212 protein-coding genes, 2 pseudogenes and 3 riboswitches (2 of these 217 running past the window's edge) are annotated in these 230,686 nt (G+C 61.8%); of the genes and pseudogenes, 115 read left to right on the top strand and 99 right to left on the bottom strand.

Annotated features, from left to right (window positions below; all coding sequences use genetic code 11):
- From algC to OU997_RS09405, 3 genes are all read left to right on the top strand, one after another.
- A protein-coding gene (gene algC, locus OU997_RS09415) for a phosphomannomutase/phosphoglucomutase (protein ID WP_267809882.1) crosses the window boundary here: on the top strand, positions 1–911 show its 3' portion. Its footprint begins 478 nt before the window's first position; the window shows 911 of its 1,389 coding nt (coding positions 479–1,389); its start codon lies off the left edge, out of view; the stop codon is at positions 909–911.
- 31 nt (positions 912–942) lie between these two features.
- Complete coding sequence (gene argB / locus OU997_RS09410; RefSeq protein ID WP_108488518.1) at positions 943–1,848, top strand: acetylglutamate kinase; 906 nt, start codon at positions 943–945, stop codon at positions 1,846–1,848.
- 126 nt (positions 1,849–1,974) lie between these two features.
- The gene (locus OU997_RS09405; RefSeq protein ID WP_108488527.1) at positions 1,975–2,421 is read left to right on the top strand and encodes an acyl-CoA thioesterase; all 447 of its coding nucleotides are present in this window, start codon (positions 1,975–1,977) and stop codon (positions 2,419–2,421) included.
- A gap of 22 nt (positions 2,422–2,443) precedes the next feature.
- Here the strand turns inward: OU997_RS09405 and OU997_RS09400 are convergent, their stop codons facing one another.
- Both OU997_RS09400 and pyrE read right to left on the bottom strand, forming a co-directional pair.
- Complete coding sequence (locus OU997_RS09400) at positions 2,444–3,037, bottom strand: DUF4124 domain-containing protein (protein ID WP_267809727.1); 594 nt, start codon at positions 3,035–3,037, stop codon at positions 2,444–2,446.
- Between the two features lie 23 nt (positions 3,038–3,060).
- Positions 3,061–3,702: an orotate phosphoribosyltransferase gene (pyrE, locus tag OU997_RS09395; protein WP_108488516.1), complete on the bottom strand. Its 642-nt coding sequence runs from the start codon at positions 3,700–3,702 to the stop codon at positions 3,061–3,063.
- A 91-nt stretch (positions 3,703–3,793) separates the two neighbouring features.
- Between pyrE and OU997_RS09390 the strand changes: the two genes are divergently transcribed.
- Positions 3,794–4,573: an exodeoxyribonuclease III gene (locus tag OU997_RS09390; protein WP_108488515.1), complete on the top strand. Its 780-nt coding sequence runs from the start codon at positions 3,794–3,796 to the stop codon at positions 4,571–4,573.
- 55 nt (positions 4,574–4,628) lie between these two features.
- Here OU997_RS09390 and OU997_RS09385 read toward each other — a convergent pair whose 3' ends face one another.
- Together OU997_RS09385 and rph are read right to left on the bottom strand one after the other, a co-directional pair.
- Positions 4,629–5,000, bottom strand: a complete 372-nt coding sequence (locus OU997_RS09385; protein WP_108488514.1) for a DUF4870 domain-containing protein — start codon at positions 4,998–5,000, stop codon at positions 4,629–4,631.
- Between the two features lie 37 nt (positions 5,001–5,037).
- Positions 5,038–5,760, bottom strand: coding sequence for a ribonuclease PH (gene rph / locus OU997_RS09380; protein ID WP_108488513.1), 723 nt, complete (start codon positions 5,758–5,760; stop codon positions 5,038–5,040).
- A gap of 142 nt (positions 5,761–5,902) precedes the next feature.
- Here rph and OU997_RS09375 point away from each other — a divergent pair, with 142 nt between their 5' ends.
- From OU997_RS09375 to OU997_RS09335, 9 genes are all read left to right on the top strand, one after another.
- Entirely contained in the window at positions 5,903–6,766 is an 864-nt protein-coding gene (locus tag OU997_RS09375; protein WP_108488512.1) for a YicC/YloC family endoribonuclease, read from the top strand.
- Between the two features lie 49 nt (positions 6,767–6,815).
- Positions 6,816–7,436 carry a guanylate kinase gene (gene gmk / locus OU997_RS09370; protein ID WP_108488511.1) on the top strand — a complete coding sequence of 207 codons (621 nt, stop codon included), beginning with the start codon at positions 6,816–6,818 and terminating at the stop codon, positions 7,434–7,436.
- 122 nt (positions 7,437–7,558) lie between these two features.
- On the top strand, positions 7,559–7,822 hold the full coding sequence (rpoZ, locus tag OU997_RS09365; RefSeq protein ID WP_108488510.1) for a DNA-directed RNA polymerase subunit omega: 264 nt from the start codon (positions 7,559–7,561) through the stop codon (positions 7,820–7,822).
- A gap of 60 nt (positions 7,823–7,882) precedes the next feature.
- Positions 7,883–9,991, top strand: a complete 2,109-nt coding sequence (spoT, locus tag OU997_RS09360) for a bifunctional GTP diphosphokinase/guanosine-3',5'-bis pyrophosphate 3'-pyrophosphohydrolase (protein ID WP_108488509.1) — start codon at positions 7,883–7,885, stop codon at positions 9,989–9,991.
- A 138-nt stretch (positions 9,992–10,129) separates the two neighbouring features.
- Positions 10,130–10,510, top strand: coding sequence for a RidA family protein (locus OU997_RS09355; protein ID WP_108488508.1), 381 nt, complete (start codon positions 10,130–10,132; stop codon positions 10,508–10,510).
- 225 nt (positions 10,511–10,735) lie between these two features.
- Positions 10,736–11,809 carry a tonB-system energizer ExbB gene (gene exbB, locus OU997_RS09350; protein ID WP_108488507.1) on the top strand — a complete coding sequence of 358 codons (1,074 nt, stop codon included), beginning with the start codon at positions 10,736–10,738 and terminating at the stop codon, positions 11,807–11,809.
- Between the two features lie 3 nt (positions 11,810–11,812).
- Positions 11,813–12,238 (top strand): TonB system transport protein ExbD, encoded by a 426-nt coding sequence (exbD, locus tag OU997_RS09345; RefSeq protein WP_267809726.1) that lies wholly within the window; start codon positions 11,813–11,815, stop codon positions 12,236–12,238.
- Positions 12,235–12,966, top strand: a complete 732-nt coding sequence (locus tag OU997_RS09340) for an energy transducer TonB family protein (RefSeq protein WP_267809725.1) — start codon at positions 12,235–12,237, stop codon at positions 12,964–12,966. Before exbD ends, OU997_RS09340 begins: the two co-directional genes overlap by 4 nt.
- 129 nt (positions 12,967–13,095) lie before the next feature.
- Entirely contained in the window at positions 13,096–13,830 is a 735-nt protein-coding gene (locus OU997_RS09335) for a hypothetical protein (protein ID WP_267809724.1), read from the top strand.
- Between the two features lie 6 nt (positions 13,831–13,836).
- On the opposite strand, the gene OU997_RS09330 is transcribed toward OU997_RS09335, so the two are convergent.
- The 14 genes from OU997_RS09330 to OU997_RS09265 all read right to left on the bottom strand — a co-directional run bounded on the left by OU997_RS09330 (position 13,837) and on the right by OU997_RS09265 (position 29,723).
- Positions 13,837–14,688, bottom strand: a complete 852-nt coding sequence (locus tag OU997_RS09330) for an SDR family oxidoreductase (protein WP_267809723.1) — start codon at positions 14,686–14,688, stop codon at positions 13,837–13,839.
- A gap of 30 nt (positions 14,689–14,718) precedes the next feature.
- The gene (nuoN, locus tag OU997_RS09325; protein WP_108488502.1) at positions 14,719–16,194 is read right to left on the bottom strand and encodes an NADH-quinone oxidoreductase subunit NuoN; all 1,476 of its coding nucleotides are present in this window, start codon (positions 16,192–16,194) and stop codon (positions 14,719–14,721) included.
- Between the two features lie 7 nt (positions 16,195–16,201).
- Positions 16,202–17,731: an NADH-quinone oxidoreductase subunit M gene (nuoM, locus tag OU997_RS09320; RefSeq protein WP_267809722.1), complete on the bottom strand. Its 1,530-nt coding sequence runs from the start codon at positions 17,729–17,731 to the stop codon at positions 16,202–16,204.
- A 13-nt stretch (positions 17,732–17,744) separates the two neighbouring features.
- Complete coding sequence (gene nuoL, locus OU997_RS09315) at positions 17,745–19,595, bottom strand: NADH-quinone oxidoreductase subunit L (RefSeq protein WP_108488500.1); 1,851 nt, start codon at positions 19,593–19,595, stop codon at positions 17,745–17,747.
- Complete coding sequence (gene nuoK, locus OU997_RS09310; RefSeq protein ID WP_108488499.1) at positions 19,592–19,900, bottom strand: NADH-quinone oxidoreductase subunit NuoK; 309 nt, start codon at positions 19,898–19,900, stop codon at positions 19,592–19,594. The genes nuoL and nuoK overlap by 4 nt, the downstream gene beginning before the upstream one ends.
- Positions 19,897–20,406 (bottom strand): NADH-quinone oxidoreductase subunit J, encoded by a 510-nt coding sequence (gene nuoJ, locus OU997_RS09305; protein WP_108488498.1) that lies wholly within the window; start codon positions 20,404–20,406, stop codon positions 19,897–19,899. The genes nuoK and nuoJ overlap by 4 nt, the downstream gene beginning before the upstream one ends.
- Before the next feature lie 162 nt (positions 20,407–20,568).
- Entirely contained in the window at positions 20,569–21,117 is a 549-nt protein-coding gene (gene nuoI, locus OU997_RS09300) for an NADH-quinone oxidoreductase subunit NuoI (RefSeq protein ID WP_090379713.1), read from the bottom strand.
- 13 nt (positions 21,118–21,130) lie between these two features.
- Entirely contained in the window at positions 21,131–22,123 is a 993-nt protein-coding gene (nuoH, locus tag OU997_RS09295; RefSeq protein WP_108488497.1) for an NADH-quinone oxidoreductase subunit NuoH, read from the bottom strand.
- Positions 22,120–24,840 carry an NADH-quinone oxidoreductase subunit NuoG gene (nuoG, locus tag OU997_RS09290; protein WP_108488496.1) on the bottom strand — a complete coding sequence of 907 codons (2,721 nt, stop codon included), beginning with the start codon at positions 24,838–24,840 and terminating at the stop codon, positions 22,120–22,122. The genes nuoH and nuoG overlap by 4 nt, the downstream gene beginning before the upstream one ends.
- A gap of 94 nt (positions 24,841–24,934) precedes the next feature.
- A complete protein-coding gene (gene nuoF, locus OU997_RS09285) occupies positions 24,935–26,290 on the bottom strand; it encodes an NADH-quinone oxidoreductase subunit NuoF (protein ID WP_267809721.1) in 1,356 nt (451 codons plus the stop codon).
- Positions 26,287–26,787, bottom strand: coding sequence for an NADH-quinone oxidoreductase subunit NuoE (gene nuoE / locus OU997_RS09280; protein WP_177479947.1), 501 nt, complete (start codon positions 26,785–26,787; stop codon positions 26,287–26,289). Before nuoE ends, nuoF begins: the two co-directional genes overlap by 4 nt.
- Complete coding sequence (gene nuoC / locus OU997_RS09275; RefSeq protein WP_108489145.1) at positions 26,784–28,565, bottom strand: NADH-quinone oxidoreductase subunit C/D; 1,782 nt, start codon at positions 28,563–28,565, stop codon at positions 26,784–26,786. Before nuoC ends, nuoE begins: the two co-directional genes overlap by 4 nt.
- A gap of 56 nt (positions 28,566–28,621) precedes the next feature.
- Positions 28,622–29,299 carry a NuoB/complex I 20 kDa subunit family protein gene (locus OU997_RS09270; RefSeq protein ID WP_108489146.1) on the bottom strand — a complete coding sequence of 226 codons (678 nt, stop codon included), beginning with the start codon at positions 29,297–29,299 and terminating at the stop codon, positions 28,622–28,624.
- A 10-nt stretch (positions 29,300–29,309) separates the two neighbouring features.
- On the bottom strand, positions 29,310–29,723 hold the full coding sequence (locus OU997_RS09265; RefSeq protein WP_108489147.1) for an NADH-quinone oxidoreductase subunit A: 414 nt from the start codon (positions 29,721–29,723) through the stop codon (positions 29,310–29,312).
- 238 nt (positions 29,724–29,961) lie between these two features.
- On the opposite strand from OU997_RS09265, the gene OU997_RS09260 reads away from it, so the two are divergent.
- The 3 genes from OU997_RS09260 to OU997_RS09250 all read left to right on the top strand — a co-directional run bounded on the left by OU997_RS09260 (position 29,962) and on the right by OU997_RS09250 (position 34,513).
- A complete protein-coding gene (locus tag OU997_RS09260) occupies positions 29,962–30,888 on the top strand; it encodes a hydrogen peroxide-inducible genes activator (protein WP_108489148.1) in 927 nt (308 codons plus the stop codon).
- A 9-nt stretch (positions 30,889–30,897) separates the two neighbouring features.
- Entirely contained in the window at positions 30,898–32,973 is a 2,076-nt protein-coding gene (recG, locus tag OU997_RS09255) for an ATP-dependent DNA helicase RecG (protein ID WP_267809720.1), read from the top strand.
- A 133-nt stretch (positions 32,974–33,106) separates the two neighbouring features.
- Entirely contained in the window at positions 33,107–34,513 is a 1,407-nt protein-coding gene (locus OU997_RS09250; protein WP_267809719.1) for an aminoacyl-tRNA deacylase and HDOD domain-containing protein, read from the top strand.
- A 54-nt stretch (positions 34,514–34,567) separates the two neighbouring features.
- Here OU997_RS09250 and OU997_RS09245 read toward each other — a convergent pair whose 3' ends face one another.
- The 6 genes from OU997_RS09245 to OU997_RS09220 form a co-directional block, all read right to left on the bottom strand.
- A complete protein-coding gene (locus OU997_RS09245) occupies positions 34,568–35,305 on the bottom strand; it encodes a hypothetical protein (RefSeq protein ID WP_267809718.1) in 738 nt (245 codons plus the stop codon).
- Positions 35,306–35,384: 79 nt separating this feature from the next.
- On the bottom strand, positions 35,385–35,777 hold the full coding sequence (locus OU997_RS09240; RefSeq protein WP_108489152.1) for a helicase: 393 nt from the start codon (positions 35,775–35,777) through the stop codon (positions 35,385–35,387).
- A gap of 140 nt (positions 35,778–35,917) precedes the next feature.
- Entirely contained in the window at positions 35,918–36,190 is a 273-nt protein-coding gene (locus OU997_RS09235; RefSeq protein ID WP_108489153.1) for an HU family DNA-binding protein, read from the bottom strand.
- 186 nt (positions 36,191–36,376) lie between these two features.
- Positions 36,377–37,525, bottom strand: coding sequence for an NAD(P)/FAD-dependent oxidoreductase (locus OU997_RS09230; protein WP_108489154.1), 1,149 nt, complete (start codon positions 37,523–37,525; stop codon positions 36,377–36,379).
- Positions 37,526–37,588: 63 nt separating this feature from the next.
- The gene (locus OU997_RS09225; RefSeq protein ID WP_108489155.1) at positions 37,589–37,756 is read right to left on the bottom strand and encodes a rubredoxin; all 168 of its coding nucleotides are present in this window, start codon (positions 37,754–37,756) and stop codon (positions 37,589–37,591) included.
- Between the two features lie 98 nt (positions 37,757–37,854).
- Complete coding sequence (locus OU997_RS09220; protein ID WP_108489156.1) at positions 37,855–38,022, bottom strand: rubredoxin; 168 nt, start codon at positions 38,020–38,022, stop codon at positions 37,855–37,857.
- Positions 38,023–38,225: 203 nt separating this feature from the next.
- Here OU997_RS09220 and OU997_RS09215 point away from each other — a divergent pair, with 203 nt between their 5' ends.
- The 5 genes from OU997_RS09215 (at position 38,226) to OU997_RS09195 (ending at position 43,342) form a co-directional block, all read left to right on the top strand.
- A complete protein-coding gene (locus tag OU997_RS09215) occupies positions 38,226–38,780 on the top strand; it encodes a chorismate--pyruvate lyase family protein (RefSeq protein WP_267809717.1) in 555 nt (184 codons plus the stop codon).
- A gap of 101 nt (positions 38,781–38,881) precedes the next feature.
- Positions 38,882–39,775 (top strand): 4-hydroxybenzoate octaprenyltransferase, encoded by an 894-nt coding sequence (gene ubiA / locus OU997_RS09210; protein WP_108489158.1) that lies wholly within the window; start codon positions 38,882–38,884, stop codon positions 39,773–39,775.
- 91 nt (positions 39,776–39,866) lie between these two features.
- Positions 39,867–40,556, top strand: a complete 690-nt coding sequence (phoB, locus tag OU997_RS09205) for a phosphate regulon transcriptional regulator PhoB (RefSeq protein WP_090379663.1) — start codon at positions 39,867–39,869, stop codon at positions 40,554–40,556.
- Between the two features lie 68 nt (positions 40,557–40,624).
- Complete coding sequence (gene phoR, locus OU997_RS09200; RefSeq protein ID WP_108489175.1) at positions 40,625–41,932, top strand: phosphate regulon sensor histidine kinase PhoR; 1,308 nt, start codon at positions 40,625–40,627, stop codon at positions 41,930–41,932.
- A 69-nt stretch (positions 41,933–42,001) separates the two neighbouring features.
- A complete protein-coding gene (locus OU997_RS09195; RefSeq protein ID WP_108489159.1) occupies positions 42,002–43,342 on the top strand; it encodes a hemolysin family protein in 1,341 nt (446 codons plus the stop codon).
- A 32-nt stretch (positions 43,343–43,374) separates the two neighbouring features.
- Here the strand turns inward: OU997_RS09195 and OU997_RS09190 are convergent, their stop codons facing one another.
- The 8 genes from OU997_RS09190 to OU997_RS09155 form a co-directional block, all read right to left on the bottom strand.
- Positions 43,375–44,271, bottom strand: a complete 897-nt coding sequence (locus OU997_RS09190) for a peptidoglycan DD-metalloendopeptidase family protein (protein WP_108489160.1) — start codon at positions 44,269–44,271, stop codon at positions 43,375–43,377.
- 120 nt (positions 44,272–44,391) lie between these two features.
- Positions 44,392–45,300 (bottom strand): response regulator, encoded by a 909-nt coding sequence (locus OU997_RS09185; RefSeq protein ID WP_108489161.1) that lies wholly within the window; start codon positions 45,298–45,300, stop codon positions 44,392–44,394.
- 130 nt (positions 45,301–45,430) lie between these two features.
- Positions 45,431–46,162, bottom strand: a complete 732-nt coding sequence (gene phoU, locus OU997_RS09180; protein ID WP_108489162.1) for a phosphate signaling complex protein PhoU — start codon at positions 46,160–46,162, stop codon at positions 45,431–45,433.
- A 142-nt stretch (positions 46,163–46,304) separates the two neighbouring features.
- Positions 46,305–47,138 carry a phosphate ABC transporter ATP-binding protein PstB gene (gene pstB / locus OU997_RS09175; protein WP_108489163.1) on the bottom strand — a complete coding sequence of 278 codons (834 nt, stop codon included), beginning with the start codon at positions 47,136–47,138 and terminating at the stop codon, positions 46,305–46,307.
- A 63-nt stretch (positions 47,139–47,201) separates the two neighbouring features.
- On the bottom strand, positions 47,202–48,878 hold the full coding sequence (pstA, locus tag OU997_RS09170) for a phosphate ABC transporter permease PstA (RefSeq protein WP_177479895.1): 1,677 nt from the start codon (positions 48,876–48,878) through the stop codon (positions 47,202–47,204).
- 15 nt (positions 48,879–48,893) lie between these two features.
- A complete protein-coding gene (locus tag OU997_RS09165; protein ID WP_267809716.1) occupies positions 48,894–51,179 on the bottom strand; it encodes an ABC transporter permease subunit in 2,286 nt (761 codons plus the stop codon).
- A 181-nt stretch (positions 51,180–51,360) separates the two neighbouring features.
- Positions 51,361–52,326, bottom strand: coding sequence for a PstS family phosphate ABC transporter substrate-binding protein (locus OU997_RS09160; protein WP_108489165.1), 966 nt, complete (start codon positions 52,324–52,326; stop codon positions 51,361–51,363).
- A 151-nt stretch (positions 52,327–52,477) separates the two neighbouring features.
- Entirely contained in the window at positions 52,478–53,776 is a 1,299-nt protein-coding gene (locus OU997_RS09155) for an MFS transporter (protein WP_108489166.1), read from the bottom strand.
- A gap of 268 nt (positions 53,777–54,044) precedes the next feature.
- On the opposite strand from OU997_RS09155, the gene OU997_RS09150 reads away from it, so the two are divergent.
- The 32 genes and pseudogenes from OU997_RS09150 to OU997_RS09000 all read left to right on the top strand — a co-directional run bounded on the left by OU997_RS09150 (position 54,045) and on the right by OU997_RS09000 (position 92,545).
- Positions 54,045–54,446 carry an acyl-CoA thioesterase gene (locus OU997_RS09150; protein ID WP_108489167.1) on the top strand — a complete coding sequence of 134 codons (402 nt, stop codon included), beginning with the start codon at positions 54,045–54,047 and terminating at the stop codon, positions 54,444–54,446.
- A gap of 111 nt (positions 54,447–54,557) precedes the next feature.
- Positions 54,558–56,435: a potassium transporter Kup gene (locus OU997_RS09145; protein ID WP_267809715.1), complete on the top strand. Its 1,878-nt coding sequence runs from the start codon at positions 54,558–54,560 to the stop codon at positions 56,433–56,435.
- Between the two features lie 88 nt (positions 56,436–56,523).
- Positions 56,524–57,429, top strand: a complete 906-nt coding sequence (locus OU997_RS09140; RefSeq protein WP_267809714.1) for a D-hexose-6-phosphate mutarotase — start codon at positions 56,524–56,526, stop codon at positions 57,427–57,429.
- 466 nt (positions 57,430–57,895) lie between these two features.
- Entirely contained in the window at positions 57,896–59,458 is a 1,563-nt protein-coding gene (gene tssA / locus OU997_RS09135; RefSeq protein WP_267809713.1) for a type VI secretion system protein TssA, read from the top strand.
- Between the two features lie 85 nt (positions 59,459–59,543).
- A complete protein-coding gene (tssB, locus tag OU997_RS09130; RefSeq protein WP_108489171.1) occupies positions 59,544–60,050 on the top strand; it encodes a type VI secretion system contractile sheath small subunit in 507 nt (168 codons plus the stop codon).
- Positions 60,051–60,074: 24 nt separating this feature from the next.
- Complete coding sequence (gene tssC, locus OU997_RS09125; RefSeq protein WP_108489172.1) at positions 60,075–61,550, top strand: type VI secretion system contractile sheath large subunit; 1,476 nt, start codon at positions 60,075–60,077, stop codon at positions 61,548–61,550.
- An 8-nt stretch (positions 61,551–61,558) separates the two neighbouring features.
- Positions 61,559–61,966: a type VI secretion system baseplate subunit TssE gene (gene tssE, locus OU997_RS09120; RefSeq protein WP_108489173.1), complete on the top strand. Its 408-nt coding sequence runs from the start codon at positions 61,559–61,561 to the stop codon at positions 61,964–61,966.
- 9 nt (positions 61,967–61,975) lie between these two features.
- Positions 61,976–62,500: a PAAR domain-containing protein gene (locus tag OU997_RS09115; protein WP_267809712.1), complete on the top strand. Its 525-nt coding sequence runs from the start codon at positions 61,976–61,978 to the stop codon at positions 62,498–62,500.
- 18 nt (positions 62,501–62,518) lie between these two features.
- Positions 62,519–63,451, top strand: coding sequence for a DUF6402 family protein (locus OU997_RS09110; protein WP_267809711.1), 933 nt, complete (start codon positions 62,519–62,521; stop codon positions 63,449–63,451).
- Positions 63,452–63,468: 17 nt separating this feature from the next.
- Complete coding sequence (locus tag OU997_RS09105) at positions 63,469–63,858, top strand: hypothetical protein (protein WP_108487136.1); 390 nt, start codon at positions 63,469–63,471, stop codon at positions 63,856–63,858.
- Between the two features lie 4 nt (positions 63,859–63,862).
- On the top strand, positions 63,863–64,288 hold the full coding sequence (locus OU997_RS09100) for a hypothetical protein (protein ID WP_267809710.1): 426 nt from the start codon (positions 63,863–63,865) through the stop codon (positions 64,286–64,288).
- Between the two features lie 2 nt (positions 64,289–64,290).
- Positions 64,291–66,081 (top strand): type VI secretion system baseplate subunit TssF, encoded by a 1,791-nt coding sequence (gene tssF, locus OU997_RS09095; RefSeq protein WP_267809709.1) that lies wholly within the window; start codon positions 64,291–64,293, stop codon positions 66,079–66,081.
- Positions 66,045–67,052, top strand: coding sequence for a type VI secretion system baseplate subunit TssG (gene tssG / locus OU997_RS09090; protein ID WP_267809708.1), 1,008 nt, complete (start codon positions 66,045–66,047; stop codon positions 67,050–67,052). The genes tssF and tssG overlap by 37 nt, the downstream gene beginning before the upstream one ends.
- A gap of 5 nt (positions 67,053–67,057) precedes the next feature.
- The gene (tssH, locus tag OU997_RS09085) at positions 67,058–69,667 is read left to right on the top strand and encodes a type VI secretion system ATPase TssH (RefSeq protein ID WP_267809707.1); all 2,610 of its coding nucleotides are present in this window, start codon (positions 67,058–67,060) and stop codon (positions 69,665–69,667) included.
- Positions 69,668–69,677: 10 nt separating this feature from the next.
- On the top strand, positions 69,678–71,189 hold the full coding sequence (locus OU997_RS09080) for a sigma-54 interaction domain-containing protein (RefSeq protein ID WP_267809881.1): 1,512 nt from the start codon (positions 69,678–69,680) through the stop codon (positions 71,187–71,189).
- Positions 71,190–71,292: 103 nt separating this feature from the next.
- A pseudogene (locus tag OU997_RS20870) lies at positions 71,293–71,751 on the top strand (putative adhesin); the annotation flags it as partial.
- Positions 71,752–71,943: 192 nt separating this feature from the next.
- Entirely contained in the window at positions 71,944–74,151 is a 2,208-nt protein-coding gene (locus tag OU997_RS09075) for a type VI secretion system tip protein VgrG (protein ID WP_267809880.1), read from the top strand.
- Positions 74,148–74,408, top strand: coding sequence for a hypothetical protein (locus OU997_RS09070; RefSeq protein WP_267809706.1), 261 nt, complete (start codon positions 74,148–74,150; stop codon positions 74,406–74,408). The genes OU997_RS09075 and OU997_RS09070 overlap by 4 nt, the downstream gene beginning before the upstream one ends.
- Before the next feature lie 10 nt (positions 74,409–74,418).
- Positions 74,419–75,546, top strand: coding sequence for a type VI immunity family protein (locus OU997_RS09065; RefSeq protein ID WP_267809705.1), 1,128 nt, complete (start codon positions 74,419–74,421; stop codon positions 75,544–75,546).
- Between the two features lie 44 nt (positions 75,547–75,590).
- Complete coding sequence (locus OU997_RS09060) at positions 75,591–75,725, top strand: type VI secretion protein (RefSeq protein ID WP_108487143.1); 135 nt, start codon at positions 75,591–75,593, stop codon at positions 75,723–75,725.
- A 19-nt stretch (positions 75,726–75,744) separates the two neighbouring features.
- Positions 75,745–76,941: a type VI secretion system-associated FHA domain protein TagH gene (gene tagH / locus OU997_RS09055; protein ID WP_267809704.1), complete on the top strand. Its 1,197-nt coding sequence runs from the start codon at positions 75,745–75,747 to the stop codon at positions 76,939–76,941.
- Between the two features lie 5 nt (positions 76,942–76,946).
- A complete protein-coding gene (gene tssJ, locus OU997_RS09050; RefSeq protein ID WP_108487145.1) occupies positions 76,947–77,429 on the top strand; it encodes a type VI secretion system lipoprotein TssJ in 483 nt (160 codons plus the stop codon).
- Between the two features lie 3 nt (positions 77,430–77,432).
- Complete coding sequence (tssK, locus tag OU997_RS09045) at positions 77,433–78,764, top strand: type VI secretion system baseplate subunit TssK (RefSeq protein ID WP_108487146.1); 1,332 nt, start codon at positions 77,433–77,435, stop codon at positions 78,762–78,764.
- A 2-nt stretch (positions 78,765–78,766) separates the two neighbouring features.
- The gene (gene icmH / locus OU997_RS09040) at positions 78,767–79,648 is read left to right on the top strand and encodes a type IVB secretion system protein IcmH/DotU (protein WP_108487147.1); all 882 of its coding nucleotides are present in this window, start codon (positions 78,767–78,769) and stop codon (positions 79,646–79,648) included.
- Positions 79,645–83,184 (top strand): type VI secretion system membrane subunit TssM, encoded by a 3,540-nt coding sequence (tssM, locus tag OU997_RS09035; protein WP_267809703.1) that lies wholly within the window; start codon positions 79,645–79,647, stop codon positions 83,182–83,184. The genes icmH and tssM overlap by 4 nt, the downstream gene beginning before the upstream one ends.
- The gene (locus tag OU997_RS09030) at positions 83,184–83,912 is read left to right on the top strand and encodes a PP2C family protein-serine/threonine phosphatase (RefSeq protein WP_108487149.1); all 729 of its coding nucleotides are present in this window, start codon (positions 83,184–83,186) and stop codon (positions 83,910–83,912) included. The genes tssM and OU997_RS09030 overlap by 1 nt, the downstream gene beginning before the upstream one ends.
- A gap of 10 nt (positions 83,913–83,922) precedes the next feature.
- Positions 83,923–84,924, top strand: a complete 1,002-nt coding sequence (locus OU997_RS09025) for a serine/threonine-protein kinase (RefSeq protein WP_267809702.1) — start codon at positions 83,923–83,925, stop codon at positions 84,922–84,924.
- Between the two features lie 72 nt (positions 84,925–84,996).
- A complete protein-coding gene (tssI, locus tag OU997_RS09020) occupies positions 84,997–87,045 on the top strand; it encodes a type VI secretion system tip protein TssI/VgrG (protein ID WP_267809701.1) in 2,049 nt (682 codons plus the stop codon).
- A 44-nt stretch (positions 87,046–87,089) separates the two neighbouring features.
- Positions 87,090–87,593 (top strand): hypothetical protein, encoded by a 504-nt coding sequence (locus tag OU997_RS09015; RefSeq protein ID WP_146180666.1) that lies wholly within the window; start codon positions 87,090–87,092, stop codon positions 87,591–87,593.
- Positions 87,594–87,638: 45 nt separating this feature from the next.
- Complete coding sequence (locus tag OU997_RS09010; RefSeq protein ID WP_267809700.1) at positions 87,639–91,040, top strand: hypothetical protein; 3,402 nt, start codon at positions 87,639–87,641, stop codon at positions 91,038–91,040.
- Positions 91,030–91,536 (top strand): hypothetical protein, encoded by a 507-nt coding sequence (locus tag OU997_RS09005; protein WP_267809699.1) that lies wholly within the window; start codon positions 91,030–91,032, stop codon positions 91,534–91,536. Before OU997_RS09010 ends, OU997_RS09005 begins: the two co-directional genes overlap by 11 nt.
- A 196-nt stretch (positions 91,537–91,732) precedes the next feature.
- Positions 91,733–92,545 (top strand): hypothetical protein, encoded by an 813-nt coding sequence (locus OU997_RS09000; protein ID WP_267809698.1) that lies wholly within the window; start codon positions 91,733–91,735, stop codon positions 92,543–92,545.
- Between the two features lie 44 nt (positions 92,546–92,589).
- Here OU997_RS09000 and OU997_RS08995 read toward each other — a convergent pair whose 3' ends face one another.
- The 5 genes from OU997_RS08995 to purE all read right to left on the bottom strand — a co-directional run bounded on the left by OU997_RS08995 (position 92,590) and on the right by purE (position 95,581).
- On the bottom strand, positions 92,590–93,057 hold the full coding sequence (locus OU997_RS08995; RefSeq protein WP_267809697.1) for an FAD/FMN-containing dehydrogenase: 468 nt from the start codon (positions 93,055–93,057) through the stop codon (positions 92,590–92,592).
- Positions 93,058–93,073: 16 nt separating this feature from the next.
- The gene (locus OU997_RS08990) at positions 93,074–93,607 is read right to left on the bottom strand and encodes a DUF3299 domain-containing protein (RefSeq protein ID WP_108487156.1); all 534 of its coding nucleotides are present in this window, start codon (positions 93,605–93,607) and stop codon (positions 93,074–93,076) included.
- Between the two features lie 34 nt (positions 93,608–93,641).
- The gene (locus OU997_RS08985) at positions 93,642–93,887 is read right to left on the bottom strand and encodes a GlsB/YeaQ/YmgE family stress response membrane protein (protein ID WP_108487157.1); all 246 of its coding nucleotides are present in this window, start codon (positions 93,885–93,887) and stop codon (positions 93,642–93,644) included.
- Between the two features lie 113 nt (positions 93,888–94,000).
- Positions 94,001–95,086, bottom strand: coding sequence for a 5-(carboxyamino)imidazole ribonucleotide synthase (locus tag OU997_RS08980; protein WP_108487158.1), 1,086 nt, complete (start codon positions 95,084–95,086; stop codon positions 94,001–94,003).
- Between the two features lie 3 nt (positions 95,087–95,089).
- On the bottom strand, positions 95,090–95,581 hold the full coding sequence (purE, locus tag OU997_RS08975) for a 5-(carboxyamino)imidazole ribonucleotide mutase (RefSeq protein WP_090377747.1): 492 nt from the start codon (positions 95,579–95,581) through the stop codon (positions 95,090–95,092).
- Between the two features lie 280 nt (positions 95,582–95,861).
- On the opposite strand from purE, the gene OU997_RS08970 reads away from it, so the two are divergent.
- The 10 genes from OU997_RS08970 to OU997_RS08925 all read left to right on the top strand — a co-directional run bounded on the left by OU997_RS08970 (position 95,862) and on the right by OU997_RS08925 (position 107,229).
- Complete coding sequence (locus OU997_RS08970) at positions 95,862–96,656, top strand: hypothetical protein (RefSeq protein WP_108487159.1); 795 nt, start codon at positions 95,862–95,864, stop codon at positions 96,654–96,656.
- A 91-nt stretch (positions 96,657–96,747) separates the two neighbouring features.
- Entirely contained in the window at positions 96,748–97,740 is a 993-nt protein-coding gene (locus tag OU997_RS08965; RefSeq protein WP_108487160.1) for an AraC family transcriptional regulator, read from the top strand.
- Positions 97,741–98,085: 345 nt separating this feature from the next.
- Entirely contained in the window at positions 98,086–99,114 is a 1,029-nt protein-coding gene (locus tag OU997_RS08960; RefSeq protein ID WP_267809696.1) for a histone deacetylase family protein, read from the top strand.
- A 109-nt stretch (positions 99,115–99,223) separates the two neighbouring features.
- The gene (locus tag OU997_RS08955) at positions 99,224–100,336 is read left to right on the top strand and encodes a polyamine ABC transporter substrate-binding protein (RefSeq protein ID WP_108487162.1); all 1,113 of its coding nucleotides are present in this window, start codon (positions 99,224–99,226) and stop codon (positions 100,334–100,336) included.
- Positions 100,337–100,573: 237 nt separating this feature from the next.
- Positions 100,574–101,482, top strand: coding sequence for a glutamate/aspartate ABC transporter substrate-binding protein (locus tag OU997_RS08950; protein WP_108487163.1), 909 nt, complete (start codon positions 100,574–100,576; stop codon positions 101,480–101,482).
- Between the two features lie 181 nt (positions 101,483–101,663).
- Positions 101,664–102,410 carry an amino acid ABC transporter permease gene (locus OU997_RS08945; protein WP_108487164.1) on the top strand — a complete coding sequence of 249 codons (747 nt, stop codon included), beginning with the start codon at positions 101,664–101,666 and terminating at the stop codon, positions 102,408–102,410.
- Positions 102,407–103,075, top strand: a complete 669-nt coding sequence (locus OU997_RS08940; RefSeq protein WP_177479889.1) for an amino acid ABC transporter permease — start codon at positions 102,407–102,409, stop codon at positions 103,073–103,075. Before OU997_RS08945 ends, OU997_RS08940 begins: the two co-directional genes overlap by 4 nt.
- The gene (locus tag OU997_RS08935) at positions 103,072–103,806 is read left to right on the top strand and encodes an amino acid ABC transporter ATP-binding protein (protein WP_108487166.1); all 735 of its coding nucleotides are present in this window, start codon (positions 103,072–103,074) and stop codon (positions 103,804–103,806) included. Before OU997_RS08940 ends, OU997_RS08935 begins: the two co-directional genes overlap by 4 nt.
- A gap of 191 nt (positions 103,807–103,997) precedes the next feature.
- Positions 103,998–105,917: a sensor histidine kinase gene (locus OU997_RS08930; RefSeq protein WP_267809695.1), complete on the top strand. Its 1,920-nt coding sequence runs from the start codon at positions 103,998–104,000 to the stop codon at positions 105,915–105,917.
- The gene (locus OU997_RS08925; protein WP_267809694.1) at positions 105,910–107,229 is read left to right on the top strand and encodes a sigma-54-dependent transcriptional regulator; all 1,320 of its coding nucleotides are present in this window, start codon (positions 105,910–105,912) and stop codon (positions 107,227–107,229) included. Before OU997_RS08930 ends, OU997_RS08925 begins: the two co-directional genes overlap by 8 nt.
- Positions 107,230–107,409: 180 nt before the next feature.
- On the opposite strand, the gene OU997_RS08920 is transcribed toward OU997_RS08925, so the two are convergent.
- Positions 107,410–108,324 (bottom strand): LysR substrate-binding domain-containing protein, encoded by a 915-nt coding sequence (locus OU997_RS08920; protein ID WP_108487169.1) that lies wholly within the window; start codon positions 108,322–108,324, stop codon positions 107,410–107,412.
- A 303-nt stretch (positions 108,325–108,627) separates the two neighbouring features.
- On the opposite strand from OU997_RS08920, the gene OU997_RS08915 reads away from it, so the two are divergent.
- Positions 108,628–110,052 carry an aspartate ammonia-lyase gene (locus OU997_RS08915; protein WP_108487185.1) on the top strand — a complete coding sequence of 475 codons (1,425 nt, stop codon included), beginning with the start codon at positions 108,628–108,630 and terminating at the stop codon, positions 110,050–110,052.
- A gap of 80 nt (positions 110,053–110,132) precedes the next feature.
- On the opposite strand, the gene OU997_RS08910 is transcribed toward OU997_RS08915, so the two are convergent.
- Positions 110,133–111,623: a PLP-dependent aminotransferase family protein gene (locus OU997_RS08910; RefSeq protein ID WP_267809693.1), complete on the bottom strand. Its 1,491-nt coding sequence runs from the start codon at positions 111,621–111,623 to the stop codon at positions 110,133–110,135.
- Between the two features lie 91 nt (positions 111,624–111,714).
- Between OU997_RS08910 and OU997_RS08905 the strand changes: the two genes are divergently transcribed.
- The 4 genes from OU997_RS08905 to OU997_RS08890 all read left to right on the top strand — a co-directional run bounded on the left by OU997_RS08905 (position 111,715) and on the right by OU997_RS08890 (position 116,570).
- A complete protein-coding gene (locus OU997_RS08905; RefSeq protein ID WP_108487171.1) occupies positions 111,715–112,347 on the top strand; it encodes an FMN-binding negative transcriptional regulator in 633 nt (210 codons plus the stop codon).
- Between the two features lie 14 nt (positions 112,348–112,361).
- A complete protein-coding gene (locus OU997_RS08900; protein ID WP_267809692.1) occupies positions 112,362–112,805 on the top strand; it encodes a GNAT family N-acetyltransferase in 444 nt (147 codons plus the stop codon).
- 14 nt (positions 112,806–112,819) lie between these two features.
- Complete coding sequence (locus OU997_RS08895; RefSeq protein ID WP_267809691.1) at positions 112,820–113,500, top strand: GNAT family N-acetyltransferase; 681 nt, start codon at positions 112,820–112,822, stop codon at positions 113,498–113,500.
- Between the two features lie 166 nt (positions 113,501–113,666).
- The gene (locus OU997_RS08890; RefSeq protein WP_267809690.1) at positions 113,667–116,570 is read left to right on the top strand and encodes an autotransporter outer membrane beta-barrel domain-containing protein; all 2,904 of its coding nucleotides are present in this window, start codon (positions 113,667–113,669) and stop codon (positions 116,568–116,570) included.
- A 76-nt stretch (positions 116,571–116,646) separates the two neighbouring features.
- Here OU997_RS08890 and OU997_RS08885 read toward each other — a convergent pair whose 3' ends face one another.
- A complete protein-coding gene (locus OU997_RS08885) occupies positions 116,647–117,465 on the bottom strand; it encodes a helix-turn-helix domain-containing protein (RefSeq protein WP_108487175.1) in 819 nt (272 codons plus the stop codon).
- Positions 117,466–117,628: 163 nt separating this feature from the next.
- Between OU997_RS08885 and OU997_RS08880 the strand changes: the two genes are divergently transcribed.
- From OU997_RS08880 to OU997_RS08865, 4 genes are all read left to right on the top strand, one after another.
- Positions 117,629–119,071 carry an alanine/glycine:cation symporter family protein gene (locus OU997_RS08880; RefSeq protein ID WP_267809689.1) on the top strand — a complete coding sequence of 481 codons (1,443 nt, stop codon included), beginning with the start codon at positions 117,629–117,631 and terminating at the stop codon, positions 119,069–119,071.
- 79 nt (positions 119,072–119,150) lie between these two features.
- Entirely contained in the window at positions 119,151–120,137 is a 987-nt protein-coding gene (locus OU997_RS08875) for an asparaginase (protein ID WP_267809688.1), read from the top strand.
- A 58-nt stretch (positions 120,138–120,195) separates the two neighbouring features.
- Entirely contained in the window at positions 120,196–120,651 is a 456-nt protein-coding gene (locus tag OU997_RS08870; protein WP_177479887.1) for a GNAT family N-acetyltransferase, read from the top strand.
- Positions 120,652–120,820: 169 nt separating this feature from the next.
- Positions 120,821–122,176: an 8-oxoguanine deaminase gene (locus OU997_RS08865; RefSeq protein WP_108487178.1), complete on the top strand. Its 1,356-nt coding sequence runs from the start codon at positions 120,821–120,823 to the stop codon at positions 122,174–122,176.
- 263 nt (positions 122,177–122,439) lie between these two features.
- Here OU997_RS08865 and glsB read toward each other — a convergent pair whose 3' ends face one another.
- Positions 122,440–123,348, bottom strand: coding sequence for a glutaminase B (gene glsB, locus OU997_RS08860; RefSeq protein WP_108487179.1), 909 nt, complete (start codon positions 123,346–123,348; stop codon positions 122,440–122,442).
- A gap of 216 nt (positions 123,349–123,564) precedes the next feature.
- On the opposite strand from glsB, the gene OU997_RS08855 reads away from it, so the two are divergent.
- Positions 123,565–123,960 carry a hypothetical protein gene (locus tag OU997_RS08855; RefSeq protein WP_108487180.1) on the top strand — a complete coding sequence of 132 codons (396 nt, stop codon included), beginning with the start codon at positions 123,565–123,567 and terminating at the stop codon, positions 123,958–123,960.
- On the opposite strand, the gene OU997_RS08850 is transcribed toward OU997_RS08855, so the two are convergent.
- From OU997_RS08850 to OU997_RS08835, 4 genes are all read right to left on the bottom strand, one after another.
- A complete protein-coding gene (locus OU997_RS08850) occupies positions 123,957–124,259 on the bottom strand; it encodes a P-II family nitrogen regulator (protein WP_108487181.1) in 303 nt (100 codons plus the stop codon). The two genes, OU997_RS08855 and OU997_RS08850, sit on opposite strands and share 4 nt — an antisense overlap.
- Position 124,260: 1 nt before the next feature.
- The gene (locus tag OU997_RS08845) at positions 124,261–125,202 is read right to left on the bottom strand and encodes a sodium-dependent bicarbonate transport family permease (protein ID WP_108538013.1); all 942 of its coding nucleotides are present in this window, start codon (positions 125,200–125,202) and stop codon (positions 124,261–124,263) included.
- Between the two features lie 445 nt (positions 125,203–125,647).
- Complete coding sequence (oadA, locus tag OU997_RS08840) at positions 125,648–127,456, bottom strand: sodium-extruding oxaloacetate decarboxylase subunit alpha (RefSeq protein WP_108486752.1); 1,809 nt, start codon at positions 127,454–127,456, stop codon at positions 125,648–125,650.
- A 16-nt stretch (positions 127,457–127,472) separates the two neighbouring features.
- Entirely contained in the window at positions 127,473–128,891 is a 1,419-nt protein-coding gene (locus OU997_RS08835) for an acetyl-CoA carboxylase biotin carboxylase subunit (protein WP_108486751.1), read from the bottom strand.
- Between the two features lie 189 nt (positions 128,892–129,080).
- Between OU997_RS08835 and OU997_RS08830 the strand changes: the two genes are divergently transcribed.
- Entirely contained in the window at positions 129,081–130,043 is a 963-nt protein-coding gene (locus OU997_RS08830; protein WP_324288942.1) for a LysR family transcriptional regulator, read from the top strand.
- Here OU997_RS08830 and OU997_RS08825 read toward each other — a convergent pair.
- A complete protein-coding gene (locus OU997_RS08825) occupies positions 129,985–130,209 on the bottom strand; it encodes a PA3496 family putative envelope integrity protein (RefSeq protein WP_108486750.1) in 225 nt (74 codons plus the stop codon). The genes OU997_RS08830 and OU997_RS08825 overlap by 59 nt on opposite strands.
- Before the next feature lie 88 nt (positions 130,210–130,297).
- Complete coding sequence (gene hexR / locus OU997_RS08820) at positions 130,298–131,164, bottom strand: transcriptional regulator HexR (protein ID WP_108486749.1); 867 nt, start codon at positions 131,162–131,164, stop codon at positions 130,298–130,300.
- A 112-nt stretch (positions 131,165–131,276) separates the two neighbouring features.
- Between hexR and zwf the strand changes: the two genes are divergently transcribed.
- Positions 131,277–132,764, top strand: a complete 1,488-nt coding sequence (gene zwf, locus OU997_RS08815) for a glucose-6-phosphate dehydrogenase (RefSeq protein WP_177479885.1) — start codon at positions 131,277–131,279, stop codon at positions 132,762–132,764.
- A gap of 8 nt (positions 132,765–132,772) precedes the next feature.
- On the opposite strand, the gene OU997_RS08810 is transcribed toward zwf, so the two are convergent.
- The 4 genes from OU997_RS08810 to OU997_RS08795 all read right to left on the bottom strand — a co-directional run bounded on the left by OU997_RS08810 (position 132,773) and on the right by OU997_RS08795 (position 138,697).
- Positions 132,773–133,447 (bottom strand): hypothetical protein, encoded by a 675-nt coding sequence (locus OU997_RS08810; RefSeq protein ID WP_267809687.1) that lies wholly within the window; start codon positions 133,445–133,447, stop codon positions 132,773–132,775.
- 196 nt (positions 133,448–133,643) lie between these two features.
- Positions 133,644–134,393 (bottom strand): substrate-binding periplasmic protein, encoded by a 750-nt coding sequence (locus OU997_RS08805; protein WP_108486746.1) that lies wholly within the window; start codon positions 134,391–134,393, stop codon positions 133,644–133,646.
- A 90-nt stretch (positions 134,394–134,483) separates the two neighbouring features.
- Positions 134,484–135,740: an MFS transporter gene (locus OU997_RS08800; protein ID WP_267809686.1), complete on the bottom strand. Its 1,257-nt coding sequence runs from the start codon at positions 135,738–135,740 to the stop codon at positions 134,484–134,486.
- 74 nt (positions 135,741–135,814) lie between these two features.
- Positions 135,815–138,697, bottom strand: a complete 2,883-nt coding sequence (locus tag OU997_RS08795) for an EAL domain-containing protein (RefSeq protein WP_108486744.1) — start codon at positions 138,695–138,697, stop codon at positions 135,815–135,817.
- Positions 138,698–138,917: 220 nt separating this feature from the next.
- Here OU997_RS08795 and uvrD point away from each other — a divergent pair, with 220 nt between their 5' ends.
- The 4 genes from uvrD to OU997_RS08775 all read left to right on the top strand — a co-directional run bounded on the left by uvrD (position 138,918) and on the right by OU997_RS08775 (position 144,042).
- Positions 138,918–141,122: a DNA helicase II gene (gene uvrD, locus OU997_RS08790; protein ID WP_267809685.1), complete on the top strand. Its 2,205-nt coding sequence runs from the start codon at positions 138,918–138,920 to the stop codon at positions 141,120–141,122.
- 235 nt (positions 141,123–141,357) lie between these two features.
- Complete coding sequence (locus OU997_RS08785) at positions 141,358–142,446, top strand: TRAP transporter substrate-binding protein (RefSeq protein WP_267809684.1); 1,089 nt, start codon at positions 141,358–141,360, stop codon at positions 142,444–142,446.
- A gap of 202 nt (positions 142,447–142,648) precedes the next feature.
- A complete protein-coding gene (locus tag OU997_RS08780; protein WP_108486741.1) occupies positions 142,649–143,497 on the top strand; it encodes a Tim44 domain-containing protein in 849 nt (282 codons plus the stop codon).
- Between the two features lie 176 nt (positions 143,498–143,673).
- The gene (locus tag OU997_RS08775; RefSeq protein WP_108486740.1) at positions 143,674–144,042 is read left to right on the top strand and encodes a VOC family protein; all 369 of its coding nucleotides are present in this window, start codon (positions 143,674–143,676) and stop codon (positions 144,040–144,042) included.
- Positions 144,043–144,056: 14 nt separating this feature from the next.
- Here the strand turns inward: OU997_RS08775 and OU997_RS08770 are convergent, their stop codons facing one another.
- A complete protein-coding gene (locus OU997_RS08770; protein ID WP_108486739.1) occupies positions 144,057–144,647 on the bottom strand; it encodes a hypothetical protein in 591 nt (196 codons plus the stop codon).
- A 198-nt stretch (positions 144,648–144,845) separates the two neighbouring features.
- On the opposite strand from OU997_RS08770, the gene OU997_RS08765 reads away from it, so the two are divergent.
- Positions 144,846–145,256, top strand: a complete 411-nt coding sequence (locus tag OU997_RS08765) for an SMI1/KNR4 family protein (RefSeq protein ID WP_108486738.1) — start codon at positions 144,846–144,848, stop codon at positions 145,254–145,256.
- A 41-nt stretch (positions 145,257–145,297) separates the two neighbouring features.
- Positions 145,298–145,732 carry a hypothetical protein gene (locus tag OU997_RS08760; RefSeq protein ID WP_108486737.1) on the top strand — a complete coding sequence of 145 codons (435 nt, stop codon included), beginning with the start codon at positions 145,298–145,300 and terminating at the stop codon, positions 145,730–145,732.
- Positions 145,733–145,757: 25 nt separating this feature from the next.
- On the opposite strand, the gene OU997_RS08755 is transcribed toward OU997_RS08760, so the two are convergent.
- The 6 genes from OU997_RS08755 to OU997_RS08730 all read right to left on the bottom strand — a co-directional run bounded on the left by OU997_RS08755 (position 145,758) and on the right by OU997_RS08730 (position 151,303).
- Positions 145,758–146,450, bottom strand: coding sequence for a sensor histidine kinase (locus OU997_RS08755; RefSeq protein WP_108486736.1), 693 nt, complete (start codon positions 146,448–146,450; stop codon positions 145,758–145,760).
- A complete protein-coding gene (locus OU997_RS08750; RefSeq protein WP_267809683.1) occupies positions 146,450–148,051 on the bottom strand; it encodes a tetratricopeptide repeat-containing response regulator in 1,602 nt (533 codons plus the stop codon). Before OU997_RS08750 ends, OU997_RS08755 begins: the two co-directional genes overlap by 1 nt.
- 168 nt (positions 148,052–148,219) lie before the next feature.
- Positions 148,220–149,020, bottom strand: a complete 801-nt coding sequence (locus OU997_RS08745; RefSeq protein ID WP_267809682.1) for a hypothetical protein — start codon at positions 149,018–149,020, stop codon at positions 148,220–148,222.
- A 131-nt stretch (positions 149,021–149,151) separates the two neighbouring features.
- On the bottom strand, positions 149,152–149,283 hold the full coding sequence (locus OU997_RS08740; protein ID WP_256582912.1) for a hypothetical protein: 132 nt from the start codon (positions 149,281–149,283) through the stop codon (positions 149,152–149,154).
- A 385-nt stretch (positions 149,284–149,668) separates the two neighbouring features.
- Positions 149,669–150,322 carry a GntR family transcriptional regulator gene (locus OU997_RS08735; protein WP_267809681.1) on the bottom strand — a complete coding sequence of 218 codons (654 nt, stop codon included), beginning with the start codon at positions 150,320–150,322 and terminating at the stop codon, positions 149,669–149,671.
- A 210-nt stretch (positions 150,323–150,532) separates the two neighbouring features.
- Positions 150,533–151,303: an SDR family NAD(P)-dependent oxidoreductase gene (locus OU997_RS08730; RefSeq protein WP_267809680.1), complete on the bottom strand. Its 771-nt coding sequence runs from the start codon at positions 151,301–151,303 to the stop codon at positions 150,533–150,535.
- Between the two features lie 122 nt (positions 151,304–151,425).
- Between OU997_RS08730 and OU997_RS08725 the strand changes: the two genes are divergently transcribed.
- The 6 genes from OU997_RS08725 to OU997_RS08700 all read left to right on the top strand — a co-directional run bounded on the left by OU997_RS08725 (position 151,426) and on the right by OU997_RS08700 (position 157,689).
- Positions 151,426–152,817 carry an aspartate aminotransferase family protein gene (locus tag OU997_RS08725; RefSeq protein WP_267809679.1) on the top strand — a complete coding sequence of 464 codons (1,392 nt, stop codon included), beginning with the start codon at positions 151,426–151,428 and terminating at the stop codon, positions 152,815–152,817.
- Between the two features lie 115 nt (positions 152,818–152,932).
- Positions 152,933–154,300, top strand: coding sequence for a glutamine synthetase family protein (locus OU997_RS08720; protein ID WP_108489185.1), 1,368 nt, complete (start codon positions 152,933–152,935; stop codon positions 154,298–154,300).
- A 55-nt stretch (positions 154,301–154,355) separates the two neighbouring features.
- The gene (locus OU997_RS08715) at positions 154,356–155,087 is read left to right on the top strand and encodes a substrate-binding periplasmic protein (RefSeq protein WP_108489186.1); all 732 of its coding nucleotides are present in this window, start codon (positions 154,356–154,358) and stop codon (positions 155,085–155,087) included.
- 63 nt (positions 155,088–155,150) lie between these two features.
- Positions 155,151–155,636, top strand: a complete 486-nt coding sequence (locus OU997_RS08710; RefSeq protein ID WP_267809678.1) for an acyl-CoA thioesterase — start codon at positions 155,151–155,153, stop codon at positions 155,634–155,636.
- A gap of 64 nt (positions 155,637–155,700) precedes the next feature.
- Entirely contained in the window at positions 155,701–157,239 is a 1,539-nt protein-coding gene (locus OU997_RS08705) for a diguanylate cyclase (protein WP_267809677.1), read from the top strand.
- Positions 157,240–157,287: 48 nt separating this feature from the next.
- Positions 157,288–157,689, top strand: coding sequence for a DUF3301 domain-containing protein (locus OU997_RS08700; protein ID WP_267809676.1), 402 nt, complete (start codon positions 157,288–157,290; stop codon positions 157,687–157,689).
- A gap of 6 nt (positions 157,690–157,695) precedes the next feature.
- On the opposite strand, the gene OU997_RS08695 is transcribed toward OU997_RS08700, so the two are convergent.
- The gene (locus tag OU997_RS08695; RefSeq protein WP_267809675.1) at positions 157,696–158,055 is read right to left on the bottom strand and encodes a DUF7079 family protein; all 360 of its coding nucleotides are present in this window, start codon (positions 158,053–158,055) and stop codon (positions 157,696–157,698) included.
- A gap of 5 nt (positions 158,056–158,060) precedes the next feature.
- A pseudogene (locus tag OU997_RS08690) lies at positions 158,061–158,939 on the bottom strand (alpha/beta fold hydrolase).
- Between the two features lie 112 nt (positions 158,940–159,051).
- Between OU997_RS08690 and OU997_RS08685 the strand changes: the two are divergent.
- Positions 159,052–159,411: a hypothetical protein gene (locus OU997_RS08685; protein WP_108489192.1), complete on the top strand. Its 360-nt coding sequence runs from the start codon at positions 159,052–159,054 to the stop codon at positions 159,409–159,411.
- Here OU997_RS08685 and OU997_RS08680 read toward each other — a convergent pair.
- Positions 159,331–160,368: a CobW family GTP-binding protein gene (locus OU997_RS08680; protein WP_267809674.1), complete on the bottom strand. Its 1,038-nt coding sequence runs from the start codon at positions 160,366–160,368 to the stop codon at positions 159,331–159,333. The genes OU997_RS08685 and OU997_RS08680 overlap by 81 nt on opposite strands.
- 165 nt (positions 160,369–160,533) lie before the next feature.
- On the opposite strand from OU997_RS08680, the gene OU997_RS08675 reads away from it, so the two are divergent.
- Positions 160,534–160,887, top strand: coding sequence for an NADH:ubiquinone oxidoreductase (locus tag OU997_RS08675; protein ID WP_267809673.1), 354 nt, complete (start codon positions 160,534–160,536; stop codon positions 160,885–160,887).
- A 231-nt stretch (positions 160,888–161,118) separates the two neighbouring features.
- Here OU997_RS08675 and OU997_RS08670 read toward each other — a convergent pair whose 3' ends face one another.
- From OU997_RS08670 to dksA, 3 genes are read right to left on the bottom strand one after another with little or no spacing between them, the layout of a single operon-like run.
- The gene (locus OU997_RS08670) at positions 161,119–161,763 is read right to left on the bottom strand and encodes a DUF1826 domain-containing protein (RefSeq protein WP_267809672.1); all 645 of its coding nucleotides are present in this window, start codon (positions 161,761–161,763) and stop codon (positions 161,119–161,121) included.
- Positions 161,763–162,971 (bottom strand): zinc metallochaperone GTPase ZigA, encoded by a 1,209-nt coding sequence (gene zigA / locus OU997_RS08665; RefSeq protein ID WP_267809671.1) that lies wholly within the window; start codon positions 162,969–162,971, stop codon positions 161,763–161,765. Before zigA ends, OU997_RS08670 begins: the two co-directional genes overlap by 1 nt.
- Positions 162,972–162,986: 15 nt before the next feature.
- A complete protein-coding gene (gene dksA, locus OU997_RS08660) occupies positions 162,987–163,409 on the bottom strand; it encodes an RNA polymerase-binding protein DksA (protein WP_420713257.1) in 423 nt (140 codons plus the stop codon).
- Positions 163,410–163,485: 76 nt separating this feature from the next.
- On the opposite strand from dksA, the gene folE2 reads away from it, so the two are divergent.
- The 14 genes from folE2 to OU997_RS08590 all read left to right on the top strand — a co-directional run bounded on the left by folE2 (position 163,486) and on the right by OU997_RS08590 (position 176,425).
- On the top strand, positions 163,486–164,382 hold the full coding sequence (gene folE2, locus OU997_RS08655; RefSeq protein WP_267809670.1) for a GTP cyclohydrolase FolE2: 897 nt from the start codon (positions 163,486–163,488) through the stop codon (positions 164,380–164,382).
- The gene (locus tag OU997_RS08650; protein WP_267809669.1) at positions 164,379–165,050 is read left to right on the top strand and encodes a metal ABC transporter ATP-binding protein; all 672 of its coding nucleotides are present in this window, start codon (positions 164,379–164,381) and stop codon (positions 165,048–165,050) included. Before folE2 ends, OU997_RS08650 begins: the two co-directional genes overlap by 4 nt.
- A gap of 41 nt (positions 165,051–165,091) precedes the next feature.
- Positions 165,092–165,913: a metal ABC transporter permease gene (locus OU997_RS08645; RefSeq protein WP_267809877.1), complete on the top strand. Its 822-nt coding sequence runs from the start codon at positions 165,092–165,094 to the stop codon at positions 165,911–165,913.
- Between the two features lie 9 nt (positions 165,914–165,922).
- Positions 165,923–166,795 carry a metal ABC transporter substrate-binding protein gene (locus OU997_RS08640; RefSeq protein WP_267809668.1) on the top strand — a complete coding sequence of 291 codons (873 nt, stop codon included), beginning with the start codon at positions 165,923–165,925 and terminating at the stop codon, positions 166,793–166,795.
- Positions 166,792–167,199: a phosphoribosyl-AMP cyclohydrolase gene (hisI, locus tag OU997_RS08635; RefSeq protein WP_267809667.1), complete on the top strand. Its 408-nt coding sequence runs from the start codon at positions 166,792–166,794 to the stop codon at positions 167,197–167,199. The genes OU997_RS08640 and hisI overlap by 4 nt, the downstream gene beginning before the upstream one ends.
- Positions 167,196–167,441: a membrane protein insertion efficiency factor YidD gene (yidD, locus tag OU997_RS08630; protein WP_267809666.1), complete on the top strand. Its 246-nt coding sequence runs from the start codon at positions 167,196–167,198 to the stop codon at positions 167,439–167,441. The genes hisI and yidD overlap by 4 nt, the downstream gene beginning before the upstream one ends.
- Positions 167,434–168,774, top strand: coding sequence for a dihydroorotase (locus tag OU997_RS08625; protein WP_267809665.1), 1,341 nt, complete (start codon positions 167,434–167,436; stop codon positions 168,772–168,774). Before yidD ends, OU997_RS08625 begins: the two co-directional genes overlap by 8 nt.
- A 226-nt stretch (positions 168,775–169,000) precedes the next feature.
- Positions 169,001–170,923, top strand: coding sequence for a threonine--tRNA ligase (thrS, locus tag OU997_RS08620; protein ID WP_267809664.1), 1,923 nt, complete (start codon positions 169,001–169,003; stop codon positions 170,921–170,923).
- A 97-nt stretch (positions 170,924–171,020) separates the two neighbouring features.
- Positions 171,021–171,503 carry a GNAT family N-acetyltransferase gene (locus OU997_RS08615; RefSeq protein WP_108489204.1) on the top strand — a complete coding sequence of 161 codons (483 nt, stop codon included), beginning with the start codon at positions 171,021–171,023 and terminating at the stop codon, positions 171,501–171,503.
- Positions 171,504–171,848: 345 nt separating this feature from the next.
- Complete coding sequence (locus OU997_RS08610) at positions 171,849–172,199, top strand: hypothetical protein (protein WP_146180665.1); 351 nt, start codon at positions 171,849–171,851, stop codon at positions 172,197–172,199.
- A gap of 62 nt (positions 172,200–172,261) precedes the next feature.
- Positions 172,262–174,214 (top strand): TonB-dependent receptor plug domain-containing protein, encoded by a 1,953-nt coding sequence (locus OU997_RS08605; RefSeq protein WP_267809663.1) that lies wholly within the window; start codon positions 172,262–172,264, stop codon positions 174,212–174,214.
- 50 nt (positions 174,215–174,264) lie between these two features.
- Entirely contained in the window at positions 174,265–175,701 is a 1,437-nt protein-coding gene (locus OU997_RS08600) for a 4Fe-4S binding protein (protein ID WP_267809662.1), read from the top strand.
- A gap of 165 nt (positions 175,702–175,866) precedes the next feature.
- Complete coding sequence (locus OU997_RS08595; RefSeq protein WP_267809661.1) at positions 175,867–176,058, top strand: hypothetical protein; 192 nt, start codon at positions 175,867–175,869, stop codon at positions 176,056–176,058.
- Between the two features lie 130 nt (positions 176,059–176,188).
- Positions 176,189–176,425, top strand: a complete 237-nt coding sequence (locus tag OU997_RS08590) for a hypothetical protein (RefSeq protein WP_108489208.1) — start codon at positions 176,189–176,191, stop codon at positions 176,423–176,425.
- Between the two features lie 170 nt (positions 176,426–176,595).
- Here OU997_RS08590 and OU997_RS08585 read toward each other — a convergent pair whose 3' ends face one another.
- Both OU997_RS08585 and OU997_RS08580 read right to left on the bottom strand, forming a co-directional pair.
- The gene (locus tag OU997_RS08585) at positions 176,596–178,524 is read right to left on the bottom strand and encodes a DUF2207 domain-containing protein (RefSeq protein WP_267809660.1); all 1,929 of its coding nucleotides are present in this window, start codon (positions 178,522–178,524) and stop codon (positions 176,596–176,598) included.
- 1 nt (position 178,525) lies between these two features.
- A complete protein-coding gene (locus OU997_RS08580; protein ID WP_108488836.1) occupies positions 178,526–179,089 on the bottom strand; it encodes a LemA family protein in 564 nt (187 codons plus the stop codon).
- 338 nt (positions 179,090–179,427) lie between these two features.
- Here OU997_RS08580 and OU997_RS08575 point away from each other — a divergent pair, with 338 nt between their 5' ends.
- On the top strand, positions 179,428–180,177 hold the full coding sequence (locus OU997_RS08575) for a substrate-binding periplasmic protein (RefSeq protein ID WP_108488837.1): 750 nt from the start codon (positions 179,428–179,430) through the stop codon (positions 180,175–180,177).
- A 4-nt stretch (positions 180,178–180,181) separates the two neighbouring features.
- On the opposite strand, the gene OU997_RS08570 is transcribed toward OU997_RS08575, so the two are convergent.
- The 6 genes from OU997_RS08570 to OU997_RS08545 form a co-directional block, all read right to left on the bottom strand.
- On the bottom strand, positions 180,182–180,670 hold the full coding sequence (locus tag OU997_RS08570) for a GNAT family N-acetyltransferase (protein WP_267809659.1): 489 nt from the start codon (positions 180,668–180,670) through the stop codon (positions 180,182–180,184).
- A gap of 261 nt (positions 180,671–180,931) precedes the next feature.
- Complete coding sequence (locus OU997_RS08565) at positions 180,932–181,351, bottom strand: DUF1850 domain-containing protein (protein ID WP_108488839.1); 420 nt, start codon at positions 181,349–181,351, stop codon at positions 180,932–180,934.
- Positions 181,348–183,375, bottom strand: coding sequence for a TRAP transporter permease (locus OU997_RS08560; protein ID WP_267809658.1), 2,028 nt, complete (start codon positions 183,373–183,375; stop codon positions 181,348–181,350). Before OU997_RS08560 ends, OU997_RS08565 begins: the two co-directional genes overlap by 4 nt.
- 156 nt (positions 183,376–183,531) lie before the next feature.
- Positions 183,532–184,485 carry a TAXI family TRAP transporter solute-binding subunit gene (locus OU997_RS08555; RefSeq protein WP_267809657.1) on the bottom strand — a complete coding sequence of 318 codons (954 nt, stop codon included), beginning with the start codon at positions 184,483–184,485 and terminating at the stop codon, positions 183,532–183,534.
- A gap of 494 nt (positions 184,486–184,979) precedes the next feature.
- On the bottom strand, positions 184,980–186,332 hold the full coding sequence (locus OU997_RS08550; RefSeq protein ID WP_267809656.1) for a sigma-54-dependent transcriptional regulator: 1,353 nt from the start codon (positions 186,330–186,332) through the stop codon (positions 184,980–184,982).
- Positions 186,333–186,397: 65 nt separating this feature from the next.
- Positions 186,398–188,152 (bottom strand): sensor histidine kinase, encoded by a 1,755-nt coding sequence (locus OU997_RS08545; protein ID WP_267809655.1) that lies wholly within the window; start codon positions 188,150–188,152, stop codon positions 186,398–186,400.
- A gap of 142 nt (positions 188,153–188,294) precedes the next feature.
- Between OU997_RS08545 and OU997_RS08540 the strand changes: the two genes are divergently transcribed.
- Positions 188,295–189,122 carry a helix-turn-helix domain-containing protein gene (locus OU997_RS08540; protein ID WP_420713256.1) on the top strand — a complete coding sequence of 276 codons (828 nt, stop codon included), beginning with the start codon at positions 188,295–188,297 and terminating at the stop codon, positions 189,120–189,122.
- Here OU997_RS08540 and OU997_RS08535 read toward each other — a convergent pair whose 3' ends face one another.
- The 4 genes from OU997_RS08535 to OU997_RS08520 all read right to left on the bottom strand — a co-directional run bounded on the left by OU997_RS08535 (position 189,123) and on the right by OU997_RS08520 (position 191,763).
- On the bottom strand, positions 189,123–189,710 hold the full coding sequence (locus tag OU997_RS08535) for a LysE family translocator (RefSeq protein ID WP_108488844.1): 588 nt from the start codon (positions 189,708–189,710) through the stop codon (positions 189,123–189,125). It lies immediately after the preceding gene.
- A 108-nt stretch (positions 189,711–189,818) separates the two neighbouring features.
- A complete protein-coding gene (locus OU997_RS08530) occupies positions 189,819–190,613 on the bottom strand; it encodes a DNA-binding domain-containing protein (RefSeq protein ID WP_267809653.1) in 795 nt (264 codons plus the stop codon).
- The gene (locus tag OU997_RS08525; protein WP_267809652.1) at positions 190,604–191,449 is read right to left on the bottom strand and encodes a DUF692 domain-containing protein; all 846 of its coding nucleotides are present in this window, start codon (positions 191,447–191,449) and stop codon (positions 190,604–190,606) included. The genes OU997_RS08530 and OU997_RS08525 overlap by 10 nt, the downstream gene beginning before the upstream one ends.
- 56 nt (positions 191,450–191,505) lie before the next feature.
- Entirely contained in the window at positions 191,506–191,763 is a 258-nt protein-coding gene (locus OU997_RS08520; protein ID WP_108488847.1) for a hypothetical protein, read from the bottom strand.
- Positions 191,764–192,029: 266 nt separating this feature from the next.
- Between OU997_RS08520 and OU997_RS08515 the strand changes: the two genes are divergently transcribed.
- Together OU997_RS08515 and OU997_RS08510 are read left to right on the top strand one after the other, a co-directional pair.
- Entirely contained in the window at positions 192,030–193,124 is a 1,095-nt protein-coding gene (locus tag OU997_RS08515) for an efflux RND transporter periplasmic adaptor subunit (RefSeq protein ID WP_108488848.1), read from the top strand.
- Positions 193,125–196,193: an efflux RND transporter permease subunit gene (locus OU997_RS08510; protein WP_267809651.1), complete on the top strand. Its 3,069-nt coding sequence runs from the start codon at positions 193,125–193,127 to the stop codon at positions 196,191–196,193. It begins immediately after the preceding gene.
- 56 nt (positions 196,194–196,249) lie between these two features.
- Here the strand turns inward: OU997_RS08510 and OU997_RS08505 are convergent, their stop codons facing one another.
- The 7 genes from OU997_RS08505 to cbiE form a co-directional block, all read right to left on the bottom strand.
- The gene (locus tag OU997_RS08505; RefSeq protein ID WP_267809650.1) at positions 196,250–197,269 is read right to left on the bottom strand and encodes a FecCD family ABC transporter permease; all 1,020 of its coding nucleotides are present in this window, start codon (positions 197,267–197,269) and stop codon (positions 196,250–196,252) included.
- Positions 197,266–198,219, bottom strand: coding sequence for an ABC transporter substrate-binding protein (locus tag OU997_RS08500; protein WP_267809649.1), 954 nt, complete (start codon positions 198,217–198,219; stop codon positions 197,266–197,268). The genes OU997_RS08505 and OU997_RS08500 overlap by 4 nt, the downstream gene beginning before the upstream one ends.
- Positions 198,216–198,986 (bottom strand): ABC transporter ATP-binding protein, encoded by a 771-nt coding sequence (locus OU997_RS08495; RefSeq protein WP_267809648.1) that lies wholly within the window; start codon positions 198,984–198,986, stop codon positions 198,216–198,218. Before OU997_RS08495 ends, OU997_RS08500 begins: the two co-directional genes overlap by 4 nt.
- The gene (locus tag OU997_RS08490) at positions 198,986–201,097 is read right to left on the bottom strand and encodes a TonB-dependent receptor (RefSeq protein WP_267809647.1); all 2,112 of its coding nucleotides are present in this window, start codon (positions 201,095–201,097) and stop codon (positions 198,986–198,988) included. Before OU997_RS08490 ends, OU997_RS08495 begins: the two co-directional genes overlap by 1 nt.
- 154 nt (positions 201,098–201,251) lie before the next feature.
- A riboswitch (cobalamin riboswitch) is annotated at positions 201,252–201,457 on the bottom strand.
- Positions 201,458–201,519: 62 nt separating this feature from the next.
- Positions 201,520–202,236 carry a (2Fe-2S) ferredoxin domain-containing protein gene (locus tag OU997_RS08485; protein WP_267809646.1) on the bottom strand — a complete coding sequence of 239 codons (717 nt, stop codon included), beginning with the start codon at positions 202,234–202,236 and terminating at the stop codon, positions 201,520–201,522.
- Between the two features lie 224 nt (positions 202,237–202,460).
- Positions 202,461–203,177: a cobalt-precorrin-6A reductase gene (locus OU997_RS08480; RefSeq protein WP_267809645.1), complete on the bottom strand. Its 717-nt coding sequence runs from the start codon at positions 203,175–203,177 to the stop codon at positions 202,461–202,463.
- Positions 203,174–204,376, bottom strand: a complete 1,203-nt coding sequence (gene cbiE, locus OU997_RS08475; protein WP_267809644.1) for a precorrin-6y C5,15-methyltransferase (decarboxylating) subunit CbiE — start codon at positions 204,374–204,376, stop codon at positions 203,174–203,176. Before cbiE ends, OU997_RS08480 begins: the two co-directional genes overlap by 4 nt.
- A gap of 58 nt (positions 204,377–204,434) precedes the next feature.
- Positions 204,435–204,636, top strand: a riboswitch (cobalamin riboswitch).
- Positions 204,637–204,873: 237 nt separating this feature from the next.
- On the opposite strand from cbiE, the gene cobG reads away from it, so the two are divergent.
- From cobG to OU997_RS08440, 6 genes are all read left to right on the top strand, one after another.
- The gene (cobG, locus tag OU997_RS08470) at positions 204,874–206,229 is read left to right on the top strand and encodes a precorrin-3B synthase (protein WP_267809643.1); all 1,356 of its coding nucleotides are present in this window, start codon (positions 204,874–204,876) and stop codon (positions 206,227–206,229) included.
- Positions 206,222–206,848: a precorrin-8X methylmutase gene (locus OU997_RS08465; protein WP_267809642.1), complete on the top strand. Its 627-nt coding sequence runs from the start codon at positions 206,222–206,224 to the stop codon at positions 206,846–206,848. The genes cobG and OU997_RS08465 overlap by 8 nt, the downstream gene beginning before the upstream one ends.
- Positions 206,845–207,597 (top strand): precorrin-2 C(20)-methyltransferase, encoded by a 753-nt coding sequence (locus OU997_RS08460; RefSeq protein ID WP_267809641.1) that lies wholly within the window; start codon positions 206,845–206,847, stop codon positions 207,595–207,597. The genes OU997_RS08465 and OU997_RS08460 overlap by 4 nt, the downstream gene beginning before the upstream one ends.
- A 134-nt stretch (positions 207,598–207,731) precedes the next feature.
- Positions 207,732–209,393 (top strand): precorrin-3B C(17)-methyltransferase, encoded by a 1,662-nt coding sequence (gene cobJ / locus OU997_RS08455; protein ID WP_267809640.1) that lies wholly within the window; start codon positions 207,732–207,734, stop codon positions 209,391–209,393.
- A gap of 290 nt (positions 209,394–209,683) precedes the next feature.
- A complete protein-coding gene (locus tag OU997_RS08450) occupies positions 209,684–210,310 on the top strand; it encodes a GNAT family N-acetyltransferase (protein ID WP_267809639.1) in 627 nt (208 codons plus the stop codon).
- A 272-nt stretch (positions 210,311–210,582) separates the two neighbouring features.
- A complete protein-coding gene (locus OU997_RS08440; protein ID WP_267809638.1) occupies positions 210,583–211,371 on the top strand; it encodes a PDZ domain-containing protein in 789 nt (262 codons plus the stop codon).
- 45 nt (positions 211,372–211,416) lie between these two features.
- Here OU997_RS08440 and cobF read toward each other — a convergent pair whose 3' ends face one another.
- The 5 genes from cobF to cobW are packed head-to-tail and all read right to left on the bottom strand — an operon-like array spanning position 211,417 to position 218,743.
- Positions 211,417–212,190, bottom strand: coding sequence for a precorrin-6A synthase (deacetylating) (gene cobF, locus OU997_RS08435; protein ID WP_267809637.1), 774 nt, complete (start codon positions 212,188–212,190; stop codon positions 211,417–211,419).
- Positions 212,187–212,873 (bottom strand): vWA domain-containing protein, encoded by a 687-nt coding sequence (locus tag OU997_RS08430; protein ID WP_267809876.1) that lies wholly within the window; start codon positions 212,871–212,873, stop codon positions 212,187–212,189. The genes cobF and OU997_RS08430 overlap by 4 nt, the downstream gene beginning before the upstream one ends.
- A gap of 2 nt (positions 212,874–212,875) precedes the next feature.
- Positions 212,876–213,886 carry an ATP-binding protein gene (locus tag OU997_RS08425; RefSeq protein ID WP_267809636.1) on the bottom strand — a complete coding sequence of 337 codons (1,011 nt, stop codon included), beginning with the start codon at positions 213,884–213,886 and terminating at the stop codon, positions 212,876–212,878.
- 10 nt (positions 213,887–213,896) lie between these two features.
- Complete coding sequence (gene cobN / locus OU997_RS08420; protein WP_267809635.1) at positions 213,897–217,631, bottom strand: cobaltochelatase subunit CobN; 3,735 nt, start codon at positions 217,629–217,631, stop codon at positions 213,897–213,899.
- Between the two features lie 59 nt (positions 217,632–217,690).
- Positions 217,691–218,743, bottom strand: a complete 1,053-nt coding sequence (cobW, locus tag OU997_RS08415) for a cobalamin biosynthesis protein CobW (RefSeq protein WP_267809634.1) — start codon at positions 218,741–218,743, stop codon at positions 217,691–217,693.
- Positions 218,744–218,842: 99 nt separating this feature from the next.
- Positions 218,843–219,039: riboswitch (cobalamin riboswitch) on the bottom strand.
- Between cobW and OU997_RS08410 the strand changes: the two genes are divergently transcribed.
- On the top strand, positions 219,006–219,569 hold the full coding sequence (locus tag OU997_RS08410; protein WP_267809633.1) for a cobalamin biosynthesis protein: 564 nt from the start codon (positions 219,006–219,008) through the stop codon (positions 219,567–219,569). Its footprint overlaps the riboswitch before it by 34 nt.
- The gene (gene cobM, locus OU997_RS08405) at positions 219,566–220,321 is read left to right on the top strand and encodes a precorrin-4 C(11)-methyltransferase (protein WP_108486396.1); all 756 of its coding nucleotides are present in this window, start codon (positions 219,566–219,568) and stop codon (positions 220,319–220,321) included. Before OU997_RS08410 ends, cobM begins: the two co-directional genes overlap by 4 nt.
- Positions 220,322–220,328: 7 nt before the next feature.
- Here cobM and OU997_RS08400 read toward each other — a convergent pair whose 3' ends face one another.
- The 11 genes from OU997_RS08400 to OU997_RS08350 all read right to left on the bottom strand — a co-directional run.
- Positions 220,329–220,559 (bottom strand): hypothetical protein, encoded by a 231-nt coding sequence (locus OU997_RS08400; RefSeq protein ID WP_267809632.1) that lies wholly within the window; start codon positions 220,557–220,559, stop codon positions 220,329–220,331.
- Between the two features lie 14 nt (positions 220,560–220,573).
- Entirely contained in the window at positions 220,574–222,424 is a 1,851-nt protein-coding gene (glmS, locus tag OU997_RS08395; protein ID WP_108486394.1) for a glutamine--fructose-6-phosphate transaminase (isomerizing), read from the bottom strand.
- A gap of 15 nt (positions 222,425–222,439) precedes the next feature.
- Positions 222,440–223,210 (bottom strand): DeoR/GlpR family DNA-binding transcription regulator, encoded by a 771-nt coding sequence (locus tag OU997_RS08390; protein ID WP_267809875.1) that lies wholly within the window; start codon positions 223,208–223,210, stop codon positions 222,440–222,442.
- A 95-nt stretch (positions 223,211–223,305) separates the two neighbouring features.
- Positions 223,306–223,815 (bottom strand): M23 family metallopeptidase, encoded by a 510-nt coding sequence (locus OU997_RS08385; RefSeq protein WP_267809631.1) that lies wholly within the window; start codon positions 223,813–223,815, stop codon positions 223,306–223,308.
- Between the two features lie 14 nt (positions 223,816–223,829).
- Positions 223,830–225,191, bottom strand: coding sequence for a bifunctional UDP-N-acetylglucosamine diphosphorylase/glucosamine-1-phosphate N-acetyltransferase GlmU (gene glmU / locus OU997_RS08380; RefSeq protein ID WP_108486391.1), 1,362 nt, complete (start codon positions 225,189–225,191; stop codon positions 223,830–223,832).
- A gap of 130 nt (positions 225,192–225,321) precedes the next feature.
- Positions 225,322–225,747 (bottom strand): F0F1 ATP synthase subunit epsilon, encoded by a 426-nt coding sequence (locus OU997_RS08375; RefSeq protein WP_108486390.1) that lies wholly within the window; start codon positions 225,745–225,747, stop codon positions 225,322–225,324.
- A gap of 83 nt (positions 225,748–225,830) precedes the next feature.
- Positions 225,831–227,207, bottom strand: coding sequence for a F0F1 ATP synthase subunit beta (gene atpD / locus OU997_RS08370; RefSeq protein WP_108486389.1), 1,377 nt, complete (start codon positions 227,205–227,207; stop codon positions 225,831–225,833).
- Between the two features lie 30 nt (positions 227,208–227,237).
- A complete protein-coding gene (gene atpG / locus OU997_RS08365; protein WP_108486388.1) occupies positions 227,238–228,098 on the bottom strand; it encodes a F0F1 ATP synthase subunit gamma in 861 nt (286 codons plus the stop codon).
- Positions 228,099–228,148: 50 nt separating this feature from the next.
- The gene (gene atpA, locus OU997_RS08360; protein ID WP_108486387.1) at positions 228,149–229,693 is read right to left on the bottom strand and encodes a F0F1 ATP synthase subunit alpha; all 1,545 of its coding nucleotides are present in this window, start codon (positions 229,691–229,693) and stop codon (positions 228,149–228,151) included.
- Between the two features lie 21 nt (positions 229,694–229,714).
- A complete protein-coding gene (locus OU997_RS08355) occupies positions 229,715–230,251 on the bottom strand; it encodes a F0F1 ATP synthase subunit delta (protein WP_108486386.1) in 537 nt (178 codons plus the stop codon).
- Positions 230,252–230,266: 15 nt separating this feature from the next.
- Positions 230,267–230,686, bottom strand: the 3' portion of a protein-coding gene (locus OU997_RS08350; protein ID WP_267809630.1) for a F0F1 ATP synthase subunit B. It continues 51 nt past the right edge of the window; the window shows 420 of its 471 coding nt (coding positions 52–471); its start codon lies off the right edge, out of view; it ends in the stop codon at positions 230,267–230,269.

Here is a 230,686-nt window from a genome sequence, read left to right as displayed (position 1 = left end):
AGCAGATCCGTGATGACATCGCCATGGCCAAACCCATGCGCGTAGTCGTCGACTGCGGCAATGGCGTGGCCGGGGTGATCGCCCCAAAACTCATTGAATCGCTGGGCTGCTCGGTGATTCCGCTGTACTGCGAGGTCGATGGAAACTTCCCCAATCACCACCCCGACCCCGGCAAGCCGGAAAACCTCGCAGCGCTGATCACCAGAGTAAAGGCAGAAAAAGCCGACCTTGGCCTGGCCTTCGATGGCGACGGTGACCGGGTCGGCGTGGTAACCAATACTGGCACCATCATCTATCCGGACCGCCTGCTGATGCTGTTTGCCAAGGACGTGGTATCACGCAACCCTGGCGCCGACATCATCTTCGACGTCAAATGCACACGCCGCCTGACGCCGCTGATCAGTGGCTATGGCGGACGCCCGGTGATGTGGAAAACCGGCCACTCGCTGATCAAGAAAAAAATGAAGGAAACTGGCGCGCTGCTGGCCGGCGAAATGAGCGGGCACATTTTCTTTCAGGAACGCTGGTTCGGCTTTGATGACGGCATCTACGCGGCTGCCCGCCTGCTGGAAATTCTCAGCCAGGATCGTCGTGATGCCGAACACGTGTTCAGCGCCTTCCCCAACGATATCGCCACGCCGGAAATCAACATCCAGGTCACCGAGCAGAGCAAGTTCAGCATTATCGAACGCCTGCAACGCGACGGCGTATGGGGTGACGGCAACATCACCAACCTCGACGGCGTGCGCGTCGACTACCCCAAAGGCTGGGGCCTGGTGCGTGCCTCCAATACCACGCCGGTACTGGTGCTGCGCTTCGAGGCGGAAACCGAAGAAGAACTCGAACGGATCAAGGAAATCTTCCGCGCCCAGCTGTACAGCACGGTGCCCGATCTCGACCTGCCGTTCTGATTGATTGGTACATTTTCTACTGGAGCCCTGCATGACCCTCGAACGTGATGCCGCCACCAACGTCGCCAAGGTACTGTCCGAAGCACTGCCGTATATCCGCCGCTTCGTTGGCAAAACCCTGGTGATCAAATACGGCGGCAACGCCATGGAGAGCGAAGAACTCAAGCAGGGCTTCGCCCGCGACATCGTGCTGATGAAGGCCGTGGGCATCAATCCGGTGGTGGTGCACGGTGGCGGCCCGCAAATCGGTGACCTGCTCAAGCGCCTGAGTATTGAAAGCCACTTTATCGACGGCATGCGCGTCACTGACACCGCCACCATGGATGTGGTGGAAATGGTCCTCGGCGGCCAGGTCAACAAAAGTATTGTCAACCTGATCAACCAGCACGGCGGCAGCGCCATCGGCCTGACCGGCAAAGACGCGGAACTGATCCGCGCGAAGAAGCTCAAGGTCACCCGCCAGACACCGGAAATGACTCAGCCTGAAATCATCGATATCGGCCACGTCGGCGAAGTCACCGGGGTCAATACAGACCTGCTGAACATGCTGGTCAAGGGCGATTTCATCCCGGTGATCGCACCGATTGGCGTCGGCCCGGATGGCGAGTCCTACAACATCAACGCCGACCTGGTGGCCGGCAAAGTCGCCGAAGCATTGAAGGCCGAAAAACTGATGCTGCTGACCAACATCGCCGGCCTGATGGACAAACAGGGCCAGGTCCTCACTGGCCTGACCACCGAGCAAGTCGATGGCCTGATCGCCGACGGCACTATCTACGGCGGCATGCTGCCGAAGATCCGCTGCGCCCTGGAAGCCGTTCAAGGCGGCGTGACCAGCGCGCATATCATCGACGGCCGCGTGCCGAATGCCGTGCTGTTGGAAATCTTCACCGACAGCGGTGTCGGTACGCTGATCTGCAACCGCAAGCGTCACTGACCCCTGGCACCAATCAGACCGCTGATCGTGGCTGATTCGCCCGCCTGATAGCCTGCTGCGCACCTTGCAGCAGGCTCTTGCAGCGCCCAAGCTCAGTGGCTTAGCCCTGCAGCCGAGGTGTTTCACGTGAGCCATCCACCGTCCCGCGACGCCTGCAGTTTCTTTCACCCATTGCGCGTGCGCTGGGCTGAAGTGGACCCGCAAAGCATCGTGTTCAACGGCCATTACCTGACATACGCCGATGTCGCCATTACCGAATACTTTCGCGCGTTGGGTATTCGCTACCCGGACGACCTGAGACACGATGGCGGCGATTTCTTCGCCATCAAGACCGTGCTGGAGTATCTGGCCCCCGCACGCTTTGATGATCAGCTACAGATTGGCATTCGCGTCGCCCGCCTGGGCCGCTCGAGCCTGAGCTTTGTCATGGGCATCTGGCGCGACGAGCAGGCACTGACCGCCGGCGAAGTGATTTACGTGTACGCGGACAGCGCCAACCGCAACAGCCGGCCACTGCCGGACTGGCTAAAGCAGAAGATTCTGGCATTTGAACGCAGCGCACCACAGCAATGATGGCCCGAGGTTAGAGGGGCAACTAACGAGTGCGGCTAAGGAGCTCTTTGAGGCGATCCCGATCGGCATTGAAGCTGTTATCGGCCTCCTTGCGCGCCGCTTCATAACGCACGATTTCGCCCTTTAGACGCTCCTGCTCAGCCTTCTGGTTTTCGATCTGAGCCAAGAGGTTTGCCGGCACATTACGGCCGCCGCGCTCATGATCGGCCGCCTGGCTTTGCAAATTAGCCTGCTGAGTACGCGCCGATTGCAAGTTGCTGCGCGCCACACCAATCAGACCATCCAATTCGGCCAGCTTGCGCTCGCGCGCGCGCTCAACGTCATCCGAGGTACTGTACAAGCGCAGCAACTGCGCATCTGAACTGGCACGGGCCTTGTCGGCAAGAATGCGCTGCATTTCCTCGGCGCTGGGCGCAGGCGGAATCACCTTCACCACCCGCCCCTGATCATTCAGCACTTCATAACCCTTGCTGATGTGCTCCGGCGGCACGCCCTGGCGGCTCAGCACCGTGGTGCCCCTTTCATCGACATAGCGGTACAGCTCAGCCGCACCCGCCACAACCGGCAGCAGTAGGCCTAGCAACAGCGAACAGCGGGTCAGGGCGGGTCTGCGCATCAAGGCAACACCTTATCGACAGGTTAGATTCCGTATTCGGCGCGGTAGGCTTCTACCGCTGGCAGATACTGCTTGAGTTCAGCATCACCTGCCAGATATTCCAACACCTGTTCGAGTGACACAATGCTCACCACGGGCATGCCATAGTCGCGTTCGACCTCCTGGATCGCCGAGAGCTCGCCTTTGCCACGTTCCTGGCGGTTTAGCGCAATTAGCACACCGGCAGCCTGGGCGCCCTGGGCCTGGATGATCTGCATCACTTCACGAATCGCCGTGCCGGCGGTGATCACGTCATCGATAATCAGCACGCGCCCGGCCAGCGGCGCACCCACCAGCGTGCCACCTTCGCCATGATCCTTGGCTTCCTTGCGGTTGAAACACCAAGGCACGTCGCGCTGATGGTGTTCAGCCAGCGCCACCGCAGTGGTCGCGGCCAACGGAATACCCTTGTAGGCAGGGCCAAACAGAACATCGAAGTCGATGCCGCTGTCCATAACGGCTGCCGCGTAAAAACGCCCCAGTTGAGCCAGAGCCAGGCCACTGTCGAACAACCCGGCATTGAAAAAATAAGGGCTGACACGCCCAGACTTCAGGGTGAACTGACCAAAGCGCAGAACCCCGCGCTCAATGGCAAAACGGATGAAATCGCGTTGATACGCTTGCATGAAAGGCCCCGGACAGCACGGTTTTGCTAGGAAATTACTTATTAGACACGAGCTCGGGTATCATACACCCACGTGATTTTGGGGGCCATTTATGCGGATCATCAGTGTGAACGTGAATGGTATTCATGCGGCAGTCGAGCGCGGTTTGCTCAGTTGGCTGCAAGCACAGAATGCCGACGTCATCTGCCTGCAGGACACCCGCGCCTCCGCCTTTGAACTGGACGACCAAGCCCTCCAACTGGATGGCTATTTCCTCTATGCCTGCGATGCAGAAGTGCCCAGCCAAGGTGGCGTGGCGCTGTATTCGCGGTTGCAACCCAAGGCGGTAATCAGCGGTCTGGGCTTTGAAATGGCCGATCGCTATGGGCGCTACCTGCAGGCCGATTTCGACAAAGTAAGTATTGCCACCCTGCTGATGCCTTCTGGGCAGCAGGGTGATGAGAGCTTGAATCAGAAATTCAAGTTTATGGACGACTTCACCCATTATTTGGACAAGCAGCGCCGCAAGCGCCGCGAGTACATCTATTGCGGCTCGTTCTACGTGGCACACCAGAAGCTCGACGTGAAGAACTGGCGCGACTGCCAGCAATCGCCCGGTTTTCTAGCGCCGGAGCGCGCCTGGCTGGACGAAGTGATTGGCACCATGGGCTATGTCGATGCGTTGCGCGAGGTCAGCCGTGAAGGTGACCAGTTCAGCTGGTGGCCAGACAGCGAACAGGCCGAGCTACTCAACTTGGGCTATCGCTTTGATTATCAACTGCTTACGCCGGGCATGCGCCGCAGCATCCGTAGCGCCCGCCTGCCGCGTCAGCCACGCTTCTCGCAGCACGCCCCACTGATCGTCGACTACGACTGGTTACTCAGCGTATGACGCCCCATAAAAAACCGGCTGATAGCCGGTTTTTTATGGGTTGCTCTCGCAGCAGCTACTTCACCAGCCGCCAGGAGAACGGGTAGCGGTAAGCCTGACCTTCATTGGCCTTGATCCCGGCAATGATGGTCAGCACCAACGCCCCCACGCTGACCAACAACAGCAGCGGGAAGCCGATCACCACCACCATCAACAAGAAGCACAGAAGCGCGGCCAGGGCCACGCTGATCTGGAAGTTCAGCGCCTCCTTGCCTTGAGCATCGACGAACGGGTCGAGATCCTTCTTGACCTGCCAGACGATCAACGGCCCCAACAGATTGCCAAAGGGAAAGACCAGACCGAGAAAGGCGGCAAAGTGACAGAACATCGCCCACTGACGGGCTTCCGGGCCGGGAGTGGGCTGAGGTGCTAAGGGTTCGTCGCTCATTGTGCGTCTCCGTGCGGTGTGGGCAGAAATATCTGTCTTAATCGACCAGCGCCGCCTGCTGCAGTTCAAACAGCTCAGTCATGCCTTTTTGCGCCAATTCGAGCATCGCATTCAGCTCTGCCGGCTGGAACGGGGCACCTTCGGCCGTGCCCTGCACTTCGATAAAGCCACCGGCGCTAGTCATCACCACGTTGAGGTCGGTTTCGGCAGCGGAATCTTCCAGGTAATCCAGATCCAGTACCGGCTCGCCCTGATACATGCCCACCGACACCGCGGCAATCATCTGCTTGAGCGGGTCGCCGCCTTTAAGGCCGCCACGTTTTTTGATCACTTTCAGCGCATCCACCAACGCAACCATGGCCCCAGTAATGGACGCTGTACGGGTGCCACCGTCAGCCTGGATTACATCGCAGTCAACATAGAGCGTGTTTTCGCCCAGTTTGGACATATCCAACGCTGCACGCAGCGAACGACCGATCAGGCGCTGGATTTCCAGAGTACGGCCGCCCTGCTTGCCACGGCTGGCTTCACGCTGATTACGGTCACCGGTGGCACGCGGCAGCATGCCGTACTCAGCGGTCAACCAACCCTGGCCCTGGCCTTTGAGGAAACGCGGTACGCCAGACTCGACACTGACCGTGCAAATCACTTTGGTATCGCCAAACTCCACCAGCACCGAACCCTCGGCATGCTTGGTGTAGTTGCGGGTGATGCGAATCGAGCGCAACTGATCGGCGGCGCGGCCACTGGGACGTTTCATCTGGGAATTCCTGCTCTGAATAAAAAATCTGCCCGGCATTATAGGGCCGTAAGCCCGCTACGGCATGTCGAATTGGGAGCGACCGACGCACTGCGCTACAATCGAACGCCTTTGCTTTCGACTTTCCGCGAGGTTCGCCCCGATGATCCACAGCATGACTGCCTTCGCCCGCGTCGAGCAGGCAGGTACCCACGGCACCCTGAGCTGGGAGCTGCGTTCGGTCAACCATCGCTATCTGGAACCTCATTTGCGCCTGCCGGAAAGCTTCCGCGACCTCGAAGGCGCGGTGCGCGAAGCCCTGCGTAACGGCCTGTCGCGCGGCAAAGTCGAATGCACCCTGCGTTTGAGCGATGACAGCACCGGCAAAGCCTTGCAGGTCGATCTGGAACGCGCCGCGCAACTGGTCGCCGCCGCCGAAAACGTGGCCGGCTTGATCAAGCAGCCTGCCGCACTCAACCCATTGGAGGTACTCGGCTGGCCTGGCGTACTGGTCGCGGATGCTGCGGACCCGCAAGCACTCAATCAGAATGCTCTGGCGCTGTTCACCGAAGCGCTGAACGAGCTGAAGAAAGGCCGCGAACGCGAAGGTGCGGAACTGGCCAAACTGCTCAATGAGCGCCTGGACAGCATCCTTGAGCAAGTCACCGCCCTGCGCGAACTGGTGCCACAGATGCTTGCCGGACAGCGGCAGAAGATTCTCGATCGTTGCGCCGAAATGCAGGCCGAGTTGGACCCACAGCGCTTGGAGCAAGAGCTGGTTATCCTCGCGCAGAAAAGTGATGTCGCCGAAGAACTGGACCGCCTCAGTACCCACGTCAGCGAAGTGCGCCGCGTCCTGAAGTCCGGCGGCCAGGCCGGCAGACGCCTGGATTTCCTCATGCAGGAACTCAACCGCGAAGCCAATACCCTTGGCTCCAAGGCCTTCGACACCCGCAGCACTCAGGCGGCGGTCAATCTGAAAGTGCTGATCGAGCAGATGCGCGAGCAAGTACAGAACATCGAGTAAGACAGATCGCCCCTGCTACTCTTCGAACAACGCGCTTCAGGATTGATCCATGAGCACAACCACCGGCACCCTGTACATCATTTCCGCCCCATCCGGCGCGGGCAAGACCAGCCTGGTCAAAGCGCTGATCGACAGCGAGGCGCAGATTCGCGTGTCGGTCTCGCATACCACCCGCGCCATGCGCCCGGGCGAAGTAGACGGGGTGAACTACCACTTCGTCAGCCGCGAGCAGTTCCACGCCATGCTCGACAAGACAGAATTCCTTGAACATGCAGAGGTCTTCGGCAACCTCTATGGCACCTCGCAGGACTGGGTCAAACAGACCCTGCGCGACGGTTTCGACCTGATTCTGGAGATCGACTGGCAAGGCGCACAGCAGGTACGCCGGCTGATGCCGGAAGCCAAATCCATTTTCATTCTGCCGCCAACCCAGGAAGCGCTGCGCCATCGCTTGACCAATCGCGGCCAGGACAGCGGTGAAATCATCGAGCGCCGCATGCGTGAAGCCGTCAGCGAGATGAGCCATTACGTCGAATATGACTACCTGCTGATCAACGATGACTTCGCCCATGCGCTGAGCGATCTGAAGGCGATTTTCCGCGCCAATCAACTGCTGCAAAGCCCACAACAGCAACGTCACAACGGCTTGCTCAGTGAGCTGTTGGTCTGACGCAGTAAGCACTGAGCAAATCAGTGCTTCCCTAAATGCTGGTGATTTTTTAGACTATCCAGTCCGCTCGCCCATTTGGGTGGCGTTTTTTCGCTCTTAATTTTGTCGCAACGAGGAATACCATGGCCCGCGTTACCGTTGAAGATTGCCTGGACAACGTCGATAACCGCTTTGAGCTGGTCATGCTCGCCACCAAGCGTTCGCGCCAGCTGGCCACCGGCGGCAAAGAGCCGAAAGTGGCGTGGGAAAACGACAAGCCGACCGTAGTCGCACTGCGCGAAATCGCTGCCGGTCTGGTCAACTATGACGTAATCGCCCAAGACGACATCGTCGAAGAAGAACCGCTGTTTGCCGCATTCGAGGAAGAGGCGAACGAGCCTCTGTAAGCCTATGCCGGGTCGACGTCGTCAGGCGCAGGGTCATCTGAATCGGCAAGGGGAACACCCATGCCGAGCATAGACGCCCTCGCCGACAGACTTTCGACCTACCTCGACGGCGATCAGGTCAACCTGGTTCGCCGCGCTTATTTTTACGCCGAACAAGCCCACGACGGCCAACGCCGCCGCAGCGGCGAAGCTTACGTCACCCATCCCCTGGCAGTGGCGAGCATCCTGGCTGACATGCACATGGACCATCAGAGCCTGATGGCCGCGATGCTGCATGACGTGATCGAAGACACCGGTATTGCCAAGGAAGCCCTCGACGCCCAGTTCGGCGAGTCAGTGGCGGAACTGGTCGACGGGGTCAGCAAACTGACCCAGATGAACTTCGAAACCAAGGCCGAAGCGCAGGCCGAGAATTTCCAGAAGATGGCCATGGCCATGGCCCGCGATATCCGGGTGATTCTGGTCAAACTGGCCGACCGCCTGCACAACATGCGTACATTGGAAGTGCTGTCCGGCGAAAAACGCCGACGCATCGCCAAGGAAACCCTGGAAATCTACGCACCGATCGCCAACCGCCTGGGCATGCACAGCATGCGCATCGAGTTCGAGGATCTGGGCTTCAAGGCCATGCACCCGATGCGCTCCGAGCGCATCCGCACAGCGGTCAAACGTGCGCGGGGCAACCGTAAGGAAATCGTCAACAAGATCGAAGAGTCGATCACCCACTGCCTGGCCCGCGAAGGCATGGAGGGCGAGGTGATGGGCCGCGAGAAGCACCTCTACGGCATCTACCAGAAGATGCGCGGCAAACGCCGGGCGTTCAACGAAATCATGGACGTCTACGCCTTCCGCATCGTCGTCGATAAGGTCGACACCTGTTACCGCGTGCTCGGCGCCGTGCATAACCTGTACAAGCCCCTGCCCGGCCGCTTCAAGGATTACATCGCCATCCCCAAGGCCAACGGCTATCAGTCGCTGCACACCACGCTGTTCGGCATGCACGGCGTACCGATCGAGATTCAGATCCGTACCCGTGAAATGGAAGAGCTGGCCAACAACGGCATTGCCGCACACTGGCTGTACAAATCCAACGAGGAAGACCAGCCCAAGGGCAGCCACGCCCGCGCGCGGCAGTGGGTCAAGGGCGTATTGGAGATGCAGCAACGCGCCGGCAACTCGCTGGAATTTATCGAGAGCGTGAAGATCGACCTGTTCCCCGACGAGGTCTACGTGTTCACGCCCAAAGGCCGCATCATGGAGCTGCCGAAAGGCTCCACGGCGGTCGACTTTGCCTACGCGGTGCATACCGATGTCGGCAACACCTGCATCGCCTGCCGCATCAACCGCCGCCTGGCGCCACTGTCGCAGGCACTGGAAAGCGGCTCGACGGTGGAAATCGTCACCGCCCCCGGCGCACGACCAAACCCGGCCTGGCTGAGCTTCGTGGTCACCGGCAAGGCCCGCACGCATATTCGCCACGCCCTGAAGCTGCAGCGCCGCTCGGAGTCCATCAGCCTGGGAGAACGCCTGCTAAACAAGGTGCTGGCTGGTTTCGACAGCCGCGTCGACAAGCTCTCGCCCGAACGGATCCAGGCGGTACTCGCCGAATACCATCAGGACGTGCTCGAAGACCTGCTCGAAGACATCGGCCTGGGCAACCGCATGGCCTATGTGGTGGCGCGCCGCCTGCTCAGTGACAGCAACGAAGCGTTGCCAAGCAGCGAAGGGCCGCTGGCGATTCGCGGCACCGAAGGCCTGGTGCTGAGCTACGCCAAATGCTGCACGCCGATTCCGGGCGACCCGATTGTCGGCCACTTGTCCGCAGGCAAAGGCATGGTGGTGCACCTGGACAGCTGCAAGAACATCGGCGAGATCCGCCACAACCCGGAAAAATGCATCCAGCTGTCCTGGGCCAAGGACGTTACCGGCGAGTTCAACGTCGAACTGCGCGTCGAGCTTGAGCACCAGCGCGGCCTGATCGCCCTGCTGGCCGGCAGCGTGAATGCCGCTGACGGTAATATCGAGAAGATCAGCATGGACGAGCGTGATGGCCGCATCAGTGTCGTACAGCTGGTGGTCAGCGTGCATGACCGCGTGCACTTGGCACGCGTGATCAAGAAGCTGCGGGCGTTGAGCGGCGTCATTCGCATTACCCGAACGCGCGCCTGATCGAACTGAACAGCACAATCAACAGCCCGCTGTACTTTGACAGTCGCTGTGGCTTTCGCCCAACCTAGACAATCTAACTGACATCGCCACAGCAACGTGTGCGTAGAGTTCTCCCACTACAGCTTTGCAGGAGCTTCCATGAGCAAGAGCGTTATCAGCAGCGACAAGGCCCCAGCCGCTATCGGCACTTACTCCCAGGCAATCAAGGCGGGCAACACTGTGTACATGTCCGGACAGATCCCGCTGGACCCGAAGACCATGGAACTGGTGGAAGGCTTCGAAGCCCAGACCGTGCAAGTGTTCGAGAACCTCAAAGCCGTGGCCGAAGCCGCTGGCGGCTCGTTCAAGGACATCGTCAAACTGAACATCTTCCTCACCGACCTGTCGCACTTCGCCAAGGTCAATGAAGTCATGGGCCGTTACTTCGAGCAGCCCTACCCGGCTCGCGCAGCCATTGGTGTAGCGGCACTGCCCCGTGGTGCGCACGTTGAAATGGACGCTATTCTGGTGCTCGAGTAACACCCCTGGCGGGGCATCTGCCCCGCCTCCCCTACGCTCCGCTCTGCCCTCGCCACACGACTAACCCTCCACTCGCACGCTCAAGCCACTCGCGCCCTCGCGCGCGAGGCAGTCTTTAATCAATATTTTATTAACGCGAATTATTTGCAATAATGTTTGCGCTTACTCATGCGCCGCTCTATATCGCAGCGCACCCGCAACCTTTCCTTCTCAGGTCCGGCCAGTATGTTCTTTTCCAGCCCAACCGCTCACACCGCCACGTCTCGCCAGCCGCGCTGGTTGCCGCTGCTCTGCTTGTCACTGCTGACCTTGCTGCCCATCACCAGCTTTGCTGAACAACCGGCTGCCGCCGCACCGAACGGCTCAGCATTGGCGACACCCCAGGCTGCACCAGTAACTGGAGAGACCCCTCAGCTAACAGCTTTGCGGGAAAAAATCGCGGCGTTGGGCGAACAGGCCAGTGCCGAGCAGATCAGCGCTACACAGCAACAATTCATCACGGACAACGGCATTGCCCCCGAGCAGGCTCAGCACCTGCTGACCGCCCTGCAGAACAGCGAGACGCCGCCTGACGCGGCAGCCGATGAGGCCCTGCTGCACGACCTGTCGCCATGGGGCATGTTCCAGAACGCCGATGTCGTAGTGAAAAGTGTGATGATCGGCCTGGTGCTCGCCTCGATCCTGACCTGGACCGTGTGGGTGGCGAAAAGCATTGAGCTGCTCAGCGCCCGCCGTCGTCTGCGTCGTGAGCTGCCCGAACTGAAACGCGCACGCAACCTGCAACAGGCCGCCGACCAGGCACGTGCCCAGCACAGTTTCAGCACCCTGCTGATCGACGATGCCCGCGATGAACTGAACCTGTCCGCCAACAGCAAGCTGAAGGATGGTATCAAGGAACGTGTCAGCTTCCGCCTGGAGCGCCTGGTGGCCGCGTGCGGCAGGGACATGAGCAAAGGCACCGGGGTGCTGGCCACCATTGGTTCCACCGCGCCCTTCGTCGGCCTGTTCGGCACGGTCTGGGGCATCATGAACAGCTTTATCGGCATCGCCAAATCGCAGACCACCAACCTCGCCGTGGTTGCCCCGGGTATCGCCGAAGCCTTGTTGGCCACCGCCCTTGGCCTGGTTGCCGCGATCCCGGCGGTAATCATCTACAACGTCTTTGCCCGCTCGATTGCCAGCTACAAGGCGCAGGTTGCCGACGCTTCGGCCCAGGTACTGCTGTTGGTCAGCCGTGATCTGGACATGCCTACCAGTAACGAGCGCAGTACTGCGCCGCAAATGGTCAGGGCGGTCTGAGACATGGGCCTGCACCTCAACGACAGTGGCGATGACCTCCAGGAAAACCACGAGATCAACGTCACGCCCTTTATCGACGTAATGCTGGTGTTGCTAATCATCTTCATGGTGGCAGCCCCCCTGGCCACGGTTGACGTAAAAGTCGACCTGCCCGCCTCCAGTGCCAAGCCAACACCACGGCCGGATAAACCGATCTACCTGAGCATCAAGGACGACAGCCGTTTATTTCTCGACAACGATCAGGTCGAACCCGCCCTGCTGGGTGCGGCATTGGACAAGCTAACCCAGGCCGACAAGGAAAAGACCATTTTCGTGCGCGGTGACAAGGGCGTCGACTATGCCGACCTGATGACCGTAATGGACAACCTGCGCGGTGCCGGCTACCTGAAGATCGGTCTGGTTGGCCTGGAGACGGTCGGCACACCATGACCCGCTCTCACCGTAGCCTCTTCTGGATGGCCAGCCTGCTGCTGGTGGTCACCTTACACGTTGCCCTGTTTATCTGGGCGCTGTACTGGCACCCGCAAGCCATTGCCGTAGAGCCACCGCCAGCAGCGATGCTGGTCGAACTGCAACCACTGGTTGCTGCACCCAAGCCAACGCCACCGGTGATCCAGCAGCCCGAGCCGGAACCCGAGCCACAGCCCAAGCTGATCGAAGCGCCCAAGCCGAAGCTGGCAGTCGCCCAGCCCAAGCCGAAACCCAAACCGCGCCCCCCCCAGCCGAAACCACAGCCCAAGCCAGCGGAAACACCCACACCGGAAACTGCACAGGCCAGCAACGATGCGGCCCCGGCCCCGGCCGCACAGCAACAGGCTACACCGCGTCAGAGCGCACCCAGTGAGGACCATCAAGCGCGCACCCTCTGGCTGAGCAAGGTACATGCGCACCTGAGCAGCCGCCTGCATTACCCAGATCGCGAGCGGCGGTTCAACCGGATTGGGCATATCCAAGCGGTGACCCTGACGTTCGACGTCAATGGTCGCGGCGATATTCTGCTGGGCAAGATAAAGGCCTCCACCGCGCGCCCATCCTTTGATCGCGATGTGCTGATCCAGCTGCGCAAGGCCAGCCCAGTACCGCGGCCACCGCAGGAGGTGCTGAGCAGTGGCAGCATCAGCCTGGACTTCCCGATCAAATTCGAACTCACCCGCTAAACCTGGCAGCCCGTGCGACCTGCACGGGCTGCCGCTGTAACGCCAGACCTAAATAACGCTATTCTGCTGGGCGAATCCACCACCGGGGCGGTTCAACCACCGTCTCTGCTCTGCCCTGAGGACGCCGCCATGCGTTGCCTGTCTACAGCCCTTATTTCCTCCGTCCTACTCAGTGGTTGCGCCAGCCCACCCCAAGATCCCAGTGGCACCTGGATTAACCAGGCTGCTATCGATGACGCCGTGGAGCGGGGCAACCTGCGCGAAGCCCTGCTGGCCTATGGCCCCAATCTGGAGTGGCAGATCGATGGCCAGCGCCGACTGGCCAGTTTCAGCAATGGTTTTGAACGGGGTGAAGGTACCTTCGAACGCGATAAAACAGGCCCGCTGCGCGTGCATTTCTACGGTGATTTTCAAGAATTACTGAGCCTGAGCAATGGCGAACTGATTCAGGCGCAGAGCGATACCTGGCCGGAGCAGCGCTTTGTCCGGGCACCAGCCGTGCCAGGCGCACTCGCCCCGCCGGGGAGCAGCTTCGAGCAGGCGTTGTATGGCGCTTACCTAGGCGGTACCTGGTTGATCAAGGAAGGCTTGGGGGAAGGTGGTCTGGTGTTGTTCCAGGCCGACGGCAGCGTGCAGGGACTGCCAGGCGCAGAGCGCTATGCCCTGTGTCTGGCAGGTGATTGTGCGGCGATGAGTGGCGAGTTCGACAGCCTCTGGTTGCAGTTGGGCGACCAGGGCCAAAACTGGCTGTTCGAGCGTAAGGACGATGAGCTCCGCGTCTTCGAAGCGCTGAACAGCTCACAGATTGATGAAATGCCGAACTTCTACAAGGGCCAGCAACGCTGGTTGCTGCAACAGCGTTAAGCGCGCTTACGCACCGCTCAAAATTGCCGTGTAACCCTCGCGATAGCTGGGATACTGCGGCTGCCAACCCAGCGCACGGGCGCGGCCATTACTGCAACGTTTGCTACCGGTGCGGCGCACAGTCGCTTCTGCAGACCAGTGGCTGATGTCCAGTTGTTCGCGCAGCCAGGCCACCACCTCATGCAGCGGCGCCGGCTGATCGTCGACGCCAATATAACAATCATCCAGCGCCACACCACGGGCATCGGCTTGCAACAGATAAGCCAGTAGCCCTGCGGCATCATCGACATGGATACGGTTACCGTACAGCGGCGGCTCGCTGACGACTCGATAGCCCTCGCGCACCTGCTTGAGCAGCCATTCGCGGCCTGGGCCGTAGATGCCGGTGAGGCGCACCAGGCTAGCGGGCAACCCACTTCGCAATGCCAGCTGCTCGGCTTCACGCATGATCCGTCCGGAGTAGCTATCGGCTTCTGCGGGAGAGTTTTCATCCACCCATTCACCGAGCTGCTGGCCATACACACCGCTGCTGGAGACAAACAGCAGGCGTTTGGGCCATTGGCCCTGTTGCGCCAGCCAACCCAGCACGCGGCGCAGGCCGTCAACATAGGCCGCGCGGTAACCGGCCTCGTCGTGCTCGGTGGCGGCCGCGCAATACACCAGGTAATCCAGCGGTTCGCTCGGCCAGGCAGCCGGGCAGGCATCGGTATGCAGATCACCGGCTACCGGGCGAATACCCTGTGGCAGCAGCGCCACACTGCGGCGCAAGCCATACACCGTCCAGCCTACGGCGCTTAGCTGCTGACCCAAACGGCTGCCGACATCACCACAGCCGGCGATCATCAGTGTCTTACTCATCGCTGCGTATTCCATAGGATCTGTTGCTCATCAGGGCAACAGTGCCACCAGGCCGGCCTGTTGCACCAGCTCCAACAGCGGCTGTGGGTACACACCGAGGAAGAACGCCAGCAACGCGACGAACAGCAACATTACACCACCCGCCTGCTGTCCCCAATGCAGAGGCGCGTCATGGCGGCGCAGGTTCGGCTCGACCATAAACAGGGTGACCATCACCCGCAGGTAATAGAACACGCCGATGGCGCTGCCGATCACCAGGGCGGCGAGCAGCCACCACTGCTGCGATTGCACGCCAGCAGCGACCACGTAGAACTTGCCGATAAAACCGGCCGTCAGCGGAATACCGGCCAGCGACAGCATCATCACGGTGAGCACGGCAGTCAGGTACGGACGGCGCCAGAACAGCCCACGGTATTCATACAGGGCATCGGCATCACGGCCGCTGTAGGGCGTCGACATCAGGGTAATCACGCCGAACGCACCCAGGCTGGTCAGCACATAGGTGGCCAGGTACACGCCCACCGCCTCCACCGCCAGCCCCTTGCTGGCGATCAGCGCCACCAGCAGGTAACCGAAGTGGGCGATCGAGGAATAACCGAGCAGCCGCTTGAGGTTGTTCTGCAGCAGCGCCAGCAGGTTGCCGAAGATAATCGAGGCGATGGCAATCAAGGTCAGCAGGTCATTCAACCAGCCGCCTGCGGTGGCCGGTGACATCTGATACAAACGCAGCAGCACGGCAAACACCGCAACTTTACTGGCGGTGGCGAGGAAGGCTGCCACCGGCGCCGGAGCGCCTTCATAAACGTCCGGGGTCCACAAGTGGAACGGCACCAGCGACAGTTTGAACGCCAGACCAATCAGCATCATGCCCACGCCCAACTGCGCCAGCATGCTCGGCAGGCCATCGGCGGCCAGCTTGGCGCCGATGCCAGCGAACGTCAGGTTGCCCGACTCGGCATACAGCAGCGCCATGCCGAACAGGAGAAATGCCGAGCCTGCGGCGGACAGCACCATGTACTTGATGCCGGCTTCCAGCGAACGCTTGTTGAAGAAGGCGTAGGCGATCATGCCGTAGGTCGGCACCGACAGCAGCTCCAGGCCGATAAACAGGCCCGCCAAGTGCTGCGCACTGACCAGCACCAGACCACCAGCGGCAGACAGCAGCATCAGCAGGTACAGCTCTTCACGGTTGCCTGGATAGCCCTTGCCGGACTCGCCGCCCAGGTAAGCGTGGATCAGGGTCACACAGGCCAGCGTGGCGGCTAGCACCAGGGCCATGTAGTAGCAGGCGAATTTATCCACCAGCAACAGCGGGGTGACCTCAATCGGCGTCACGTCCAGGGCGGGCAGCAACGACAGCAGGGCCAGGTTGAGACCCAGCACCGAGAGGCCGAAGGTCATGGCGTGATTGCGCTTCCAGGCAATCGCCAGCATCACCAGCACGATGGTGACACTGGTGATCAGCAGCGGCAGCAGCGCAATAAAGTGTTGAGTCGTGAATTCCATACGCTACTTACCGGACCGGAACAGGTTGATTGATTGCACTACCCAGCCACTGCTGCACGCCTTGCATGCTGGCGGCGGAGGTGTCGAGCACCGGCTGCGGATAGACGCCGAGCAGGATCAGCAGCACGGCCAGGCCCAGCACCATGCTCAGCTCGCGCAGCTTCAGACCTGGCAGGGCGCTATCCGCCTTGGCCGGACCGAAGTAGGCGCGGTGAATCATGATCAGCGAGTAGACCGAGCCGAACACCAGGCCAGTTGCGGCAACCACGGTGATCCAAGGCGCACTCTGGAAGCTGCCGATCAGAATCAGGAACTCGCCGACGAAGTTACCGGTACCCGGCAACCCCAAGGCAGCAGCGGCGAAGAACAAGCTGATGGCCGGCAGCCAGGGCATACGCGCCCAGATGCCGCCCATCTCGCGCATGTCGCGGGTGTGCAGGCGCTCATACAGCTGACCGCAGAGGATAAACAGCGCCGCCGCGGACAGCCCGTGCGCCATCATCTGCACCACCGCGCCCTGCAGGGCGATCTCGCTGGCCGAGTAGATGGCGATCAGCACAAAGCCCATGTGCGACACGCTGGAGAAGGCCACCAGACGCTTGATATCGGTCTGTGCGAACGACAGCAAAGCGCCATAGATGATGGCGAACACGCCAAGCCACTGGGCAATCGGCGCGAACTCGGCCGAGGCATTGGGAAACAGCGGCAGGGCGAAGCGCATCAGGCCATAGGCGGCGGTTTTCAGCAGGATACCGGCCAGGTCCACGGAACCAGCGGTTGGTGCCTGGGCGTGGGCGTCCGGCAGCCAGGAGTGGAACGGCACCACCGGGAACTTCACCGCGAAGGCGATGAAGAAGCCGAGCATCAGGATGTACTCGGTGCCGGCGGCCATCTTGGTCTGCAGCAGGTCGGCGTAGTTAAAGGTCAACACGCCGGTCTGGTCGAAATGCACGAACACCAGGCCGAGGATCGCCACCAGCATCACCAGGCCGCTGGCCTGGGTGAAGATGAAGAACTTGGTGGCGGCGTAGATCCGCGTCTTGCCGTCACTGCCGCTATGCCCCCAGAGCGCGATGAGGAAGTACATCGGCACCAGCATCATTTCCCAGAAGAAAAAGAACAGGAACAGGTCGACAGCGAGGAACACGCCGACCACGCCGCCGAGTATCCACATCAGGTTGAGGTGGAAGAAGCCGACGCGGTTCTGGATCTCGTTCCACGAGCAGAGTACGGACAGCACGCCGAGCAGACCGGTGAGGCTGATCATCAGCACCGAAAGACCGTCGAGCGCCAGGTGGATGCTGATGCCAAACCGCTCGATCCACGGCAGCTGGAACTCGACCGCCCACTGCGGCGCAGCACCCGGAGCCGGGGCCAGGCTAAAGTCGCCGGTGGCCCACAGCCAAAGCGCCAGCCCGAACAGCAGGCCCATGGTCAGTAGGGCAATCCAGCGTGGCAGGGTGTTGCCGAAGCGCTCGCACTGCCAGCACAGCAGGCCGCCGATAAAGGGGATCAGGATTAGCCAGGGCAGAATCATCAGGCTGCTTTCCTTAATTCAGAAACAGGAGGACGGCGAGCACCAGAACGGCACCCCCGGCAATCGAAGTGGCATACCAGCGCACCTGACCAGTCTCGCTGCTGGCCAGCAGGGCATTGCCACCCCGCACCAGACGCGGAATCAAGCCAATGCTGCGGTCAATCGGGTCACGCCCGAGCAACCGGCACAGCAACAGGTACGGCTGCACGAACAGCTTGTCGTAGAGCCAGTCGAAGCCCCAGGCGGCGAACCACCAGGCCGACAGAAAGCGCCCCGGTGCACTCTGCGCCACCGCCGTGGCGAAACTGCGCTTGCCGAGGAACAGCAACGCAGCCAGGACGATACCGATGATGGCGATGGCCCCGGAGGCGATTTCCAGGCTGTGCTTGGCTTCACCACCAGCATGGCCAACGCTTTGCGGCAGCACACCGGCCAGCGGCGGGCTGATCAGCGCGCCGATAAAGGTCGACAGTACGATCAGGGTCACCAGTGGCAGCCAGTGAGCCACGCCGTGGCCGGCATGGGCTTCAATCTTCTGCTCGCCATGGAAGGCGATGAAGATCAGGCGGAAGGTGTAGATCGACGTCAGGAAGGCGCCTGCCAGGCCTGCGTACAGCAGCCACTGGTGACCACTGGCAAAGGCTTCCCAGAGGATTTCATCCTTGGAATAGAAACCCGCCGTGATCAGCGGCAACGCCGCCAGAGCAGCGCCGCCGACGATAAAGCTGGCGTAGGCCAACGGCAGTTTCTTCCACAGGCCGCCCATCTTGAAGATGTTCTGCTCATGGTGACAGGCGTTGATCACCGCACCGGAGGCGAGGAACAGCAGGGCCTTGAAGAAGGCGTGGGTCATCAGGTGGAAGATCGCGGCGTCCCAGGCGCCCACACCGAGGGCGAGGAACATGTAGCCGATCTGGCTCATGGTCGAGTAAGCGAGGATGCGCTTGATGTCGGTCTGCACCAGCGCGGCAAAACCGGCGAGCACCAGGGTCACGCCGCCGACAATGCCAACCAACTCAAGGATGTCCGGGGTCAGCAGGAACAGGCCGTGAGTCCGCGCGATCAGGTAAACACCCGCGGTCACCATGGTCGCCGCGTGGATCAACGCGGAAACCGGGGTCGGACCGGCCATCGCATCCGCCAGCCAGGTTTGCAGCGGCAGTTGCGCGGATTTACCCACTGCACCGCCGAGCAGCATCAGCGTGGCGATCCACAGCCAGCTGTCACCTTCCACATACTTCTGCGGCGCCAGTGCCATCAGCTCCTGAATATTCAGGGTGCCCAGATGGAGGAACAAAATGAACAGGCCGATGGCCATGAACACGTCACCGATACGGGTGACGATAAAGGCCTTCAGCGCTGCATTGCCGTTCGGTGTGTGCTTGAAGTAGAAGCCGATCAGCAGGTAGGAGCACAGCCCGACGCCTTCCCAACCGAAATACAGCAGCAACAGGTTATCGCCGAGTACCAGCAGCAGCATGCTGAAGATAAACAGGTTGGTGTAGGCGAAGAAACGCGAATAGCCCTCTTCACCACGCATGTACCAACTGGCAAACAGGTGGATCAAAAAGCCCACGCCTGTAACCACACCCAGCATGGTCACAGACAGGCCATCCAGATAGAGGGTGAAGCTCGGCGCGAAACCGGCCACGCTCATCCACTGCCACAGCACCTGCGTGAACACACCGTTTTCCGGCGGATTGAGGTTGAACTGCACGATCACCCAGGCCGCGCTCAGGGCAGACAGCCCCACCGAGCCCACACCGATCAGTGCAGAGAGGTTTTCGGAGAAACGCCCGCGCGAGAAGGCCAGGAGAAACCAGCCCAGCAGCGGAAATACACAGGTCAGGAATAAAAGGTTCATCCGCGCATCTCGCTGGCAGCGTCGACATCGAGGGTGTTGAAGCGGCGATACAGCTGCAACAGGATCGCCAGACCAATGCTGGCTTCGGCGGCCGCCAGGGTGATCACCAGAATAAACATCACCTGGCCGTCAGGCTGAGCCCAACGGCTGCCAGCCACCACAAAAGCCAGAGCAGTGGCATTCATCATCACTTCCAGGCTCATCAGCACAAAGAGGATATTGCGCCGCACCATCAGGCCAACCAGGCCCAGGCTGAACAGCACGCCGGCCAGTGCCAGGCCGTGCTCCAGGGGAATCGCATTCATGCAGTTGGCTCCTTGGCATCGTGACGACCGAGGTGATAGGCCGCAACCAGCGCACCAAGCAGTAGCATGGAGGCCAGCTCCACCACCAGCAGATAAGGCCCGTACAGGGCGATACCAACAGCCTTGGCATCAACGGTCTGCAAGCCCAACGCTGCGCCACTGGGCGACTCGAACAACACATACAGCAGCTGACCCAGTAACAGCGCCGAAAGCAGCGATGGCCCGAACCAGATACCGGGCGTCAGCCACTGGCGCTCCTGCTCGACCGCTGCCGGGCCGAGGTTGAGCATCATCACCACGAAGACGAACAGCACCATGATCGCGCCGGCATAAACGATGATTTCCAGGGCGCCAGCAAACGGCGCGCCCAAGGCGAAAAAGGTCATCGCCACCGCCAATAGCGAAAGGATCAGGTACAGCAAAGCATGCACCGGATTGCTCGCAGTGATGACCCTGAACGTAGACGCCACGGCAACACCGGCGGCGAGGTAGAACGCGAATTCCATATAGATCCTCTATATCTCCGTAGGAGTCTGTCTAAGCCGTCGTGCGCGCAGCTGAGGCAAGGCGAGAAAAGGCGAGGAAGCGGAGTGTACGTTTGTACATGAGCATTCCGAGTCTGTTTTCAACGCAGCATCAGCGCGCGCAGCAGGCATTAAACGGGCTCCTTAGGGCAGTAAGCCTTTGACGTTGATGGGTTCGGCTTCATTCTGCGCAGCGCCTTTCGGCTTGCCTGCGATGGCCATACCGGCGACGCGGTAGAAGTTATAGTCCGGATTTTTGCCCGGTCCGCTGATCAGCAGGTCTTCCTTCTCGTACACCAGGTCCTGACGTTTGAACTCACCCATCTCGAAGTCCGGGGTGAGCTGGATCGCCGTGGTCGGGCAGGCTTCTTCACACAGACCGCAGAAGATGCAGCGTGAGAAGTTGATGCGGAAGAAATCCGGGTACCAGCGGCCATCGGGGGTTTCCGCCTTCTGCAATGAAATGCAACCCACCGGGCAAGCCACCGCACACAGGTTGCAGGCCACGCAGCGCTCTTCGCCGTCGGGGTCGCGGGTCAGAACAATCCGGCCGCGATAGCGCGGCGGCAGGTACACGGCTTCTTCCGGGTACTGCAAGGTGTCACGCTTGCGAAAGCCGTGACTGAAGACCATGGCCAGGCTGCGCAGTTGGGTGCCGGTACCGACCAGCACATCCCATATGTATTTGAACATTCGGTGGTTCTCCTTACTGGGCCGCGGCCAGCACAAATGCGCCGGTCACCAGCAGGTTGATCAAGGTCAGCGGAAGGCAGAACTTCCAGCTGAAAGCCATGACCTGGTCATACCGTGGGCGTGGAATCGAGGCGCGCAACAGGATGAAGATCATGATGAAGAAGCAGGTCTTCAGGGCGAACCAGAAGAACGGAATCTGCGGCAAGAGGCCGAACGGGCCGTGCCAGCCACCGAAGAACAGGGTTACCAGCAGCGCCGATACGGTCACGATGGCCACGTATTCGCCGACGAAGAACATGCCCCACTTCATCCCGGCATATTCGATGTGGTAACCGTCGGCCAGCTCCTGCTCGGCCTCTGGCTGGTCGAACGGGTGACGGTGAGTCACGGCCACGGCAGCGATAAAGAAGGTACAGAAGCCGAGAAATTGCGGAATGATGAACCATAGGTTCTCCGCCTGATAATCGACGATGTCGCGCATGTTGAAGGAGCCGACCTGGGCCACCACACCCATCAGCGCCAGCGCCAGGAACACCTCATAGGACACCGTTTGCGCCGAGGCACGCAGGGCACCGAGCAGGGCGAACTTGTTGTTACTGGCCCAGCCGGCAAACAGCACCGCATACACCGACAAACCCGCCATGGCGAAGAAGAACAGGATGCCAATGTTCAGGTCGGCCACGCCCCAGTTTGGAGTGATCGGGATGATCGCAAAGGCGATCAGCATGGCCGAGAACGCGATCATCGGCGCCAGGATAAAGATGAACTTGTCGGCGAACGGCGGCGTCCAGTCCTCCTTGAAGAACATCTTGATCATGTCGGCGGCGATCTGAAACATGCCGAACGGTCCGACCCGGTTGGGGCCGTAACGGTCTTGCCACCAGCCCAGCAGACGGCGTTCGACAAAGCTCAGCAGCGCGCCGCAGACCACCACCACCAACAAAATCACGATGGCTTTGAGTACGGCGATCAGCACATCCAGCACATCAGGCGTCAGCCAGCTCATTGCGCGGCCTCCTCAATGCGGGTGACCACACTGCCTGCAATCAGCGCCGGCATGCCCTGCAAACCGACGGGCAGGCCGACCACACCGATGGCCAGCTCTTCAGTGATCTGCAGCGGCAGGCGTAGAGTCTGCCCAGCGACGGTCAGGCTCAACAGCGCGCCGTCATTCACACCCAGACGATCTGCTTCGGCCTTGGCCAGCAGTGCATAAGGTGCAGGAATGCGCTCTTGCAGCGGCGCGGCGCCGGCGGAGGTTTCCTCACTGCCGAACAGGTGGTGCAAGGCCACAGCCTGCAAGGTACCCGGCGCCGGATTGAAGGCCGCTGGCACGCTGAACCAAGGCAACACAGTGCCTTTGGCTTCCAGCAGGCGCACACCGGGGTCACCGGCACGCAAGTGGCCGCCGACTTCGTCCTGGAACTTGTTCCAGGCCTGCGGTGAGTTCCAGCCCGGTGACCAGGCGAAGGGGATCTGCTGACGGTCTTCCTTACTACCCGAATAACCTTCCATGGAGAAGGCAAAGGCCGAGTCTTGATCCTGCGGCTGACGCGGCTCGTGCACACTGATATTGGCGCGCATGGCGGTACGACCGCTGTAACGGTGTGGTTCGCGAGCCAGCTTAAGGCCCTTGATGCGGAAGGTGGCGTTGGGCGCGGCTTCGCCGATGCGGGCCAGCAGGCTGTTGCTGGCCGCGACGGCTGCGGTCACTGCATCCAGCTGGGTCCAATCCAGCGGCTTGCCTTGCAGGGTGCTGTGCAACGCATGCAGCCAGCGCCAGCCTTCGCGAATCAGGATATTGGCGTCGTAATAGCTCGGCTCGAACACCTGGAAGAACCGCTGAGCACGGCCCTCGAAACTGACCAGGGTGCCATCGCCTTCGGCGAAACTGGCCACCGGCAGCAGCAGGTGGGCTTTTTCGCTGGTGGCAGTGTGCTGATGGTCAGCGACGATAACCAGCTTTGCCGCTGCCAATGCGGCATCAACCTGGGCCGCATCGGCGCGGCGGTACAGGTCGTTTTCCAGCACGATCACGGCATCGGCCTGGCCGGACGTCAGCGCCTGCAGCGCCGCATCGACGGACTCGCCACCCAGCAGGGCCAGGCCCATGCTGTTGGCTTCCGGCACCACCAGGCTAATGGAAGCGTCTTTCTCGCGGTTCTTCAAGGCGCTGGCGATGTTGGCGGCAGCTTCGATCAGGCTCTTCTCGCCCAACGACGCACCGGAAACGATCAAGGGTCGCTTCGCGTCCAGCAACGCATCCGCAATCAGCTGCACCAGTTCGACTGCGTCGCTGTCCAGACCGCTGACCGCCGGTGCGCTGGGGTCGATGGCATGGGCCACAGCAAAACCGATGCGCGCCAGGTCGGCCGGTGCAGCATGCACACAGGCCTCAGCCACGTCATCCAGGCGGGTGGCGGTCACGCTGGCGATAAACAGCGGGTTGAGGGCATCCTGCGCGACGTTCTGCACCGCCGCCATGTGCCAGTCCTGAATCTTCGCCGCAGCGGCGATTTCCGTGGCTTTACCCTTAACCGCCTGACGCAGGGCCAGGGCCAGACGTGCAGCAGTCTGGGTCAGGTCTTCACCGAGGATAAACACCGCATCGTGCAGTTCCACGTCCCGCAGGGTCGGCACCGGCAGCGGGCCGTTCTGCAGGATGTCGCGGATCAGGCGGATATTGTCCAGCTCACCCGCGGCGATGCCAGAGTAGTAGTTGGCCTCGCCGACCAGTTCACGCAGGGCAAAGTTGCTTTCCAGGCTGGCGCGCGGCGAGCCGATGCCGATTACGCGTTTACCTTTGAGCAGCTCGGCGGCCTTGTCCAGCGCGGCATCGATGCCGAGCTTTTCGCCACCGCTTTTGTTCAGCAGCAGCGGCTGGCGCGGACGGTCGCTGCGGTTGACGTAGCCGTAACCAAAACGGCCACGGTCACACAAGAAATACTGGTTCACATCGCCGTTGAAGCGGTTTTCGATACGCCGCAGTTCGCCGTAGCGTTCGCCAGGGCTGGTGTTGCAGCCGCTGGCACAGCCGTGACAGATGCTCGGGGCAAACTGCATGTCCCACTTGCGGTTGTAGCGCTCGGAGTGGGTCTTGTCGGTGAATACCCCGGTCGGGCAGACCTCGACCAGGTTGCCGGAGAACTCGCTCTCCAGCACGCCGTCTTCCACGCGGCCGAAGTAGACGTTGTCGTGCGCGCCGTACACGCCAAGGTCCGTGCCGCCGGCGTAATCCTTGTAGTAACGCACGCAGCGGTAGCAGGCGATGCAGCGGTTCATCTCATGAGAGATAAACGGGCCGAGCTGCTGATTCTGGTGGGTGCGCTTGGTGAAGCGATAACGGCGCTGGTTGTGGCCCGTCATCACCGTCATGTCCTGCAGGTGGCAATGGCCACCCTCCTCGCACACCGGGCAGTCGTGCGGGTGGTTGGTCATCAGCCACTCGACGACGCTGGCGCGGAACGCCTTGGATTCTTCATCGTCGATGCTGATCCAAGTGTTGTCAGCGGCCGGCGTCATGCACGACATGACGATGCGCCCGCGCGTATCGTTTTCATCGGTGTACTGCTTGACCGCGCACTGGCGGCAGGCACCGACGCTACCGAGCGCCGGATGCCAGCAGAAGTAAGGGATATCAAGACCGAGGGACAAGCAGGCCTGCAGCAGGTTGTCCGCCCCATCGACTTCGAAATCTTTGCCGTCTACGTGGATAGTGGCCATGGTTCAGGTTTCTTCTTTGCCCACCGAAGCGGGCTTGGCTAATGGAATCACGGTGTGCTGCGGGGCCAGGTGAGTAGCCGCCGCAACGCTAACTTCACGCGGGGACGAATTGCCCCGTCGGTGCCGAAGCCGCCGAACTGGCCACGCCAGCCTCGAACTCCGAACGGAAATACTTGATCGCACTGCCCAGCGGCTCAACGGCGCCCGGTGCATGGGCGCAGAAGGTCTTGCCGGGACCAAGGAAGTTGACCAGCCCCAACAGGGTCTGGATGTCTTCGGCCGTGCCCTGCTTGCGCTCCAGCGCGCGGAGGACCTTCACGCTCCACGGCAGGCCGTCGCGGCACGGGGTGCACCAGCCGCAGGATTCGCGGGCGAAGAACTCTTCCATGTTGCGCAGCAGCGAGACCATGTTGATGCTGTCGTCCACCGCCAGCGCCAGACCAGTGCCCATGCGGGTGCCGACCTTGCCGATACCGCCGGCATACATCAGCGCATCCAGGTGCTCGGGCAGCAGAAAACCCGTGCCGGCACCGCCAGGCTGCCAGCATTTCAGCTTGTAGCCGTCACGCATGCCGCCGGCGTAATCCTCAAACAGCTCGCGAGCCGGGATGCCAAAGGGCAGCTCCCATAGACCAGGGTTCTTCACCTTGCCAGAGAAGCCCATCAGCTTGGTGCCGTGGTCTTCACTGCCTTCACGGGCCAGGCTCTTATACCAGTCCACGCCATTGCCGACGATGGCCGGTACGTTGCACAAGGTCTCGACGTTGTTGACACAGGTCGGCTTGCCCCATACGCCAACGGCGGCCGGGAACGGTGGCTTGGCGCGCGGGTTGGCGCGACGACCTTCGAGGGAGTTGATCAGTGCGGTCTCTTCGCCGCAGATGTAGCGACCGGCACCGGTGTGCACAAACAGCTCGAAATCGAACCCGCTGCCGAGGATGTTTTTGCCCAGCAGGCCGGCGGCCTTGGCTTCCTCGATGGCACGATTGAGATTAGTTGCCGCATCGACATACTCACCGCGCAGAAAGATGTAGCCACGATAGGCCTTGAGCGCACGGGCGGAAATCAGCATGCCTTCCACCAGCAGGTGCGGCAGCTGCTCCATCAGCATGCGGTCTTTCCAGGTGTTTGGTTCCATCTCGTCCGCGTTGCACAGCAGGTAGCGGATGTTCATGGATTCGTCGGCGGGCATCAGGCCCCACTTCACTCCGGTGGGGAAGCCCGCACCACCACGCCCCTTGAGGCCGGAATCTTTCACCGTCTGCACGATATCGGATTGGGCCATTTCGCTCAGCGCTTTGCGCGCAGCGGCGTAGCCGTTCTTCTGCTGGTACTCCTCAAGCCATACCGGCTGGGCGTCGTCACGTAAACGCCAGGTCAGCGGATGGCTTTCCTCGCTGCGGGCGATCTTGTTGGCCGGGCCGATGGAGGTCAGTGTCTTGATGCTCATACGTAGGCCTCCAGCAGCTTAGTGATGCCATTGGCATCAAGGTTGCCGTAAGTATCATCGTCAATCATCACCGCAGGCGCTTTGTCGCAGTTACCCAGGCAGCACACCGGCAGCAGAGTAAAACGGCCATCGGCGGTGGTCTGCCCCGGCACGATGCCGAGCTGATCCTTGATACCCGCCAGCACGCCTTCATGCCCACCGATATAGCAGGTCATGCTGTCGCACACCCGGATGATGTGGCGGCCTACTGGCTGACGGAAAATCTGACTATAGAAGGTGGCCACGCCTTCGACGTCGCTGGCAGGAATACCCAAGATTTCGCCAATCGCATCGGCAGCACCATCCGGCACCCAACCACGGGCCTTCTGCACGATTTTCAGGGCTTCGATCGACGCCGCGCGCGGGTCTTCGTAGTGGTGCATCTCGTGCTCAATGGCCGAGCGTTCGCTTGCGCTGAGGGTGAAACGATCAGTCTGGATTAGCGTGCTCATCATCAGCGGTCCACGTCAGCCATAACAAAGTCGATACTGCCCAGGTACGCAATCAGGTCGGCGACCATGCTGCCGCGAATCACCGAAGGGATCTGCTGCAGGTGAGGGAAGCTCGGCGTGCGAATGCGCGTACGGTAGCTCATGGTGCTGCCGTCGCTGGTCAGGTAGTAACTGTTGATGCCCTTGGTCGCCTCGATCATCTGCAAGCTTTCGTTGGCCGGCATCACCGGGCCCCAGGAAACCTGCAGGAAGTGAGTGATCAGGGTCTCGATGTGCTGCAGCGTGCGCTCTTTCGGCGGCGGCGTAGTCAGCGGATGATCGGCCTTGTACGGACCTTCCGGCATATTGCGCAGGCACTGATCGATGATCTTGATGCTCTGGCGCATCTCTTCCACACGCACCATGCAGCGGTCGTAGGCATCGCCATTGGCGGCCAGCGGCACTTCGAACTCGAAGTGCTCGTAGCCGGAATACGGCCGCGCCTTGCGCAGGTCAAAGTCGCAGCCAGTGGCGCGCAGGCCGGCACCGGTGGTGCCCCACTCCAGCGCTTCCTGGGTGTTGTACTGTGCCACACCGATGGTACGGGCCTTAAGGATGCTGTTCTTCAGCGCGGCTTTCTCGTACTCGTCGAGGCGCTTGGGCAGCCAATCGACGAACTCCTTGACCAATTTATCCCAGCCGCGCGGCAGATCGTGGGCCACGCCGCCAATGCGGTACCAGGCCGGGTGCAGGCGGAATCCGGTGATGGCTTCGATCACCTTGTAGGCGCGCTGGCGGTCAGTAAAGGTGAAGAACACCGGGGTCATCGCACCGACATCCTGGATATAGGTGCCGAGGAACAGCAGGTGGCTGGTGATGCGGAAGAACTCGGCCAGCATGATGCGAATCACGTCGACCCGTTGCGGCACGGTGATGCCCGCGAGTTTTTCCACGGCCAGCACGTACGGCAGGTTGTTCATCACCCCGCCTAGGTAATCGATGCGGTCAGTGTAGGGGATGAAGCTATGCCAGCTCTGACGTTCGGCCATCTTTTCGGCACCGCGGTGGTGGTAGCCGACTTCCGGTACGCAATCGACGATCTCTTCGCCGTCGAGTTGCAGGATGATGCGGAACGCACCGTGCGCCGAGGGGTGGTTAGGCCCGAGATTGAGGAACATGTAGTCCTCATGCTCGCTGCCACGCTTCATGCCCCAGTCTTCCGGCTTGAAGCGCGCCGCTTCTTCTTCATGCTGCTGCTTGGCCAAGGTCAGGCTGAAGGGGTCGAACTCGGTGGCACGCGCCGGATAATCCTTGCGCAGCGGATGGCCTTCCCAGGTCGGCGGCATCATGATCCGCGTCAGATGAGGGTGGCCGCTGAAGTGGATGCCGTAGAGGTCCCAGACTTCACGCTCGTACCAGTTGGCATTGGGCCAGATGCTGGTGACGCTGGGTACATTGAGATCGCCTTCTTTCAGCGCGACCTTGATCATGACATCGCTGTTCCGCTCCAGCGACATCAGGTGATAGAACACGGTGAAATCCGCACTCGGCAAACCACGACGCTGGGTACGCAGGCGCTCGTCGACGCCATGCAGGTCATACAGCATGACGTAGGGGCGCGGCAGGTGACGCAGGAAGCTCAGAACTTCGACCAGCCGCTCGCGGGCTACCCACAGCACCGGCATGCCAGTACGGGTACTCTGTGCGGTAAAGGCGTCAGCGCCAAAACGGGAATTCAGTTCGACGACCACATCGTGGTCGTCAGCCTTGTACGGCGGTATGGACAGAATGCTGTCTGCAGTCATGGTCTCGGTCGCTATCGGTCAACGGCGTCAGTAGGCGGGCTCAATCGAGCCCAGGCTCACACTTCGTCGGGGCTGCGCAGATTGGTCACAGCGATGCGCTGCTCGCGGCGCTGTTCTTTCTGCGAAGGCATATCGGCACGGTAAACACCCTGATCACCGACGACCCAGGACAACGGCCGGCGCTCCTGACCAATGGATTCCTGCAGCAGCATCAAGCCCTGCAGAAAAGCCTCGGGGCGCGGCGGACAACCGGGAATATAGACGTCGACCGGCAGGAACTTATCGACCCCCTGAACCACGGAGTAGATGTCGTACATACCGCCAGAGTTAGCGCAGGAGCCCATCGAGATCACCCACTTGGGCTCCAGCATCTGCTCGTACAGGCGCTGGATGACCGGAGCCATCTTGATAAAGCAAGTGCCGGCGATGACCATGAAGTCCGCCTGGCGTGGGGAGGCCCGGATCACTTCTGCACCGAACCGGGCCACGTCATGCGGCGCAGTAAAGGCGGTGGTCATTTCCACATAGCAGCAGCTCAGGCCAAAGTTGTAAGGCCACAGGGAGTTCTTGCGCCCCCAGTTCACTGCACCATTGAGTACATCGGCTAGCTTGCCCATGTAGATGTTTTTGTGGACTTGATCATCTAGCAGCGGGTCGGAAACAGTCTCCCGCTCGCCGACCGGATAGCGCTCATTCGGCGCATCCGGATCGATCCGAGTAAGTTTGTAGTGCATCGCCAAAGCCTCATTGTTTTAGCTTCGCCTGCCGCTCGCGACGGCCTTGAGGTGCCCAATCGAGCGCCCCAATCCGCCAAAGGTAGACAAGACCTGCCAACAGAATTGCTATAAAGATTGTAGCTTCGATCAGACCAGCCCAGCCGCTTTCGCGCACTGAAACGGCCCAAGCGAAGAGAAAGAGGGCTTCAACGTCGAAGATCACGAAGAGCATCGCGACCAAATAGAATTTGGCTGACAGGCGCAGACGCGCGCTGCCGACAGGCAACATGCCGGACTCAAAGGGCTCATTCTTGCTACGGCCCCAGGCTTTGCTACCCAGCAGGCTGGACAGGCCGAGCATGAACGCAATAAGGCCGAAGACCCCGAGCATGAAAACAGCAAAAGCCCAGTTATGGGACATGGTCGTAACTACATCAGGCATGCCGGTACTCCCTGTAAAAGGAACGGCTTCTATAATTTTATTGTTGCGAGCTTAGGCCAGTGGCGCTCGCCAAGTATGGACGCAATTCTATTCGTACAGCACGCTAGTAACCAAATATTTTATGTTCACAAAGCGACATCAACGCGTAGCCAATCGTCAAATCGCCTACAGCGCATCATATAGTTGGTTCGATTGAATACAGCCGCTATGCTTGGCCGCATCTCAATGGATAAAGACTATGACCCTCACTGAACTGCGCTACATAGTCACCCTCGCTCAGGAACAGCATTTTGGTCGCGCGGCCGAGCGGTGCCACGTCAGCCAGCCCACGCTGTCCGTAGGCGTCAAAAAACTTGAAGACGAGCTGGGCGTACTGATCTTCGAACGCAGCAAGAGCGCAGTGCGCCTGACGCCGGTTGGTGAAGGTATCGTCACCCAGGCACAGAAGGTGCTCGAGCAAGCCCAAAGCATCCGTGAGCTGGCTCAGGCGGGGAAAAATCAGATGGCGGCCCCGCTGAAGATCGGTGCGATCTACACCGTCGGCCCTTATCTGTTCCCCCACCTGATTCCGCAACTGCACCGCGTCGCACCGCAGATGCCGCTGTATATCGAAGAGAACTTTACCCACGTGCTGCGCGACAAACTGCGCAATGGCGAGCTGGACGCAATCATCATCGCCCTGCCGTTCCATGAAGCCGATGTGTTGACCAAACCGTTGTATGACGAGCCATTCTTCGCCTTACTGCCGGCAGGCCATCCCTGGGCCGAGATGGACAGCATTGACCCCAAGCTGCTCAATGACAAGAGCCTGCTGCTGCTAGGCGAAGGGCACTGTTTCCGCGATCAGGTGCTCGAAGCCTGCCCGACCCTGCGCAAGGGCGGCGAAGATAGCGCCAAACACACAACCGTCGAATCCAGTTCGCTGGAGACCATTCGCCACATGGTTGCCTCAGGTCTTGGCGTATCGATCCTGCCGTTCTCCGCAGTCGACAGCCACCACTACGCGCCCGGCGTGATCGAAGTACGCCCACTCAGTCCGCCGGCACCGTTCCGCACCGTGGCGATTGCCTGGCGCGCCAGCTTTCCAAGGCCCAACGCCATTGAGGTGCTGACAGATTCGATCCGCCTGTGCTCGGTGGCACGCCCACAATCCAAGAACAACTAAGGCCAGAGAATGACCGAGTTGGCCGCGGTTCCGGTTACCGCGCTCAAGGGAGTAGGCGCCGCACTGGCCGAAAAACTGGCCAAAGTCGGCCTGGAAACCTTGCAAGATGTGTTGTTTCACCTGCCGCTGCGCTACCAGGATCGCACCCGCATCGTGCCAATTGGCGCGTTGCGCCCCGGTCAGGACGCCGTGGTGGAAGGCATAGTCGCCGGCGCCGATGTGGTCATGGGGCGGCGCCGTAGCCTGCTCGTACGCCTGCAGGACGGCAGTGGTACCCTCTCCTTGCGCTTCTACCATTTCAGCCAGGCGCAAAAAGAAGGTCTCAAGCGCGGCACCCAGGTGCGCTGCTACGGCGAAGTGCGCCCAGGTTCCTCGGGCCTGGAAATCTATCACCCGGAATACCGTGCGCTGTCCGGCAGCGAACCGATTGCCGTAGAACAGACCCTGACGCCGATCTACCCGACCACCGAAGGCCTGACCCAGCAACGCCTGCGTCAGCTCAGCGAACAAGCCCTGGCGCGCCTCGGCCCGCACAGCCTGCCGGATTGGCTGCCGCGCGAGCTGGCTGACGAGTACCAGTTAAGCCCGCTCGACCAAGCGATCCGCTATTTGCATCGACCGCCACCAGATGCTGATCTGGACGAACTCGCCGAAGGCCGCCACTGGGCCCAACATCGCCTGGCCTTCGAGGAGCTGCTGACCCACCAACTGTCTTTGCAGCGCCTGCGTGAAAGCGTGCGGGCGCAACAGGCGCCGGCGCTGCCCCTGGCGCAAAGCCTGCCGCAGCAATACTTGGCCAACCTGGGATTTACCCCCACCGGTGCACAACAGCGCGTCGGTGCGGAAATCGCCTACGACCTCAGCCAGAGCGAGCCAATGCTGCGCCTGGTGCAGGGCGACGTCGGTGCCGGCAAGACCGTGGTCGCCGCCTTTGCTGCACTGCAGGCACTGGAAGCCGGTTATCAGGTGGCGCTGATGGCGCCTACCGAAATTCTTGCCGAGCAGCATTTTCTCAATTTCAGTAAATGGCTCGCGCCATTGGGTCTGGATGTCGCCTGGCTGGCCGGCAAACTCAAGGGCAAGTCCCGCGCCAGCGCGCTGGAACAGATCGCCAATGGTGTGCCCATGGTGGTCGGCACCCATGCGCTGTTTCAGGAAGAAGTGCAGTTCCAGAAACTCGCCCTGGTGATCATCGATGAACAGCACCGCTTCGGCGTACAGCAACGCCTGGCACTGCGTCAGAAAGGGGTGGGCGGGCGCATGTGCCCGCATCAGTTGATCATGACCGCCACGCCGATCCCAAGAACCCTGGCCATGAGTGCCTACGCCGACCTCGATACTTCCATCCTCGATGAACTACCGCCCGGACGCACCCCGGTGAACACCCTGGTGATCGCGGACAGCCGCCGCCTTGAAGTCATCGAGCGGGTTCGCCTGGCCTGCAACGAGGGGCGTCAGGCCTACTGGGTATGCACGCTGATCGAGGAGTCCGAAGAGCTGACCTGCCAGGCAGCCGAAACCACCTTCGAGGATTTATCGGCAGCGCTCGGCGGCCTGAATGTTGGCCTGATTCACGGGCGCATGAAACCCGCGGAAAAAGCCGCCGTCATGGACCACTTCAAACAGGGTCAACTGCAATTACTGGTGGCCACCACGGTGATCGAAGTCGGTGTCGACGTGCCCAACGCCAGCCTGATGATCATCGAGAACCCCGAACGCCTCGGCTTGGCTCAGTTGCATCAACTGCGTGGCCGGGTAGGCCGTGGCAGCGCCGCCAGCCATTGCCTGCTGCTCTATCACGCGCCATTGTCACAGCTGGGCCGTCAACGCCTGGCGATCATGCGCGAAACCTGCGATGGCTTCGTGATCGCCGAAAAAGACCTGGAGCTGCGCGGACCGGGCGAGATGCTCGGCACTCGCCAAACAGGCCTGTTGCAGTTCAAGGTCGCCGACCTGATGCGTGATGCCGACCTGCTCCCCGCTGTGCGTGATGCAGCCCAGGCATTGCTGGAAAATTGGCCTCTGCACGTCAGCCCGCTGCTTGAGCGCTGGTTGCGCCACGGCCAACAATACGGACAAGTATGACTCCGACCCGCGGGCGTTTCGTCGGCAGATGCGCCTGAAACGGCGCGGACTCGCAGAACAACCGTCGCCGGCAGCGCATTTTTACGAGTCTGCTGTTTATACTTGGGCAAAGCCGCCTCTGCCGGATACCGCCATGACTGAACTTGCCCTTGCTCCCGACACCGCCACGCAACCACCTGCGGTGATTATGCAATTGCTGGAAAAACTGGGTCTGGCCTGCCAAATCCGGTATGAACAACCTGGCCTGCCCAGCGCCCAGCGCTTGCAGGCAGTGCTGCTTGATGACGCTGTTGGCGCGCTGCTGGTGCTCTATCCGCAAAACCAGCTGCTTGATCTCAATCGCCTGACCGAACTGACCGGCCGCCAGCTGACAGCGGTTAAGCCAGAGCGCCTGGAGCGCATGCTGGGTAAGCATGACCTGAAGGTTCTGCCTGGGCTGCCGCCGCTAACCAGCTCGCCCTGTCTGTATGACGAACGCCTGCTGCAGGTGCCGAGTCTGTTTATCGAGTCTGGCCAGCCGGGTGTCTTGCTGGAGCTGACCATCGATGCGTTCAAAAGCTTATTGAGCAAGGCCAGTGCTGCACGCTTTGGTGAACCGCTGAGCAATATCCGCCTGAACCTTGACCGCCCGGATGACGACCGCGCCGAAATCACCCAAGCGGTGCATGCCTTTACCGCCCGGCGCATCCAGCAGCGCCTGGAAGAAACCATCGAAATCCCGCCATTGCCAGAAACAGCACAGAAGATCATCAAGCTGCGGGTTGACCCAGACGCCACGGTAGACGACATCACCGGCGTGGTGGAAACTGACCCGGCACTCGCCGCGCAGGTGGTCAGCTGGGCGGCCTCGCCCTACTACGCCGCCCCCGGCAAGATCCGTTCAGTGGAAGATGCCATTGTTCGGGTACTGGGTTTTGATCTGGTAATCAACCTGGCCCTTGGCCTAGCCTTGGGCAAAACCCTGAGCTTGCCCAAAGACCAGCCGCAACACGCCACGCCTTACTGGCAACAGGCGATCTACAGCGCCGCCGTGATCGAAGGTCTGACCCGTGCTATCCCACGCGCGCAGCGCCCTGAAGCCGGCCTGACCTACCTGGCTGGCCTGCTGCACAACTTCGGCTATCTGGTGCTGGCGCACGTCTTTCCGCCGCATTTCTCGCTGATCTGCCGACACCTGGAGGTCAATCCGCACCTGCCTTCCAGCTATATCGAACAGCATTTGCTCGGCATCAGCCGCGAGCAGATTGGCGCCTGGCTGATGCGTTACTGGGATATGCCGGAAGAACTGGCCAGCGCCCTGCGCTTCCAGCACGACCCGGAATACACCGGTGCGCACGCGGTCTACCCGAACCTGGTGTGCCTGTCGGTCAGCCTGTTACGCAACCGCGGCATTGGTGCCGGACCACAGAGTGACATTCCACAGAGCCTGTTCGACAACCTTGGCATCAGCCGCGAAAAAGCCGAGGAAGCGGTGAGCAAGGTGCTGGCCGCCGAGGTTGCCCTGCGCGAACTGGCCGCGCAATTCCATCCGCCACACTAAAGCTGCTGATAACGATAAGGGGCCTAAAGGCCCCTTATCGTTTCAGTCGAATGATTACTTCTTAAGTTGCGCACGTCGTGCGGCGAACAACTCGGGCAGAATCTGTACGCTGCTGTCGAGCAGTTGAGCAACGGCTGGCTGCTCATACAGCGCGGCATATTCCGCCAGTTTTTCGCTGGGCATCTGCCGGTAGGCATAAAGCATAAAAGACTCGACCGCTTGGGCGCTGGAGGTACGCAACGCATCCTCCTGAGCCTTGGTCTGAGTACCAAGGGCTTGCTCGTCAATGCTTTCACCACGGCCCTGCAAGGCCAGAAACGCCTGAGTCTTGCCGACTTCATAGCGCAACAGGGTGGCCAGGGTGGTGGTGTGTGCGGCGGCATCCAGGCGCCGCACCAGTGCCAGACGCTCCTCACGCGGCGGCCGCGCGCCCAGTTGTTTACGATAGGCTGCCAGATCCTCTGCCCCATTCTCTCCCACAGAGCGCTCGGCAGCGGTAAAGTCTTTTGCCAGTGGACTTTCCAACAGGCTCCTGGCCTGTTCCAGCTGAGCTTGATCGAGCTTGCCAGTCAATTTCTTGGCCAAGTCGAGACACAGAGCATCGGCGGCAAACACCTTGGCCAACTGCGCTTGCTGTTTATCGCTAAGACCACGCTGCAACAGCGGCGCGCTCTGCTCGCACAGCAGACGGATACCGGCCAGCTCGAATAACGGCGCAAAGGCTTCGGCTTTGGGGGGCGCGGCATGGGCAAGGGAGGTAAAAAACAGCAGGGCACTCAGCAGCAAACGCATGGGCAAACTCTCACTAGGGCTATGTCCAGCCTAGCGAATGCAGTGCGCGCAGGCCAGCCCTGGCACGCACTGCTGAGTATCAGGCGGCTTTTTTGCTGGCGTCTTTCTTTTTCGGCATCAGGTATTTGGTCAGGCCCTGGAACCAGATCACCAACGCCGGGTTACCTTGGATCTGGATGTCCTTGTTCTGAATGCCCTGCATAAACGCCAACTGCTTGTTTTTCGCACTCATGGTGGCGAAGCCGTAGGCAGCATCCTTGAAGCCAAGGGCGAAGGCAGGCTCAGTAGCCGGGCCACGCTTGCTGGTGATGCGCTGGTCTTTGACGATGAAATGGCGGGCGACTTTGCCATCCAGGGTATGCAGCTGGAAGGCCATATCGCGGTCGACTAATTGCTGTTGGAACGCCGGGTTTTCGCGACTGGCCTTGGCCATCAGACGGCCCAGCATCCAAAGAAGAAAACGGAATTTCATGCGCGAGGCCTCGCAAAGGGTAGGGAAAAGGCGGCGCATTGTAGCGGTTTGCGACGGGGACTACATCCGGCTGAAAGAAGGGCATGAACATGCTCGCCGGGGTGGTGCAGCCCGGGGCCAAAAGCCCCAGGCCTGAGGACTCAGTTGACCGCGTCTTTCAGGGATTTACCCGGTTTGAAGGCGACGGTGTTGCTGGCCTTGATCTTTACTGGCTCACCGGTTTGCGGGTTTTTACCGGTGCGAGCACCGCGGTGGCGTTGCACGAAAGTACCGAAGCCCACCAGGGTAACGCTGTCCTTGCGGTTCAGGGCGCTGGTGATTTCTTCGAGTACCGCGTTAAGTACACGGTTTGCCTGATCTTTAGTCAGATCCGCCTTATCGGCGATAGCGGCGGCGAGTTCCGGTTTACGCATAAATGCCTCTTTACGGTTTTTTGTTGTTGTGTCCGGGCTGCTCTGCGCGAGCAGATACCAAGGCGCCGCAACAGCTCTAGGCTGCGGCAGACTAAGGGAGAATGGCATGCCGATAGGTCCCGCGCCAGTCTTGTCCGACAGTTAAACCAGGCAAAAATACGGTAAATCCGACAGAACGACCGCCAATCAAGCCAAAAGCACGGGCAACAGCTTATTCAGGGCCAATTTATCCTGCACGGCCGTACCGGTGAGCGCATAACCGAGCAGCGCGCCGCTGCTGTCATGGCACAGCGCCTTGATGTCAGCGCCACTGCCCTCAACGCTCCACTCGCCTTGCAGGCCGCGCGGTGGCGGTGATACCACCAGCGGACAGACCGGGGTTTTTACCGTCACCGGCATCGGCCCGTAGCTGACTGCCGTGGGGGTACCGGCCAGGGTTTGCGCCAGTGCACGGGCGCTGGTCATCAGCGGCATAACGTAGAGCAGGTTGATGCCATCGACCTCGGCGCAATCACCCAGGGCGTAGATATTGGCGTGCGAGGTGCGCAGCTGGCGGTCGACCACCACCCCGCGATTGACCGCCAGCCCGGCAGCCGCCGCCAGCTCAATACGCGGACGCAAGCCCACAGCCGAAAGCACCAGATCGCACTCAATCAGCGTGCCGTCGGACAGGTGCGCTTGCAGTGCATCGCCGTTGTGATTAAGGCTGGCCAGCACCGGACCGAGGTGAAAGCGCGCACCCAGCCCTTCCAGACCGCCTTGAACCGCGGCAGCGGCCGCTGGGTGCAGCAGGCCGGGCATCACCTGCTCGCAGGGTGCGACCAGCTCGACCTGATAACCGCCCAGACTCAGGTCATTGGCAAACTCACAACCGATCAGCCCAGCGCCCAGCAGCAGAACGCGTTGCTTGCCTGCAGCGGCACGGCGAAACCGCGCGTAATCCTCCAGATCATTGATCGAGAAGATCGCATTGTCGGCATCACCTTCGACGGGTACGCGAATCACCTCGGCCCCCCAGGCCAGCACCAGATCGCGGTACGGCACAGCCTCTTCACCGATCCACAGCTGCCTGTGGCCGGGATCGATGCCGCTAATGCGGGTATGGGTGCGAATTTCCGCCTTGAGCTGTTCAGCCATGGCACCCGGCTCAGCCATGCTCAGACCATCAGCGTCCTTGTTCTTGGCAAACCCGGTGGACAGCATCGGCTTGGAGTACGAGCGACCGTCGTCAGCGGTAATCAGCAGCAGCGGAGTCTCGCTGTCCAGCTTGCGAAATTCACGGGCCAGGTTGTAGCCGGCCAGGCCGGTGCCGACGATGACGACAGGTGCACTCATGTTGCATTCCTCACACAGGCCGCGCACTGCGGCGGCCACAATAGATTTCAGGGCTGACGCGGCTCAGACGATCTCGATCATCTCGAAATCCAGCTTGCCGACGCCGCAATCGGGGCACAGCCAATCGGCGGGAACATCTTCCCAGGCAGTGCCGGGGGCGATGCCTTCCTCGGGCAGGCCGAGGGCTTCGTCATAGATAAAACCGCACACCACACACTGCCACTTACGCATAACCACCTCGCCGCTTAATTCAGCTTGTTCGGGGTATTCAGTATGGGCTCACTAAACAAAACGGCGACCCGCAGGTCGCCGCTTGCCAAAGCGTGGACTCAACCGATTTCGATCATTTCGAAATCCAGCTTACCCACGCCACAGTCAGGGCACAGCCAGTCTTCCGGAACATCCTGCCACGCCGTACCGGCGGCGATGCCCTCATCAGGCCAGCCCTGGCTTTCGTCGTAAATCAGTCCACAGACTACACATTGCCACTTCTTCATAACTACCTCTGGCGGATCACACGGCTATTGCGCCGGGGAAACTACCGTATATGCGCAGGTGCGCCAAGCCGCCGGGCGATGAATAGCGTGCCCATAGCGCCAACCAAAGTCGGGTTGTGCTCGCCTGCTGCGGATGCGCTGCACCTGCTTGCCCCCAGGCGGCATGCTAGACTCGCGCGCCTTAGTTCAAGTGAAACCTGTTCGTGCCCCACGCCGCCCTTGCCCATCCGCCGCGCTGGCTGACTGCCAGCCAACTGCACCCCGCGCCCGCGCTGGCGGTGCGTGATTGGCTGTTCAACGAAGATTCGCTGACACGACGCCTGACGGCTCTTTCAGCCAATGGCTTCAGCGTAACCCCATTGCAGGAAGGCTGGCAGCGCCTGCGCAGCGATGAATGCAACGCGCTGGGCGTGGCCAACGGCAGCCAGGGCTGGGTGCGCGAGGTGTACCTGCGCGGCCACGGCCAGCCGTGGGTATTCGCCCGCAGCGTGGCGGCACGCAGCGCCCTGGAAGGCTCCGGCTTGGCGCTGGACCAACTCGGCAGTCGTTCGCTGGGTGAGTTGCTGTTCAGCGACCGCGCCTTTGATCGCGGTGAATTTCAGGTATGCCGCTACCCGGCGCAGTGGCTGCCAGCGGAAACCTGTAGCGAGCGCCTGTGGGCGCGGCGTTCATGCTTTAGCCGTGGCGCGTTGGGCGTGTTGGTGGCCGAGGTCTTCCTCCCCACGTTCTGGCAGGCCGCCGAGATCGACACGCCGTAGGGCGGATGGGTGAAGCATCATCCACCCTACCGACGTCCCTTCGCTATCCACTGCCGCCTTCCCCCGTATAATCAGTCGCACTTCGCATGGAGACGCGCTCGATGTATACCCGCCTGCTGCATTCACTCAACCGCCTGCATCCACGCGCCTGGGACTTTATCCAGCTAATGCGCCTGGACAAACCCATCGGCATCTACCTGCTGCTGTGGCCGACGTTGTGGGCGCTGTGGGTCGCGGCAGAAGGCGTGCCGAGCGTTAAGAACCTGCTGATCTTCGTGTTCGGGGTAATTCTGATGCGCGCCGCCGGCTGCGTGATCAACGACTACGCCGACCGCAACTTCGACGGCCACGTCAGCCGCACCAAGGCTCGGCCGCTGGCCAGTGGCAGGATCAAGCCGCGTGAGGCGCTGATCCTATTCGCCGCGCTGGTAGCGCTGAGCTTCGTCCTGGTGCTGTTTACCAACGCCACCACCATCTGGCTGTCCTTCGGCGGCCTGGCCCTGGCGGCCTGCTACCCCTTTATGAAGCGCTACACTTTCTACCCGCAGGTGGTGTTGGGCGCGGCATTCTCCTGGGGCATGCCGATGGCCTTTACCGCCGAAACCGGCAGCCTTCCGCCGGAAGCCTGGCTGCTGTATATCGCTAACCTGCTGTGGACCGTGGCCTACGACACCTACTACGCCATGGCCGACCGCGAGGACGATATGAAGATTGGGGTGAAGTCCACCGCCATTCTGTTCGGCGATGCCGACCGCCTGATCATCGTCATCCTCCAGGGCCTGGCACTGCTATGCCTGCTGCTGGCGGCGGCGCGCTTCGAGCTGGGCCTGTACTTCCATCTCGGCCTGCTGGCAGCCGCCGGCTGCTTTGCCTGGGAGTTTCACAAAACCCGCAACCGCAAGCCGATGGCCTGCTTCAACGCCTTTCTACACAACCATTGGGCCGGACTGGCAATCTTTATCGGCCTGGTGCTCGACTATGCCTTGCGCGCGTAGAAAGAAGCGCTGCCGCGCACCTGTCATATCGCTGCAATAATTCCGTTATCTAATGCAGCCCATTACAGCGAGATGACCCGAGGCTTGACCCATGGTTGGCAAGAACATCCTGATCGTCGATGACGAAGCACCGATCCGTGAAATGATCGCCGTGGCCCTGGAAATGGCCGGCTACGAGTGTCTGGAAGCGGAGAATACCCAGCAGGCACATGCCATCATCGTCGACCGAAAACCCGATCTGATCCTGCTCGACTGGATGCTCCCCGGCACCAGCGGCATCGAGCTGGCGCGCCGCCTCAAGCGCGATGAGCTGACCGGCGACATCCCGATCATCATGCTCACCGCCAAGGGCGAAGAGGACAACAAGATCCAGGGCCTGGAAGTCGGCGCCGACGACTACATCACCAAGCCGTTCTCGCCACGCGAACTGGTCGCTCGCCTCAAGGCCGTGCTGCGCCGCGCCGGCCCAACCGACAGTGAAGGCCCAATCGAAGTCGGCGGCCTGCTGCTTGACCCGGTCAGCCACCGCGTCACCATCGACGGCAAACCGGCCGAAATGGGCCCGACCGAATACCGCCTGCTGCAATTCTTCATGACCCACCAGGAGCGTGCCTACACCCGTGGCCAGTTGCTCGACCAGGTCTGGGGCGGCAACGTGTATGTCGAGGAGCGCACCGTCGATGTACATATCCGTCGCCTGCGTAAAGCCCTCGGCGAGGTTTACGAAAACCTGGTGCAAACCGTGCGTGGCACCGGCTATCGTTTTTCCACCAAGAGCTAATACGGTTAGGATGGCCCGCAGACCCAGCGTGGGTCTGCATAAAGGATTGATTGGCGGATGAGCTCGAATTGAATCAAGACTGGCGCGCCCCCCTGATACGTCGCTTGTTGCTACTGGTCGGTGTCTGCCTGCTGCTCGGGCTGATCACCGGCGAATATGCCTGGACTCTGCTTCTCGGCCTGGCGGGCTATCTCGGCTGGCATCTGCAACAACTGCTGCGCTTGCACAAATGGCTACGCACCCGCCAGGGTGACGAAGCGCCGCCCGATGGCTACGGCCTGTGGGGCGAAGTGTTTGACAACATCTACCACCTGCAGCGTCGCGACCAGAAAGTCCGTGGCCGTCTGCAGGCCGTGATCGACCGCGTGCAGGAGTCCACCGCTGCGCTGAAAGATGCGGTGATCATGCTTGATCGCGACGGCAACCTGGAATGGTGGAACATCGCGGCGGAAAAGCTGCTGGGCCTGAAAACCCCCCAGGACAGCGGCCAGCAGATCACCAATCTGGTACGCGATCCGCGCTTTATCGAGTACTTCGAAGGCCACAACTACAACGAGCCACTGGAGCTGCCCTCGCCGGTCAGCGACCGCCTGCGCCTGCAATTCCACATCACCCAGTACGGCAACCGCGAACACCTGATGCTGGTGCGCGACATTACCCGGCTGTTCCAGCTAGAGCAGATGCGCAAAGACTTCGTCGCCAACGTGTCCCACGAACTGCGCACGCCGTTGACGGTGATCAGCGGCTACCTGGAAACCCTGCTGGATAATGTTGAAGACGTAAATCCGCGCTGGCTGCGTGCCCTGCAACAAATGCAGCAGCAAGGCGGGCGCATGCAGAACCTGCTCAACGACCTGCTGTTGCTGGCCAAACTGGAAGCCACCGACTACCCCTCGGACAACCAGCCGGTGGCCGTCGATCTGCTCCTGCTGAGCATCAAGAACGATGCCCAGGCGCTGTCTGGCGAACGGCATCACCGCATCAGCCTAGAAGCGGACCCGCACCTCAAGCTCAAAGGCAGCGAGACGGAGCTGCGCAGCGCCTTCTCCAACCTGGTGTTCAACGCCGTGAAATACACCCCGGATGAAGGCGACATCAAGATTCGCTGGTGGGGCGACGAACAGGGTGCGCACCTCAGCGTGCAAGACAGCGGCCTGGGCATCGAAGCCAAGCACCTGCCGCGCCTGACCGAGCGTTTCTATCGGGTCGACTCCAGCCGCGCCAGCAACACCGGCGGCACCGGACTTGGCCTGGCCATCGTCAAGCATGTGCTGCTGCGCCACCGCGCGCGGCTGGATATCGTCAGCAGTCTGGGTAAAGGCAGCACCTTTACTTGCCACTTCCCCGATCAACAGGTTGTCAGACGCGGCCAGTAGCCGCGTTCTACTTGCAAAGCGGGCTGGCAAGCTCCACCCTTTAGCGGTCATTCACTACCCGAACCCCGTATGGACCCCTCCACGAGTTACGTCGCCAACAGCTATTTTGCCGATTTCGGCCTTGTCCTCTTCGCCCTGTTTCTGGTGCTGCTCAACGGCTTCTTCGTGGCCGCAGAGTTTGCCATCGTCAAACTGCGCGCCACCAAGGTGGATGCCCTGGCCGCCAAGAACGGCTGGCGCGGGCATATCCTGCGCACTGTTCACAACCAACTCGATGCCTACCTGTCAGCCTGTCAGCTGGGTATCACCCTGGCCTCGCTTGGCCTCGGCTGGGTCGGTGAGCCGGCCTTCGCCCACCTGCTGGAACCGCTGCTCGGGGCCATTGGCATCGAATCGCCAAAGCTGGTGCATGGCATCGCCTTCTTCACCGCATTTTTCATCATTTCCTACCTGCACATCGTGATCGGCGAGCTGGCGCCCAAGTCCTGGGCGATCCGCAAACCGGAACTGCTGTCGCTGTGGACGGCCGCGCCGCTGTACCTGTTCTACTGGGCCATGTACCCGGCGATCTTCCTGCTCAACGCCAGTGCCAATGCCATTCTGCGCATCGCCGGTCAGGGCGAGCCGGGGCCGCATCATGAGCACCACTACAGCCGCGACGAACTCAAGCTGATCCTCCACTCCAGCCGCGCCAGCGACCCCAGTGACCAGGACATGCGTGTACTGGCCTCAGCGGTGGAGCTGGGCGAATTGGAAGTGGTGGACTGGGCCAACTCCCGCGAGGACTTGGTGTCGCTACCGCTGACGGCGGCGCTGGATGAGGTGTTCAGCGTGTTCCGCCGGCACAAGTACAGCCGTTACCCGATCTATGACGACACCAGCGGCGAATACGTTGGCGTCTTGCATATCAAGGACCTGCTGCTGCACCTGTCTCTGCTGGAAATGCTGCCTTCGGCGCTGAAACTCGCCGAGCTGATGCACCCGATCGAACGGGTTGGCCGGCATATGCCGCTGTCCAGCCTGCTGGAACAATTCCGCATCGGCGGTTCGCACTTCGCCCTGGTAGAAGAAGCCGATGGCAAAGTGATCGGCTACCTGACCATGGAAGACGTGCTGGAAGCCCTGGTTGGCGATATTCAGGACGAACACCGCAAGGCCGAACGCGGCATCCTCGCCTATCAGCCAGGCAAACTGCTGGTACGCGGCGACACACCATTGGCCAAGGTCGAACGCCTGCTCGGCGTCGACCTCGATCACGTCGAAGCGGAAACCCTCGCCGGACTGATCTACGACACGCTCAAGCGCATGCCCGAGGAAGAAGAAGTACTGGAAGTCGACGGCCTGCGCATCATCGTGAAGAAGATGAAGGGCCCGAAAATCGTGCTGGCCAAGGTGCTGAAGCTGGATTGATGACCTCGCCTAGACCGCACCCGGTCTAGGTATTACTCGCCGCCCACCGCAAAATTCGGCAGGCTGTTAACCGGCTGAGAAAAATCAAAGGGTATCGACTCCAGTGCCAGGCCGACATTGCGTTGCACCACGAAGTGCAGGTGCGGACCCGTGCTATTACCGGTATTGCCGGAGCGCGCCAAAAAGGCGCCGGCGGCGACATGAGTACCTTCACTGACTGCCACCGAGCCTTGCATCAGGTGCAGGTAAACGCCCATGGTGCCGTCGTCATGCAGGATACGCACATAGTTACCAGATGGGTTATTGCCACGGCCGCTCTGCCGGTTCTCAGTTTTCACCACCACACCGCTGCGCGCTGCAACAATCGGCGTACCCTCCGGCATGGCAATGTCCACGGCATAGCGGCCCTTTGGGGTGAAGTGGCTGTATTTGCCGTTAGCCCCCTGGGTCAGCCGAAATGGACCGCCGCGCCACGGCAGCGGATAGTTCTGTTGCGTCGGTAGCAGGCGCGGATCACCCATGGCATAACGCAGTTTGGGGGTATAGCGCATGGGTTTACTGGCATCGCGCGCAGCCAGGGTCGCCAAACGGATATTGCTACGCGGCGGCAGTACCCAATTGATCGGTGTGTCGGGAACGCCGCTGACATTGTCCAGACCTTCCAGGCGCAACTCGACCTGCACCGGAGCGTGCAGGTCATTACGCACCAGAAGGGTCTCTCCTGCCTCGTGCTTCTTGGTCTCCAACTTCACCTGGTGGTCCAGGCGCTCAACCATACGGTCACGAAATACAAACACCTGGGCGCCGGCCGTCGCCTTATCGGTGTAGGTGACCACGCCGTTGGCATCGGTGTACTTGTAAATCGTCAACGCCATTGCCTGGCTGGCAAGAGTCAACACACTGCAGAAAAGTATCAGGCGCCCTAGCATAACGACTCGGATCTTGTGATGGGTCTGTCCGGAGCATTCAGATTAGCAGCCGATCAATGGCCATGCGAACCGGCACACAAGGGTTGTGAGCCATCTCGCAGGCCACTGCAGAATCAGCACTCACGCGCCTGGGCTGAAATGCTTCTGCGCCGTACCACGGGCAATCAGGCGGGAAATGTAATCGAGCTTCTGCGGATCGCGATCAACGAACTTGAACGTCAGCTGGAGCCATTCACTATCAGGCTTTGGCTCGAAAGCAGCAACGGCATGCAGATAGCCGTTGAGACGCGCCGTTTCTGCGGCGTCACCCTGCTCCAGGTCGAGTACGGCACTCTCCAGAACCTGCGGCAGTACATCCGTGCGTTTTACCACCAACAACGCTTCCTTGAGGCTCAGCGCCTTGATGACACACGCCATCGCCCCCCCGCCGGGCAGTCGCAGTTGCCCTTGCCCACGGCCAGTGGGTACTTTGCTGGAGGCCGCCTTGCTTGCCGGTTTGGCCGCAAATGCAGCAGCAGCTTTGACTTCAGGGGCTGCCGGCTTGACTACGTCAGCCTTGCCGCCTGTCAACGCCGACAAAGAGTCATTGGCAAAGCCACCGGTGCTCAGCATCTTTGGCGGCGCGCTGGCCATCAGCGCCTGCAATTTGCCTGCACGACTGAGGGCCTTTTTGACCTTGGTAATCAGCTGCTCGCTGGAAAAGGGCTTGCCGATAAAATCGGAAACGCCGGCCTGAATAGCCTGGACGACGTTTTCCTTGTCGCCGCGGCTGGTGACCATGATGAAGGGGGTAATCTTGTGGGTGTCATGCCCACGACACCAGGTAAGCAGCTCAAGGCCAGACATCTCTGGCATTTCCCAATCGCAAAGGATCAGGTCGACAGCCTGCTTGCCCAGCAACTGCTGGGCCTTGCGTCCATTGACCGCTTCTTCGATCTGGATGCCGGGGAAATGGTCACGCAAACCTTTTTTCACCAGATCTCGAATAAAGGTTGCGTCATCCACTACCAGCACACTGACTTTGCTCATCGACCACTCCCATTAACGTGGCCTTAAGCATAGTCACGGCTGCTGGGCAAAGGCCAACCGAATTACAACATATGTGTGCAAATACACGCAGGCTGCAGGCGGAGCAGCAGGATTCTCCGCCCGCCGCGGCTCAATTGCCCTTGCCGTTACCCTGCACTTCTTCCTGCATGCGGGTCAGACCAATGTGTTTCACATCGGTGCCGCGAACCAGGTAGATCACCAGTTCGGCGATGTTGCGGGCGTGGTCGCCGATGCGCTCCAGCGAACGCAGGGCCCAGATGATATTGAGAACACGCGCGATCGAGCGCGGATCTTCCATCATGTAGGTCACCAGCTCACGCAAGGCCGTCTTGTACTCACGGTCAACAGTCTTGTCATACTGCGCCACCGACAACGCCAGATCAGCATCGAAACGGGCGAACGCGTCCAGCGCCTCCTGCACCATCTTGCGCACCTGATCACCGATGTGGCGCACTTCCACATAGCCACGCGGCGCTTCGCCTTCTTCGCACAACAGGATGGCGCGCTTGGCGATCTTGGTGGCTTCGTCGCCGATTCGCTCGAGATCGATTACCGACTTGGAGATGCTGATGATCAAACGCAGGTCAGACGCGGCGGGCTGACGACGGGCGAGAATGCGTACGCACTCCTCGTCGATATTGCGTTCCATCTGGTTGATCTGGTCATCGATCTCACGCACTTGCTGAGCCAGACCGGAGTCGGCATCGATCAGCGCGGTGACGGCGTCGTTAACCTGCTTCTCGACCAGGCCGCCCATCGCCAGCAGGTGGCTGCGCACCTCCTCCAGCTCGACGTTGAATTGCTGGGAGATATGCTGGGTAAGGTTTTCTTTGTTGATCATATGCAAACCCTTGAATTAACCGGATACGTATCGACAGTAGATGGACTTTGTCAGAGCGTGTCGGGCAAGGAGGCGAAGCGCAGACAGTACGATGTGTACGGCAAGCTTCGCTAACGCCGCCCGGCGCGTTCTGGCGTGACCATCAACCGTAACGGCCGGTGATGTAGTCTTCTGTCTGCTTCTTCTCTGGGTTGGTGAACAGCGTATCGGTATCACCAAACTCGATCAGTTTGCCCATGTACATAAACGCCGTGTAGTCCGAAACCCGCGCCGCCTGCTGCATGTTGTGAGTCACGATGACGATGGTGTATTTGGATTTCAGTTCGTAGATCAGCTCTTCGACTTTCAGCGTGGAAATCGGGTCCAGCGCCGAGCAAGGTTCGTCGAGCAGCAGCACTTCCGGCTGTACAGCCACAGTGCGGGCGATCACCAGACGCTGTTGCTGACCACCGGACAGGCCGAGAGCCGACTCGTGCAGACGGTCTTTGACCTCATCCCACAGCGCCGCGCTTTTCAGTGCCCACTCCACGGCTTCATCGAGCACGCGCTTCTGGTTAATACCCTGGATGCGCAGGCCGTAAACCACGTTCTCGTAAATGCTCTTGGGGAACGGGTTGGGCTTCTGGAACACCATGCCGACGCGACGACGCAGCTCGGCCACGTCTTCGCCCTTGCGGTAGATGTTGTTGCCATCGAGGTTGATCTCGCCTTCGACGCGGCAACCGTCAACCAGATCATTCATCCGGTTGAAGGTGCGCAGCAGGGTCGACTTGCCGCAACCGGACGGGCCGATAAAGGCCGTCACCCGCTGATTGGGGATGGTCATTTTGACATCGAACAATGCCTGTTTTTCGCCGTAGTACAGGTTCAGACCTGGCACGTCGATGGCAACGCGCTCCTTGCTCATGTCCAGACCTTGGCGATCACGGCCCAGGGCCGCCATGTCGATACCGTGTGTATGTGTTTCGTGCTGCATGGGATGCTCCCTACGCTAACAATTCGTCTATGCCGCCCAGCCATGGGCTGGGCGGCGTAAAAATCAGTGATCCAGCGCCTTGTACTTCTCGCGCAGGTGGTTACGCAGGTACACCGCACTCAAGTTGAGCAACGCGATAACCAGCACCAGCAGCAACGCAGTGGCATACACCAGCGGTCGCGCAGCTTCGACGTTGGGGCTCTGGAAGCCGACGTCATAGATATGGAAGCCCAGGTGCATGATCTTCTGATCGAGGTGCAAATACGGGTAGTTGCCATCCACCGGCAGACTCGGGGCCAGCTTGACCACGCCTACCAGCATCAGAGGCGCCACTTCGCCAGCGGCACGCGCCACAGCGAGGATCAGCCCGGTCATCATGGCCGGGCTGGCCATTGGCAGCACAACGCGCCAGAGGGTTTCCACCTTGGTTGCACCGAGTGCCAGGGAGCCTTCGCGCACGGCCCGTGGAATGCGCGCCAACCCTTCTTCAGTGGCCACGATCACCACCGGAACCGCAAGAATCGCCAGAGTCAGCGAGGCCCAGAGCAGGCCCGGCGTACCGAAGGTCGGTGCTGGCGCCGCTTCCGGGAAAAACAGGCTGTCGATCGAACCACCCAACACATAGACGAAGAAGCCCAGGCCGAATACGCCGTAGACGATCGCCGGTACACCTGCCAGGTTGTTCACCGCGATGCGGATCACCCGGGTCAGCGGGCCCTGCTTGGCATACTCACGCAGGTAGATGGCCGCCACCACACCAAACGGGGTGACGATCACGGCCATGATCAGGGTCATCATCACGGTGCCGAAGATTGCCGGGAAAATGCCGCCTTCGGTATTGGCCTCACGTGGATCATCACTGACGAATTCCCACAGCTTGGCAAAGTAGAAACTGACCTTGTCGCCCAGACCCATAGCGTTAGGCTGGAAGGCCCGCACCACTTTACCGAGGGTGATGGTAATTTCGCGGCCATCAACACTCTTCAGCGTGACGCTGTCACGGTTGAACGCCTGGTTGAGAGCGATCAGCTCGGTTTCCAACACCTTGTACTCGGCATCCCACTGGGCACGCTCGGCGTCCAGCTCAGCCTGGGCCACGGCATCCAGCTTGCCCTGCAGCTCCAGTTTGCGGGTTTGCAGGCGAATGCGCTCAAGGCCGGCGTTGATTCGACCAATGTCCTTCTTCTCCAGGCTCACCAGCTGCGCGTGCAGCTGTTCAACACGAACCAGGCGCTCCTGCAGGGCAGCCCAGCTGGCATCACCTTCGGCAACCAGTTCGCCGTTTTCCTTGACGTTGACCAGGTAGCCGTAGAAGTTGCCCCATTCACGACGCTCGAAGGCGGTGAGGTTTTCCGGAGTGCGCGGATTGCTCAGCCACTCGCCCACCACCCAGGTGAAGTCCGCGCCATACAGGTCGCGGTTGCCCACTTTGAACAGTTCGCGGGTCATGAACTCACCACCTTCGCTGTCCACCGGCAGGCCGGAGGCTGCCAGGCGCGCACGCGGTACTTCTTCGACCTGAGTGATCTCGCCGGCCATCACGCGGGATTCCTGACCGGGAATCCGGTAGTCAGCCTCAACGATATCAGCCGGCCAGAAGTGGCCAAGACCACGCACGGCAATCACCATCAGCAGGCCCAGGGTCATGATCACGGAGATCGATACCGCGCCGGCGTTCATCCAGATCCACGGCGTACCGCTCTTGAACCAGGTTTTCAGGTTGTTCTGTTTCACGGACATATACCTTCCCAAGCCTTAGAGCGAGGCGTACTTGACGCGCAGACGCTGGCGCACCAGCTCCGCCAGGGTGTTCATGACAAAGGTGAACGACAGCAGCACCAGTGCCGAGAGGAACAGCACACGGTAATGGGTGCCCCCCACCTCGGACTCGGGCATTTCCACCGCCACGTTAGCGGCCAAGGTGCGCAGGCCCTCAAAGATGTTCATGTCCATGATCGCGGTGTTGCCCGTGGCCATCAGCACGATCATGGTTTCGCCCACGGCACGGCCCATGCCGATCATGATCGCCGAGAAGATGCCCGGGCTGGCAGTGAGGATCACCACACGCGTCAGGGTTTGCCAGGGCGTAGCACCCAGGGCCAGCGAACCGAACGTCAGGCTCTTCGGCACGCTGAACACGGCGTCTTCGGCAATCGAATAGATGTTCGGGATCACCGCAAAGCCCATGGCCAGACCCACGACTAGCGCGTTGCGCTGATCGAAAGGGATGCCCAGGTCATTGCTCAACCACATGCGCATGTTGCCGTCGAACAGCCAGTTCTCCAGGTGCCCGCTCATGCTCAGCGAGATATAGCCCACCAGCAGGATCACCGGGATCAGCAGGGCCGACTCCCAGCCATCCGGCACGCTCAGGCGAATCGACTCGGGTAGACGGCTCCACAGGTAACCAGCCAGCAGGATGCCGATGGGAGTGAAGATCAGCAGACTGAAGATACCCGGCAGGTGTCCCTCTACATAAGGGGCGAGGAACAGCCCGGCAAAGAAGCCGAGGATCACCGTGGGCAGCGCTTCCATCAGCTCGATCACCGGTTTGACCTTACGGCGCATGGCTGGGGCCATGAAGTAAGCGGTGTAGACGGCTGCCGCAATCGCCAGCGGTGCAGCCAGGAGCATGGCGTAGAAGGCGGCCTTCAACGTACCAAAGGTCAGCGGCGCGAGGCTCAGTTTGGGCTCGGCGTCGGTGTTGGCCGACGTGGACTGCCAGACATAGCCAGGAGCATCGTAGTTCTCGTACCAGACCTTGCCCCACAGCGAGCTCCAGGAAATCTCCGGGTGCGGGTTGTCGACCACGAAGCGTTGCAGCTTGCCATCTGCCTCCACCAACACACGGTTGGCGCGCGGTGACAGGGCGGCTACGGCCTGCCCTTCAACAACGGGCTCTACCAGCAGGGTGCGGTGTGCAGTGCTGTGGAAGATCCCCAGGTTGCCCTTGGCGTCCATCGCGATAAAGCCCTTACGGCGCTCTTCCGGGATGATCTGCACGATTGGGCTGCCAGCCATCTTGAAGCTGCGAATCGGCTTGAGTGCGGCCTTTTCGTCAGCATCACGGACCATGAACCACTGCTGAATAACGCCGCTGCTGTCACCAATCATCAGCGAGATGCCGCCGAGTAACGCGGTGGCGTTGGTAACTTCCAGCTTGCCGTCTTCCAGCAGCTTGTAGCGGCCGTTCAGGCTCTTGCCACGCAGATCGAAGACATCCGCCGTGCTGCGACCGTTGATCACATACAGCCACATCTGACGCGGGTCGATGATCAGCGCTTTGATCGGTTCGGCAATCTGCGGGAGGGCAATACGCTCCTCGCTGAGAGTCACTTCGCCGGTCATCACGTTTTCTTCGCGACCCAGGCTCAGCACATGCAGCTCGGTATCAGTGGAGCCCGCGAGCATCAGGGTCTCGCTGTTTAGGCTGATGCCGATATGATCCAGCGAGCGGCCCTGCGGATCGAGGCTGATCGGCGCCTCACCGAAGGGGTATTCGACGCCCGGCTTGATGGTCTTCACATCGTTCGGGTAGGTGATCTTGTAGGTATGCTGGAACACCAGCACCTGACCGTTGGACAGGCCCAGGGCGACGCGGTTGGTGCCTGGCTGGTCCTGGCCCACCGAGACGATCTGGGTGTTGGCCGGAATCGGCAGCTGCTGCGCATTCAACGCCTGCATGCTCTTGGCGTCGAAGAACTGCACCTTGCCGTTTTGATCCAGACGCATGGCAACTTGATTCTGCTCTTCCAGGGTCAGCAGCAGCGGTGCGCCGGCCTCACTCAGCCAGGGCGCACTGACCGCTTTACGGCTTTCCAGGCTGGCGCCCTGGAATATCGGCAGCACCACGTAGGCCAGGTAGAAGAAGATCAGGGTGATCATTCCGAGTACGGCCAGGCCGCCGACGGATACCGCCCAGCGGGCGAAGCGATCTTTCAGCGCACGGATACGCCGTTTGCGCTGCAGAGCCGGAGTGTTGAAGTCCAGCCCAAGGGATTTGGAGGTGGCGGTCATGGTTTCACTAGCCAAGTCATTCATAGGTAAGAGCGTCTCTGCGCAGCCATGAGCGCGCCATAATGAGTTCTGTCGCTATTCGCGCGGCCACTTTAACCACACTGTATGACAGAAAAGTTACAGCGCTTTGACAAAGCAACGCCCACCTGTCGTAACCGAAGGCGGGCATGCGAGTTACTTGGCGTCCGTGCCAGGCAGGCCGATCTTACAGACCGAGTTCCTGAATGGTTTTATCCACTACTTTCTTCGGCAGCGGGATGTAGCCGTCTTTGACTACGACATCCTGGCCTTGCTTGGACAGCACCAGCTTGATGAACTCGGCATCCAGCGGGCTCAGCGGCTTGTTCGGTGCCTTGTTGACGTAGACGTAGAAGAAGCGCGACAGCGGGAACTTGCCAGCCAGGGCGTTTTCTTCGTTGGCGTCAAAGGCTTCGCCGCCTTTTTTGGACAGTGCTACAGCACGTACGCTGGACGTCTTGTAGCCGATACCGGAGTAGCCGATGGCATTGATGGTGCTGGAGATCGACTGCACCACAGACGCCGAACCTGGCTGCTCGTTGACATTAGGCTTGAAGTCGCCTTTGCACAGAGCGGTTTCCTTGAAGTAACCGTAGGTGCCGGACACGGAGTTACGACCGAACAGCTGAATTGGCTTATCCGCCCAATCACCGGTCAGACCAAGATCGCCCCAGGTTTTGATGTTGCTGCCGCCGCACAGGCGAGTTGCAGAGAAAATACCGTCAATCTGCGCCATATCCAGGCTCTTGATCGGGTTGTCCTTGTGCACAAACACCGCCAGGGCGTCGATGGCAACCGGGACAGCAGTCGGCTTGTAACCGTACTTCTCTTCAAATGCCTGGAACTCGGCATCTTTCATCGGGCGGCTCATCGGGCCGAGGTTGGCAGTGCCTTCAGTCAGCGCGGGTGGCGCAGTCGAGGAGCCAGCCGCCTGGATCTGGATGTTGACGTTCGGGTATTCCTTTTTGAACTCTTCAGCCCACAGCGTCATCAGGTTGGCCAGGGAGTCGGAGCCAACGCTGGACAGGTTGCCCGATACGCCGGAAATCTTGCTGTAGCTCGGCAGAGCCGGATCAACGCCAGCAACCGCAGTGGCGGTCGCCACGCCAGCGGCGACAAAAGTCATGGCCGCCATCAAACGCTTAAGTTTCATGCCTTACTCCTGGAAAACTAGTGTTGATAAGAACGGGGCCAAGTATCTGCAGGCCGTAAGAACACTCTATGAATGGAATGTGACAATTAGGTTAAAGCGTGCAAAAAAACTGAAAAGGCCCGCAAGCGGGCCTTTTCATCAGGAATTGTGCTCAGGTAGCGGCCTGATGCGGCGTATCGCGCCGCCACAGCCAGCCACCGATCAGCATAAACACCAGGCACAGGGTCCCGACATAATAAGCGGGACCCAGCGGGCTCCACTTCAACAACAGGCTGACCAAAATCGGGGTCAGGCCGCCGAAGATGGCGTAGGCCAGGTTGTAGGAGAACGACAACCCGGAGAAACGAACTACGGCCGGGAAAGCCGTGACCATTACCAGCGGAATGGCGCCGATCATGCCGACACACAGGCCAGCCAAGGCGTATAACGGCAGCAACAGCTCAGGGTGGCTGCTCAGGCTGCTATAGAAGGTCCAGGAGCTGATCAACAGCAGCAAGCCGCCGACCACGAACACCCTGCCGGCGCCAATCCGGTCCGCCAGCCAGCCGGCCAGCACACACCCCAGGCTCAGGCAGACGATGGCCAGGCTGTTGGCCTGCAGCGCCTCGGCCGGCTTGAAACCGTGCAGGGTCTGCAGCAGGGTCGGAGTCATCAGGATCACGACGACGATGCCGGCCGATAGTACCCAGGTCAGCAACATGCACAGAATCACTGCGGGACGGTGTTCGCGCACCACAGTTTTCAGCGGCAGTTCAGCGGCCAACGTTCGGCGCACCTGCATCTCGGCGAATACCGGAGTTTCCTCCAACCAACGGCGCAGGTAGACCGCGATCAGGCCGAACACGCCGCCAACCAGAAACGGAATGCGCCAGGCGTAGGCCGCCAGCTCCTCAGGGGTAAAAACCCGGTTGATCAGGCTGGCCGTCAGGGAACCGAGCAGGATGCCGACAGTCAGACCCGCAGTCAGGGTGCTGCAGGCAAAACCTATATGCCGTTTCGGCACGTGTTCGGCGACGAACACCCAAGCTCCCGGCACCTCGCCACCAATTGCCGCTCCCTGCAGAACACGCAGAGCCAGGAGCGCCAGCGGGGCCCAGATGCCGATCTGCGCATAGGTCGGCAGCAGGCCCATCAGCAGGGTTGGCACGGCCATAAGGAAGATGCTCAGGGTGAACATGCGCTTGCGCCCGAGCAGGTCGCCAAAGTGGGCCATGATGATCCCGCCCAGCGGCCGCGCCAGGTAGCCGGCAGCGAAAATGCCGAAGGTCTGCAGCTGGCGCAGCCACTCGGGCATTTCCGCAGGAAAGAATAACTTGCCGACTACTGCGGCGAAGAACACAAAGATGATGAAGTCGTAGAATTCCAGCGCCCCGCCCAGGGCGGACAGCGAAAGAGTCTTGTAGTCGCTTCGGGTTAACGCGCGCGCGGCGCTGGAGGGCACGGAAGACATGGTCGGCAGCTTCTTTATAGTCGGCAGGATTTATGGGCGCTGCACCGCAGCCGGGGCACGATAGCAAATTGCGCCGCGACCCGGCAGTTGGACCGTATCGACAAATGCAGAACCCGGCGGTCGTCGTCTAACGCGCCGCCCGATATACTGCCCGTGGCCAGCGCGTGGGCCACGGGGGATTGTGCAAAGGTTTGGCCAGCGGCAAACCCTTTGCAGAACCTCCCACACCACACTAAGCATAAGAAACAGGCATTGGGGCCTCACCACCATGATCGAGTACGAACAGGAAGATCCCATCCCGCAGGGCGATCTAGCCCTGCAACTGACCGCACTGCCGCGTGAAACCAATGGTTTCGGCGATATTTTCGGCGGCTGGCTGGTATCACAGATGGACCTGGCCGGCACGGCCATGGCCAGCAAGGTGGCCGGCGGCCGCGTCGCCACCGTGGCCATCGACCGCATGGCATTTCTGGTGCCAGTGGCTGTGGGCGCACAGCTGTCCTTCTATACCCAGACCGTGGAAGTGGGCCGCAGCTCGATTCAAATGCTGGTGGAAGTGTGGAGCGATGATCCGCTGTCCAGCGAATGGCGCAAGGTGACTGAGGCGGTGTTCGTCTTCGTCGCCATCGACGGCAGCGGCCGCACACGCCCGGTGCCTGCACGCCGCTAAGCGCTGCAACATCATGCCTCAGCACCTTACCTTAATGGCACAAGCGCAGGTGCTTGCCTAGGCTCATGGACTGGCGCAGCATGCGCCGCCTGTTAACATCAGGGCACGATCATGAGTAACTCCAGTAGTAGTACTGGCAATCTGAGCCTGACCGCTGCCGCTCTCGGCGTGGTCTACGGCGATATCGGCACCAGCCCGCTGTACACCCTCAAGGAAGTCTTCGCCGGCCATTACGGCGTCAACGTCGACCCGGATGGGGTCTACGGGATTCTCTCGCTGATCTTCTGGTCGCTGATGTGGGTGGTCACACTCAAGTATGTGCTGGTGATCCTCCGCGCCGACAATGAAGGTGAAGGCGGCGTGATGGCCCTGACCGCCTTGGCGCGGCGTGCCACTCAGGCCTATCCAAGGCTGTCGAAGCTGCTGGTGCTGGCCGGCCTGGCCGGAACTGCGCTGTTCTATGGCGACAGCATGATCACCCCGGCGATCTCGGTGCTCTCCGCGGTGGAAGGCCTGGATGTGGCCCTGCCCGGCGTGGGCCACTGGGTGGTGCCGATCACCGTCATCCTGCTGATCGGCCTGTTCTTGATCCAGAAACACGGCACCGCGCGCATCGGCATCCTGTTCGGACCGATCATGGGCCTCTGGTTCACCACCCTTGGTGTGCTCGGTGTCTACGGCATCGTCCGCCACCCGGAAGTGCTGCATGCGCTCAATCCCTGGTGGGCCATCAACTTCTTTATCAGCCATCCGGGCATCGGCATCACCATCCTCGCTGCAGTGGTGCTGGCACTGACCGGGGCCGAGGCGCTGTATGCCGACATGGGTCACTTCGGCCGCAAACCGATTGCCCGCGCCTGGTTCAGCCTGGTGCTGCCCGGCCTGGTGCTCAACTATTTCGGCCAGGGTGCCCTGCTGCTGGACAACCCCGAAGCGGCGCGCAACCCCTTCTATCTATTGGCACCCGCTTGGGCGCTGATCCCGATGATTATCCTGGCCACGCTTGCCACCATCATCGCCTCGCAGGCGGTGATCTCCGGCGCGTTCTCGCTGACTCGCCAGGCCATCCAGCTCGGCTTCGTACCGCGCATGCAGATCCAGCACACTTCCAGCAGCGCCGAAGGGCAGATCTACATCGGCGTGGTCAACTGGGCGCTCATGGTCGGGGTAATTCTGCTGGTGATCGGCTTCGAGAGCTCCGGTGCCCTGGCCGCCGCCTATGGTGTGGCCGTGACCGCGACCATGCTGATCGACACCCTGCTGATTGCCGCCGTCGCCCTGCTGCTGTGGAGGAGTCCGCGCTGGTTGGCGATTCCGCTGCTGTTGTGTTTCCTGGTGGTCGACACACTGTTTTTTGCCGCCAACGTGCCGAAGATCCTCCAGGGCGGAGCCTTCCCGGTGATCGCCGGACTGGCGCTGTTTATGCTGATGACCACCTGGAAGCGTGGCCGCGAACTGCTGGTCGATCGCCTCGACGAAACCGCCCTGCCACTGCCCATGTTCGTCTCCAGCATCGCTCTGCAGCCGCCGCACCGGGTGCGTGGCACCGCTATATTCCTCTGTGCGCGGGCCGATGCCGTGCCGCATGCGCTGTTGCATAACCTGCTGCACAATCAGGTGCTGCACCAACAGATCGTCATGCTCACCGTGAGCATCGCCGACAGCCCGCACGTGCCGCCGAATAAGCGCTTCGAGGTCGACAGTTTCGGCGAGGGTTTCTACCGGATGGTCCTGCATTTCGGCTATATGGATGAGCCTAATGTACCAGCGGCGCTGGCGCAGAATCCTTATGACTACCTCGACTTTACCCCCCTGAGTACCACCTACTTCCTCAGTCGCGAGACCATCATCGCCACCAAACGCATCGGCATGATGGCCTGGCGCGAGTCACTGTTCGCCTTCCTCCTGAAGAACGCCAACAGCAACCTGCGCTACTTCCAGCTCCCAACCAACCGGGTGATCGAACTGGGCACCCAGGTCGAGATCTAAGACCACGCCCACCACTCGGTGGGCGTTTTGCTTTCTACGGGCCAGCTAGGCTCCAATGGCCTCTTTCAAACCACCACGAGCCCGACCCATGCGCCGATCCGATGTTGAACGCCTTGAGCTGGATGAACTGACCTGCTGGCGCGTGCGCTATGACACCCATGAACTGCTGATAAGCCAACAGGGCGCGCAGATTCTCAGCTACCAGCAGGATGACCAGCCGCCGCTGATCTGGCTCAGCGAACAAGCCGCTTACCGACGCGGCCAAGGCGTGCGCGGCGGCGTGCCGGTGTGTTGGCCCTGGTTTGGCAACCTGCTGCGCAACCCGCAGGCAGTACAGGCCATGCACCTGCAACCTGCCACTGCGCCCGCACACGGTTTGGTGCGCACCCTGAGCTGGGCGCTGGAAGGCATCGACTGCCGCGACAACGGTATCGAACTGACGTTTGCTTACAACACCCGAAGCCAGCCACTGCCCGACTGGCCCCATGCCGCCGAACTGCGCCTGAGCATCCGCCTGGATGAGCGTCTGCATATCCAGCTCAGCAGCCGCAACCTGGGCGACACGCCGCTGGCCATCAGCCAGGCGCTGCACAGCTACTTTGCCATCAGCGATATCCGCAACGTCGCAGTCGAAGGCCTGCACGGCTGCCGCTATATCGAAACCCTGGAAGACTGGCAGCAACGCCAGCAGGAAGGTCTGCTGCAGTTCAGCGGCGAGACCGACCGCATCTACCTGGACACCCCGGCGCAGCTAAGCATCCTCGACCGTGCCTGGCAGCGACGCATCCAGCTGCACAGCAGTGGCTCAAACTCGGCCGTACTGTGGAACCCCTGGATCGACAAGGCGCAGCGCCTCTCGCAATTCGCCACCGACGCCTGGCCCGGCATGCTATGCATCGAACACGCCAACGTGATGGACGATATCTGCCTGCTTGCCGCAGGTCAGCAGCATCAACTGAACCTGAGCCTCTGGGCTGAACCTGACGCCACTTGACGGCCCCAGGAAGCGCGCACTCATCGCCGAGCCTGCAGGCGGCTCGGCAATTTACTTGAAGTCACATATATCCGTTAAAAAACGCTATCAATTCACACTTCTCTTAACCTTAATCACAACTTCCGCGACAAGCCATCATTCTGCCAGTAAGCAATTACTTACATATATATAGCCATCTACCTACGCAATATCTCCCGTCAATCCTACTGTGGATTTTCGCTCGCACTATTTAGGAACAAGCGTCCCAATAAATAACTCCTAAATATCCATTGCTGTTACGTGAGTCACACTTTGTCAGGTTGTTAGATACCCAACGCAGGGCTAGGATGCCCACCTCACTAGGACGTGCGCAACTTGTTGCACATTTAAGTGCGCAACTTTTTGCGCACTTCAGCCGACAATAGCAGCTTGACCGAAGCTGGGCCGGCTTAATTATGGCTTACACGCAAAACAGTCGAGTCATGGAATGACCTATTCAAATAAACTCACTGCTCATTATTTAGAGCTGGCCAAACTCCCTATACATGAAGGGAACTTTGCCGGTAATGACGTGCGTTATTCCAGCGAATACGAAGTTCTCGAAAACGAGCTGGGCAAAGCCACTGCGCTGCACGAAACAGCGGCGATCGACTGGCAAAAAGTCCGCGAAAACAGCGAGATACTGCTCAGCGCCCACTCCAAGGATTTGCGCGTCGCCGCCTGGCTGATCTGGGGGCTTTACCAGCGCGAATCCTTCCCTGGCCTGCAAGCCGGTTTCAGCCTGCTGCATTACCTGTGCCTCAACCACTGGGTCGAGTTGCACCCACGCAAGGCGCGCACCCGCGCCGCCGCCATCAGCTGGCTGATTCCACGCCTGGAGCAGGCGCTGGCCGAGCACGTGCCGATTGGCGAACAGCTGGCGCTGTTCCGCAGCCTGGCCGAGCAGCTGCGCGCCCTGGAAGCCTGCCTGGCCGAACACCTGGGTGAAGATGCGCCACTGCTGCTGCCGCTGTGCCGGCGCCTGGATGAGCTGGTCAAGCGCGCCAGCCAAGGTCAGCCAGAGCCAGGCTCGGTCGGCGCGGCGATTGCCCAGGTCAAGCAGGCCGCCAGCCAGATGCTCACCCCCGGCGCACCGGTGGAAAGTGAAAAGGAAGCGCACAAAAGCCTGCGCAGCCTGCAAGACCAGGCCCGCCCACTCTGCGCCTATTGGTTGAAACAGAAAGCCAGCGACCTGCGCGCCCTACGCCTGGCCCGCACCCTGCTTTGGCTGCCCATCGACAGCCTGCCTGAGCGCAACGCCGAACAGATCACCGCACTGCGCGGCCTGCCAGCCGACAAGCTGGCCAGCTATCAGGAGCGCTACCAGAACGGCCAATACGCCGATCTGCTGGTCGATCTGGAGGCCAGCATCGCCCGCGCGCCCTTTTGGCTCGACGGCCAGCACCTGGTCTGGCAGTGCCTGCATGAGCTGGACGCCGAGCAGGCGATGCGCGAAGTGGAGATTCAGCTCGCACTGTTCATGCAGCGCATGAGCGGCCTGGAAGAACTGCGCTTCCACGACGGCAGCGCTTTTGCCGATGCGCAGACCCGCGCCTGGCTCAGCTCCCATGTGATGCCACACGTGCAGGCCCCGGTCAGCGACAACACCCCCGTAGCCAGCGAGGGCAACAGCCTCCCGGCTTGGGATATCGCTCTGCAGGAAACCCTGCCCAAGCTGCGCAAGGACGGCCTCAAGTCGGCGGTGCAGCAACTCAAGCTCGGCCTGGCCAAGGCACGCGGCGGCCGCGAACGCTTCTTCTGGCAGCTGACCCTGGCACGCCTGTGCTACAGCGCAAAGAAATACGAACTGGCCAAGACCCAACTTGAATCGCTCGACCAGACGCTACAGGCCACTGGCCTCGGCGACTGGGAACCCGATCTCGCCCTCGACGTACTGCGCATGCTGCACAGCTGTTGTGAGCTGTTGCCGCAGAACCACGCGGTGCGTGAAAGCAAGGAAGAGATCTACCGCAGGTTGTGCCACCTCGACCTCGAGGTGGTGCTGGACTAGGCGCACTCAGGGCAGATGACGCCTCGTCGCCTGCCCTGAGTACGCCCCAAAGGCCCCCGGGCCATCAACGCAAAGGAGAACAACCATGGCCAAAGAAGGCTCGGTCGCCCCCAAGGAACGCATCAACGTCACGTTCAAACCCGCCACCGGCGGTGCTCAGGAAGAGATCGAACTGCCCCTGAAACTGATGGTTCTGGGTGACTTCACCCAGCGCGCCGACGACCGCAAGATCGAAGACCGCAAGCCGATCAGCATCGACAAGAACAGCTTCGACGAAGTGCTGGCCAAGCAAGAACTCAACCTGACCTTCGCCGTCCCAAACCGCCTGCAGGACGAGCCGACCGACGACGAGATGGCCGTGCAGCTGCGCATCAACTCGATGAAGGACTTCAACCCGGCCAATGTCGTCGACCAGGTTCCTGAGCTGAAAAAACTGATGGAACTGCGTGATGCCCTGGTGGCGCTGAAGGGCCCGCTGGGTAACGCCCCGGCCTTCCGCAAAGCCATCGAAAGCGTGCTGGCTGACGACGACTCGCGTGACCGCGTACTCGGCGAACTCGGCCTGGCTGCCCAAGGCAAGCTGGACTCCTGATTCAATTAACAAGGAAGCTAATTCATGAGCACTAGTGCAGCAGTAGAAAGCGGTCGCAGCGCCGCCGACCTCGGCATCCTCGACCGCATCATTGCCGAGACCAAACTGACTCCGGACGATGAAGCCTATGACATCGCCAAGCGGGGCGTGTCGGCCTTTATCGAAGAGTTGCTGAAGCCGCAGAACGAAAATGAGCCGGTGAAAAAGGCCATGGTCGACCGCATGATCGCGGAGATCGACGCCAAGCTCAGCCGGCAGATGGACGAAATCCTCCACAACGCCGAATTCCAGGCGCTGGAATCCTCCTGGCGCGGCCTCAAGCTGCTGGTGGATCGCACCAACTTCCGCGAAAACATCAAGCTGGAGATCATCAACGCCTCCAAGCAGGATCTGCTCGATGACTTCGAAGACAGCCCGGAAATCACCCAGTCCGGCCTGTACAAGCACATCTACACCGCCGAATACGGCCAGTTCGGTGGCCAGCCGGTCGGCGCGCTGATCGCCAACTACTTCTTCGACCCGAGCGCGCCGGACGTCAAGACCCTGCAATACGTTGCCAGCGTCGCCAGCATGTCCCACGCACCGTTTATCGCCGCTGCCGGCCCGAAATTCTTCGGCCTGGAAAGCTTCACCGGCCTGCCGGACCTGAAGGATCTGAAGGATCACTTCGAAGGCCCGCAGTTCGCCAAATGGCAGAGCTTCCGCGAGCAGGAAGATGCCCGCTACGTCGGCCTGACCGTACCGCGCTTCCTGCTGCGCAACCCGTACGATCCGGAAGACAACCCGGTGAAGACCTTCGTCTACAAAGAGAACGTCGCCAACAGCCACGAGCATTACCTGTGGGGCAACACTGCCTACACCTTTGCTTCCAAGCTGACCGACAGCTTCGCCAAGTTCCGCTGGTGCCCGAACATCATCGGCCCGCAGAGCGGTGGCGCGGTAGAAGACCTGCCGCTGCACCACTTCGAAAGCATGGGCGAGATCGAAACCAAGATCCCGACCGAAGTGCTGGTCTCCGACCGTCGTGAATACGAGCTGGCCGAAGAAGGCTTTATCGCCCTGACCATGCGCAAAGGCAGCGACAACGCCGCATTCTTCTCCGCCAACTCGGCGCAGAAGCCGAAGTTCTTCGGCATCAGCGAAGAAGGCAAGACGGCTGAACTGAACTACAAGCTCGGCACCCAGCTGCCGTACATGTTCATCATCAACCGTCTGGCCCACTACCTGAAAGTGCTGCAGCGCGAGCAGATCGGCGCGTGGAAAGAACGCACCGACCTGGAACTGGAACTCAACAAGTGGATCCGCCAGTTTGTTGCCGACCAGGAAAACCCGAGCTCCGAAGTGCGTAGCCGTCGTCCGCTGCGCGCCGCGCAGGTGATCGTCAGTGATGTTGATGGTGAGCCGGGCTGGTACCGCGTCAGCCTCAACGTGCGCCCGCACTTCAAGTACATGGGTGCCGATTTCACCCTGTCGCTCGTCGGCAAGCTGGACAAGGAATAAGCATCCTTATGGCCGGGTACGGAAGCCTGTTCGAACGCCTCGGCGGTGAAGCCAGCCAGCGCGCTGGCTGGAGCCGCGAAGTCGCCGCTATGGCGTCCGTGGCCACCCACCTGGCAAAAATGCTCAGCACCCGGGCGGGCAGCGTGCAAACGCTGCCCGACTACGGGTTGCCCGATTTGAACGATATGCGCCTGTCACTGCACGACTCGTTGCAGCAGGCGCGTATCGCCATCGAACGCTTTATCGAAGCGTACGAACCGCGTTTAAGCGACGTGCGGGTGATTTCCCTGCCCCGCGACAACAACCCACTGAGCCTGGCCTTTGCCATCGAAGGCCTGTTGGAAGTGGACGGCCTTAAACGCCAAGTCAGTTTCTCCGCGCGCCTGGACGGCAGCGGACAGGTCAAGGTCAATTAAGGAGAGCCCATGTCCGGTAAACCCGCCGCCCGCGTCAGCGACCCCACCGCCTGCCCGATTCCCGGCCATGGCAGCAATCCGATTGTCACCGGCTCCCCCGACGTGCTGTTCGACAACCTCCCCGCCGCCCGCATGGGCGACCCCACCGGCTGCGGCAGCACGCTGGCCAGCGCGGTCATTCCTACCGTGCTGATCAACGGCAAACCCGCCACCGTGCTGGGCACCGTGGGCAGCCATGGCAATGTGGCTGTGGCGGGCTCAGGGACGGTGTTGATTGGGGCTAATGGGGGTGGGGCGGCGTTTGTCCCTCCAGCTCCTGTGGATATCAAAGGGGTCTTCGATGAGTTCTTCGTGCTGCTCGACCAAGACTCCAGCGTCCCGCTGAATGGGGTTTCATATGTTCTCCGCAGCGCATCCGGCAAAGAGATCCATGGAGTCACAGGAATGGATGGGAAAACCGACAAGCTCCGCTCTTCGAGTGCAGAAACCATTGAGCTGGTTATCTCCGAACAATCCGAAGTAGTGATTGCCTGACTACGTGGAGATCTGCACATGTCCGATATCGTCCTGAAATCCACGCTCACACCGAGCTCGCAAAACCCACAAGGTACGACCTCGCAAGTTCGCTTGTTCAAGATCACGGATATTCCCGCAGCTATGGACAAAATGGGCTGGCAAGTTTCCGCGCAGCTAATGCGGCATTGGTTCCAAGGAAAGCCCTGGGGCACAGCCAGCGGCGGTATGACGGCAGCAGTAAAGAACCATGACCAAATGCCCCCTCCTCAATATATGGAAGAGACCATAGTCACCTACAAATGGTTGATGACGTTTCCTCGGGTAGTAAGTTCCCGCAACGAACTAAGAACCGCCTGGAACAACCCCCAAGCAACCAAACTCATCCGCAGAAACATTCTCAGGGCGTTCGGTCAGCACTCCGGCGGATGCTTCCCGCTGTCGTTCAATGGCCAAGGCAGTAAAGCCGAGGCTTTCGGTTACGCCAACAGCCGCGCGCTCACTTTCGACACCATTGGTGATGAGCTGAATGACCTGCGCGGCGCACTGGCCAACTTCAATCTACGAGTCGCAGTCGAGGGTACCGTCAACACGTTCCCGGACAAGGTGACCTTCATCGCTGAGCGCATTGGATTCTATGCCGAAGATGCATATGACTTTAACGACGAGGGCCTGCTCAGCCAGCCACTTGGTTATTGGAACTTCGATGGCATCGCAGAGGGCGTGACAGACAGCCTCAGCAACAACGCCAATATCGATTACGAAAAAGCGAAGGCGATTGCCACAGCTCCCTTCACCGGCGAGGACGTTGAGCAGAGTTTCAAGGATTTAGAAAGCAAGCGCTATTTCTTGATCACCAACAGCCACTTCGTGAAGTATCGCTCGACGCAGAAGAAGGGTGGTGACTTCGTCGTTTATTCAAATATCGGCTACGAAACCATCACTCCGGTCGTCTTCGAGTTTAAGAAATGAATATTCGAAAAGTATCTATGGCCCTGCTGCTGCCAATATCACTCTTGCTCCTGCTTTTCGGAACGATTCACATCGCCATCACTCAGGAGGCGCAGTACTCAAAACCCAGCCCTTCGGGAAGATTCATTTTGCAGACCGTGTTGCTGGCACCTTGGCTCGGACCTTGGTGCGATCTTGCCTACATACGCGTCATCGACACCCAGGCACCGGACTCCACCTTCCGTACGCCGCTCTACGACAAGCACTACACGGACATGCGTTCGCACGAAGATGACAGAACCGTAGGCATTATTTGGTTCGACTTCGACAAGCAGCAGAAGACCTTCGAGATTGGCGTGCCGGACTGGCAAGACAGTTGGCTGAACCTGTTCATCAGCAATACCCCTTACCAAGTTGTCGAGAACTGACGCGATGTACTTCTATCAACACATCCGCAGTGTCGAAGAGATTAAACGGCAAAGAATTACTGCCATGGCTTGCCACACTTTGGCATGCCTGCTTTTCCCGCTAGCGACCAGCCTGGGGTTTCAGGTCTACACCACTCTATTTGGCCCTCCACTATCTAGGGGAGTGGCTATAGGTTTGGCGGTGCAACTGATTTTCGCGGCCTTTGTCTTGGCTAATGCCCTGATCGCCCTGACAACCAGCATGAAAGTAAAAATTGCCCTTACAAGTGCACTGGTTATCGCGAACCTCACCTATTTGCTACCTCAACATCCGATACGTGCATTGTTCTTCGCCGGTTTGTCAGGCGGGCTGACTTTGGCAGCCATCTATATGACGACACGGCTCGCTCCTGAACGGAAACCATCCGACAGCCAACGAATCAAGGATTGATCGTGTCTTTTAACCACTACTACCAGAGCGAACTCACCGCCCTGCGCCAGCTCGGCAAGCGCTTTGCCGAGCGCAGCCCGGCGTTGGCGCCGTTTTTGGGCCAGGCCGGGCGTGACCCGGATGTCGAGCGCCTGCTGGAAGGTTTTGCCTTTCTGACTGGGCGGCTGCGGCAGAAGCTCGATGACGAGTTGCCGGAACTGACTCACTCGCTGATGCACCTGCTGTGGCCGAACTATATGCGCCCGCTGCCAGCGTTCAGCATGCTGCAGTTCGACCCGCTCAAGCGTCCGGGCGGTGCCTTGCTGGTGCCACGGCATACGCCGGTGGAATCCAAACCGATCCAGGGCGTGACCTGCCGTTTCCGCACCGCCTTCACCACCGAGGTGCTGCCGCTGGCGCTGAATGGCCTGGATTACTCGGTCAAGGGTGACGGTGCGCTGCTCAGCCTGCGTCTGGCGATGAGTGCCGATGGCCATCTGGGTGATCTCGACCTCAAGCAGTTGCGTCTGCACCTGTCCGGTGAGCGCTATATCAGCCAGTTGCTGTACCTGAGCCTGCTGCGCCACCTCGGCGGTGTGCAGCTGGTATTGCTGAACGCCGCAGGCAAGCCGTTGCAGGGCGCGGATGAGCGCCCATTGCTGCCGCTGCAACTGCCGGCCAACAGTGTGCAGCCGGTGGGTTTTGCCGAAGATCAGGCGCTGATCCCCTACCCGCTGAACACCTTCCGCGGGTACCGCTACCTGCAGGAATACTTCGCCTTCCAGGACAAGTTCCTGTTTGTCGACCTGCTCGGCCTGGATGTGCTCAAGCGCGTGCCCGAAGACGTGCTCAAACAGGCGCGCGGCATCGAGCTGCGTTTCGATATTCACAAGGCCGGCGTGCAACGTATCCGCCCGACCCTGGATAACGTGCGCCTGTACTGCACGCCGGTGGTCAACCTGTTTGCCCATGACGCCATCCCGATTCGCCTCGACGGCAAGCAGGACCAGTACCTGCTGCTGCCCTCGGAGCTCGACTCCGAGCATTGCGGGGTGTTCTCGGTGGATCGCGTCACCGGCTGGAAGCCCGGCGGCAAGGGTTACGAAGAGTACGTGCCGTTCGAATCCTTTGAGCATGACGCCAGTTTCGACGTGCCGCTGGCGCGCCCGCACTACAGCGTGCGCCAGCAACCTTCGCTGCTCGGCGACGGCCTGGAAACCTACCTGAGCTTCGGCCTGCGCAACCTCGATCAGCACGAAACGCTGTCCATCGAGCTGACCTGCACCAACCAGAACCTGCCGCGCCAGCTGGGCCTCGGTGATATCTGCATGCCCAGTGAGGACACCCCGGAGTTCCTCACCTTCCGCAATATCAGCGCGGTTACGCCGAGCTACGCGCCGCCGCTGCACCGCGATTTTCTGTGGAAGCTGATCAGCAATATGTCGCTGAACTACCTGTCGCTGGCCAACGTCGACGCGCTCAAGGTGATCCTGGAAACCTACGACCTGCCGCGCTACTACGACCAGCACGCGGAGAAGGTCAGCAAGCGCCTGCTCGACGGCCTGAAAAGCATCAGCCACCAGCATGTCGACCGCCTGCACCGTGGCTTGCCGGTGCGTGGTGTACGCACGCAATTGACGATCAACCCCGAGGGTTATGTCGGCGAGGGTGACCTGTTCCTCTTCGCCACCGTACTCAATGAATTTTTCGCCCTGTATGCCAGCTTGAACTCGTACCACGAGCTGCGCGTACAGAGCACACAGGGAGAGGTGTACCAATGGACGCCGCGCATGGGGCAACAGCCCCTGCTCTAAACCGGCTTAGCCGGGGCATCCGCGAGTACAGCCTGTTTCAGGGTGTGCAGCTGGTGCTGGAACGCTTGCAGGCTGCTCATCCTGAATTGGATGAGGAAGCGCTGTATCAGCGACTGGAACTGCAGGCCAACCCGAGCATGGGGTTCCCCGGTAGCGATATCGATCGCGTGCATTTTTTCGAAGAGCACGGCGAGCTGCGCGCGCGCCTGCGCATCAACCTGGTCAGCCTGTTTGGCGCCGGCTCGCCGCTGCCAGCGTTCTACGGTGAACAGGCGCTGGGCGACAGTGAAGACGGCAACCCAACGCGGGATTTCCTCGACCTGTTCAACAACCGCCTGCAGCGTCTGCTACTGCCCACCTGGCAGAAATACCGCTACCACACACGTTTCCAGAGCGGTGCGATCGACCCGTTCTCCGCCCACCTGTTTGCCCTGATCGGCCTGGGCGGTGAAACCATTCGCAGCGCCTCCGAGTTGAACTGGAAACGCCTGCTGCCCTACCTCGGCCTGCTCAGCCTGCGCGCCCACTCGGCGGCGCTGATCGAGTCGGTGCTGCGCTACTACTTCAAACACGCCGACCTGCATATCGAGCAGTGCCTGGAGCGTCAGGTGGAGATCCTTGGCGAGCAGCGCAACCGCCTCGGTCTGGCCAACAGCCAGTTGGGCGAGAGCCTGGTGCTTGGCGAATTCGTGCGTGATCGCGGCGGCAAATTCCGCATTCACGTGCAGCAGCTGAACTGGGAGCGCTTCCATGAATTTCTGCCCATCGGCAGCGGCTACCAACCGCTCTGCGCGCTGGTGCGCTTCACCCTGCGCGACCCACTGGATTACGACATCCGCCTGGAACTGCGCCAGGACGACATACGCGAATTGCGCCTCGGCGCGGACAACCCCTGCCTGCTGGGCTGGACCACTTGGCTGGGGCGTGACAACGCCGACGGCGTGGTCACCCTCGGCAGCCAAGCTCATTAAGGAAGATGGAAATGATCAACGTCGATTTACAGCAGCTGGTGCAAGCCCTCGACGCGGCCAGCAAGCAGGACCTGGAAACCGCTGCCGAGCGTTGCGTGGTGCGCGGCGGCAGCAAGATTCTGGTGGAAGACCTGTTGCTCGGCCTGCTTGAGCGCCCGGAAGGCTTGCTGCCCCGCGCCCTGCAGGATGCCGACGTAGACGCCGGCGAGCTGGCCCGCGCCCTGCAACCGCGTGGCGAACACAACGAATCGCGCAACCCGGTATTTGCCACCGAACTGGTGCAATGGCTGCAGGACGCCCTATTGGTCGCCAGCCTGGAACTCGGCCAGAGCCAGGTCGATGAAGCCGCACTGATCCTCGCCCTGCTGCGCAATCCGATGCGTTACGCCGGCAGCCACTATCAGCCACTGCTGGCCAAGCTGAATGCCGAGCGCCTGCGCGAATTCGCCCTGGCCCAGCAGCAACCAACCGCCGCCGGCAAACCCGCAGCCGGTGGCGAATCCAACCTCTCGCGCTTCACCCACAACTTCACCCAGCAGGCCTGTGACGGCAAGCTCGACCCGGTGCTGTGCCGCGACGGCGCAATCCGTCAGATGATCGACATCCTCGCGCGCCGGCGCAAAAGCAACCCAATCGTGGTCGGCGAAGCCGGTGTCGGCAAGACCGCCATCGTCGAAGGCCTGGCCCTGCGCATCGCCGCCGGTGAAGTGCCGGCCGCGCTCAAGGGTGTTGAGCTGCTGTGCCTGGACCTGGGCCTGCTGCAAGCCGGCGCCAGCGTCAAAGGTGAATTCGAGCGCCGTTTGCAGGGCGTGATCGATGAAGTCAAAGCCTCGCCCAAGCCGATCATTTTGTTCATCGACGAAGCCCACACCCTGATCGGTGCGGGTGGCCAAGCCGGCAGTGGCGATGCCGCCAACCTGCTCAAGCCCGCCCTGGCCCGTGGCGAGCTGCGCACCATCGCCGCCACCACCTGGAGCGAATACAAGAAGTACTTCGAGAAGGACCCGGCCCTGGCCCGCCGCTTCCAGCCGGTGCAACTGCATGAGCCAACCGTCGATGAAGCCGTGACCATCCTGCGTGGCCTGGCGCCTGTTTACGAGAAAAGCCACGGCATCTACCTGCGTGACGACGCCGTGGTCGCCGCCGCCGAGCTGTCCGCGCGCTACCTGGCTGGCCGCCAACTGCCGGACAAAGCCGTCGATGTCCTCGACACCGCCTGCGCCCGCGTGCGCATCAGCCTGGCCGCCGCCCCGGAAACGCTGGAGCGCCTGCGTGGCGAGATCGCCGAAGGTGAGCGGCAGAGCGAGGCCATGAGCCGGGATATGGAAGCCGGCCTGCACATCGACAGTGAAAGCCTGGAACAACTCGAAGCACGCCTGAGCCAGGCCCGCGCCGAACTGGAGCAGATCGAAACCCGTTGGGCGGTGCAGCGTGAACTGGCCGAACACCTGCTGGAATTGCGCAAGCAGTGCGCCAGCCTGCGCCAAAACCCTACCGAAGCCGAGAACAGCGACGGCCAGGCCGTACAGCTGGAGCAACTGGAAGGCGAACTGCGCGCCGTACAAGCCGAGCTGGCCAGCGCTCAGGTGAATGAGCGCCTGGTCAGTTTTGAAGTCTGCCCGCGCCTGGTGGCCGAAGTGATCAGCCACTGGACCGGCGTGCCACTGAGCCAGCTGGCCCGCGAACACAACAGCAAGGTGCTGACCTTCGCCCGCGACCTCGGCCTGCGTGTACGCGGTCAGGCGCAAGCCATCGCCGCGCTGGACCGCTCCATGCGCGCCAGCGCCGCCGGCCTCAATCGTGCCGATGCGCCGGTCGGGGTATTCCTGCTGGTCGGCCCCAGCGGCGTCGGTAAAACCGAAACCGCACTGGCCCTGGCCGATCTGCTGTACGGCGGCGAGCGTTTCCTCACCACCATCAACATGTCCGAGTTCCAGGAGAAGCACACGGTTTCCCGGCTGATCGGCGCACCACCCGGCTACGTCGGTTATGGCGAAGGCGGCATGCTCACCGAAGCCGTGCGGCAGAAGCCTTACTCGGTGGTGCTGCTCGATGAAGTGGAAAAAGCCGATCCGGACGTGATGAACGTCTTCTATCAGATCTTCGACAAGGGCGTGGCCAACGACGGTGAAGGCCGTGAGATCAACTTCCGCAATACGCTGATTTTGATGACCAGCAACCTGGCCAGCGAGCGTATCGCCAACCTCTGCCAGAACGGCCAACGCCCGACAGCGGATGACCTAGAGCAAGCGATTCGCCCGACCCTGACTCAGCACTTCAAGCCGGCGCTGCTCGGCCGTATGCGCGTGGTGCCGTACTACCCGATCAGTGGCGAGGTGCTCAACGAGCTGGTCGGCCTCAAACTCGCGCGCTTTGGCGAGCGCCTGCAACGCCGTCAGCTGCAGTTCAGCCATTGCCCGGCGCTGCTGGAAAATCTCGCCGAGCGCTGCAGCCACAGCGACAGCGGCGCACGCCTGATCGATCACCTGATCGACCAGCACCTGCAACCGCTGGTGGTCGACCGCCTGCTCGACGCCATGGCCAGCGGTGAAAGCCTGCAACGCGTGCACGCCACCCTGGACGGCGAAGGGACGGTGGTCTGTGAGTTCGCTTAACGTGTCGCTGATGTTCAGCCAGGTGCCGCAGCCGCTGCGTTATGCCGAAGCACTGTTGCAACGCTTCGCCACGCTGGCGCGCGCGGCCAACAGTGACGCCCTGCTCGGCGGCCTGGTGGAAAGCGCCGCGCAGCTGTCGGGCAGCGAATTGAGCCAGCTGTACCTGCTCGACGATACGCACACACGCCTGACCCTGTCCGCCGAATGGCAGGACGGCCTGCTGCAACCGCGCGCGGACGCCAGCCTGTCCAGCGACTACGACGGCGAACAGCTGCTGCAGTACTGCCTGTGCCAGAACCAGACGCTCAGCCTCAATGAGCTGGACCGCAACCTGCACCAGACCGGCTTCCTCCCCGAGGCGCAACAGCCCTGGCGCAGCCTGCTGTGCCAGCCGCTGCTGGATGAGCACAAAGGCGTCACCGGCCTGCTGCTGATTGCCAGCCAACGCGCACGTGAGCTGCAGGGCTTCGCTGACTCGCTCGGTCAGCTGGGCAGTTTTGTTGTCGCCCAACTGCACCTGCTGCAGCGCCTGCGTTCATCGCACAGCGAACAACCAGTTGCCGTGGTCAGCACGCCCTGCGCCAGCGGCTATGGCCTGATTGGCGACAGCCCGGCAATGCGCAGCGTCTATCAGCTGATCAGCAAGGTGCTGCACAACCCGGTCAGCGTTTTGCTGGCGGGCGAAACCGGCACCGGCAAGGAGCTGGTGGCCCGCGCCATCCACGATTGTGGTTTCCGCCGCAGCAAAGCCTTTGTCGTGCAGAACTGCGCCTCGCTGCCGGAAAACCTGCTGGAAAGCGAACTGTTCGGCTACCGCAAAGGCGCCTTCAGCGGCGCCGACCGCGACCATCAGGGCCTGTTCGATGCGGCCAACGGCGGCACGCTGTTCCTCGATGAAATCGGTGATATGCCGCTGAGCCTGCAAGCCAAGCTGTTGCGCGTCTTGCAGGAAGGCGAAGTACGCCCGCTGGGCTCCACTGCCACGCACACCGTCGATGTGCGCATCGTCGCCGCCACCCACCACAACCTGCGCAACCTGGTGGAAGAAGGTCGTTTCCGCGAGGACCTGTTCTATCGCCTGGCGCAGTTCCCCATCGAACTGCCGGCCCTGCGTGAGCGCGATCAGGACATCCTCACCCTGGCGCGCTACTTCGCCGACAAGGCCAGCTCACTGCTGCAGCGCAATCAATGCCGCTGGGCCGACAGCACCCTTGATCACCTGGCCCGCTACCCCTTCCCCGGCAACGTGCGCGAACTCAAAGGTTTGGTCGAGCGTGCCGTACTGCTGTGCGAAGGCGGTGAACTGCTGCCGGAACATTTCGACCTGCGCCAGGCCGGCAGCAACGAGACGCCAGGCATGAACCTGCGTGAGCGCATGGAACGTGTTGAACGCAGCCTGCTGCTCGACTGCCTGCGCAAGAACCGTGGCAACCAGACCAGCGCCGCCTGCGAACTCGGCCTGCCGCGCCGCACCCTGCTGTACCGCATGCAGCGGCTGAATATCAGCCCGGCTGACGTGTAAGGCTTAAGGAGAAGAGCATGTTCAACGCCACCCACTCGCGTGACGTAAACCTCACCCGCACTCGGTGTGCCCACATGCGTTGTGGCCGTGCAGGAGCCTGCGCATGAAACCCACTCCAGCGAATGCAACCGCGCTTGGCGAACACTTCTACCTGTTCCAGAAAGCCCCAGGCCAGCCCAGCAAAAAGCTGATCATCACCAGCCACGGTGCCTATGTGCCTGGTATGCACCTCAACGTGCCGGCCAATACATCGCTGGTGTTCTACGGGCCCGATGGCAAGACCTTGGAAGACCCCGGCTTGGCCAGCGTCATGCGCGGCGAAGTGAAGCCACACGAACAGAAAGGCCCGGGAGAATCCACCCGCAACTACCTCGTCTCCAAATACAGTGATGACCATTACTCGAGCATTGCCTACTCGGTCAAAATTGTCGGCACCGATATCCTCACGGTGCGCAACCGCAAGCATCCGGCCTTATTGCTACAAAACAGCACCATCGCCTTGAGCGATGTCTTCAGTGAGCTGAACAAACACGGCCTGCAGTACGATGAAATTCATTGCGTGTTCTGCCGTAACTTTCTCTTCGCCGTTTCCCCCGAGACTCACGTAGCACCTCGGGTTATCAGCCTGCCGCCCGCCACTGCGCTTACCCCGCTTGCCAGTGCCGGCCTCGGCGCAACGACAGCCATCAGTGCACTGAGCAGCCAAGCCACCCGCCGAGCAACGGCGCTGACGCCGCAACGCTTCAACCTGAGCATGGCGGGCCTCAGCCACGACTTGCAGGTGCTCGAATTTACCGGCCGTGAAGCCATCAGCCAGCCGTTCGTATTCGAGCTGGAACTGATCAGCGAGCGCCCCGATCTCGATCTGGAAAGCCTGCTGCACCAGCCCGCATTTCTTGCCTTTACCCCAGATGGTGGGGGAGTGCATGGCCTGGTCTACCGCGTCGCCCAGGGTGATTCCGGCAAGCGCATGACCCGCTACCACATCACCCTGCGCCCGCAGCTGGCTTACCTGGCGCACCGCATCAATCAGCGCATCTTCCAGCACCTGAGCGTGGAAAAGATCATCAGCCAGGTGCTCGAAGAGCACGGCATTCAGCGCAATGCCTACACATTCCAGTTCGGCCCCAGCGTCTACCCGGAGCGCGAATACTGCGTGCAGTACGACGAAAGCGACCTGCACTTTATCCAGCGCCTGTGCGAGGAAGAAGGCATTCACTACCACTTCCAGCACAGCGAACAAGGCCATGTGCTGGTCTTCGGCGATGACCAGACGGTGTTCCCGAAACTGGCGCCCACTGCGTACCAGCAGGACAGCGGCCTGGTCGCCGACGAGCCGGTGATCAAGCGCTTCGCCCTGCGCCTGGAAACCCGCAGCAACCGCGTCACCCGCCGCGACTACAACTTCGAAAAACCCAAACTGCTGATGGAAGCGGCCTTCAACAGCGAGTTCCAGCCCGACCTCGAGGACTACGACTACCCCGGTCGTTTTGTCGAGCGCGAGCACGGTAAGCACCTGGCCAAACGCAACCTGGAACGCCACCGCAGCGACTATGAACTGGCCAACGGTGAAAGCGATCAGCCGCTGCTGGTCAGCGGCCACTTTCTCAACCTAAGCGCGCATCCGCGTAAGGACTGGAACCAACTCTGGCTGCTGACGGAAATCCACCACGAAGGCAAACAGCCGCAAGTGCTGGAAGAGTCCATCACCAGCGACACCCACAACAAAGATGGTTTCCAGCAGGGCTACCGCAACCGCTTCAGCGCCACGCCCTGGGATGTGCTGCATCGCCCAGCGCTGAAGCACCCGAAACCCAAGGTGCTCGGCAGCCAGACTGCCGTGGTCACCGGTCCTGCGGGTGAAGAGATCCACTGCGACCCTTACGGCCGCGTCAAAGTGCAATTTCATTGGGACCGCGAAGGCCAAGCGAACGATAAAACCAGCTGCTGGCTGCGCGTGTCCTCCAGCTGGGCCGGCGATGGCTACGGCGCTATCGCCATCCCGCGCATCGGCATGGAAGTGCTGGTGACCTTCCTCGAAGGCGATCCCGACCAGCCGCTGGTCACCGGCTGCCTGTACCACGCCGCCCACGTCGTGCCCTACGCGCTGCCGGCGAACAAGACCCGCAGCCTGTTCAAAACCTTGAGCAGCCCAGGCGGTGGTGGCTACAACGAGCTGCGCATCGAAGACAAGAAAGGCGTCGAACAGATCTACCTGCACGCCCAGCGCGACTGGGACGAAAACATCGAACACGACCAGAAAATCCGCGTCGGCAACGAGCGCCACGACACCGTCGAAGCCAATAGCTACAGCCAGTTTCTCGCCGAAGAACACCGCACCACCCACGCCGACCGCAAGGTGGAAACCCGCAGCAACGACCACCTCACCGTCGGGCAGAAACAGCATGTGAAAGTCGGCGTCGGCCAGTTCGTCGAAGCCGGCAACGAAATCCACTACTACGCCGGCAGCAAAGTAGTGATCGACGCCGGCATGGAACTCACCGCCTCGGGTGGCGGCAGCTTCCTCAAGCTTGATCCGGGCGGCGTCACGCTTAGCGGTGCGACGGTCAAGATCAACTCGGGGGGTGGCCCGGGCAAAGGCTCAGGCATCGCGATTCTGTCGCCCACTATTCCGGGCGCGGCGGATGCGGATAAAGCGGGCAATCTGTTGGAGCGTGCGCACCGCAGCCATCGCGCCCGTTATGTGCTCCTTGATGAAGAAACCGGGGAACCATTGGTTGGCGTTCCATACACCCTCAAACGCGCAGATGGCTCACGCCAAGCTGGGTACTCAGACCACGAAGGCAAAACCTTCCTGACCCACAGTGCAGAGCCCACCGAAGTCGAATTATTAACCCCGCAGCGCCAAGTCGAACAGCAGGAGCCGCTGTTCCTTGCCGGTGAAAAAGCCCCCAAAGACATGACCCTGGACTACAAAAACGCCAACGCGGAGGGCGAATGAATGGCTGTTATACAACCGCAGACCCCACAAGGTTGCTCGGCAAGATCGACTGGATGCAAGTACTGATCAATGTCGGCATTGCCGTTGGCACAGTGGTAGTGGCTTTTGTGATTGCCGGAGCTTTAGTCGCTGCAGGTGTTCCTGCGGCAATCATTTCTGGACTTCTTGTTTTGGTTCGTCTGGCACAACTGTCATGGGCCTGGTTGGCCAGTATTTTGGGGGCAGGCGCAGCTGCCGGCGCCCTGACCGCAGGTTGAGAGATATCCAATGAGTACATTAGATAAATTAAAAGAGCAGGCTCCGAACTTGGAATTTGAACTTCCAGACGGCACATCGGTGGTCAAGCTTGGGTTGATCATCACTCTTTACTTCAAGGAGGGATATACAACTGAAAGCAAGCAAAAGGTGATGGAGTGCTTCGAGCGCTTTTATGAAGATTTTAAATTTCATCTTAAATGGCAAGTCTATAAACGCGACAAAAAACTAACTGATACCAATTTCAAAAAAACAATTGAGCAAATACTCGCAACTGAACCGAACGAGCAATATTACTGGAGCTTGAGCAGTTCCAATGGCGTTAGTGACGCTCCAGCTTATTGCATATCTGCCATGAATTCATTTGAGGTTCATGGCGATAAAATACTTTCATATATAAAGGTAAGCTTTCCTTGGTTCTGTCTTGATAAAGAAGATTTTTTTGATAGGTACCAGCAATGGATAACCTATTTGTGTAGTCAAGTTAACGCGGAGCATGGATATGGTGGTCTTTCTAGCTCCCTACCCAATGATTACGACAGTTATATGCCAACAGAATATCAACTGGCACAGCAGTACTCCGGCCTGATGGTCGACTCCGCACCTTTTGCCGACACGTTAGGGCTTCAGAAACACATAAAAGGTGTTAACTGGTTCACCGTGCTAGGTAATACCTACGTCGAACGCTTGGGTGGCGAAAGTGCCATCTACCATGCATTAAGCGGCCGCGGCGATATCCAGATTCAGCCCTACAACAACGGTCTCATCATTCGTGCCGGGCAGTATCCAGAGCTGGGAGCCTCCGAAGATGGCCTCCCAGTGGCCTACGTTGCAGTCAATAAGGTGGTCAAGCCGGTACGCATTCCAAACCCCGATCAGTTGCACAGCTATTCCCCCTACGGCGACTGCTTCGATCAGGAAAGTACTCTCCGCTGGTATGCCCGCTTCGACCAAGAAAGCGGAAAAGACATGCCATCGAGCATTCTCGCCGGGCAACCCTGCTCGCACGAAGGCTTCTGGTTTACTCCCGCCCAGCCCAACTCTCGTCGTCATTTCCGGCAGGGCGAAATCATGCCTGCCATTGATGACTCCAATTGGGGCGCGACGCTTTGGTATTGGTCCGGCGAAGACCATGCCTGATATCTGCTTACCCACCTTTCGCACTTAAAAGAGAAGAGCAACTGATGCTGAAACGTTATTACCCAACCGCCCTGCTCGCCCTAGCCCTGTGCCTCACCGCCTGCAGCGGCAATTACAAGTTCAACGATGACGAATACCGCCCACTCGGCGAACCGCAAGCAGTGAAACGCGGCAACTGACCGCAAGGAGCTAACAACCATGGAACTGGTCTTCGATGTGGTCAGTGCACAGCAGTTCGTGCCAGGTCTATTGACCACCAAAACCTTCAAGCAGGCTGGCGGCATTATTGGTCGGGCGGAGGAATGCGACTGGGTGATTCCGGATCGCAAACGTGTGCTGTCCAGTCGACATGCCGAGGTGAGCTATCGCAATGGTGCCTTCTACCTGACCGACACCAGCAGCAATGGCATTCAGTTGAAAGACAGCGGTGCCAGCCTGCGCAAGGGCGAGGCCCAGCGCATTGAGCATGGCAGCGTGTATTGCTTTGGCGATTTCGAGCTGCGCGCGCGGCTGATTCAGGACCCGGCCATGTTTGCCGGCGATATCGGCCGTGCCCAGCCGGCCGGCAGCATCATCCCGGACGATGCCTTTCTCGACCTCGACCCGCTGACCGCCATCGACCAGCAGGAGCGCGTGTATGCCGAGGTCGATGACCTGACGGCGATTCTGCGCCCGCATAACGTGCAGGCTCAGCAGCGCGACTATGCGCAGATTGATGAAGAAAACCTGCTGGTGCCGGCGTTGGTCATGCCCACGCCTGAACCGCAGCCCAAGCGTGCACCGGAACCGGTGCGTCTGCCGCCGACCTTCTGGGAAAAATTCTCCGAGGCCCTCGGGGTCAAGCTGGATGACCTCGATGACGATGCCCGCGAAGCCCTGGCCATTCACAGCGCCAAGCTGCTCAAGCAGAGCATCGGCAGCCTGCAGCAAAGTCTGCGCACCCGCAGCGAGCTGAAGAACGAACTGCGTCTGGCCCTGACCACCGTGCAAAGCGCCGGCAATAACCCGCTCAAGCACACCGCCGACAGCAGCGAAGCGCTGAGCGCCCTGCTGCGTGGCGGCAAGGCCGGGCAACTGAGCGCCGAGCAGACCATCAGCCGCAGCTTCCGTGACCTGCAAGCGCACCAGGTGGCGCTACTCGCCGCCAGCCGCGCGGCCGTCAAAGGCATGTTCGAGCAACTGTCGCCGGAACAGCTGAGCCTGCGTTTCGAGCGTGAAGGCCGCAAGCCGCTGATCGCCACCGCTGGCAGCCGCTGGCGCGCCTACCGTCGCTTGCACAGTGCCTGGAAGCAGAACGACGACTGGAGCGACCGCCTGTTCGCCCGCGACTTCGCCCACACCTACGAAGAACAGGTTCGCCTGATCGCCACCCTCAACACCGATGTTCAAGGATGATCTCCATGCACCGTTTCACCTGCCTGGCCCTGTTGGCCGCCCTGCTCAGCCTCACCGGTTGCGCCGCACTCTCGCCCTATTCGGATATGACCAAGCTCGACCTGACCCTCAACGGCAGCGATGAGCTCAACCCGGACCTCAATGGCCGTCCTTCGCCAATCGTCCTGCGTCTGATCGAGCTGAAGCACCCGGTAGCCTTTGAAACGGCCGATTTCTTCTCGCTCTATCAGCGCCCGAAAGAAGCCCTGTCACCGGATATGGTGGTGCTCGAAGAGCTGGAGCTGCGCCCCGGCGAGCAACGCGAAATGAAGCTCTCGGTACAACCGGGCAGCCGCTATGTCGGCGTGCTGGCGGCCTACCGCGACCTGCCGGAAAGCAACTGGCGCGTGGTGATTCCACTGCAGGAAAAGGAACGTAATAGCAGCGTGCTGACCCTCGATGCATTGGGCATCAAGACCCAGGACGACACCCGCAAGGAAGAGGAATAAGCCATGGCCATGCATAAAGTGGTCTGGCAGGAAGGCATGCTGCTGCGCCCGCAGCACTTCCAGCAGAACGACCGTTACTACGACTACCAGCTGAAAACCCGCACGCAGAAGCTCGACAGCTACGCCTGGGGGTTTTTCGAGCTGGAGATCGACCGTCAGTTTCTCAATATGGGCAAACTGGTGGTGAGCAAGGCCAGCGGCATCCTGCCCGATGGCACCCTGTTCGACATCGGTGCCGAGCGCGAGCCGCTGGCTCTCGACGTACCGCCAAACACCGGCAACACCCCGGTGTACCTGGCGCTGCCGCTGGTCACCGGCAACCATATCGAGAGCCGCCGCCCGGAGCAGCAGGACGTGCTCGCGCGTTTTGTTGCCTTTGATGAGGAAGTGACCGACTCCAACGCCGGCGACAGCGCCGCCAGCCAGGTCAGCTGTGGCCGGCCGAACTTCCGCCTGCTGCTCGGCGAGCAACAGAGCGACCAGGCCTACGTCAAACTGCAGCTGTGCGACGTGCTCGACACCACCCCGGACGGGGTGATCAGCATCGACCCGGAATTTATTCCGACCTACGTCAACTTCCAGGCGTCCGGCTACCTGCTCAGCTGCCTCAAGGAAGTGATCAGCATGCTCGCCCACCGGGGCGACATTCTGGCCGAACGCATTCGCGCCACCGGCAAGGTCGGCGGCGCGGAAGTCGGCGACTTTATGATGCTGCAACTGATCAACCGCTTCGAGCCGGTGCTGCGCCATTACCTCGGCATCGAGCAGGTGCATCCGGAGCAGATCTACCGCGAATTGCTCGGCCTGCTCGGCGAGCTGGCGACCTTCTCCAGCGAGATCAAACGCCCGCGTCTGGACAGCCGCTACCTGCACAGCGACCAGGGCGTGAGCTTCCGCAAACTGATGGATGCGATCCGCCAGGTGCTGTCGATGGTGCTGGAACAGCACGCCATCGAGATGCTCCTGCAGCAACGTCAGTACGGCATTCAGGTATCGCCGCTGCACGATCACAAGCTGCTCGCCACCTCCACCTTCGTCCTCGCCGCCAGCGCCCAGTGCGACTCGGAAGAGCTGCGCCAGCGCCTGCCCGCTCACCTCAAGGTCGGACCGGTGGAGCAGATTCGCCAACTGGTCAACCTGCACCTGCCCGGCATCAAGGTCAAACCCATGCCGGTGGCACCGCGGCAGATCCCCTTCCACTCGGGCAAGACCTATTTCGCCCTGGAACTGGGCTCCGAAGAACTGGCGCAGCTGGAACGCTCAGGCGGCTTCGCTTTCCACGTGTCCGGCGAGTTCTCCGGACTTGAGATGAAATTCTGGGCGATCAGGAACTGATGATGACGACCAAGGAAATGGAATACGGCCAGGACGACAAAACCGTCATCCTCAACCGCAAGGGCGATGCCCCGGCGCACAGCCCGCTGACCGACTTCGCCGCGCCGCCAAAATTCGAGCAACTGGAAGAGCGCATGATCTACGCCGCACGCCTGCGCCCGGCGGAGAGCTTCAATATCAGCCTCAACCCGCTGGTGGCCGCCGCCGCCACCCTGCTCTCGGAAGTGGTGCGCCTCAAGCACAGCTTCGACAGTGAAGACATGCACGCGCTGAACCAGCGTCTGTCCAGCGCCATCAAGCTGTTCGAACACCGCGCCCTGCATGAAGGCGCGGAAAGCAGCCAGGTGATGGCCGCGCGTTACGTGCTGTGCACCGTGGTCGATGAGGCCGTGGTGACCACGCCCTGGGGCAACGAGAGCGAATGGTCGCAGATGAGCCTGCTGTCCTCGTTCCACAACGAGACCTTCGGCGGCGAGAAGTTCTTCCAGCTGCTTGAGCGCCTGTCGCGCAACCCGGTCAAGCACCTGCCGATGCTTGAGCTGATGTACCTGTGCCTGTCGCTCGGTTTCGAAGGCAAGTACCGCGTGCTGCCGCGCGGCATGCTCGAACTGGAAGCGGTGCGTGACAGCCTCTATCGGCAGATCCGCCAGCTACGCGGTGACGTGCCGCGTGAAGTGTCGCCGCACTGGCAGGGCCTGAAAGACACCCGCCGACGGCTGGTACGCATCGTGCCGTGGTGGCTGGTGGCACTGTTCACCGTGGTTTGCCTGGTGGTGATGTACAGCGGTTTTGCCTGGGTCTTGGGTGAACAACGCGAAACGATTCTGCAGCCGTACGCGCAACTTGACCCGTCTTCGGGTGCATTCATGGATGAGACGAAATGAAGCCTTTTTTCGGCAAATTAGCCGCATTTTTCCGCAAGACCTGGGTGTGGAGCCTGTGTCTGGTATTGGTTCTGGCGCTGCTGGTGTGGTTTGTCGGCCCGCTGCTGGCGGTCAACGATTACAAGTTCTGGGAATCGGCCACCAGCCGTCTGCTGAGCATCAGCCTGCTGTTCCTGATCTGGGGCCTGGCCATGGTGTTCGCCAGCTGGAAGGCCACCGCCCGCAAGCAGGCCGAAGAAGATGACGCCGACGCCCAAGAGCGTCTGCGTCGCGAGGGTTTGATCGACGAAGAGCAGAGTGAGCTGCGCAATCGTTTCAAGCTGGCCCTGCACACCCTCAAACGCTCCAGCCTGTACCGCGGCCGCAGCGAAAAATGGCGCAATGAGCTGCCCTGGTACCTGCTGCTCGGCCCACAGAGCAGCGGCAAAACCAGCCTGCTGGATTTTTCCGGCCTGGATTTCCCGCTCAACCGCGCGGACCAGCAACGTCTGACCAAGGACGTTTCCGGCACCCGTTATGCCGACTGGTACTTCGCCGACCACGCCGTGCTGATCGACACAGCCGGGCGCTACCTGACCCAACCCGACCCGGCCATCGACGGCCGCGCCTGGGACACCCTACTGGGCCTGCTGCGCAAACGCCGTGCGCGCCCGCTGAACGGTGTGCTGGTGACCATCCCGGTGGAGCAGCTGCAAGGTGGCAGCGAAATCGAACTGGAAAACCTCGCCCGCCAGACCCGTCAGCGTCTGCAGGATATTCACCAGCGTCTGGGTGCCGATGTGCCGGTGTACCTGGTGCTGAGCAAGGCCGACAAGGTATTGGGCTTCGATGAATTCTTCGACCAGCTGTCGCGCGAAGAAAGCGATCAGGTGCTCGGCGCCAGCTTCCGCAAGGAGCAGAACGCCACTGACGTGCAGGTGATTCGTCAGGAGTTCGAAGAACTGCTGCGCCGCCTCAACAGCCAAGTGATCTTGCGCATGCACCAGGAGCGCGATACCCAGCGGAGGGGCCGTATCCTCGATTTCCCGCACCAGTTGGGCCTGCTCGGCGAGCGCCTGTGCCTGTTCAGCGAGCTGGCCTTCAGCGGCAACCGCTACCAGCGTGCCAGCCAGTTGCGCGGCTTCTACCTGACCAGCGCACCGGAGCTGAACAACCAGCTCGACCCAAGCACCAGCGGCATCGGCCGCAACCTGGGCCTGGCCAGCAGCGCCCTGCCGACATTCCGCAGCGGGCGCTCGCGCTTTATCAATCACCTGCTCAGCCGGGTGATCTTCCCCGAAGCCGACCTGGCCGGCCTCGACCAGAAAGAAGTGCGCCGCATCGACTGGGGCCAGCGCGCCATGTACGCCACCGCCCTGGTGGTGCTCGGTGTGTTTGGTGTGGTCTGGGCCGGTAGCTTCTCCGGCAACCATGGCCGCCTGGAGCAACTGCGTGATCTGGCTCAGCAGCTGACCCAGCAACACAACAACCTCGGCGTGCAGGATGACGCCCTGCGCACCCTCAAGGCGCTGGACCACAGCTACGCCGCCACCCAGGTGTTCCCGCCGGTGGATGAGGTGTCCTACCTGCAACGCGGCGGTCTGTACCAGGGCGAAAAAGTCGATCCAACACTGCAGCAGGCCTACCGCGCCGAGCTGGAAAACCTGCTGCTGAGCCGCGTCGGTCGTCAGCTGGAAGCACAAGTCCGCGCCAACCTAGGTGACCGTGAACGCCTGCTCAACAGCCTGCGTGCTTATCTGATGCTCAATCTGGAAGAGCGTCGCGACAAGGCCTTCCTGCAGGAGTGGCTGGCGGCCGACTGGTCGCTGCGTTACGCCGGCAACAGCGCCGGCCAGCGCGGCCTGAATGAGCACTTCGAGCGCCTGCTGTCCGAGTCGTTCGCACCTTATTCGCTGAACCAGCCGCTGGTGGCCCAGGCGCGGCAGATCCTGCGCAGCGAGTCGCTGGCCAATGTGGTCTACCGCATGCTCCGCGATGAAGCGCGCAGCTTGCCGGACTACCGCCTGAGCCAGAAGCTCGGCCCACAGGCCGGCCTGTTTGCCGGCAGTGACTATGTGATTCCGGGCTTCTACACCCAGGTTGGCTACCAGAAAACCTTCACCGCCAAGGGCGCTGACCTGGTGCGTGAATTGCTGCGCGACAACTGGGTTCTGGGTGAAGGCGACAACCTGAGCGCGGCCGACCTCAGCCGTCTGCTGGTGGAAATGGAGCAGCTGTACTTCCGCGATTACGCCAACTACTGGGGCGAAGCCATTGCGCAGCTGTCGCTGGACCCGATCGGCAGCGCCGGCCAGGGTGCCTTGCAACTGGCCGGCCTGACCGCCGCCAACTCGCCGCTGCTGCAACTGCTGGTGGAGGTGCGCGACAACACCCGCTTCAAAGGCATGGCCGAAGCCGCCGACGATGCCGGAGCCGCCGCCGAAGCGCTGGAAGGTAGCAAAGGCAAGCTGGGTAAAGTCGCCAAGCTGGCCAGTTCTGCCGCTGAACAAGCGCAAGCGGCGCTGGTGAAAAACCTGCCGGACACCGCGCGTAAAACCCTGGAGCGCCGCTTCGAACCGCTGCACCGCTTGCTGGATGACAACGGCGGTGCCGGCCCGGAACTGGCGATGACCCTGCAAGCGCTGGATGCCTTACAACTGCAACTGGCCAGCCTGGCTCATGCCAGCGCGCCGGAGCAGGCGGCGTTCGAGCTGGCCAAGGCGCGTATGGGCGGTCAGCGTGATGCGATCAACCAGGTGCGCAGCAATGCCGCACGCCTGCCACAACCGGTCGGCAACTGGCTCGGCCTGCTCGCCGAAGACAGCTGGATGCTGGTGCTCAACGACGCCTACCACTACCTCAACCAGCGCTATAAGAGCGAGCTGTACGCCGCGTATGACGGCTCGTTGAAGCAGCGTTATCCGTTCAGCGCACACAGCGAAAGCGACGTGGCAATTGCCGATTTCCGCGAGTTCTTCAAGGCTCAGGGGATTGCCGAGCGCTTCTTCGACAACTACCTCAAGCCGTTCGTCAGCGGCACCGCCGGCCAGTACCAACTGCGCCGCGTGGATGGCCGTGGCCTGCCGTTGTCGCGCGAGTTCCTGCTGCAGATGAGCCACACCCAAACCATCCGTCGCAGCTTCTTCGCCGAGAACCCCAACGAGCCGAAAGTGCTGTTCAAACTCGAACCCTACTCGCTGGATTCCAGCCTGGGCCGCGCCGACTTCCGCTTTGGCAATCAGCAGATGGAATACCGCCACGGGCCCATCATGCAGACCGCTTTCAGCTGGCCGGCCGAAGCCAATGAAGGGCGTACCAGCCTGGTGGTCGAAGAGCTCGGTGGACGCAAGGTGGGTATCGAGAAGAACACCGGCCCCTGGTCGCTGTTCCGCCTGCTCGACCTGATGAGCGTGGACTACCACAGCGGCCGCGATGTGCTGATGCTCAAGGCCGACCTCGGCGGCCTGCGCGCCAACTACCTGTTGCACAGCCAGCGCGCGCCGAACCCGTTTGACCTAGACCAGTTGCGCAGCTTCAAACTGCCGGCCACGCTCTGATGCAGGAGGTTGCCAACCGCTGGCGCAGCGCGGCGCGTACCGACACCGGCAAGGTGCGGGCGCGCAACGAGGATGCCTTTCTCGCCCTGCCGGAACAGGGCCTGTGGGTGGTGGCCGACGGCATGGGCGGGCACCAAAACGGTGCCCTGGCCAGCCGCCTGATTGTCGAGCAGCTGGCCGAGCCGAGCGCAGGTGATTTGCCACAGCGTCTGGATGAGCTGCGCAAGCGCCTGCACGCGCTCAACCGTCGCCTCGGCCAGGAGCTGACGGTCACCGCCGCCCACCCGGACCCTGTGATCGGCAGCACGGTGGTGGCCCTGCTGATCGAAGGCGACCGTGCCGCCTGCGTGTGGGCCGGCGACAGCCGCTGCTACCTGTGGCGCGGCAGCAGGCTGTATCAGCTCAGCCGCGATCACTCGTTGCTGCAGCAGCTGATCGATGAACAGCAACTGAGCCCCAGCGAAGCCGCGCGACACCCGGCAGCGCACGCCCTGACCCGCGCCATTGGTGCCAGTGACGAGCTGAAGCTGGAGATTCTCGAACTGGATGTGCTGCCTGGCGATGCCTTTCTGCTGTGCAGCGATGGCCTGTACCAAGGCGTATCCGTCGACGACATCGGCGCAGCGCTAAACCTGCCGTCACCGCAGCTGACTCTGAATCGGTTATTCCAACTGGCCCTCGACGGCCCGGCGCGGGACAACCTGAGTGCGGTGGTGATCCGCCGATGAGGACTCACGGATGAGTGAACAGCTGCTCGACGACCTGCCGCTGGCAAGCCCCCCGGCCAGCGACCTGACCTACTTCGCCCTGGCCGCGACGGCCGCCAAACCGGCCACGCAAGCCCCGCGCGAAGTGCTCAGCGAACTGCCGGAAGTACTCGGCGGCCGCTACAAGATCGAGCGCCTGCTCGGGGTCGGCGGCATGGGTGCGGTGTATCGCGCCCGTGATCTGTTGCGCGAACAGTTCGGTGACCCCGAGCCGTACGTGGCGCTGAAAACCCTCAGCGATGACTTCGCCGAATACCCGGACGCCAACGCGCTGCTGTACAGCGAGTTCGCCCTCACCGCGCGACTCAACCACCCGCATGTGGTGCGTCTGTTCGGCTTCGAGGTGGATGTGCACAGCCAGCGCGCCTTCCTCACCCTGGAGCTGCTCAAGGGCCTGACGCTGGATCAACTGCTCAGTGATCGCCCCGAGGGTCTGCCCTGGAGCGAGCTGCAGGAAATCGCCATCGCCCTGCTTGACGCCCTGAGCTATTCGCACAGCCTCGGCGTGCTGCATGGCGACCTGAAGCCCAGCAATGTGATGCTCGCCGAAGACGGCCTGCGCCTGTTCGATTATGGTCTCGGCCAGCCCGTGGAAGGCCTGTTACCCGGCTTGCCGCGCCTGTGCCGCAACCGCTTTACCGCCTGGACGCCGCGCTACGCCGCCCTGGAATTACTCGACGGCGCACCGCTGACTGCCGCAGCCGATGTCTATGCCGTGGCGTGCGTACTGTATGAGCTGGCCAGTGGTCGCCACCCGTTCAGCCGGCAAAGCGCCAAACAGGCCAAGGCCATGGAGCTGGATAAACAGCTGCAACGCCCTGAGCAGTTACCGGCGCATTGCTGGCCCGCCCTGCGCACCGCGCTGGCGTTCGATGAAGCGCAGCGCAGCCTCAGTTGCGCGCAGTTGCTTGAGGTGTTTCGCCAGCCCGCACCCAGCGGCTGGCGGCGGTGGCTACAGCGAGGCAACACGTAGGTTGGCGCTGAGGCACGAAGCCCAACGGCACCTCGCGACATCAATGGATGATCTTTCAACAAGGAAATGACCATGTTCAACCCGGCCAATGAAACCCACTTCAGCCTGAGCATCGAAGGCCTTGAGCACGACCTGCAAGTGCTTGAGTTCAGCGGCCGCGAAGCCATCAGCCAGCCCTACCGTTTCGAACTGGAACTGATCAGCGAGAACGCCGAGCTGGATCTGCAGAGCCTGCTGCATCAGCGTGCCTTTCTCGCTTTTACTCCAGACGGCTTGGGCATTCACGGCCTGATCTATCAGGTCGCCCAGGCTGAATCCGGCAAACGCCTGACCCGCTACAAACTGAGCATCGTGCCGCAGCTGAGCTACCTGGCCCTGCGCACCAATCAACGGATCTTCCAGCACCTGACGGTGCCGCAGATCGTTGCTCAGGTGCTGCAGGAACACGGCATCGTTGAAGGTGATTACCAGTTCCTGCTCGGCCCAACGGTTTATCCCGCGCGCGACTACTGCGTGCAGTACGACGAGAGCGACCTGCACTTCGTCCAGCGCCTGTGCGAGGAAGAAGGCATTCATTACCACTTCCAGCACAGCGCCAAAGGCCATGCCATTGTCTTCGGCGATGACCAGAGCGCCTTCGGCAAACTCGGCCAGCCCACCGCTTATTTGCAGGACAACGGCATGACCGCCGATGAGCCGGTGATCAAGCGCTTTGCCGTACGCCTGGAAACCCGCACCAGCCGCATCACCCGCCGCGATTACGACTTCGAGCAACCGCGCCTGCTGATGGAAGCCACCTTCAAGGAAGAGCGCGACCCCGAGGCCACGCCGCTGCCGGACCTTGAGGATTACGACTACCCCGGCCGCTTTATCGACCGTGCGCGCGGCAAGCACCTCAGCCAACGCCACCTCGAACGCCACCGCACCGATTACCGCCTGGCCGAAGGCCGGGGCGATCAGCCGAAACTGCTCAGCGGGCACTTTCTGGAACTCTCCGACCACCCGCGCCAAGACTACAACGATCTCTGGCTGCTGCACGAGGTGATCCACCAGGGCAAACAGCCGCAGGTGTTGGAAGAGTCAGTCACCAGCCATACCGCCGCCAGTGATGGTTTCCAGCAGGGCTACCGCAACCACTTCACCGCCACGCCCTGGGATGTGCCCTTCCGCCCGCCATTGGCCCACCCAAAACCCAAAGTCCTGGGCAGCCAAACCGCCGTGGTCACCGGCCCCGCGGGTGAGGAAATCCACTGCGACGAATACGGCCGAATCAAGGTGCAATTTTTCTGGGACCGTGAAGGCCAAGCCGACGACACCACCAGTTGCTGGCTGCGCGTGGCTTCCAGCTGGGCCGGTGATGGCTACGGCGGCATCGCCATCCCACGGATCGGCATGGAAGTGCTGGTGACCTTCCTCGAAGGCGACCCCGACCAACCGCTGGTCACCGGCTGCCTGTACCACGCCGAACACGTGGTGCCTTACGACCTGCCAGCGAACAAGACCCGCAGCGTATTCAAAACCCTCAGCACGCCAGGCGGTGGCGGCTACAACGAGCTACGCATCGAAGACAAGAAAGGTGCCGAGCAGATCTACCTGCACGCCCAGCGCGACTGGGATGAAAACATCGAGCACAACCAGAAGATCCGTGTCGGTCACGAACGCCACGACACCGTCGAAGCCAACAGCTACACCGAGCTCAAAGACGAAGAAAACCTCACGGTCAAAACCGAACGCAAGGTCGAAGTCAAACCCGACGACCACCTTACCGTCGGGCAGAACCAGCACATCAAACTCGGCACCGCCCAACTGACCAAAGCCGGCCGCGAAATCCACCTCAAAGCCGGGCAAAAGATGGTCATCGAAGCCGGCACCGAACTGACCCTCAAAGCCGGCGGCAGCTTTATCAAACTCGACCCCAGCGGCATCACCCTCAGCGGCCCCATCGCCAAAATCAACGCCGGCGGCGCAGCGGGCAAAGGCTCAGGGATCGGCATCAAACCGCCGGTGCTGCCGGGCGCGGCGGATAGCGATAAGGCGGGGAGTTTGTTGGATGAGGCGTTGATGAACTCACTGCAAAAAACTGAAAACCAGCCTCAGGCATTTTTCCTTTTTTCTGAATAATTACTTCATAACTAATTAACCAAAATTTGAACGAGCGAACTTCGATGAAAACAAGTACCAAAATACAAAGCAAAAATAATTTCACAGAGAAAACAACTAAACTAGTTTTTCTAGTAAGTATATTACTGTTCAGCACCGCTTGCAGTAGCAAACCATTAAATGAATTTCAAAGCTTTGAGTACAAGGAAGCCATTCGCGCATTCCAAGAGCAACAGCATGACACACCTGGCGTATGGACTTGCAGCTACACTGAAAACAGCAAAGTCAGACCCAGCACGAATGCTGAATCGTTATTAGTAGAGGTAGATGAAAAATACATATATGTAAAACATAACAATCAAATCACCGAACTATCCCTAACAACTAGGGACAATGAAAAATCGACCTACAAAAACAAACAAGAAGGTCTATCGCTGAAAATAAATATAATTAATAAAAGTAATTACAGCGAATATCAAGAGTCGCATGACCGGACAATAGAAGCAGAACTAGAAGCCTCAGGAAAAATTTATAAACTACAGCTTCTTGGAGAAGCATGCGGAATTTAATAGACATTACAAGATTATAGTTGCGCAACGCGACAAGGAATTAGCATGTACACAATAGTAGAGAGCGGAACAAATGGTATTGAACCGGTCAAATCCTATGAAGACCTGGAGAAACACCATCCATCAAAAGCTAGAGAGCCAAAGCGTGAGTATGACGAAACTGATGGGCATCTAGAAGAAATCCGAACAAATGAGCCAGGCGGCCGCAGACTGGTAAAAAAAGATTTCGTTTTACTTGTAAATGGCAGCAACAAGTCTATTGATGTTCCGTGCCCTGTCGCAGGCTTTGTAAAGACTTTTAAGTCTTACGGAACAGTTAAAATATATAGCACCGAAAAATACGATGACCTGCTTGGACAAGTACTTCATTTAGATACCAATTTCAAAGTCAAAGATGGACAATACGTAGAGTACGGGCAGCCCATAGGTATTCAGTACAGGACTGATGGCGAAGGAAAACCAACATACGCAATACATACACACGCCGAACTTGAGCGTACACAGTTCGAAAAATACATAAAAGACATCGTGAACGGCAATATAAAGCCCGGCACATGGCCGTCAAATACCTCATCGACCGATGACAAGAAATATCAATTCCCCATTCGCAAGGTCGACGGCAACCACTACACCCTTGAAGAGCTTTACAAAGAATTAGAGAAGGAAAAATCCGGCCACTACATCCTAGGCAACAACGGTTTCTGGCATGGGGGCATCCACTTCAGCGATGCCAGCGTGCCACACGCCAAGCTCAAACAGGCCGTGCGCTGCATGGCAGATGGCGAAGTGGTCGCTTACCGGCTGAACAAGGATTATCTATCGTCCACATTCATGGGCGAAAAAGGCTGCGACAACCTGCGCTACTCCACGTCCTTCTGTCTGGTTCGCCACACCTATGAATCGCAAAAGCGTCCGGCGGAGAGCAAACCTGTTGCCAAAATCGAGTGGGTAGGTAAGACCGTGCAACTCGCCAGCTCGCGCTATGGACGCGATATCGCAAGCACAGTCCTGGGTAATACGGGTAACTTCGAAGCGCTTATGCCGGCAGGCACAGAGCTGCAGATTCTCAAAATCCATGACACCAAAGATATGCGTTTCGCCTTGGCCACGATCAAGGCTGCATTGCCCGGTAAAGATCGGGCTGGTAATCCGGTAACCCGTGCCGCAACGAGCGAAATCTGGTTCGCGGCATTCGACAAAAAAGATGCGATTCTCAAGGATCGAAACAAGCAAGCCATCTTCAAGGATTTAACGCCTGCGTCCCCAGCTGAAGCGAAGGCAGAAGACAAGAAGCTAGAAACCAACAAACTTGAATTCTTCAGCCTGTATATGCACCTGCTGCCTTTTGAGCATTACCCACTACAGAGTGGTGAGAATCAGCGCCGGTTCAAGGTAAAAGCCAAGGGCCGCAATGTCCGTAAGGAAGCAAACCTGACTGGTACCGTACTAGGGCAGATTGATAGTGGGGCGGAATTCGAGTTGATCTCAGCCACATCCGGGCATCAGATAAAGCCCGGTGATACCGCTACCTATGAACTGGCTCAGATAAAGATTCTCAGCAAGGATGTGAAGAAGGGCGGTGTACAAACAGCCAAAGCAGATGACGTGGTCTGGATGGCCATCAGCAAGGCGGAACCAGGCAAGACAGACGAGCACTATGCGGAAGAAATCCCACCACAAAAACGCATTCGCCCCACCTACTGGAAAGGCCAGGTCAAAGCTCAACTGAAAAAGCGGGCGCCGGCCTTCAATAAACCGGAAGACCCAATCGAGAAAAAAATCGGCTTACTTGCAGAAAATACCGTATTGGAATACGCCACAAGCACAGTAAAGCGAGTCATTCAGGCAGGCCGCCCGCAGATCATGGCCCCCTGCACCATCGTTAGCGGAGGATTCTGGGACACCCCAATGTGTCCTTCCGGCCCTATTTGGGTAGTCATCGATACTGATGCGGCTGAGCTTAAACCCGATGATCCAAGTGACTTCGACTCCGTCGTCACCTGCGAAATCCCAATCAAAGCAGGCGATCCTATTGGCTACCTAGGCCTCTACGAGACACTCGCCAGTGCCAAAGGCGGGGTGAAAAGCCAACATCAGGTTCACGTAGAGCTGTTCTCTACAGACCCAAATCTGGAAGCATTCCTGAAGAACCCGGCGGGATTGAAGGACGGCAATCAATACTTACGCGTTACCAAGGGCAAGACCATCTACAACAAAGGTGGTACTGCAGAAGCACCGACGTTTACACCCAGCGGACTGGTCATAAACGAGAACTACCTGATTGCTGCGAACCAGGCAAAGTTACTCAAGGCCCCTGACAACAAAGAGTGGTACCTGATCAAAGTCAACAGCGCCACCACCCCGGTGGATGGTTATATCGCCAAGGCTGACGGAGAAATTATCAGCCAGCACGATAGGGAAAAATTGGGTTTCCAGATTATCAAGGAAAGCAACGATAACGCCGACGGCTTTCTCGACCCGAAGGAAATGCCGGATTTCTTTCAGAACCTTTACCTAAAAATTGATCAACTCGGCAACAAGGATGACAAAGTTACTGCTGACGAAATATCCCTTGCCTTGAAAAATCACAAGCTCCGCGACCGTTGGTCGAAACTAATTGGCTACCATCCGACCGAGTGGCAAGCAAAATCATCTGCCCCTAAATGGCAGCGATTAGAAGAGTTACTAGAGGATGTCCCGGAAGTGCTCCGCCATGAAAAGGAACGTATTGATAATCTGGTGTTCTGGGATGAGCTGGCTGGGGCAATGCAAGTTGCGTTACCAAAGCAGGTTCACCATTTTCACCCGCTCGCGTTTATTGACACAGTACAAAATAACGGGAAGAAATCTGGCTGGGCGCATAGCGTATTTGCCGATTTACTCGGCAAGGTTGAATCGAAAAATGATTACTCTGCCTACAACCGAACGTACCCCGCCCCGCTCAAATCATTCTACAAAACCGGCCTGACAACCTTGACCATCGCAGAGGTACAGAAGAAACAGGCTGATCGGGACATGTTTGCCACAGGCCGCTACCAGCTTATTCCCGACACACTTTCCGCAGCGGTTAAACACTTAGGGCTCGATACCTCATTAAAATATGACGAAACAGTGCAGGACAATATTTTCGAAAATTACCTGATCAAAGTTAAGCGCAAGGCTTTCATAAATTACCTAGAGGGGGACGGCAGTGTCGAAGATGCAATTTATGCCTGGGCCATGGAGTTCGCCTCCGCAGGGGTACGCAAGGGCAAGAGCATCAGCCCTGTCAAAAAGCGCGATGAGAACGGAAAGGTAGTTAAAGAAAACGGCAAAGTGGTATGGCTTACACGAACAGCCAGCACTGAAGGGTTGTCATACTATGCAGGTGATGGCCTGAACGTTGCTCATATCACCCCGGATGAAATGGTTAAGGCTTTAGAGGAGTCAAAGAAAAATGGCAAATAATGCGGCCCTCGGATTTATATCGCTGCTCGGCAGCCTATTAATTTCACTCAGCAGTTTCGCGGCCGATCCGCAGTTCGAGGAATATAAGGTCGAGCAGATTTTTCAGGGCGATAATCACAAGCTCGTAATTGAAGACAATAACGACGATAACTGGTCGCTCTACCGCAAACAAGCCATTAAGAAACCGATAAATTTCGCCGGCCATTACATTGTTTTTGCCACTGGCTGCGGAGGCGGTGCCATATGCGGCGAAATACTTGATGCACAGACCGGAAAAATCGCAGCATCTTTCCCTAATGCTTATGAAATTGATAGCGCCGATGGCAGCTATTACGATGCCAGTTTCAGGCTGGATAGCCGCCTTATCGTGATTAGCGGCATAGCCGCTGATCCAGAGCGAGGAATGAATGGTGAGTTTTTAGCTAGCGCTAACAGGACACGTTACTTTGAGCTTAAAAATAATCAGTTACAACTTCTAAAGATCACTGAAGAATAAAATTTCAGTATTTATGGAAAGAACAAATTTATTTATTGCCAAAATAAATTTGTCCCATTTTGCCCTTCAAATGGAACCGAAAATATCGGTTAGGTGCCGTACGACTTGCCCCAACGCCAACTATTAAATATTTCAGGCGATGTAGATGAGCCTGAAGAACTGACTTCGGTACATCGTTCGCTACAGAATATGAAACGTGCATAAACCGCTGAAATACGATCTCGTTTTTATTGATGGAGCCGTCGCTTTGCCTTACGTCATTCCAATGACCTTACTGCTAATGCTTGTGATGGCCACCCCCGCACAAGCACAGGCGACAACCCTCACATTCGATAGAGGCGGCAGCACTGAAACCTATCGTGCGGACATGGACACCGGCGAGTTGACGATCAGTCGGGGAACGGAAACCAAGGTATTCGCAGATCTCGTTGGCTACGCCGGCCAGGCGTCCAGAGCCCTGGTCTCGTTCAACGGTGCTCCTGCACTGGTTTATGAAAACGCCGGATCAATTACTTCTTTCGAAGTTTTCTACACCCTCGCGCTAAAAGACAAAGTTCCGGTCATCGATTGTGTGTACGGCAATATCCGCAATGGGCAAAACGGTGTCTCTATCCGCAAGGCTGTGTGCAATCTGGATAAGCCGCTGTCGAGCGGATACCAGGACCTGATTTTCGCCTACTCGGACAAGTGGATCGAAGCCTCCAATGTGGTGTCCCTGCAATCCGTTATGGCGGAGCCCTCGCAGCCAGCCGATGCGCCCCTTGGCCGCCTCGGCGAGGTCGATGTGGCATTGCGCTACAGCTCGGTCGATGAGCTGATGTCGGCGGCACCGAAAACCATCGCGACGGTGGGAAAGAAAACCCATGAGGTGAGCAACGGCAATGCGTACTTCGTTTATGAGGCTGATGGCATCACGCCGCTGGCGCTGGACGTGGAGACTGACCCGGCCACACACACGCTCAAACGCCTGACAGCAGCAGAGCTGCTGCGCAGCATCGAAGCCAACTGAGTGGCTCCAAGCTGATTACGCCAACGCGCTGAGCGAAAGGTTAACTAGCGCCCCACCGCCTTCAACGCCTGCGCCAACTCGGTAGCATCAGTAAAACTGCGCTGCCCCTGTAGCTGGCCCTGGCGCAGGTCGAGCCAAAGTACGCTGGCATTGTCCGCCGGGTATCGGGGTGCAATGCGGGCGTCGCGGTCTAGGAGGACGCGGTAGTTGTATTCGCGCATTTTGGGGATGGCGAAGAGTTTGCCGATGATGCTCGGCATGCGGCTGATATCGGCGAGAAACACCGTGCGGCGCTGCTCCAGATAGCCGTTGGGCTTGCCCTGCAGGGCGGCGTCAACGAGTTTGGCGGCGTCCATGCTGCGGGCTACCAGCAATACTTGCAGCTGATCGTCCAAGGTGTAGGCCTGGTCATGCTGATCGAGCAGGGTCCAGGGCGCCAAACGCTCACCGGTTTCCAGGGCCATGCTGGTGGCGGAGAACAGGCACAACAGCAGAGCAAGAGCGGCTTTCATGGTGGGCACTCCGGTCTTATAGGTCATCATCGGTCACCACTCTAACCAGATCCGCCTGCATGGCATATGCGGCATCCGCCAACTCGTTGTTGACCTGCTCGATCTGCAGCGTGCCGCTGACCCAGAGCGGCGCGTAGATGTCTTCCAGCTCAATACCTTTGGGGTAGCGCACCAGCACCAGTTGATTGGGTGGTGGCGGCGGGACGTGGATGCAGGCGCCGGGGTAAGGAACCAGGAAGAACAGCGTGCTGTGGCCCTTGCTGTCGGTTTCCAGTGGCACCGGATAGCCGCCCAGGCGCACCGCTTGACCATCGAAGGCGGCGACGGTTTTCGTCGAGTACATCACCGCCGGCAAGTTTTGATCCTGCTGCTTGAGGCCGCCGGGGTTATAGAAGCCGCTGTCCTGCTCAAGGCCTTGGTGGCTGATCTCGGGCATGTCTTCCAGGGCCTGGCGGTCTTCCGGCGGCATCAGCTCCAGCCAATCGGTTTCCGGCAGTTCGGCGCAAGCCAGGGTGCTGAGCAGCAGCAGAGGTAACAACAGATAGCGCATCGGTAGGCTCACAGGGCAGCGAAGTGACAGGGCCTTAGCCCTTTTTAACAGCGCCGTAGATTACCAGCAGCACCACCGCGCCGATTACTGCACCGATAAAACCAGCGGACTCCCCCACCTTGTAGATGCCCAGCGCCTGGCCGCCGTAGGTGGCGGCAATCGAGCCGCCGACGCCCAGCAGGATGGTCATGATCCAGCCCATGCTGTCGTTGCCGGGTTTGATAAAGCGCGCGATCAGACCGACGATCAGACCGACAAAGATGATGCCGATAATGCTCATGGTGCGTCACTCCGTGTGTATTGCTGGGGCCAATACTGGCGTTACGCAATCAGACGGATATCTGCCGCCGAGGTTCCCGCTGCGGCCGCCGGTGAAGCGGCCGCAGCGGTTTTTCAGGCCTTGGCGATCAGCGCTTCGACAGCCGCGATCCGCAGATCCAGAGTGGCACGGTCCGCACAGCGCAGGGTGGCGTGGCCGACCTTGCGCCCAGCCTTGAAAGCCTTGCCGTAGTGGTGCAAGCGGCAGTCGTCGATGGCGATAACCTGCTCCACCGGCGGCACCACACCGATAAAGTTGAGCATCGCGCTCTCGCCGACCTTGGCGGTGGAACCCAGTGGCAGGCCGGCAACAGCGCGCAGGTGGTTCTCGAACTGGCTGCACTCGGCACCTTCGATGGTCCAGTGCCCGGAGTTGTGGACGCGCGGGGCGATTTCGTTGGCTTTCAGGCCGCCATCGACTTCGAAGAACTCGAAAGCCAGCACGCCGACATAGTCGAGCTTGGTCAGCACGCGGCTGACGTAATCTTCGGCCAGCACTTGCAGCGGGTGATCGCTGCTGGCGATAGACAACGCCAACACGCCACTGTCATGGCGGTTGTGCACCAGCGGGTAGAAGCGCGTTTCACCATCACGGGCGCGCACCGCCACCAGCGACACTTCGCCAGTGAAGGGCACGAAGCCTTCGAGGATGCACGGTACGCTGCCCAGTTCGGCAAAGGCACCGATCACATCTTCGGGTTTGCGCAGGACCTTCTGGCCCTTGCCGTCGTAGCCCAGGGTGCGGGTCTTCATCACGGCGGGCAGGCCGATACTGGCCACAGCAGCGTCGAGGTCGGCTTGCGACTGGATATCGGCGAAATCCGGGGTCGGAATGCCGAGGTCCTTGAACATGGATTTCTCGAACCAGCGATCACGGGCGATGCGCAGGGCGGAGGCAGACGGGTACACCGGGACGAACTGCGAGAGGAAGGCCACGGTCTCGGCCGGCACGCTTTCAAACTCGAAGGTCACCAGATCGACTTCATCGGCCAGTTGGCGCAGATGATCCTGATCGCCGTAATCGGCGCGGATATGCTCGCCCAGCGCTTGCGCGCAGGCATCCGGCGCGGGGTCGAGAAAAGCGAAGTTCATCCCCAGCGGCGTACCTGCCAGGGCCAACATGCGGCCCAGTTGGCCGCCACCGATTACGCCGATCTTCATGGGTTAGGCCTCACGCGGGTCCGGATTGTCCAGCACGGTTTCAGTCTGTTCCTGGCGGAACTGCTTGAGCGCAGCATGGAACTGCGGATGCTGGTGACCGAGGATGCTCGCGGCAAGCAACGCGGCGTTGACGGCACCCGCTTTGCCGATGGCCAGGGTGGCAACCGGAATACCGGCCGGCATCTGCACGATCGACAGCAGCGAATCAACGCCCGACAGCACCGCCGATTGCACTGGCACGCCGAGGACCGGCAGGTGGGTCTTGGCCGCACACATGCCTGGCAGATGGGCCGCGCCACCAGCACCGGCGATAATCACCTGAATGCCACGGCCTTCCGCTTCTTCGGCGTACTGGAACAGCAGGTCCGGGGTGCGGTGGGCAGAAACCACCTTCACTTCGTACGCAATGCCCAGCTTGTCCAGCATCTCGGCGGTGTGGCTAAGGGTGGACCAATCGGACTTGGAGCCCATGATCACGCCAACCAGTGCGCTCATCGTCGTGCCTCTTCTTCATCAAGTGCCCGTAGGCGCTGCAGAAACTAACAAGCCACGCTGGAAACCAGGCGTGGCTTGTTAGTGAATGAATTATGGCGGTGCGGACCGCCAAAGGCCGCGCAGTATACCGCAAAGCCCGGCTTGGCGAGCACCCCACCCAACCGTTTGTCGAAGGCCACGGGCAAGACTTTGCCAGACACCCCGCGAACAGACCTGGCGCACATATCGGCGTCAACGGGCGCACTATAATTCTCCGCTCATCACAACCTAGGACACCACCATGACAAGGCTGTCACTGCTACTTGCCGCTTCGCTCTTCGCCCTCAACGCCAGCGCCCTCGAACTGGCCAAATACCCGCAAGTGTTCGATGCCGGCAAAGGCATCAGCGTGACTGTCGCGCCCAGCAGCGACGGCAAGCAGGCGCTGATCCAGGTCAGCGGCATCAACCACCCGCTGGATGAAGTGGTGCTGCTGAGCACAGTCAACGAGCGCGGTAACGATGAGCGCGATTACACCACCACCCTCGACGGCAGCGCCTACAACATGCTGATCAAGCGCCAGGGCTGGGGTGGCGAGCACTACCAGCTGTACCTGCCAAACACCGACGGCTTCGAGCTGGGCTTCAATGAAACCAAAAGCAAAGAGACCAAAGCGGCCAACCTGCTGGCACTCTACGAGCAGCAGAAGAAAACAGGCATTCAGGACAAGCTGAGCCGCTTCGACCGGGAAAAGCGCGTGGCCGACTTCACCCAGCAACTGCAGCAGATCGACCAGGACGCCTCGAAGGCCTGCAACACGCCGCTGAACACCCAGGTTGACTGGAACGCCATCGACGACGACACACTCAAACGCCTGAACGTGCCGAGCTTCTGCGGTGAAGTGGTCAGCCAACTGGCCAACCTGTGCCAGAACGGCGACGAGCAACAGGCTGTCGCCAACGGCCTGAAAACCGTGCAGTGCAGCTTTGCGCAGAAACTCAAGCTGCGCGAAAACGAGGCGACGTTGACCTTCACCACCCATGAAAAAGCACCCAATCAGGGCGACTTTATCAACGCATTCCTGCGTAATCGCTGACGTACACGAACCACCGTGCGCCAGCTCACTGGCCGACCGCGGCATACTTCTTGCCTCATTACTGGCATTCAGAACAGCTGCGGTCCCTCCGATGTTGCATGCCCACCTGACCACCTTGCATGTGGTTTCCCTGATTCTTGAAGTGTTTTCAACACAGCCCGAGCTGACTCAACAGCTGCTCGCCGACAGTGGCATTGCCAGCGCTGACCTGGCCTGCGCCGACACGCGCATTACCCGCACCCAGGAGTTGAAGGTCTGCGCCAATGCATTACAGCTACGCCGTGACCTGGGTCTGGAACTGGGTCGGCGCATGCATGTATCAGCCTATGGCATGGTCGGTTACGCAGCCCTGTCGAGTGCAACCTTTGGTGACGCCTGGCGGCTGCTGCTGCAGTATCCGGCACTGCTTGGTACCTACTTCAAACTGGATTTGCAGATTGAAGGACAGCTGGCCTGGGTCAGTGCCAGCGAATACCAGCACAGCACTGAACTGGAAGTGTTCAACCTGGAAATGTGCCTGGCCTCACTCAAGCTCACCAGTGACGACCTGCTTGGCCAGAACCTGCCACTCAGCGCCGCACAGTTCAGTTTCGCGGAACCGGACTACAGCGCTCGTTACACCCGCAGCTTCGCCTGCCCTCTGCAATTCAATGCACCGCGCAACGCCTTCGCCTTCCCGGCCCGCTGGCTGCAAGAGCCATTACCACTGGCCGATGCAGTGACGCACCGGGAAATGCTGGCGCGCTGCCGCAAACAGAACAGCGAGTTTTACACCCGCCAGGCCTGGCTCGAACGGGTACGCCAACTGCTCGCCAGTCAGCTGCCCACACCACCCGGGCTGGAACAACTGGCGCAACAGATGCACTGCTCACCGCGCACCCTGCGGCGCCATCTGCAGGAACTCGGCACGCACTATCAGGAACTGCTCGACGAACTGCGCTTCGAGCAAGCGAAAACCCTGCTCGGCCAGGAAGACTGGCCAATCTGCCGGATTGCCGAGCACCTGGGCTTCAGTGAAACCGCCAGCTTTCGTCACGCCTTTCAGCGCTGGAGCGGTGTGGCACCGAGCCGTTTCCGCGCGTAGGTTGGGCTGAAGAGCGAAGCGACAACGCCCAACGGGCAATGGCAGTTACCCAGGGTGGATGACGCTTTCTCCATCCACCAAGCCATGACCAACACTGGCGGATAAAAAGAACGCCATCCACCCTGCAGGCTGAACCTGCGTGGCGTGATTACAGGCATTTGTGGGAGGGGCTTCAGCCGCGACAACCCCGATCAAACGGCCCGCCGCTGAAGCGCTGCCCACGAAATGCCAAGGCGGCCACGCAACTTGGCCACTTCGATCCCCTTTTGGCCGTTGTCAGCGTTCACCATCCGGGCTATGCAGGCGAACAATGCAGGCACAACAACAAGCCTGGAGCCGTGTCACATGCTCACCTTTTACAGCGACGACCATCACCTGCACCACGGCAGCTGCGAGCTGATCGACGGCCAGTTGATGCCCTGCTTCGAGAAGCCGCAACGCGCCGACCATATCCTGCAACGCGTCCAACATCGCCAGCTCGGCGACGTGCGTCCGCCGCAGGATTTCGGCCTGGCACCGATTGAGCGCATCCACAGCGCGGCCTACCTGAACTTCTTCAAGGGTGCCTGGGACCGCTGGCAAGCGCAGAACGGCAACGGCGACCTGCTGCCCTTTACCTGGCCGGCACGCACCCTGCGCCAGGTCATCCCGAACGACTTGCATGGCCAACTCGGCTACTACAGCTTCGACGGCGGCGCGCCGATTACCGCTGGCACCTGGCAGGCCGCTTACAGCGCCGCGCAGGTGGCGCTAAGCGGCCAGGCCGCCATCGCCGCCGGCGCCCATAGCGCCTTCGCCCTGTGCCGGCCGCCAGGTCACCATGCCGCCGGCGAACTGATGGGGGGCTACTGCTACCTGAACAACGCCGCCATCGCCGCCCAGGCGTTCCTCGACCAGGGCCACAAAAAGGTGGCGATCCTAGATGTCGACTACCACCACGGCAATGGCACCCAAGACATCTTCTACACCCGCAATGACGTGCTGTTCGCCTCAATCCACGGCGACCCGGCCGATGAATTTCCGTTCTTCCTCGGCTATGCCGACGAGCATGGAGAAGGCGCGGGCGAAGGCTGCAACTTCAACTACCCGTTGCCGATGGGCAGCCCGTGGGCCGTGTGGAGCGCCGCGCTGGATGAAGCTTGCCAGCGGATTGCCGAATACGGTGCTGAAGTGATCGTGGTGTCGCTGGGCGTGGACACCTTCAAAGACGACCCGATTTCCCAGTTCAAGCTCGACAGCCCGGATTACCTGGCCATGGGTCAACGCATCGCCGCCCTCGGCAAGCCGACGCTGTTCGTGATGGAAGGCGGCTATGCGGTGGAAGCCATCGGGGTCAACGCCGTCAACGTACTGGAAGGTTTCGAGGGCCGGTAGCGCGTTGGGTGGACCGGGGCGCGCAGCTGACGCTCTTCTCATCCACCGCGAGCGCGTCCCGCCCCACCCGACGATCTAGAGTTTCATAACGTCTAAAAAGGTGAATACGATGACAACAATCAAACACCTACTCGCCGTCGCTGTCTGCGGCGCAACCTTGATCACCAGCGCGGTGCAGGCGCAAACAGCCGAGAAACCGCGCGAACTGCGTGTGTACAACTGGGCTGACTATATGCTCCCGGCGGTGCCCAAAGAGTTTCAGGAAAAAAGCGGCATCAAGCTCACCTGGGACGTCTACGAGAGCAACGAAACACTGGAAGCCAAGCTGCTCAGCGGCAATTCCGGCTACGACTTGGTGGTGCCGTCCAACACGTTCCTCGACACCCAGATCAAGGCCGGTGTGTTCCAGAAGCTGGACAAGAGCAAACTGCCCAACTGGCAGCACCTCGACCCCGGCCTGCTGCAGCTGATGACCGCCAACGACCCCGGCAACCAGTACGCCGTGCCCTACATGTACGGCACCGTGCTGATCGGCTTCAACCCGGACAAGGTCAAAGCCGTGCTCGGCGCTGATGCCCCGGTGGACAGCTGGGACCTGATTTTCAAGGAAGAGAACATCAGCAAGCTCAAGCAGTGTGGCGTGGCCATGCTCGATTCGCCCGGCGATATCCTGCCGATCGCCCTGCACTACCTGGGCCTGGACCCCAACAGCACCAAGCCCGAGGACTACGAGAAAGCCAGCGCGCTGATGCTGAAGATTCGCCCCCACGTCGCCTACTTCCACTCGGCCAAGTACATGACCGATATCGCCAACGGCGACATCTGCGTGGCCATCGGTTACTCGGGCAGCTTCTACCAGTTCGCCAACCGCGCCAAGGAAGCCGGCAACGGCGTAGTGGTTGACTGGCGCCTGCCGAAGGAAGGCGCGCCGCTGTGGTACGACTCCTTCGCCATCCCGAAAAGCGCGCAAAACGTCGCCGAGGCCCATGAGTTCCTCAACAACCTGCTCGACCCCAAGGTGATTGCGCCGGTCAGCGACTTCCTCGGCTACCCCAACCCGAACAAGGACAGCATGCCACTGGTGGGCGCCGAAATCCGCGACAACCCCGGCCTGACCCCGACCGCCGCCGCGCAAAAAACCCTCTACGTGCTGCAACCGCTGCCGCAGAAGACCGAACGCGTACGTACACGGGTGTGGAACACCATCAAGTCGGGGACCTGATCGCCCATCAGCCCCGAAAGCGTTCGGTTTTCCGAATGCCACGCCACTGAATAATCGCCCAGCCGAACAGCTGGGCGTTTTTCATCCGCCAAAATTTATAATTTATTCATATATTTCAATAACTTATCTATTCTTAAAAACCCTCGATGGCCTGGCATGCATCCTGCTCCCTGTACGGGCAGGAATGCGATAGCTCTTCCGCAGCCGCCCATAAGAACAACATCGAGGAACAGATTCATGCGTATTGTCCCCCGCGTACTGAGTGCGGCCATTGCCGCCGCCCTGATCAGCAGCCCGGCCTTCGCCAGCGAACTGACCGGCACCCTGAAAAAAATCAAAGACTCCGGCACCATCACCCTGGGCCACCGCGACGCCTCCATCCCCTTCTCCTACTTCGGCGACAATCCGCAGCAGCCGGTGGGCTATTCCCACGACCTGCAACTGAAAGTGGTTGAAGCGATCAAGCAGGAACTGGGAATGCCGGACCTCAAGGTGCGCTACAACCTGGTCACCTCGCAGACCCGTATCCCGCTGGTGCAGAACGGCACCGTCGACCTGGAGTGCGGCTCCACCACCAACAACATTGAGCGCCAGCGTCAGGTGGACTTCTCCGTTGGCATCTTCGAAGTCGGTACCCGCCTGCTGACCAAGAAAACCTCGGGGGTCAGCGACTTCCCTGATCTCAAGGGCAAGAACGTGGTGACCACCGCCGGCACCACCTCCGAGCGCCTGCTGAAGATCATGAATGCCGAGAAGCAGATGGGCATGAACATCATCTCGGCCAAGGACCATGGCGAGTCCTTCCTGATGCTCGAATCCGGCCGCGCCCTGGCCTTCATGATGGACGACGCCCTGCTCTACGGCGAAATGGCCAAGGCCAAACAGCCGGCTGACTGGGTGGTGGTTGGCGAGCCGCAGTCCTTCGAGATTTACGGCTGCATGATGCGCAAAGGTGACGAAGGCTTTAAGCAGGTGGTCGACAAGGCCATCAGCGCCACCTTTGCCTCCGGTGAAGTCAACGCCATCTATGACAAGTGGTTCATGCAACCAATCCCACCGAAGAGCCTCAACCTCAACTTCCCCATGAGCGATGAACTGAAAAAGCTCATTGCCAACCCCACCGACAAGTCTGCCGAGCAGATCTGACGGTACGCCTGCCGCCGCTTCACAAGAGCGGCGGTAGACGGGGAACCCCGGAAGCACCCGTCTTCCACCTTCCATCTGACTGGATCGAGGCACGTTCGCCACCCGCGAACGGGGCAGGCACACACCTGCCCGGCCTCGTCCGACCCACGGCCTATTTCGCGACACCCAAGGGGCAACCCATATGAACTACAACTGGGACTGGGGCATTTTCTTCAAGTCCACCGGCATCGGCAGCGAGATCTACCTGGACTGGTTCATCACCGGCCTGGGCTGGACCATCGCCATCGCCATCGCCGGCTGGATCATCGCCCTGGCGCTGGGCTCGCTGCTCGGCGTGATGCGCACGGTGCCGAACCGCTGGATCGCCGGCATCGCCACCGCCTACGTGGAAATCTTCCGCAACGTACCGCTGCTGGTGCAGCTGTTTCTCTGGTACTTCCTGGTGCCAGACCTGCTGCCCGAGCCGCTGGAAATCTGGTTCAAGCAAGACTTGAACCCCGCCACCTCGGCCTACCTCAGCGTGGTGGTATGCCTCGGCCTGTTCACGGCGGCGCGGGTTTGCGAGCAGGTGCGCACCGGCATCCAGGCGCTGCCCAAGGGCCAGACGGCGGCGGCCTACGCCATGGGTTTTCGCCTGCCACAGATCTACTGCAACGTGCTGCTGCCGCAGGCTTACCGGATCATCATTCCACCGCTCACCAGCGAGTTTCTCAACATCTTCAAGAACTCCTCGGTGGCCTCGCTGATCGGCCTGATGGAGCTGCTGGCGCAGACCAAACAGACCGCCGAGTTCAGCGCCAACCTGTTCGAGGCTTTCACCCTGGCCACGCTGATCTACTTCACCCTGAACATGAGCCTGATGCTGCTGATGCGCCTGATCGAGAAGAAAGTCGCAGTGCCTGGCCTGATCGCCGTGGGAGGTAAGTGATGGATTTCAGTGCAATCGTTCCAGCCCTGCCAGGCCTGTGGGATGGCATGGCCATGACCCTGCAGCTGATGGTCATGGGTGTCATTGGCGGCGTGGTCCTGGGCACCGTGCTGGCGCTCATGCGCCTGTCGCACAACGTGCTGCTGGCGAAGATCGCCGCCGCCTACGTCAACTATTTCCGCTCGATCCCGCTGCTGCTGGTGATCACCTGGTTCTACTTTGCGGTGCCGTTCATCCTGCGCTGGATCACCGGCGAAGACACCCCGGTGGGCGCCTTCACCTCGTGCCTGGTGGCGTTCGTGATGTTCGAAGCGGCGTACTTCTGCGAGATCGTCCGCGCCGGTATTCAGGCCATCCCCCGTGGCCAGATGGGCGCTGCGCAGGCGCTGGGGATGAACTACGGGCAGACCATGCGCCTGATCATCCTGCCACAGGCGTTCCGCAAGATGACCCCGCTGCTGTTGCAGCAGAGCATCATCCTGTTTCAGGACACCTCGCTGGTCTACACCGTGGGCCTGATGGACTTCCTCAACGCCGCCCGCTCGCGTGGCGACATCATCGGCCAGCCCCATGAATTCCTGATCTTCGCCGGCCTGGTGTACTTCCTCATCAGCTTCTCCGCCTCGTTGCTGGTCAAGCATCTGCAAAAAAGGTTAGCCGTATGATTTCCATCAAGAACGTCAACAAGTGGTACGGAAACTTCCAGGTGCTGACCGACTGCACCACCGAAGTGAAGAAGGGTGAAGTGGTGGTGGTATGCGGGCCGTCCGGTTCCGGCAAATCCACCCTGATCAAGTGCGTCAACGCCCTGGAACCGTTCCAGAAGGGCGACATCGTGGTCGATGGCACCTCGATTGCCGACCCGAAAACCAACCTGCCGCAGCTGCGTTCGCGGGTCGGCATGGTGTTCCAGCACTTCGAACTGTTCCCGCACCTGACCATCACCGAGAACCTGACCATCGCGCAGATCAAGGTGCTCGGCCGCAGCAAGGCCGAGGCCACTGAGAAAGGCCTCAAGCTGCTGGAGCGTGTCGGCCTGTCGGCGCATGCGCACAAGCATCCTGGCCAGCTTTCCGGCGGCCAGCAGCAGCGTGTGGCGATTGCCCGTGCACTGGCCATGGACCCGGTGGTGATGCTGTTCGACGAACCGACCTCGGCCCTCGACCCGGAGATGGTCAACGAAGTGCTCGACGTGATGGTTCAGCTGGCCCAGGAAGGCATGACCATGATGTGCGTGACCCACGAGATGGGCTTTGCGCGCAAGGTGGCCGACCGGGTGATCTTCATGGACGCCGGGCAGATCGTCGAAGACTGCGCCAAGGAAGAATTCTTCGGCGACGTCAGCCAGCGCTCCGAGCGCGCCCAGCAGTTCCTGGCGAAGATTCTCCAGCACTAACCCCAAAGGTGGGACCAGGCCGCTGAGCGCTTGTGGGAGGCGCTTCAGCGGCGATTGCCCGGCCCAGGTTGCAACAGCATCGCGGCTACGACTGCATGGATGCAGGAGTTAGAGCGAAGCAGGATGCCAGAGCCGAAAGCCCCTCCCACGGATTAGCCGCACCCACAACTACCCAGCCAGGGAGGACTGTGATGCAATGCTCCACCGCCTCTCCTTGCGCCGTGCCGCCAGCCCTGACCGTGAAACCGCGCCTCGCCCGTCTTCTGCTGCTGATCCTGTTGCTGCTCCTGCTGGTGCTCGGCTGCGGTTATGCCGGCTATCACCTCAGCGAACGCAGCGGCATCCGTGACCTCGCCGAAGGGGGCGAACGCCAGCTGGAACTCAACGCCCGCGCGGTGGAGAGCGAAATCACCAAGTACACCTATTTGCCCAGCCTGCTGGAGCTGGAGTACAGCGTCGGCCGCCTGCTGCAAACGCCCACCACCTACCGCCGGGGCCTGGTCAACGATTACCTCGAAGGCCTCAACCAGCGCAGTGGCAGCCTGGCCATCTACGTGCTGGACCGCAGCGGCCGGGTACTGGCCACCAGCAACTGGCGGACGCCCAGCAGCTACCTGGGGGAAGACCTGTCGTTCCGCGCTTACTTTCAGGACGCCATCGAGGGCAAACCCGGACGCTTCTACGGCATCGGCAGCACCACCGGCGAGCCCGGCTACTACCTGGCTCACGGCCTGAAAAGCGGCGAGCGGATCATCGGCGTGGCCGTGGTCAAAGTGCGCCTGGACAGCCTGGAACAGCGCTGGCAGCGCGCCCGTCTGCAGGCGTATGTCAGCGACGAGAACGGCATCATCATCCTCTCCAGCAACCCCAGCCGCCGCCTCAAGGCCGTGCATCCGCTGGGCCCGAACACCCGCGAGCGCCTGGCGCGCAGCCTGCAGTACCACTGGTGGGCATTGGAAGAACTGCAACCGCTGGCCCGCCGCACCCTCGGCGACGGCCTGGAGCAAGTCAGCTTCGCCGCCGACCAGGACGGCGAGGCGGACGCTGGGCCGATCACCTACCTGGCACAGACTCGCCCGCTGAACGACACCCCCTGGCACCTGACCCTGCTCACGCCGCTGCAGGAGCAACGTCGCGCCGCCCTCAGCCACGCCATGCTGGCGGCCGTGGCCTGCGCCCTGCTGATCTTCCTCGGCCTGGCGCTGAACCAGCGGCGCAAGGTGATCGCCACCCGCCTGGCCGCCCGCGAGGCACTGGAACAGGCCAACAACGAACTGGAACGCAAGATCGCCGAACGCACCGCCGACCTGCAGGCCAGCAACCAGCGCCTGCAGGCCGAAGTGCGCGAACGTCAGCAAGCGGAAACCACCTTGCGCCAAGCGCAGGATGAACTGGTGCAGGCCGGCAAGCTGGCGGTGATCGGGCAAATGTCCACCAGCATCGCCCACGAACTGAATCAGCCGCTGGCGGCGCTGCGCACCCTGTCCGGCAACACCGTGCGCTTCCTGCAACGCGGCGCACTGGATGTGGCCAGCAGCAACCTGCAAACCATCGGCGAGCTGGTCGACCGCATGGGCAAAATCACCGCCAGCCTGCGCGCCTTTGCCCGCCGCAGTGGCGACCAGGGCGAGGCGAGCCTGGAGCAGGCGGTGGACGCCGCCCTGCTGCTGTTGCAGAACCACCCCGGCTATGCCGCCGTGCAGCTGCACCGTGACTATGCCCACGGCCCGGCCGATGTGCGCCTGGCCATCGAACAGACGCGCCTGGAGCAAATTCTGGTCAACCTGATCGCCAACGCCCTCGAGGCCATGAGCGAGCAAGCCGAGCGCCAGCTCTGGCTGACCGGCCACGATGACGGCGAACGCTACCGCCTGAGCGTGCGCGACAACGGCCCGGGGATCGCTGCGGATGTGCGTGAGCACCTGTTCGAGCCGTTCTTCACCACCAAACCCGGTGAGAAAGGTCTGGGCCTTGGCCTGACACTTTCCGCCAGCCTGGCGGCCGCCGCCGCCGGCAGCCTGACCGTGCAACACCCCGACAGCGGCGGTACAGCCTTCGAGCTGAACCTGGCCAAAGTCAGCGCCCACCAGGAGACCCCACGCCATGACTGAGCCACTGAGCGTTCTGATCGTCGAAGACGATCCCCACGTATTGCTCGGTTGCCAACAGGCACTGACCCTGGAAGACATTCCCAGCGTCGGCGTGGGCAGCGCCGAAGAAGCCCTGCAACGCATCAATGCAGACTTTGCCGGCATCGTCATCAGCGATATCCGCCTACCCGGCATCGACGGCCTGCAACTGCTCAGCCGTCTCAAACAGCGCGACCCCAGCCTGCCGGTGGTGCTGATCACCGGTCACGGCGACATCGACATGGCGGTCAATGCCATGCGTGACGGCGCTTACGACTTTATGGAGAAGCCCTTCTCCCCCGAGCGCCTGGTGGATGTGGTGCGCCGCGCCCTGGAGCAGCGCAGCCTGGCCCGCGAAGTAACGGCCCTGCGCCGCCAGCTGGCCGGCCGCCAGGCCTTGGAACAGCGCCTGATCGGCCGCTCGCCGGCGATGCAGCAACTGCGTGAACTGATCGCCAACGTTGCCGATACCGGGGCCAATGTGCTGATCGAAGGGGAAACCGGCACCGGCAAGGAGCTGGTGGCGCGCTGCCTGCACGACTTCAGCCGACGTCAGGCCAAGCCGTTTGTCGCGCTCAACTGCGGCGGCCTGCCGGAAAACCTGTTTGAGAGCGAAATCTTCGGCCACGAGGCCCACGCCTTTACCGGCGCGGGCAAGCGGCGCATCGGCAAGATCGAGCACGCCAGCGGCGGCACGCTGTTTCTCGACGAAGTCGAGAGCATGCCGCTGAACCTGCAGATCAAACTGCTGCGCGTGTTGCAGGAACACAGCCTGGAGCGCCTCGGCTCGAACCAGAGTGTGGCGGTGGACTGCCGGGTGATCGCCGCCACCAAAGCCGACCTGGAGCAGCAGGGTAAGGCCGGCCAGTTTCGCAGCGACCTCTACTACCGGCTCAATGTGGTGAGCCTGGCGCTGCCGCCACTGCGTGAACGGCGTGAGGATATCGGCCTGTTGTTTGAACACTTTCTGCAACTGGCCGCGCTGCGCTTCGACCGCCCGGCGCCGGTGCTCGACCGCCAGACCCTGACCCGCCTGATGGCCCATGATTGGCCGGGCAATGTGCGTGAACTGCGCAATGTCGCCGAGCGTTTTGCCCTCGGCCTGCCGGTGTTCAAAGGCAGCGAACTGAGCAACGCCAGCAGCCCGAGCTTTGCCGAAGCGGTGGAAGCCTTTGAGCGCAGCCTGCTCAGCGACGCCCTGGGCCGCCACGCCGGTAACCTCAGCCAGGCCGCCCAGGCCTTGGGCATGGCCAAGACCACACTGTTCGATAAGGTGAAAAAGTACGGGCTGTAGCCACAAACCCACCCTACGCCTAAGAACCTGTTTACGCTCTTGCGAGCGAGAGTCCTGTAAGGCGCTACGTTAGTAACAGCCTCCGGCGGGTCAAAGCGGCGAATGAAGCGGACTGGGCTCGCACGCGAGTTTACGAGCTGTAAATGAGCATGACTCGTTCTACTCGCGCTGCGGGTCGCGCTAAAGCGCGTTAGCCGCTCCGGTGCCGGCTTCCAGCTTGCGCCACAGCAACCTGACCGCCGCCTTGCGCACCAGGGCGCAGCGGTACAAGCGGATTTCCAGTGGCACCTGCCACTGCTCATCACCGCACACCACCAACTCGCCACGGGCCAACTCGCCGGTCACGCTCAAGCGCGGCACCCAGGCCACGCCCATGCCTTGCAGGGCCATGCTTTTTAAGCTGTCGGCCATCGCCGTTTCATACACCGTGGTGGAGCGCAACGCCCGCTGACGCAGCAGCAGGTTGACCGAGCGACCGAGAAACGCCCCGGCGCTGTAGGCCAGCAGCGGCACACTCTGGCCACTGGACAGGTCAAACAGCGGCGCACCGCCTTCGCCCACGGCACACACCGGCAGCATTTCCGTACGCCCCAGGTGCAGCGAGGGGAAGATCTCCGGGTCCATCTGCAAGGCAGCATCCGGGTCGTAGTAGGCGAGAATCAAATCGCACGCCCCCTCACGCAGGGCATGCACCGCCTCGCCCACATTGGTCGCCACCAGCCGCGTGTTCAGCGGCAAGCCTTCACGGCGCAGGCGGGCGATCCATTCCGGGAAGAAGCCCAAGGTCAGCGAGTGCGCAGCGGCGATCTGCAACACCTCGCCCTGCTGGCCTTCAAGGTTATGCAGGTGACGCACCACTTCGCCGAGTTGCTCAACCATGCTGCGGGCGGTGACCAGAAACAACTGGCCGGATTCGGTCAGCTCAATCGGTGTGCAGGCGCGGTTAACCAAGGTCAGCCCCAGCGCCGCTTCCAGGCTGCGAATCCGTCGGCTGAACGCGGGCTGGGTGACAAAGCGCTTGTGTGCCGCCTGGGAGAAACTGCGGGTGGCGGCCAGGGTGACAAAGTCATCCAGCCATTTGCTTTCGAGGTTCATCGTCACTCCTGTTTTGTAGGGTGGATGGCGCTGTTTTCATCCACCGCCCGGCACACATTCGACTGTGGTGGATGGGTAAAGCGTCATCCACCCTACTATTGTGGGAGGCGCTTCAGCGGCGACGGTCGCGGCTAAAGCCCCTCCTACAGGTACGGCGTACGCTCTGGTCAAGCGGCGCGTCACACCCACGTTATGCCGATTATGCATGACCCAGCGTTTAACAGCATTGGCCACAACCAAGCTGCAGCCCCTAATCTACGGGCCATCGCGGCATTTGCCGTATTTCCTGAGATGACCTTGATCATGTCCGCTGCTGCATCCACTCGCCTCGAAAAAGACCTGCTCGGCACCCTCGACGTTCCTGCTGACGCCTATTACGGCATCCAGACCCTGCGCGCCGTGCAGAACTTCCGCCTGTCCGGCGTGACGCTGTCGCACTACCCCAAACTGGTGGTTGCCCTGGCCATGGTCAAACAGGCCGCTGCCGACGCCAACCGCGAGCTGGGTCACCTGTCCGCCGCCAAACACACGGCGATCAGCACCGCCTGCGCCCGCATCATTCAGGGCGAGTTTCACGAGCAGTTCGTGGTCGACATGATTCAGGGCGGCGCGGGCACCTCGACCAACATGAACGCCAACGAAGTCATCGCCAACATCGCCCTTGAAGCCATGGGCTTCGAAAAAGGTGACTACAAGCAGCTGCACCCGAACAACGACGTGAACATGGCGCAGTCGACCAACGACGCCTACCCCACGGCCATTCGCCTCGGCCTGCTGCTCGGCCACGACAGCCTGCTCAACGCGCTGGACAAGCTGATTCAGTCGCTGTCGAAGAAGAGCCTGGAATTCAACCACGTCCTGAAGATGGGCCGCACCCAGTTGCAGGACGCCGTGCCCATGACCCTCGGTCAGGAATTCCGCGCCTTCGCCACCACCCTCGGTGAAGACCTGCAGCACCTCAAACTGCTCGCCCCGACCCTGCTCACCGAAGTGAACCTGGGCGGCACGGCGATTGGCACCGGCATCAACGCCGACCCGAAATACCAACACCTGGCGGTCGAACGCCTGAAAGTGATCAGCGGCCACCCCGTCAAACCGGCCGCTGACCTGATCGAAGCCACCAGCGACATGGGCGCATTCGTGCTCTTCTCCGGGATGCTCAAACGCACCGCGGTGAAACTGTCGAAGATCTGCAACGACCTGCGCCTGCTCTCCAGCGGCCCGCGCACCGGCATCAATGAAATCAACCTGCCCGCGCGCCAGCCCGGCAGCTCGATCATGCCCGGCAAGGTCAACCCGGTGATCCCGGAAGCGGTCAACCAAGTGGCCTTCGAAGTGATCGGCAACGACCTGGCGCTGACCATGGCCGCTGAAGGTGGCCAACTGCAGCTGAACGTGATGGAGCCGCTGATCGCCTACAAGATCTTCGACTCGATCCGCCTGCTCACCCGCGCCATGGATATGCTGCGCGAGCTGTGCATCGACGGCATCACCGCCAACGAAGCGCGCTGCCGTGAACTGATGGAAAACTCCATCGGCCTGATCACCGCCCTCAACCCCTACATCGGCTACGAGAACGCCACACGCATCGCCAAAGTGGCACTGGACAGCGGCCGTGGTGTGCTGGAGCTGGTGCGTGAAGAGCAGCTGCTGGACGACGCCACCCTGGCTGACATCCTGCGCCCGGAAAACATGATCGCCCCGCGCCTGGTACCCCTCAGCCAGTAAGCGAACCCCTGCGTAACAGGAGGCTCCCCTGCCTCCACTCCTCAAGGGATGGCCACGGCCATCCCTTTTTTTGCCTGACGTTAATGCGCATTCCAAACCTGGCGCAACACTGCCAACGCCTCATTAATCTGCGCCTCAGGCACCGCCGCAAACCCCAGCACCAGCCCGGCGCGCTGGCCTTCCGGCGTGGCGCTGTCGGGTAGCCAGTAGCTGCTAAGCGCCGTCATCTCCACGCCAACCCGCTCGGCGGCGCTGATCAGCTCGCGCTCGCGGGCCAGGCTGCTTACCCGCACACACAGGTGCAGCCCCGCTTCCACCACCGGCAGCGGCGCACAGCCCGGCACATCCGCAGGCCAGCCGGCCAACAGTGCATCGCGGCGGCTGCGGGCCGCCGTGCGCATGCGGCGGATATGCCGCTGGAAGTGCCCGGCGGCAATAAATTCGGCCATCACCGCCTGGGTGCCGATTTCCGAATGGCGCATATCCAGCGCGCGGCGTTGGGCAAAGGCTTCGGCCAGCGCCGGCGGCAATACCAGATAACCCAGACGCAACGCCGGAAAGGCAATTTTGCAAAAGGTGCCGACGTAGAGCACGCGGCCCTGGCGGTCGAGCGCCGCCAACGGTGCCAACGGCGTGCCGCTGTAGCGGTACTCACCGTCGTAGTCGTCTTCGATAATCAGGCCGTCATTGCGCTCGGCCCATTCCAATAATTGCAGACGCCGTGCCAGCGACAGGGTGACGCCGGTCGGGTACTGGTGCGAGGGCGTCAGGTAAACCAGCCGGCACTCTTCAATCTGTTCCAACGCAGCAGTGTTCAGTCCTTCGCCATCCACCGCCACCCCGCACAGCTGCGCCCCGGCAATCGCCAGCGCATGGCCGGCGGCGCGGTAGCCAGGGTTCTCCACGGCCACCCGCGCGCCAGGGGTAACCAGCAGTTGCGCGCACAGGCTGATGGCCTGCTGCGCACCATTGGTCACCACAATCTGCGCCGGATCGCAGTGCAGGCCGCGACTGTTTCGCAGGTAGGCGGCGATCAACTCGCGCAATTGCCAATCGCCGGCCGGGTCGCCATAGCCCAGGCGTGCCGGCGATGGCTTGCGCCAGAAGCGCGCAGACAAGCGCGCCCAGGTCTCAAAGGGAAACAGGTCAAAGGCCGGCACACCGACGCGAAATGCGCGGGGTGCGCCGCTCAAGGGCGGATTCAGATGGTGCGTCTGCAACAGCTGCAAAGCGGCACTCTGCGGGCTGCCAGACGGCTGAGCCTGGACAGAGGGCGCGGGCGCTGGCCGCGTCGCCCCACTCAACTCGGCCACATAAGTGCCGGCACCGATGCGCCCCTCGATATAACCCTCGGCATACAGCTGATCGAAGGCGCGGGTCACGGTGTTGCGCGAGATACCCAGCAGGTTCGCCAGATCACGACTGGCCGGCAAGCGTGTACGGCGTTGCAGGCGACCATCGAGGATGCGTTCGCGCAGCGCCTGATACAGCTGGCGCGCCAGGCCGTGCTGTGGATCGAGGTGAATGCCGGACAGATCGACCGGTAGCGGCGCAGCGGGCGAAATGGCCATGACGATTGGCTCCATAAAAGTCGCAGAAAGTGGATCTTACAACAGACCAATACGCAGCCTAGCATGGCTCCATCAGCTCAGGAGCCCGCCCATGTACACGCCCGCCGCCTTTCGCCAGGACGACCTCGCCACGCTGCACCAGCAGATGCGTGCCACGCGCCTGCCGACGCTGGTCAGCCACGGTAGCCAGGGCTTGCTCGCCAGCCACTTACCGCTGCTGCTGGAACCTGGCGAGGGCCAATACGGCACGCTGTACGGACACTTCGCCAGAGCCAACCCGCAGTGGCGTGATTTAGCTGAGGGCAGCCCGGCGCTGGTGATTTTCCAGGGGGCGGAGGCCTATATCAGCCCGTCCTGGTACGCCGCCAAGGCCGAGCACGGCAAGGTGGTGCCGACCTGGAATTACATCAGCGTGCAGGCCCATGGCCGCGCCGAAGTATTCGATGACGCCGAGCGCCTGCTGCAGCTGGTCAGCCGCCTCAGCGCGCTGCACGAAGCCGAGCGTCCGCAGCCCTGGGCGGTCAGCGATGCACCGCGCGACTACATCGACAGCATGCTGCGCGCGATTGTCGGCTTCGCCCTGCCCATCGAGCGTCTTGAAGGCAAATGGAAGCTCGGGCAAAACCGCAGCCAGGCCGACCAAACCGGCGTGCGCGAGGGCCTGCATGCCAGCCATGACCCACGCGACCGCGAACTGGCCGCACGCATAAACGACAGTCACTAACCCAAGGAAGAACCATGTCTATCGAAATCCGACCCATCACTCCCGCCGATCACGCCGCCTGGTTGCCGCTGTGGCAGGGCTATCTGCACTTTTACCAGAGCGCGTTGCCCGCCGAGGTCAGCGCCATGACCTGGCAGCGCTTTCTCGACCCGAGCGAGCCGACCCATGCCGCCCTCGCCTGGCGTGACGGCCAGGCCGTAGGGCTGGTGCAGTGGATCTTCCACCGCACTAATTGGTCGGTGGAGCACAGCTGCTACCTGCAGGATCTGTTTGTCGGTAGCGATCAGCGCGGCGGCGGCATCGGTCGCCTGCTGATTGAGCACGTCTATGCCCAGGCCCAGGCGGCCGGCTCCAGCCGCGTGCATTGGCTGACCCAGGAAACCAATTACCCAGGCCGCCAGCTCTACGACCGCATCGCCGAGCGCTCGGGCTTTATCCAATACCGCAAACAGTTCTAAGCAGGAGCCGCCGCATGTCCCAGCAACCGCTACTCGGCTGGCAGCCCGCGCCTACCCCAGCCCATCAACCCGTGGACGGCCAGTATGTGCGCCTCGAACCGCTCGACCCGGCGCACCATGGCGACGATCTATGGCAGGCGTTGCAAGGCCCGCACAGCGACCCAGCACTCTGGGATTACCTGCCCTACGGTCCATTCAGCGAACGCGCGAGGTTCGATGCCTGGCTGAGCGGTCATGCGGCCAGTCGCGATCCGTTGTTCTTTAGCGTGATCGACCTGAGCCAGCAGCGTGCAGTTGGTCTGCTGAGCTATCTGCGCATTGCGCCCAAGGATGGCTGTATCGAGATCGGCCATATCGCTTTCGGCCGCGCCATGCAGCGCAGCCCGGCGTCGACCGAGGCGGTTTACCTGCTGGCCAAGCTGGCCTTGGGCGAGCTTGGTTACCGCCGCCTGGAGTGGAAATGCAACGCCGACAATGCCCGTTCCATGCGCGCGGCTGAGCGCTTGGGCTTCCGCTACGAAGGGCTGTTTCGCCAGCATATGGTGGTCAAGGGGCGTAACCGCGACACCGCCTGGTTCTCCATCCTCGACAGCGAATGGCCGGCCTGCAACGCGGCCTTCGAACGCTGGCTGGCGGCGGACAATTTCAGCGCCGACGGTGAGCAGAAGCGCCGTCTGGAGGAATGCAGGGACTGACAGACACCCTCGGCACGCGGCGGAACCAGGGCGGCGAAAGCCGTGCCTGGTTGAGCGCACGACCAGAGCGTGGGCTTATTACTTATCAATAGTCTGTTATGAAGTCGTAATACTTTTTCCCTATAAACGGCGGCCAACCACCAATATCACAATCAAGGTTGCCGCCATGAACCGCACGCGTGCTCCGCTCGCCCACTGCATCGCCCTCGCCGTATGCGGCGTCACCTCCCTGGCCGGGGCCGCCACCGTCACGGTGGACAGTGCCACCACAACCGGTCAGGTACTCAGCGGAGAAACCACCCTGCAGGTCGACGGCACGGGCAGCATCACCACCAGCGGCAAGAGCGTGGAGCTGAAGAACGCCACCAGCGGCACCGGGGTGATCGTCGATAACCGCGGCCTGATCAAGTCCACTGGCGACCGCGGCCTCGACAGCTCGGGCAGCAACCCCGCACGCACATACCAGATCATCAACCGCGAAGGCGCCACCATCGACGCCGCCAAACAGGGCATCCGCATCAGCGGCAACCTGGCCGGCACCCGCGTGAGCATCGACAACGCCGGCACCCTCATCTCCCAGACCGACCGCGCGATCATGCTCAAGGACCTCAAGACCAATGTGCAGATCGACATCACCAACCGCGCCACCGGCCTGATACGCGGCGTGAAGGAAGACGCCATGCGCGTCGGCAACAACGCCACCATCATCAACCACGGCACCATCAGTAGCGGTGACATGAGCAACGCCGACGCCAAGTACGATGGCATCGACTTCGACGCCTCCAGCGGCGGCAAGGTGGAAAACCACGGCACCCTTTCCGGCGGCCGCCACGGCATCACCACCGATGTTGGCGCCGAGCTGATCAACCATGCCAGCGGCGTGGTGATCGGCCGCAATGGCTCGGGGTTCGGCTCCGATGGCAACGGCCGCGTTACCAACTACGGACGCATCAGCGGCGCTTACAACGGCCTGGTAGCGGACGGTGACGGCGATGGCGTGGACATCGATGGCGAAGGCTGGATCGACAACCACGGCATCATCGAAGGCACCGGCGCCGGCGGCTTCAAGGACGGCTCGGCCAACACCAGCGAAGGCATCGCCATGGGCGGCGGCACGATCTACAACCGCGCTGGCGCGACCATCAGCGGCGCGGCCAACGCCATCCTCATCGACGACAGCGCCACTGGCGGGGCACCCTACGCCACCTACCTGGAGAACGTCGGGCAGATCCTCGGTCTGGGCGGCGATGCCGTGCGCATCATCGGCGGGCAGAACGACACCGTGATCAACAGCGGCCTGATCAGCAGCACCGGCGGCGTGGCCCTGGATCTGGGCGGCGGCGCCGACAGCCTGACCCTGCGCAGTGGCAGCCAATTCGTCGGCCGGGTGGACGGCGGCGCGGGCCGCGATGTTCTGAGCCTGGATGACACCGCTGGCGGCAGCTTCGGCAACAGCGTCAACATTGAATGGCTAGCGGTCAAGGCCGGGCGCTGGACCCTCGACAGCCATGACTTCAGCGAAGGCGGCCGTGTGCTCGCCGGTGCCGAGTTGGTAAACCTCGGTCGTATCGGCGGCACCCTCGATATCCACGCCGGCGGTACCTACGCCGGTGGCGGTCATGTCCATCACCTCAACCTGGCCGCCGGCTCCACCCTGGCCTTCGCTGTATCCGCCGATGGCAGCCACAGCCCGCTGCTGGCCGACGGCCACGTCGCCCTCGATGGCGCCCGCCTGGAGGTGCGCGCCAGCGCCGGCAGCTACCCGAACACCCGCCACTATCAAGTAATCCAGGCCGATGCTGGCGTCAGCGGTCGCTTCGCCAGCGTCACCAGCAATTTCGCCTTCCTCACCCCGACCCTGCGTTACGCCGCTGACAGCGTGGAGCTGGACCTGCACCGCAATGATGTCGCCTTCGCCGACGTGGCCGGCAATGGCAACGGCGCCAAGGTCGCCGGCAGCATCAGCGCCCAGGGCAGCCCGCAGCTCTATAACGCCCTGGTCACCCGCAGCACCGGCGAAGCCCGCGAGGCCTTGAACCAGCTGGCCGCGCCGAACAACGCCAGCCTGGCTGGCAGCACCCTGGGCAGCACAAGCCAGGTCAGCGGCGTCATGCTCGGTGCTATGCAATCTTTCAGCAGTGGTCTGGGCGGCAACCTGCAGAGTTCACGATTACTGGAGGATGGTCCGCTGCTGGCGGCCACGGGCGTGCCGACCGGAGCCCGCAATCTCAATGACCCTTCCGCGCGCGGTCGGCTCTGGGTCCAGGCACTGGGTAGCCGCGGCCGCCTCGACGGCAGTCAGAGTGGCCACGACCTGGACAGCGAGTCTCGCGGCGCCATAGCCGGCGTGGATTGGGCTGTGGCTGGCGACTGGCGCCTGGGCGTGCTTGGCGGGTATTCACGTACCGATCTGGAAGCTGGCAGCGGTTTCAACGGTGATACCGACAGCATGCATCTGGGCGTCTACAGCCTGCGCCAAAGCGGCCCACTGGCTTTACGTCTGGGCGTGGCCTACAGCCTTCACGATGGTCAAAGCAAACGCGAAGTGGCCTTTGCCGGCTTCAGCGACCGCCTGCGTGGCCGCTATGATGCCGAGAGCTTCCAGGCCTTCAGCGAGCTGGGCTACGCCATGGGCAGTGGTAAGTTGCAGGCTGAACCCTTTGCCGCCCTGGGCTACCAGTACTATGCCCGCGACAGCTACGACGAAAAAGGCGGCGCCGCCGCACTGCAGGTGGATGACCAGGACCAAGGCAACCTCACCAGCACCTTCGGTGTGCGCCTGGCCCACCTCAACAGGCTGGCGAACGGCACGCCGTTCACCCCGTATCTATCAGCGGCCTGGCGCCACACCTACGGTAACGTCGACAGCACGACCCGCCAGTCCTTCCTCAGCGGCGGCAGCGCCTTCAGCGTCGAAGGCAGCGCCCTGGACCGCAACAGCCTGCTGCTCGATACCGGCGTCAACATCGACCTGAGCAGCACCCAAAGCCTCAGCATGGGTTACAGCGGCGAGTTGGGCAGCAACGCGCAGAACCACGCGATTGTCGCGCAATGGCAAATGGGGTTCTGACAGCAACAACGCGCCCCGCTGTGGTGATGGACCTGAGGGCTGCAGCTCACGCCATCACGCGGACCGGCCCAGTGACTCACTCGATCTCAAACAAGCCGTTCTTCAGCGGTGCGTCGGCCAGGCGCTGGCGCACGTCATCGTCGATCCGTGGATCGTCCGGGCGGTACAGGCGCACCTGGCGGTAGGCGCTGATGCGGTTGATCTCCGTGCCCAGGTATTCCCACACCACGCGGGTGCAGGCCGGGCTACGGCGGTCGCCGCTGGAGACGCCGGTTTTCAGGCCATTGAGGCGGGTGATGCGGCTCTTGTAGCTGGGGATGAGGATGGTCTGGCTCATCTCGTTGAGGGTCAGCGATTCATAGTCCATCAGAAACAATCGGTCCTGCAGCTGGAAGGCCGCGCCCAGGTAACGGCAGCGCACCCAGTCCTCACCCTGCACATCGGCACTGGCGGAACGTTCCTGACGTTCCTGGCGTTCGAAGAGAAAATCGCCGTCTTCTTCCCACAGCTGCACCAGCGACAACAGCACGGTGCCCGGCACCGACATGCAGTTGGAGTACTCGAAGTAGTAACCGCAATAGCGCGACAGGTTGCCGGCATGCGCGCGCAACGGCTTGAGCAGTTCCAGCAAGGCGTCGCTGCGATTGCCCGCGAGCTGATCCGGTGTACGGGCGCCAATCAGGTCGGCGAACTGCTCGGCCGGCAGACTCAGTTCGTACGCCTCAACACCGAAGAAATCGCAGATACGCTTGAGGTTGTAGGCCGTCGGCCGGCTCTGTCCGCTGAGGTATTTGTTGAACTGGGCACGGTTGATCGCCAGCTTGCGGCACACCTCGGCGATGGACCGGTAGTGACTGCACAACAGCTTGAGATTGAGCCCTAGGCAGTCGGACATGGCGAATTTCCAGGTGATGCGAGCGACGCGATTCTAGCATCAACTCGCGTCAGGTCGCCGCCACCCGCGAAATTGCACGGCAAAGGCCCTTGCACAACCATGCCGGGGCCGCACGGTGGCGCGGTGTCAACCTATCTAAAACAACAAGAGAGGCAACCTCATCATGCTCGATCTGCTCAACGACCTGCTCTGGAGCAAGGTCCTCATCGTCGCCCTGGTCGGGCTCGGTCTGTACTTCTCGATTCGCTCGCGTTTCGTCCAATTCCGTTACTTCGGCGACATGTTCCGCATCTTCGCCGAAGCCTTTGAGCGCCAGCCAGGCCAGCTCAGCTCGTTTCAAGCACTGATGCTGTCGGTCGCTGGCCGCGTAGGGGCCGGCAACATCGCCGGCGTCGCCGTGGCGATCATGCTCGGCGGCCCTGGCGCCGTATTCTGGATGTGGCTGGTGGCGCTGCTCGGTATGGCCACTAGCTACTTCGAATGCTCCCTGGCGCAGCTGTACAAGCGCCGCGAGGCTGATGGCACCTACCGTGGTGGCCCGGCTTTCTACATCCTGCACGGCCTGGGTCAGCGCTGGATGGCGGTGGTGTTCTCAATCCTGCTGCTGGTGACCTTCGGCTTCGGCTTTAACGCCGTACAGTCCTACACCGTCGCCACTTCGCTGCATGACACCTTCGGCCTGCCGACCTATGTCAGCGGTCTGGTACTGGTCGCGGTCATCGGCTTGATCATCTTCGGCGGCATCAAGCGCATCGCCAGCATGGCTGACGTGCTGGTACCGATCATGGCGTTCTCCTACATCGGCATGGCGCTGGTGGTACTGGGCATGAACATCACCGAAGTACCAGAAACCCTGGCCCTGATCGTGCGTAGCGCCTTCGGCCTGGAGCCAGCTTTCGCCGGCGGTATCGGTGCGGCCATCCTCATGGGCGTGAAACGCGGCCTGTTCTCCAACGAAGCGGGCCTGGGCAGTGCGCCAAACGTAGCCGCCGTCGCCGAGGTCAAGCACCCGGCCGCTCAGGGTATCGTGCAGTCGCTCAGCGTGTTTATCGACACCATTCTGGTATGCACCAGCACCGCGCTGATCATCCTGCTGTCGGGCGTGTATCAGCCGGGTAGCGAAATGGCGGGCGTCGTTCTGACCCAAACCGCTCTGGCAGCCGAAGTTGGCGAATGGGGCCGCGTGTTCGTCAGCATGGCGCTGCTGCTCTTCGTCTTCACCACCCTGGTGTACAACTACTACCTGGGTGAGAACGCCCTGAGCTTCTTCAGCAAGAAGCGCTGGTTGCTGCAGCTGTACCGCGTGATGGTGATTGCGCTGGTGCTGTGGGGCTCGATGCAGGACCTGTCGACCGTATTCGGCTTCGCCGACGTAACCATGGGTCTGCTGGCATTGGTCAACCTGACCGCCATGTTCCTGCTGTTCAAGACTGGCCTGCGCCTGATGCGCGACTATGACGACCAGCGCAAAGCCGGTGTAGAGTCCCCAGTATTCGATGCGAAAAACTTCGCTGATCTGGACCTCGACCCAGCCGCCTGGCCAAACGCGGCGCAAAACGCCCCGGCCAACCATGCGGAAATCGGCAACAGCGTGCATCAGCGCTAAGTCGCTGTAATAGCTGTGATAAACAGGGGGCTTGGCCCCCTGTTTTCTTATAAGAACAATGAAAGTACGGAGACCCCTGATGGGTTGTAGCAATCTTCTGGTGCTCTACACCGGTGGCACCATCGGTATGCAAATGAGCGCCACGGGCCTGGCCCCAGCGTCCGGTTTCGATGAGCGCCTGCGCCGCCAGCAAGCGCTGGAGTCTCAGCCGCTGCCGCAATGGACCTTCCGCGAGCTGCTGCCGCCAATCGACAGCGCCAATATGAACCAGCACAACTGGCTGGCGATGGTCGCGGCGATTCGCGCCGGCATCGAGCAGGACGGCTGCGATGGCGTACTGCTGCTGCACGGCACCGACACCCTGGCCTACAGCGCTGCCGCCCTGAGCTTTCTGCTGCTGGGTTTGCCCGTACCAGTGATTCTCAGCGGTTCGATGCTGCCGGCCGGTGCCGAGGGCAGCGATGCCTGGGGCAACCTGTTCGGCGCCATGCGCGCGCTGCAGGCCGGCGTCGCGCACGGTGTGCACCTGTATTTCAACGGTGCGCTGCTGCACGGCGCACGGGTCAGCAAACTGCGCAGCGATGCCTTCGACGCCTTTCACGTGCTGCCGCGTCAGCGCCAGAGCGCCCGCGCCGAGAGCATCCCGGCGACTATCGATTACCGCCAGACGCGACAACCGGTCAATCTGGCCGTACTGCCGTTTTACCCCGGTATCCAGGCAAACCACGTGCGCGCCCTGCTGGACAGCGGCGTGCAAGGCCTGCTGCTGGAGTGCTATGGCAGCGGCACAGGCCCGTCAGACAACGCTGAACTGCTCGATGTGCTCAAGGCCGCCCATGCACGTGGCGTAGTGCTGGCGGCTATCAGCCAGTGCCCGCACGGCCATGTCGAATTCGGCGTGTATGCCGCCGGCAGTCAACTGGCCAGCGCCGGGCTGATTTCCGCCGGCGGCATGACCCGCGAAGCGGCGCTGGGCAAGCTGTTCGCCCTGCTCGGTGTGGGCCTGAGCCAGGCCGAAGTCGAACACTGGTTCGCCCTGGATGTCTGTGGTGAACGCGCCGATTGAAGCTTGGGCCCTTACGGCTAGGCTGTAAGGGTTTTACCCAGCCAAGGAGAGTGTCGCCATGCCCGTTCGCATCCCCGTCGAGATCCGCCCTGTGACTGCCGCCGATCATGCGGTCTGGCTGCCGCTGTGGCAGGGCTATCAACGGTTCTATATGACCGAGATCGCCACAGCGACCAGCGACACCACCTGGCAGCGCTTTCTCGATCCGGCCGAACCGATGCACGCCGCGCTGGCCTGGCACGAAGGCCAGCCGATCGGTTTGGTGCACTGGATCTACCATCGATCGACTTGGACCACCGGCGACTACTGCTACCTGCAGGACCTGTTTATCGGCAAGGACGTGCGCAGCAACGGTGCCGGGCGCCAGCTAATCGAATACGTCTACCAGCAGGCCAAACAGCACGGCTGTTCACGGGTGCACTGGCTGACCCATGAGAGCAACGCCAAGGCCATGCTGCTGTATGAGCGCATCGCCGAGCGCTCGGGGTTTGTGCAGTACCGCAAGCTATTCTAAGCACTGACCTCGTGGTCAGAAATTCTGCCATGCGCTCTTGCCGCAGGCAGATTACGGCGCTATCTTTTGCGCCACGCCCGGCCACCTGCGCCGGCCGCGCACCTGGATCAGCAGACAGGGTAAACACTGAGCTGGCTAACCTGAACCCCACTTCAGAGGAGCCAACTCAATGGCTGCTACACGTATCTGGATCAAAAACCCCCTCGCCATCTTCACTGCCAACAACCTCGACGCTGCCGGCGGCTTGGTGATTGAAGACGGTGTGATCAGCGAACTGCTCAACGTCGGCCAGCAGCCGAGCCAACCCTGCACTCGCACCTTCGATGCCCGCGAGCATGTGGTGCTGCCGGGCCTGATCAACACCCACCACCACTTCTATCAAACCCTCACCCGCGCCTGGGGTCCGGTGGTCAACCAGCCATTGTTTCCCTGGCTGAAAACCCTGTACCCGGTATGGGCCCGCCTGACGCCCGAGAAGCTCGCCCTGGCCAGTAAAGTAGCCCTGGCCGAACTGCTGCTGTCCGGTTGCAGCACCGCGGCGGATCACCATTACCTGTTCCCCGGCGGCCTGGAAAACGCCATCGATGTACAGGTCGAAGCCGTGCGCGAACTGGGCATGCGCGCCATGCTCACCCGTGGTTCGATGAGCCTGGGCGAGGCCGATGGCGGCCTGCCGCCGCAGCAGACCGTGCAACAGGGCGAAGTGATCCTGGCCGACAGCCAGCGCTTGATCCAGGACTACCACCAGCGCGGCGACGGCGCGCAGATCCAGATCGCCCTGGCACCCTGCTCACCGTTCTCGGTAACCCAGGAAATCATGCGCCAGAGCGCCGAACTGGCCGAGGAGCTGGACGTACGCCTGCACACCCACCTGGCGGAAACCCTCGATGAAGAGGACTTCTGCCTGCAGCGCTTCGGCCTGCGCACCGTGGACTATCTGGACAGCGTCGGCTGGCTCAGCTCACGCACCTGGCTGGCGCATGGCATCCACTTCAACCCGGACGAAATTGCGCGCCTGGGCCAGGCCGGCACCGGTATCTGCCACTGCCCAAGCTCGAATATGCGCCTGGCCTCGGGCATCTGCCCGACCCTTGAACTGGAAGCGGCCGGCGCACCGATCGGCCTCGGCGTGGATGGTTCGGCGTCCAACGATGCCTCGAACATGATCCTCGAAGCGCGTCAGGCTTTGTATATCCAGCGCCTGCGCTACGGCGCCGAAAAAATCACCCCGGAATTGGTACTGGGCTGGGCCAGCAAGGGTTCGGCCAAGCTGCTGGGGCGCAGCGATATTGGCGAGCTGGCCGTGGGCAAGCAGGCCGACCTAGCCTTCTTCAAACTGGATGAGCTGCGCTTCTCCGGCAGCCACGACCCGATTTCCGCGCTGCTGCTGTGCGGCGCCGACAAGGCCGACCGGATGATGATCGGCGGCCAGTGGCGGGTGATTGACGGCCAGATCGAAGGCCTGGATGTGGCCAAGCTGATCGCCGATCACCGCCAGGCGGCGAAGGAGCTGATTGCCGGGTAAAACGCGTAGTCGGCTAATCCACGACACCCAGGGCGGGTTTACGATCTCGCGAGCTAGAGTGAGACAAGGCGCTACGTAGTAACAGCCTCCGGCTGGTCAAAGCAGCCGAGGAAGCGGACTGGGCTCGCACGCGAGTTTACGACTGTAAATGAGCATGACTCGCTTCACTCGCCCTTCGGGTCGTGCTGAAGCGCGTTAGCCGCAAGCGGCTTCCGAGGCTGTTTTTAACGCAGTATCACCAACGCGCAACAGATCGTGACGCGCTAGAACACCGACCAGCCGATCCGCTCACTCAGCAGCTCCAGGGCCTTGATCCCGGCCAGGGAGTTGCCGGCGGCGTTCAGCTCCGGTGACCACACGCACACGCTGAAACGCCCCGGCACCACGGCGACAATACCGCCGCCAACACCACTCTTGCCCGGCAGGCCGACGCGGTAGGCGAAGTTGCCTGCCTCGTCATACAGGCCGCTGGTGGCCATGATTGCGTTGACCTGCTTGCTCTGCCGCGCACTGAGGATCTGTTGACCGCTGTGCTTGCAGAAGCCATCGTTGGCCAGAAAACAGAAGGCCCGCGCCAGGTCGACGCAGCTCATGCGCAGCGCGCAGTAGCTGAAATAGCTGCGCAGCACCGCTTCCACATCATTGTGAAAATTGCCGAAGGACTGCATCAGGTAGGCGGCCGCCGCGTTGCGCGCACGGTACTGGTATTCCGACTCAGCCACGTGCCGGTCCACCACCACCTCGGGATTGCCGGCCAAACGGCGCACGAAGTCGCGCATCGACAGCACCGGCGCGGCAAAGCGCGACTGATTGATGTCGCAGATCACCAGGGCGCCGGCATTGATAAATGGATTGCGCGGCTTGCCACGCTCGAACTCCAGCTGCACCAGCGAGTTGAAGGGTTGGCCGGACGGCTCATGGCCCAGACGCTGCCAGATGGACTCGCCGGAATGCTGAATCGCCTGCACCAGGCTGAACACCTTGGAAATGCTCTGCACCGAGAACGGCGTGTGCGCATCACCGGCGCAGTAAAGCTCGCCGTCGTTGCTGTACACCGCGATGCCCAGCTGGTTGGCCGGCACATCGGCCAGCGCCGGGATGTAATCGGCCACTTTCCCTTGCCCGATCAGCGGGCGGACTTGATCAATAATTTCATTCAACAGCGCTTGCATGCTCAGGCCCTTAGCGGCGCCCAGACGCCCGGGCTCTGTGGCTAGACGCTGGCGGCAAGACGCTGATCACAGCCGGGGCCGGAATACTTTTCAGGAACACCCCGGCACAGGCAAACCCGATCAAAACTGGGTATATTGCGCGCCCGCGCCGCTGGCCAATGGCCAGATTGACGCCTGCTCGTGAATGTTCACGGATGACCATAAGGATCGACACGCATGTCCGCACTCCGCTTCAGCACCCTGTTACTTATCGCCCTAGCCTGTGCAGGCTGCTCCACCGGCGCCTGGTTCAAACTGCCGGAAAACAGCACCCTGGTGATCAACGAACGACCGGCGAAGAACAACCAGGGGCTTGTCCGCAGCCGTCCCTTCTCCTGGGGCGCCAGCGCAGGTATTCCCTACCGTATCGAAGACAATCAGGCCAATACCATTCGCTCTGGCAAATTGAAGAGCCGCTTCCGAGTGGCCTCGATCTTTTGGCCACCAGTCGGCATCGCTTACTGGCCAATGGGTTTCGGCCAACGCTGCTTTGATCTGACCGGCGAAGCACCGCAGACCTGCACCTATCAAGACCTGCTGGAACTGCGCACCGCCCATCGCCTGCGCCGCTAAAACTTTTCCGGGCGCAGCACTTCCACTTGGGCCAGGTAGCAGACCATGGCGTAGTTGGCGTAGTAGCGCGCCTGCAGATGGCCGGCGATACGCCCGGCGACATCGCGGGTGCAGATGATTTCCACGCGGATATTGCCTTCGGTGTCCCAGCCGGCGCTGCGCACGCCTCGGCCACCCCGGCCACGGGCATCGGAGATGGTCCAACCCGGCGCGCCGAGCTGTTCCAGGTCAGCCACCAGCTTTTTCTCCAGCGCGGCTTCGCAGATCACGGTAAGCAGGGTGCGGATATGCGCGTCCATTTCAGAGCCCCCAGGCCATCAGCTGTTCGGCCAGCATCAGGTACAACGGGATGCCGACGATGATATTGAAGGGAAAGGTGATGCCCAGCGACGCCGTCAGCGACAGCGACGGGTTGGCTTCGGGCAAGGCCAGACGCAAGGCCGCCGGTACGGCGATATAAGACGCCGACGCCGCCAGCGTAGCCAGCACCGCCGTACCGCCGAGGCTGAGGCCCATAAAGCGGCCGAGCAATGCGCCGATCAGCGCCCCCAGCAGTGGCATCAGCAGGGCAAAGCCAAGCAGGCGCAGGCCAAACTGCCTCAGCGAGCCGAGTTGACCGGAGGCAATCAGCCCCATCTCCAGCAGAAACAGCGCCAGCACCGGCTTGAACATGCTGGTGTAGAACGGCTCCAGCGGCTTGATCGCCTCCTTGCCGGCAATCGCACCGATGATCAGGCCACCGAGCAGCAGCATGATGCTTTTGCCGAGAAAGATCTCCCGACCCAACTCGCCCCAGTCGGTGTCACGGGCAATGCCCTTGGCCAGCAGGATGCCGACCAGAATCGCCGGGATTTCCAGAATGGCGACAAACAGTGGCATGTAGCTTTCGAATTCGATGCCCTTGGCCAGCATATAGGCCACTACCACGGCGAACGTACCGGCGCTGACCGAACCATAGTGCGCCGCCACTGCCGCGGCGTTGACCCGGTCGAAGCCCAGGCCACGCAGCACAGCAAAGGCCAGCAGCGGCAGCGCCACACCCAGGCCTAGCACCCAGGCCGCCTGCCCGAGCAACTGCCAACTGGCCTGCTCGGCCAACTCCACACCACCGTGCAGACCAATGGCCAGCAGCAGAATGATCGAGAGGGTTTCATACAACGCTGGCGGCAGTTTCAACTCACTTCTCAGCAGACCCGCCAACAGGCCGAAAACAAAGAACAGCACCACCGGATCCAGACTCACCGCGCATTGCTCCTGTATTGAACTGCCATTAAGACGCTTGCCGCGTCACATCTGCTCGAATAAAAGGTCATGCCCCCACCACGCGTTGTGCTGATACCCGCAGTTTTGCCCAGTTTCCTGCCGAGAACAGCAGAACCCTGCACAGCGGGGCATAACCGAAAAAAGGAGCCGTACGGCTCTTAGGGGACTCAGGCACTAAGCACCCAGGCAACGTCTGCTGCGCGTCGGCCCTGCTGCGTTGAAAGCAGGCTCGGATGCTCATGTACAACTCGTACACGCCGCGTCCTCGCCTGCTTTCGCCTTGCATGACTCTAGCTCGCGAGACTTGCCCAGGCACTTGGCCTAAAAACCCATGCCGGCGCCGCTAAACGCAGCGTCGGTGGTGTAAAAAGAAGCCCCAAAAAAACCATTCAAATGCCTGTTCAAACAGCCGGGGCTTCCGAGGTTAACCTTCGATCTCCACCAGTACGTCTCCCGGGTTGACCCGGTCGCCCTTGGTCACATGTACCGCCGTCACGGTGCCGGCAATTGGCGCCTGCACTTCGGTTTCCATCTTCATGGCTTCGCTGATCAGCACCGCCTGACCAGCCTTGACCGTGTCACCGACCTTGACCAGCACATCGACGATATTACCCGGCATGCTGGTGCTGACATCGCCCGGCGCACTGGCCTGTTTGCGTTTGCCACCGCTGCCGGCAACGAAGTCATTGAGCGGCTCGAACACCACTTCTTCCGGCATGCCGTCAATCGACAGGTAGAAGTGGCGCTTGCCGTCACTCTTCACGCCGACACCGGTGATGTCGACGCGGTAGCTTTCGCCGTGTACATCCACCACGAATTCGGTCGGTACACCTTCACCACCGGCTGGGGCCACACCGCCGGCTTCCGGAATCGGCAGCAGCACTTCCGGCGTCAGGGTGCCGGCAGCGCGTTCCTCGAGGAACTTGCGCCCGATATCCGGGAACATGGCGTAGGTCAGCACATCTTCTTCGGACTTGGCCAGGCTGCCGATTTCCTCGCGCAGTTTGGCCATCTCCGGCTTGATCAGGTCGGCCGGGCGTACTTCGATGACTTCTTCGCTGCCAATCGCCTGCTTGCGCAGTTGCTCATTGACCTTGCCCGGCGCCAGGCCGTAGCGGCCCTGCAGGTAGAGTTTCACCTCGTTGGTGATGGTCTTGTAACGCTCGCCGGCGAGGACGTTGAACACCGCCTGGGTGCCGACAATCTGCGAAGTCGGCGTGACCAGCGGCGGGAAGCCGAGGTCTTCACGCACCCGCGGAATCTCCGCAAACACTTCGTTGATGCGATTCAGCGCGCCCTGCTCTTTGAGCTGGTTGGCCAGGTTGGACATCATCCCGCCCGGCACCTGGTTGACCTGCACGCGGGTGTCCACGGCGGTGAATTCGCTCTCGAACTGGTGGTACTTCTTGCGCACCGCATGGAAGTACAGGCCGATCTCCTGAATCAACGCCAGATCCAGCCCGGTGTCGTAGGGGCTGCCCTTGAGTGCGGCGACCATCGACTCGGTGCCCGGATGGCTGGTGCCCCAGGCAAAGCTGGAGATGGCGGTGTCGATATGGTCAGCACCGGCTTCAATCGCCTTGAGCTGGCACATCGAGCCCATGCCAGCGGTGTCATGGCTGTGGATAAACACCGGCAGGTCGACTTCCGCTTTCAATGCCCGCACTAAATCAGCGGTGGCATATGGCGTCAGCAGGCCAGCCATGTCCTTGATCGCGATGGAGTCGATGCCCATGGCCTGCATGGCCTTGGCCTGCTTCACGAACGCCTCGACGGTGTGCACCGGGCTGGTGGTGTAGGCAATGGTGCCCTGGGCATGTTTGCCGGCAGCCTTCACCGCTTCGATGGACACACGCAGGTTACGCACGTCGTTCATCGCATCAAAGATGCGGAACACGTCGATGCCATTGACGGCGGCTTTGGCCACAAAGGCGCGCACCACGTCATCGCTGTAATGGCGATAACCAAGCAGGTTCTGCCCGCGCAACAGCATCTGCAGGCGGGTGTTGGGCAGGCCGGCTTTGAGCTTGCGCAGACGCTCCCAGGGGTCTTCCTTGAGGAAGCGCACACAGGCATCGAAGGTCGCGCCGCCCCAGACTTCCAGCGACCAGTAACCAACCTGGTCAAGCTTGGCGCAGATCGGCAGCATGTCATCCAGGCGCATGCGCGTGGCGATGATCGACTGGTGGGCATCGCGCAGGATGGTATCGGTGATGGTGATCTTCTTGTTCATGGTCTGATTCCTTCCCCTACAGGCCGGCGTGGGCAGCAATGGCGGTGGCGATGGCGATGGCCAGGTGCGACGGGTTGCGCTTGATCGAGTATTCGGTCAACTCCGGGTGAGACTCGACGAAACTGGTGTTGAACTGGCCGCTGCGAAATTCCGGGTTACGCAGGATTTCCTGGTAATAGGCGGCGGTGGTTTTCACCCCCTGCACACGCATGTCATCCAGGGCGCGCAGGCCGCGCGCCAGCGCCTCTTCCCAGGTCAGCGCCCAGACCACCAGCTTCAGGCACATGGAGTCGTAGTAAGGCGGAATGGTGTAGCCGGTGTAGATCGCCGTGTCGGTGCGCACGCCGGGGCCACCGGGGGCGTAGTAGCGGGTGATCTTGCCGAACGAGGGCAGGAAGTTGTTCTTCGGGTCCTCGGCATTGATGCGGAACTGCAGGGCATAACCACGGTGGATGATGTCTTCCTGCTTGACCGACAGCTCCAGGCCGGCGGCGATGCGAATCTGCTCGCGGACGATATCGATGCCGGTGATTTCCTCGGTGATGGTGTGTTCCACCTGCACCCGGGTGTTCATCTCCATAAAGTACAGCTCGCCATCCTCGGCCAGCAGAAACTCCACGGTACCGGCGTTCTCATAACCGACGGCCTTGGCCGCGCGCACCGACAGGTCGCCGATGTAGGCACGCTGCTCAGGCGTCAGCTGCGGGCTGGGGGCGATTTCGATCAGTTTCTGGTTACGCCGCTGGATCGAGCAGTCGCGCTCGAACAGGTGCACGGTGTTGCCGAAGCTGTCGGCGAGAACCTGCGCCTCAATGTGCTTGGGATTGACGATGCATTTTTCCAGAAACACTTCGGCGCGACCGAAGGCCTTGGTCGCCTCGGAGATCACCCGTGGGTAGGCCTGCTCCAGTTCATCGCGGCTGTTGCAGCGGCGGATACCGCGACCGCCACCGCCGTTGGTGGCCTTGAGCATCACCGGGTAGCCGATGCGGTCACCTTCGCGCAGTGCCTCGGCGATATCCGCCACGTTGCCTTCGGTGCCGGGAGTGCAGGGCACACCGGCGGCGATCATGCTGCGCCGCGCTTCGGTCTTATCGCCCATGCGCCGGATCACTTCCGCCGAAGGGCCGATGAACTTGATCCCGCGCTCGGCGCAGATTTCCGCCAGTTCGGCGTTCTCGGAGAGGAAGCCATAACCGGGGTGCAACGCATCACAACCGGTTTCCACCGCCAGATTGACCAGCTTGCGCGGGTTCAGATAACCGGCCAACGGCTCTTCACCGATGCTGTGGGCTTCGTCAGCGCGTTTGACGTGCAACGCATGGCGATCGGCATCGGAATATACCGCCACCGAGCGAATGCCCATTTCGGCACAGGCCCGCACGATGCGCACGGCAATCTCACCGCGGTTGGCTATCAGGATTTTCTTGATCACGAGCCAGCATCCTCGATCACGTGAGCAGGCAACCGACAAAACCGGTCGACGTGTGACCACAGCTGTAGAAGCGGTCAGGCGCTCACGCTACGCCGGCTTGGTGATTAACCAAAATCAATAATTATTGGGTTAGGCATTAGCTAAAGCTTATAGTTGGAACTGCCCGACTCCGCAAAACAGGTAATAATCGTGCGTAAGTCTCTGTTGCGTATGACATTTCGTCAGATTCAGGTATTCCGCTCGGTGTGCAGCCACCTCTCATACAGCCGCGCGGCAGAGGAAATGGCCCTGACCCAGCCGGCGGTCAGCCTGCAGATTCGCCAGCTGGAGGAGCTGATCGGCCAGCCGCTGTTCGACTATGTCGGTAAAAAGCTCTACCTGACCGAAGCGGCCGAAGCCCTGCTGCGCGCCAGTGCGGATATTTTCGGCCGCTTGGAAAGCCTTGATATGCAGCTCGCTGACCTGCAAGGCTCGCTGCAGGGGCAACTGAGCCTGGCCATCGAATCCAGCGCCAAGTACTTCGCTCCCCACCTGTTCGCCGCTTTTCGTCAGCAATACCCAGAAGTCAACTTACAGCTGGTGGTCACCAATCACAGCCAGGCGCTCAAGCGTCTGAACGCCAACCGCGATGACCTGCTGATCATGTCACGCGTGCCGACGGACATGAATCTGGAGTTTCTGCCCTTCCTGAATAACCCGATCATCGCCGTGGCACCGCCCGATCACCCGCTGTGCATGCAGGGTCCGCTGAGCCTGCAGGACCTCACCGCATTTCCGCTGCTGATCCGCGAAGCCGGCTCTGGCACACGCCAGGCCTGTGAGGAGTATTGCCACCAGAAGCGCGCGCACTTTGCGCAAACCCTGGAAGTCGGCTCCATGGAAGGCCAGTGCGAAGGTGTCATCGCCGGCCTCGGCCTGGCTTTGCTGCCACGCCACGCCGTGCGCCGCGAGCTGGAATGCGGCGCCTTGCGCGAACTGCCGGTGGCCGAGCTGCCGCTGCTGCGCAGCTGGTGCCTGGTACACCCGCGCAGCAAATACCTGTCACCGGTGGCCCAGGCGTTTTTCGCCTTTGTGCGCGATCAACGCAGCCTGATCAACGCCCTGGCTGAACGCTTTGCCGCGCCAATGCCTGCTTGCCCGCCAGGTAGTTGACCGCAATCAGCTCCGGATAATCCGCCAGCTGCTGTTGCAACTGGCGCTGCTCGGCATAGCTCTCAATGGCGCGGCGGTACTCCATACGGCGCTGATCCAACAGCTTGCGCCGGGCTTTGGCGTCGCTGCTTTCACGAGATTGCGGTTGATCCAGATAGCCAGACATAGGGGCAACTCCCAAGCTGAATAAGGGAGTACCAGCATCGGCTGCCTAGATGACGCTTTGATGGCCAAGCGATAACGCGATGATGAAATCAGTCGTCGCTGTTCTTGTGCGCCTTGGGCGACAAGCGCAGGCTGCGCAAACTGCGCTTGACGCTCTTCAGGTGGTTGACCAGGCCTGGCCCGCGGGCCATGGCCACGCCCATGGCCAGCACGTCGATCACCACCAGATGCGCAATGCGCGAAGTCAACGGGGTGTAGATTTCGGTGTCTTCCTGCACATCGATGGCCAGGTTGACGGTGGCCAGGTCGGCCAGCGGGGTCTGGCTCGGACACAGGGTGATCAGCGTCGCGCCCGCCTCGCGGACCAGATTGGCAGTGATCAGCAGGTCCTTGGAGCGTCCGGACTGGGAAATGCAGATGGCCACGTCAGTGGGCTTCAAGGTCACTGCACTCATCGCCTGCATGTGCGGGTCGGAATAGGCCGCTGCAGTCAGCAGCAGGCGGAAAAACTTGTGCTGAGCATCCGCTGCCACCGCGCCGGACGCACCGAAGCCATAGAATTCCACCCGTTGCGCATTGGCGATCGCCGCAATGGCCTGCTGCAGGGCCTGGGTGTCGAGCTTCTCGCGCACCTCGATCAGGGTGTGCAGGGTGGTGTCGAAGATCTTCAGGCTGAAGTCCGCCACCGAATCGTCTTCATGAATCGCGAACTGGCCAAAACTGGCGCCGGCAGCCAGGCTCTGTGCCAGTTTGAGCTTAAGGTCCTGAAAGCCGGTGCAGCCAATCGCCCGGCAGAAGCGCACGATGGTCGGCTCACTGATGCCGACACTGTGGGCCAGCTCGGCCATGGAACTGTGCATGACCGAGGCCGGGTCGAGCAGAACATGATCCGCCACCTTCAGCTCGGACTTGCGTAACAGGGGGCGCGACTGGGCAATGTGCTGCAACAGGTTCACAGGTTTAGGCTCGACATTTGGCTAACGAATCCATCAAGCACGCCGCATTCACTGGCATGACTCGGTTATGATCGGCGCACGATGGGTTGTAGTGACCTTGTAGTTATACTACATGGCCGCCGCCCCCGCACGGCTAAACCGAGTCGGAGTTCCCACCTTGAGCATTCCCTGCGACATGCTGGTGTTTGGCGGCACCGGCGACCTGGCCCTGCATAAACTGCTGCCAGCGCTCTACCACCTGCATCGCGCCGGTCGTCTGCATGACGATACGCGCATCCTCGGCCTGGCCCGCAGCAGCCTGGCGCGTAGCGCCTTCCAAGCCCTGGCCGAACGCCATTGCCGCGCTCAAGTAGCGCGCAACGACTTCGACAACGACACCTGGGCCCGCTTTGCCGCACGCCTTGACTACTTCGCCATGGATGCCAGCCAAAGCGCTGACTTTGGCCGCCTGAGCAAGCGCCTGGGCGAAGACCACGAGCGCGTGCGCATCTATTACCTGGCCACCGCGCCGGATCTGTTCGAAGACATCGCCTCGCACCTGAAGATCGCCCGTCTGGCCGGGCCCAAAACGCGCATCGTGCTGGAAAAACCCATCGGCCACTCGCTAGAGTCAGCGCAAGCGATCAACGCCGCCATCGGCGCGGTGTTCGACGAGTCGCGGGTGTTTCGCATCGACCATTACCTGGGCAAAGAGACGGTGCAGAACCTCATGGCGCTGCGCTTTGCCAACGCCCTGTTCGAGCCCGTATGGCGTGCCGGACACATCGACCACGTGCAAATCAGCGTGTGCGAAACCCTCGGTGTGGAAAACCGTGGCGCCTACTACGAAAAAGCCGGGGCCATGCGCGACATGATCCAGAACCACCTGTTGCAGCTGCTCTGCCTGGTGGCGATGGAAGCGCCGGTGCGCTTCGATGCCGAGGCGGTGCGCAACGAAAAGGTGAAGATTCTCGAAGCCCTGAAACCCATCAGCGGCCTCGATGTGCAAGACAAGACCGTGCGCGGCCAGTACGCCGCCGGCAAGATCGGCGGTCAGGAAGTGCCGGCCTACTACTTCGAAAAGAACGTGGACAACGACAGCGATACGGAAACCTTTGTCGCCGTGCAGGCCGAGATCGACAACTGGCGCTGGGCGGGCGTGCCGTTCTACCTGCGCACCGGCAAACGCCTGGCACGCAAGACCTCGGAAATCCTTATCCAGTTCAAGCCGGTGCCACACCAGCTGTTCGGCGGTGGCGAAGCCAACCGCCTGCTCATCCGCCTGCAACCGGAAGAGCGCATCAGCCTGCAACTGATGGGCAAGAGCCCCGGCAAGGGTATGCACCTGCAACCGGTGGAACTCGACCTCAACCTGGCCGACGCCTTCCACAAACAGCGCCGCTGGGATGCCTACGAACGCCTGTTGTTGGATGTGATTGAGGGCGATTCGACGCTGTTTATGCGCCGCGATGAGGTGGAAGCCGCCTGGAACTGGGTCGACCCGATCATCAAGGGCTGGCACCAGCACTACCAGAGCCCACGCCCCTACCCGGCCGGCAGCGATGGCCCGGAGCAGGCCGGTAACCTGCTGGAGCGCCACGAACGGCAGTGGATGGAGTAGCCCAGCGGCTAGGCCAGTTGCTGCTCAAAAAGCTCCAGCACAGCCTCCGGTAACTGTTTACGCAGCCCTTCACCGCTGATCAGCAGCAGCAGCGGCAGCAGTTGCCGCAACGTACTCGGCTGCAAGCCGGCGCACACATCGGCCTGCCGCACCAGTGACAAACCACCCAGCACCTGGGCGGCCACCGGCAGGTTGCGATCGGCCACCGCCGCTTCAGTGAGTTTGCACAGATAGCCGGTGGAGAAACTGCGCAGGCTCTCGCTGATCAGCGGCATGTCGACGATATGTCGGGCAATCTGCAGCACATGGTCAACATCGTTGATGCCGTAGATCAGCACCTTGATCTGCTTGGCCGACAGGCACTCGGCATAACGCGCCGCCGTGGCAAAGGCGCCATCGGCGCAGAGCTGTCGAGCCACCTCCAAGTGCAGGCTATCCGGCAGGCTCAGGTAGGTGTCGAGAATCAACCGTGGATCGAGGTGCACCGTCACCGCTGCGGCAAACTCGATGGGCATGGCCATGATCAGCTCGCGCAACTGCCCGGGCGGCATGTGCGGCGCCAACAATGCCGCCTTCTCTGCCCCCAGCTGCTGCACCAGGCCCAGCTTGACACTCAACGGGGCCATGGCCTGGGACGCCAACAACAGGCGCAGGCCGACACTCAGGCTCGCGGGTTTGGGCATACGCAACCTCCACTCAATCCGTCCAGGCTGTCAGGATTGCGCGCCATCAGGACAAAGGCAGCCATCTTTGATTGGGTTAGTCGCCCCTGCCGACCCGCCCCACCACATCACAGCGTCAGCCTAGCCAAGGGATTGGGAATGGAAGAAACGCCACCCGCGCAGTGCCACCCCTCGCGCGTTGCGCCCCTATCAAAAGTCAGTTGCTGTACTGATAAATAATCGAATCAAACGCTCCCGAGCGGTATCCGCGCTCCAGGCATTGATTGAATTTCTGCAGAAACCAGCCCATTTTCAGGCCAGCGGAGATGCCCAGGTACTTGCTGTCCGTCTTGAACGGCTCCGGCAAGGTAACGAACATCGCGCCTTGCAGATCCGGGTTGTTTCGCACCAGGCGTTTGAGGTCAATGCTGGAGCCCAGCAAAATCGCATCAATGCGCTCGCGCATCAACATGGCCAGACCATTGCGCGTTTCATTGAACCCGATAATGGTCAACGTGCCATCCGCCACCGCCGCATCAAAGACATTGCCATAACTGGCGCCGATGCTCGCACCAATCAGCTTGCCACGCAGATCGCCCACCTGCTGAAAGGGAAACTCACGGCCCTGCTTCACCACCAAGACAATGCGCTCGGTAAAGATCGGCTCGGAAAAATCGAACAGGGCCAGGCGCTCGTCATTCATCGACAGGCCAATCACCCCACCCTCACCACGCTGGGCCATGGTGTAGGCGCGCATCCAGGGCATCAGGCGGATGCGGTAAGGCACCTGTATTTCATCCAGACACTGGCGGCTGATATCCACCACGATGCCTTTGGCCTCACCGTTTTCCTCGTAATACTTGGGAAACCCGTCATGTGCACCAAAAACCATAAAGGCCTCGGAAGCCGTCACATGAGCCGACACAAGCATCATCAACAGCAGGCATAGCAGCCGTGAAGCGGTCATGGCAGACACCTCAAACGAGGCCAAAAGGTGCGCATCACTCTAGGTCGTAGCAGCACCGAGGACCACCCGCACCGCCCAGTGGTGAAAGCGCTAGCGCTCATGGCGATACGCGCGGAAGTACAGCAGCACCACTGCCAACGCCAGCACACCCAAAGTACCGGCACCGACAAACAGCACCTGATACCCCAGCCACGTGGCCAACAGCCCGCTGGTCGCGCCGACCACACCGGCCAGCAGCAGCTGCACGCTGGCCTGCAGGGTAAAGTCGGCGCCTTCATGCTCGGGGCGACACTGGCGCATCATCACGGCAAACAGCGCCACCGTGGACATGCCATCGGCAGTCTGTTCGAACAACGCCAGCAGATAGACCAGGCCGACATTGCCGGCAGCGCTCACCAGCAACGCCATTGCAGCGATACCGAGCGCCTGCAACAGGCCGAACAGCAGCAACGCCCTCAGCGCGCCAATGCGGGCATACAGCAAACCGCCGAGAAATGCTCCCGCGATACCGGCCAGGCTGCTGATCAACGTCAGCTGGCCCAGCTCGGCGTTGCTCCAGCCCTGGTCCACCAACATCGGCTTGATCATCGGCGAACCCAGCGCATCACCCAGCTTGAAACTCAGCAGCACCGCCAGCCAGAACAACATGCCGGGCTGCTGCAGCAAACCACGGTAATGCCGCAGTAACAGGCCCGGCCCGGCCGGTTCCGCCTGTGCCAGTTGAAACGGCAACTCGCGCTTTTCGTTAAAGCGCCAGATCGGCAGCGTCATCAGCATCAGCAGGCCTGCCACCAGCGCCAGACTCAGGTGCCAGCCCAGGACATCCATAGCCAGCAGCAGACCACTGCCGCTGACCAACATGCCGACCTTGTAGCCACCCACCTGCAAACTGTTACCCAGGCCGCGCCAACGCTCCGGCAACAGGCGCACGGCCAGGCCATCGGTGGCAACATCCTGGGTCGCGGCCGCCAGGTTGACCAGCAGCAACAGGCTGATCAGCACAAGGAAATAGCTGTCGAATAACCGCGCAGGATTGATCAGCGCCAGGCTCGCAATCAACGCAATAACACCCAGCTGCAAGGGCAAAATCCAGCCACGATGATGCCCCAGCCGCGACGAAGCCAGCCGATCGACCCAGGGCGCCCAAAGCACCTTGAGCAGCCAAGGCAAGGCCAATAACTTGAGCAGACCAATCAACGCCAGATCAACGCCGTGTTGGCGCAGCAACACCGGCAACGAATGGGCCACCAATCCCGAAGGCAACCCCTGCGCGCAATACAGCGAAGCCAGCAGAATCAGGGTGGCATTGGCCGGACGCGCGGCGGGAACGCAAGAAGTGGGCGGCATGGAGCATCCTGCAAATCAGCAAAAGCGCGACAGTAGCGGCCAAGCCGGCGGCAGACAAGCCGCCGGCTTGGCAGTCAGAACTTGCTGGCCTGCTCGCGCAACAGCTGGGCGAATTGCTCGGCCGGCACCGGTCTACTGATCAGGTAACCCTGGATCTCGTCGCAGCGCTGGCTCTTGAGGAAATCCATCTGCGCCTGAGTCTCCACGCCCTCGGCGACGACCTTGAGCTCCAGGCTGTGAGCCATGGCAATAATGGCTCGAGTGATCGCGGCATCTTCACTGCCTGCGGTGAGGTCGCGAATAAAGGTCTGGTCGATCTTCACGTAATCCACCGGGAAGCGCTTGAGGTAGCTGAGCGAGGAATAACCGGTCCCGAAGTCATCGATCGCCAGCTTGACCCCCAGCTCACGCAGCTGCCGGAAAGTGCTGATGACGCTCTCAACATTGTCCAGCAACTGGCTCTCGGTCAGCTCCAGCTCCAAATAGTGTGGCGCCAGGCCGGTCTCCTCAAGCACCTGACGGACCAGACTGAGCAGGTTGCCCTGACGTAACTGATGCACCGAGAGATTCACCGACACGCGAATCCGCGCCAACCCCTGTAACTGCCAGGCACTCACCTGTTGGCAAGCCTGGCGCAGCACGAATTCACCGATAGCACCAATCAGCCCGGTTTCTTCGGCCAGGCCAATAAAGTCGCTCGGTGGCACCAACCCCAGTTCCGGGTGACGCCAGCGCACCAGCGCCTCGGCCGCATTGAGGCTGTCGGAGGCCAGGCACAGCTTGGGTTGATAGAACACCTCCAGCTGGCCTTCGTGGATACCTTTACGTAGCTGGTTTTCCAGTTGCAGGCGCTCCAGGGTGCAGGCCTGCAGGTTATCAGTGAAGAACTGGAAGGTATTGCCGCCCAAGTGCTTGGCATGTTGCATGGCCATATTGGCCTGACTGACCAGGGCGGAAATCTCCCGCGCATTATCCGGCAGCAGGCTGATGCCCAAAGACGCGCTGACCACCAGTTCGTGCCCACCAACGGTCATCGGCACGCGCAGCTTGCTCAACAGGCGGCTGGCCAACCGTGCCAGGCTGGAGAGGCTGCCGTAGGAGTCGATGAGGATGGCAAATTCATCGCCGGACAAGCGCGCCAGGGTATCGGCTTCAGGTATCGCCTGAGTCAGACGACGACTGACCTGACGCAGCAGCTGGTCGGCGACCTCATGGCCAAGGCTGTCATTGAGCAGCTTGAAACGGTCCAAATCGACGTGCAACAGAGCAATGCTGCGACCACTTTGACGCGAGCGCTGGCTGGCTTCGTGCAGACGTTCTTTGAATAGACTGCGGTTGGCCAGCCCCGTCAGTTCGTCGTAGTGCGAGAGGTAACGCAGGCGTTCCTCGGCTTCCCGGCGCGACGACAAATCGGCGAAGAAGCCCACGATATGACTGACATTACCCCGCGAATCGCGCACCACATTCAGCTGTAGCCACTGCGGATAGAGCTCGCCGTTCTTGCGCGTTTCGATCAGCTCGCCGCGCCAGGTGCCACTGTTTTCCAGCTCCAGACGAATCATCTGATACTGCCGGCGGCTGTCGCCGCTGCTGATCAGGCTGATCACGCTTTTGCCGACCACTTCGTCCTGGCGATAGCCGGTGACATCACTGAAGGCCTGATTGACCGACAGCAGACGGTAATCCGGATCGAGAATCACGATACCTTCGCTGGCTGCTTCGAACACGGTCGCCGCCAGTTGCTGCTGTTGTTCCTGCACCTTGCGCGCACTGATGTCGCGGCGCGTACCGAGCATCCGCAGCACGCGGCCCTCGGCATCACGCTCGACCGCCCGGCCGCGATCCTCGATCCACACCCAATGGCCTTGGGCATGTTGAATGCGGTATTCGACCTGGTAATCCTCTGTGCGGCCTTTCATGTGCTCAACCAACGCCCGTCGCAACACCCCGATATCATCCGGGTGCAGACGTGGCTTGAGGTCACGCAGCATCACCTGCACCTCATGCGGCTCCAGGCCGAAAATTTCCTTGAGCCGCGAGTGATGCACCTCGTCACTCTGCAGGTCCCAGTCCCACAGTCCCAGCTCACTGGCATCAATGGCCAGGGTCAGGCGCGCACGGCTCTTGCTCAGCGCATAGGTGGTTTCATCCAGTTCCAGGGTGCGCTCGGCGACGCGCATTTCCAGCTCGCCATGGGCCTGGCGCAATTCGCGCTCAGCCCGCCGGCGCTGCTCCACTTCGTGGGCCAATTCGCTGTTAAGTCCTTCAGCCTGATGCTTGGCCTGCTCCAGGTTGCTGATCAGCGCTTGATTCTGAAAGCGCTGCAGCAGGCTGCGCTGCACCAGGCGATTGACCTGCCAGCCCACCACCAGCAAGGCCAACAGCAGAATACTGCCAAGCAACCCCCAGCCTTGCTGCAACGCATTGTCACTGAGCAACAGGTAACCCACCGACGGCAACAGGCAGGGTAAGGCAAACGACAGAAATGCCGTGAAACTGATGGCATAGGCCACACTGGCCGAGAGAATGGCAGCACCGATCAGGCCGTAAACCAGCGCTTGCAGATAAAACACATTCGCCGGCACCAGGGCGATGGCGGCGAACGCCAGGGTCAGTCCGGAAACACCGGCACCTAGCAAGAACAGCCGCTGCCAATGCACTTCTGCCTGACGGCTGGGCCGCGCCTGCTCAAAGGCGCGCACCTGCACCAGGCGCAGCACGGCGAGGATCACCAGCCAGATGACCCAACTGACCAGTAACACTGCTGGCAACGCGCCCCACAACAGGTACGCACAGACCACGCCACTGAGCAGCATGAACAGGGTCGGCACCCGCGACCCCTGATACAGCATACGGGTGCGCTCGGCGGCAATATCGGTGGCAAACAGCTGAGCCACTTCCCGCCCGGAAGTCGGCTTGAGGCCATTTGCCTGGGCAAATGAAGTCGATGCGGTCATAGGCGATTTTCTTATAGTGGTTGCCTGGACGTCGGCGCAGCATACGCGAGCTAGACGCTTCGCCCAAGCCGGATGTGCAGCAATTCACACATCAATTACCAAACTTTCGGTCAGTCAGCGGCGCGGCCATCTGGTTGACTTGGATGACCGACCAGTCGTCCGGTCAAGTGCGGGCACGACGCGGTTTGCCCTGCCTGGCGCAGCCCCCTAGAATGCCGCGATGCACAATGACCCCGAACTTCTGATTGCTTCTCTGAACGATGCCCAACGCCAGGCCGTGGCCGCGCGCGTGGGCCGCCAACTGGTGCTGGCCGGTGCCGGCTCCGGTAAAACCCGCGTGCTGGTGCACCGCATCGCCTGGTTGATCCAGATCGAGCAGGCCTCGCCGCACAGCATCCTGTCGGTGACCTTCACCAACAAAGCCGCCGCCGAAATGCGCCACCGCATTGAGCAGATGCTTGGGCAGAACCCGGCCGGCATGTGGGTGGGCACCTTCCACGGCCTGGCCCATCGCCTGCTGCGCGCGCACTGGCAGGAAGCCGGCCTGGCCGAGAACTTCCAGATCCTCGATTCCGACGACCAGCAGCGCATCGTCAAGCGGGTGATCCGCGACCTCGGCCTGGACGAACAACGCTGGCCGCCGAAACAGGCACAGTGGTTTATCAACGGGCAGAAAGACGAAGGCTTGCGGCCAAAAAACATTCAGCCCGGCGGCGACCTGTTCCTCGCCACCATGTTGAAAATCTACGAAGCCTACGAGGCCGCCTGCGCCCGCGCCGGGGTCATCGACTTTTCCGAACTGCTGCTGCGCGCGCTCGACTTGTGGCGTGATAAACCGGGCCTGCTGGAGCATTACCAGCGGCGCTTCCGGCACATCCTGGTCGACGAGTTCCAGGACACCAACGCCGTGCAGTACGCCTGGTTGCGCCTGCTCGCCAAGGGCAGCGACAGCCTGATGGTAGTGGGCGACGACGACCAGTCGATCTACGGCTGGCGCGGGGCGAAGATCGAGAATATCCAGCAGTTCTCCGACGACTTCAGCGACGCCGAAGTGATCCGCCTGGAGCAGAACTACCGCTCCACCGCCGGCATCCTCAAGGCCGCCAACGCGCTGATTGCCAACAACCAGGGCCGCCTGGGCAAGGAACTGTGGACCGAAGACGGCGATGGCGAGCCGCTCAACCTGTATTCGGCGTTCAACGAGCACGACGAAGCGCGTTACGTGGTCGAGTCCATCGAAGACGCCCTGCGCAAGGACGGCCTCAAGCGCAGCGAAATCGCCATTCTCTATCGCTCCAACGCCCAGTCGCGGGTGCTCGAAGAAGCCCTGCTGCGCGAGAAAATTCCGTATCGCATTTACGGCGGCCAGCGTTTCTTCGAACGTGCCGAAATCAAAAACGCCATGGCCTACCTGCGCCTGCTCGACGGGCGTGGCAACGACGCGGCGCTGGAGCGCATCATCAACGTGCCGGCACGCGGCATCGGTGAGAAAAGCATCGAGGCCATCCGCGAGTACGCCCGCGCCCATGAGGTGTCGATGTGGGGCGCGCTGCACCTGATGGTGAGCAGCAAAGCGCTGCCCGCACGCGCCTCGGGCGCGTTGGCCGGTTTTATAGAACTGATCAATAACCTCTCGGCCAAGGTGCAGGACATGCCCCTGCACCTGATGACGCAGACGGTCATCGAGCAAAGCGGTCTGATTGCCTATCACCAGGCGGAAAAAGGCGAAAAGGGTCAGGCACGGGTGGAAAACCTGGAAGAACTGGTCAGCGCCGCGCGCACCTTCGACAACGACGAAGGCGACGACATGACTCCACTGCAAGCTTTCCTCACCCACGCCTCCTTGGAGGCCGGTGACACCCAAGCTGCCGAGAACGAAGACAGCGTGCAGCTGATGACCCTGCACAGCGCCAAAGGCCTGGAATTCCCCCTGGTGTTTCTGGTGGGCATGGAAGAAGGCCTGTTCCCGCACAAGATGAGCCTGGAAGAGCCCGGTCGTCTGGAAGAAGAACGCCGTCTGGCCTATGTCGGCATCACCCGCGCCATGCGCAAGCTGGTGATCACCTACGCCGAAACCCGTCGCCTGTATGGCAGCGAAACCTACAACAAGGTGTCGCGCTTCGTCCGCGAGATCCCGCCGCAGCTGATTCAGGAAGTGCGCCTGAGCAACAGCGTCAGCCGCCCCTTTGGCGCAGTGAGCCGCAACATGGGCGGCAACAGCATGAGTGGCGACAGCCTGTTTGCCGGCAGCGCGGTGCCGGACACCGGCTTCAGCCTGGGTCAGCGCGTGCAGCACAGCCTGTTCGGCGAAGGCACCATTCTCAACTTCGAAGGCTCCGGTGCACAGGCGCGGGTGCAAGTGAATTTCGAGAGTGAAGGCAGTAAATGGCTAATGCTCAGCTACGCCAAGCTGCAAGCGCTGTAACAACTGGCCGTGGTGCTTATCGCGGGTTGCATGGCCTGTAACCTTGTAGGGTGAATGATGCTTTTTCATCCACCCTCGCAACTGGTGGATGGGTGAAGCGTCACCCACCCTAGGCCTAGCCCTTTATCGTTTAGGACCGGTGGCCCGGCTGCAATCCGAGAGCGATGCAAGCCATGGACTCACCCCGGATTGCATCCGGGCTACGTGCTCAGCCTTTAAACCATAAGGGGCTCACATGATTCGCCGTCCTCTGCTGCTCGTCAGCGCCCTGCTCGCCGCCTTCGGGCTGGCTGGCTGCAAGGAAGAACCTGCCACCCCGCAGACCCGCGCCGAGCCGGTGCAGACCTACCACTGGAAGATGGTCACCGCCTGGCCAAAGAACTTCCCCGGTTTGGGCACCGCCGCCGAGCGCTTGTCCGAGCGGGTGGCGACCATGAGCAATGGCCGCCTGATCATCAAGGTGTATGCCGGTGGCGAACTGGTGCCACCGCTGGAAGTGTTCGATGCCGTGTCACGCGGCACCGCCGAGCTGGGTCACGGCGCGGCCTATTACTGGAAGGGCAAGGTGCCGGCGGCGCAGTTCTTCAGCGCCGTACCGTTTGGCCTGTCCACCAGCGAAATGAATGCCTGGCTGAGCAAAGGCGGCGGGCAGGCCTTATGGGATGAAGCCTATGCACCCTTCGGCGTGAAGCCGCTGGCGGTGGGCAATACCGGCATGCAGATGGGCGGCTGGTACAACACCGAAATCAACAGCCTCGACGACCTCAAGGGCCTGAAAATCCGCATGCCGGGCCTGGGTGGCGAAGTGCTCAGCCGACTCGGTGCCACCCCCGTCAACCTGCCTGGCGAGGAGATCTTCACGGCCCTGCAGACCCGCGCCATCGATGCCACGGACTGGGTCAGCCCGTTCAACGATCAGGCTTTCGGCTTGCACAAGGCGGCCACGTATTACTACTTCCCCGGCTGGCAGGAGCCACAGGCTGTGCTGGAACTGCTGATCAACCAAAAGGCGCTGGACAGCCTGCCGGCCGATTTGCAGGCGATCCTCACCGAAGCGGCCCGCGCCGCCAATCAGGACATGCTCGACGATTACGTCTACCACAACGCCCTCGCGCTGGATCAGTTGAAGCAATCGGGCACCTTGCTCAAGCGCTTCCCGGATGAGGTGCTCGACGCCCTGCAGCGCGAATCCGAGGTCGTGCTGGGCGAACTGGCCGCGCAGAGTGAACTCAACGGCCGCATCTGGGCCTCGATGCTAGCCTTCCAGGCGCAGGTCAGCCAGATGCACCTGCTCTCGGAAAAAGAGCTGTACGACTGGCGTTAATCGCGCGTCTTGCACCCTCTCGCATCGCGGGAGCCTGAGCCACTCAGCGGCGCGCTGCCGGTTCATCACTTGCGCGTCACGCCCCAGCATCACTGCGCAACCGCACGGTGGGCAAAAGTCGGAAACACTCTATGCCTAGCCAGCCGCGCGTGCGCCGGGCAAGATGCCGCGCGTAGATCCATCAACCAAGAGACAGCCCATCATGCAGCGTTTTCTAAGCATCGCCCTGGCCATGTGCCTTAGCCTGGGGCTTACCATGAGTTTCGACGCCGAAGCCAAGCGCATGGGCGGCGGCAAATCCTTGGGCTCTGCGCCCAGCCATCAGGCGCGCCAGGCCCCTGCTCAGCAAACCGCCGCACCGGCTGCGGCTGGTCGTCAGCCGGCAGCAGCCAGCGGCGCATCGAAATGGTTAGGCCCATTGGCTGGCCTGGCCGCTGGTGGTTTACTGGCCGCCATGTTCATGGGTGACGGCTTTGAAGGCCTGCAGATCATGGACATGCTGATCTTCGGCCTGATCGCCTTCCTGCTGTTCCGTTTCCTCGCTGCCCGTCGTCGCCAGGCCCAGCCAGCGGCCGCCGGTGGCGTGCCGTATCAGCGCGAAATGCCGACCCAGACGGCCCCTAGCTCGATCTTCGGCGGCAACGCTGCCGGCGCTGCAATCAAGCCCGTGATCAATGCTCCGGCCTGGTTCAACGAACAGAGCTTTGTGAGTGCAGGCCGTGAGCACTTCCTCAGCCTGCAGCAGCACTGGGATGCCAACGAGATGGACAAGATCGCCGAGTTCGTCACCCCGCAACTGCTGGAGTTCCTGCGCCGCGAGCGCGCCGACCTGGGCGACGGTTTCCAGTCCACCTACGTCGACAACCTCGACGTACAACTGGATGGCGTCGATGACCTCAGCGACAAGACTGTCGCCACCCTGACCTTCACCGGTGTGGCCAAGACCTCGCGCTTCGACCAAGGCGAAGTGTTCAGCGAAAGCTGGCGTCTGGAGCGTCAAGTCGGTGAGAACCAGCCATGGTTGGTGGCCGGTATTCGCCAGAACGGCTGATCCACAGGCTTCACCACAAAACCCGGGCTTGCCTGGGTTTTGTGTTTTTAAGCGCACTCAAGGCGACCGAAATAGCCGCCAAACGGGCCAGACAGGACGAAAGACCTGCATACCCTTTACCCACCTGATGACGCACACTGCACCCTTCGCACAACCACTCTGATGAGGACGGCAGCATGATCGGATACAGCATGATCGGTACCAATGACCTGGAAAAAGCCAAGGCTTTCTACACCGCATTACTGGCTGAACTGGGTGCAAAAATCGTGATGGACGTCGGCCGTGCGGCCTTCTACGGTACCGGCAAAGGTCAGCCCATGCTGGGTGTGTGCCTGCCGTTCGACAAACAAGCAGCCACCCCCGGCAATGGCAACATGATCGCCCTGCCAGGCGGCTCGCGTGAGGGTGTCGATAGACTCTACGCCAAAGCCCTCGAACTGGGCGCGACGTGCGACGGTCAGCCGGGCGAACGCATGCCCGGCTTTTACGGGGCTTACTTCCGCGACCTGGACGGCAACAAGCTGGCGTTCTTCCACATGGGCTAAAAGCCCACCCCGCCTCACCCCCGATTGACACTGCCCGGCGGCTTGGCTGCCGGCGCAGCTTGCTGGGCCTTGTCGCTCCAGGCCTCAACTTCCTCACTGCGCTTGCGGCTGTTCAGCAGGGCGCGGTCGATCATTTCGTTGTAATCGGCCAGCCAACTGCGCGAACCCGGCAGCATATTGGCCAAATCACGCATCCCCGCCTTCAACCCATTCATCACCTGCTGGTAATCACGCTCCTGCGCGCGCAGCACCTGGCTGACTTGGGCGATGCTGTTGGGGTTTTCCGCCCGCTCAAACAGCCCGGTGAGCTGTGACGCTTGCTGGCTGGCCAGCAACTCCTCCTGGTTATTCAGCGCGCTCTGCTGCACCTTAAGCTGCTCTTCCAGCCGTTTAACCTGCTTCTCCAGTGCCTGAATACGCGGTTCATCGCCTGCACTGAACAGGTTGTGGATGTTCAGGCCAACCGACACCAACATCAACGTGCCCAACACCCCAGCCAAGGCCAGGATAAACAAGCGATTGCGCTGACCGGCCTTGGTCAGCAGTTGTAACCGCTCCTCTTCGCTGAGCACACCGTCATCTGACTCTTGCGCTTGGCTTTTCATAGGAAGACCGTTTTATGACGTTCAAAAATTGACACATCATGTACAACGATAGCACTTTGCCAGCCTCCTGCTTGGCGTCAGGCAACACCTGCACAACGGCTCAATCCGCAGGCCTTAAGCGCGCATCCACGATGCCCCAGAACCCGTTCTACGGTATAAAACGCTCCCGTATTACCCGTCATACATGAGGCCTACACCGTGGAAGAAGTCATCGAACAGTTGCGCGAACTCAACGAGCCGGTGCCCGTCCCGCTGGAACTCCCCGATGAAGAAACCTTAGTGGAGATTCAGGAGCAAATCCTGATCCACCTGCCCTTTGGCCTGCGTGAATACCTGCTGCAGGTCAGCGATGTGGTCTACGGCCGCCTGGAGCCCGTCACCGCCAGCGATCCGCAATCGCACACCTACCTGCCGGAAGTCGCCGCCACCGCCTGGTCACTCGGCGTGCCACGCGAGTACGTGCCGCTGTGCGAAGACCATGGCAATTACTACGTGGTCGAAGAAGACGGCACCGTGCTGCTGTGGGAAGCCGAAACCGAGGAAATCAACGAAGACGAAACCTGGGAATCGGTCTGGCACTGGGTACGCGATGTTTGGCTGGAGAGCTGAATAATGGGCCAGGGATGGCACACGCCCCAGCAACTCAACACATGAACAGGCGGCAACAGCCTCACACCGCGTATTACCAGCTACTGGGATTGCTGCCTTTCGCCCTGTTTGCCAGCCTATTCGCAGCCTGCACCATCATGCTGATGCTCATCGGTGCGAGCTGGCGCGCCATCGAGTGGTGGCGCGAGGAGCCATCGGCATACCACGCCATGGACAACCGGACTTACACCCGTTGTTTGCGCCGTGTCGATGACTTGTACCAGGCTGCCCGCGAGTCGGTAAGGCTGGAAAATGCTTCCAGCATGGCCAGTGAAAACGCTTATCGCGGCTGGCTGCGACAAGCCCGAGACTTTAAGAAACACTGTGGACCGGAAAACTGGCCGAATCAGGCGGTACCACAGCATCCCGCGGACTGGCTGCCGCATCTGGGCAAACCTAAAGCTGACTGGCCAGCGCAGGTGCCAGACAGCGAATAAACACAACGGCAGGCCACAACCTGCTTCAGGGCAGATAGATCCGGAATACTCCGCCGCCCAGCGGCGCGCCGTTGGCCAGTTCGATATGCCCGCGTAGGCCATTGCGCTCGTGCAGTTCGGCAATCCGACCTGCGAAATAGAGGCCCAGGCCGGTGCTGCCAGTACTGTGCCTGAGACCAAGGACGTAGTTGGACTGCTGGACGAGCATTTCCTCGGGGTAGCCCTGGCCATCGTCGCAGATCGCCAGTACCAGCTGCCCGTTCTCCTCCCAGGCACTGATCAACAGGGCACTGTGGGCGTAGCGGATGGAGTTGGTGATGATGTTGGCGACCACTGAGCCAAGCAGTTCCTGATCAAAGAAACCCATCAAGTCGAAGCTCTCGACCTCGCAACGTGCGCTGATCTGCCGGCTTTGCAGCACCTCGAAATGCCGTGCCAACTGGGCCTGAAGAAAATCGTCGACTTCGTGATAACCGGGGCGCATCGGCAGCTGGTTGACGCCGAGCTTATACAGGCCGAGCAACTGCACCAGCATGCCGTTGAGACGGGCAAACTCGTAATCGATCACCCCTTGCTCGGCAACGGTCTGCTGTTCGGCAGGCAACTGCGCCTGCCACTGCGCGTGGGCACGGGTCAGCATGGCCAGGGAGTTCTTCATGTCATGCACGGTTGAGGCAATCACCAAGGAAAAATCCAGCGCCCCAGGCTCATCACTCATCAGCCGGCTACCCGCTGTTGCAGTTGCAGATAACGGGCATGGCGAGGATCCGTGGTGGGCATTTGGCTGGCTATTGCCAGGCAGTGCCGACATTCGGCCAGCAACTCGGCCGACAGGTTCTGCGCGCCTAACTGCAACAATGACTGCGCAGTGTTGAGGGCAATACTGAGATTTTTGGGCTGCAGGGCAAACGCCTGGCGGAACAGTCGCAGCGCTTCGTCATACTGCTTCTGCTGGTAGCAACGCACACCTTGCCGGTTAAGTTCGACCGCCTCCTTACCACCCGAAAGAATGTCGCTGTTATCGGTTTGCCTCGCCACCCCCTGCATCACCTGCGGGTCGTCGCCGTAGGCTTCAACACAGGTTTTCAGCAGCGTGTCACTCGCCTCGCCCTGACCCAGGGCGCGCAACTGACTGGCAACACTGAGGGCGGCATCGGCGGCAAACAATTGCGGCAAACGGGCCAGTGCAGCAGCAGCCTCGGCAGCCAGTTGCGCGGCCTTCTTGGGCTCACCGGATTTCATCAGGCTACTGGCCATGGCCAGGCGCGAGCGCAGCTGCACATTGGGGTCGCCAGCATAATTTCTGTCCAGCTCGCCGAGGGCTTGGTTGACCTCAATCTGCAGGCGTTTGTCGAGTGTGCCATCGCCAGCCTGTGCAGTGATCGCCTGGGCCAGCCCCAGGTAGTTTTCCGGGCTTTTGAACTTGGAGGTGCGGCCCTGCTCCATGGCCTGGCGATAGGCCTTGCCGGCGCTACCAAAGTCCTGGTTATCAAGGGCCAGCTTGCCCAGTTGCATCTGCCGTCGAATCGCCAGCGGCGCCAGCTTGACCGCATCCTCCAGGACTTGCTGGGCACGCAGACTGTCACCCTGAGCCTGCAGAACAGCGGCCAGGCCGTCATACAGCGATGGCATCATCGGAAACAGTTTGAGCCCCTGTTCGTAGAGACTCTGTGCGCGCGCCAAATCGCCGCGCTTGTGCGCCAGACTGGCCATTGCCACCTGCGCCCAAGGCAAAGGCCGCTCGGCCAAGACGCCATTGAGCAGCTGCTCCAGTTCGTCCAACCGGCCCAATTCACGCAGAGCGGTGGCGTGGTAGCGCTGGCATAGTGGCAGGTAACGCTTGTCCTGTTGACTGAGGACCTTGCAGGCCTCCAGAACAGCGGAGGGGTCCTGCTTATCGAGCCCCTGGAGAATGCCTTTGAGTGCTGTCTTACGCTCAGCCAGCTTATCCAGCCGCTGATCGAGGCTGGCACGGTTGAATGGCTTGGTCAGGTAAGCATCCGGTTCGTGCTCAAGGGCACTGAGCACCATAGCTTGACTGCTTTCGGCAGTGACCATGACAAAGATGCACTGATGGCTGATCAGCCTGCCCGCGATCAACTCCTCCAGCACCTGTTGGCCATTCTTGCCGCCGCCCAGGTTGTAGTCGTGCAGGATGATGTCGTAGCGCTTGTTACGGCACATGCTCAGGGCTTCTTCGCCACGGTCGGCGGTGTCCACATCACGCGCGCCCATGTCACGCAGCATGGATTTCAGCGAGCTGCGGAAGTCGGAAAAATCATCGACGATCAGAATGCGTTTACTGCCGTAATCCAGCATTGCAGAGCCCTTTTACTGACGCCTCAGAATCGCTTCAGTGTATATGGGTGCAGGCGATCCCGCCCATGCTGTCCATGCGCAGAGAACTGAATTGTGCTGAGCTGGGGCGTGTGGCCCTGCTGAAAGCGCTGTCGACGCGGCCTGGTGGGGCCAGTCAACTGCCGAGCATCAACTCCAGTCATCTACCTCTACAGCCAGCGTTTCTGGCTGCTCGAGAAGCACCTGAGGCTCTGGCAGTAATAGAGGCTGCGCCGATTCAAGGGTTGGCGACGGCCACTCTGCCTCCGGCACCACCTGCGGCTGCTCCGGCGGGGCAATGACCTGCCCGGCAATTTCATTGTAATCCGGCACAACTATGCCCGGTTCTGGCGGCGTGATTACACGCCCGGCAATTTCGTTGTAATCCGGCACAACTATGGCTCCTGGCGGCGTGACTACACGCTCGGCAATTTCGTTGTAATCCGGCACAACTATGGCTCCTGGCGGCGTGACTACACGCCCGGCAATTTCGTTGTAATCCGGCACAACTATGGCTCCTGGCGGCGTGACTACACGCCCGGCAATTTCGTTGTAATCCGGCACAACTATGGCTCCTGGCGGCGTGACTACACGCCCGGCAATTTCGTTGTAATCCGGCACAACTATGGCTCCTGGCGGCGTGACTTGTGGTCGCAGCACTTGCGGTGGCTGCACCTGTGGCCGTGGCGGCGGAGCAGGTTTACGCCCGGCCAGTCCCGCTTGGTAGCCTTGCAGATAGCTCTGCACGGCGACAGTGCGCTGCTGAACAGGGCAGAAGGCGTTGAACCAGTTGCTGTCCTGCGCTGTGCCCATGGCACTATCACGCAGGCCGCGCTGGTGGGCAAAGCCTGCTTGGCAATCGCGCGCCACTTGCTCGTTGTGTATTTGCTGCAACTCTGCGCAGCCACTGAGTAAGCCCAGCGTGCAGCCAAGCAAAATAGCTCTGTTCATTGTCTGTACTCATCACGCTATGGTGGCGTGGCTATCGGAATGGACGAACAGCCTAAACCGGTATTACTGAACCAACGCTGAACAGCCAAACCAAAACATCAGCCCTGTACGTGCAGCAGACAGCCCAAAAATTACTTGCAGGCAGCGCAGTACCCCACCTCAAGCACAGTACCGGTAACACCGGTATGAGCCTGTGCTGTGCCGGGCGCATCGCCAAACGGCATCAACGCAATGCTGTGCATGGCCATCTCGAACCGGCGCATGGTGCTCTGCTGGGGGGAGGAGTGTTTCGGATTGGCTATGCCCCAGCTACCCGCTGCAGAAACCTTTTATAGGGTGGTTAGCGGCGCTGAGGGTGATTCTGGCGGGGAATCACGTATTTCGAGCATCGCGTAATCCACCCGTTACCGCTCTTTAATGCCCCTTAAAAAGCTGTTTGGGACGACAAGTACATCGCCTTCGGATTTATCTGCCTTGAAGCGACTGCGGCCCTGCGTCGTGTTAACGCCGCAGGGCCGTATTGTCGATCGTGAAAAATTCGTGGCTTTCCAGCCAGCCGGCGCGCACCCAGTGCCAGACCGACTCCTGGGTTTCGTCTTCGTTGCTTTCAGTTGTCGGCTACCGTATTGCCCGCGCTTCAGCATCCAGTCAACGCTGACCCTGCTCAAGATCGAGCAAATTGAGGAGAAAACGCGCGAAATATAGGAGATCCTGCTCCATCGCCTGACGTGCGGCCTTGGCATCGCCGGCTTCGATAGCGGTAAAGGCATCTTCGTGAAAATCGTTCAAGCGCAGCGATAAATCTGCACCGGTAAACAGACGGTTGAAGAAGGGGCCGACCTGCAGCCACAGCGATTCAATGCTGCGCAGGAGCACCGGGTTACCGCAGGCGCTGTAGAGGCGCAGATGAAACTGGCTGTTGGCATCCAGATAGGCATGGATATGGCGCTGCTCGATAGCCTGGTCCATACGCGCCACGCAACCACGCAGTTCGGCCAAATCGGCAGGCGTCAGACGCGGAGTGGCCAACTCCACGGCCAAACCTTCAAGGCCCAGGCGAACCTGAAAGATATGCTCATAGCGTTCGCGAGTCATCGGCGGCACGCGCACCGAGCGCTGTGGCTCGCCCTCCAGCGCGCCCTCGGCAACCAACCGCTGCAGCGCGGCCCGCACCGGCATCGGGCTGGTGCCCCACTCGGCGGCCAGGTCACGGATTTTCAGGCGCTCGCCGGGCTGAAAGCGGCCAACCAGCATGCCTTCACGAATACGTTGGTAAAGGTGTTCCTGCAGATTATCGGCCATGGTTCAGCGGCGTCCTTGTACCGGCGGCGCGGGGAGTTGGGCGAGGGTCAGCGAGCAGTTGTGCATGAAGTTCTCCGATGTTTAGAAAATGGTCTGAGTGGCTCTGCTAGAGGCTGGCTAGGCGCAGGGGTGCTTGAAAAGCGGAGTTGACTGCAGTCAATGAGCATTTTCAAGTATCCCTGCAACAACGCCTGACCGACGCAGAGGCGCTCACGGGGCCTTGTTCTCAATCAGGCAGTTACCGCCATCCACAACCAGCACCTCGCCGGTGATATAGCTGGCCTCAGGCGAGGCGAGAAAGGCGACGGCAGCAGCGACTTCTTCCGGTCGCCCGGCGCGACGCATCGGCGTGTAAGCAGCCGCGTGGCGTTCTTCTTCGGTGCTGGAACCGGTGGCGATCCACCCCGGCGCCACGCTGTTAACCGTAATGCCCTGCTTGGCTACCTCCAGCGCCAGCCCCATGGACAGGCCAAGCATACCGGCCTTGGCCGCGCTGTAGGCGGATTCACCGGGGTTGCTGCCACGGGTGCCGGTGGTTGAGCTGATATTGACGATACGGCCATAGCCGCGTGTGCGCATGCCCGGCAGCACGGCGCGGGTGAGCAAGAATGCCGTGCCGAGGTTACGCGCGATGGACAGATTCCAGGTCGCCAGGTCCATGTCCGCCAGCTCGGCAAACGGCTCGGGGCTGCCTTGCATGGCCATGCCGGCGTTGTTCACCAGAATGTCGATCTGGCCCCACTGCGCCTGCGCCCAGGCGAGTAATTCACCGACCTGCTGCTCATCGGTGAGGTCAGCAGCGCGGCCGCGTGCTTCAATACCTTCGGCACACAGCTCAGCGGCACGCTGTTCAACGCGGGCGCTGCTGGCGGTGAGCAGCACGCGCGCACCTTGCTGACCCAAGCGGCGGGCGATGGCCAGACCGATACCCGACTCACTGCCTGCGCCACTGATTAACGCAACGTGCTGTTGGAAGACCATTCCATAACATCCTGTGATCACAAATATGGCGTTAATCTAGCAATAAAGCCGAATCAAACCAATGCTTGAGTTTTCTGTGATCACAAAATAGCATGTGCAGATATTCGAACGAGGTGTTCAACATGACTGCCAGTGGTATCCACCCATCCGCCGTAGAAACCTTCGCCCAGCGTGAGCGTGAGCGCTTTATCGCGCGCAACCCGAAATCCGTGGCCCTGGCCGAGCGTGCGCGTCACTCGCTTTACGGCGGCGTGCCAATGCACTGGATGGCCGACTGGTCGACCCCGGTGCCGCTGTTTGTCGAGCGGGCCAAGGGCGCGCGCTTCTATGACGTGGACGGTCATGAGTACATCGATTTCTGTCTGGGCGACACCGGCACCATGTTCGGCCACTCCCCGGACCCGATCGCCAAGGCCATCGCCGAACAGGGCAACAACGGCCTGACCACCATGCTGCCGGGCGAAGACGCCGTGGTCTGCGGCGAACTGCTGGCCGCACGCTTCGGCCTGCCGTTCTGGCAGGTCACCGCCACCGCCACGGATTCGAACCGCTACGTGCTGCGCTGGGCCCGTGCGATCACCCAACGCAAAACCCTGCTGGTGTTCGATGGCTGCTACCACGGCACGGTGGACGATGTGATGGTGCGCTGCATCGACGGCGAAACCGTGCCGCGCTCCGGCCTGGTCGGCCAGGCCTACGACCTGACTGAGTACAGCCGCTCGATCCCGTTCAATGACGTGGCGGCGCTGGAAGCGGCGCTGGCGAAAGGCGACGTCTGCGCCCTGCTCTGCGAGCCGGCGATGACCAACATCGGCATGGTCCTGCCCGAGCCGGGCTTTATGCAAAAGTGCCGCGAGCTGACGCAACAATACGGCGCGCTGCTGATCATCGACGAGACCCACACCATCTCCACCGATATGGGTGGCTGCACTAAATTATGGGACCTCGACCCGGACTTCTTCGTGGTCGGCAAGCCGATTGCCGGCGGCGTGCCGTGCGGCATCTTCGGCTGCAGCGCGGCGATGGCCGAGGCCATGACCGCTGCGCGCAAACGTGCCAGCGAAGGCAGCCATGGCCACGGTCACAGCGGCATGGGCACCACGCTGTCGGCCAACGCCCTGGCCATGCATTGCATGCGCGCCAACCTGGAACAGGTGATGACACCCGCCGCCTACGCGCACATGCTGCCGCTGGCCAAGCGTCTGGCCGATGGCTTCCGCAGCCTGATCAGCAAGCACGACCTCAAGTGGTCGGTGACCGAGCTGGGCGCGCGCAGTGAGTTCCAGTTCTGCCCGGTGTCACCGAAGACCGGCGCCGAAGCCGAAGCGGCATTCCACGACGAACTGCAGATGGCCCTGCACCTGTACCTGATCAACCGCGGCATCCTGATCACCCCGTTCCACAACATGACCCTGTGCTGCCCGAGCACATCGGCTGATGATGTGGACAAACTGATCGCCATGCTCGACCAGGCCCTGACCGAGCTGCTGGCCATCCCCGGTGCACGCGAGTAAGACCGCCTACTTCGTAGGGTGGATGACGCTCTTTTCATCCACCGGCAGGCCGCACCGATAACCGATTCCCACGGTGGATGGATAAAGCGTCATCCACCCTACAGAGACCGCCGCCATGCAATTCGCCAACCCCCAGGAAGCCCGTGATTTCCTCGCCAATCACCCCGAAGTGCGCAGCATCGAGTTGATGCTGATCGACGCCAACGGCATCCCACGCGGCAAGCTGCTGCACCGCGACGAGCTGCTGGCCATCTACGAGAACGGCCGGCCGCTGCCCAGCTCGATCCTGGCGCTGACCATCCAGGGCGAGGACGTGGAAGAAAGCGGCCTGGTCTGGGAAGTCGCCGACGCCGACTGCTGGACCTACCCGCTGCCCGGCAGCCTGACCCTGCAACCCTGGCGCGCCACGCCCACCGGGCAGCTGCAGGTGAGCATGCACCCGACTCAGGGCATGCCCGCTGCCCCGGCCGACCCACGCCATGTACTGGTACGCGCCATCGACCGGCTCAAGGCCGACGGTTACCACCCGGTGATGGCGGTGGAGCTGGAGTTCTACCTGCTGGATAAACAGCGCGACGCCAACGGCCGTCCGCAACCGGCGCTGCAAACCAATGGCGTGCGCCCGCAAGCGCCGCAGGTGTACGGCGTCTATGAATTGGAGCAGTTGCAGCCGTTCCTCGATGACCTCTACGCCGCCTGTGAAGTACAGGGCTTGCCCGTGCGTACGGCGATTTCTGAGTACGCACCCGGCCAGGTCGAACTGACCCTGGAGCACCGCTTCGACGCGCTGCAGGCCATTGATGAAGGCGTGCGCTACAAGCGTCTGGTCAAGGGCGTGGCCAACAAACACGGGCTGCAGGCCTGCTTTATGGCCAAGCCGTTTGGCGACTTGGCCGGCAGCGGCATGCACATGCATGTCAGCCTGGCGGATGAAAACGGCAACAACCTGATGGCATCCGAAGACCCGCACGGCACACCGCTGCTCAAGCACGCCATCGGCGGCATGATGGCCACGCTGAATGATGCACTGGCGATCTTCTGCCCCAACGCCAACTCGTTCCGCCGCTTCCAGGCCAACAGCTACGCGCCGCTGGCCAAGAGCTGGGGCGTGAACAACCGCACCGTGTCGTTCCGCGTACCGGGCGGCCCGGCCAAGAGCCGGCATGTCGAGCACCGCATCTGCGGCGCCGATGCCAACCCCTATCTCGCGGCGGCGGCGATCCTGGCCGGTATTCATCACGGCATCAACAACCAGATCGATCCGGGCGAAGAAATCATCGGCAACGGCTACGAGCAGGCCCGCGAAACCCTGCCAACCGACTGGCTGACCGCCCTGCGCGCGCTGGAGAACTCCGCCTGGGCCAAGGAAGCCTTGGGCGAGGACTTCCTCACGGTGTTCCTGGCGATCAAGTGGGCCGAATTCCGCCAGTTTATGGGCGAAGTCGGTGAGCAGGACTGGCGCTGGTACCTGACCCACGCCTGACGGTTGAAGCAGCACCAGCTACGCTGTACAGACCCTGAGCACCCTGGAGTGGCTCATGCGCCTCTGCATTATCCTGGCCTGCTGGCTGTACAGCGCCCTCATTACCGCCGCCCCCCTGCGCGTGGGGCTGGAAAAACACGACTACTACCCCTACTTCAAAGCCGTAGAGGGCCAGGCATTCGAAGGCTACTGCATCGCATTGCTGCAGGCCTTTGCCAAGCATCAGGGGCTGCAACTGGAGCTGCGCCCGCAACCGGTCAATCGCCTATACCGCAACATGCTGGGCGAACATAGCCTTGATCTGCTGTTTCCCGATAACCCTGCCTGGTCACGCCAGGCCCGCGATGGACAACCGCTGTACTACAGCCAGGCGGTCGTCGAGATCGTTGATGCCACCCTGGTACGCCGCGAGCACCTGGGTCAGGGGCTGCAGGCGATCAAACGGATTGGCATTGTGCGCGGCTTCACTGCCGAAGCCTGGCAGACGCAACTGCCCAAGTACGCCATCGAACTGATCGAGGTGCAGGACATTCAGAGCATGATCCGCATGCTTGAGCGGGGCCGGCTGGATGCCCTGTATGCCAACCCGAAGGTGGTCGAGCACCACATGCAGCTGCTCGACATTCCACCGGCGTCGATCCAGCAAGACCCGCAGCTGCCCCAGATCACCACACACTTTCATCTGAGCAGTTACCAACACCCGGAGCTGATCAAGGACTTTGATCGCTTCCTGACAGAGCAAGCCCCCCAGCTGAAACAACTGCAACAACGGTTCAATCTGCCCTGATCCTCAGGCTAGAGCACTCAGCACCTGATAGGGTTGCACCATTACTTCGCACAGAGCCGCTTCATGGAACCTGGAACCGCACAACTGACGATGACTGTTCTGATGACTCCGGACATGGCCAACTTCTCCGGCAACGTGCATGGCGGCACCCTGCTCAAATACCTTGATGAAGTCGCCTATGCCTGTGCCAGCCGTTTTGCCGGACGCTATGTGGTCACGTTGTCGGTGGATCAGGTGATCTTTCGCGAGCCCATTCATGTCGGTGAGCTGGTGACCTTTCTGGCTTCGGTCAATTACGCCGGGCGCACGTCAATGGAGGTCGGCATCAAAGTGATCACGGAAAATATTCGCGAACGTTCGGTGCGCCATACCAACAGCTGCTTTTTCACCATGGTGGCCGTCGATGAACAGGGCAAACCGGCCGTCGTACCCGCGCTCGAACCGACCACCAGCGACGCCCAACGCCGCCAGCGCCAGGCTCTGCAACGCCGGCAGATCCGCCAAGAACTGCAGCAGCGCTACCAGGCGCTGAACGAAGAAAAAAACTGAGCGAGCAAACATCCACCCACGCCCCCGGCACAATCGCGCCCAGCGCATAACACCGAGTAAGGCCATGGAAAGCCTGTATTTTTCCCCCATGCTGCTGGGCCTGAACCTGATGCTGGCGAGCGCCATTGCCTGCAGCGGGCTCTGGTATTTCTCCCGCCCCTACCGGGGCCCCGGTTTGTGGATGCTGGGCAGCTGGACCCTGATCATCGGCATCCTGCTGTTCATGGGTTTTATGGCCAGTGGCAGCAAACTGCTGAATATTCTCGGCAACGCCCTGCAACTGGCCGGCGAGGCGATCATCCTGCTCGGCGTGTTTCGCTTTCTCGGCCTGCCGCTGCCTTGGTGGACCGTCCCCGCCAGCGCCGGGTTGATGAGCCTGGTCCTGAGCTGGCACTGGTGGCGCAGCCCCATCAACTCGGAATACCTCATCGCGCTGTACGCCGCCATTGGCGGCCTGCTGCCCCTGCAAGCCTGCTGGGCGCTGTGGCGTGCGCCCAGCGAGGTGGAACTGCGCGGCGTCTGCCGGTTTGTCGCCATCGCCTTGCTGGGTTATGCCCTGGTCACCTTGGTGCGCGGCGTGATTGGCCTGCACGATGGCCTGCAAGGCATCGTCCACGAGGATGTCACACGCTCGGTGAGCTACCTGCTGCCCTACAACTTCGGCATTCCCCTGTGGCTTGTGGCCCTGGTCGGCCTGGTGCTGCTGACCATGCGCCGCATCCTCGCCGACAGCCAGCACAACGCCCAGCAGGCGGCTGCCAACGTCGAGCGCTTCGAACGCCTGATGAGCGTGAGCAACGCCGGGGTGATGGTGCTCGACGGCGGACGCATCATCGACAGCAACCCCAAGCTGGAACAGCTGTTTGCGCAAACCCGCGAACAGCTGCTCGGCCAACCGCTGTCCCGACTCTTCGACAGCAGCAGCCAACAGACGCTTAGCGAACTGCTGCAACAGGCCGATGGCCGCTCCCATGACCTGCTCGCACAACGCGCTGACGGCCAGCCATTCGCCGCCGAGCTGAGCATCGCGCGCCTGGCCGAAGCGCAGCAGCAGGTCGCCGAGATCCGCGATGTCAGTCAGCGCAAGGCCCTGGAAGAACAGCTGCGCCAACTCGCCACCACCGACCCGCTGACCAGCGCCCTGAACCGCCGCGCCTTCCAGCAACGTGCCGAACACGAGCTGAGCCGTAATCAACGCCAAGGCACCCCGCTGTGCTTGGCGATGCTCGACCTCGATCACTTCAAACGGGTCAACGACCAGTACGGCCATGCCGTCGGCGATCAGGTGCTGATGGCGTTCAGCGAACTGTGCCAGCAGCAGGCGCGCAGCACCGACCTGTTCGCCCGCTTCGGCGGTGAAGAATTCGTTATTCTCCTGCCCGACAGCGACCTCAACGCTGCGCAACAGCGCCTGGAACGGCTACGCAATGCCCTGCACACGCAGCCCCTCGCCACTGTCCAGGGCCCGCTGCACATCACCGTCAGCATCGGCCTGACCTGCGCCCGTCCCGGCGACAGCCTGCAACAGCTGCTGCAACGCGCGGACACCCAGCTGTACAACGCCAAAGCGCAGGGGCGAAACCGTATCTGCTTGGATGCGTAAGCGAACGGCAGGCTCTGTTAAGCTCAGCCTCCTGCCGCCGGAGCCGCCATGATCGACCTCTTCGATGTATTTCTGCTGATGCTGTTCGCCACCGCGTGCGCCTGGCTGTGGCATGCCCATGGTCTGCGTGAGCACGCACTGGGGTTGGTGAAACAACATTGCGCCAAATCCGACATCGAATTGCTGGATGAGAATGTCGCCCTGCGACGGCTCGCCCTGTTACCCGATGCACGCGGGCGCAAGCGCCTGGCGCGGGTGTATGGCTTCGAATTCACCGTCACCGGCGAGCAGCGGCATGTCGGCAGCATCACCCTGTTTGGCAAACAGCTGGGGCGTATCGAACTGGCGCCGCACCCTTTCCGTGAACCGCCGGCACCCAGCGCTCAGGTGATTGAGATGCAGCAGTGGCGCAGTCAGCGTCAGGATTCGGATAACAGCACGCCGCATTAAGGCCGACTAGTTAAAATCCCGATCAGCCAGAAAGGCCAAGATCTGCTGCCATTCGGCGCGGCAGCCGTGGGTCATCGGCCGGCACAACACGCGGCATTTCAACCGATGCCAACGCCCGCCCAACTGATTGCGCCGGCAACCCGCAAACAGCCATTGCGGCTCGAACCCCTCCCACACCCCGGCGACGGCCCAGTGGTTAAGCCAGACCTGCGGCGCCACCTCATACGCGTAGATCTGCTGCAATTCAGCCAGGCTCAAACCACTGGCGCGCAGCCGCGTGGCGATAGATCGGAGCGCGGGCTGGTCCAGTTCAGTGTCCAGCCACAGCTCGGAGAGCGCCAGCCAGAGATCCTCGCGGCTGCTCATCGGGCTTAGTCGCGCTGCAACAGAAAGTGCGCCACCCGTGCGGCGCTGTCGGCCGGATGCTCCTGCATAAAGCAGTGCCCGCCTGGCACCACATGAGCGCTGACCTGGGCATTACTGGCACACCAGCGCGCCACCGACTTGGCGACAAAGGGGTAACTGCGCTGCCCATAAAGCACCTGGGTAGGCGTCGTCACCCTGGCCAGCGACGGCCATAGACGCTTGGGAAAAGAGCTGAAGATGTCTGCTTCGCGGCTCGGCCGGCAGCGCAGTTCGGCGCCCTTGTCGCTGTCTTTCAAGGCATGCTGGATATAGGCGGTAAATGCTTCTTCGCTCCAGCCCCGAAACATCCCATGCCCCTGCAGCGCGGTATGCGCAGCGGCGCGGTCCGGCCAACTGCTGCGGCGCTTGAGCGCCTTGCTGGCCAGGGTGCTGCGCCGGCTTAATCCCACCACCTCGGACAACGCCATCACGCCGATCATTGCCGGGCTGAACAACACCGGATCGAGCAAAACCGCACGCTGGAATAACGCCGGATGACGCGCCAGGATCAAGCTCGTCAGTACCCCACCAAAACTGTGACCCAGCGCATAGGCCGGGGCAGCGGCAAAGCACCCACGACCGGCGGTAAACGCTTCAACTGCCAACTCGGCGCTGCGGTTCCAGCCGTGGAAGCGCCCACCATGATCACTCTCACCATGTCCCTGCACATCGCACAGCCAGAGGTCAAAATCCTCGGCCAACAGCGCCAGCAGCGGTGTTTAAACCCGCCCGCAATAGCCGTTGCCATGCAGAAAATGCAGCACGGGCTTGCCCGAAGGCGGCGTATGCCAGCCGCGCAGGGTAAAACCGGCGCTGCTGTCGTGGGACCAGGGTTGAAGGTGCATGGGCATGCCTTGCATGATCTTGTTGATGGGCGTTATCCGCATCGCCATAGGACTCGTCAGTCCTATCTGACTCCGGCATGCTGGCCGCAGAACTATCAGGGAGGACGTCAGGGTGTTTGTTTTACTGGAATCCAGCCACGCAGGCTTTATCGAGCACCTGCAAGCACAACTCAGCAGCGCCGGCATCGACTGCCATGTACTGGCTATGGGACGCGCCGCTGACAACGAACAGCACTTTGCTATTCGTCTGCCGCTTTACAGTCAGATGAGCAGGGCTCGGCACCTGCTGTACCGCGACAGGCTATTTGCCCTGCGCATCGACCCGGTATTCAAGCCCGAGTGGCAAGCACTGCGCGAAGCCCCCAAACAGCAGGTGCTGCAGTGGCTCACCTCACCCCTGGCTTTGCGTATCAGCGCCCTGGCCGTGCTGATTCTGCTGTTCGGCAGCCTGGCCGAAATGCTCTGGCGCTGATACACAGGCAGCCAGCCCAGCCTGCAAGGCGGGCACGTCCTGCGCGTCGCTGAAGATCAGCTCCAGCCGCGAGTCCTTGCGCCATTCGCTGGGTTGCCACTGCAGCGGCTGGCCGTTGAGGGCATTGGCGGACTGCCAGCCGGCGTTGGTGTAAAGCACCAGCTTGGCGCGACGCCAGGGCAAGCTGCTCAGCCATTGCTGCACCTGCACCGGCGCAAAGTGCTGGCTGGGGTGCCAGCGCCAGCCAATGCTCCAGCCTTCGGCCTGTTGCTGAATCTGGCAGATTGGCTCACTCACGCTGCGCCACAGTTGCGCTAAGGGCGCAGCAGTGTTGGGCAGGCTCAGTGCACTGTCGCCTTCTGTGGCCTGCGCGGCAAAACCGGGCAATTGTGCCAGCGGCAGCGCGCCCTGTTCTGTCCAATACAGCGGTCTTTCGCCCAGTTGCGCCTGAATGCGCGCCCTGGTTGCTTCATCCAGCCCTTCGGCCTTGTTCAGCAGTAACAAACCGGCGCGGTTAAGCGTCGCCTGCTGGCTATCGGGCAGCGCTTCACCCGCAGCAAGGGCCTGAGCATCCAGCACCAGTAACGGCTCCTGCACCGCCAACACACCCGCCCAGGGCGCAGCCTGCAGTTGTTGCAGCAATTGCAGCGGATGACCGAGGCCAGACGGTTCGATCAGCAGGCGATGCGGTTTGGCCTGACGCAGCAGGCGACTGAGACCCACCTGAAACGGCACGCCGTTCACGCAGCACACACAGCCGCCCGCCACTTCACCCAAGGCGATGCCGTCGTCATAGGTGGTTAACAAGGCGGCGTCCAGACCGATCAGGCCAAACTCATTGATCAGCACGGCCCAGCGTTCATGCGCCGGGCGCTGCGCCAGCAGATGACGGATCAGGCTGGTTTTACCGGCACCGAGCGGCCCGGCAATCACATGGGTAGGGATATTCTTCAGCATGGGCCTATGGTGCGGGTTTGCCTGCCAGGAGAGAACCCCGAGCATGGCGCAGACTGAATAAAAGCTGCGTGCTAGAGTTTGCAGCCCATTTTTGACATGCCATTAACCTGCGCCTGCAAGGTTCGCCTGTTTTTGGTCATTGTCCTTTTATCGAGGCTTCTAACGATGCGTGGCGCTCTACTGCTTGGCTTGTATCTGGTGTCCGGCCTGGCCTGGGGTGAAGCCTGCGTGGTGCACAGTCAGGCCGAGCGTCTGGATGTGAAGGTGTGTCAGCAGAACCGCAGCATCCCGCCCACCCTGTTCCGCACCGGCTTCTGCCAACCGCAGTTGCAGGGGCAGAAGGTCGAGGTGGAGTTTGTCGAGCAATGCCCCACCGGCGCCTTTGGCGTGTGCCGCAATGCCACCGTCGGTGGTACACCGTATAAGCAGGATGTGCACTATTACGGCATTGCCAGCGATACGGCTTACCTCAAGCCGTTCTGCGAGAAGCAGAGCAAAGGCGTGTGGATGGCGTACTAGACGGCTGTCAAACCCCGGTTAAGCCATACCGTCGCGGCTAAAGCCCCTCCCACAAGACACAACACACTAGCGTGTCTCGACAGCCATGCCTGACAAGCACCGTCATCAAGGCGTAACCCGGCCTGTGTTCTAGTGGCTGTGGGTACCTCACCCCTCCTGCCGGATCACGCGCCGGCAGGTTCTTCTGGTGCTTCGGGCTGCTTTAACCGCAGCCTATTTTTTTGCCTACATTCAGACCAGCCAATCCAGGGTCAACAGTAACCGCCGCTCACCGGCAGGCGGTTGCGGCGAGCGGTGAATCAACCCGCCACCCTCGTTGCCGATCCATTTCTCGCCCTTGGCCAACAGCACATGCCCGGTCTCAGCGCGCTGGATCAGGGCCGGATCGCTGGGCTCAGCGGCGGGGTCGCCCAAGCGGCGGCGCGCCATCACGCCTTCCTCCAGCCACTCGCTGCCGACCCCGGCGTAGCTGGTAATCAGCCGCACCGGCACGTGATCAACGTGAAAACGCGGGCACATGGCCTTGTCGAGAATACGCAGGCGCAGGCCGATGCGTTTGGCGTCGAACAGGCAGGCAAAGGCGCTGACCAGCCAGCTGACGTCCTGCAAAAAGGCCGTCTGCCCCGGCAGATCGCTGTAGGCATCGACCAGGCCGCTCAGGTTGGGCTCGCTCTCCGGGCTGGCCAATTCCAGCACGATGGATTGCCCCAACGGCTCGCCCTGAACCAACAGGGCGTTGGCGAAATCGCTGATCTGCGCGGGCAACTGACGTTGCCAAAGCGCCAGGTTGATGTGATCACGCAGCACCTCGCCAAACACATCAATCTGCTCGCTGGCGATCTGCTGCACAGGTTGACGCAAAACCGGCGCAAGCATCAGGCGGCCTCCTCGTGCCAAGGGCCGAACGGGTCCGGCAGCGCCGACCAGGCGTCCACGCCCTGGGCCATTTCGGCGTCGCTCAGCAGGCAGGCGTCCAGCTCGGCGGTCAGTTGCGCAAAGTTGATGTTCTGCCCGATGAACACCAGTTCCTGGCGGCAATCGCCACTCTGCGCTTGCCAGTTTTTCATGATTGCCTGCAGCCCTTCGTCGTCGGTCGGCCACTGCGCCTTGGGCACAAACCGCCACCAGCGCCCGGCAAACCCATGGCGCATCAGGCCGCCGGCCTGCGACCAGCTGCCGGCTTCCTGGTACTTGCTGGCCAACCAGAAGAAGCCCTTGCTGCGCAGCAGGCGGCCGTTGGTCCACTCGCGGTTGATGAAGGTGAAGAAGCGCTCCGGGTGGAACGGCCGCCGCGCGCGGTACGCCGTGGAGGCGATGCCGTATTCCTCGGTTTCCGGAATGTGCTCACCGCGCAGCTCTTTGAGCCAGCCCGGCGCTTGGGCCGCACGCTCGAAATTGAAACGGCCGGTGTTGAGGATTGTGTTAAGCGGCACCGCGCCCATGGCCATGGGGATGATCTCGGCGTGGGTGTTGAGCCCCTTGAGGATGGCCATCAGCTCTTCGCGCTCGTGGCTGCTGATCAGGTCGATCTTGCTGATCAGCAGCACATCGGCGAATTCCACCTGCTCGATCAGCAGGTCGGTGATCGAGCGCTCGTCGTCCTCGCCGAGGGTTTCGCCCCGGCTGGCCAGGCTCTCGGCCTCGTGGAAATCGCGCAGGAAATTCACCCCGTCGACCACGGTGACCATGGTGTCCAGGCGGGCCAGATCGGCCAGGCTCTGGCCGTCTTCGCCGCGGAAGGTGAACGTCTCGGCCACCGGCAGCGGCTCGCTGATCCCGGTGGACTCGATCAACAAATAGTCGAACCGGCCATCACGGGCCAGGCGGCCGACTTCTTCCAGCAGGTCTTCGCGCAGGGTGCAGCAGATGCAGCCGTTGCTCATTTCCACGAGCTTTTCTTCGGCACGGTTCAGGCTGACATCGCGCTGAACTTCGCTGCCATCGATGTTGATTTCGCTCATATCGTTGACGATCACCGCCACTTTCAAACCCTGACGGTTTTTCAGGATGGCGTTGAGCAGGGTGCTTTTACCGGCACCAAGAAAGCCGGACAGCACGGTTACAGGTAGGCGTTCTGGGGTCATGGGTGTCGTCCTCATTCAGTCACGGTCACGCTGGTGTTTTTCGCGCTGTTCTTCGCGCTCTTTGGCTTCGATGCACAGGCTGGCGGTGGGGCGCAGCAACAGGCGTTTAAGGCCGATGGGCTCGCCGGTTTCCCGGCACCAGCCGTACTCGCCACGTGCCAGGCGGGCGAGGGCCTCGTCGATCTTGTCGAGCAGCTTTTTTTCGCGCTCCAGCAGGCGCAGTTGCCATTGCCGCTGCTCCTCAGCGCTGCCGATGTCGGCCGGGTCGCTGCTGGTTTCCCGCTCGCACAACCCTTCAAATTCGTCGGCAATCCGTGCCTGCAACTCGCTGCGCTGCTGCAACAGCAATGCGCGGAAGAACCGCTGCTGCGCGTCGTTCATGTAGTCATCGGCCGGCTGGGCCAGCAGTTGTTCTTGGCTAATCAGGGTCGTGCTCATGATGCGAATTCACTGGTATGCGGCCTCAATTGTTATAACATAACATTTATCACCCGCCACCACCTCGGATTTTCTGATGAATGCACTCACCCTGCCGGATATCGCCAGCCAGGCCAGCCACCATGCACAGCGCCTGGACTGGGTGGGCATGGGCGACATTGCCCTGCCTGTGTGGCTGGCCGACCAGCGCATCAATGCCCGTGCCAGCGCTGGCGTCAGCCTGGATGACGGCAGCGCCCGTGGCATTCATATGTCGCGGTTGTACTTGGCGCTGCATGCGTTGGAAGCGCAACCCCTGACCCCGGCCGTGCTGCAACAGTTGCTCAATAATTTTTTGCACAGCCACGAAGGCCTGTCGCAAGAAGCCAACGTGACCCTCAAAGGCGATGCCTTGTTGAGTCGTCCGGCGCTGGTCAGCCCATTGTCCGGATGGAAGTCCTACCCCTTCGAAGTGCGCGCACACCAGGATTCATGGGGGTTTCACGTGGAACTACAGGTGCAGGTGGCCTATTCCTCGACATGCCCCTGCTCAGCCGCGCTGGCCCGCCAGTTGATTCAGCAGCAGTTCGCTCACGACTTCGCCAACCAGCCGATCAGCCATGAACAAGTGCTGGCATGGCTCGGCTCACCTCACGGCATCGTCGCCACGCCACACAGCCAGCGCAGCTACGCCACCTTGCAGGTGCGCTTGCAGACCGACAGCACGCAGCTGCCGCTGGTGGAGCTGATCGACGCCGCCGAACAGGCCCTCGGCACCGCCGTACAGACGGCGGTAAAGCGCGCCGATGAACAAGCCTTCGCCCTGGCCAACGGGCAAAACCTGATGTTCTGCGAAGACGCTGCCCGCCGCCTGCACAGCGCCCTGCGCGAACAACCGGCCTTCAGCGCCTTTCACTTGCGCGTGGTACACGCGGAAAGCCTGCACGCCCACGATGCGGTTGCCGTCAGCCGTTGGAACTGGAGCCCGGCATGATCCACTGCCACAACCTGCAATGGGGCCCTGCGGGTCAACCGCTGACTCCGCCGCTTAATCTGCACCTGACCCGTGCCAGCCTGACCGGGGTAATCGGCAGCAATGGCTGTGGCAAAAGCAGCCTGCTCAAGGTCATCGCCGGCATCGTTCAGCCCTCGCGCGGGCAGGTCGAACTGGCCGTGCCGCGCCTGGGTGGCGTGGCCTATCTGGTGCAGCAGCAGGCACTGGACCGGCAATTCCCGATCACCCTGCAGGAGCTGGTCAGCGCCGGTTTATGGCGCAGCCGCCTGAGTCGCCCGCAACGTCAGGCGCGGTTGGAGCAGGCTTTGGCCGACTGGGGCCTGAGCGAGTTAAACCAACACAGCCTGCACGCGTTGTCCGGCGGTGAATTGCAGCGCGCCCTGCTCGCACGCCTGAGCCTGACCGATGCGCAGGTGCTGTTGCTCGACGAGCCAGAGGCCGCGTTAGATGAACACGGCCTGGCCCTGCTCTGGCAGCACATCGCCCGCTGGCAGGCAGAGGGCCGCACGCAAATGGTCGTAAGCCATTCACTGAGCCATATGAGCCAGCACCTGGACAACGCCCTGCTGGTGTCGCGCAGCGGCTGCATCTTCGCGCCGATTCGCGAGCTGATGGGCCAACGCTCGCCACTGGAGCATGTGGCGTGAGTCTGGAACTGCTGTGGACGCCCTTTATCGAATTCGCCTTTATGCGCCGCGCGTTGCTGGGCGGCGTGGCGCTGGCGATCAGTGCCGCGCCACTGGGGGTGTTTCTGGTGTTGCGGCGCTTGAGCCTGATGGGCGATGCGATTGCCCACGGCATCTTGCCCGGCGCGGCGCTGGGCTTCTGGCTGTTCGGCCTGAGCCTGCCGGCCTTGACGCTTGGCGGGCTGGTCGCCGGCCTTGGCATGGCCGGAATCGCCGCTTGGGTGACGCGGCGTACCGGCCTGCGTGAAGACGCCAGCCTGGCCGCCATTTACCCGATTTCGCTGGCCAGCGGCGTGTTGCTGCTGGGCCTGGCCGGGAACAAGCTCGACCTGCTGCACCTGCTGTTCGGCTCGGTGCTGGCCGTGGATCCGCCCACCCTGAACGGCATGCTACTGGTGTCCATCGGCAGCTTGTTGCTGCTCGCCCTGATATACCGTTGGCTGCTGATGGACAGCCTCGACCCGCTGTTTCTCGGCGGCGTCAGCCGCTTCGGGCCGCTGGCTTACGGGCTGTTTCTGGGCTTGGTGGTGCTCAATTTAATGGTCGGTTTTCAGGCCATCGGCGCGCTGATGGTCGTCGGTTTGATGATGTTACCGGCTGCCGCCGCACGCTTCTGGAGCCGCCGCCTGCCGCGCATGTTGCTGCTCGCCGCCCTGACCGGCGCAACCTGCGTCTGGCTTGGTCTGCTGCTCTCCTACTACACCAACCTGCCCAGCGGCCCGTGCATCGTCCTACTCGCCGGTCTGGCTTACATCGGCTCCGTCGTATTTGGCCCGCTAAATGGCCTGCTGCGCCGCCAACCCCGCTTATCGCCCGCTTATTGAGGAATCCCTATGCGCATCCTGATTGCCCTGCTGACCTTAAGTGCTGCCCTGTTCACGCACGCGGAAGAGAAGCTCAAGGTTGTCACCAGCTTTAGCATTTTGGCCGACATTACCCAGCAAATTGCCGGAGATAAGCTCGAAGTTCGCAATCTGGTGGGTGCGGATGCTGACGCGCATGTCTACCAACCCAGCGCTGAGGATGCCAAGGCCGTATTCGCCGCCGACCTGATCATCGCCAACGGCCTGGGCTTTGAACCCTGGCTGACGCGCTTGATCGACAGCAGCGAAGCGCCCGGCACACGTCTGGATGCCAGCAGCGGCGTGCTGCCATTGATGCTTGATGAAGACGGCCAGCAGGTCGCCGATCCGCATGCCTGGCAGAACCTGGCCAACGCCGAAATTTACGTGCACAACATTGCCAAGGCGCTGATCCAGGCCGACCCGGCCAACGCCGCGCATTACAGCGCCGGGCGTGATGCCTACCTGGCACAAATCCGCAGCCTGCTGGCCGAGGCCAAAACCGGCCTGGGCCAACTGCCGCCAGCGCAGCGCACCATCATCACCAGCCATGACGCCTTCGCCTATTTGGGTCAGGCCTACGGCCTGAAATTTGTCGCGCCGCAGGGCTTGAGCACGGCTGATGAACCGTCCGCTGCCGACGTGGCCGCGCTAATCCGGCAGATTCGCGCTGACGGGGTAAAAGCCGTGTTTGTTGAAAACATCCGCGACCCGCGCCTGATCCAGCAAATCGCCAGCGAGGCCGGGGCCACAGTCGGCGGCACGCTGTACTCCGACGCACTGGCCAGCGAGGGGCCGGCCAGCACTTACCTGGGCATGTTCAAATACAACCTCGACACCCTGCTGGCCGCGCTCAAGCCATGAGCCTATGGCTTGAGCTGGAACAGGCCGGGCTGGGCGACAGCCGCCCGCTGGCCGCCGTGCTGGAGGCCATCCCATGGAATACTGACGGCCTGATCGCCGCTATCGCCCAGCAACATGACAGCGGCGAGGTGCTGATGCTGGCCTGGATGAACCGCGCCGCGCTGGAAGAAACCCTCGCCAGCGGCCAGGTCTGTTACTGGTCGCGCTCACGCCAGCAGTTGTGGCGCAAGGGCGAAACCAGTGGCCACCGGCAACGGCTGATCGAGGCGCGGCTGGACTGTGACGGCGACGCCGTGCTGCTGCTCGTTGAGCAACAAGGCCCAGCCTGCCACACCGGCCGACCCAACTGCTTTTACAACGCCATCCGCGACGCGCGGGTGAGCGTGATCAGCGTGCCGCAATGAAACGCCTGCTGCTGGGCCTGGTGCGGTTGTATCAATACCTGATCAGCCCGTTGCTCGGGCCGCGCTGTCGCTTCCACCCCAGCTGCTCGCACTACGCCGTCGAAGCGCTGGAACGCCATGGCGCGCTGCGCGGCAGTTGGCTATCCCTGCGCCGCTTGTTGCGCTGTCACCCCTGGCATCCGGGCGGCTACGACCCGGTGCCGCCCACTCATCCCTGTCACGAGGAGCATCGCCATGACTGACCTGCTGATCCGCAACGCACGCCTGATCAACGAAGGCCGCGAATACGAGGCCGACCTGCTGGTGCGCCACGGCCGCATCGAGACCATCGCCAGCAGCCTGACCGGCGTGAATGCCAAGGTTGAGATCGACGCCGCCGGGCAGTTTCTGCTGCCGGGGATGATCGACGATCAGGTGCACTTCCGTGACCCCGGTGCGCCGCACAAGGGCAGCTTCGCCACGGAATCGCGGGCGGCGGTGGCCGGCGGCATCACCAGCGTCATGGACATGCCCAACACCAACCCGCCGACCCTTAACCTAGAGGCGCTGGAAGCCAAAGAGCGGCGCGCCGCCAACTGCTCGAAAACCAACTTCGGCTTCCACTTTGGCGTCAGCCACGAGAACCTCGACATCGTCGCCGCGCTCGACCCCAACCGCGTGGCAGCGGTGAAAGTCTTTATGGGTGCCAGCACCGGCAACATGCTGGTGGATGACCTGCCCTCGCTGGAACGGCTGTTCCGCGATTGCCCGACCATCATCCTCACCCACTGCGAACACACGCCGCGCATCCGCGAACGCGAACAGCAGTGGCAGGCGCAGTACGGCGAGCAGATTCCCGCCGAGCAGCATCCGCTGATCCGCGATGCCGAGGCCTGCTACCAATCCTCCAGCCTCGCCGTCAGCCTGGCGCAGCGCTTTGACACCCAGTTGCACGTGCTGCACATCACCACGGCCCGCGAACTGAGCCTGTTCCAACCCGGCCCGCTGGCCGGCAAGCAGATCACCGCCGAGGTCTGCGCGCACCACCTGTACTTCGATGACCGCGACTACGCGGCGCTCGGCCACCTGATCAAATGCAACCCGGCGATCAAAACCCAAGCCGACCGAGATGCCCTGCGTCAGGCCCTGCTGTGCGGCCGGTTGGACATCATCGGCACCGACCACGCCCCGCACACCCTGGAAGAAAAGCAGCGGCCCTACCTGCAAGCCCCGTCCGGCCTGCCACTGGTGCAACACGCCCTGCCCTCGCTGCTGGAACTGGTGGCCGACGGCCTGCTGCCTCTGACCACCTTGGTCGAGAAAACCAGCCATGCCGTCGCGCAGCGCTTTGCCATCGAGCAGCGCGGCTACCTGCGCGAAGGCTACTGGGCCGACCTGACCCTAATCGAGCGCCTGGCCGAACCGCGCCCGGTCGAAGCCGACCCCACGCTCGCGCACTGCGGCTGGACACCCTTCCAGGGCCGCGCCTTCCGCCATGCCGTGCGCACCACCATCGTTTCCGGCCAACTGGCCTGGCACAACGGTCAGGTGCAGGACGACTGCGAGGGCTTGCCGCTGCGCTACCAGCGCCAATAACAACTGTAGGGTGGGTTAGCGGCGCCAAACTCCAAACGTGCAGACACCACTAGCACGGCGCGCCGCGTAACCCACCGGGCGATCTCCCGGTGTTGGCCGATGGTGGGTTACGCGGCGCACGGACTACATGATGGCCTCCATGGCTGCACCTTTGCGCCGCTAACCTGCGCGGCCCGACCCACCCTACGAATCGCCCCCTTTAACCGACCCTGATTAGAGAACCGATATGCCCAGCATCACCCTGCCCGACGGCAGCCTACGTCATTACGCCCAACCTCTGAGCGTGGCCGACGTCGCCGCCGATATCGGCCCCGGCCTGGCCAAGGCCGCCCTGGCCGGCCGCCTGGATGGCCGCCTGGTGGATACCAGCGCCTTGATTGACAACGACGCCCAGCTCAGCCTGATCACCGCGCGCGACCCCGAGGGCCTGGAGCTGCTGCGCCACTCCTGCGCGCACCTGCTGGCCATGGCAGTGAAGCAGCTGTACCCGAGCGCTCAGGTGACCATCGGCCCGGTGATCGAAGACGGTTTTTTCTACGACTTTGCCTTCGAGCGGCCCTTTACCCCGGACGATCTCGAACGCATCGAAGCGCGCATGACCGAGCTGGCCGCCGCCGATCTACCGGTCAGCCGCCGCGAGCTGCCACGTGCTGAAGCCATCGCCCATTTCGAGGCGCAGGGCGAGCACTACAAGGCCGAGCTGATCCGCGATATTGCCGAGGGCGAGGTGCTGTCGCTGTACCGCCAGGGCGACTTCGAGGACCTTTGCCGTGGCCCGCACATCCCGCGCACCGGCCTGCTGCAAGCCTTCAAACTGACCAAAGTGGCCGGTGCCTACTGGCGCGGCGACGCCAAGAATGCCGCGCTGCAACGCATCTACGGCACCTGCTGGGCCACGCCGAAAGAACTCAAGGCCTACCTCACGCGTCTGGAGGAAGCCGGCAAGCGCGACCACCGCAAGCTCGGTGCTCAGCTTGATCTGTTCCACTTCGACGACTGCGCCCCGGGCTCGGTGTTCTGGCACCCCAAAGGCTGGACGCTGTTCCAGCAACTGATCAACTACATGCGCCAGCAGCAGGACGCCGCCGGCTATGTCGAGGTCAACACCCCCGACGTGATGGACCGCAGCCTGTGGGAAACCTCCGGGCACTGGTTCAACTACCGCGAGGCCATGTTCACCACCAGCACCGAAGACGAGCGCGTGTTCGCCCTCAAGCCGATGAACTGCCCCGGCGCGGTGGCGCTCTACGCCCGCGGCCTGAAGAGCTACCGCGACCTGCCGCTGCGCATGGCCGAATTCGGCAAGGTGCACCGCTACGAGCCGTCCGGCGCGCTGCACGGCCTGCTGCGCGTGCGCCACTTCACCCAGGACGACGCGCACATATTCTGCACCGCCGCGCAGATGGAACAGGAATGCGCCGACACCATCGCCCTGGTGTTCGCCATCTACCGCGACTTCGGCTTTAACGAGGTGGCGGTGAAACTCTCCACCCGCCCGGCCAACCGCATCGGCAGCGACCAAACCTGGGATCAACTGGAAGGCGCACTGTCCGGCGCGCTGCAACGGATGAATATCGACTACCAGCTCAACCCCGGCGAAGGCGCGTTCTACGGGCCGAAACTGGAGTTCGTGCTGCGCGACGCGATCGGCCGCGACTGGCAGTGCGGCACCCTGCAGGTGGACCTCAACCTGCCTGAGCGCTTCGACATCAGCTACATCAACGAACAGGGCGAACGCGAACGCCCGGTGATGCTGCACCGTGCATTGTTCGGCTCACTGGAGCGCTTCACCGGCATTCTCATCGAGCAATACAGCGGTCTGTTTCCGCTGTGGCTGGCGCCGCAACAGGCCGCCGTGCTGACCATCTCCGAAGGGCAAAACGACTACGCCCGCCAGGTACTCGCCGCCCTCAAGCGCGCCGGCCTGCGCGCGGTAGCCGACCTGCGTAACGAGAAAATCGGCTACAAGATCCGCGAAGCCACCCTGCAGAAAGTGCCCTACCTGCTGGTCATCGGCGAACAGGAAAAAGCCGAAGGCCGCGTCACCCTGCGCAGCCGCGCCGGCGACAACCTTGGCAGCCTGACGCTGGCTGAACTGGTCGAACGGCTGCGCACCGAGGCGCGCATGCCCGCTCAGCACGCTGACTGATTCACCCAACGGAAAGGGCCCGGACGATGCATCGAGCCCTTGAGCCGCATGCCGCTGCGACGGACAATCGCTGCACATCCTCCGCACGACACTCCCCATGCAACCGTCCCTGCGCCTGCGCACCTATCACGCCGATGACCTGACAGCATTGGTCGCGTTGTTTCAGGCATCGGTCAATCAGTTGACCACCCAGCACTACAACGCCGCGCAGCGTCAGGCCTGGGCGCCCGAGGTTGCGGACTTGTCGGCCTGGCAAACACGTTTCGCTTCACTTGAGCTGCTGATTGCCGACGATGGCCAGGCAATCGCTGGTTTTATCGGCTTTAGCCTGGATGGGCATATCGACCTGCTGTACTGCGCGCCCAGTCATGCCCGTCAGGGTGTTGCCAGCGCCCTGTATGCCACTGCCGAGCAACGCTTGCGCGCGGCGGGTGTGCAAGAGCTGTTTACCGAGGCCAGCCTGGTGGCCCAAGCGTTTTTTGCCCGCCAGGGCTTTTCTGTGCAGCAGGCACAGACGGTGGCACGCGGCACTGTTATGTTGCCGCGATGGCTGATGGGCAAAACGCTGGAGCAGCGATGAACACCCTGACGATTATCGTGCTGACCGCCGTTGTGCTAGCGGCCTGCGCCTTCGCAGTGTGGCGCTGACACACCCAGCGCAAAACTGGGAAAACCGATGCCGACTATATCGCCAGCTGCCAGCGCTTTTCCGAACACTGGATCAGCCTGCCGGTGGTGGTCTTCTCTGAGCGCATCCAGCAGGAGTGGCATAACCTAGAACTGTTTAAGCAGCTGCTGCGCGGCCTGCCGGCACGCAATCCTGACCTATGCTAAGTCGGACGGCAGCGCGCTGCGGCGATGTGTCACCCAAGGCGGCCGGCAAAACAACTAGAATGCTCCCCGCCCACCTACAGGTAATCCATTGATGCGGCTTACGCGCTCCACAACAGACTGGTTGCTGGCCATTGCCCTCGCGGGCATGTTGCTGCGCGCCACGCTGTTGGTATGGAGCGCACCGCTGATCATGACCACTGACTTCATGCTGCTGTGCACCTCGCAGGGTACTCAGTTGGTCGCCATTGACGATCAAGAACCGCCTGCACACAGCCCTTGCGCGCAGTGCTCAACCCAGGCCAGCAGCCTGCCGGTGCTGGTCTACCTGCCGCCTGCACCTGCGCGTATGGCAACGCCCGTGTTGCTCGAAGCACAAGTGCTGCGCTGGTATCCGCCCTTCCTGCTGGCCCCCCCCAACCGCGCCCCTCCGCTCTACGCCTGATACCCATGCTCATCACCCGGCACTCGTTTGCCGGGTACTTTCATGCATTCAGGATTATCTCTATGTACCGTATTTCGACCCTGGCGTTGGCGGTAGTCGCTTGCGCCGGTGCATCCGCACTTCACGCACAATCGCTGCAACTGCAAGACATGGTGGTCACCGCCACCGGCACTCCGCAACCGATCAAAGATGTACAGGCCTCTGTGCAGGTGATTGATCGCCATGAACTCAACCAGCACTCCGCACACAGCGTGACCGAAGTGCTGAAGTCGGCGACCGGTGTGCAAGCCAACAACGCCGGCGCCACAGGTGCGCTGTCCATCCGCGGCTTCAACAGCAACCAAAGCCTGATCCTGATCAACGGGCAGCGCCGCACCAACAACTACAGCAGCAACAACCCCAACCAGATCAGCACCTTTGATATCGAGCGCATCGAGATCGTGCGCGGCCCGATGTCGTCCCTCTATGGCTCGGATGCCTTGGGCGGGGTGATCAATATCATCACCCGGCAACCGGGCGAAGACCCTGGCGTCAGCGCCCAAGTGACCACTGGTGCGGCACGCGAAGGCCGCGAAACCCTGCAAAGCGGCATCAATGCCCGATTCGGCGATGGCACCTTAGGGCACTCGCTGACCCTTGAGCAGGAACACCGCAACGCCCTGCGTCACGAAGACTCCACCGAGGATGACAGCGGCCGATTGATCAACCTGTCCGCGGCCTACCGCGGTCGCTGGACACCCGATGACGTGCAGTCGCTGGGCTGGGCGGTGGAGATTTTTGATCGCGACAATGACCGCGCCGCCCAAGCCTTGATTCGTCGCCCCGGTGGTGGCCCGCCGGTGTTCGATACGCTGGACTACAGCAACTTCGAAGACGAACGCCGAACGTTTTACGGCCTGGACTACCAACGCCTGATCGGCCCCGGCGAACTGAAACTGCGCAGCAGTGCCGGGCGCAGCAGCGGTGCTACCAACCGCAGCTTCCCGGAAACCCTGCGTGAAACCACGCGGTACAAGCAGTACCAAAGCGATGCGCTGTACAGCCTGCCGGTACTGGACACGCACAAGGTGACCCTGGGTGGCGGCTACAACCGTGATGAACTGGATGTGACCATCAACGCCCAGAGCGCCGCTCGCGATAACGCGTTTGCCCTGTTACAGGATGAGTGGCAGATCAACGATCAGTGGACATTGGTCGCCGGGGCGCGTTACGACCACTTTGACGATTTCGACAGCGCCCTGACACCCAAGGTCAGCCTGGGCTGGCGTGACGGCGACTGGCGGGCCCGCCTGGGCTATGGCGAGGGCTTTCGCGCGCCCAGCCTGCTGGAGCAATACGCCAGCTTTACCCGAGGCGGCGGCACCAGTGTGATCAACGGCAACCCCAACCTGCAACCTGAGCAATCGCAGTCCTGGGAACTGGCCGTGGGTCGCACACTCGGCGCGCTGGATCTGGAGGCAGTACTCCATCAGAGCGATATCGATGATTTGATCATGTCGCGCGTGGTGCGCAGTCAGCCCATTGGCGGCGGTCGTTTCCGCAACTTCTCCGAGTATATGAACGTCGACAAGGCGCGTATCCGAGGCCTGGAGCTCAATGCCGACTGGCAGGCCAGCGAAAACCTGCGCCTGCGCGCCGGCTACGAATGGCTGGATGCCATGGATGCCAACACCGACCAGCGCCTGGAAGGTCGCGCACGCCGCACCTATCGGTTGGAAAGCACCTACACACTGGACTACTGGAGCCTCACCGCACGGGCACGGCATGTCGGCGACTACCTGTCACGCGAGAGCGGCTGCCGGGTGAGCTGCGAAGCCTACGACACCCGCCAGACGCTGGTGGACCTGAATATCAGCCATGCGCTGACCGAACAGTTGGAACTGTTTGCCGGTGTCGACAACCTGTTCGACCAACGTGACCCGGATAACTACGTCAATAACAACGCCGGAACCGGCGGTGGTCGTAATGACCCCGACACACGCTATTTCTATGTCGGCAGCCGTATCGACTTCTAAGCCAGCAACACCTGCCGGTCAGCCGTGGCCGGCAGGTGAGGAGCCTGATGATGAACGAACAAATCATTGCCCGTTCCGGCCAGCCCAACGCGCGCCGTAACAGCCTTAACCTCACGCAATTACCCCTTATCGGGCGCATGCTCCGGCACCCCTGGTTGATGGGCAGCCTGCAGGTTGTCAGTGTCAGCATTCTGGTGCTGGCCATCGGCCTGGGCATTTTCAGTGAAGACCGCAAAGACGGCCTGACGGTCCTGCTGTTCTGGGGGATCTTCTGGCCCCTGCTGACCTGTGTACTCACCCCGACAGTGGGGCCCGCGTTTTGTGCAATTTGTCCGCACGGCGCAATGGGCAAGTGGCTGCAGCGTTTTGGCTTGAAGAAGCGCTTCCCCAAGGCCCTGCGCGGCGCCTGGATCAGCTTCAGCCTGATCTTTTTCGGCTACTGGGTTATTGCCTTTGCCGCACCTGGCTTACTCAGCGCCTCGACGCAAGCCACGGCCTGGTACTTCCTGCTGTTTACCCTGTTTGCCGCCGGCTGTTTTTTCTTTTTTGCCGATATGGCGTACTGCAAGCACATCTGCCCGCTGGGCCGGGTGCTGGCCAGTCACGGCAAGGCCGGGGGGCTGAGCATCCGCACTGAACAGAGCGACTGCAGCCGTTGCACCACCTTCGAATGCGCCACGGCCTGCCACTACCACCTCTCGCCGTTCCGCTTCGAGGAACGCAACAACATGGACAACTGCACCCTGTGCCTCGATTGCGTGCAGGCCTGTGACAGCGCCGAACTGCACTGGATGCGGCCCGGCAAAAGTCTGGGCCAGCCGATCAAACGGGCTGATCCGCATGACTACTGGGTGATCATCCTGATTCTGGCGATAGCCGGTGTCGGCATCCAGTTTCTGCATGGCCTGCAACACACCGGCTTGCGCGACAGCCTGCCCTGGAATATCGCGGGTGCCTGGCTGCACCAGACCTTGCAGATCAGCACCGAAACCTGGCGGCTGTCCGGCTTGCTGGCCCTGCTGCTGGCAATAGCCATTACCGTACCGCTGGCCGCACTGGGCTACCGCAGTGCCGCCAAACGGGTGCAGCAATCGCCACGCGCCTTGGCGCTGGACCTGGCCTATGCGCTAGCGCCCATGGCCATACTCGGGCTGATCCCCCATGCGGTCACCATGTTTGCCAGCAAATACGGCCCAGGTCTGGTCAATGAAAGTGCGGCACTGCTGGGGCTGGCCTGGCACGTTGGGCCGTTTGCCGAACGCGGTGATACTTGGCTTAAGGTTGTCGGTTTACTGCCTTGGCTGGGCATTCTCTGGAGCCTGCAACTGAGCTGGCAACGGACGGCGTTTTGGGCCACAGGCAGCAGCGGCACCCAACGCTTGGCGGTCTGGGCCCTGGCCTGCATGCCCATCTGGCTCTACAGCAGTGTCATGCTGGGCAAAATTGCGGCCTTCATTCTGCTGGCCATGCCACATATGCATCACTAAACCGATACGCCCTCAGTGCGATGACGCACGCTCTGGCCTGCAACAAGGCTTCACGCCACGGCCAGAGCGTCTTTAATCGCTCAGCAACAGCCACTCGCACCTGCTAAGTTACCCACGCACCTTTTGGGCAACTGTTCGACGCGCGTTAGCCGCAGAGGGCACGCGTTGCTGACAGGCCACCCGGAGGGCAACACCCGCCTCTGGCCAATCTCCGATGGCCAGTGGCGGCGCCAGAGCTTCTGCGGCAACTGGGGCACGGCCTTGATGGCCGTCGCCTTCGCCCAAGCACCTGGGCGCTACTGCAGCGTGCTGCCCGATGGCCGCCTGTTGCAGCGACAACGCCGCACACAGCCCTAACCAGCTCTTGAACACAAAAGGACCCAAGCCTCTTAGTTGACCGAAGCTTTTCTGTGCAACAGGCACAGACGCTGACGCGCGGCGCTGTTATGTTGCCGCGCATGCTGATGGGCAAAATTCTGGAGCCGCGATGAACACCCTGACGATTATCGTGCTGACCGCCGTGGTGCTGGCCGCCTGCGCCCTCGCAGTGTGGAGCTGGCACAACCAGCGCAAACTGGAAAAGATCGATGCCCGCATCAGCCGGCAGAGCGAACTGATTGATCAACTCGACAGCCTGCTGGATAACCCGCCCCTCAGCGAAGCCGAGCAAAAAGCCAAAGGCGAAGCCTTATTGGCCAAGTTGCAGGAAACCCGCAAGCCTTAGCCTTGCTGGGATCATGATGTGTGGGAGGGGCTTTAGCCGCGACTTCTGTTAAGCGAGGCTACGACTGCATGGATGCAGGAGGTAGCGCCGCGCCGGCTCCCGGCCGGCTTGCGGCATTCACCACCCCACTGTGGGATGCCCGAGCCAAAAGCCCCTCCTACACAAGCGCTTTACCAACCACCGCCGCCTCCACCACCCCCGCCGCCGCCCGAGGAACCGCCACCGGATGAGCCGCCACCGTCAGACGAACTGCTCGAGGGCGGTGACGACGCCAGTGCCGTGGCGCTGCTAAGGCCGGCAGCCAGCGCACTGCTCATGGCCAGCGGTGTACTGAAAGTGCTGCGGCTGTGGTACCAGTCGGGTTGATAGTCACGCTGCGCCGGGTCGATCAGGCCGTTGGCCAGCGCCTCACTGAAACGCGCGCTCCACTTGTCCTCCACGCCCAGGGCCATGGCGTAAGGCAGGTGCTTCTCGTACAGCGCAATGCTCATCGCCGGGGCATTGCCGGCCAGGGCCAGTGCCTCGCGTTCCGCCAGCTGCAGGTAGTCGCGATAGCCTTCCAGCTGATCGAGCAAACGCCGCCCTTCAACCGATGGCGCCGGCAGCAGGTAATAGAACAGCACCACCACCAGCACATACACGCAGAGCAGCAGCAAGGCCGGCACCGACGCCGCATCACTGAGCATCCACAAGCCAATCGGCACTGCCCAGACAAACATCAACCCCGCCAGACCCAGGCCGATTTGCTTGCCCAAACTGGGCTGATTCCAGGCCATGTACAGCACAAACAGCGACGGCACGCCAAAGCCCAGGGTGAACACCACACCGGCCAGGCCGACAGCCACATCGTCCTCGTTACGCGCGCCGGTCAGCACCATCACCAGGCAGCCAACCACCGCCCACACCAGGCCCCAGGTCCAGATGCCACGGTTATGACTGAACCAGGCCTTGCCCTGGGTTTGCAGCTGGGTTTTCAGCCCAACCACAGCATCGGCCAGGCGCGGCTCGTAGTCGCTGCCAATCTCCAGGGCGATACCTTCCTTGTTGGCCGGAAATAGGCGCTTGCGCAGGTCGCGATCACCCTCACTGAAGTCAGCCCGTTCACCCGTGCCACGTGCCAGGGTAAAACCGCCACCGTGCGGCTTGTCTTCGAGGTGCAGGTGCTTGCGGATGGCCATGTCGGTGAGCCACACACTGAACGCCCGCGCATCCTGATAAGCCCCTTTGAAGCCGCGATGCCAGAGGTAGCCGGCCTGCACCGCGCGCATGCCTTCCGGAGCTTCGAACAGTGGAATGATCAGACCTTTTTCAGGGTCACGGCCGACCCGATCCCAGGCCAGCAGATAAAAAATCACCAGGCCGACCAGCAGCAGCGCGCCCAGGCACAGGCCAAGGTTATCCAGCAACACCGAACCCAGGCGCTGCATTACACCCGGCCGCGCCACCAGGCCGGCTGGCCAATCCACGGCCACCGTCAGGCCGTGGTAGGCCGGCAAGGCTTGGGTGGTGGCCAGACGCAGGGTGTCGTCACGCTGTTCGAGCACCTCATAGGCCTTGCCCTGCTCACCGCCAGCCCCGGTATAAGCGGCCACATCACCCATCCGCGCACCCGGCGGCAGCTTGACCTCGACCGAGGCCTGGAGAATCGGAAAAACCCACTGATTGCCGGTGACGTTCCAATACAGCTCATCGGTATTGAGGTGGTGCAACAGCTGGCGCTCAACCCGATAACGCAACTCGTACTGGTAGCGCCCCGGCTGCAACAGCTGGTCAGCCGAGCCCAGGTAATAGCGCACCCAACTGCCGTTCTGCTCGACCCGCGCACGCTCCGGCTGGCCATTGCGACTGATCGCAAGCATGGTGATCGGACTGCTCTGCAGCAGCCCGAGGGGCAAGCTGTAGGTGACCGGCAGATCACGGTAGATACCGCGTTTGATCTGTTCCCCTTCGGCCTGCACGGTAATGCGCTCAGTCACCAGCAGGCTGGCATCCGGCTGCACCTGCAGGGTCACGGCAAAGTCTTCGATAATCTCGGCAGCAGGGGCCCATAACGGCAGCAGCCAAGCACTCAACAGCAGGCTGCGCAGCAATCCATGCATATCAGAACTCCAGTTTGGGCGACTGGGCGTCGCGCGGGTCAGCCAGACTGAAGTATTCAGCCTGAGTAAAGTTAAACGCCCGGGCCAGCAGATTGCTCGGCACCGACTCAACCAGCACATTCAGCTCGCGCACCGCGCCGTTGTAGTAACGCCGCGCCATCTGGATATGGTCTTCGACGTCAACCAGGGCCTGGTGCAAATCAATGAACTGACCATCGGCCTTGAGCGCCGGATAGTCTTCGGCCAGAACCAGAACCTGATACAGGTGCGTCGCCATCTGCGTTTCCACCGTAGCGCGCTCGCCCGGTGGTGACTCGCTCAGCTGCTCTGCACGCGCACGCTCCTGCACCAGCGCCTGCAACGTGCCCTGCTCGTGGCGCATATAGTGCCGCACACATTCGACCAACGCCGGTATCAGGCTGGCACGGCGCTTGAGCTGCACATCAATACCGCTCCAGGCCATGGCCACTCGCGCCCGGTTGAACACCAGGCGGTTGTAGTAATAAATCGCCAGCGCGGCCAGGGCCAGCAAAGCCAACAGCCACGCGAATCCTGTGTCCTGCATCACCACTCCTTGAATCGCCCGCTTACATTCAGCGGCCTGCGCGCAACGGTGTATAGGCCGAATAGTGCTTACTCGAAGGCATTTAAGCTGGCAAAGCCCTGTATCGGTTAAGCAATTATGAGTTAGAAAATCGTTCATTAGCGTTAAGCAAAATGCGCTTTTCAACGTTTTGGCGACTAATCTCCACCCATTACTGACGGGGGCGACCTGAACCAGGCTGCAGCCGTAAGGGATTACCTGCTCAGTAAGTCAGATAAGTCGCCTGCGTAACTAACACTGGGCATGGCCTTTAGCTATGGTTAAGGCCATGCCCCAACGTCACTGACGAGATACACACCATGAGAGGTTTGCTGCCTTTTTTCGCCTGCCTGTTGTTTACGCTGTCAGCCCAGGCGAGGGCCGAGACCTTCACCATTGGGGTTGAGTTGCAACCCTATATGCCCTATTCCGATGTGCAGAACGGCCAGTATCAGGGCTATGGCCGTGAGTTGCTGGATGCCTTTGCCGCGCACCAGGGCTATGTTTTTGTTTATCAGCCGCTGCCGGTACGGCGCTTGCTCAGCGAGTTTCTCAACGGCAAGGTGGACTTCAAGTACCCCGACCACCCACGCTGGAATGCCGACCTCAAGCAGGCACATCAGGTGTATTTCAGTCAGGCAACCGCCCCCTCGATTGATGGTGTACTGGTCAAACCACAGCGCCTGGGTGCCGGAAGGGACAGCCTGAAGCGCCTAGGCACACAGCGCGGGTTTACCCCATGGCCGTACCTGGACGACATCAAAACCGGACGGATTTTGCTGATTCAGGCCAACCAGATCGACTCACTGGTGGCTATGGCACTCAATGGCCGGGTGGATGGCGTGTACCTCAACCCGCAAGTCGTGAACCACCGACTGCACAACACTCCGGAGCAAGGCTCCCTGGTATTTGACCGCACGCTGGCATATCAGGACGACCACTACCTGTTGTCGAGCATCAAACACCCACAGGTCATTGAGCAATTCGACACGTTCCTCACCAGCCAGACCACCTTGGTCCAAGCCCTGAAAGACCGCCACGGTATCAGCGATCCCCTGCAAAACCGCTGAGGACTTAAGCCGACTCTTCGCGATACACAGCCATTCCACGCGCCCGGTAGTTGGCCAGCGCGCTGGGGTGATCCAGGCTGCAGGTATGCACCCAGACCTTTTGGGTGCCCGGCCAGGCCCAGGCGGATTGCAGGGCGTGAGTCAGCAGCGGGCCACCAAAGCCCTGACCGAAGAAGGCCTCAGCCAGGCCGAAATAGAGAATCTCCACCGCCCCGTCGGCATCGCGCAGCAGCTCGTAGTAACCGGCGATGGCGCCCTGGTGATAGGCCACCCAGGTGCGGTGATGAGGCTGCTCGATCAGTTCGCGCCACTGCGCGTCGGTCCAGCTGAGTTTGTCGGTCCACTGCCAGGGCTCGCCGACCAGCTGGTAGAGAAAGCGGTTGAGCTGAAACTGCTTGAGTTGGCATTCCACCACGCTCAGCTCGGCCGGCAGCAGCTTGGCGCGGATCTGCTCGGGGTGCTGCATGTCCAGGTAATAGGTGATGGTGCTCATAACATCCTGCTTGGGGGGGCGAATTAGCAAGGTTGGGACGGGGTGTTCCGTTTAGGAGTGTAACGACAAAGCAAGGTAGGTTGGGGCGGGGCGCGTAGCCAGAGGAGCGCAGCGACCAAGCCCAACACGTCCAGCCACCACTGTTGGGCTTCGCTGCGCTCAACACCAACCTACACATGAACAAAACCCCCACAGGCATGGCCAAATGGGGGTTCTCCTCTTTATACGCCAGGGCTTGTGGCCTTGGGAGCAGACGGTGCCTTATGCGCCGTCCGGGCCGGCCGCAGCGGCCGGGGAGCGTTGCTCACAGCTCCAGAGTTCCAACGCCGGCTGGGTCGCTTGTGGCGGGCCGAGCCATTCACTCATCGAGTGGCAACGCTGGTTGAAACACAGTTGATAATCCCCTGCCTCGGGGGTTCGCCCCACACGCAGTGGTTGCAAGGGGGGTAGCTGACGCTGGTAATGCCAGCTGCCCTCGCGCAGTTCGGCGCCGTCTGGAATTTCCATACCGGCACCGGAACCCTTGACCCGCGCCTCGCCAAGGAGCAACCCCTCAGGCGTCACGCGGTAATCCTCTTCCCAACGAATTTTCTCAATGGTGTGGGTCCAGGCCAGGGTAAAGCTGGGCGTGGGCACTTCTGCCCACACCGCGCCTGCCAAACCCAGGCACAGGCCAATCACGCCATGGCCAGCTGAGCGCGACGAGCACGCCAGAGATGCTGGGCGATAAACAGCGCCCCCAGGGCGAAGCCGATCTCGTCACTCATCGGCGTGGCCAGAATCAGACTGACACCGGCGCCGAAGGCCAACGCACGTTCCCACCAACTCAATTTGGCCTGCAGGTAGCCGGTAAATGCCGCCCCCCAGAGGCCGATGGCGATAAATGCCTTGAGCACCACATACAGGGTGGCCAGCAGGCTATCACCTTGCAGCATCAGCGCCGGCTCGTACACTGCCATAAACGGCACCACGAACCCGGCCACGGCAATCCGCACGGCCCACAGGCTGATCTTCAGGCCGCTCTCCTTGGCAATCGGTGCGGCGGCGAAGCAGGCCAGCGCCACCGGCGGCGTGAGGTCGGCCATGATGCCGAAATAGAACACGAACATGTGTGACACGATCAGCGGCACGCCCAACTCCAGCAGCGCCGGCGCGGCAATCGAACTGGTGATGATGTAGTTGGGAATGGTCGGGATGCCCATGCCCAACACCAGGCAGGTGAGCATGGTCAACACCAGCGAAAGGAACAGGTTGTCCTGACCGATGGCGAGGATGTAACCGGCAAAGGTCGAGGCCACCCCGGTCAGCGAGACCACACCGATAATCACCCCCACCAGGGCGCAGGCAATGCCCACCGGCACCGCATGCCGTGCACCTTCCACCAGCGCGTGCAGGCAGATCACCAGGGTGTCGCGGCCACCTTTGATAAACCAGCACACCGCCACCAGCAGCGCAACGACGCCAAACACCACACCGATGCCGAGCTGGAAGAAACCGGCGCAGAGCACGCCCAGAGCAATCCAGAAGGCAAAACGCATGGCCTTGGACGACACCCGCAGGATGATCGCCGAACCGAGGATGACGATGGCGGTCAGCGCCAGGCCAACCATGCCGGAGAACAGCGGCGTGCGCCCGGAGAACAGCAGGTAGATCAGGATGAACAGCGGGATCAGCAGGTACCAGCGCTCCTTCACCGCCGTCCAGGGGTTCGGGCACTGGTCTTTCGGCAGGCCCTGCAGGTTGGCGCGCTTGGCTTCCAGATGGACCATCCAGAACACCGAGCCGAAGTACAGCAATGCCGGAATCAGCGCGGCCTTGGCCACCTCGAAGAACGGCACGTTGATCGTCTCGGCCATGATAAAGGCCACCGCGCCCATGATCGGCGGCATGATCTGGCTGCCCATCGACGCAGTGGCTTCCACGCCCCCGGCAAACGCCGGCTTGTAGCCGAAGCGCTTCATCAACGGGATGGTGAACTGGCCCGTGGTGACCACGTTGGCCACGCCCGAACCGGTAATGGTGCCCATCAGCGCCGACGACACCACCGAGACCTTGGCCGGGCCGCCGAGCTTATGGCCGAACAGGCCCATGGCGAAGTCGGTGAACAGCTTGATCATCCCAGCCTGTTCGAGAAACGCGCCGAACAGGATAAACAGGAAGATGTAGGTGGCTGATACATAGGTCGGCGTGCCGTACAGCCCCTCGGTGCCGAAGGCCAGCTGGTTGACCAGCTGATCAATGGCGTAGCCACGGTGCATCAAATCGCCCGGCAGGTACTGGCCGAACAGGCCGTAGGCCAGAAACAGCGCGCAGATGATTGGCAAGGCAATGCCCATTACCCGCCGTGCGGCTTCGAACACCAGGACGATCAGCAGCAGGCCAACCACCATGTCGCTTTGGGTCAGGTCACCGGAACGTTGAATCAGGTCGGCTTCGAAATACCACTGGTAAAACGCCGTGGCCATGCCGGCCAGGCCCAGTAGCCAAGCCAGCGGCTGCCAGGGCTGCTCTTTGCCACGGGCGGGAAAACAGAGAAACACCACCAACAGCAGAAAGCCCACATGCACCGCACGCAGAATCTGGCTGGATACCGGGTGGAAGGCCGCGGTGATGATCTGGAAGATGGAGAACAGCAGCGCGACATAGAACAGCGCTTTCGGCCAATCGCCTGGGTTGGCGGCAAGGCCTTGATTGTGGTCACTCATGGAGCAGATGCCCTCACTACAACGTTGCCAGCACAAGAGTCGCCAACAAAACCTGCCGTGGCGCGTACGCCGGTTCTATTCGCAGCTCTCGCTCATGTTCGGGAGCGGTTGGCGCTGCGCACAGCGCCAACCTACAGGGTTAACCCTTCAACAGCCTTACAGCGCACCCGCTTCCTTGTAGAAGCGCTCGGCACCCGGATGCAGCGGAATTGGCAGGCCCTTGGCGGCGCCTTCCAGCTTGATGTCCTTGGCCGCCGAGTGGGCGTTGCCCAGGCGTTCGAGGTTGTCGAACATCAGCTTGGTCATCTGGTAGGCCACTTCATCGGACACGCCGTCATGGCTGACCAGAAGGTTGGTGATGGCCACGGTCGCTACATCACTGTCCTGACCGTCATAGGTGCCGGCTGGAATCGCTGTGGCCAGGTAGGCGGCGTTGTCGATCTTCGCGGTAACCTCGGCCGGGATGGCGACGAAGGTGATCGGCAGGGTCGCGGCCAGGTCGCGAATCGCCGCCATGCCCAGGCCAGAGGACTGCAGTGTGGCATCCAGCTGACGGTTCTTGATCAGCTCGACCGACTCGGCGTACGGCAGAAACTCGACCTTGCCCATGTCTTCATAGCTCAGGCCAGCGGCCTTGAAGATGGCGCGAGCATTCAGCTCGGTGCCGGATTTCGGCGCGCCAACGGAGATGCGCTTGCCCTTCAAGTCAGCCAGGGTGGTGATGCCGGACTCCTTGCTGGCAACGATCTGGATATAGTTCGGGTAGGTGCCGGCAATCGCCCGCAGCTTTTTCAGCGGTGCTTTGAAGCCGGCGTCTTCCACGCCATTCCAGGCATCAGTGACCGAATCCCCCAAAGCAAACGCCAACTCGCCACGACCGGCTTCAAGCAGGTTGAGGTTTTCCACCGAGGCCTTGGTGGCTTGCACCGAGGTTTTCGCGCCGTCGATGCCGTTGCTGTACAGCTGAGACAGGGCCACGCCGATGGGGTAATACACACCGCTGGTGCCACCGGTGAGCACGTTGATAAAGGTCGGCGCGGCAAGTACCGCTGTGCTCGCGGTCAAGGCGGCGGCCGCCGCAAACAGGCTGAAGCGTTTGGTCATTCGCATGGAAGAATCTCCGTCGTTGTTATGGCTTTATGCACAGGCTGACGCCACGCCGTGCGCCGACATGGCGCGGTACGCATGGCTAACGAGCAAGCAGAAAGGAGCCGAGGCTCACGCACGGATAAGCGTTGCGTACAAGAGCGGGACGGCGCGACGAACGCGCGGATAGGGCTGGGCAGTGCATGGGGATAACCTCTTGTCTTTCTTATGGGCTGCCAGGCAATCGAGTGCCTGGCTGACAAGGGCTGTAGCAGGTGCCGTGCCAGCGAGAGAAAAGCCCGTGCTAGAGCCTTTACGCTGACTGTTACAAACCACATGCGGGGTTTAACCAGCGGAAATTCGCTGCTGAAATAATCCAGACAAGCGAAATTCCGCCGATTTTCCACCGGAAGATGCGACTTCGTAGGGTGAATAGCGGTCTGTTTTCATCCACCCTGGCAGGTGGTCGATGGGTGAAGCGTCATCCACCCTAGGTTCGGGCTACAGGCAACGGACTGTTAATCCTCGTCTCTGCTGCTGACCGGCCGATAGCTACTGCGCAGCAGACCATGGCGCTGCATCTTTTCGTTGAGGGTGCGGCGTGGCAACTGCAGCAACGCCATGACCTCGGTGATGTGGCCCTGGCAATGCTGCAGTGCGCGGTGCAGGCATTGCGCTTCGAAGGCTTCCATCTGCTCCGCCAGCGATTGCACGGGCAGCCCCTCGCCAGCCTCGACGCCACCACTCAAGCCCAATGCGTGCCGTTCAGCGGCGTTGATCAGCTCGCGCACGTTGCCCGGCCAGTCGTGCCTCAGCAGTTGAGTCAACTGCTGAGGCGTCAGCACAGGCCTGTCGCGCCCATGGCGTTGCGCTGCTTGCTGAGCAAAGTGCTCGAACAGCAGCGCAATGTCCTCGCGGCGTTCGCGCAGTGGCGGAATGCGTAACGTGGCGACGTTCAGCCGGTAGTAGAGGTCTTCACGGAAACGCCCGGCCTTGACCTCATCGAGCAGGTCCGGCTTGACCGCGCTGATCACCCGCAAATCGACCTGAATGCTGCGGTTGGAACCCAGGCGCTCCAGGGTTTTCTCCTGCAGCACACGCAGCAATTTGACCTGCTGGGCCAACGGCAGGCTTTCCACCTCGTCGAGAAACAGCGTGCCGCCGTCGGCATGTTCGATACGGCCGATACGCTTGCCCTGGGCGCCGGTAAAGGCGCCGCTTTCATGGCCGAACAGCTCACTCTCGAACAGGTGCTCGGGAATCGCCGCGCAGTTCAGCGCGACAAACGGCTTGCCGGCGCGGTTGCTGAAATCATGCAGACAACGGGCAACCCGCTCCTTGCCGCTGCCGGTGTCGCCGCGCAGAAGGATATTCACCGAGGTGCCGGCCAGTTCGAGGATCTGCCGGCGCAGGGTTTCCATCGGCCTGGAGACGCCGAGCAGCTGCGCCTCGATATGGTCCTTGCGGGCGAACTGCTGGCGCAGCTGACGGTTCTCACAAACCAGGCGGCGCTTGTCCAGCGCGCGGCGCACGCTGTCGAGCAGGCGTTCGGGGGTAAAGGGCTTTTCGATAAAGTCATAAGCGCCCTGGCGCAGCGCCTGCACCGCCATCGGCACATCGCCGTGCCCGGTGATCAGAATCACCGGCAGATCGCGGTCGCGCTCCAGCACGCTGTCGAGCAGCTGCAGGCCATCGGTGCCGGGCATGCGCACATCGCTGATGAGGATGCCGGGGTAGTCACGGTCGACCAGCGCCAACGCGGCCTGCGCCGTGGTGCAACTGTGCACGCTGAAACCGGACAGTTCCAGCCACTGCTGCACCGCCTCGCGGATGGCCGCTTCATCGTCGACGACTATTACGTGCCCGGTCATATCACCTCCCCCTCTTTAAATCGGCGGGCAGTGTAGCCCGGATAAAATCCGGGAAATAACCCGCACTACGCATTCGGCGCTGCCGGCAAACGCAGGGTAAACACCGCGCCCTGCTCGCCATTGGCCGCCTCCAGACTGCCACCCAGCTCACGGACGATGCCGTAGGACACCGCCAACCCCAAGCCCAATCCGGCGCCCACCGGCTTGGTGGTGAAGAACGGCTCGAACACATGATCCAGCGCATCGGTAGCGATTCCACCACCGCTGTCGGCAATGCTCAGCACCACGTATTCGCCCTGGCGCTCGATGCGGATCTGCAACTGCCGCACGGTGCTGTCCGCCATGGCATCCAGGGCGTTGTTGAGCAGATTAAGCAGCACCTGCTCCAGGCGAATGGCATCACCCAGCACCGGCACCTGTGAGTCGATCTCGCGATACAGCTGCACCTGTTCACTGCGCAATCGCGGGGCCAGCAATTGCAGCGCCTGCTCCAGCACATCGTTCAAACGCAGCCGCTCGCTCAGGCCTGCCGGGCTTTTGCGGGCGAAGGTTTTCAGGTGCCCGGTGAGCCCGGCAATACGTTGCAGCAGCGCGTCGATACGTTGCAGCCCTTTGCGCACATCGTCTTGCCGACCGCTGTCGAGCAACAGGCGCAGGCTGCCCAGTTGCATCTGCATGGCCGTCAGCGGTTGGTTGATTTCATGGGCCATGGCCGCCGACATCTGCCCCAGCGCGGCCATCTTCGCCGCATGCACCAGGCCTTCCTGAGCCTCGCGCAACTCGGCGGTGCGCAGCGCCACCTCACGTTCCAGGCGCTCACGAATACCAGCCTGCAGACGCTGAGTCTTGCGCCGCTGGGCCAGGTAGAGCAGCAGAAACACCAGGGTCATCCACACCCCGGCGGCGGCCAGGCGGTAGCTGCGCACGCTGTCGACCAGGGTTTCCGGCTCGTGCAGCAGGTGCAGGGTCCAGCCTTCATTGCCCAAGGCCTGGCGTTGCCAGAGGTAATCACGCGGGCCATCCGGGCCTTCGACCCGCCGCCACTGGCTGTCGCTGTCGATCTGCCGGCGCAGCGTGCTGGCCAGCGGTTGTAGCGCCTGTTCGGCGTATTTGCGCACCTCCACCAGCTCGGCGCGGGCCTGCTCGCTCAAGCTGTCGAGGGCAAGAAAACGCCAGGCCGGGCGATTGCTGAGGATCACCACCGAGTAGCTATCGGCCACCAGCAGCACGCCGGGCTGGCTGGCCCATTCGCGCTGCAGCGCCTCCAGCTCCAGCTTGACCACCAGCACGCCGAGCACCGTGCCGTCGTCGTCGCGCACCGCATGGGAGAGAAAATAGCCGGGGATGCCGGTGGTCACCCCCACCGCAAAATAACGCCCGGAGGACTGGCGCACGGCATCCTGAAAATACGGGCGGAAGGCGTAGTTGTTGCCGACAAAACTGCTCCAGTCACGCCAGTTACTGGCCACCAGGGTGTCGCCTTTCGCGTTGAGCAGGTACAGCACATTGGAACCGGCGGCGCTGTTGAGCTGCTCCAACCGCTCATTGAGTGTGCTGCGCAGCAAGCTGTCATCCGGCGCACGCAGCAGCGACTTGATATCGCTGTCCAGCGCGAGCACCTCGGGCACCGAGCGGAAGCGTTCGACCAGGGTGTGGATCGCCTGCGCATACAGCTGCAACTGCCCGCGCGCCTCCAGGCTGCGCTCCTGCCAGGCGCGCTGCTCGGCATAGCGCCCGGCCAGCCAGATGCTCGCCAGCAGGCCGAGCAGAATCAGCAGGACGATCAGGGCAACGCGGTAACGCAGCAGAAAGGCAGACATGCGCGGCTCGCAACAAGGCGGAGCCGGCATGGTAAGACAAAGCACCGCGCCATGCAGAGCGCAGCGGCTCGACTGTTTGAACCAGCGCCAGCGGCCGCTATAGTCACCGCTGGCTACACGACGATTACGTCAGGGACGCATGATGAGCAGTGAACAACAAGCCACCACCCCACGCTTCTGGCGCGACCCGGCGCTGCCCTTTGTGGAAACGCGTGAAGCCCTCGATGGCCGTCTGTTGTGCTACGCCAAACACTCCCATGAGTGCTTTTCGATTGGCACCATCACCCGGGGCCGCAGCACCTACTTCAATGAAAAGGCGCGCGAGCAGGTCACGGCCGGCACGCTGGTGCTGATGAACCCAGGTGACGTGCATGCCTGCAACCCCGTGGATGGGCAGCCCTGGTCGTATCGCATGTTCTACATCGACAGCGCCTGGCTGGGCGAGCTGCAACACCAGCTGGGGTTCGGCCACAACCGGCACCTGCAGCCCTTCTCCGCCATCCTCAGCCGCGACCCTGAGCTGTTCAACGGCCTCAACCAGTTGTACGACCTGCTCAACGCCACGGCGGTCGATCAGCTGCGCAAAGAGTGCGCCCTGATCGACTATTTCAGCACCCTGCAACAGCGCCTGGCACCCGCGCCGGCACCCATCCGCGAGGACAACCCGCGCATCCGCCTGGCCGCGGAATTTATCCGCGCGCACTGCACCCAGACGCTCAAGCTGGACGCCATCTGCAGCGCCGCCGAGCTGTCGCCCTCGTACCTGATTCGCAGTTTCCGCCAGCACTACGGCATGACCCCACATGCCTACCTGCTCAACTGCCGCGTGCAAGTGGCCCAGGCCGGGCTGAAACGCGGCGAGTCGATTGCCGAGGTGGCGCTGGACGCCGGCTTTGCCGACCAGGCGCACTTGCAGCGCACCTTCAAACAACTGCTCGCCGCCACCCCCGGGCAATACCGCCGCGCCTGATCAGACCAGCAGATAAACCGCCGAGAGCACCAGCAGCAAGGCCAGGCCGCGATTGAACCGGCGCAGGTACAGCGGATTCTCCAGGTACTGGCGCAGGTAAACCCCGGCCAGCGCCCAGCAACTGATCGACAGATAACAGATCACGAAATACAGCGCCGCGAACTGCCCCACCCGCCACAGATCACCATCCGCCGCATAGGCGCCCATGCCTGCCATCGAGGCCAGCCAGGCCTTGGGGTTGAGCCACTGCATCAGCGCGCCCTTGAATAGCGACGGGCGCTGCTGCGCGGCGTTGCCACTGAGCTGCCCGTCAGCCCGGGCCAGGCCGTAGGCCATGTACAGCAAAAAGGCGACGCCAAACCAAGCCACCCCGTGCGTCAACGCCGGCCACTGCTGCAACAGCTGCTGCAAGCCCAGGCCCATGGCCAGCAACAACGCGGTAAAGCCGAATGTCGCCCCGGTGACATGGCGCATGCTGCTACGCAGCCCATGGCTCGCGCCGGCGCTGAGGGCCAGGAGATTGACCGGGCCGGGAGAGATCGAAGCCGCGAGGGCAAAACCCGCCATGGAGTAAAACAACGTATTCATCACACACCTGTCAGCACAACCCAAGGAGAGGCCAGGCTGACAGGCACACGGCGCAGGGTATTGAAGGAAAATGCCCTGTCCGGGTATGTGCCGACAGGGCAGAGATCATCACGGCTGGGCGTGATCCGCCCGCTGCAACAGCCCGTCCGTTAGCCACTGGCGCAACCAGCTCACCGCCTGCGCCGGTGCCTGCTCACCGAGGTGCGCCAGCTCGCCGCACAGCTCAGCGAAGCTCCAGCCGTGCACGACCATGCCCTGCAATGCCGCCGCTTCATCGGCCACCAGGCTGCGGTAGCGGGTGATCAGCTGATCACGCCAGACCACACAGGTCTCAGTCGCAACCAGTGGCTGGCTGCCAGGGAAGTCACCCGGCTCCTTGCACGCACGCCAGATCGCCAGGCAGTTATGCCGGCACGCCAGCCACTGCACGCTCGGTAACAAACGCACCTGCAGGGTCGGCCAGTCTTCAGCCGGCAGCTCGGCCATCTGCGTCAGGCTCAGGGGCTGGCCATCTGGCGCATCAAAGGCCAGGGTAAAGGCCCATTCCAACCGCGCCAGTTCGCTGAGCGGCGCGGCCTGTGCGGGAATCAGGTAGCCGTCGATAAAGTCCGCCAGCTGCGCGCCGAGCCAGCGCAGGCTGAAATGCTGCGAGGGATGCGCGCCGAGATAGGCCAGGGCCAGGGCATCGAATTCCTCATCACCGAGCCAGCCATGCACCGCCGGATAGTCACCGCGCAAGGCTTCCAGTAGGCGCGCACGGTAGGCGTTGTGGTAAATCGCCAGGCCCTGTTCGGCACTCAGCGCCGCGCTGCCCAGCAAGCTGGCCTGCAGCGCCGGGTTGGGCTGGGCAGCGGGGTTGAGCAGGTAGGCCTGTACCTGCGCCTGCCAGTCACTCAGGCGCATTGCGCTGTACCTTGCAGCGCTTCGGCGGCAAACCGGCGTGCGCTATTCAGCTCGTCGAGTAGCACATCCAGATCGGGAAAATGATCGTCGCGCTCCAGCAGCGTGGACACCGGCCCGAGGTGCTGCAGGGTGCGTTGATAAAGCTGCCAGACCGGATCGCTGACTGGCTGATCATGGGTGTCGATCAGGTAGCTGCCGTAATCGCTGTGGCCGGCCAGGTGCAGCTGACGGATGCGCTGCTTGGGCAGGCTGCTGATAAAGGTCCAGGCATCAAAGCCATGATTGCGTGCGCTGACGTAGACGTTGTTGACGTCCAGCAACAGCTCGCAGCCGCTCAATTCGCTGAGTGCAGCGAGGAACTGCCATTCGCTGAACTGATCATCGGCGCAGCGCAGGTAGCTGGAGACGTTTTCCAGCACCAGCGGCCGCTCGATCACGTCCTGCACCTGGCGCACCCGCGCGGCCACATGCTGCAGGCTCTCCTCGGTATAAGGCAGCGGCAGCAGGTCGTGCAGCTGGTGAGCATTGCCCCGGCTCCAGCACAGGTGATCGGAGATCCACGCCGGCTGTACCCGCGCGGCCAGGTGTTTGAGCCGACGCAGGTAGTCGCGGTCCAGCTCATGCGGGCCGCCAATCGACAGCGACACACCATGCATCACCAGGGGGTACTGCTCGCCGATGGCATCGAGAAAGTAGAGGGCCTTGCCGCCCGCTACCAGGTAATTTTCCGAGACAATCTCGAACCAGTCGATGGCCGGCTGCTGTTCGAGAATGGCTTGGTAATAGGTGCTGCGCAGGCCCAGGCCGAAACCCAGATTGCCGTGTTGAGCATTCATCGCTGACTCCTTGCCAGGTGATGCGAGGCAACCGCACGGCGGCCGCCCCGGCTCACTTACTCGCCGACAGTACCGCCTGCCGCATCGCACTCGGCCTGGGTCATGGCCTTGAAGCCGTGGCCCTTGCAGACCGCCTGGCCTTTGCAGCCGTTCTCGGCGGTCTTGCAGTCATTCTGGCCTTTGCAGGACGTGACGCCATAGCAGTGCACCTTGGCTTCTTCAGCCGCAACGACAGTGCCGGACATGCCGGCGAACAGGGCAGCAGCAGCGAAGGCAATGGCGGCACCAGTAGCAGCGGTGGATTTCATGGTCATGTGCGTATCCTCGGGTGATCTGGGTGAGCCGGACGAAAGGGGTTTTGCGTGCCGGCATTCAACTAGAGCAACGAGACGAACAGGCGTTACAGCAGCGCTGAAAAAAATTTAAGAGGCCTGCTTTATCGACGTGCTGGAGCACTGCTGAGCTGCACATGCCTGGCATTGATCATGCGCATGGTGACCTACACGAGATACACCTAAACTGCGCCGACTGGGCTGAAGCCCACCCCCGATATTCACCACTGACGTTAGGGATAGCCATCTTGAGTCTTCGCCCTCTGCTTCTGCTGTGCTTGCCTGCCAGCCTGTTGCTGACTGCCTGTGATCAGCCCAGCCCACCTCAAGAGCCGGCACCGCGCCTGGTCAAACTGTTCACCGTGGACGACCCCGCCGGCCAGCGCCTGCGTGAATTTCCGGCTCGGCTAAAAGCCACCAACGAGGCCGAACTGTCGTTCCGCATCGCCGGGCAGTTAAAGACCCTCAACGTGCTGCAAGGCCAGCAGGTGAAACGCGGCCAGCTGATCGCCAGCATCGAAGACACCGACCAGCGCCTGCGCATGCGTGACCGTCAGGCCAGCTATGATCTGGCCAATGCGCAGTTCCAGCGCATCGCCAAACTCTATGAGCGGCAGATGATTTCGCGCGCCGAGTACGATCAGCGCAAAGCCACCCTGGATTCGGCGCGGGCAGCGCTCAACCTGGCGCGGCAAGAGCAGGACTACACGCAAATCCTCGCGCCCTTTGATGGCGTGGTGGCCAGCACCTATGTGGATAACCACCAGGTGGTGCAGGCCAAACAGCCCATCGCCAAGCTGCAGAGCGGCGACATGCTGGATGTACTGTTTCAGTTGCCGGAAAACCTGCTGACCAACCTGCGTAGCCGCGAAGAGAATCCCGATTACCACCCCAGCGTGACCCTCGACAGCCTGCCAGGCCGTGAGTTTGCGGCGGTGTACAAAGAACACAGCACCCAGCCGGACCCGAAAACCCTGACCTATCAGGTCACCCTGTCGATCCCCCGCCCGCCGGAACTCAACCTGCTGCCGGGCATGAGCGCCACCGTTAAAGTCGACTTCGCGCAAATTGTGCGCAACCCCGATACCCGTATTTTGGTTCCTGTCGAGGCGGTGTTCAGTGCCGACAACGGGCCAGCGACCGCCAAGCAGGTATGGGTGGTGAATGACACCAAGGCGGGGCTGCGCCTTAGCGCGCGGGCCGTGGAGGTCGGTCAGCTGACCCGTAATGGCATCGAAGTGTTGAGCGGGTTGACGCCCGGTGAGCAGATTGTTGCCGTTGGCGGCGCTGAGCTGGAAGAAGGCCAGGCGGTTCGTCCCTGGGTACGCGAGCGGGGACTGTAAATGGATATCGCCGGTTATTTTATCCAGCGTCGGGTCACCAGCTGGTTGGTCACGCTGGTCTTGGGCATTGGCGGTTTGATGGCCTTTGTCGGCATCGGCCGTCTGGAAGACCCTTCCTTCACCCTGAAAAACGCCATGGTCATCACCAGCTACCCCGGCGCCTCGCCGCAGCAGGTGGAAGAGGAAGTCAGCTACCCGCTGGAAAACGCCATCCAGCAGCTGCCCTCGATCAAAAAAATCACCTCGATCTCCAGCGCCGGGCTCTCACAAATCAGCCTGGAATTGCACAGCCAGACCAAAGCTGAAGAAATCCCCCAAATCTGGGATGAGCTGCGGCGCAAGATCAACGACCTGCAACCCAGCCTGCCACCGGGAGTCAACCCACCGCAGGTACGCGACGATTTCAGTGATGTCTTCGGCTTCTTCCTGCTGGTCACCGGCAAGGGCTACAGCGCCCAGGAGTTGCGTGACTTTGCCGACTACCTGCGGCGTGAACTGGTGCTGCTGCCGGGTGTGGGTAAGGTGACACTGGCTGGTGCGCGCCAGGAACAGGTGCAGGTGGAAATCTCCCGCAGCAAGATGAGTGCACTGGGCATCGCACCGCAGCGCCTGGCGCAGGTATTGAGCCAGCAAAACGTGGTGTCCAATGCCGGGCGGATTCTGGTCGGTAGTGAATCTATCCGCCTGCACCCCACCGGAGAATTTCAGGATGTGCGCGAGCTGGAACGGCTGATCATCAGCGACCCCGGCAGCTCACAGCAGGTCACCCTGGGCGACATTGCCCAAGTCAGCCGTGGCTTCAGTGAAACCCCGGGCAACCTGTACCGCATGAATGGCCAGGACGCACTGACTCTGGGGGTTTCCTTTGCGCCCAAAGTCAACGTGGTCGATGTCGGTGCGGCAGTGAATGCGCGCCTGGCCGAGTTGGACAACCAGCGCCCGGCCGGCATGCAGCTGCAGGTGTTTTACGATCAGGCCGCCGAGGTTGAGTCGTCGGTGCAGGGCTTCGTGATCAACTTCATCGCCTCTGTGGTCATCGTGATTGTCGTGCTGCTGATATTCATGGGCATGCGCAGCGGCCTGCTGATCGGCCTGATCCTGGCCCTTACCGTGCTCGGCAGCTTTATCTTTATGCGCCTGCTGGGGATTGAACTGCAACGCATCTCCCTCGGCGCGTTGGTGATCGCCCTCGGCATGCTGGTGGACAACGCCATTGTCGTGGTCGAGGGCATTCTGGTTGGCCGTCAACGCGGGCAAACCACGCTGCAAGCGGCACGAGCCATCGTCAAACAGACCAACCTGCCGCTGCTCGGGGCCACCCTGATTGCGATCATCGCCTTCGCCCCCATCGGCCTGTCCGATGACTCCACGGGTGAGTTCTGCCTGTCGCTGTTCCAGGTGCTGATGATTTCCCTGCTGCTCAGCTGGGTCACGGCCATCACCCTGACGCCGTTCTTCGCCAGCCTGTTCTTCCGTGACAACCAGACACTGACCGGCCAGAGCCAGGGCGACCCTTACGGCGGGGTGATTTTCAGCGCCTACCGCGCCCTGCTCGACGTCGCCCTGCACCACCGTCGCCTGACGCTGGGCCTGCTGAGCGTGCTGCTGGTGGTGGCCATTGCCGGTTTCGGCAGCGTACGGCAGAGCTTCTTCCCGCCGTCCAACACGCCGATGTTCTTTATCGACCTGTGGCTGCCGCAAGGCACGGACATCCGCTACACCGAGCAATTGGTGGCCGAGTTGGACCAGCATGTGTTGGAGCAGGAAGGTGTGACCGCCGTCAGCAGCACCATCGGCCAGGGCGCGCTGCGCTTTATCCTCACCTACGCACCGCAGAAGCAATACCCCAACTATGCCCAGTTGCTGGTACGTACCGATGAGCTGGCGCGCATCGAACCGCTGATCAACCAGCTTGAACAGCATGTGGCTGAGCAATACCCGCAGATCAAACCCAAGTTCAAGCAACTGATGCTTGGCCCCGGCAACGACAGCAAGATCGAAGCGCGCTTCAGCGGCCCCGACCCCGAGGTGCTGCGCCAGCTGGGCAGTGAAGCCATCCGCCGCATACGCCAAGACCCGGTCGCCAACGCCGTTACGCACGACTGGCACGAGCGCACCAAGCTGATCCGTCCGCAATTTGCCGAGGCCCGCGCACGCGAGCTGGGGGTGGATAAAAGCGAGCTGGATGACCTGCTGCGCATGAGCTTCTCGGGCATGAATGTGGGCCTGTACCGCGAAGGCACGCAGCTGTTGCCGATCATCGCGCGCACACCGGATAACGAGCGCCTGAATGCCGACAGCCTCAACGACCTGCAAGTGTGGAGCAACACCAGCGGCGGTTACCTGCCGATTGAGCAGGTGCTGCTGGGCTTTACCACCGAATGGGAAGACCCGCTGATCATGCGTTTGAACCGCAAACGCACGCTCACGGTACAAGCCGACCCAGCGCTGCTCAGTGGCGAAACTGCCGCTCAACTGTTCGGCCGCATCCGTCCGGAGATCGAAGCCATTCCCCTGCCGGAAGGCTACAGCCTGGAATGGGGTGGCGAATACGAAAGCTCCCGCGACGCTCAAGGTGCGGTGTTTGGCAGCCTGCCGCTGGGCTTTCTGGCGATGTTTATGATCACCATTTTGCTGTTTGACTCGTTCAAGCGCGCCACGGTGATCTGGCTGACGGTGCCCTTGGCGATGATCGGCGTGACCCTGGGCTTTTTAATCACCGGCATTCCCTTTGGCTTTATGGCCTTGTTGGGCCTGCTCAGCCTAAGCGGCATGCTGGTGAAGAACGGCATTGTCCTGGTCGATGAAATCCAGCTGCAACTGGCCAGCGGCAAGGATGCCCTGCAAGCGGTTGAAGAAGCCTCCATCAGCCGCGTGCGCCCGGTGTCCATGGCCGCCCTGACCACCATTCTGGGCATGAGCCCGCTGCTCGCCGATGCCTTCTTCCAGAGCATGGCCGTGGTGATCATGTTCGGCCTGGGCTTCGCCACCCTGCTGACCCTGGTGGTGCTGCCGGTGCTGTATTGCCTGTTCTACGGGATCAAGGTGCAGAACACAGCGGCCGCCTGAGACGCTTGGGCGATGACATGGCTAAGGTGGACAAGGCGCAGCCTGTCCACCCAGGCTCAGCGCCGACGCAGTAAAAGCACGAAAAACACCCCGCCAATCGCCGCCGTGGCGATGCCAATGGGCAGGTCCTGCGGGGCCAGCAGGGTGCGCGCGGCGACATCCACCCAGACCAGAAACAGCGCGCCAAGCAGCGCACTGACCGGCAGCAGGCGACGATGCTCAGCGCCCACCAGAAAGCGCGCGACATGCGGCAGGATCAGCCCGACGAAACCGATGGCACCGCTCAGCGACACCAGCACCCCGGTCAGCAGCGAAGCGCAGACAAACACCAGCAAACGCACCCGGCGCGGTTCCAGCCCCAGGCTGACCGCGCTGTGTTCACCGGCCATCAGCGCATTCAGCGCCCGCGCCAGACCGAGCAACAGCAGCAAGGCCAGCATCAAGCACAACGCCGGCAGCCAGAGCAGTTCCCAGCGCGCCAGACCAAGGCCGCCGAGCATCCAGAAGATCACCGAACTGGCGGCATGGTGATCACCGAGAAACAGCAGCAGGTTGCTTGCCGCCATCATCACAAACGACACCGCCACCCCGGCCAGCAGCAGGCGGTCGCTCTCCAACCGGCCACCGCGACTGGCAATCGCCAGCACCAGCAGCATGCTCACCAGCGCGCCGACAAAGGCCGCCAGCGGCAGGCTGAGCAGGCCGATAAATTCCCCCAGGTACAGCACCACAATCACCGCACCGAACGCCGCACCGGAACTGACCCCAAGCAGATGTGGATCGGCCAGCGGGTTGCGCGTCACCGCCTGCAGCGCCGTGCCGACCAGCGCCAGCCCGGCCCCCACCAGCGCACCGAGCACCACCCGTGGCGCACGGATCAGCCAGACGATGCTGTCCTGAGCGCTGCTCACCGCCTGCGCCGGCTGCAGGTCGAACAGGCGCTGACCCAAAATCTCCAGCACACGCGGCAAGGGCACTGGCGCGGCGCCAAAGCCCAATGACGCCGCGCAGGACAGGCCCAGCGCCAAGGCCAGCACCAGCAGCAACAAACGGTAAGCGTGCGGGCTGCGAATCATCGGGCAAAGGCCTGCGGGTGCAGCGCCGCGGCCAGGGTTTCGATGGCGGCGGCGTTTTCCAGGCTCGGTGTCACCGCCAGGTACGGCAGCACCACAAAGCGCTGTTCACGGATCGCCGTCAGCCCCTGCAAGGCCGGATGCTGTAGGAGGAAATCACGCTTCTGCGCCGCGCTGCGCTCGCCGTAATCGACGATCAGAATCACCTCGGGGTCGCTGCTGATTACCGCTTCCCAGCCGACGCGCACCCAGCTCGCGGCCAGCCCGTCCATCACATTGCGCCCCCCCGCCGCCTCGATCAAAGCCTGGGGCATGGCCAAACGGCCGGCGGTAAACGGGCTTTCCTCGCCGCTGTCGTAGAGAAATACCCGTGGCGCCGGACCGCTGTCGGCCAGGCGGGCACGCACCGCCGCCACCCGTTGCTGCATGCCCAGCACCAGCGCCTCGGCGCGCGGCTCTACGGCAAAGATGCGGCCGAGGTTGTGCAGGTCGGTGTAGACATCCTCCAGGCTGGCTACCCGGCGTGGCATGACATGAGCGCAGGACTCGCTCAGCTCGTACACCGGAATGCCGAACCGCGCCAGGCTGGCCGGGGTGACTTCACCGCCGACGCGCATGCCGTAGTTCCAGCCGGCGAAGAAGAAATCCGCCTCGGCGTTGAGCAGGTTTTCCAGTGACGGGTGCCGCGCCGCGAGCTCGGGCAAATCGGCCAGCTGCGCCATCAGCGTGGGGTTGGGGGTTTTCCAGGCGCTGATGCCGCTGTAGCCGACCATCCGCGATTTCAGCCCGAGGGCCAGCAGCATGCCGGTCAGGTTGATGTCCTGACTGACGGCGCGCTGCGGCGGCTGCTCGATGGTCAGCTGACGGTCGCAGCTGGTGACGGTAACCGCCTGGGCGGGCAGGGTCGCGCCCAGCAACGGCAGGCACAAGGCGTAAGGCAGAAAACGCTTCATGGATTGATCCAGGTAATACGCGGGTGCCCCGCGAGGGGATGACGGTCGACCAGCGCCTGCACGCCATACACCTCGGCCAGCAGCGCTTGCGTCAGCACTTCGGTTGGAGTGCCGCTGGCCACCACGCGGCCGTGGTCGAGCACATACAGGCGGTCGCAGAAGGCCGCCGCCAAATTGAGGTCGTGGAAGCTGGCCAGGGTTGCCAGGCCGAGGGTTTTGATCAGCCGCAACAGTTCCAGCTGATAACGCGGATCAAGGTGGTTGGTCGGCTCGTCGAGGATCAGCAGCGTCGGCTGCTGCACCAGGGCGCGGGCCAGTAGCACGCGCTGCTTCTCGCCGCCGGAGAGATGAGCGAAGGCCTGGCACTTGTGCTCAGTCAAACCGACCCGCGCCAGGGCCTGCTCGACCAGAGCGTGATCGGCCTGATCATCACCATCGAACAGGCCCTTGTGCGGCGTGCGGCCCATGGCGGCGACTTCGGCCACGGTGAGGCCGAAGTCCTGGGGAAACTCCTGCAACACCACCGCCACCCGCTGCGCGCACCAGCGCGGCGAGCGGCTCCACAGCGCTTCGCCGTCCAGCTCCACCGAGCCTTGATCGGGCCGCTGAAAGCGGTAGGCGCAGCGCAGCAGGCTGGTCTTGCCGCTGCCATTGGGGCCGAGCAGGCCGACCAGCTGACCGTCGCCCACCGCCAGCTCGATGCCGTCGAGCAAGGCCTGCTCACCGTTGGGCGACCAGGCCAGCTCGCTGATCTGCAAGCGCGCCATCAGAAACGGTAATCGGCAGTGACGAACAACGAACGCGGTGCGCCCAGGTACCACTGCTGGCCATCGCTGCTGCCGCTGGTGGCGTACTGGCGGTCGAACAGGTTGTTCAACTCCAGGCCCAGACGCACATCCGCCTGCACCTGCCAGCCGACAGTGGCATCGACCACGGTGTAGCTCGGCAGCGTCACGCTGTTCGCCGTGTCGGCGTAGCGCGCATCGACATAACGTGCGCCGACCCCGGCATCCACCTGCTCACTCAGCGCCTTGCTCAGCCACAGGTTGGCGGTGCGCCGTGGCACGTTGGTCGGCCGATTACCGCTGCGGTCACCCCCGGCCTCCGTGAAGTCGTCGTACTCGGCACGCACCCACGCGGCGTTGGCCGAGACCTGCCAACCCTGGCCCAGCGCCAGCTCCAGGGTGGCTTCCAGGCCGTCGGAAGACTGCTGGCCGATTTGTTCGGTCGGCGCGGTCGGGGTGGCGCGGCTGAGCAGCTTCTCCTTGACGATGTGGTAAGCGGCCAACGTCCATTCGCCCTGGCCATTCCAGAACGCCTGCTTAAGGCCGATTTCGGTCTGCTTGGCCTCGCTCAGGTCGAACTGCTGCTGCGTCGGATTGAGCGTCAGCAGGTTGCTCACGCCTTCGGTGCTGGTGGCGTACTGGCCGTACAGCGACAGCTCGGGCGTGACCTCGAAGACCAACCCGGCACGCCAGTTGTCGCCCGTCAGGCTGCGGTCGGCGCTGCTGTCGTTCAGCAGGTTGTCGCGCTGGATATGCAGCTGATCGCGGCGCACACCGCTGACCAGCGACAGGCGTTCGGTCAGCTGAGTGCGGTTCTCGGCGAACAGCGAGAACTGCCGCGCCAGGTTGCGTTCGCGCGGCCCATACCCCAGCGGATCGGTGCTCTGGTACTGACCGCCACCGCTGCCGGCGAGCGGCACGCTGTCCGTGAAGCTGCTGGCAAAGTCGTGCTGGCGGGCGAAGTGGATGCGGTTGTAATCCACGCCCACCACGCTGCGGCTCTCCAGGCCGAACAGGGCGTGCTCCAGGGTGAAGGTCTGGCGGTCGCCGACCTGCTCCTGGGTGTGCTTGATCTCGTAGAAATCGCTGCGCTTGACCTGATCACCCGGCTGCCAGCGATAGGACTCGGCATTACGCCAGTAACGCTGGGTCTTGATGTAGTAGAGCTGGTTGCTGGCGCTCAGGGCATCGTTGATGCGCCAGTCACTGACCAGTCGGGTGATCTGGTCGTTGTAGCGAACCTCGGCGTTATCAACGTTGTAATTACGCTCGCGCAGGCGCTCGCGGTACTGGCCGGCGACCAGCGGCGTGCCCAGGTAGCGCTGCGGGTCCTGATCGCCGTGATCATGAGACAGGGTAAAGCTCAGCGCATCGCTGGCATCCCAACGCAAGGCGGCGCTCAGCGCCTGGCTCTGCGACTCACCGTCATCGACCCAACCGTTGCTGGCCAGCTGATTGAGGTTGAGGCGGTAGCTCAGTGCATCGCTCAGCGAGCCGCCGCTGTCCAGCGCAGCCTGGCGGCGGTCGTCGCTGCCGTAGCCGAGGCGCAGCTGGTTGCTGATGGCGCCGCTGAACGGCTTTTTCGGCACCACGTTGATCACCGCGCCGGTCGCGCCTTCACCGTAGAGCACCGAGGCCGGGCCGCGTAGCACGTCAACGCGCGCCACCGACCAGGTGTCGACCGGGAAGGTCACGGTGCCGGCCCCGACATACTGACGGGTGCCGTCATACAGCTGCATGGTCGCACTGTGCCCGGTAAAGCCACGCGCCGACAGCGCGGTGCCGCCATTGCCAGGGCTGCCGATGCTGCTGATGCCAGGGGTGCGGGTGACCGCGTCCTGCACGCTGAGGTTGTTACGCCCGCGCACCTGCGCGCCGCTCAGGCTGCTGGTGCTGGCCGGGGTTTGCAGGGCGCTCAGGCCCAGGCGCGAACCGCTGCTGGTGGGCGTATGCAGATCGCTTTCGCCCTCCGCAGCAGCCTTGGCCTGAACGGTCGTGGCCGGCAAATTGACCGGGGGCTCGCCCGCCACAGCCGTACCGGCCAGGCACAGGGCAAGGGAAACAGAGAGTTGAGACAGGGGATAGCGCGCCATGATGCTTCCATCGCAAAAGGGATAGGCACGGCAATCCCGATGGAAACGCGCAACAGCAAAACACGGGCGCACAGGCACCCACGATCGGCGTCAACGCCCGCCCACCGCGGGTTGCCAAACAGTTGGGAGTTGCCGCTGCATCACGGGCAGCGCACAACATCCCTAAGAATCAGGCCGGTCTCCGGGCTTACGAGGGTCATGAAGCCATCGCCTTCCCATGCAGAAACTGCACAGTGGCATCGTGATGACGTCGCTCGCTTACCGTTGCGGGGGCAGCGTCGGACTGGCCCAAAGGGCGCACCGACTTCCCGTTTAACCTCACGCGCGGCGGCGTGAGACACCTGAAACGGCGCGGATATGACCATTCAGGCCGATCCGCGTCAAGTTTTTAGCTGTTGCCGAATGGCTCTACAGCAGTCTTCTCAGCCCTTATCAATGCGCAGCTCGGGCACGGCGCGGCCGGCCACCAGGCGCTCATCGACCAGGCGGATCAGCTCGGCTTCATCGCGCACGCGGAACCACTCACCGGCCGGATAGAGACTGGCGGTCGGGCCCAGATCGCAGGGGAACTGGCACTGCGTACGGGTGATATGCACCCCGCCCTCGCACTCCAGTTTGCCGGCGGCCTTGAGCCGTTGGCGCAGGTTTTTCCACAGGTCCAGCGCACCGCGCCGGGTGCAGCGCGGGCCGTTGCACAGCAGCAGGCGCTGCGCGTGCGGCGGAATCTGCGACCAGGCGTGATGCCCCGGCACGGCGGCCACCCCCACACAGGGCAGGTGCAGCTCGGGACGCTCGATCAGCGCGCAGGCAGCCTCCACCGGCAGGCCTTCAGCCTGGCCAATGGCGCTGGCGACAAACAGCTGCTCAGGGTTGGCCTGCTGGCACAGTTCGCTGCGCAGCCAATCGAGGTGCGGGCTGCTGCTTTGCGGCTCCAGGTCGATCACCAGCAACGGCCGCTCAGCCTCGGCCACGCGCTGCCAAAGCGACGCATAGCCCGCGCTGGTATCGACGATATCGGCCAGCGCCGCTTCCCCGCGTAGCTCAACCAGACGGCGGCGCAGCAGCTCGGCAAACGAGCCCTCGGCCAGGTCGGGGCCGACAAACAGAATGCGGGCGTAAGGGGAAACGGGCGTGGTCATGGCGGCCTCCAAAGCGGGGCGGCAGTCTAACAGGCGCTGTTTTCCGTTGGGCAACCCAGCCGCCCCGTAGGGTGGTTAGGCGCATAGAACAGGTCGTGAGCCAGCTGCATTGCCCGATGCGCCGAAACCCACCGTGGCAGACTCAGCCGCTATTCGATGGGTGACGCGCTGCGCAGGACTCAGTCGCTGTCCGCCTGACCGTCGATTGGCAGCGCTAACCCATCCTACGACAGCGCCTCGGCCAGCGCTTCAAGGCTGACAAACTCGCGATCCACCGCTGGCAACTCGGGCCGACGCAGCAGCAATACCGGCAAACCCAACTCCCGCGCCACCTGCAGTTTCGGCTCGGTGGACTGGCTGCCGCTGTTCTTGCTGATCAGCACATCGGTGCCTAAACGAGCAAATAACGCACGCTCCTCATCCAGCGCAAACGGCCCGCGCGCGCCGATAATCTCCGCACGCGGCACGCCTTGCTGGGCCGTCAGGCAGCGCACGGTCCAGTGCTGATGCGGGGGAATCTCATGCAGGTGTTCCAGCGGCTCGCGACCGAGGGTAAACAGCGGGTGCTGAAAGCTTTGCAGCGCCGCAACCAGCCCGGCCCAGTCGTCCACTTCGCGCCAATCATCACCCTCGCCGGCCTGCCAGCCGGGGCGGCGCAGCGCCCAGCAGGCAATCCCGCTCAGCTCGGCGGCGCGGGCGGCATTGCCGCTGATCTGCGCGGCATAGGGGTGGGTCAGGTCGAGCAGCAGTTCGATGCCCCGCAGGCGGATAAACGCCGCCAATCCTTCCGCCCCGCCAAAGCCGCCAACACGCACCTGACAGGGCAAATCATCCGGCACCCGGCCCAGCCCGGCCAGGCTGTAGATGCTTTCAGGGTCAAGGCGGCGCGCCAGACGCAAGGCCTCGGTGGTGCCGCCAAGCAGGAGGATGCGCGGGCTCACGGCTTGCGCACCACCAGCAGGGTGATCGGCAAGGCGCTGCGCCAGGTGTCGAAGCCGCCCAGCGGCTGCGCCTGGGCCACGCTGATGCGCGTCAGCTCGCCGCCCACCTGCTCGCGCCAGGCCACCAGCGCCGCTTCGCTTTGCAGGGTCACGGCATTGGCCAGCAAACACCCACCCGGCTTGAGGCTGGCCCAGCACTGCTCGAGCACGCCAGGGATGGTCACCCCGCCACCAATAAAGATCGCATCCGGCGCGGCCAATCCGGCCAAGGCTTCGGGCGCGCGGCCGGCCACCAATTGCAAGCTGGGCACGCCGAGGGCATCGCGGTTGTGCTGGATATGCGCCTGACGACTGGCGTCAGCCTCGATGGCCAGCGCCCGGCAGCTGGGGTGCGCGCGCATCCACTCAATGCCGATGGAGCCGCAGCCGGCGCCGACATCCCAGAGCAGCTCACCAGGTTGCGGCGCCAGGCGCGCCAGGGTGATAGCGCGCACATCGCGTTTGGTCAGCTGGCCGTCGTGCTGATAAGCATCGTCCGGCAAACCTGGCGTGAGCGGCAGCAAACGCGCACAGGCGCCCGCCACACAGTCGATTGCCAGCAGATTGAGGTCAGCGACGTGCGGCGCGGTCCAATCACTGGCCAGGCCGTCGATGCGACGCTCCTGATCGCCGCCCAGATGCTCCAGCACGGTCAGCCGGCTGGGGCCAAAACCGCGTTCACGCAGCAACTCGGCCACCGCCGCCGGGCTCTCGCCGTCATTGCTCAACAGCAGCAGCCGCGCGCCGGGGAAAATCTGCGCCTGCAGCGCCGCCAACGGCCGCGCCACCAGCGACAGCACCGTCACGTCCTGCAGTGGCCAACCCAGGCGAGCAGCAGCCAGTGAGACGGATGAGGGCGCAGAGAACACCCGCAATTCATCCGCCGGCAGCTGCCGCGCCAGGCTCGCACCCACGCCATAGAACAGTGGGTCACCGCTGGCCAGCACGCACACCGGCATCCCGCGCCGCGCCATTACCGGCTCCAGGCTAAAGGGGCTGGGCCAGCGCTCGTGCTGCCCTGGCAGATCGCTGGGCAGCAGCGCCAGCTGGCGTGGGCTGCCGACAATCCACTGCGCCTCGCCCAGCGCCTGGCGCGCTGCCTCACCCAGCCCGGCGTAACCGTCTTCACCAATGCCCACCAGGGTTAACCAGGCCGTCATACCCACTCCTCTGCCCCCGCCCGACAAGCTAGGGTGTCAGCGCATCAAACAAAGCGGGCATAATACAGCCTTCGTCGGTGCCCACCGCCATGGTGCGAGGGGCCTAAGAGGGAATCCGGAACGATCCGCTGATCGTGACCGAGCTGCCCCCGCAACTGTAAACAGCGAGTCTGCCGCCACTGTGCCACTGGGAAACTGGGAAGGCCGCGCCAGATGATGACCTGTCAGCCAGGAGACCTGCCGACGACGCGAGTCGCGAGTGCCAACATCGGGCGGGGTGTACCGATGCCATGAAATCCCCTGTGGGCGGATTTCGCTGGTTCGGTCGCCGCGTCGTAGAACCTGTTTTCGATCTAGCGAGCTAGAGACCTACAAGGCAAAAACAGGCGAGGAAGCGGAATGTACGAGCTGTACATGAGCATTCCGAGCCTGGTTTTAACGCAGTAGGGCCGACGCGCAGCAGATCGTAGACAGGTTCGTTGTTGCTGGTGAACTTGTTGCGCGACCTTGCCACCACTGTCGAGATACCGGCCCCACGCCCCGATAAACCGGGATCGGCGTGCCCCGGCCTGCTGCGTATCGTTCCGGCGCTGGACGGCGGCATCTGCCGGGTCAAGCTGGCCGGCGGCGTACTCAGCAGCCAACAGGCACGCGCCATCGCCGAAGCCGCCGAGCGCTGCGCCAGCGGTGTGCTGGAGCTGACCAACCGCAGCAATCTGCAGATTCGTGGCGTATTGCCCGGCCAGCAAGCCGAGCTGATCGAGCGCCTGCTGGCTGCCGGCCTCGGCCCGAGCAATCCGGCCGCCGACGATGTGCGCAATCTGCTGCTCAGCCCTGCCGCCGGCATCGATCCGCAGGCCTTGCTCGACACCCGCCCGCTGGCCGCCGCGCTGCTTGAGCTGCTGCAAACCACCCCGGCGCTGCATGGGCTGTCGGCCAAGTTCGCTATTCAGCTGGACGGCGGCGAAGCCCTGGCCATGCTCAAACACCCCCACGATATCTGGCTAAGCGCCCTGCCCGGTAAGTCAGCTCGCTTGGCCTTTGGCCTGGCGGGTTGCCCAGGTGATCAGCCGCTGGGCGTGGTCAACGTTGAGCAAGCCGTGCCGTTGGTGGAACAGCTGCTCAGGCTGTTCCTCGATCTGGCTGGCAGCGAACACAGCCGGATGCGCCAGCTGCTCAGCGTGATTCCCGCCCACCAACTGCTGCAACAGCTGCAAACGCGCCTGCCCTTTACCGTTCAGGCGCCACCGACCGATTGGCAACACAAACCAGTCAGCCCACGCGCGCCGATGGGCATTTATCCACAGCAGCAAAACGCCCTTTGCATGGTTGCCGCCGCTTCACGTCTGGGCCGAATCGACGCCACACAACTCAAAGCCCTGGCCGATCTGGCCGAGCAATATGGCGATGCCAGCCTGCGCCTGACGCCCTGGCAGGGTCTGTTGCTGCCGAATATCCCCGAGCACTCGGCAGACAACCTGCTGCACACACTGGCCGAACTCGGCCTGCTGATCGATGCGCAGGAACCACTTAGCAATCTGATCGCCTGCACCGGCTCAGCCGCCTGCGCCAAGGGCCTGAGCGACAGCAAGGCCGATGCCCTGCGCCTGGCCGAACACCTGCGCGCCAGCACAGCGCGGCCGCAGGTGCATCTCAGTGCCTGCCCACGCTCCTGCGCCGCCGCGCACACCGCGCCCTTTACCTTGCTGGCCAGCAGCGCCGGGCATTACCAGCTTTATCAACGCACGCCTGAAGCGGCCGGTTTCGGTCAGCTGCTGGCCAGCGCCATGACTATTGACGAGGCCGGCGACTGGTTCGCCGCCCACTGCGCAACAGGAAACAGTGATGCTTGAGTACATCCGCGACGGCCAGGAAATCTACCGCCAGTCCTTCGCCACCATCCGCGCCGAGGCTGATCTCAGCGCTATTCCGGCCGATCTGGAAAAGCTCGCGGTGCGGGTTATCCACGCCTGCGGCATGGTCGATGTGGTGCAAGACCTGCGCTTCTCCCCCGGCGCTAGCGCTGCCGGCCGCGCCGCGCTGGCCAATGGGGCGGCGATTCTCTGCGATGCGCGGATGGTCGCCGAAGGCATCACCCGCTCACGCCTGTCTGCCGCCAATCCGGTGATCTGCACGCTGCATGAGGCCGATGTTCCGTCCCTCGCCCGCGAGCTGGGCAACACCCGCTCGGCAGCGGCACTTGAGCACTGGCGCGAGCACCTGGAAGGCAGCGTGGTGGTGATCGGCAATGCGCCCACCGCGCTGTTCTACCTGCTGGAAATGCTCGACGCCGGCGCACCGAAACCGGCGCTGATCATCGGCATGCCGGTGGGCTTTATCGGCGCGGCGGAATCCAAAGACGCCCTGGCTGCCGACAGCCGTGGCGTGCCCTATGTGACCGTGCGCGGCCGGCGCGGCGGTAGCGCCATGGCGGTGGCGGCGGTCAACGCCCTGGCCACGGAGGTGGAGTGATGACGGTACAAAAAGGCCGCCTGCTGGGGCTCGGCGTCGGCCCCGGCGACCCCGAGCTGATCACCCTCAAGGCCCTGCGCCTGCTGCAATCGGCGGCGGTGGTTGGCTACTTCGTGGCCAAGGCTAAAGCCAACAAAGGCCAGGGCGGCAATGCCTTCGGCATCATCGAGCAGCACCTGACAGACGCCCAGCAGCGCCTGCCGCTGGTCTACCCGGTGACTACGGAAAAACTCGCCGCGCCGCTCAGCTATGAAGATGTGATCAGCGACTTCTACGACACCTGCGCGGTGCAGATCGCCGCCCGACTCGACGCCGGCCAGGATGTGGCGGTGATCTGCGAAGGCGACCCGTTTTTCTACGGCTCCTACATGTACCTGCACGACCGTTTGGCCGGCCAGTACGACGTCGAAGTGGTGCCCGGCGTGTGCTCCATGCTCGGCTGCGCCTCGGTGCTCGGCACCCCGCTGGTGTACCGCAACCAATCGTTAAACGTGCTCTCCGGCGTGCTCCCCGAAGACGAACTCAAGCAGCGCCTGCACAGCGCCGAAGCCGCCGTGATCATGAAGCTCGGGCGCAATTTCGAGAAAGTCCGCCGTGTGCTGCAGGAGCTGGGCATCGACCAGCGCGCCCACTACGTCGAACGCGCGACCATGGGCAACCAGCGCATCGTGCCGCTGGACGAAGTGGAGCCGATGTCCTCGCCCTACTTCTCAATGATCGTCATCCCCGGCGAGAAATGGCGCGGTTAGCAAACTGCAAACAACCCGTGGGAGGGGCTTTAGCCGCGACATGCTGTGGCCATCGCGGCTAAAGCGGATCGCCCCCCGGCCACGCCCACAAAAGCGCCATCGCACAGCCCACTCACCGTAGCCTGGAACACCTTATGACCGCCGCTCCCGCCATCATCATCCTCGGCCCCTCTGCTCTGCCCTGCGCGCGGCGCATCCAGGCGCGGTATCCGCAGGCTGAGATCCACGGCCAGGGCAGCCGAGTGACAGACGTTGAGCGCACCTATGAGGATTTCGGCGATAACCTGCGTGCGCTCTACCGCACCGGCACGCCGCTGATCGTGCTGTGCGCCGCCGGCATCGTGATTCGCAGTTTGGCCGCTGTGCTCGGCGAGAAAGACCGCGAGCCGCCGGTGCTGGCCGTGGCCGAAGATGGCAGCGCCGTGGTGCCGCTGCTTGGCGGCTTGGGCGGGGTCAACCGCATGGCGCGTGAGTTGGCCGCGCACCTGCAGGTCAGCGCGGCGATCACCACCAGCGGCGAACTGCGTTTTGGCACCTGCCTGCTCGAGCCGCCCGCTGGCTATGTGTTGGCCGATCTTGAGCAAGGCAAAGGCTTTGTCAGCGACCTGCTCGGCGGCCAGGCCGTGCGTATCGAAGGTGACGCGCCCTGGCTGATCCAGGCCAAGCTGCCGGTGACTGACGACGCCGCACGGGTGATCCATATCAGCCCGCACAGTCGAGCGGCGAATGCCGATGAACTGCTGATCCACCCGCAGCAGGTCGCCGTATGGATCGACCGCGCCAGCGCCGACTTACTCAGCGAACTGCAACAGGCGCTACAAGCCAGCAACCTGGCCGCGCAAAGCCTGGCCTGTCTGCTGGCCGCACCAGAGTTGATGGCCAACGCCGGCCTGCACGCCGCCGCCGCACAGCTCAACTTGCCGCTGCGTTTTATCGACGACGCGCAGCAACTGCCGCCGCTGCACAGTCAGCACGCCAACCTGCGCCTGCTGCTGGCCGCAGCACCCATCGATGCCAGCCAACTCGGCCGCCCCCGTGGCCGCCTGACGGTGATCGGCCTCGGCCCCGGCGCCGCCGAATTTATGGTGCCCGCTGCGCGCCAGGCGCTGGATGAGGCGCAGGACCTGCTCGGCTACGAAACCTATATCAAGATGGCCGGCCCGCTGCGCCCGGAGCAGGTGCGCCATTGCACCGATAACCGCGAAGAAATGCAGCGCGCCCGCCATGCCTTTGCACTGGCCGCCAGCGGCCGGCGCGTGGTGATGGTGTCGTCCGGCGACCCCGGCGTCTTCGCCATGGCCGCCGCCGTGCTGGAAGCCCTGCATGAATCGACCGACGCCGAATGGCAGCGGGTCGACCTACAGGTGTTCCCCGGCGTTTCCGCTGCGCTGGCCACCGCCGCCAAAGCCGGCGCGCCGCTGGGCCACGACTTCTGCCTGATCTCCCTGTCGGACAACCTCAAGCCCTGGGCGATTATCGAAAAACGCCTGGCCCACGCCGCCGCCGCCGACCTGGTGATGGCCTTCTACAACCCCATCTCCAAAGCCCGCCCCTGGCAGCTCGGCAGCGCGCTGGATATCGTCCGCCAGCAGCGCACCCCGGAAACCTTGGTGGTACTGGGCCGCGACATCGGCCGCCCCGGCGAAACCCTGCGCACCCTCACCCTGGGCGAACTGACGCCAGAGATGGTTGATATGCGCACCCTGGTGATTATCGGTTCCAGCCAAACCTGCCGCTTCCCCCGTGCCGAGGGTGGGGAGTGGGTGTATACGCCGCGCAGCTACCCACAGACGTAACAAACGTAGGACGGGTTGAGCGTGCGATACCCATCAGGGTTTTTACGGTTCATAAATGATGGGCTTGCAGCAGCATGGGTATCGCTGCGCTCAACCCATCCTACGAGACTCAAGCGCTGGGCGGAAAACGCCCAGCAGCCGCCTGACAGCGGTAAATAAATCTGTGCCACTTTATTCCTTGTCCCACTTTGTTCGTCTCTGTACCACCCAACCCCCGCCTAGCTGTCCCTGTGCTCCTGTACCCTTTGCTGCGAGCATACTGGCACTGATCTAGTCCTATGAGTCGGACCATGAAGTACCTTCCTGACGAGTTTCCCGAATTCTGCCTGCCCCGCTGCACGCTGCGGCGGATTCAGCGCCGTGACGTCAATGCGATTTTCACTGGGCTATCCCACCCGCAGGTGATTGCCCACTACGGAGTGTCTTACGACAGCCTCGAAGCGACAGACGAGCAGATGCGTTGGTACGACGCGTTGCTGGAAGAGCGCCGGGGCATCTGGTGGGGCATCGCCTTGCCGGGGAGAGATGAGCTAGTGGGCGCCTGTGGCTTCAATGAAGGTTCCTACACCGACCGCTGCCTGGACATCGGCTACTGGCTGATGCCGGAGTACTGGGGGCGGGGGCTGATGCAAGACTGCCTGCCCACCATCCTGCGCTTTGCCTTGGGCACCCTCGACGTGCACCGCATCCACGCCGATGTCGAGCCAGAAAACCCCGCCAGCGGCCGCTTGCTGGAGCGGCTTGGCTTTGTACTTGAGGGAACTCTGCGGGATGTGGAGTACAAAAACGGACGTTTCCTCAGCCTGCACCAATACAGCCTGCTGGCCACCGATCCGGCGGCGCGCACGTTGCTGGCGGACGACACACCGACCCTGCGCCCGACCCGTGGAGAGGACGCACCAGCGCTCAGCAAGTAGCTTGGAGATCTGCTGGTGGGCAACGCTTTGCTTACCCATCAAGTGCCCGCCATTACCCCTTACGCAATAACTAGCTATCCATAATCCATCCATGCTGCTCACGCAGCTCCGCACGGCGGCTGCGGATAATCTCGGCGACCTCGCTTAGCGGCCCGGCGACCAGAACGTAGGATGGGTTGAGCCGCACCCGCGTTGGGGGCTGACAGCGCAAAGTTGAGGCGCTATACCATTACGCTGAACGAGTTCACGTGACTAACAGGGAGTATCGATGCATGAGTGGCGTTATTAAATACAGTGCTGGTCTTGCCATCGCCGCGTCTTTCATGGGCTTGGCTGGCTGCGCCGGCGATAACGCGGTGGGGGGTGCAGCCCTTGCTGCCTCCATGATGGGTGCCGATGTCGGGATGTTAGCGCCAGTTGCCGAGATGGCGGCGGGAGCCTATGTAGCCTCTGCGGTTATGGGCCCCGATGGAGAAACGATCGCTCCAGCTTCAGCCGCAGCATCAAGCCCTGCGCCCACCGTAGCATCCTCATCGCCCGATGCTTTGGCCATGAACGGAACCAAGACGCTGACCCTGGAGACTCCTGAGCGCTATCGCCACAAGTCATGCGAGTACATTGAAGTGTCGCTTACAGATGCTCATGCCTATGAGACAAGCGGGGATCCCGTTTGGAAGCAGGTCGGAACAACCCGCAAAGCATTAGCCAACCAGGCATGGTTTGACAAAGGCTGCCAGCGCGCCAATTTCCCATGGGGCAAAATTGGCATGAGTATTAGTACCGTCGACCCGCAGCTGGCGCAGCTTAGATCCTATCCAACAAGTGGAGTAGTGGTTGTCTCCACTCTGCCAGGCAGTCCAGCCCAGCAAGCGGGAATGTTGCCCTGGGACATCGTGATTGCTGTCGGCGACCAGCCTGTTGCCGACTCCGAGGATTTCCGGATTCAAGTCGTCAAGGCGGCTATTGGTTCATCTATCACGCTGAAGACATGGCGTGCAGGAACCTATTCGAGCATACCGGTTGTGGTAACTGCGGGAGACACGCAGAAAGCCACAAAATAATTGATTCACACTGCAGGGTGGACACTTGCTTGTCCACCCTGCACCTCAAGGCCCCTCCTTTTCCAGTTTGCGCAGCAAATAACTATCCATAATCCACCCGTGCTGTTCGCGCAGTTCGGCGCGGCGGGTGCGGATGGTGTCGGCGACCTCACTCAGCGGGCCGGCGATCAGCACTTCGTCCGGAGTGCCTATATAGGCACCCCAGTAGATGTGCATGGCTTGCTCGACAAAGCGTTGGTAGGTGTCCTGGGCGTCGAGCATCACCAGCACGCTGTCCAGCCCATCCGGAAAGCCGTCTTCGGCCAGGCGGCGCGCCGGGGTGATCTGGAAGGCCTGGCCGATGCTGTTAAAGCAAACCTTATGCTTGGCCGCCAGGGCTTGCAGGCTGGTGATGCCAGGGATCACTTCGTACGCAATTTGTTCGCTGCTGTTGGCCACGATCTGTTCGACGATACGCAGGGTGCTGTCGTACAGCGCCGGGTCGCCCCAGACCAGAAAAGCGCCGGTTTCGCCATCGCGCATCTGCTCGCGAATCATGCCTTCGAACACCTGCTGTTTGTCCTGATTGAGGTCGACCACGCTGCCGCGATAGTCCGGCACATCGCGCACCCGCTCCGGGCAATCGGCGCTGACAAAGCGGTAATCGCGGCCCTGGATAAAGCGCTCGCAGATGGTCTTGCGCAGGCCGATCAAGCTGTCTTTGGCGCTGCCCTTGTCCATCAGGAAGAACACGTCCGTGCGGTTAAGGGCGTTGATCGCCTGCACGGTCAGGTAGTCCGGGTCGCCGGCACCGATGCCGATGATCAACAGGGTTTTCATAAAGCGGTCTCCAGGCTGCCGGCTAACAGCGGCAGCGAATCAATATGTCGGTAGTCGGCGCCCAGCTCATCCGCCAGCTGACGCGCGCGGCCGAGGCGGATCGGCGCGCTTTCGATATCCACCAGCAGCGCCGGGCAGGCGCTCGGGGTTAACGTCGGCCAATCGAGCAGGCGGCCATCGGTAATGATCAATAAACGCTGACGCTCAGCCGGGTGCAGGCGCTGCCGCCGCGCCTGCCAGTCGGCAGCCTGCTGCAAAGCAGCAAACAGCGGCGTGCCGCCGCCCGCGCCCAGCTCGGCGAGCCAATCTTGCAAAGCTTGGGAGGCTTTCTGCCCTTGCCAGAGCCATTGCGCCTGGCGGCCGGTGGCGTGCAGCACAGCCAGGCGCGCCCGTTGCCGGCGGGCCTGCTCGAACACCTCACTGAGCAGGCCTTTGGCTTTGCTCAGCGCGCCATGCCGGCGGGTCGAGGCCGAGGCGTCGACGATCACCAGCCACAGCTCCGCAGGCTTGGCGCTGCGCGGGCGCAACACGAGATCCTGTCGAGTACGCGGGCGACCGTTAAGCAGGCTCACCGGCCAATCGATACGCCCTGACGCACCACTGCGACTGGCACCGTTGCGACCATTGCCGAGTGTGCCGGGAGCGGCCCGGGCATCCGCGTCTGGGGCTGTGCGCGGGCGGATGCCTAGGGCTTTTTTGTCCAGCGCGGCGGTTCACGCCGGACGCCGAGGCTCTGCACCTGAGCGGGCAATTCGCCCCACTGGCCCTCACCTTGCGGCGCTTGTGGCTGCTCACTGGCGGCGCTGTTGTCGGGTTGCGGCTGCGGGGGTTGCGCGGCAGGCGGCGGATTGTGGCGGCGACGATGACGCAGAACGAAGTCTTCCACCACATCGATATCCACCGATTCAATGTGTTGCGCACCGCGCCAGGCGGCATGGGCACGGGCCGCGCGCAACCAGACCAGATCGGCGCGCAGGCCATCGACGGCGGCGGCGAAGCAGCGCTGGCTGATCTGCTCAAGGGCGGAGTCATCCAGGGGAATAGCCGCCAGCCGCGCACGGGCGTTCTGGCAGCGTTCACGCAGCGCGTCCTGCTGGGTTTGCCAGCGCTGCAGAAAGGCCTGCGGGTCGGCATCGAAGGCCAGGCGGCGACGGACGATCTCGGCGCGCTGGGCCGGTTGCGGCTGGGCGTCCAGGGCCAGGTTAAGGCCGAAGCGATCGAGCAACTGCGGGCGCAACTCGCCCTCTTCCGCGTTCATGGTGCCGATCAGCACAAAACGCGCGGCATGCCGATGGGAAATACCGTCGCGCTCGATATGGTTGACCCCGCTGGCGGCGGCATCCAGAAGCAGGTCGACCAGATGATCGGGCAGCAGATTGACCTCATCGACGTACAAAACGCCGCCATTGGCCTTGGCCAGCAGGCCGGGAGAAAACTGTGCGCGCCCCTCACCCAGGGCGGCGTCCAGATCGAGGGTGCCGACGATGCGCTCTTCGCTCGCGCCCAGTGGCAGGGTGACAAAGGTGCCGCTGGCGAGCAGATCGGCCAGGCCACGGGCCAAGGTCGATTTGGCCATGCCGCGCGGGCCTTCGATCAGCACGCCGCCAATCGCCGGGTCGATAGCCGCCAGGCACAGCGCCAGTTTCAGGTCATCGGCGGCGACCACGGCAGCGAGGGGGAAGTGGCTATCGGTCATGGCAGGCTCTCTAGGATTCTTCGCTATCAATCAGCAGGTTTTCCAACGCTTCGCGGTACTCGCCGGGATCTTGCCAGAGGCCGCGCTGCTGGGCTTCGAGTAGGCGTTCGAGGATGTCCTGCAGGGCGCCGGGGTTGTGCTGCTGGATAAAGTCGCGGGTGTCTTTGTCGAGCAAATAGGCATCGGTGAGCAGTGCGTACTGGTGGTCGTCGACCAGCTCGCTGGTGGCGTCGAAGGCGAACAAATAGTCGATGGTCGCCGCCAGCTCGAACGCGCCCTTGTAGCCGTGGCGCTTCATGCCGTCGATCCACTTGGGGTTGGCCGCACGGGCGCGCACCACGCGGTTGAGTTCTTCCTTCAGGGTGCGGATGCGCGGCGTATCCGGCTGGCTGTTGTCGCCGTGATAGCTGGCCACCTTAGCGCCGCGCAGGGTTTCCACCGCCGCGAGCATGCCGCCCTGGAACTGGTAGTAGTCGTTGGAATCGAGGATGTCGTGCTCGCGGTTGTCCTGGTTGTGCAGCACCGCCTGCATCTGTTCCAGGCGCTCGGCGAACTGCGCGCGCGCCGGGGTGCCTTCGCTATGGGTGCCGTAGGCGTAGCCGCCCCAGTTCAGGTAGACCTCGGCCAGGTCCTCGCGGGTTTGCCACAGGCGCTCTTCGATGGCGTTCTGCACGCCCGCACCATAGGCCCCCGGTTTGGAGCCGAACACTCGCCAGCCGGCTTGCTGGCGCGCCTCGGCCTCATCCAGGCCGCTGTCCTGCAGGGTCAGGGATTCGCGCCAGACCCGCGCCGACAGCGGGTTCATGTCTTCCGGCTCATCGAGATCCACCACCGCCTGCACCGCGTCATCGAACAGACGAATCAGGTTGCTAAAGGCATCGCGGAAGAAGCCGGACACGCGCAGGGTCACGTCCACCCGTGGGCGGCCGAGTTGCGCCAGCGGCAGCACCTCGAAACGCTCAACGCGCTGGCTGCCGGCCTGCCACACCGGGCGCACGCCCATCAGCGCCAGAGCCTGGGCCATATCGTCGCCGCCAGTGCGCATGGTCGCCGTGCCCCACATCGACAGACCGAGCTGACGCAGGTGGTCGCCGTGGTCCTGCAGATGCCGCTCCAGCAGCCGGTCCGCCGCCTGCACGCCGATACGCCAGGCGGTCGGCGTCGGCAGGTTGCGCACATCGACGCTGTAGAAATTGCGCCCGGTGGGCAGCACATCCAGGCGGCCGCGACTCGGCGCGCCACTCGGCCCGGCGGGGACAAAGCGCCCGTTTAGCGCCGATAACAGGCCGTGCATTTCGGCCGGACCGCAGGCATCCAGCAGCGGTGCGATCTGTTCACGCAGGCGTTGCAACACCTGGGTGCTTTCCGCACCAACGGGTTCAAAATCCGCCGCGCTAATCAACTGCAAGGCCAGCAGCTCCAAGCGTTCACGGGCATCTCCGGCGCTGCGCCAGCTGTCATCGCTCAGGCCCTGCAACATCGCCGGGCGCGGCCCCAGCCAAGGTGCAGCCATGTCGCAGTCGAGAGGATCGAAACCCAGCTCCAGATCGCGGGCCAGGGCGCGCAGCAGGCTGGCGTTGGCGCCCTGGCCGTCGCCACGGGGAATGCGCAGCAGGGCCAGCAAGGTGTCGCGGCGCAGGGTACCGGCCGGTGATTCGCCAAACACATGCAGGCCATCGCGGATCTGCGATTCCTTTAAATCGCACAGGTAGGCGTCGAGCTGCGGCAGCCAGCTGTTGGGGTCTTCATTGAGTTGCAGGCCCAGCTCGCGGTCGAGGCTGGCCTCGCGCACCTTGAGCAGAATCTCGCCGCGCAATTCGGCGGCGCGACGCAGGTCGAGTTGGCTGGCTTCGTAGTACTCGTCGGCCAGGCGCTCCAGATCGCGCAGCGGGCCGTAGCTTTCCGCGCGAGTCAGCGGCGGCATCAGGTGATCGATGATCACCGCCTGAGTACGGCGCTTGGCCTGGGCGCCCTCGCCCGGATCGTTGACGATAAACGGGTAGATATTCGGCAGCGGGCCGAGAATCGCGCTCGGCCAGCACTCCTCAGACAGCCCGACGCTCTTGCCCGGCAGCCATTCCAGATTGCCGTGCTTGCCGACGTGGATCACTGCATCGGCGGCAAAGGCCTTTCGCAGCCAGCAGTAGAACGCCAGATAGCCATGGGGCGGCACCAGATCGGGGTCGTGATATACCGCCGCCGCATCCAGCTGATAACCACGGGCCGGTTGGATGCCGACAAAGGTCAGGCCGAAACGCAGGCCGGCGATCATCAGCCGCCCGCTGCGGAACATCGGGTCCTGCTGCGGCTCGCCCCAACGCTCGCGCACCGCCTGCTGGTTGGCTTGCGGCAGACTGTGGAAGAACGCCAGGTACTCATCCAGCGCGAGGCTCTGGGCGCAGGGCCGCGCGTCGAGGCTGTCCAACTCATTGGTCACACCGCCGAGCAACTGGTGGATCAGCGCGGTACCGCTGTCGGGCAACCCTGCAACCGGGTAGCCCTGCTGTTGCAGCGCCTTGAGGATATTCAGCGCCGCCGCCGGGGTATCCAGGCCAACACCATTGCCGATGCGCCCATCGCGGGTCGGGTAGTTGGCCAGCACCAGGGCGATGCGCTTGTCGGCGTTGTGTTTGTGCGCCAGGGCGACCCAGTTGCGCGCCAGTTCGGCGACAAAATCCATCCCCGGTAAATGCGGCTGGTAACAAACCACATCGCTCTGGCTGCGCTCACTGCGCCAGGCCAGGCCCTTGAAGCTGATCGGCTGGGTGATCAGGCGGCCGTCCAGCTCGGGCAACACGATATGCATGGCCAAGTCACGCGAACCCAAGCCTTGAGCATTGGCTTGCCACTGCTCATGGTTATCCAGCGCGCAAATGGCTTGCAGCACCGGAATATCACGGCGGAAAGGTCGTGCGCTCGGCGCTTCCGGGTTAGACAGGGCGAAGGCGGTGGTGTTGATAATCAGACGGGCATCGGCTTCGTCCAGCCAGTCCTCGACCTGAGCCAGGCAGGCGGCTTCCTTGAGGCTGGCCACGGCAATCGGCAGCGGATTAAGGCCCTGGGCCTGCAAGCGCTGGCAGAACACATCGATAAACCCGGTATTCGCCGCCTGCACCTGGGTGCGGTAGAACAGCAGCGCCGCCACCGGCGCACCGACCTGCCAATGGGCTTGCCAATCGACCAGGCTCGGGGTGCTCAGCTGCGGGTGATACAGGCCCACGCGCGGCAGCGGCTGCGGTTCGCCCCAGGGGTAGTCACGCTGCAACCAGTGGCTGGCGATGCAGTTGAACAGCTGCTGGGCATTGGCCGCACCGCCCTGGCGCAGGAACTGCCAGAGCCGCTCGGCCTCCGCCAGCGGCACGCTACTCAACGCCATCAGTTCTGGATCAGGGTTGTCGCAACCCGGCACCATGATGACCTGCGCGCCGCGCTCGGCCAGTTCGACCAAGCGCTCGATGCCGTAGCGCCAGTAACTGACGCCGCCGTGCACGGAAATCAGGATGACCTTGGCGTGCTGCAACACCTGCTCGACGTAGAAGTCCACCGAGGCGTGATTGCTCAGCTGCGCCGGACTGGCCAGGCGCAGGCTCGGGTAATCCGCCGGCAACTGCCGCGCCACCTCCGCCAACAGCGACAACTGCGAATCGCCGGTGCACAGAATCACCAGCTCGGCCGGGGTCTGGCCGAGGTCGGCAATGCTGTCGACCGGCAGCTGGCTGCCGGGTTGGGTGCGCAATAGATGCATGATCGCTCTTCTTGTGGGTGGGGTCGGGCCTAGTCGCGGCTAAAGCCCCTCCCACCTATTTAGGCCAGCGCTGCTTGCAGCTCAGCTTCGATGGCGGCCTGATCCAGGGTCTGGCCAATCACCACCAGGCGGGTGATGCGCGGCTCATTGGCCTGCCAGGCGCGGTCGAAGTGTTTATCGAAACGCTGGCCGACGCCTTGCAGCAGCAGGCGCATCGGCTTGCCGGGAATCGCCGCAAAACCCTTGATGCGCAGGATGCCGTGTTTGCTGACCGCCTCCTTCAGCGCTTGCAGCAAACGCGTTTCCTCGGCTTCAGGCAGTTCCACGTGGAACGAGGCGAACTCGTCGTGATCGTGGTCTTCATGGCCTTCCAGGTCATGGTGGGTCTTGCGGCCCTCGATATGCAGCTCGGTCTCGCAGTTCAGCCCCAGCAGCACGTCCAGCGGCAGCTCACCGCCATGGGCTTCGATGATTTTCACTGCGGGCGGCAGCTCTTCCGCCACTTCCGCGCGCACCGCCGCCAGGGCGGCGGCGTCGAGCAGGTCGGCCTTGTTGAGTATCACCAGGTCGGCGCTGGCCAGTTGGTCGGCGAATAGCTCGTGCAGCGGCGATTCGTGGTCCAGATTGGGGTCGAGCTTGCGCTGCGCATCGACCTGATCGGGGAAGGCGGCGAAGGTGCCTGCGGCCACGGCCGGGCTGTCGACCACGGTGATCACCGCATCCACCGTGCAGGCGTTGCGGATTTCCGGCCAGTTAAAGGCCTGTACCAGTGGCTTGGGCAGGGCCAAACCCGACGTTTCAATCAGGATATGGTCGAGCTCGCCGCGACGTGCCACCAGCTCGCGCATCACCGGGAAGAACTCTTCCTGCACGGTGCAGCACAGGCAGCCGTTGGCCAGTTCGAAGATGCGCCCGTTGGCTTCTTCTTCGCTGCAACCGATGGAGCACTGCTTGAGGATTTCGCCGTCGATGCCCAGCTCGCCAAACTCGTTGACGATCACCGCGATACGCCGCCCGTCGGCATGGCCGAGCATATGCCGCAGCAGGGTGGTTTTGCCGGCGCCGAGAAAGCCGGTAACGATGGTGACGGGGAGTTTGGCGAGGGTTTGCATGGCGAGTCCTGCGTGACGTCGAAAGAAAGACGAGCAGGAGGTGGCACAGACATGACAGCCACGGGGCGTCAGCCAACACCACCGGATCACCCCGCCCGGTTGTCGAAAACGTGACGAGGCAGGTCTCCTGGCTCACGGTCTGCGCATTGCGCGACCCTTCACCTTCCCGCCATACGGCAGTGGTGTATCGAAGGGCTTTGGACCGTTTACAGTTGCGGGGGCAGCCAAGGCATCAACCTTGTTCCCTCTTAGCTTCATGGGCATGCCCACGAAGAACCTCGAACGCGACAAGGCTACGCAGGCCATGGCGGCCGGTCAATCGCGGTTGACCGGTGCCGGCCGCCATGTTGAGCTACGCCGCCGCACACACCGAGTCGCCTTGATGATGTCCAGCCCTGCCCATACTCGCCCCGCTGCCGCCGTTCAGGTGGTCGCCGGGTTGGGCTGCCGCAGTGGCTGCAATGTGGAGGACTTACTCAACCTGCTGCTGCACAGCCTGCAGGCGCATGGCCTGACTGTGGATAACCTGGCGGGGCTGGCCAGCATCACGCACAAACAGAGCGAGCCGGGCCTGCTGGCACTGGCTCAGCGCCTCGGTTTGCAGTTGAGCTGCTTTAGTGCCGAAGAACTGCAACCCTATCAGCAGGGTGTGCAAGGCTCGCCGCTGACCCTGGTCGCCACCGGCAGCCCGGCCGTCGCCGAACCCTGCGCCCTGGCCCTGGCTGAACACCTGAGCGGCCAACCGGCGCGTCTGCTCGGCGAAAGAACCCGCAACGCCAGCGCCACCTGCGCGCTGGCGTCGAGTGCACCCAAGGATCTGTCATGACCGTCTACTTTATCGGCGCCGGCCCCGGCGACCCCGAGCTGATCACCGTCAAAGGCCAACGCCTGCTGCGCAGCTGCCCGGTGATTCTCTATGCCGGTTCGCTGGTGCCCGAGGCGGTACTACAGGGCCATAGCGCCGAACAGGTGATCAACACCGCCGAGCTGCATCTGGATGAAATCATCGAGCTGATCCGCCAGGCCGATGACAAAGGCCAGGATGTGGCCCGCGTGCATTCCGGCGACCCGTCGCTGTATGGCGCGATTGGTGAGCAGATCCGCCACCTGCGCCGGCTGGGCATCGCCTTCGAGATCATCCCAGGGGTGACGGCCACGGCCGCCTGTGCTGCCCTGCTGGAAAGCGAACTGACCCTGCCCGAGGTGTCGCAGACGCTGATTCTCACCCGCTACGCGAGCAAGTCGAACATGCCCGAGGGCGAGGCGCTGGGCGACCTGGCGCGCCACGGCGCGACCATGGCCATCCACCTGGGCGTGGTGCACCTGAGCAAGATCGTCACTGAGCTGCTGCCGCATTACGGCGCGGATTGCCCGATTGCCGTGGTGCATCGCGCCAGCTGGCCGGATCAGGATTGGGTCAGCGGCACCCTCGCCACCATCGTGGAACAGGTGCGCGCCAAGGGCTTTCGCCGCACGGCGCTGATCCTCGTCGGCCGCGTGCTGCATGCCGAACAGTTTGCCGACTCAGCGCTTTATAACGCTGAGCATCGGCACCTGTTCAGGTCGGCAGACGATTAACAGGCTGCTAGAGATGAATCTCCGCAGCTTTGATCCCCAGTAAACGCAGTTCCTCGATCAACCCATTGAGATCGGCGAAGGACTCCACCTGCTCCTGGTCATCGACCAGAAAGAAGCTGGTGCCTGCGCCTTTCTTCAACAGCACGATCCATTCCCGGGTATTGGCCGGGTTGGCGATGATATGGGTATCAAAGAGCACGCCTTGAGCCTGCTTGCTCTTTAGATCTTCACGCCGCATCGGCTGGCTCCTGCTTACTCAACCGTTACGCTCTTGGCCAGGTTGCGCGGCTGGTCGACGTCGGTGCCCTTGAGCACGGCGACGTAGTAGGACAGCAGCTGCAGCGGAATGGTGTAGAGGATCGGCGCCAGGGCGTCGTGGATATGCGGCATGTTCACCACATGGGTGCCCTCGCCATTGCTCATGCCGGCCTGCTCGTCAGCAAACACCACCAGCTCGCCGCCGCGGGCGCGCACTTCCTGCAGGTTGGATTTGAGCTTTTCCAGCAGCTCGTTGTTCGGCGCCACGGTGACCACCGGCATGTCGCTGTCCACCAACGCCAGCGGGCCGTGCTTGAGCTCGCCAGCCGGGTAGGCTTCGGCGTGGATATAGGAAATTTCCTTGAGTTTGAGCGCGCCTTCCATCGCCACCGGGTACTGCGCGCCACGGCCGAGGAACAGGCTATGGTGCTTCTCGGCGAACAATTCGGAGACTTTCTCCACCACGCTGTCCATCGCCAAGGCTTCACCCAGGCGAGTTGGCAGACGGCGCAGTTCTTCGACCAGTTCAGCTTCCAGGGCCTTATCCAGGGTGCCACGCACCTGGCCGAGGGACAGGGTCAGCAGCATCAGTGCGACCAGCTGGGTGGTGAAGGCCTTGGTCGAAGCCACGCCAATTTCCGGGCCGGCCTGGGTCAGCAGGGTCAGGTCGGATTCACGCACCAGGGAGCTGATGCCTACGTTGCAAATCGCCAGGCTGGCCAGGTAGCCGCCCTGGCCAGGCGCATGCTCCTTGGCGTTGCGCAGCGCGGCCAGGGTGTCGGCGGTTTCACCGGACTGGGAAATGCTGACAAACAGGGTATCCGGCTGTACCACCACCTTGCGGTAGCGGAACTCGCTGGCCACTTCGATCTGGCAAGGGATGCCAGCCAGGCCTTCCAGCCAGTAACGGGCGACCATACCGGCGTGGTAACTGGTGCCGCAGGCGACGATCTGCACGTTGCGCACCTTGGCGAACAGCTCGGCGGCCTGCGGACCGAAGGCCTGAACCAGTACGTGGTCAGAACCCAGACGGCCTTCCAGGGTGCGTTGCACAACCTTGGGCTGCTCGTGGATCTCCTTGAGCATAAAGTGGCGGTACTCGCCCTTGTCGGCGGCCTCGGCACCTTCGTGGTACTGCACACTTTCGCGTACCACCGGCTGGCCGGATACATCCCAGATCTGCACGCTGTCGCGCTGGATTTCGGCGATATCACCTTCTTCCAGGTACATGAAACGGTCGGTGACCTGACGCAGAGCCAGCTGGTCGGACGCGAGGAAGTTCTCACCCAGGCCCAGACCGATCACCAGCGGGCTGCCGCTGCGAGCGGCGAGCAGGCGGTCCGGCTGCTTCGCGCTGATCACCGCCAGGCCGTAGGCACCGTGCAGTTGCTTGACCGCCTGTTTCAGTGCGTTAGTCAGATCAGCTTGCGTTTTGAGGATGTGATCGAGCAGGTGGACGATCACCTCAGTGTCGGTATCGGAGCTGAACACATAGCCCAGGCCCTTGAGTTCAGTGCGCAGTTCTTCGTGATTTTCAATAATGCCGTTGTGCACCACGGCCAGATCATGGCCGGAGAAGTGCGGGTGGGCATTGCGCTCGCTCGGTGCGCCATGGGTCGCCCAGCGGGTGTGCGCGATACCCAGACGGCCGGCCAGTGGTTCTGCACTCAGCGCGCTTTCCAGCTCGCTGACCTTGCCCACGCGGCGGCGGCGGTCAAGGCTGCCCTGCTCAGTCAGCAGCGCCACACCGGCACTGTCATAGCCGCGGTATTCCAGGCGCTTGAGGCCTTCAACCAGCACGGCGGTGATATTGCGTTCCGCGATTGCACCTACGATGCCACACATATGTCTCTCCTTAACTCAGGCGTCTAGCGCAGCGCAGATCAGCTTGATCCCGCGTGCACTCAATTGTTCACGGGCCTCGGGGCTGAGGCGCTCGTCGGTTATCAGGGTGTGGATGCTGCTCCAGGGCAGCTCCAGATTAGGGATCTTGCGACCGATCTTGTCGCTTTCGACCATCACCACCACTTCACGGGCCACGTCCGCCATCACCCGGCTCAGGCCGAGCAATTCATTGAAGGTAGTGGTGCCACGGTTCAGGTCGATGCCATCGGCGCCAATAAACAGCTGGTCGAAGTCATAAGAACGCAGCACTTGCTCGGCGGTCTGGCCCTGGAACGACTCAGAATGCGGGTCCCAGGTCCCTCCGGTCATCAACAGCACCGGCTCATGCTCCAGTTCGCTGATGGCGCGGGCCACGTTGAGCGAGTTGGTCATCACCACCAGGCCGGGCTTGTGGCCGAGTTGCGGGATCATCGCTGCAGTGGTGGTGCCGCTGTCGATGATGATCCGCGCATGTTCGCGAATGCGCGCCACCCCTGCACGGGCAATGGCCTGCTTGTACTGGGAGATCGGCTGGATATCGCTGATCAGCTCCTGCGGCATGGGCACAGCACCGCCGTAACGACGCAGCAGCAAGCCGCTTTTTTCCAGGGCAGCAAGGTCTTTGCGAATGGTCACTTCCGAGGTGGCGAACGCTTTCGACAACTCGTCAACACTCACCTCGCCTTGCTCGGCGAGCAGGGCAAGAATAGTGTGACGGCGTTGCGGAGTGTTGCGTTTCGACATAATAAGTTTCGATTCGAAAGATATTGGCGCGAATCAAAACCTAATGAAGCTTTTTCGTCAAGCGCGAATCGACATCTGGCAGCTACAGCCAGGCCAATTCAGCGTGTCTGCAGGAGCTGGTTGGGGTCCAGATAGAACATCTTTTTCCAGCCTTGGGTCGACTCGTCTGCCCGCCAAGGCAACGGCAGCAGGCTGACAATCGAGTAATGCAAATGCGCCGGTTTACCCTGAGCGTTCCCCGTATCGCCAACCGTGCCCAGCTGACTGCCCGCCAGTAACGGCTGGCCTGGGTAGGCGTCGATGGTTTGCAGATGGGCGTAATAATGAATGCGCCATTTCGGCCCGAGGGCGACCACCACCTTGCCACCCTGCGCGATCTCACCGCGAAACAGCACCACCCCATAACTGCTGGCGCGCACCGGCGTGCCGCGTTTGGCGAAGATGTCGATGCCCTTGTGCACGCCGGAGCGGCCCCAGGGTTCAAACCAGAAAGTGCGCGGATTCCAGTCCCGGGGACTGGCGCCTTGCACCGGAATCTGCGGCCACTCAGGCAGCAAGGCCCAGATCAGAAACAGCGTCGGTATTATCCAGCGTTTACGTAACGGCATCCTTGCCAACTCCATCAGGTCTTCTTGGTCGGACGCTTCCAGCCTTCGATATTGCGCTGCTTGGCGCGGCCGACGGCCAGGGTGTTATCCGGCACATCGCCGGTAATCACCGAGCCGGCGCCGGTGGTGGCGCGATCACCCAACGTCACCGGAGCAACCAAAGCGCTGTTGGAACCGATAAACACGTCCTCACCGAGTACGGTCTTGAACTTGTTGGCGCCATCGTAATTGCAGGTGATGGTGCCGGCACCGATATTGGTCCGCGCGCCGATTTCGGCGTCGCCCAGGTAGCTCAGGTGGCCAGCCTTGGCGCCCTCACCCAGCTTGGCGTTCTTCAGTTCGACGAAGTTACCCACATGGGCTTTAGCGCCCAGCACCGAACCCGGACGCAGACGCGCGAACGGCCCACAATCGGCACCCTCACCCACTTCTGCGCCTTCCAGGTGGCTGTTGGCTTTGACGATGGCGCCTTTGCGCAGAATCGAGTTCTTGATCACGCAGTTGGGACCGATCTGTACGTCGTCCTCAATCACCACCTTGCCTTCGAGGATTACGTTGATATCGATGGTGATGTCGCGGCCGACGCTGACTTCACCCCGCACATCGAAGCGGAACGGATCGATCAGGGTAACGCCTTGCGCCATCAGACGGTTGGCGAAGCGTTGCTGGTAATGACCCTCCAACTGCGAAAGCTGGATACGGTCGTTGGCACCCAGCACTTCCATCTCGTCGGCCGCTTGCTCGGTGGCGACCACCAGGCCATCGGCTACGGCCATGGCGATCACGTCGGTGAGGTAGTACTCACCCTGGGCGTTGCTGTTGGACAGACGACCGAGCCAGTCGCCCAGTTTTTCCCCCGGTACGGCGAGGATGCCGGTGTTACCTTCACGGATCAGGCGCTGCTCGGTGCTGGCGTCCTTGTGCTCGACGATGGCCTTTACCACGCCGTGCTCATCGCGCACGATGCGGCCGTAGCCAGTCGGGTCGTTCAGATTGACCGTCAACAATCCAAGCTGCTGCTCGCTGACCTGTTGCAGCAGACGCTGCAGGGTTTCCACTTCGATCAGCGGCACATCGCCGTAGAGAATCAGCACACGCTCAGCGCTCAATGCCGGCAGCGCCTGGGCTACCGCATGGCCGGTGCCCAGCTGCTCGCTCTGCAGCACGAAATTCAGATCATCCGCCGCCAGTCGCTCGCGCACCCGTTCCGCGCCATGGCCGATGACCACATGAATGCCTTGCGGTTTCAGCAGGCGGGCGGTGTCTATCACATGCCCGAGCATGGGTTTACCGGCAATAGGGTGCAGGACTTTCGGCAAAGCCGAACGCATACGGGTGCCTTGGCCGGCGGCGAGGATAACGATATCGAGTGACATAAGAGCGGATTCCAGGCAGACGAAGGCGGGCTAAATCCCTAGCCCGACCCACTGAAAAGGTAAAAACAGCAGGCAAAGAAAAAGGGTAGCCAAGGCTACCCTTTTACTCGTTTGCGATGAAGCGCCGGAATTAACCGCCGAACTTCTTGCGCAACTGCTGAACGGTACGCAGCTGAGCTGCGACCTCGGCCAGGTGAGCAGCAGCGGAGCCGTAGTCGAACTCCGCGCCTTTCTCATTCAAGGCTTTCTCGGCAGCCCGAAGGGCTTCCTGAGCAGCAGCTTCATCGATATCGGCAGCACGCTGCACGGTATCGGCGAGAACTTTCACCACACTCGGCTGAACTTCGAGGAAGCCGCCGGAGATGTAGAACACCTCGGCTTCGCCACCCTGTTTGACCAGACGAATCGGACCCGGTTTGAGGTCGGTGATCAGCGGCGCGTGGCCTGGAGCGATACCGATATCACCCAGGTTACCGTGCGCAATTACCATCTCGACCAGACCGGAGAAGATCTCGCCTTCTGCGCTGACGATGTCGCAATGGACTGTCATAGCCATGTCTAACCTCACGTATCGATCTGCTTAGCCACTACTACGCGGATAAACAGACCGTAAGCGCCCGTTGCCGGGCGCACGGGTGATTACAGTTTCTTCGCTTTCTCAACAGCTTCTTCGATGCTGCCAACCATGTAGAACGCCTGCTCTGGCAGATGATCGTAGTCACCTTTCAGAATGCCGCTGAAGCCGGCAATGGTGTCCTTCAAGGAAACGTACTTGCCTGGCGAACCGGTGAAGACTTCGGCCACGAAGAACGGCTGGGACAGGAAGCGCTGGATCTTACGAGCACGGGATACCAGTTGCTTGTCTGCTTCGGACAGTTCGTCCATACCCAGAATCGCAATGATGTCCTTCAGCTCTTTGTAACGCTGCAGAACGTACTGCACGCCACGAGCGGTGTCGTAGTGATCCTGGCCGATAACCATCGGGTCCAGCTGGCGCGACGTCGAGTCGAGTGGATCGACCGCTGGGTAGATACCCAGGGAAGCGATGTCACGGGACAGTACAACGGTAGCGTCCAAGTGGGCGAAGGTGGTCGCCGGGCTTGGGTCGGTCAGGTCGTCCGCAGGTACGTATACGGCCTGGATCGAGGTGATCGAACCGGTCTTGGTCGAAGTAATACGTTCTTGCAGAACGCCCATTTCTTCGGCCAGGGTCGGCTGGTAACCCACCGCGGAAGGCATACGGCCCAGCAGTGCGGATACTTCGGTACCGGCCAGGGTGTAACGGTAGATGTTGTCCACGAAGAACAGAACATCACGGCCTTCATCACGGAACTTCTCGGCCATGGTCAGGCCGGTCAGGGCTACGCGCAGACGGTTGCCTGGTGGCTCGTTCATCTGACCGTAAACCAGGGCTACCTTGTCGAGAACGTTGGAGTCCTTCATCTCGTGGTAGAAGTCGTTACCCTCACGAGTACGCTCACCCACACCGGCGAACACGGAATAACCGCTGTGCTCGATGGCGATGTTACGGATCAGTTCCATCATGTTTACGGTTTTGCCTACACCGGCACCACCGAACAGACCCACTTTACCGCCCTTGGCGAACGGGCAAACCAGGTCGATAACCTTGATGCCGGTTTCCAGCAGCTCGTTGGAGCCAGCTTGCTCGGCGTAGGTCGGTGCGGCACGGTGAATGCCCCAACGCTCTTCTTCGCCAATCGGGCCGGCTTCGTCGATCGGGTTGCCCAGCACGTCCATGATACGGCCCAGGGTTTTCACCCCAACCGGTACCTGGATACCTGCGCCAGTGCTGCCGACGCTCAGGCCACGCTTGAGGCCTTCGGTCGAACCCATCGCAATGGTACGTACCACACCGTCGCCCAGCTGCTGCTGAACTTCCAGGGTGGTTTCGGCGCCGTCTACTTTCAGCGCTTCATAAACACTCGGCACTTGATCACGCGGGAATTCCACGTCGATAACGGCGCCGATGATTTGAACGATACGTCCGCTACTCATCTTTGGTTCCTCTGAATATTTGAACCGTGCTTAAACCGCGGCAGCGCCGCCGACGATTTCCGAAATTTCCTGGGTGATCGCTGCCTGACGTGCCTTGTTGTAAACCAACTGCAGGTCTTTGATCAGATCGCCAGCGTTATCGGTGGCGTTCTTCATCGCGATCATCCGGGCCGCTTGTTCAGCCGCATTGTTCTCGACCACCGCCTGGTACACCTGCGACTCCACGTAACGCACCATCAAGCCGTCGAGCAGCTCCTTGGCGTCGGGTTCGTACAGGTAATCCCAGTGATGCTTGAGATCCTGATCCGGATCAGCCACCAGCGGAATCAACTGCTCCACTGTCGGCTTTTGCGTCATGGTATTGATGAACTTGTTCGAGACCACGGACAAACGATCGATGCGACCATCGAGGTAGGCATCGAGCATAACCTTGACGCTACCGATCAGATCATTGATCGACGGTTCTTCGCCCAGGTGGCTGATCGCAGCAACGATGTTGCCACCAAAGTTGCGGAAGAACGCCGCACCCTTGCTGCCAACCACGCAGAGATCGATCTCTACGCCTTGCTCGCGATTGCTCGCCATGTCCTTGACCAGAGCCTTGAACAGGTTGGTGTTCAGACCACCACACAGACCACGGTCCGAGCTCACCACGACATAACCTACACGCTTGACTTCGCGCTCGATCATGAACGGGTGACGGTATTCCGGGTTGGCGTTGGCCAGATGACCAATAACCTGGCGGATACGCTCCGCGTAGGGACGGCTAGCAGCCATGCGCATTTGTGCTTTGCGCATTTTGCTGACCGCCACCTTTTCCATGGCGCTGGTGATCTTCTGCGTGCTTTTGATGCTCGCAATCTTGCTGCGAATCTCTTTTGCGCCTGCCATTTGACACCTATCGGGTTAGCAAGCGGGGACCTCGCGGTCCCCGCTGCGGCTTACCAGGTTTGGGTGGCCTTGAACTTCTCGATACCGGCTTTCAGGCCCGAATCGATTTCGTCGTTAAAGTCACCCTTCTCGTTGATCTTCGCCAGCAGTGCGGCGTGATCCCGGTTGAAGTAAGCAATCAGGGCCTGCTCGAATGCACCAATCTTGGCGACTTCGATATCGACCAGGAAACCACGCTCGGCGGCATACAGCGACAGCGACATATCAGCAATCGACATCGGCGCATATTGCTTCTGCTTCATCAGCTCGGTAACGCGCTGACCGTGCTCAAGTTGCTTACGAGTGGCTTCGTCCAGGTCAGAAGCGAACTGAGCAAATGCCGCCAGTTCACGGTACTGAGCCAGAGCGGTACGGATACCACCAGAGAGCTTCTTGATGATCTTGGTCTGTGCAGCACCACCCACGCGGGATACCGAAATACCGGCGTTGACCGCAGGACGGATACCCGAGTTGAACATAGCCGATTCCAGGAAGATCTGACCGTCGGTGATCGAAATCACGTTGGTCGGAACGAACGCGGAAACGTCGCCCGCCTGGGTTTCGATGATCGGCAGAGCGGTCAGGGAACCGGTTTTGCCAGTCACAGCGCCATTGGTGAACTTCTCAACATACTCTTCGGATACGCGGGAAGCGCGCTCCAGCAGACGGCTGTGGAGATAGAACACGTCGCCAGGGTAAGCTTCACGACCTGGCGGACGGCGCAGCAGCAGGGAAATCTGGCGGTAGGCCACTGCTTGCTTGGACAGATCGTCATACACGATCAGCGCGTCTTCACCGCGGTCGCGGAAGTATTCGCCCATGGTGCAACCGGCGTACGGTGCAATGAACTGCAGTGCAGCGGATTCGGAAGCGGAAGCGGCAACGACGATGGTGTTAGCCAGCGCGCCGTTTTCTTCCAGCTTGCGCACCACGTTGGCGATGGTCGATTGCTTCTGACCAATTGCTACGTAAACGCACTTAATGCCGCTGTTTTTCTGGTTGATGATGGCGTCGATGGCCAGAGCGGTTTTACCGATCTGACGGTCACCGATGATCAGCTCACGCTGGCCACGGCCAACCGGGATCATGGCGTCAACCGACTTGTAGCCGGTCTGTACCGGCTGGTCGACCGACTTACGCCAGATCACGCCCGGCGCAACCTTTTCAACAGCGTCGGTAGCGACGTTGTTCAGCGGGCCTTTGCCGTCAATTGGGTTGCCCAGTGCGTCAACGACGCGGCCCAGCAGTTCCGGACCAACCGGAACTTCCAGGATGCGACCAGTACACTTGGCGCTCATGCCTTCGGCCAGGCTGGTGTAAGCACCCAGCACTACAGCACCAACGGAGTCTTGCTCCAGGTTCAGCGCCATACCGTAGACACTGCCCGGGAACTCGATCATTTCGCCGTACATCACATCGGCGAGACCGTGAATGCGCACGATACCGTCGGAGACGGACACGATGGTGCCTTCGTTACGGGCTTGAGAGGCGACATCGAGTTTCTCGATACGCCCCTTGATGATTTCACTAATTTCGGAAGGATTGAGTTGCTGCATAGCTCTGCTGCCCCTTCAAACTCAAGATTTCAATGCTTCGGCCAGCTTCGCGATTTTGCCGCGAACTGAGCCATCGATAACCAGGTCGCCGGCGCGGATCACAACACCACCGATGAGGGTGGCATCTTCCGCGGCGTGCAGACGCACTTCTCGGCCGAGCCGTGCACTGAGAACCTTGGCGAGTTTGTCTTGCTGTTCATCGCTCAATGCGAAGGCACTGGTAACGTCCACATCAATCGACTTTTCCTGCTCGGCTTTGTAAAGCTCGAACAGTTCAACGATCTGTGGCAACAGGGCCAGACGATCGTTTTCAGCGACGACATGAATGAAATTGCGTACCTGGGCGTCGAACTTGTCACCACACACCTCGACAAAGGTGGTGGCCTTGTCTGTACTCGTCAAACGCGGAGCCTTAAGCACGCGCTGCATGGTGTCGTCTTGCGACACCGCTGCAGCCAGGCCGAGCATGGCTGACCAATTGGCCAGTTGCTGGTGGGCCTGGGCGTACTCGAAAGCAGCCTTAGCGTAAGGTCGGGCCAGCGTGGTCAGTTCTGCCATGATCGCGCCCCTCGCTTAAATTTCGGCTGCCAGTTTGGAAACCAGCTCCGCATGCGCGTTTTGGTCGATAGATGCGCCCAGGATCTTCTCGGCACCGCTAACGGCCAGGCTACCCAGTTGGGCACGCAGCGCGTCTTTGACACCGTTGATTTCCTGCTCGATCTCGGCCTGAGCCAGAGCCTTCACACGGTCAGCTTCGACACGGGCCTGTTCACGGGCTTCGTCGACGATCTGGGTACCGCGTTTCTTGGCTTGCTCAATGATCTCGGCTGCCTGGCTTTTGGCTTCGCGCAGTTGCTGACCCACTTTCTCTTGGGCCAACTCCAGGTCACGAGCCGCACGGCTAGCAGCATCCAGGCCATCTGCGATCTTCTTCTGACGTTCTTGCAAAGCCGTAATGACCGGAGGCCACACGTACTTCATGCAGAACAGCAC

Source organism: Pseudomonas sp. SL4(2022) (assembly GCF_026625725.1).
GTDB lineage: Bacteria > Pseudomonadota > Gammaproteobacteria > Pseudomonadales > Pseudomonadaceae > Aquipseudomonas.
Note: the sequence above shows the minus strand (reverse complement) of the source record. Positions and strands in the feature narration are given on the sequence as shown.

Bases quoted from the DNA above. Each gene is read 5' to 3' on its own strand.
- OU997_RS09100 (WP_267809710.1), top strand. From the start codon at position 63,863: ATGTACTTCTATCAACACATCCGCAGTGTCGAAGAGATTAAACGGCAA.
- thrS (WP_267809664.1), top strand. From the start codon at position 169,001: ATGCCCAGCATCACCCTGCCCGACGGCAGCCTACGTCATTACGCCCAA.
- OU997_RS08505 (WP_267809650.1), bottom strand. From the start codon at position 197,269: ATGATTCGCAGCCCGCACGCTTACCGTTTGTTGCTGCTGGTGCTGGCC.
- OU997_RS08400 (WP_267809632.1), bottom strand. From the start codon at position 220,559: ATGCGGCGTGAAGATCTAAAGAGCAAGCAGGCTCAAGGCGTGCTCTTT.
- OU997_RS09165 (WP_267809716.1), bottom strand. From the start codon at position 51,179: ATGAATGACTTGGCTAGTGAAACCATGACCGCCACCTCCAAATCCCTT.
- OU997_RS08525 (WP_267809652.1), bottom strand. From the start codon at position 191,449: ATGAATGCTCAACACGGCAATCTGGGTTTCGGCCTGGGCCTGCGCAGC.
- OU997_RS09375 (WP_108488512.1), top strand. From the start codon at position 5,903: ATGATCCACAGCATGACTGCCTTCGCCCGCGTCGAGCAGGCAGGTACC.
- OU997_RS08680 (WP_267809674.1), bottom strand. From the start codon at position 160,368: ATGCTGAAGAATATCCCTACCCATGTGATTGCCGGGCCGCTCGGTGCC.
- uvrD (WP_267809685.1), top strand. From the start codon at position 138,918: ATGCACAATGACCCCGAACTTCTGATTGCTTCTCTGAACGATGCCCAA.
- OU997_RS08750 (WP_267809683.1), bottom strand. From the start codon at position 148,051: ATGCTGGATTACGGCAGTAAACGCATTCTGATCGTCGATGATTTTTCC.
- nuoI (WP_090379713.1), bottom strand. From the start codon at position 21,117: ATGTTCAAATACATATGGGATGTGCTGGTCGGTACCGGCACCCAACTG.
- OU997_RS08785 (WP_267809684.1), top strand. From the start codon at position 141,358: ATGATTCGCCGTCCTCTGCTGCTCGTCAGCGCCCTGCTCGCCGCCTTC.
- OU997_RS09355 (WP_108488508.1), top strand. From the start codon at position 10,130: ATGAGCAAGAGCGTTATCAGCAGCGACAAGGCCCCAGCCGCTATCGGC.
- OU997_RS09335 (WP_267809724.1), top strand. From the start codon at position 13,096: ATGCGTTGCCTGTCTACAGCCCTTATTTCCTCCGTCCTACTCAGTGGT.
- OU997_RS08910 (WP_267809693.1), bottom strand. From the start codon at position 111,623: ATGGCCATTTCGCCCGCTGCGCCGCTACCGGTCGATCTGTCCGGCATT.
- OU997_RS08585 (WP_267809660.1), bottom strand. From the start codon at position 178,524: ATGCATGGATTGCTGCGCAGCCTGCTGTTGAGTGCTTGGCTGCTGCCG.
- OU997_RS08440 (WP_267809638.1), top strand. From the start codon at position 210,583: ATGAGTGGCGTTATTAAATACAGTGCTGGTCTTGCCATCGCCGCGTCT.
- OU997_RS08710 (WP_267809678.1), top strand. From the start codon at position 155,151: ATGGAACCTGGAACCGCACAACTGACGATGACTGTTCTGATGACTCCG.
- dksA (WP_420713257.1), bottom strand. From the start codon at position 163,409: ATGAGCACGACCCTGATTAGCCAAGAACAACTGCTGGCCCAGCCGGCC.
- OU997_RS08715 (WP_108489186.1), top strand. From the start codon at position 154,356: ATGCGCCTCTGCATTATCCTGGCCTGCTGGCTGTACAGCGCCCTCATT.
- OU997_RS08970 (WP_108487159.1), top strand. From the start codon at position 95,862: ATGACAAGGCTGTCACTGCTACTTGCCGCTTCGCTCTTCGCCCTCAAC.
- OU997_RS08490 (WP_267809647.1), bottom strand. From the start codon at position 201,097: ATGGCGCGCTATCCCCTGTCTCAACTCTCTGTTTCCCTTGCCCTGTGC.
- OU997_RS09005 (WP_267809699.1), top strand. From the start codon at position 91,030: ATGGCAAATAATGCGGCCCTCGGATTTATATCGCTGCTCGGCAGCCTA.
- cobW (WP_267809634.1), bottom strand. From the start codon at position 218,743: ATGCAAACCCTCGCCAAACTCCCCGTCACCATCGTTACCGGCTTTCTC.
- rpoZ (WP_108488510.1), top strand. From the start codon at position 7,559: ATGGCCCGCGTTACCGTTGAAGATTGCCTGGACAACGTCGATAACCGC.
- OU997_RS09140 (WP_267809714.1), top strand. From the start codon at position 56,524: ATGCGCCGATCCGATGTTGAACGCCTTGAGCTGGATGAACTGACCTGC.
- OU997_RS08375 (WP_108486390.1), bottom strand. From the start codon at position 225,747: ATGGCTATGACAGTCCATTGCGACATCGTCAGCGCAGAAGGCGAGATC.
- OU997_RS08825 (WP_108486750.1), bottom strand. From the start codon at position 130,209: ATGTCTGGCTATCTGGATCAACCGCAATCTCGTGAAAGCAGCGACGCC.
- OU997_RS09015 (WP_146180666.1), top strand. From the start codon at position 87,090: ATGAAAACAAGTACCAAAATACAAAGCAAAAATAATTTCACAGAGAAA.
- OU997_RS08720 (WP_108489185.1), top strand. From the start codon at position 152,933: ATGCAATTCGCCAACCCCCAGGAAGCCCGTGATTTCCTCGCCAATCAC.
- OU997_RS08650 (WP_267809669.1), top strand. From the start codon at position 164,379: ATGATCCACTGCCACAACCTGCAATGGGGCCCTGCGGGTCAACCGCTG.
- OU997_RS08740 (WP_256582912.1), bottom strand. From the start codon at position 149,283: ATGCGCCGGTTCGAGATGGCCATGCACAGCATTGCGTTGATGCCGTTT.
- exbD (WP_267809726.1), top strand. From the start codon at position 11,813: ATGGGCCTGCACCTCAACGACAGTGGCGATGACCTCCAGGAAAACCAC.
- nuoK (WP_108488499.1), bottom strand. From the start codon at position 19,900: ATGAATGCGATTCCCCTGGAGCACGGCCTGGCACTGGCCGGCGTGCTG.
- cobJ (WP_267809640.1), top strand. From the start codon at position 207,732: ATGACCGCCGCTCCCGCCATCATCATCCTCGGCCCCTCTGCTCTGCCC.
- cobF (WP_267809637.1), bottom strand. From the start codon at position 212,190: ATGAAAACCCTGTTGATCATCGGCATCGGTGCCGGCGACCCGGACTAC.
- OU997_RS08920 (WP_108487169.1), bottom strand. From the start codon at position 108,324: ATGAACCTCGAAAGCAAATGGCTGGATGACTTTGTCACCCTGGCCGCC.
- cbiE (WP_267809644.1), bottom strand. From the start codon at position 204,376: ATGACGGCCTGGTTAACCCTGGTGGGCATTGGTGAAGACGGTTACGCC.
- OU997_RS08500 (WP_267809649.1), bottom strand. From the start codon at position 198,219: ATGAAGCGTTTTCTGCCTTACGCCTTGTGCCTGCCGTTGCTGGGCGCG.
- OU997_RS08875 (WP_267809688.1), top strand. From the start codon at position 119,151: ATGGGTTGTAGCAATCTTCTGGTGCTCTACACCGGTGGCACCATCGGT.
- OU997_RS08890 (WP_267809690.1), top strand. From the start codon at position 113,667: ATGAACCGCACGCGTGCTCCGCTCGCCCACTGCATCGCCCTCGCCGTA.
- OU997_RS08700 (WP_267809676.1), top strand. From the start codon at position 157,288: ATGATCGACCTCTTCGATGTATTTCTGCTGATGCTGTTCGCCACCGCG.
- nuoL (WP_108488500.1), bottom strand. From the start codon at position 19,595: ATGAACCTTTTATTCCTGACCTGTGTATTTCCGCTGCTGGGCTGGTTT.
- OU997_RS09245 (WP_267809718.1), bottom strand. From the start codon at position 35,305: ATGCGTTTGCTGCTGAGTGCCCTGCTGTTTTTTACCTCCCTTGCCCAT.
- OU997_RS08465 (WP_267809642.1), top strand. From the start codon at position 206,222: ATGCTTGAGTACATCCGCGACGGCCAGGAAATCTACCGCCAGTCCTTC.
- atpD (WP_108486389.1), bottom strand. From the start codon at position 227,207: ATGAGTAGCGGACGTATCGTTCAAATCATCGGCGCCGTTATCGACGTG.
- nuoM (WP_267809722.1), bottom strand. From the start codon at position 17,731: ATGATTCTGCCCTGGCTAATCCTGATCCCCTTTATCGGCGGCCTGCTG.
- cobN (WP_267809635.1), bottom strand. From the start codon at position 217,631: ATGCATCTATTGCGCACCCAACCCGGCAGCCAGCTGCCGGTCGACAGC.
- OU997_RS08580 (WP_108488836.1), bottom strand. From the start codon at position 179,089: ATGCAGGACACAGGATTCGCGTGGCTGTTGGCTTTGCTGGCCCTGGCC.
- tssA (WP_267809713.1), top strand. From the start codon at position 57,896: ATGACCTATTCAAATAAACTCACTGCTCATTATTTAGAGCTGGCCAAA.
- OU997_RS08865 (WP_108487178.1), top strand. From the start codon at position 120,821: ATGGCTGCTACACGTATCTGGATCAAAAACCCCCTCGCCATCTTCACT.
- OU997_RS08385 (WP_267809631.1), bottom strand. From the start codon at position 223,815: ATGCCGTTACGTAAACGCTGGATAATACCGACGCTGTTTCTGATCTGG.
- nuoJ (WP_108488498.1), bottom strand. From the start codon at position 20,406: ATGGAATTCGCGTTCTACCTCGCCGCCGGTGTTGCCGTGGCGTCTACG.
- OU997_RS09075 (WP_267809880.1), top strand. From the start codon at position 71,944: ATGGCGGGCCTCAGCCACGACTTGCAGGTGCTCGAATTTACCGGCCGT.
- OU997_RS08450 (WP_267809639.1), top strand. From the start codon at position 209,684: ATGAAGTACCTTCCTGACGAGTTTCCCGAATTCTGCCTGCCCCGCTGC.
- OU997_RS08905 (WP_108487171.1), top strand. From the start codon at position 111,715: ATGTACACGCCCGCCGCCTTTCGCCAGGACGACCTCGCCACGCTGCAC.
- OU997_RS09260 (WP_108489148.1), top strand. From the start codon at position 29,962: ATGACCCTCACTGAACTGCGCTACATAGTCACCCTCGCTCAGGAACAG.
- nuoG (WP_108488496.1), bottom strand. From the start codon at position 24,840: ATGGCCACTATCCACGTAGACGGCAAAGATTTCGAAGTCGATGGGGCG.
- OU997_RS08995 (WP_267809697.1), bottom strand. From the start codon at position 93,057: ATGAAAGCCGCTCTTGCTCTGCTGTTGTGCCTGTTCTCCGCCACCAGC.
- OU997_RS08770 (WP_108486739.1), bottom strand. From the start codon at position 144,647: ATGAAAAGCCAAGCGCAAGAGTCAGATGACGGTGTGCTCAGCGAAGAG.
- OU997_RS08640 (WP_267809668.1), top strand. From the start codon at position 165,923: ATGCGCATCCTGATTGCCCTGCTGACCTTAAGTGCTGCCCTGTTCACG.
- OU997_RS08925 (WP_267809694.1), top strand. From the start codon at position 105,910: ATGACTGAGCCACTGAGCGTTCTGATCGTCGAAGACGATCCCCACGTA.
- OU997_RS08735 (WP_267809681.1), bottom strand. From the start codon at position 150,322: ATGGCCGATAATCTGCAGGAACACCTTTACCAACGTATTCGTGAAGGC.
- OU997_RS09340 (WP_267809725.1), top strand. From the start codon at position 12,235: ATGACCCGCTCTCACCGTAGCCTCTTCTGGATGGCCAGCCTGCTGCTG.
- tssM (WP_267809703.1), top strand. From the start codon at position 79,645: ATGAAGCCTTTTTTCGGCAAATTAGCCGCATTTTTCCGCAAGACCTGG.
- OU997_RS09265 (WP_108489147.1), bottom strand. From the start codon at position 29,723: ATGCCTGATGTAGTTACGACCATGTCCCATAACTGGGCTTTTGCTGTT.
- glmU (WP_108486391.1), bottom strand. From the start codon at position 225,191: ATGTCACTCGATATCGTTATCCTCGCCGCCGGCCAAGGCACCCGTATG.
- OU997_RS09235 (WP_108489153.1), bottom strand. From the start codon at position 36,190: ATGCGTAAACCGGAACTCGCCGCCGCTATCGCCGATAAGGCGGATCTG.
- OU997_RS09025 (WP_267809702.1), top strand. From the start codon at position 83,923: ATGAGTGAACAGCTGCTCGACGACCTGCCGCTGGCAAGCCCCCCGGCC.
- OU997_RS08545 (WP_267809655.1), bottom strand. From the start codon at position 188,152: ATGTCTGCCTTTCTGCTGCGTTACCGCGTTGCCCTGATCGTCCTGCTG.
- tssH (WP_267809707.1), top strand. From the start codon at position 67,058: ATGGAAATGATCAACGTCGATTTACAGCAGCTGGTGCAAGCCCTCGAC.
- OU997_RS09185 (WP_108489161.1), bottom strand. From the start codon at position 45,300: ATGAGCAAAGTCAGTGTGCTGGTAGTGGATGACGCAACCTTTATTCGA.
- OU997_RS08730 (WP_267809680.1), bottom strand. From the start codon at position 151,303: ATGGTCTTCCAACAGCACGTTGCGTTAATCAGTGGCGCAGGCAGTGAG.
- OU997_RS09160 (WP_108489165.1), bottom strand. From the start codon at position 52,326: ATGAAACTTAAGCGTTTGATGGCGGCCATGACTTTTGTCGCCGCTGGC.
- OU997_RS09230 (WP_108489154.1), bottom strand. From the start codon at position 37,525: ATGAGTGCACCTGTCGTCATCGTCGGCACCGGCCTGGCCGGCTACAAC.
- OU997_RS08895 (WP_267809691.1), top strand. From the start codon at position 112,820: ATGTCCCAGCAACCGCTACTCGGCTGGCAGCCCGCGCCTACCCCAGCC.
- tssK (WP_108487146.1), top strand. From the start codon at position 77,433: ATGGCCATGCATAAAGTGGTCTGGCAGGAAGGCATGCTGCTGCGCCCG.
- argB (WP_108488518.1), top strand. From the start codon at position 943: ATGACCCTCGAACGTGATGCCGCCACCAACGTCGCCAAGGTACTGTCC.
- OU997_RS08800 (WP_267809686.1), bottom strand. From the start codon at position 135,740: ATGCCGCCCACTTCTTGCGTTCCCGCCGCGCGTCCGGCCAATGCCACC.
- OU997_RS09115 (WP_267809712.1), top strand. From the start codon at position 61,976: ATGTCCGGTAAACCCGCCGCCCGCGTCAGCGACCCCACCGCCTGCCCG.
- OU997_RS08755 (WP_108486736.1), bottom strand. From the start codon at position 146,450: ATGAGTGATGAGCCTGGGGCGCTGGATTTTTCCTTGGTGATTGCCTCA.
- atpA (WP_108486387.1), bottom strand. From the start codon at position 229,693: ATGCAGCAACTCAATCCTTCCGAAATTAGTGAAATCATCAAGGGGCGT.
- OU997_RS08950 (WP_108487163.1), top strand. From the start codon at position 100,574: ATGCGTATTGTCCCCCGCGTACTGAGTGCGGCCATTGCCGCCGCCCTG.
- icmH (WP_108487147.1), top strand. From the start codon at position 78,767: ATGACGACCAAGGAAATGGAATACGGCCAGGACGACAAAACCGTCATC.
- zwf (WP_177479885.1), top strand. From the start codon at position 131,277: ATGGCCGCCGCCCCCGCACGGCTAAACCGAGTCGGAGTTCCCACCTTG.
- OU997_RS09010 (WP_267809700.1), top strand. From the start codon at position 87,639: ATGTACACAATAGTAGAGAGCGGAACAAATGGTATTGAACCGGTCAAA.
- OU997_RS08425 (WP_267809636.1), bottom strand. From the start codon at position 213,886: ATGACCGATAGCCACTTCCCCCTCGCTGCCGTGGTCGCCGCCGATGAC.
- yidD (WP_267809666.1), top strand. From the start codon at position 167,196: ATGAAACGCCTGCTGCTGGGCCTGGTGCGGTTGTATCAATACCTGATC.
- OU997_RS09220 (WP_108489156.1), bottom strand. From the start codon at position 38,022: ATGAAGAAGTGGCAATGTGTAGTCTGTGGACTGATTTACGACGAAAGC.
- OU997_RS09250 (WP_267809719.1), top strand. From the start codon at position 33,107: ATGACTGAACTTGCCCTTGCTCCCGACACCGCCACGCAACCACCTGCG.
- OU997_RS08670 (WP_267809672.1), bottom strand. From the start codon at position 161,763: ATGCTTGCGCCGGTTTTGCGTCAACCTGTGCAGCAGATCGCCAGCGAG.
- rph (WP_108488513.1), bottom strand. From the start codon at position 5,760: ATGAAACGTCCCAGTGGCCGCGCCGCCGATCAGTTGCGCTCGATTCGC.
- OU997_RS09240 (WP_108489152.1), bottom strand. From the start codon at position 35,777: ATGAAATTCCGTTTTCTTCTTTGGATGCTGGGCCGTCTGATGGCCAAG.
- oadA (WP_108486752.1), bottom strand. From the start codon at position 127,456: ATGAACAAGAAGATCACCATCACCGATACCATCCTGCGCGATGCCCAC.
- tssJ (WP_108487145.1), top strand. From the start codon at position 76,947: ATGCACCGTTTCACCTGCCTGGCCCTGTTGGCCGCCCTGCTCAGCCTC.
- OU997_RS08780 (WP_108486741.1), top strand. From the start codon at position 142,649: ATGCAGCGTTTTCTAAGCATCGCCCTGGCCATGTGCCTTAGCCTGGGG.
- OU997_RS08810 (WP_267809687.1), bottom strand. From the start codon at position 133,447: ATGCCCAAACCCGCGAGCCTGAGTGTCGGCCTGCGCCTGTTGTTGGCG.
- OU997_RS08965 (WP_108487160.1), top strand. From the start codon at position 96,748: ATGTTGCATGCCCACCTGACCACCTTGCATGTGGTTTCCCTGATTCTT.
- OU997_RS08695 (WP_267809675.1), bottom strand. From the start codon at position 158,055: ATGAGCAGCCGCGAGGATCTCTGGCTGGCGCTCTCCGAGCTGTGGCTG.
- OU997_RS08615 (WP_108489204.1), top strand. From the start codon at position 171,021: ATGCAACCGTCCCTGCGCCTGCGCACCTATCACGCCGATGACCTGACA.
- OU997_RS08555 (WP_267809657.1), bottom strand. From the start codon at position 184,485: ATGCGAATGACCAAACGCTTCAGCCTGTTTGCGGCGGCCGCCGCCTTG.
- OU997_RS09030 (WP_108487149.1), top strand. From the start codon at position 83,184: ATGCAGGAGGTTGCCAACCGCTGGCGCAGCGCGGCGCGTACCGACACC.
- OU997_RS09070 (WP_267809706.1), top strand. From the start codon at position 74,148: ATGAATGGCTGTTATACAACCGCAGACCCCACAAGGTTGCTCGGCAAG.
- glsB (WP_108487179.1), bottom strand. From the start codon at position 123,348: ATGCAAGCGCTGTTGAATGAAATTATTGATCAAGTCCGCCCGCTGATC.
- nuoH (WP_108488497.1), bottom strand. From the start codon at position 22,123: ATGAGCTGGCTGACGCCTGATGTGCTGGATGTGCTGATCGCCGTACTC.
- pyrE (WP_108488516.1), bottom strand. From the start codon at position 3,702: ATGCAAGCGTATCAACGCGATTTCATCCGTTTTGCCATTGAGCGCGGG.
- tssG (WP_267809708.1), top strand. From the start codon at position 66,045: ATGGACGCCGCGCATGGGGCAACAGCCCCTGCTCTAAACCGGCTTAGC.
- OU997_RS08850 (WP_108487181.1), bottom strand. From the start codon at position 124,259: ATGGACGCGCATATCCGCACCCTGCTTACCGTGATCTGCGAAGCCGCG.
- OU997_RS08495 (WP_267809648.1), bottom strand. From the start codon at position 198,986: ATGGCGCGCTTGCAGATCAGCGAGCTGGCCTGGTCGCCCAACGGTGAG.
- OU997_RS09110 (WP_267809711.1), top strand. From the start codon at position 62,519: ATGTCCGATATCGTCCTGAAATCCACGCTCACACCGAGCTCGCAAAAC.
- nuoC (WP_108489145.1), bottom strand. From the start codon at position 28,565: ATGACTGCAGACAGCATTCTGTCCATACCGCCGTACAAGGCTGACGAC.
- OU997_RS09330 (WP_267809723.1), bottom strand. From the start codon at position 14,688: ATGAGTAAGACACTGATGATCGCCGGCTGTGGTGATGTCGGCAGCCGT.
- OU997_RS09385 (WP_108488514.1), bottom strand. From the start codon at position 5,000: ATGAGCGACGAACCCTTAGCACCTCAGCCCACTCCCGGCCCGGAAGCC.
- OU997_RS09225 (WP_108489155.1), bottom strand. From the start codon at position 37,756: ATGCGTAAGTGGCAGTGTGTGGTGTGCGGTTTTATCTATGACGAAGCC.
- hisI (WP_267809667.1), top strand. From the start codon at position 166,792: ATGAGCCTATGGCTTGAGCTGGAACAGGCCGGGCTGGGCGACAGCCGC.
- OU997_RS09150 (WP_108489167.1), top strand. From the start codon at position 54,045: ATGATCGAGTACGAACAGGAAGATCCCATCCCGCAGGGCGATCTAGCC.
- OU997_RS08985 (WP_108487157.1), bottom strand. From the start codon at position 93,887: ATGAGCATTATCGGCATCATCTTTGTCGGTCTGATCGTCGGTCTGATC.
- OU997_RS09195 (WP_108489159.1), top strand. From the start codon at position 42,002: ATGGACCCCTCCACGAGTTACGTCGCCAACAGCTATTTTGCCGATTTC.
- OU997_RS08570 (WP_267809659.1), bottom strand. From the start codon at position 180,670: ATGAGCACCATCACCTATTACCTGGACATGCAGCACCCCGAGCAGATC.
- OU997_RS08960 (WP_267809696.1), top strand. From the start codon at position 98,086: ATGCTCACCTTTTACAGCGACGACCATCACCTGCACCACGGCAGCTGC.
- cobM (WP_108486396.1), top strand. From the start codon at position 219,566: ATGACCGTCTACTTTATCGGCGCCGGCCCCGGCGACCCCGAGCTGATC.
- OU997_RS08605 (WP_267809663.1), top strand. From the start codon at position 172,262: ATGTACCGTATTTCGACCCTGGCGTTGGCGGTAGTCGCTTGCGCCGGT.
- OU997_RS08560 (WP_267809658.1), bottom strand. From the start codon at position 183,375: ATGAGTGACCACAATCAAGGCCTTGCCGCCAACCCAGGCGATTGGCCG.
- OU997_RS08855 (WP_108487180.1), top strand. From the start codon at position 123,565: ATGTCCGCACTCCGCTTCAGCACCCTGTTACTTATCGCCCTAGCCTGT.
- OU997_RS08705 (WP_267809677.1), top strand. From the start codon at position 155,701: ATGGAAAGCCTGTATTTTTCCCCCATGCTGCTGGGCCTGAACCTGATG.
- OU997_RS08590 (WP_108489208.1), top strand. From the start codon at position 176,189: ATGAACACCCTGACGATTATCGTGCTGACCGCCGTGGTGCTGGCCGCC.
- OU997_RS08535 (WP_108488844.1), bottom strand. From the start codon at position 189,710: ATGAATACGTTGTTTTACTCCATGGCGGGTTTTGCCCTCGCGGCTTCG.
- pstB (WP_108489163.1), bottom strand. From the start codon at position 47,138: ATGCAGCACGAAACACATACACACGGTATCGACATGGCGGCCCTGGGC.
- phoB (WP_090379663.1), top strand. From the start codon at position 39,867: ATGGTTGGCAAGAACATCCTGATCGTCGATGACGAAGCACCGATCCGT.
- OU997_RS09080 (WP_267809881.1), top strand. From the start codon at position 69,678: ATGTTCAGCCAGGTGCCGCAGCCGCTGCGTTATGCCGAAGCACTGTTG.
- zigA (WP_267809671.1), bottom strand. From the start codon at position 162,971: ATGACCCCAGAACGCCTACCTGTAACCGTGCTGTCCGGCTTTCTTGGT.
- OU997_RS08945 (WP_108487164.1), top strand. From the start codon at position 101,664: ATGAACTACAACTGGGACTGGGGCATTTTCTTCAAGTCCACCGGCATC.
- OU997_RS09105 (WP_108487136.1), top strand. From the start codon at position 63,469: ATGGCCCTGCTGCTGCCAATATCACTCTTGCTCCTGCTTTTCGGAACG.
- folE2 (WP_267809670.1), top strand. From the start codon at position 163,486: ATGAATGCACTCACCCTGCCGGATATCGCCAGCCAGGCCAGCCACCAT.
- nuoN (WP_108488502.1), bottom strand. From the start codon at position 16,194: ATGGAATTCACGACTCAACACTTTATTGCGCTGCTGCCGCTGCTGATC.
- OU997_RS08725 (WP_267809679.1), top strand. From the start codon at position 151,426: ATGACTGCCAGTGGTATCCACCCATCCGCCGTAGAAACCTTCGCCCAG.
- OU997_RS08870 (WP_177479887.1), top strand. From the start codon at position 120,196: ATGCCCGTTCGCATCCCCGTCGAGATCCGCCCTGTGACTGCCGCCGAT.
- tagH (WP_267809704.1), top strand. From the start codon at position 75,745: ATGGAACTGGTCTTCGATGTGGTCAGTGCACAGCAGTTCGTGCCAGGT.
- OU997_RS08930 (WP_267809695.1), top strand. From the start codon at position 103,998: ATGCAATGCTCCACCGCCTCTCCTTGCGCCGTGCCGCCAGCCCTGACC.
- OU997_RS08775 (WP_108486740.1), top strand. From the start codon at position 143,674: ATGATCGGATACAGCATGATCGGTACCAATGACCTGGAAAAAGCCAAG.
- OU997_RS08645 (WP_267809877.1), top strand. From the start codon at position 165,092: ATGCGCCGCGCGTTGCTGGGCGGCGTGGCGCTGGCGATCAGTGCCGCG.
- OU997_RS09400 (WP_267809727.1), bottom strand. From the start codon at position 3,037: ATGCGCAGACCCGCCCTGACCCGCTGTTCGCTGTTGCTAGGCCTACTG.
- OU997_RS08795 (WP_108486744.1), bottom strand. From the start codon at position 138,697: ATGACCGCATCGACTTCATTTGCCCAGGCAAATGGCCTCAAGCCGACT.
- OU997_RS09060 (WP_108487143.1), top strand. From the start codon at position 75,591: ATGCTGAAACGTTATTACCCAACCGCCCTGCTCGCCCTAGCCCTGTGC.
- OU997_RS08980 (WP_108487158.1), bottom strand. From the start codon at position 95,086: ATGAAGATCGGCGTAATCGGTGGCGGCCAACTGGGCCGCATGTTGGCC.
- OU997_RS09065 (WP_267809705.1), top strand. From the start codon at position 74,419: ATGAGTACATTAGATAAATTAAAAGAGCAGGCTCCGAACTTGGAATTT.
- OU997_RS08530 (WP_267809653.1), bottom strand. From the start codon at position 190,613: ATGCGCCTGAGTGACTGGCAGGCGCAGGTACAGGCCTACCTGCTCAAC.
- glmS (WP_108486394.1), bottom strand. From the start codon at position 222,424: ATGTGTGGCATCGTAGGTGCAATCGCGGAACGCAATATCACCGCCGTG.
- OU997_RS08745 (WP_267809682.1), bottom strand. From the start codon at position 149,020: ATGAACAGAGCTATTTTGCTTGGCTGCACGCTGGGCTTACTCAGTGGC.
- pstA (WP_177479895.1), bottom strand. From the start codon at position 48,878: ATGTCCGTGAAACAGAACAACCTGAAAACCTGGTTCAAGAGCGGTACG.
- OU997_RS08885 (WP_108487175.1), bottom strand. From the start codon at position 117,465: ATGTCCGACTGCCTAGGGCTCAATCTCAAGCTGTTGTGCAGTCACTAC.
- OU997_RS08955 (WP_108487162.1), top strand. From the start codon at position 99,224: ATGACAACAATCAAACACCTACTCGCCGTCGCTGTCTGCGGCGCAACC.
- OU997_RS08575 (WP_108488837.1), top strand. From the start codon at position 179,428: ATGAGAGGTTTGCTGCCTTTTTTCGCCTGCCTGTTGTTTACGCTGTCA.
- atpG (WP_108486388.1), bottom strand. From the start codon at position 228,098: ATGGCAGGCGCAAAAGAGATTCGCAGCAAGATTGCGAGCATCAAAAGC.
- OU997_RS08510 (WP_267809651.1), top strand. From the start codon at position 193,125: ATGGATATCGCCGGTTATTTTATCCAGCGTCGGGTCACCAGCTGGTTG.
- OU997_RS09270 (WP_108489146.1), bottom strand. From the start codon at position 29,299: ATGCACTACAAACTTACTCGGATCGATCCGGATGCGCCGAATGAGCGC.
- OU997_RS09190 (WP_108489160.1), bottom strand. From the start codon at position 44,271: ATGCTAGGGCGCCTGATACTTTTCTGCAGTGTGTTGACTCTTGCCAGC.
- OU997_RS09155 (WP_108489166.1), bottom strand. From the start codon at position 53,776: ATGTCTTCCGTGCCCTCCAGCGCCGCGCGCGCGTTAACCCGAAGCGAC.
- OU997_RS08550 (WP_267809656.1), bottom strand. From the start codon at position 186,332: ATGACCGGGCACGTAATAGTCGTCGACGATGAAGCGGCCATCCGCGAG.
- OU997_RS08805 (WP_108486746.1), bottom strand. From the start codon at position 134,393: ATGACCGCTTCACGGCTGCTATGCCTGCTGTTGATGATGCTTGTGTCG.
- OU997_RS08610 (WP_146180665.1), top strand. From the start codon at position 171,849: ATGCGGCTTACGCGCTCCACAACAGACTGGTTGCTGGCCATTGCCCTC.
- OU997_RS08410 (WP_267809633.1), top strand. From the start codon at position 219,006: ATGCCCACGAAGAACCTCGAACGCGACAAGGCTACGCAGGCCATGGCG.
- OU997_RS08935 (WP_108487166.1), top strand. From the start codon at position 103,072: ATGATTTCCATCAAGAACGTCAACAAGTGGTACGGAAACTTCCAGGTG.
- OU997_RS08520 (WP_108488847.1), bottom strand. From the start codon at position 191,763: ATGACCATGAAATCCACCGCTGCTACTGGTGCCGCCATTGCCTTCGCT.
- OU997_RS08915 (WP_108487185.1), top strand. From the start codon at position 108,628: ATGTCCGCTGCTGCATCCACTCGCCTCGAAAAAGACCTGCTCGGCACC.
- OU997_RS08485 (WP_267809646.1), bottom strand. From the start codon at position 202,236: ATGACCACGCCCGTTTCCCCTTACGCCCGCATTCTGTTTGTCGGCCCC.
- tssC (WP_108489172.1), top strand. From the start codon at position 60,075: ATGAGCACTAGTGCAGCAGTAGAAAGCGGTCGCAGCGCCGCCGACCTC.
- OU997_RS09390 (WP_108488515.1), top strand. From the start codon at position 3,794: ATGCGGATCATCAGTGTGAACGTGAATGGTATTCATGCGGCAGTCGAG.
- OU997_RS08900 (WP_267809692.1), top strand. From the start codon at position 112,362: ATGTCTATCGAAATCCGACCCATCACTCCCGCCGATCACGCCGCCTGG.
- OU997_RS08760 (WP_108486737.1), top strand. From the start codon at position 145,298: ATGAACAGGCGGCAACAGCCTCACACCGCGTATTACCAGCTACTGGGA.
- purE (WP_090377747.1), bottom strand. From the start codon at position 95,581: ATGAGCGCACTGGTTGGCGTGATCATGGGCTCCAAGTCCGATTGGTCC.
- exbB (WP_108488507.1), top strand. From the start codon at position 10,736: ATGTTCTTTTCCAGCCCAACCGCTCACACCGCCACGTCTCGCCAGCCG.
- tssB (WP_108489171.1), top strand. From the start codon at position 59,544: ATGGCCAAAGAAGGCTCGGTCGCCCCCAAGGAACGCATCAACGTCACG.
- OU997_RS08880 (WP_267809689.1), top strand. From the start codon at position 117,629: ATGCTCGATCTGCTCAACGACCTGCTCTGGAGCAAGGTCCTCATCGTC.
- gmk (WP_108488511.1), top strand. From the start codon at position 6,816: ATGAGCACAACCACCGGCACCCTGTACATCATTTCCGCCCCATCCGGC.
- OU997_RS08540 (WP_420713256.1), top strand. From the start codon at position 188,295: ATGAGCAGTGAACAACAAGCCACCACCCCACGCTTCTGGCGCGACCCG.
- OU997_RS09145 (WP_267809715.1), top strand. From the start codon at position 54,558: ATGAGTAACTCCAGTAGTAGTACTGGCAATCTGAGCCTGACCGCTGCC.
- OU997_RS08355 (WP_108486386.1), bottom strand. From the start codon at position 230,251: ATGGCAGAACTGACCACGCTGGCCCGACCTTACGCTAAGGCTGCTTTC.
- ubiA (WP_108489158.1), top strand. From the start codon at position 38,882: ATGTATACCCGCCTGCTGCATTCACTCAACCGCCTGCATCCACGCGCC.
- OU997_RS08625 (WP_267809665.1), top strand. From the start codon at position 167,434: ATGACTGACCTGCTGATCCGCAACGCACGCCTGATCAACGAAGGCCGC.
- spoT (WP_108488509.1), top strand. From the start codon at position 7,883: ATGCCGAGCATAGACGCCCTCGCCGACAGACTTTCGACCTACCTCGAC.
- OU997_RS08675 (WP_267809673.1), top strand. From the start codon at position 160,534: ATGCGTGGCGCTCTACTGCTTGGCTTGTATCTGGTGTCCGGCCTGGCC.
- phoU (WP_108489162.1), bottom strand. From the start codon at position 46,162: ATGATCAACAAAGAAAACCTTACCCAGCATATCTCCCAGCAATTCAAC.
- OU997_RS08990 (WP_108487156.1), bottom strand. From the start codon at position 93,607: ATGCGCTATCTGTTGTTACCTCTGCTGCTGCTCAGCACCCTGGCTTGC.
- nuoF (WP_267809721.1), bottom strand. From the start codon at position 26,290: ATGAGCATCAAGACACTGACCTCCATCGGCCCGGCCAACAAGATCGCC.
- tssE (WP_108489173.1), top strand. From the start codon at position 61,559: ATGGCCGGGTACGGAAGCCTGTTCGAACGCCTCGGCGGTGAAGCCAGC.
- recG (WP_267809720.1), top strand. From the start codon at position 30,898: ATGACCGAGTTGGCCGCGGTTCCGGTTACCGCGCTCAAGGGAGTAGGC.
- OU997_RS08600 (WP_267809662.1), top strand. From the start codon at position 174,265: ATGAACGAACAAATCATTGCCCGTTCCGGCCAGCCCAACGCGCGCCGT.
- tssI (WP_267809701.1), top strand. From the start codon at position 84,997: ATGTTCAACCCGGCCAATGAAACCCACTTCAGCCTGAGCATCGAAGGC.